This window comes from Falsochrobactrum ovis (genome assembly GCF_003259955.1).
Taxonomy (GTDB): domain Bacteria; phylum Pseudomonadota; class Alphaproteobacteria; order Rhizobiales; family Rhizobiaceae; genus Brucella; species Brucella ovis_A.
Map to the genome: position 1 here is coordinate 57,672 of NZ_QLMK01000001.1, position 230,686 is coordinate 288,357.

Below are 230,686 nucleotides of genomic sequence, written 5' to 3' on the forward strand. Positions count from 1 at the left end.
TGTGCGAACGCAAAGACACCAGATGACGCGCTCGTTTGAGCCTATCCTGCGCAGTGTCGCCCGGACGGGCATAGACATAGGCTGACGCAATATCTGGATGCGGATTGCGCTTCCATGCTGCCTCAAGGATTTTTGAACCTTTGCGAATTTCGCCATCTGTAAACAGTGCCCGAGCCGCCACAACTGCCGCTGGAACCAGATCGGGTGCGAGCTTATTGGCTTCCAGCGCTGCGGCCTTGGCATGAGTGTGATCGACATCAATTGTCGCCATAGCCTTCGCCGCTAGCAGCGCCGCCCGCTCTTTTTTGACGATATCCCTACTATGTGACAAAGCCTGTTTTCGTGCATCAACCAGCTTCAGCGCCCCATCCCAGTCGCCTTCGGCACAAAGTTGTCCCATTGCGGCTGACGACGCCCATTCAAGCTGCGGCGCATGTTTTACAGCTTCCGCTGCATAATGGCGTGCAGCCTCGCGCGCACCAACCCGCTGCGCTTCAATGTAAAGACCACGCAATCCAAGCAGCTTGGTTTCCGGGTCTTCAATCATCGCTTCAAAACCCTTGCGCGCATCATCAGTGCGGCCTTCAAGCATAGCCGTCTGCGCTTCAAGCAGTTTGATCAATGGTTCCTGATCAGAATTGAGCAATTTGCCTGCCTGCTTGGTCATGCGGCGTGCAGCTTCTGCATCACCGGCCCCGGCGGCAATTAGGCCAGTGGATAAAGACTGATAACCACGATCACGTTTGCGCGCACGAAAATGCCTACGCAAAGTGGTCGGTGATTGAATGAGGCTTTTGACAAGCCACCAGATGATCATAATTGCCGCAACCAGCGCAACCAGACCAGCAGCCGCGGTTATCAGCGGAACACTATAATGATTGCCGCCAAATATAACATTCAGTTCACCCGGCCGATCCGCAAGCCAAGAAAATCCAAAGCTTAGCGCGGCGATAATGATGAGATAAAAAATAACACGCAGCATTGCTGCCCCCTTAATTGCCGCTAGGCGCGGCAGCTGGCGCGGTAGTAGCAGGCTCTGCTGGCGCTGATGGAGCATTATTGGATGTTTTCGGACTGAGGCTTTCAGTTATCAGCTGCTGGATCAGCAAATTTGCATCGCGCCGCGCTTTCATCTGGGCAGCAAATTCTTCCGATACGACCCTGGCATCGGCAGGCAACTGCTCCCACTCACCAATCGCGCGCTCCAGATCGCCGCTTTGAAGTGCTGCTTCCATTCGCGCAGTTATGGCCCCCACCCCGCTGCCACTGACATTGCCCGCAACAGGACGAACGCTGACAAGTCCTTTGGCGCTTGCTTTCAATTGATCCCAAACACCGGCATCCGCAGGCAATTTATTCTCAGTCGCTATGATGCGGTTTGCCACATCATCAAATTCTGAATTAAGGCTGGCAATTGTCGGCACACCGGTTTCTGCAAAAGCGCTCAACCCCTCAAGACCTGCCTGATCGGGCGAAACAGCCGCAAATGTTTCCAGTTCAGCCTTAAATGAGCCACCCCGATCAATTGCAGTTTTAAGCGTATTGGCCGCGATCAATGCGGTGGTGTCCGGCTGACGCGCAACTTCACTGAGTTTTTGTTCCAAAGACGCAAGCTGTTGCTCAATCGCCGAAATGGTTCCGCTATTATCCGTTACATTCGCACTAACTTGCTCGGCTTGGCTTGTCGCCGCAGAAATTTGTGCCTCCAATGCGGATAGACGCTGCGTTAACCCGTCCAGATCGGCTGTATTCGCGGCTTGCTCCTGCGGCAAAGCATCGAACTGTTTTTGCATTTCATTAAGCGAACCAATAGCCGCTTCAGCCTTTATTTCTGCTGCCTCAACATTTTTCTGAAGCTGCGCCATTTCGGCCTTACTCGCTTCATCCAATGGTGCTGGCGCAGGATTGGCGCGCAATTCTGCTATTTGCTGTTCCATTGTCGCCAATTGATTGGTGTCGCGCATACCCGACATAGGCACGATATTGGCAAGCTGGAGCGCATAAAGGCCACATAATGCGATTACCCCGCCAGCGACGCCCGATAATAGATGAGACATTCCAGTTTTCGCCCCATTTTCTTGTGGCGTCCCTGCCTGGGCACTCGCCGCATTAGTGTGTTTAACTTCGGGATTGGGTTTAAATTCGGGCTTTTCACCCGCTTTGAACGGCGGCGTTTCCGGCTTTTCCGGGGTTTGATTTTTCAACATTTCCGGCGAGGCTTTCCGCTCGTTTTTCACATCCCTTTTCGGTTTTGTATCCACCTTTGGATTTGCAACCGATGCATAATCACCAACCGGCTCGGCGGGAGGAGGGGTTTTAGCGGGTGAAGCACCATCAACCTGCTTAATATCCGCAGGATCAAGATTGATGGTGACAGGCTTACGGGCCGGTTTGGAATGTCTCGGAGTGCCGGATTTCGCCATTGGTCCTCTCGTCGTCGCCATTTTTAAAAGCTTAGCAGATTAAATCACCAGATACAGGAAGGTTGCGCCCAAAAGCGTCAAAGTTTGGAAAACAAACGAAAAATTCCGTCCTCATCGGGATGATCTGCAATTAGCGCCTGTTTCTGCCATTGCGCGGGCAGAAGATGTGCCACCCGCTGCGATATACATAAAAACCGTGTCTTTTCATTAAACGACGCATCAATATGTTGCATCAATGAACAAAAAGCTTTCGTCGCAAATCCCGAATAAAGCAGCACCGCTGCAAAAAAATCAGTTCCCAAAATGGCACTTATTTCCTCACGAGGATAAGCCAACATCTTGGCATCATAGGCATCGCAGACACATATTTTAAAGCCCGCTTCTGTCATATGGTCTTCGAAGACCGGCTGACGCACACGGCCTGCAAGGTAAAGTACCCGTGCGCTTGATGGAAGCGAATGCGCAATTGTCGCTGCCAACCGCACCGCATCGCCACCGCCTTCGATCACCCGTGAAAACCCGGCCTCCCGTGCAGCTTGCGCTGTGCCTTCACCCACCGCAAAAAGCGGCAAATGTTTGAAAGGTGAAATTAGCTCATCGCGCACATGACGAAACACCGCCGCACTGGTAATGGTGAGCGCATCAAAATCTATTTCGGGGATCGTAAAGGACAAAGCAACGGTCTGCGTGACAGGAAAGTGCACTGGCACATAGCCTGCATCAATCAGCTTTTGCGCGGTCTTATCTGCCGCAGCTTCAGGCCGCGTTACCAGAACGCGATTGAGTTTTGCTGTTTGTGATCGCGCTGACAATGCTACTCCCAGCCTTCAAAGAAATCGGGACCTGCCATGGCTCGAACCCGCTTTGCCGCATCTGCCCCCAGCAAAGCTGCATCCTCAGCCGATCCTTCTGCGCTTACCTCATGCGCTTCACTTCCATCTGGCGTCAAAATCATTCCGCGGAAAGAAACTTTGTCTTTATCCACAATTGCAAGTCCGGCAATCGGTGTCCGGCAGGAACCATCAAGGCTGGCCAGAAATGCACGTTCACAAGCCAGCGCAATATGGGTGTCCCTATGCGCAAGCGGCTTGAGCAACGCATCCATCCGCTCATCACCAATCCGGCTTTCAATGCCGATTGCACCTTGACCCGGAGCTGGCAGAAAAAAATCTGGTTCAAGCAAATCCGTAATCACATCGTCCAGCCCCAACCGGCGCAGGCCAGCACAGGCGAGAAATGTTCCATCCACTTCGCCTTCATCCAGTTTGCGCAATCGCGTCTGCACATTGCCGCGAAACATTACCACTTGCAGATCGGGCCGCAACCGCTTGATCATCGCCTGCCGCCGCAGCGACGATGAGCCAATTGTAGCTCCCTCAGGCAGATCAAGAAATCGCTTTGCAGTGCGACCGACAAACGCATCGCGCGGGTCTTCGCGCTCCAGAAATGTCGAAAGATGCAAGCCTTCCGGCAGAACAGTTGGCATATCCTTGGTGGAATGAACGGCAATATCGATGCGGCCATCTTTGAGTGCTGCTTCAATTTCTTCCGTGAAAAGTCCTTTGCCGCCAACCTGTGCCAACGGACGATCCTGAATACGATCACCCGCCGTCGACATCGGCACTATTTCAATAGATTCTTGCGGCAGGCCGTGCGCTTCTTGCAAGCGCCGGCGTGTTTCATAAGCCTGCGCAAGGGCCAGTTTACTGCTCCTTGTGCCGATCTTCACCACGCCATTATTCAAGGATGCTGTTTGCATATCGCGCCGTCCATGATACCCGGTTGCCAGAAATTATGTGACAGGCAGGGTCTAACCGCAAATGCGCATTCTTGGAATAGAGACGAGTTGCGACGAAACAGCCGCCGCTATCGTCGAACGCGATGATAAGGGCAAAGGTCGCATCTTGTCCAATATTGTGCTCAGCCAGATCGCTGAACACGAGCCTTATGGTGGTGTGGTGCCGGAAATAGCCGCCCGCGCCCATGTTGAAGCCCTCGATACCCTTATCGAGAAGGCTTTGAGTGAGGCTGGCATGAAGCTTGATGAGGTCGATGCCATTGCTGCAACCGCAGGCCCCGGCCTGATCGGTGGATTGATTGTCGGACTGATGACCGCCAAGGCGCTCGCTTTGGCGTCGGGCAAGCCTTTTTATGCTATCAACCATCTCGAAGGGCACGCCCTTACCGCCCGGCTGACTGATCAGCTCGATTTTCCTTATCTTCTGCTGCTGGTATCCGGCGGACATACGCAAATGGTGTTGGTGCGTGGCCTTGATGATTATGAACGGCTTGGAACCACGATTGATGATGCACTCGGCGAGGCTTTCGACAAAACAGCCAAGCTTCTCGGCCTGCCCTATCCCGGCGGACCTGCGGTTGAGCGCATGGCCAAACAGGGCGATGCCAAACGCTTTGCCTTGCCACGCCCCCTCAAGGGCGAAGCGCGGCTTGATTTTTCCTTCTCCGGGCTCAAAACCGCCGTGCGCCAGACCGCGACAGAAATCGCACCACTGACAGATCAAGATGTCGCCGATATCTGCGCTTCATTTCAGGAAGCCGTCGCCGATACATTGTCGGATCGGGTTCGCCGCTCGCTTGAACGTTTCAAGCAACAATTTCCCGACCATCAATCGCCCGCATTGATTGTGGCAGGTGGGGTTGCCGCCAATAAAACGCTGCGCGAGGCATTGGAAACGCTTTGCAAAACGCATGGTTTCAGCTTCATCGCGCCACCGCATGAGCTTTGCACCGATAATGCGGCCATGATCGCTTGGGCTGGGGCAGAGCGCGCCGCATCAAAAGCTGCTGATTCACTTGCCATCGCGCCACGCTCACGTTGGCCGCTCGATGAAAAATCCGCACCCAAATTCGGAACCGGCCGTAGGGGAGCAAAAGCATGACGAAAACACCCAAAATTGCCGTGCTGGGCGGTGGAGCCTGGGGGACTGCGCTTGCAGCAATGGCTGCGGCAAGCGGCCACGAAACTTGGCTCTACGCGCGCGACAGCAAAACCGTAAAAACATTGAATGACCAGCGCCGCAATCCGCGTTATCTGGGCGATATCGATCTTCCTGAAGGTATCCGCGCCAGTACCGATGCAAAATCTGTTCTGCATAAAGCCGATGCCGTACTTGCGGTTCTTCCGGCACAACTCATGCGCGATGGCCTATCAAGCTTGAGCGAACTTATCCCCTCCTCTGCTCCCATTATCCTGTGCGCCAAAGGCATTGAGCGTGGAACGGGCAGGCTAATGTCGGAAGTGGTGGCGGAAGTTCTTCCCAATCACATAATCGCGGCCCTTTCCGGACCAAGCTTTGCCACCGATGTGGCCGCCGGGCTTCCAACCGCCGTCACCATCGCATGCGAGCAACAAACAATTGCCGAACAGCTTGCAACACTTCTCTCTGGTCCCTCCTTTCGCTGTTATTCCACGACCGATTTGATCGGTGTCGAAATTGGCGGCGCGCTTAAAAATGTACTGGCCATTGCCGCTGGTGCCGCGATCGGACGCGGCTATGGCGCAAGCGCACAAGCAGCGCTCGTCACCCGCGGTTTTGCTGAACTGCGCCGCATAGCGCAAGCGCTGGGCGCACGACCGGAAACAATCATGGGGCTCTCAGGTCTTGGCGATTTGATGCTGACCTGCTCATCTTCACAATCACGCAATTATTCCTATGGGCTGGCAATCGGACGCGGCGAAGACCTCACCAACCTGCCGCTTGCCGAAGGTGAGGCCTCCGCCCCCATCGCCGCAGAACTGTGCCATAAGCACAATATTGAAGCTCCAATCATCGCGGCAGTGGCCGCTTTGCTTGCGGGCCAGATTTCCATTGATGAGGCCGTCACAGCCTTGCTTAACCGACCATTGAAAAACGAGGATTGATCATGCTTTTCGCTATTTTGTGCAACGACAAATCCGAGCATCTGCAACTGCGTCTTGATACGCGTGCCGTTCATCTTGATTATCTCAAAGGTCTCGGCGACACGCTAAAATTTGCCGGTCCATTTTTGGATGAAAATGGCAAGCCAAATGGCAGCCTTATCGTCGTGGAAGCGGCCGATAAAGCGCAGGCTGAGCAAATCGCGGCAAATGATCCTTATGCTCTTGCCGGGCTTTTCAGTGAAGTTTCCATCCGCCCATGGAATTGGTCAATCAACAATCCGGCAAATACATAGGAAAAATTATGAATTACTGGCTGTTCAAATCCGAACCCTCCACATGGTCATGGGAAATGCAAAAAGCTCGTGGCGAACAAGGCGAAGAATGGGACGGCGTGCGCAATTATCAGGCACGCAACAATATGCGCGCCATGCAGCTGGGTGATCGTGGCTTTTTCTATCATTCCAATGAAGGTTTGGAAGTGGTCGGCATTGTCGAAGTCTGCGCTCTGGCTCACCCTGATTCGACGACGGACGACCCGCGCTGGGAATGTGTCGATATCAAAGCCATTTGCGACATGCCAAAACCCGTCACGCTGAAAGAGGTTAAGGCAAACCCAAAGCTGCAAAATATGGCGCTGGTCACATCCATGCGTCTTTCAGTCCAGCCTGTGCGGGAAGACGAATGGATTGAGGTTTGCCGCATGGGCGGTCTGGATCCAAGCAAAATCTGATGCAAATATTGGCGGAGAAAGACATAGGCGGCTTCATATTGGCAAATACTGGCCTGCATACTCCGCCCCATGTGCCTGAGATCCGTCTTTATCTTGCCGATGAAGCTCACGATCTCTGGCACAAGACCGAGGAAGAACTTGCGACAATCGGCCTGCCTCCGCCCTTCTGGGCCTTTGCCTGGGCGGGCGGGCAGAGCGTTGCGCGTTATATCCTTGATCATCCAGAAGTCGTGGCGGGTAAAACCGTGCTGGATTTTGCTTCCGGCTCCGGCCTCATCGCGATTGCCGCCGCAAAATCCGGTGCGCGCGATATACTCGCGACAGATATTGACACATTCGCCCCCTTTGCCATGCGCCTGAATGCAGACGCCAACCACGTATCTTTTAGATCAGACACTCAAGATCTGATCGGACAGGACCTTGGTTGGGATGTAGTTCTTGCTGGTGATGTCTTTTATGAAAAGCCGCTCGCAGAACGCCTTATTCCATGGTTTGATCAATTAGCCCAGCGCGGCGCCAGCGTGATCGTCGGCGATCCGGGCCGCGCTTATCTTCCAAAAAATAAGCTACGACGACTTGAGGAATACACAGTTCCGGTCACGCGAGCGTTGGAGGATGCTGAAATCAAACGCACGACCGTCTGGGCCTATGGCTAACGCAGCACTTCAATTCTTGTATCGCGGCTCAGATAAGGCAAAAGTCGCATCATATTCTCACGGCTAAGCGCGATGCAGCCTTCCGTTGGCTTATAGTCCGGCTTAGCAAGATGAAAAAAGATCGCGCTGCCACGGCCACGTTTGCGCGGGCTTATATTCCACTCCATCACGATACAGAGATCATAAAGCCCATCATCGCGCCACATCTTCTCATGCCCCACCGGATAAGGTAGCCGGACAAGCCGATTATAATTGGCGTCTGCGGGCGTATCGCACCAGCCGTCACTTTTTCTGATAGGATGCATAGGCAACATGGTCGCGGGCAGCCTTATTCTGTCTGCGCGATAATAACCGTAAAGCAACTGCATCGAAGCCAATGGCGTCGCACCATCCCCCTCGCGCTTGAAAGCGCTAATGCCCCCCTTGCCAAGTGCGCATGGGAGCACCAGATTGTTTGCAACAAGCAATCCTTGCGTTTTGCTCAAGGGTTTTGCGCGAACCTGAATGATATTCCTGGCCTCACTGTGTAGCGAACTACTCGACGGTGACCGGTTATCACGATGTTTATGCAACCTTTGCAAAGCCGAAAGCCTTTCTGTTTTGGCGACTTCAACTTGTCGCCAATAAATGTCATAAAACAATCAGATCGATTGATGCAAAGTTTACCGAGGACAAATATGACCGGTCGTACCATACTGATAGTAGATGATGATGATGATCTGCGCAGCATCCTCGTCGAGCAGTTAGAGCTGAGCGGGGAATTCCATATTCGTCAAGAAAACAATGCGACTTCTGGCATGCAGACAGCGCGGGAGAATCATGTCGATCTTCTGATTATGGATGTCGGTCTTCCGGATATGGATGGCCGTGATGCTGTTCGAGAGCTCCGGCACGGGGGCTTTAAAGCGCCCATCATCATGCTGACCGCCCAAGACACTGATTCCGATACGATACTTGGCCTTGAATCTGGCGCCAACGACTATGTGACCAAACCGTTTAAATTTGCGGTTCTTCTGGCTCGCATTCGCGCCCAGTTGCGCCAGCATGAACAAAGCGAAGACGCGACATTCACCGTCGGCCCCTATACATTCAGGCCCGGGCAAAAGCTTCTGCTCGGTGAAAATGGCGACAAGATCCGACTAACGGAAAAAGAATCTGCCATTATCAAATATCTCTATCGTGCTGGCGACAAAGTCATTGGCCGCGACATCCTGCTTGAGGAGGTTTGGGGGTATAATTCCGGGGTGACCACCCACACGCTGGAAACCCACGTCTATCGTTTGCGTCAAAAAATCGAGAAGGATCCATCCAATGCGACCCTTCTGGTAACAGAAAGCGGGGGATATAAGCTTGTTCCATGATGGACAGCAGCCAATGCGGGTATATTGAGTCCTCATGGCGCTCGATGATGATATTCGCATTCTCAGTACAGTTGGCCTGTTCGAGTCTTTTACGCCCGAACAGCTAAGGCTGCTTGCCTTCGGCGCAGAACGGCTTGTGCTGCGCGCTGGTCGCGAGCTTTTCCGTGAAGGGCAAAGTGCTGATTGCGGATATATTATCGTATCTGGCAATATTACTTTGTTTCAGGAAACCGAAACCCAGCGGGTCAAAATTCGCACTGTCGGTCCCGGCGCGATGCTCGGTGAAATGGCGTTGATTGCCCAGACCTCTCGCCTAACCGGTGCCGTGGCTGAAGAAGAAACCGAAGTCATTCGCATCAGCCGGGCGATTTTCCGCCGCATATTGGAAGAATATCCAGACGCCGCTGCCTCGCTTCACGCGCATATCAGTCGCGATCTGCTGCAATTGATTAGCGAAATTGAGGCCGTGGCCCCCCATCTGCAAACCGACGATTAACCTATGAAAAAGGCGGCCCATTCAGAGCCGCCTTTCCAATATTAAATCAGGCTGTGGTGATGCGCTTTTTCCAATAGCGGATCTGGTTCTCAACTTCTTGCGGAGCCGTGCCACCAAAAGACTGACGGCTTCTGACCGATTTTTCGACAGTCAGAAACTCAAAAACATCCTGCGTAATGCCCGGATGGATCGACTGCAATTGTTCCAGCGTCAGCTCTGCCAGATCAAGCTTGCGCTCTTCCGCCAGCGCAACCGCGCGTCCGGTAACATGATGCGCTTCACGGAATGGCAATCCCAATTCGCGAACCAACCAGTCAGCCAGATCAGTTGCTGTCGAATAGCCTGAACCGGCAGCTTTTTTCATCGCGTCAACATTAATTGTGAAATCGCGAACCATGCCCGCCATTGCAGCAATTGCCAGTTCCAGATTTTCCGCAGCGTCGAAAACCTGTTCCTTGTCTTCTTGCATATCTTTCGAATAGGCGAGCGGAAGCCCCTTCATAATCGTCAGCAAAGCAACCAACGAGCCATTAATGCGCCCGGTTTTCGCCCGAACCAATTCCGCAGCATCCGGATTCTTTTTCTGCGGCATGATGGAAGAGCCTGTCGAAAATGCATCCGACAATCGCACAAAATTAAATTGCGGCGTTGACCAAATAACAATTTCTTCGGCCAAACGTGAAAGATGCCCAGCACATATTGCAGCAATCGACAAAAATTCAAGCGCATAATCGCGATCCGAAACACTATCCAGCGAGTTCCGGGTTGGCTCACGGAAACCAAGGATTTGCGCTGTCATGTGACGGTCTATCGGAAAGCCAGTGCCCGCAAGCGCGGCTGCGCCAAGCGGTGATTCGTCCATACGCTCAATCGCATCCCGCACCCGCGAAAGGTCGCGGCCAAACATTTCCACATAGGCCATACAATGATGCCCGAAAGTTACCGGCTGTGCTGTTTGCAGATGCGTAAAGCCGGGCATAACCGTGGCTGTGTGCTCTTCCGCACGCTCTAAAAATGCTTCAATAAGATTTTTAAGCGAGAGCGCAGTTTTTTCCAGCTCCTGCTTGACCCAGAGGCGCATATCAACCGCCACCTGATCATTGCGCGAGCGTGCTGTATGCAAACGCCCGGCAGCCGTGCCGATCAGTTCTGACAGACGGGCTTCGATATTCATATGAATATCTTCAAGCTTGCGCGAGAAGGTAAATTTGCCGTCCTCAATTTCCTTGAGAATGGTTTTCAGCCCTTCTTCAATCTTCGCATGATCTTCTGCCGTAATTATGCCCGTCTTTGCCAGCATGGCAGCATGGGCGAGCGAGCCCTGAATATCTTGCGCATAAAGCTTGCGATCAAAGCCGATAGATGCATTGATCTCTTCCATAATCGCATCGGGGCCAGAGGCAAAACGGCCGCCCCACATCTGGTTGCTGGATTTTTGTTCGCTCATATTCATGTGCCCCGGACAGATTTGACAAAGGTTGGAAGGTTTTGACGAAACATCGGAAAGAAAAAATGGCAGAAGTCAACGAAAAGGCGAAATCCGAACCACGGAAACAATCAGGAACACGCAAATTCGTCCTTCTTGCCGCCCTTGCCGGTGTCATTGCCGGTGTCGGGGCGGTATACGTGATGGAGCGCCCATCTGGCAATCCATCAGTTGCCCCATCAGTTGCTAATGTTTCTACACAAAATGATAAAGCATCGGCCCAATGTGCGATGAAAGCCGGAAAACTCGCATCCCTTGATGCCGCCGCAACCGGCACAGTCGCTGCCATGCGCGCCGCCGAAAACCCTGTTTCCGTTGCCGACCTTGCCTTTACCGGGCCTGATGGCAAAGAGATGACACTTGCTGATTACAAAGGCAAAACATTGCTGGTTAATCTCTGGGCCACCTGGTGCGCGCCCTGCCGCGAGGAAATGCCGGAACTCGACAATTTACAGGCCCAAAAAGGCGGTGATGATTTTTCTGTTGTCGCCATTAATATTGATACCGGCTCCGACGAGAAGCCGACACAATTCCTCAAAGAAATCGGTGTAACCCACCTTAATCTTTATCGCGATGCAAGCATGGCAAGCTTCAATGATCTCAAGCGAAAGAACCTCGCTTTTGGTCTGCCGGTGACATTGCTGGTTGATAAGGATGGCTGCCAGATCGCGGCGATGAATGGCCCAGCCCCGTGGGATAGCCCGGATGCAATAAAGCTGATCGAGGCTGCGCAGCAAATTAACTGAGCACCCCCGCTAACTGGGCAACGGGTTCACCGGTCAGCTCGCTGCGCCCGGGCTCACGATTGCCCAGCGATATAAATTATGCATGCAGTAGAAAGTTGCCAAAGCATTAGCCTGCAACAAAGCCGGCCCGCTTCAGCCGGACAATGGCCAATTCCATTGCTGAAAGAAAAGCAGACCGGTCTTTGGCTGAGAATGGCGCTGGCCCGCCGGTGATCTCACCCGCAGAACGCAGGGAATCCATTAGATTTCTGGTTGCCAACCTATTGCCAATGGTCGACTCCGTATGTAGCCGGCCATTGGGAGCTATCACCACTGCGCCCTTTTCTATCGCACGGCTAGCAAGCGGCAGATCTGCCGTAATCACCACTGTGCCCGAATCACAATTTTCCGCAATCCAATCATCCGCCGCATCCAACCCATCCGAAACAATCACCCGCTCAACCTTTTCGGCATCACGTGGAATTGCGATGAAACTGTTTGCAACAAGAATCACCGGTAAATCATGACGCTCCGCCACCCGGTAGATTTCTGACTTAACCGGGCAGGCATCCGCATCCACAAGAATACGGATAGGAGGTTTTGTTTGCATATTACTGTCCAGGTCCACGCTTTTCTGTAAATTGATCGCAGTATTCCAATTTATAAGCTAAACAACATTGCCTTGCCATTTAAGCAAACCTTACAACTGAAAGTACGTGCATGATCACCCGCTTTATCCCAATCATGTTTGTCGTGCTCTGGGCCTCGGGCTTTATCGGCGCTGGTTTGTCGATGCCCTATGCCGAGCCCTTCACCTTGATGGCGATTCGTTTCTGCATTGCCGCCGCGATTATGACGCTATGGGCGCTGGCTAGTAAAAGCCTTTGGCCAAAAGGGGTGGAATTCTTCCACGCAGCCCTGATCGGCTCCTTAATCCACGGCATTTATCTTTCGGCTTTATTTTGGGCGGTAAATCACGGACTTCCTGCCGGAATGTCCGGGCTTGTTTCTGGGCTCCAACCCATGATGATCATGGTAATCGCAGCTTTACTGTTGAAAGAACGAGCCACTCCCGCGCAATGGGCAGGCCTGCTGATTGGCTTTAGCGGCGTGGTTATGGTCATATGGCCAAAATTCTCGATCTCAGGCGGGGTCGATCCGCAAAGCCTCGGCGTGGCATTTTTCGGCGTTGTTGCAATCAGCATTGGCACGGTCTGGCAAAAGAAATTCGGAGCTGCTGGCGATCTCAAAGCTGGGACCGCGGTTCAATATATTGCTGCCGCCTTTATCACCGGCATTGCCGCTTTTGCATTCGAAACCCGCATAATCGAATGGACGCCACAACTTATTTTTGCGCTGGCCTGGCTGACGCTTGCAATCTCAATCGGCGCCATACTTGCCTTGATGGTGATGCTGCGTGAAGGCGCGATTGCTAAAGTAGCCTCGCTTTTTTATCTCGTGCCCGGAACAGCCGCGTTAATGGCCTATCTGATTTTTGGCGAGACACTCAATCTCATACAGATTATCGGGATGATCATTACCACTTTGGGTGTCGCACTCACCACCCGCCGAAAAGTGACCAGCGCTTAATCTGGGCCTAATCCATTCCGGGTCTAATCAACTCCGGGTCTAATCTATGTTGAGTTGGGGCTGCTGCTCGCGCTTGCGCAACATCATGATTGAAGCATTGATCTCAGCTCCCAGAATGAAGATCACCGAAAGCATATAAAGAAACACAATTGCCACCATGATCGACGCAAGACCAGCATAGGTGGAAACATAATTGGCAAAAGTCGCCAAATATAAAGCGAAAGCAGAGGCCGATGCCAGCCAGGCAATCAGCGTAATTGTAATACCCGGTAAAATATCACTGATCCTGCGTTTTCCAGCCGGAAGCCAAATGTGAACGAGAAACAACGCAAAAATCAAAACCACTACCGCAATTGAATAGCGCCAAACTGCCAGAGTACCAGTGAAAGGCGCGATATCAGGAAACCATTGCTCGGCAATCTTGACGCCCAGCGGCGCGAGCACCAAAAGGAAGCTGATTGCCATTAAGCTAAGTGTCCCCAGCAAAACGAAACCCAGACTTTGCAGACGGCAAAATATGATGGAACGCTGATCATTCACCCGATAGGCGCGATTAAGCGCAATTCGCAATGCTTCAACACCATTCGATGCAAAATATGCCGCCGCGATCACACTCAATGTCAGCAATCCGCCCCGCTGTACGGTCAGGACGTTCATCACTTCATTCGCAATCGGGCCCGCAATATTAGAGGGCCACACGTCAAATATTACCGGTACGACCGTATCGGCAAATCGCTGTGCGCCTAAAAAGCTGGCCAGAGAGGTCGCAAAGATCAAAAAGGGAAACAGCGCCATCAGACCCGATAATGCAATATGGCTTGCATAAGCCCAACCATCGTCCCGACTAAAATGATTATAAACATCGAAAGTAATCTGACGGAGAAAACGCCTGATTTTTAGCATCCGTAGATTATTCCCTTAGTGCGACCTAATACCCTCCCTACATCTAGTAATAAACTTAGGAAAGCAAGCCATACCCGTTTCAACCATGTGATGTGTCACCAGAAAGGTAAATTTGATGAAAACAGGCACTACGGGGCGCAGTATAATTATAACTGGGTGCTCCTCCGGCATTGGTCAATACTGCGCAGTGGCTCTGCATAAGAAAGGCTGGCGTGTATTTGCGACGGCTCGCAAGGACGATGATCTTGCAGCTCTGCAAGCACAGGGCATAGAAGCCATCTATCTTGATTATACAGACGCAAAATCAATTCGGACACTGGTTGAAACGGTGCTAAAGAAAACCAATGGCCGCCTGGACGCACTGTTTAATAATGGTGCTTATGCACAACCTGGCGCCATTGAAGACCTACCCGTGGAAGCATTGCGTGCGCAGTTTGAAGCCAATTTTTTCGGCTGGCATGACCTCACCCGCCAAATCATCCCGCCAATGCGTGCACAAGGTCATGGCCGCATCGTGCATTGCTCGTCCATATTGGGGCTTGTGCCAATGAAATGGCGCGGCGCCTATGTGGCGTCTAAATTTGCTCTCGAAGGGCTAATGCTTGCGCAAAGAATGGAACTTGAAGGCTCAGGCATAGAAGTCTCGATGATCGAACCCGGCCCGATTGCCTCGCATTTTACCTATAATGCGGCGGCCAAAGCCCGGGCTAATATTGATCTGGAAAATTCTGTCCATCGCCATATTTACCAAAGCCAACTCGAAAAACTTGAAAACGGCGGAACAAAATCAAAAAACAAGCTTGGCCCCGAGGCGGTTTACGCGGTACTGCTTCATGCATTGGAGGCACCAAGACCGCGCCCGCATTATGCAGTCACGCGACCTGCAAAACTGGGTATTCTGGCGCGACGCCTGCTGCCATCATCTTGGCTTTACCGCATGCTCTCCGATCAATCCTGATCGAACTGGGCCGCGATAGAACAGCAGGTAATCGAAAGGGAGAGAGATGGATATTATTTTCAAAGTCGCGGCAGTTGTTGCGATGGTTGCCGTTGCCATCGTTCTAGCTCTCGGTCTTCGCAATATGATGCGCGGAGGAGATGCAAATTATTCAAACAAGATGATGCAATTGCGCGTTTTTTTGCAATTCGTCGCTATATTGCTGATTGTGGGCGCGATTTACTTCGCTCGTTGATTTCCATGTCCGTTCTTCAAGGTTAAAATGGTCAAGCTGAATAAGATTTACACCCGCACCGGTGACAATGGTTCCACAGGCCTTGCCAGTGGTCCACGCAGACTAAAATCCGATTTGCGTGTTGAAGCCTATGGCGCGGTAGACGAAGCCAATGCCTGTATTGGTATGGCTCGCCTTTATACGGGCTCCGCCACTTCTTATGCAGAAATTGATGCAATGCTGAGCCGGGTTCAAAATGACCTTTTTGATTTGGGTGCGGATCTAGCAACGCCCGATGATGGTAAGCCCTTAAGCTATGAGCCTTTGCGAATTGTCGCTTCTCAGGTGGAGCGACTGGAAGCGGATATTGATCTGCTGAATGCCAATCTTCAGCCCCTGAAATCTTTTATCCTACCCGGTGGATCACCCGCATCCGCGGCGCTTCATTTGGCAAGAACAGTGTCGCGCCGGGCTGAGCGCCTGATGGTCGCCCTTGCCCGCAAAGACGGCGAAATCGTTTCAGACGACGCGCTAAAATATATTAACCGCCTGTCCGATCTGCTTTTTGTTGCCGCCCGCGCTGTTAATAATAATGGTGAAAACGATGTGCTCTGGGTGCCCGGACAGAACCGGTAATAGGCTGTCGATTTTACTGCGCGTCCCCCCGCAATCGGATAAGCCCTTCCTGCGCCACCGAAGCGATCAATTTGCCATCGCGCGTATATAGTGCACCTCTATTCAATCCGCGCGCACCCGATGCGCTTGGCGTATCTTGGGCATAGAGCAGCCAATCATCAAGCTTGCACGGCCGATGAAACCACATCGCATGATCAAGGCTTGCTGCCTGCATATCGCGATCAAAAATCCCGCGCCCATGCGGATGCAATGACGTATCAAGCAATGTCATATCCGATAAATAAGCAAGGATCGCAGCTTGAACCCCACGATCTTCCGGCACAATTCCTTTCGCCCGAACCCAGACGTGCTGATATGGCTGTAGCTTTTCCCGCGAAAGATAATGTTTAAGTGAAACTGGCCTTATTTCGATAGGGCGCTCGCGCTGCCAATATTGGCGAACACCTTCGGGGACGAGATGGAGATAATTTTGCTTCAACTCTTCCTCGCCGACCAGTTCTTCGGGAAATGGCACCCCTTCCGGCATCCTCATATGATGCTCAAGACCTGACTCATCAATCTGAAACGATGCAGAAAGCATAAAAATGGCCTGGCCATGCTGTCGCGCCAGAACCCGTCGCGTATTAAAGCTTGATCCGTCTCGAATGCGTTCAACCTCATAAATTATCGGAATCGACGGATCGCCGGGTCGAATGAAATAAGCATGCAATGAATGGATAAAACGCGCCGCATCCACTGTTCGCTGTGCAGCGATCACCGCCTGCCCTAACACCTGACCGCCAAACACACGTTGCCAGCCCACTTGCGGACTGTTTCCGCGAAATAAATCAATCTCAAGATTTTCAAGATCAAGCGTAGAAAGCAGATTTTCCATTGCTGCGGTTTGTAACGGCTCTGAGTTGGCCGGCTTTTCACGATCAGTCATGGACAGCTCTCTCCTGCAAACCTATATGATGGTGCGAGAAACGTTTGGGACTGCGTGAGGGAATCTGTCAAGTCTAATAGAGACAGACAGAACAATCCGAGCAACAAAGCGGAAGGAACAGCCATGCCCGCCAACATGTCTACCAACATGTCTACCAACATGTCTGACGAAAACCAGAATCATGCAAAAGCCGATCTGGATATTGTAATTGCCGGTGGCGGTTATGTGGGTCTTGTAACGGCTGTTTCCATCAAATCCGCAGCTCCGCATCTCAGCGTAACCGTGATTGACGCAGCACCCGTCGGCGCATGGAAAAATGATCCGCGCGCATCCTCCATAGCTGCGGCCGCAACCCGTATGCTCGATAAAATCGGCGTCTGGCAGGAAATTCTGCCCAATGCCCAGCCGATCACCGACATGATCATCACCGATTCGCGCACGTCCGACCCTGTACGCCCGGTGTTTTTGACCTTTGCCGGTGAGGTTAACCCCGGCGAGCCTTTTGCTCATATGGTCGAAAACCGTGTGTTAAACACAGCACTTCATGATCGTGGCGATGCCTTGGGCATCCGTTTTGTGGAAGCAACCGGAGTTGAAACCTTCCGCACCAATCCAGAATCGGTAACCGTCACCCTTAGCAATGGCGAAACATTGCATACGCGCCTATTGATTGCAGCCGATGGCGCACGCTCGCGCCTGCGCGATCAGGCGGGTATTAAAACCGTGAACTGGGACTATGGCCAGTCGGGCATTGTTTGTAATGTCTCGCATGAACGCCCACATGGCGGGCGCGCAATCGAACATTTCCTCCCCGGTGGCCCATTTGCTATTCTTCCTTTGCCCGGCAATCGCAGCTCACTTGTTTGGACCGAACGCACCGCAGATGCGCAACGCCTGATCAAAACCGATGAATTTGTGTTTGAAGCCGAACTTGAACAGCGTTTTGGCCACCATCTTGGACCTTTGAAAGTCGAGGGACTACGTCGGGTGTTTCCGCTTGGCCTCACCTTGGTGCGCGAATATGTAAAGCCGCGCTTTGTGCTTGTTGGCGACGCAGCCCATCGCATTCACCCGATCGCTGGTCAGGGCCTCAATCTTGGTTTCCGCGATGCCGCAGCCATTGCTGAAATTATTGTCGAAACTGACCGGCTTGGCCTCGATATTGGTTCTTTTGCAGCGCTTGAGCGCTATCAGAGCTGGCGCCGCTTCGACACAGTACAAATGGGTGTAACCACCGATATTCTGACCCGGCTTTTTGCCAATGATCACCCAGCCGTGCGTTCGATCCGGGATATTGGTTTAGGAATGGTCGATCGTATACCGAGCCTGAAAAATTTCTTCATCAAGCAAGCAGCGGGATTGTCCGGCGATATTCCACGTCTGCTGCGGGGTGAAGCAATCTAGCGTCAGGAAACAGCGCTGCAAAAGCACTGGAAGCTGATTTCATTCGCCCTATCTTCTTTGGCAACCCAGCTAAAGGAGCTTCCCCATGGATAGAAAAGCAACAGCCATCTGGCAAGGCACTCTCAAAGAGGGCAACGGTCAACTCACCACCCAAAGCGGCGCAATCACCGATCTTCCCTATGATTTCAAAGCTCGCTTTGAAGATGAAACTGGCCGAGCTGGCACAAATCCGGAGGAATTACTTGGCGCGGCCCATGCCGGGTGTTTTGCGATGCAGCTTTCTGCACTACTGGCCGAAAATGGCACACCCGCTGAAAGACTTGAGGCAACCGCAATTGTCAGTGTTGGCCCTGCTTCAGGTGGCGGTTTTTCTATCAGTCGCAGCGCTCTGACACTTAACGCCACAATTTCGGGCATAACCGATGAGGACTTCCAAAATATCGCTGAAAAAGCCAAAGGGTCCTGTCCACTTTCAAAAGCTTTAGGCGCAATTGAAGTAACGCTCGACGCCAGATTGAGCTAACCCAAAGGAGGCTGGCTACAGCCTCTTTCCTTCCTCTTGGTCATTATTCTCGACATATCGTTAGTCTCGCTCGGGTTTGTTCTCGCGCGCGCCATTATTCCGGCAAGTGGCAAACCGCCTCTATATTATGCCCATCGGGATCAAGCACAAAAGCCGCATAATAATCAGCATGATAATGTGGGCGAAGCCCGGGGCCTCCATTGTCCTTGCCGCCCGAGGCAAGCGCGGCTTCGTAAAACCGGTTAACTTCGGTGCGCGTTCCTGCCGAAAAGGCTATGTGCAAAACGCCCTGCATCCGTGGTTTCCCGTTCTTGCCAATCCAAAATTCGGGTTTTCCATTGCGGCCATATCCGACCCAACCCCGAAATTCCATAATGGGTGTAATACCAAGAGGCGCTAGCGCTGCATCGTAAAATGCGCGAGATCTTTTCATGATTGAAACATCAAACCCTATATGATCCAGCATGCCTGTCTTTCTCAACTATAGTGCATGAAAAGAAATAGGGCGCTCCCCCACAAGTTCCAGTTCCCTCAAGTTTTGGCTCATCCGCCTCCCTTCCCACCCCCACTCCCACTCCCTCTCCCTCTCCTTCTCCCTGCCCCAGCAAAACTGCACGAAAAAGGGAGAAGGCAAGCCTTCTCCCTAATCAGTATTTGATGTCGAAACAGATGGTTGCCCAGAATGGTTGCAACACGTTAGACGCGACGTTCGACCATCATTTTCTTGATTTCCGCAATTGCCTTGGCGGGGTTCAGACCCTTCGGGCAGGTTTGCGTACAATTCATGATCGTATGGCAGCGATAAAGCCGGAAAGGATCTTCCAGATTATCAAGGCGTTCGCCTGTGGCTTCATCGCGGCTATCAATCAACCAGCGATAGGCTTGCAGCAACACGGCAGGACCGAGATAACGATCGCCATTCCACCAATAGCTTGGGCAGGAAGTCGAGCAACATGCGCATAGAATGCACTCGTAAAGCCCATCCAGCTTGGCGCGATCATCATGGCTTTGCAGCCATTCTTTTTGCGGCTCCGGTGAAACCGTCTTAAGCCATGGCTCAATAGAACGGTGCTGAGCATAGAAAGTGCTCATATCCGGCACCAGATCCTTTACCACTGGCATATGCGGCAAAGGATAGACCTTAACCGCACCGTTAACCTCATCCATACCCTTGGTACAGGCCAGCGTATTGGCGCCATCAATATTCATCGCGCAAGACCCGCAAATGCCCTCACGGCATGAACGGCGCAGCGTTAGCGTCGGATCAATCTTGTTCTTAATGTAAAGCAGACCGTCCAACACCATGGGGCCGCAATCATCGCGGTCAACATAATAGGTGTCGATTCTCGGATTCGCATCATCATCTGGAGACCAGCGATAGACGCGGAATTCCGTGACTTTTTTGGCGCCATCCGGACGCGGCCAAGTCTTGCCCTCCTGGACGCGGGAATTTTTGGGAAGTGCGAGTTCAACCATTGCTCATTGCCCCGATTAATAAACGCGCTTCTTGGGCGCAATCTTGGCCAGCTCGATGCCGCCTTCTTCTTCCGTGGTCAACGGATCAAGATGAACGGGACGATAGCCGAGTTTCACTTCACCATCTGGCGACAGCCAGGAAAGTGTATGCTGACGCCATTCTGCATCATTACGATCCGGGAAATCTTCACGCGCATGGGCGCCACGGCTTTCCTTGCGTGCCTCTGCTGAAACCACAGTGGTCATGGCATTGGCCATCAGGTTTTCCAGCTCCAGCGTTTCCACCAGATCGGAATTCCAGATCATCGAACGGTCCGTGACCTTCAGATCAGGCAGCTCATGCCAAAGTTCATGCATACGTTCGACGCCCTGCTGAAGGGTTTCCGCCGTACGGAAAACAGCCGCATCTTCCTGCATTGTCCGCTGCATTTTCTCGCGCAGCACTGCCGTTGGCGTCGAGCCATTCGCATGGCGCAGACGGTCAAACCGATCCATGATTTTTTCAACAGCAGCTTCGTTGATATCAGGAATCTTGGAATTGCGATCAATAACCTCGCCTGCACGGATTGCCGCTGCACGGCCAAACACAACAAGATCAATCAGCGAATTAGAACCAAGGCGGTTCGCACCATGTACCGATGCACAGCCTGCTTCACCCACGGCCATCAAACCAGGCTGAACGCGATCTGGGTCTTCCGGTGTTGGGTTCAGCACTTCGCCCCAATAGTTGGTCGGAATACCGCCCATATTATAGTGAACCGTCGGGATAACCGGGATCGGCTCCTTGGTCACATCGACACCAGCAAAAATCTTTGCCGATTCTGAAATACCCGGCAGACGCTCATGCAAAACATCCGGATCAAGATGGTCAAGATGAAGATAAATATGATCCTTATCCCGACCCACGCCGCGACCGGCCCGGATTTCCATGGTCATGCAACGTGAAACAACGTCCCGCGAAGCAAGATCCTTGGCTGAAGGCGCATAACGCTCCATAAAGCGTTCGCCCTCAGAATTGACCAGATACCCGCCTTCACCGCGCGCACCCTCGGTAATCAGGCAGCCCGCACCATAAATGCCGGTAGGGTGGAACTGAACAAATTCCATATCCTGTAGCGGCAGCCCTGTACGCGCCACCATACCGCCACCGTCACCAGTGCAAGTATGTGCCGAAGTTGCGGAGAAATACGCACGACCATAACCACCCGTCGCAAGCACCACCATTTTGGCAGAGAAGCGATGAATTGTACCATCATCAAGGTTCCACGCCACAACGCCGGTGCAGACGCCATCGGTCATGATCAGATCAAGCGCGAAATATTCGATGAAGAACTGCGCATTGTGCTTGAGCGACTGGCCATAAAGCGTGTGCAATATAGCGTGGCCAGTGCGGTCAGCAGCTGCACAGGTGCGCTGTACTGGAGGACCATCACCGAAATTCTGCATATGGCCGCCAAATGGGCGCTGATAAATTTTACCATCTTCAGTACGCGAGAATGGAACACCATAATGCTCCAGCTCATATACCGCAGCCGGGGCCTCCCGCGCCAAATATTCCATAGCGTCGGTATCGCCGAGCCAGTCCGATCCCTTGACGGTATCGTACATATGCCACTGCCAACTATCCGGCCCCATATTCTGCAACGAGGCTGCAATACCACCCTGGGCCGCAACCGTATGTGAGCGAGTTGGGAAAACCTTAGTAATACAAGCGGTTTTCAGCCCCTGCTCCGCCATGCCTAGTGTCGCACGAAGCCCGGCACCGCCAGCTCCAACCACGACAACATCGAATTTATGATCGACAAATTTATAAGACTTGCCACCCGCAGCAGGCGCCGCGTTTTTTACTGCACTAGCCATCGGGCTATCAACCTCCAAAGCTCAGCTTGAGGATTGCATAAAGACAGGCAAAGCCAACTGCCACCGTAAAGAAGGTGTTAAGCATTACCAATGCAACTTTCATGCCTTCGCTGTGTACATAATCTTCAATAATTACCTGCATACCAAGACGCATATGATAGACGCCGGTGAGAACAAAAATTGCCATCACCAAAGCGGTAAACGGATGCGCCAAAGCCGCCTGTACTTCCGCATAGCTTGCGCCATTAAGCGAAATCAGCAAACCAACAAAGAACAAAACCAACGGCACCAGTGCAACTGCACTCACCCGTTGAAACCAGAAATGGCCCGTCCCTTCTTTGGCTGAACCAAAGCCACGGACCTTTTTCAAAGGCGTACGCATATCTTTCATGACAGATGCCCCCTTAGCGCACTGAAAACGCCAGAACCCACACGACGATAGTCGCGGGTAGCGAGAATGCCAGTGTTGCCCAGGCAATTTTCGTCGCCGTATGTTTTTCTAGGCCCGCGCCCATATCCCAGATGAAATGGCGGACCCCGCCAGCCAAATGGTGAAGCAGTGCCCATGTATAGCCAAACAGAACCAGCAGGCCGATCCAGGAATTATAGATAGCACTGACCATGTTAAATGCATCTTCACTGAAGGCAGCAGCAATCAGCCAAGCGGCAAGAAGCAGCGTACCGAAATAAAGCGCAGCGCCCGTGATGCGATGCATAATGGACATAGTCATTGTGATCTTCGGGCGGTAGATCGACAAATGCGGCGATAATGGTCGCTGACGCGTTACGGTCGGTTGAGTCATGGCTCTTGCGGGCTTCCCTGACGTTACTGTTACTTCCTTGCGGCTTGACACCACATGGTCAACAAAAGCGGGTTAATTCCAACCCGTCCCAATAATCGATGAGGCGTGGGAGAACTCGGTTCATCCCAAACCATCACGACCCTAAATTTGTTGGGCCCTTATTACGGTCCCTCACGCGCTTTTACTGCGCTTTGGCCATAACGTCAAAGACGCTTTTTGACCTAACGGCTGCTAAATGGGCTTATGACCGGAGAAACCCTCAAAAATCAGCATTTCAAACGATTGAAGCCACTCGCCTCAAAAACATGAATATTTAATCAGCTTTTGCAGTTTGCTCTTCTTGCTCTAGCCACCGAATCGAATCACATAGCTTGACCAGTCGGCGGCTGTAGCAATCTGCTCATAGAGTTTGCGGCCATCTTCCGGTATGCGCGGCGCATTTAGCATCAGCTTGGCCCAGCTGCGCTCTTCTGCCTTATCGGCCAGCACATCAATCAGAGCCTTTGCAATACCCTTGCCGCGATGATCATGATGCACATAAATATGATCCACTTGCCCCGCACGCAAACCGGAAACAGGCTCGGGCAGATCGTAGAAAATTACAAACCCCACCAGCGCACCATCAATCCTCGCTCCGAGAATCTCGGTTGCCCGATCCTGCAAAAGTTGCTCGGCATAATAATCATCGGGGCGTCGTGGCGCACCACGTTTTAGGGCCTGAGCATAGCTCGCCAATAAGGGTGCAAGTTCATGCGCATCACGTAAATGAAGCAGCGCAATATCAACTGCATGATCTTGGTTCATTTCGCGCTCTCCCCTTGATTCAAACTGGCAGGACCTTAACGGGCTTATAGCACTATTGTCCAATATTTTGCCGAAGCTTTATTTAGGAAAGCAATAACGCGGTTACCCACCTGCACTATCTGGCTTGGTGACAACTATGCGCCCCAAATTGGCTTTGCTTCAAAGCCTTCTGCGCTTGTTCTCTGTCAGCCCTCACAAAAAAGCCGCTGGCAGAAACCAGCGGCTTTATTTCACATCAGATTTTTATTTTATTTCCAGTCGCGAATATCCACGAAATGTCCGGCAATCGCAGCGGCTGCTGCCATGGCTGGCGATACCAGATGCGTGCGTCCCCTAAAGCCCTGACGGCCTTCAAAGTTACGGTTCGATGTGGAAGCGCAGCGCTCACCCGGCTTCAGCCGATCATCATTCATGGCAAGGCACATGGAACAGCCTGGCTCGCGCCAATCAAATCCAGCTTCGATGAAAATTTTGTCCAAGCCTTCAGCCTCAGCCTGTTCTTTGACAAGACCAGATCCCGGCACGACCATCGCCCCAACAGTGGGCGCAACTTTCTTGCCTTCGATCACCTTGGCTGCGGCGCGCAAATCTTCAATACGGCCATTGGTGCAGGAACCAATAAACACGCGATCAATCGCAATATCGGTGATTTTAGTGCCGGGTTTCAGCCCCATATAATCCAGCGCCCGCCACTTTGATGCCCGCTTATTTTCATCTGCGATTTCATCCGGGTTAGGCACAACATCGGTTACCGCAACAACGTCTTCCGGCGACGAGCCCCAAGAAACGATTGGCGAGATTTTGGCAGCGTCGAGTTCGACGATCTTGTCGAAATGCGCACCTTCATCCGAATGCAGCGTTTTCCAGTAACGCAATGCCTGCTCAAACGCTTCGCCCTTGGGCGCACGCGGCTTATCCTTAATATAGGCAAAAGTTGTTTCATCCGGCGCGATCAGGCCAGCGCGTGCACCGCCTTCAATCGACATATTGCAGACGGTCATCCGTCCTTCCATAGAAAGCGAACGAATCGCTGAACCCGCATATTCGATCACATAACCAGTGCCGCCAGCAGTACCAATCTCACCGATAATCGCCAGCGTAATGTCTTTGGCAGTGACCCCCGGAGGCAATTCGCCCTCAACACGCACCAGCATGTTTTTGGCTTTTTTCTGGATCAGCGTCTGCGTTGCCAGCACATGCTCGACCTCAGACGTGCCAATACCATGCGCCAGCGATCCGAAAGCGCCATGGGTCGATGTGTGGCTGTCACCACATACAATCGTCATGCCGGGCAGGGTGAAGCCCTGTTCTGGGCCAACAATATGAACAATGCCCTGGCGCGGATCGCGCTCAGAATAATATTCAACGCCGAAATCGGCAGCATTCTTGGCCAATGCTTCGACCTGAATGCGGCTTTCCTCATTCTTGATCCCGTGGATACGATCAGGAGAAGTCGGCACGTTGTGATCGACAACCGCCAGAGTGCGTTCTGGATGGCGCACTTTGCGACCAGCCAAGCGCAGCCCCTCAAAAGCCTGCGGGCTGGTCACTTCGTGCACAAGATGGCGATCAATATAAAGGAGGCAGGTTCCATCTTCCTGCTGATCCACTACATGGTCATCCCAGATCTTGTCATAAAGTGTACGCGGCGCGCTCATAGAGAGTGTTCCTTTGATGGTTGCTGGCATCGGCAGCGAAACACGATGCGTAATTTAGTTTTCCCCAGCACCGTAGCAAAGCTGTGCAGAGGTTTAGCCTGACAGTCATATGCACCCGCTATTAGCTTTCGTCAAGAAAGCGAAAGCGGAACAGGGTGTCGCAGTAAGATTATTACGCATAAGAGCATAAATTTCACGCATAATTGCGCCTAAAGAAAAAGGCAGCCGAAGCTGCCTTATCCATCTCCAAAGGAGTAATCTTATTCAGCTGCGGCTTTTGCAGCTTTTGCAGCTTCTGCTGCCTTGGCTGCAGCGAGCTTATCAGCTTCGCGTTCAGCCTTGGTGCGATTGTCTTTCCTCTCAGCGATACGAGCTGCCTTACCGGTGAGGCCACGCAGATAGTAAAGCTTCGCGCGGCGAACCTTACCACGGCGAACCACTTCAACGCCTTCAACGATTGGCGAATAGATCGGGAATACACGCTCCACGCCTTCACCGTAAGAAATCTTACGAACAGTGAAATTTTCCTGAATGCCAGCACCCGAACGCGCAATGCAAACGCCTTCATAAGCCTGTACACGGGTACGCGTACCTTCGGTCACGCGGACTTGTACACGAACTGTATCGCCAGGCTGGAAATCAGGAAGCTTGCGCTTTTCTTCGATTTTTGCTGCCTGTTCGGCTTCAAGCTGACGAATAATATCGGTCATCGTCGTACTCCTTCTGAATTCTTCTCAAACAGTCAGAGCGCTCAGCACTCACCGTCCAGCATCTTTGGCCGAGCGGCTATGCCTTTTTGAACAGGCAGGAGCGGTACACCATTTATTGGTTTGCGGATGTCGGATTCTCCGAGCTGGCGCGGCAATACACTATTGTGGCCCATGAATCAATATGACCAAGCAAATTAGCCCCTAAGACTGATTATGAGACTGCTTATGAGACCCTATGCCCCCCAGTACTCAATGCGGTCATTTGCGTTTCTCGTCCATATAGGCTTGCCATAGGTCCGGACGTCGCTCGCGCGTAATACGCTCCGCCTCCCCCTGTCGCCATTTTTCTATGGCCCCGTGATTGCCCGATGTCAGAACATCGGGAATGGAGCGTCCTTCCCATATTTGCGGTCGCGTATAATGCGGATGCTCAAGCAACCCGGTTTCGAAACTTTCCGTCTCGCCGGATTCTCTATTACCCATCACACCGGGCAGCAAACGAACAACCGCATCAAGCAGCACAATAGCTGCCGTCTCCCCACCGGAAAGAATGTAATCGCCGATGGAGATTTCCTCCAAATTACGCCCTTCAATCACCCGCTCATCAACGCCTTCAAAACGCCCGCAAAGAATGATTGCACCGTCGCCCGCAGCCAATTCACGCACCCTGCTTTGCGTCAGCGGTTTGCCACGCGGCGTCATCAGCAGCATTGGCCGACCATCAGCCACACTATCCAGCGCCCGCGCTACCACATCGGCTTTCATCACCATGCCTGCGCCGCCACCCGATGGCGTATCATCGACCATCCGATGTTTGTCTTCCGCAAAATCGCGGATCTGCACCGTATTGAGCGTCCATGTGCCTTCAGCCAGCGCTTTGCCCGCAAGCGAGATACCCAATGGTCCCGGAAACATTTCCGGATAAAGCGTCAGCACAGATGCACGAAAATTACCGCTCCCAGTTTTGGAATTATTATTCTCACTCATCGCTATTCAGACCGCTTTCCAGGCTGCGTCTTTCCATCCGCATCACGATCATCATCGTCATCTTCTTGCGAAATCAGACCGGCTGCAAAAGGCTCTACGCGAATGATGCCCTGATCGAAATTGATCTCAGGAACGGCTGCTTGTGTGAACGGAATCAACATTGGGCGCTTGCCCTTTGCACTCAGTTCAATCAGGTCGCCGCCGCCAAAATCAAATACCGCACTCACCACCCCATGCGAGTTACCATCCTCGTCTAGCGCTTCCAACCCGATCAGATCGGTATGAAAGAACTCGTCCTCTTCCAGATCCTCATCGGGCAATTGCGAACGGTCGATAAATAATTCGGTTCCGTTAAGAGCCTCAGCGGCATTACGATCATTAACGCCCTTAAAGCGCACGACAACGACGGTCTTTGCGGGGCGAATTTCCAACACTTCATAAGCCTTGCCCTGAGCATCATAAAGCATGCCATAATCGGCCAATGCCAAAGGGTCTGCGGTAAATGTCTTAACCCTTACCTCGCCGCGCGTGCCATGGGCGGCACCGATCACGGCTAGCTGGATTGGATTTTCTGGACGGGGCATGGCAATCTCGTTTCTGATATAATTTCCTACCGCTTACCCAATTCCGCTATAAACGCCAAGAAATAACTCGCGCCGCGTTTACGCGCCTGCAACCTGTCGCTGGCAAACTGGTCTTTATAGTTCAACTGCTGAGGCTTAAAAATGAGCAAACAGAGCGAAATTCTCATTCCTGCACGAGCGGACCTGGTCGCCGCACGCGAGGAATGGCTAAAATCGCTCAAAGAAATGCGTCGTCTATCAGAGAATACGCTCGATGCCTATGAGCGTGATACACGCCAATTTCTGCATTTCATGACCCATCATCTTGGCGAACCTCCATCAATCCAGGATATTGCCAACCTGCGTGTCGCCGATCTACGCTCCTATCTGGCCAATCGCCGCAATGAAGGTGCAGCGGCAAGAACATTGGGACGAGGATTGGCCGGCGTGCGTTCATTGTTGCGACATCTGGAAAAGCGCGGCCTTGTTAATGCGGCTGGTGCCAGTGCGATACGCGCACCCCGCCAACCCAAATCCCTGCCAAAACCACTAAGTATTGAAGATGCGCGTCGCGTGGTAACAAGCGGTGAGCAAATGGCGGAAGAGCCATGGATTGCCGCACGCAATGCCGCGGTTCTAACCCTGCTTTATGGTTGCGGTTTGCGTATTTCCGAAGCGCTCGGCTTGCCCGGCGATGCACTTACCGATGATCAGGCGCGGTCCATCACCATCAAAGGCAAGGGCGGCAAATCGCGTATGGTACCGCTCCTGCCCGTGGTGCATAGCGCGGTGGCAGAATATCGCGCACTTTGCCCCTATGATCTGAGTGCCAACAAGCCTTTATTTCGCGGCGCAAAAGGCGGCGTGCTTCATGCAGCAATTATCCAGCGTGAGATGCAAAAAATGCGTGCAGCGCTCGGACTACCGGATAGCGCAACGCCGCATGCGCTGCGCCATTCTTTTGCGACGCATCTTCTTGGGCGCGGCGGTGATTTGCGCACCATTCAGGAATTGCTGGGCCATGCCAGCCTTTCAACCACCCAAGTCTATACCGGCGTCGATCAAGCCCGGCTGCTCGATATTTACGACAAAGCCCATCCACGCGCCTAAAAAAACGGCGAAGTTCATGTCGAACCTCGCCGTATCTTAATTTATTTCAGAAATACCTTACATATGGATCGGCTTTGCGTAAGTCGCCATTGCCGATTCCCGTATAGCTTCTGACATGGTTGGATGCGCATGGCAGGTCCGGGCCAGATCTTCTGAGGAGCCGCCAAACTCCATCAAAACCGCCAGTTCATGGATCATTTCACCGGCATTATAGCCCAAAATATGCGCTCCCAGAACCCGATCCGTCGCCTTGTCAGCGAGGATTTTCACAAAACCGTCCATATGTTGCATGGAGCGCGCCCGACCATTGGCTGTGAACGGGAACTTGCCAACCTTATATTCAACGCCTGCGGCTTTTAGCTCTTCCTCGGTCTTGCCCACGGATGCCACTTCCGGCTGCGTATAGACCACGCTTGGAATGACGTCGAAATTCACATGGCCTGCCTGCCCTGCAATGATCTCGGCAACAGCCACGCCTTCATCCTCTGCCTTATGTGCAAGCATTGGGCCCTGAACCACGTCGCCAATAGCATAAATGCCTTCAACATTGGTGCGCCAACGCTCATCAATAGCAACGCGACCGCGTTCATCCAGATTAACGCCCGCTTCCTGCAAGCCCAGCCCATCCGTATATGGACGACGACCAGTTGCCACCAGAACCACTTCAGCTTCCAGCGTCTGTGCTTCGCCGCCTTTAACCGGCTCAAAAATCACCTTTGCGCCGCCATTGCTGGTTTCGACACCGGTTACCTTCGAACCGAGTTTGAAAGCGATACCTTGCTTTTCCAGCAGACGCTGGAATTGCTTGGATACTTCGCCATCCATGCCGCCCAGCACTTTGTCGAGATATTCGACCACGGTAACTTTGGTGCCAAGACGCGCCCAAACCGAACCCAGTTCAAGGCCAATAACACCGCCACCGACCACGATCATCTGCTCAGGCACCTTGTCAAAGGAAAGCGCACCCGTCGATGATACGATGACCTTTTCATCAAAGGCCACATCCACGCCCGGAATACCGGCAACGTCCGATCCGGTGGCTATGATGATATTCTTTGCTTCAAGCTCTTCAACCGAGCCGTCTTCCGCCGTTACGGAAACCTTGCCTTTGGCAAGAATTTTACCGGTGCCGATATAGGTTTTGATTTTGTTCTTCTTGAACAGAAATTCGATGCCCTGAACATTAGCCTTAACGGTATTATCCTTATGGGCCAGCATCTTTTCCAGATTAAGCTTCGGCGTTCCCACTTCCACGCCCAAAGCCTCAAAGGAATGTCCGGCATCAGAAAAAACTTCTGACGCATGCAAAAGCGCCTTGGATGGAATGCAACCGACATTGAGGCAAGTGCCACCGAAAGTCTTTCGCTTTTCCACCACAGCAACCGAGAGGCCGAGCTGGGCAGCCTTGATTGCGGCTACATAACCGCCCGGGCCGGTGCCGATGACAACCACATCATATGACATTGAACCATCCTTCTTAAGTCTATTGCTTGCAACCTATTATTGGTCGCTATTCTTCTTCCTGAGCGCATCTTTGAAAACGGAATGTTTCCCATTGCAACGGCGTCGCGGGTTTGGCAGCACCAAAATCATAACCGTCTAGCGCAGTCACGAGATCGGGAAACAAAATCGCTTGCGCCGCTGGCTCTTCTGCTTTGGGCAGCACATCAGCTTCAGCATTTTCTTTCAGTGCATAAACGACATTTTGCCAGATGCTGCAATCATCGAAATCTTCCGCCTCATTTCCACCTTCAGAGCAATTATAGGTAATAAGAGCATAGGGCCGCTCGACCGCCTGTTCCGGCCAGATCACCACACCAGATAGCTTGAATTCCGGTGTGTCATTGGCCGTGATTGTAAACTCATTGGTGGGTGCCGGGACAAGCTGCATATCGTTTGTTTGAGCGGGCGTGAAGCTTAAGGTAAATGCATCATCGCGGTCGCGATAGACTGCCCTATTTTGTGTGCATGCCGCTTGAACCGCAGTTGAGAAAACCACCACACCAAGCAAAGAAACGGCGACCAACCTGCAAAGCTTTTTCACATCATGCATCGTTAGTCCTCCGTGTCGATACAATCAGACCCCTATAAACCCGGGCAGCCCGCTATAAATCCCGGCAGACCGCTATAAAACCAGCGCCACAAACATCAAAGCAAGTCCCGCAAGCGATCCGATCCAGACCAATGAGCGAATATAGGGAATCCCGGCCAGATAAAGCGGGATATAAATGATACGCCCGACAAACCACAGCCATGCGCCCCAAATGCCAAAGCCCGCTATATCGCCTTTAAGTACCAGCGCCAGCGCCAGCGCGATAAAGGCCGGATATGTTTCGCGGAAATTAGCAGAAGCACGCTCTGCACGCCCAGCAAGTGCGCCTTTGGGCTTTAACCCTTCATCGCGCGGGCCTGCATTCCATGAAGCGCCAAGTTCTTTTGTTGCTGTCATTGCTTGCAACAAAATATGCACAATGAGCAGAACAGCACTCCAGCCAATTAATGGCAGCAGAGGAGAAGCAGAGAAGATTGTCGGCTCCATCGCGCGCTCCTTTAATTATTCCCCGGCAGATGAGTCTACCGGGGAATATAACCGCTTGATTAGAGATCGAGAACCAGACGCTCCGGATCTTCAAGGCTTTCCTTAACCCGGACAAGGAACGTAACCGCTTCCTTGCCGTCAACAATACGGTGATCATAAGAAAGTGCGAGATACATCATCGGACGAATGACGATCTGGCCACCAACGACAACCGGACGTTCCTGGATTTTGTGCATGCCCAGAATACCCGACTGCGGTGCGTTCAGGATCGGCGAAGACATCAGCGAACCATAAACACCACCATTGGAAATGGTGAAAGTACCGCCCTGCATGTCAGCAACAGAGAGCTTACCATCACGGGCAGCGCGTCCAAGACGGCCGATTTCCTTTTCGATCTCAGCGATCGACAGCTGATCTGCATCCCGAACAACAGGAACCACAAGTCCCTTATCCGTGCCGACAGCTACCCCCACATGAGCGAAGTTTTTATAGATGATGTCATTGCCATCAATTTCAGCATTAACCGCTGGAATTTCCTTGAGCGCATGGGTTACAGCTTTGGTGAAGAAACCCATAAAGCCAAGCTTCACGCCGTGCTTTTTCTCAAAAATTTCCTTGTAACGCTTGCGCAATTCCATAACAGCCGACATGTCGACTTCATTATAGGTCGTCAGCATTGCAGCGGTGTTTTGCGCATCTTTGAGGCGACGCGCAATCGTCTGGCGCAGACGGGTCATGCGCACACGCTCTTCGCGCGCAGCATCATCTGCCGGCGATGCCGGACGTGCTGCGGCGGCTGGCGCTGCGGCGGCTGGTGCCGATATTCCTTTGGCGATTGCGTCAAGAACATCGCCTTTGAGCACTTGACCGCGCTTGCCTGAACCTTCGACCTGATCAGCCGAAATATTGTTTTCGGCCATAAGCTTTGCCGCTGATGGCGCAGGCTGCATAGCCGGACCAGAGGAAGCAGGCGCAGCAGGTGCTGCGGCCGTTGCAGCCGGAGCAGCGGCAGGCTTTGCTTCTTCTTTTTTGGCTGCAGGAGCAGCAGCGGCAGCACCGGCAGTATCAATCTGACCCAGCAGCGCGTTTACTTCAACCGTATCGCCTTCTTGCGCCACGATTTCAGCCAAAACGCCTGCGGCAGCAGCCGGGACTTCCACAGTCACCTTATCGGTTTCCAGCTCAACAAGCGGTTCATCGATAGCAACAGCTTCGCCGACCTGCTTGAACCATTTTCCGATGGTTGCCTCGGTAACGGACTCCCCAAGCGTGGGAACGCGGATTTCGGTAGCCATGGTTTTTTCTTCCGTTAATCTACAAACTTTGAATTTTCATAATGCCATTGGAGCAGCAACAAAGCTGCTCCAGACAGGTAAGCTCATCAATTGCCCAGTGCATCCTCAAGGAAAGCGGCCAACTGTTCAAGATGCTTCGACATCAGACCCGTCGCTGGCGATGCTGCCGCAGGACGTCCCGCATAGCGAACACGTTGATGCTTGGCATCAATATGGGCAAGTACCCATTCCAAATATGGATCGATGAAAGACCATGCGCCCATATTTTTCGGCTCTTCCTGACACCAGACAATTTCTGCCTGACGGAAGCGGGACAGCTCATTGATGAGCGCCTTGGCCGGGAACGGATAAAGCTGTTCCACACGCAGCAGATAAATATCGTCAATGCCACGCTTTTCGCGCTCTTCATAAAGGTCATAATAGACTTTGCCCGAACAGAGCACGACACGGCGGATCTTTGAGTCTTTCTGTAGCTTGATGCCTTCATTTTTATTGTACTGCGCATCATCCCACAGCAAGCGATGGAACGATGAATCGCCTGAAAGCTCGCTCAGCGATGACACAGCCCGCTTGTGGCGCAACAGGGATTTCGGTGTCATCAGAATAAGCGGCTTGCGGAAATCACGCTTCATCTGACGGCGCAGAATATGGAAGTAGTTTGCCGGCGTGGTGCAATTTGCAACCTGCATATTATCTTCCGCACAAAGCTGCAGGAAGCGTTCCAACCGCGCAGAAGAGTGCTCCGGACCCTGCCCTTCATAACCATGTGGCAGCAGGCAGACGAGACCTGACATGCGCAACCATTTGCGTTCACCCGACGAGATGAACTGGTCAAACAACACCTGCGCACCATTGGCAAAGTCACCAAACTGCGCTTCCCACAGAACGAGCGCTCTTGGGTCCGAAAGCGAATAGCCATATTCGTAACCAAGAACCGCTTCTTCCGAAAGCATCGAGTTGATAGCTTCGTAGATCGCCTGCCCCTTCTGAAGATTATTCAGCGGAATATAACGATCCTGCGTTTGCTGGTCATAAAGAACAGAATGCCGCTGCGAGAAGGTGCCACGTTCAACATCTTGCCCTGAAAGACGAATCGGATGCCCTTCAAGCGCAAGCGAACCAAAAGCCAGCGCTTCACCGGTTGCCCAATCAATTCCCTCACCCGTTTCAAACATTTTGGCACGGTTGTCGAGGAAACGTTGAATCGTACGGTGAACGTTGAAATCCTTTGGAACCTCCACCAGCTTCTTGCCGATTTCCTTGAGCGTCTTGAGCGGAACTCCGGTCTTGCCGCGGCGTGGTTCATCCGCATTATCCGCTGTGCGCAGGCCAGTCCAAGCACCGTCCAGCCAGTCGGCCTTATTCGGCTTATAGCTTTGACCCGCTTCAAATTCCTGCTCCAGATGCGCACGCCAATCGGCTTTCATCTGATCGATTTCAGCCTGCGTAACCAGACCTTCTGCTATTAGTTTCTCGCTATAAAGCTGAACCGTCGTCTTATGCGCGCGGATCTCTTTATACATCAATGGCTGCGTGAATGACGGCTCATCGCCCTCATTATGGCCAAAGCGGCGATAGCAGAACATGTCGATGACGACAGGCTTATGGAAGGTCATGCGGAATTCTGTTGCAACTTTCGCAGCAAACACCACCGCTTCCGGATCGTCACCATTAACGTGGAAAATCGGCGCTTCAATCATCTTGGCCACATCCGATGGATAAGGCGATGAGCGCGAATAGGCCGGATTGGTGGTAAAGCCAATCTGGTTATTGATGATGAAATGGACAGTCCCAGCCACGCGGTGGCCCTTAAGACCAGACAGACCAAGACACTCAGCCACTACACCCTGGCCCGCAAAAGCCGCATCACCATGCAGCAGAAGCGGCAGAACCTTGGCCCGCTCCGTCAATGGCACCATATCGTCACGGGTACGACCAACCAGCAAATCCTGTTTAGCGCGTGCCTTACCCATGACCACTGGGTTAACGATTTCCAGATGCGACGGATTGGCTGTCAGCGAAAGATGGACCGAATTGCCATCAAATTCACGATCAGACGACGCACCCAAATGGTACTTAACGTCACCTGAACCTTCCACATCATCGGGCGCAAAGGAACCACCCTTGAATTCATGGAAAATAGCGCGATGCGGCTTGCCCATAACCTGTGAAAGCACGTTGAGACGGCCACGATGCGCCATGCCCAAAACAACTTCCTTCAGGCCCAGCTGACCACCACGCTTAATGATCTGTTCAAGCGCTGGAATGAGCGATTCCCCGCCATCCAGACCAAAACGCTTGGTGCCTTTATATTTCACGTCCAGAAATTGCTCGAAGCCTTCCGCCGCAATCAGCTTGGAAAGAATTGCTTTTTTGCCTTCTGGCGTAAAAGCAAACCCCTTGCCCGGACCTTCAATGCGCTCCTGAATCCATGATTTTTCCGCCGGATTGGAAATATGCATGAACTCAACGCCAATGGTTGAGCAATAGGTGCGCTTCAAAATATCGAGCATTTCCGGAATGGTCGCATATTCGAGACCAAGCACATTGTCGATAAAGATTTTGCGATCATAATCCGCTGGCGTAAAGCCGTAATTTTCAGGCTCCAACTCGTTATAATCATTCGGCTTTTCCGCAAGGCCGAGCGGGTCGAGATTGGCATGCAGATGGCCACGCATACGATAGGCCCGGATCATCATGATCGCATGTACGCTATCACGGGCTGCACGGGTCAATTCGTCTTCGGTCAAAGAACCCGCAGCGCCATTGGCAGTCTGCGCTTCGCCCTTGGCCGATTTGGCTTTGAGTTTATCGGTGACATGTTTTTCAACATCAGCCCAATTGCCATCCAGCGCGGAAACCAGTTCGCCGCTTTCGGGCAATGGCCAGTTTTTCCGGGTCCAGGAAGCGCCTGCAGCATTTTTGCGAACATCATCAGCATCGTCCTGAAGCTGCGCGAAAAAATCGCGCCACTGCGGATCGACCGATGACGGATCGTCCTGATATTTGGCGTATAGCTCCTCGATATAGTCGGCATTGCCACCATAGAGGAACGAGGTAAGGGCGAAAACGTCGTTGGCTTGTTCTTGCCTTGCCATAGCCTATCCGGAGCTTTCCGCTCCGTCTCCTTTAAACGGCTCATTTAGCGCGGGCCGGAAGTTACTGAAACCTTCTTCCCTCACGCCGCCAGGGGGGAGCCGCAACGATCCCCGGCAAAATCTCGGTTGCACGCCAGAAGGGCAGCTTGCCACTTCTATTGCCGGAACGGTCCGGCGCCTATGCCAATCCCGGCAGCGACTTTCGCCACCGCCGGGGAATATTCAAGACAATAGCCAGCCTTAGCCTTTCAACACTTCGACAAGCGTCTTGCCGAGTTGTGCTGGCGATGGCGAGACGCGAATGCCCGCCGCTTCCATGGCCGCAATCTTGTCTTCCGCGCCGCCCTTGCCGCCAGAAATGACCGCTCCAGCATGGCCCATAGTGCGGCCTTCTGGTGCGGTACGACCGGCAATAAAGCCAACCATAGGTTTCTTGCGGCCACGCTTGGCTTCGTCCTTGATGAACTGCGCTGCTTCTTCCTCAGCCGAGCCGCCGATTTCGCCGATCATGACAATCGACTGGGTTTCATCATCGGCCAGGAACATTTCCAGCACGTCAATGAATTCAGTGCCCTTGACCGGATCGCCGCCAATACCAACAGCAGTTGTCTGGCCAAGACCTTCATTAGTGGTCTGAAACACTGCTTCATAGGTAAGCGTGCCCGAGCGGGATACAACACCCACCGAACCCTTCTTGAAGATATTGCCTGGCATAATGCCGATCTTGCATTCTTCAGGTGTCAAAATACCGGGGCAGTTCGGACCAAGCAGGCGCGACTTTGAGCGCTCCAAACGCTCTTTGACGCGAACCATATCCATGACCGGAATGCCTTCGGTGATGCAGACAATGAAACCAATCTCAGCTTCGATTGCTTCAATGATCGCATCCGCGGCACCTGCTGGCGGAACATAGATCACTGATGCATCTGCACCCGTGCGTTCCTTGCCTTCGGCTACCGTTGCAAAAATTGGAAGGTTTTCGCCACCCGCGCCCGTCCAGGTTTCGCCACCCTTTTTCGGATGAACACCACCGACCATCTGCGTGCCATAATAGGCCAGCGCCTGCTCGGTATGAAAAGTTCCGGTCTTACCAGTCAGGCCCTGTACGAGAACCTTGGTGTCCTTGTTAACAAGAATGGACATGCCTTAATTCCCCTTCACTGCGGCAACGATTTTCTGCGCCGCGTCGTCGAGATCGTCGGCCGAAATAACGTTCAGACCGCTCTCGTTGATGATTTTTTTGCCAAGCTCAACATTGGTGCCTTCAAGCCGGACCACCAGCGGAACTTTGAGCCCCACTTCCTTGACCGCTGCAATGACACCTTCCGCGATCACATCGCACTTCATGATGCCACCAAAGATATTGACCAAAATGCCTTCAACGGCTGGGTCAGCAGTGATGATCTTAAATGCGGAAGTTACTTTTTCCTTGGTAGCGCCGCCGCCAACATCGAGGAAGTTAGCAGGTTCTGCACCATAGAGCTTGATGATATCCATGGTAGCCATGGCCAGGCCCGCACCATTGACCATGCAGCCAATATTGCCGTCCAGTGCGACGTAAGCGAGATCGTGCTTGGAAGCTTCGATTTCCTTCTCGTCTTCTTCGGAAAGGTCGCGCAGTTCGAGAATATCCGCATGGCGGTAAAGCGCATTGCCGTCGAACGATACTTTCGCATCCAGAACGCGCAAACGACCATCTTTCATGACGATCAGCGGGTTGACTTCGAGAAGGCTCATATCCTTTTCGGTAAACGCTTTGTAGAGGATCGGAAACAGCTTCAGACCATCTTCACGCGCTTCGCCTTCAAGCGCCAACGCATCAGCCAGCTTGGCAGCATCTTCATCGGTCACGCCCTTGGCCGGATCAATCGCAACAGTGATGATCTTTTCTGGCGTTTCTTCAGCAACCGCTTCAATGTCCATACCGCCTTCGGTCGAAACGACAAAAGCCGGACGACCAACCGTGCGATCGATCAGCAGCGAGAGATAAAGCTCGCGCTCAATATCTGCGCCATCTTCGATGTAAATCCGATTGACCTGCTTGCCAGCAGGACCGGTTTGCTTGGTTACCAGCGTATTACCCAGCATTTCTTTGGCGTGGGCGACAACTTCTTCAATCGACTTTGCCAGACGAACACCGCCCTTGGCATCTTCAGGCAGTTCTTTGAACTTGCCCTTGCCACGTCCGCCAGCATGGATCTGGCTTTTGACGACATAAAGCGGTCCGGGAAGCGTCTTTGCCCATTCTTCTGCCTGTTCGACAGAATAAACAGCCACACCATTGGCGATCGGCGCGCCGTAGGTGTGAAGCAGGCGCTTGGCCTGGTATTCGTGAATATTCATCTGGTTGCCCTCTGCGGATGCCCGGGTTCGACCGGTACGGATTGACAGCCGGAAAAGGCGGGAGCCACTCTGGCAACCCCGCCTTATCTGGAACTTATTTCAGTGAGGGCGCAATGCCAATGCATGCCTCACAAAGACCGGCGACTGACGCCACCGACTTTTCAAATTCACTCTTTTCGTCGCTATTTAGATCAATCTCAATGATGCGCTCAACACCGTTAGCACCAATAACGACCGGAACACCGACATACATGTCTTTGACGCCATATTGACCGGAAAGCTGTGCTGCGACAGGCAAAACGCGCTTTTTGTCCTTGAGATAGGATTCAGCCATGGCAATAGCTGAAGAAGCCGGTGCGTAGAAAGCCGATCCTGTCTTGAGCAGACCAACAATCTCCGCGCCGCCATCACGGGTGCGCTGGATGATTTGATCAAGCTTTTCCTGGCTCGTCCAACCCATCTTCACCAGATCAGGCAGCGGAATGCCAGCTACGGTTGAATAGCGCGCCAATGGAACCATCGTGTCGCCATGTCCACCCAGCACGAATGCGGTAACATCTTCAACCGACACATTGAATTCTTCCGACAGGAAATAGCGGAAACGAGCACTATCGAGAACGCCGGCCATGCCGACAACTTTATGCGCTGGCAGGCCAGAGAATTTCTGCAATGCCCAGACCATGGCATCAAGCGGGTTGGTGATGCAAATAACAAAAGCATCGGGTGCATATTTTGCAATGCCTGCGCCAACCTGCTCCATCACTTTAAGATTGATACCCAAAAGATCGTCGCGGCTCATGCCCGGCTTACGCGGCACACCTGCAGTTACGATAACAACATCTGCACCTTCAATGGCTGCATAATCATTTGCGCCAGTGAATTTCGCGTCAAAACCATCAACGGGGGAAGATTCTGCAATATCCAGCCCTTTGCCCTGCGGAATACCTTCCGCAATATCAAAAAGGACAACATCGCCGAGTTCTTTCAGCCCAGCGAGATGGGCGAGCGTGCCGCCGATCATGCCAGATCCGATGAGAGCAATCTTGTTGCGTGCCATGATTGTTTCTTTCCTCAATTTTGATCCAGAAATGCATCAAGCCGATCCCGAGACTGCCCGGAAACCCTGAAGCGCTGCCATGCTCGATAGAGCTCTTTTCCAAAAAACTCAACTCATTTATTCACGATCAATGTTTTCAATCGGTTAGATTTAAATGGACTTACGTAAACGTAAAGATTTTTGGCAAAATCAGTCCTCCCGCGTCACCGCTATTCTCACTTAAATGAGAATCCCTTCGCTGAAAACATCTATCACCAGATTCGGCTGTCCGCCTAAATTTAGTTCAGACGATCGATTTGTCCAATCTATGGCAGCATAGAAATTATGCTGGCTTAGGGGTGTTTTTCGTCAAATGCTTGTAAATATTCCGCACTTTGCATTTCAAAAAGTCGGGAAGCCGTCCGATCAAATTCAAAAGCCTCAACACCAACACCCTGCCGGGCCTGATAGAGTTTTTCCGGTGGCGCATCCGCCGAAATAAACAATCGGGCATGGTGATCGTAAAGCACGTCAATCAATAGAATAAATCGCTTGGCTTCGTTGCGATGCGCAAAGTCTAATACCGGCACATCATCGATAAAAACTGTCTTATATCGTTTAACGATGGCGATATAATCTGCCGCACCCAAAGGCTGGGCACAAAGCTCATCAAAGCTAAAACGCGCCGCTCCCGGCACCGCGTGCCGCACGATAATCTCGCGACCCTTGACCTGAATTTTATCCGGTGTTTCGGTGGCGCCATTCTTAAGATTGGCCCAGGCAATATTCATGCGCTTGGTTGTTTCAAGCCCCAATGGCGTGAGATAAACGGGCTGCCGATCCAGCTTCTCCAACCGATAATCGGTCCGTGAATCCAGATTGATCACATCCACATGCTGCTTGAGTATTTGCACAAATGGCAAAAAAAGCTGCCTGTTTAACCCGTTAAAATAAAGATTATCCGGCGCAACATTTGAAGTGGCAATCAGCACCACACCTCGGTCAAACAATGCGTTAAACAGACGGGAAAGGATCATCGCATCGGCAATATCGGTCACGGTAAATTCATCAAAACACAACACCCATGCATCTTGTGCTAAAGCTTCCGCAACCGGCGGAATCGGGTCATCCTGCTTGGTTTCCCCACGCTTATGCGCCTGCCGATGCGCATAAATACGTTCGTGTACATCCGCCATGAAATCATTGAAATGGGCGCGACGCTTGCGCTCAATCGGCAGCAGCGAAAAGAAAAGATCCATCAGCATGGTCTTGCCGCGACCGACTTCGCCATGCACATAGAGGCCCTTTACCGGCTCCAGCGCCTGCCTGCGCTTACCAAACAGCCAGCCCAACGCACTCGATTTACGCGAAAGCCGCTTGGTGCAAATCTCTTCAATCAACTTATCATAGCGTTGAGTGAGATCGCGTTGCGCATCATCAGCTTCAATATCGCCGGCTCGCTCCATAGCGTCATAACGTTCTCGCACCGATGGAAAAGCTTTTAGGCTGCCATTGAAAGACATGTCAGGTTCCGTAACCCATATCAAATAGGGCGGAGCGATGATCGCCCCGCCACATCATTTAAATATTCTCTAAACCCTATCGGGAAAGTGAAAGTGCCTGCCCGCCGACAGTCTGACCATCAAAACGGCTCTGGCCGGACGAATAAAGCGTGGCGACCGTTCCACCATTGGCATCATAAAGCGAAAGCTGCTTGCCGTTAACGGCCCATGATGCAAGATTTGACAATTCACCGGGGCAGCGCAGCGGTCCCGCACGGTAACCCTGCCCATATTTGGTCTGCGGCGTTGCGATCTTGCACGATTGCCCCGCCATATTGGCGTTCCACACGCCAGCCACAGATCCGGGCGTCAGATCCGGCGCTGTTTCCGGCGGCAGGCTAGCCACTTGCGTCCCGCTATCGTCTGCATTCATTGAAGTATCGGGCGCAGTAGGAAAGCTTGTCGGGCTAGGCGTGTCCAGAGTGCTTTTCTGAACAGTCCTGGTTGGTGCCGGGCGCAATGGCGCTGGCGGAGGCGTCGAAATATAATCGGAATTTCCCATGCGGGAGCTTTGGCAGCCAGCTAACACCATCCCGGCTGCTGCAATGCTCAGCAAACTTGCTTTTGAAATTCCCATCTGGTTCTCCATCTCATCGTGATGCCGCGGCCAATGGGGGGCATCGACGGCTATTGCGACTTTCCATGACGGAAAGTTTATCCCAAAACATTATGCATCGATAAAATGGCCATATAGTTAAAAAATCAACCGCAGGCGCGGTAATTTCGCCGTCAAACCCGTTAAGATGGGTTGAAACAGCTCACAAATTTTGACAATGGGGCAGCAAGGACACATTTTACCGCTTATTTTGCTCTTGTGAGCGCGGATTTGGATGCTCCTCCAATGCGCCTCCACTGGCACTTTAGGGAATTTTCAGCCATATAAGCCTCTATTGCCGTGCAGAAACAGCTCAGGCCACAGGAACCATCGATGAATAAGGCAGTCTTCGCCAAAATGAACGGATTGGGCAACAAGATCATTGTTGCCGATATGCGTGGGCGCACCGATCGGGTTGCGCCGGCTGCTGCTATTCATCTGGCAGGCGAGAAAGAAACAGCTTTTGATCAGATCATGGCTATCCATGATCCCCGATCCGATGGAACAGATTATTTTATCGAGATTATCAATAGGGACGGCACCCAAGCCCAGGCTTGCGGCAATGGTACCCGCTGTGTCGTGCAATGGCTTGCACGCGAAAGCGGTAAACGTTCCTATTTTTTCGAAACCTTGGCCGGTATTCTCACCGCCGACGAACACCAAGACGGCTTGATCACCGTGGATATGGGAAAGCCCAATTTTGACTGGCAATCCATTCCGCTCGCCCATGCGATCAAAGACACCCGCGAAATCGATCTTTCTGCTGGCCCCGCTGACGCACCAGTTCTTTCCGCGCCCTCGGTTGCTTCCATAGGCAATCCTCATGCGATCTTCTGGGTTGAAAATGATGTGTGGTCTTATCCGCTTGATAAATATGGACCAACGCTGGAACATGATCCAATCTTTCCAGAGCGCGCCAATATCTCCATTGCCCATGTGAAATCAAAGACGCTTATCGATCTGCGCACATGGGAACGCGGTGCCGGATTGACGGGCGCTTGCGGTTCTGCGGCTTGTGCTGCCGCAGTTTGCGCCGTTCGCACCGGGCGCGCTGAGCGCAAGATCACTGTTCAAGTACCGGGCGGACCGCTTTTAATCGAATGGCGCGAGGACGATCATGTGCTGATGACCGGACCCGCTGAATGGGAATTTCAAGGCACATTTGATCCCGCAAGTGGCGAATGGAGCCGAGCAGCTAATGATGACCGAGGTGCTGCATAATGAGCGTTGAAGTAGTTACATTCGGCTGCCGCCTCAATACCTATGAATCCGAAGTGATGAAGCGCGAAGCCGATGCTGCGGGCTTGGGCGAGCTTAAAGATGGCGCCATTATTTTCAACACCTGTGCTGTGACCGCCGAAGCGGTGCGGCAAGCACGACAGGCTATCCGCAAGGCGCGCCGCGATAATCCGCAAGCGCGCATCATCGTCACCGGCTGCGCTGCCCAAACCGAAGCTGCCACATTCGATGCTATGGAGGAAGTTGACCTCATTTTGGGCAATGAGGAAAAGCTGAAAGCCAACTCCTACCGTATGTTGCCGGATTTTGGGGTCAACCAGTTCGAAAAAGTCCGCGTTAACGACATTATGGAAGTGCGCGAGACGGCCAGCCACATGGTCGATGCCATTGAAGGCCGCGCCCGTGCCTTCGTTCAGGTTCAGAATGGGTGCGACCACCGCTGCACTTTTTGCATCATTCCCTATGGTCGCGGCAATTCGCGCTCGGTGCCGATGGGCGGCGTGGTCGATCAGGTCAAACGCTTGGTTGATAATGGCTATCGCGAAGTGGTGCTGACCGGGGTTGATATGACCTCCTACGGCCCCGATCTTCCCGGCAATCTTCGTCTGGGCAAGCTTGTCAAAACCGTGCTTGCTCAAGTGCCGGATTTGCAGCGTCTGCGCCTTTCATCCATTGATTCAATTGAAGCTGACGATGATTTGATGGACGCGATCGCCAATGAAAAACGTCTGATGCCGCATCTGCATCTATCGCTACAGGCGGGCGATGATATGATCCTCAAACGCATGAAGCGCCGACATTTGCGTGACGATTCTATTCGTTTTTGCGAAACTGTGCGCAGCCTGCGCCCCGACATTGTTTTTGGTGCGGATATCATTGCCGGTTTCCCGACAGAAACCGAAGAGATGTTCCAAAATTCATTGAAAATCGTTGAGGAATGCGGCCTCACCAACTTGCATGTTTTTCCTTATAGCGCGCGCGAAGGCACGCCCGCAGCACGCATGCCGCAAGTCCGGCGCGAGATCGTCAAAGAGCGCGCCGCAAGGCTACGCGCCGTGGGTGAAATTGCCTATCAAAAGCACCTTGCCTCGCTAATCGGCACCCGCCAGCGCTTGCTCGTGGAAAAACAAGGCGTCGCCCGCACTGAAGGCTTTACCCTTGCCGCTATTGATCAGGGCAATGCAGGCGAAATTATTGAATGCAACGTGACAGGCCACGACGGTGAAAAACTTCTCACCCGTCAGGCAGAGCCGCAGGCCGCTTGGGCTACGACCAGATAAGGTATCGAATTCTATGGCAATCGGTTTCATCAAGAAAATGTTCTCCTTCGGCAAGAAGGAGGTCGAAGAAAAGCCGGTCGATCAGCCGACTGACACCGATGAGCTTAGCCCGCCACCCTCTGCGCTATCTGAAGACGATACTCCCCCAATTGCCCCCGCAGATCCGGAACCAGAATCCCAAAACCAATCGGTTTCTGAACCCGACCCGGAACCGCAGGCCGCAATTGCTGAGCACCCTGTTACCGAAATAGAAATTGCAATCGAGCAACCGCCCATTATGGAACCGGCGGAGCCCGATCTGGCTCAACCTGTCGCAATAGACGAAGAGCCTGCACCAGACCCGGAAGAAACCTATTCCCCCGCTCCGTCTGAAACCGAAGCCGAGCTTGTCAGCGCGGTTGAAAAGCCTAAAAAGGTCAAAGTTTCAAAGTCGGTCGAGGAAAGCCAGGAAGAAGAACCCATTGAGGAGACGCCCGAACCGCGGGTTTCCTGGTTCGAACGCCTTCGCCGCGGCCTTGCCCGATCCTCAAGCTCGCTAAGCGATTCGATTGGCGGCATTTTCACCAAGCGCAAATTGGATGATGACACGCTACAAGACCTTGAAGACGTGCTCATCCAGGCCGATCTAGGGCTTGAAACCGCAATGCGTGTCACCGATGCGCTATCCGCATCCCGTTATGGCAAGGATGTTTCCAGCGACGAAGTGCGCGCTATCATGGGCACGGAAATCGAAAAAGTTCTTGCGCCGGTGGCAAAACCGCTCGAACTCGACCTTTCACACAAGCCGCATGTTATTTTGGTCGTCGGCGTCAATGGCACCGGCAAAACCACCACTATCGGCAAGCTTGCAGCCAAGCTGACGGCTGGCGGGCTGAAAGTCATGCTCGCTGCCGGTGATACATTCCGCGCTGCTGCTATCGAACAATTACACATTTGGGGCGAGCGCACTGGCGCGCCGGTTGTCTCATCCAAATTGGGCGCAGATGCCGCTGGATTGGCCTATGATGCTTGGGAAAAAGCCAAACAGGCCGGAAGCGACGTATTGATTATCGACACGGCTGGGCGGCTACAAAACAGAGCTGAGCTGATGGATGAACTTGCAAAGATCGTGCGTGTTCTGGGCAAACATGACCCGGAAGCCCCACATACTGTTTTGCAAACACTCGACGCCACCACAGGCCAAAACGCGCTCAATCAGGTGGAGATTTTTAAAAATATTGCTGGTGTCAACGGATTGGTCATGACCAAACTCGATGGCACCGCGCGGGGTGGCATTCTTGTGGCCATCTCCGCCAAACATAAATTACCGGTCTATTTCATCGGCGTCGGCGAAGGTGTCGACGATTTAGAACCATTTGAAGCCAAAGATTTTGCACGCGCTATTGCAGGAGTCTCCTGATGCAACAACCCGTTTTCGAGCGCGATCCGTCGCAAAAAACCGAAGCCGAGCGTAAGGAAGTTCCCCCCCTGCTTAAATTGGCCCTAGAGCTGGGCCCGCTTCTGGTTTTCTTTTTCACCAATGCCCGCGGTGAAAGCTTAATTGAGCGCTTCCCCGTGCTGGGCCATATCGGCGAACCAATCTTTCTGGCCACCGCTTTGTTTATGGTCGCAACGGTGATCGCACTGACCGTTTCATGGATATTGACCCGCACATTGCCCATGATGCCGCTTATTTCCGGCATAGTAGTCCTTGTTTTTGGTGCCTTGACCCTGTGGCTGCACAATGAAACCTTCATTAAAATGAAGCCGACCATTGTGAACACGCTCTTTGGCACAATTCTTTTGGGTGGCCTTTTCTTCGGCAAAGCGCTGCTGGGCTATGTGTTTGATTCTGCTTTCAGACTTGATGCCGAAGGCTGGCGCAAACTAACATTTCGCTGGGGACTGTTCTTTTTGTTTCTGGCCATCACCAATGAAGTAATCTGGCGCAATTTCTCAACGGATTTCTGGGTGGCTTTCAAGGTTTGGGGCACCATGCCCATAACCATTGTCTTCACACTTTCACAAATGCCCCTTATTCAGAAACATACATTGCCTGAACCAAGTTCAGCCAAATAATTGAGGAGGATGCCATGTCGCCAATCAAAGCACAGCTTGATATCGAACAATTCATCTGCCGCAGCGATAATTATGGTGTCCTCATACACGATCCTGAAAGCGCATTAACGGCTGCAATCGACGCACCCGATGCAGATGCCGTTGAACAAGCGCTTGACCGCCGCGGCTGGACGCTCGACTTTATTTTCACCACGCATCACCATTTCGATCATGTCGATGGCAATGAGAAACTGAAACGAAAATTTGGCGTGAGCATCATTGGCCCCAAAGATGAAGCGGATAAAATCCCGGGCATTGATCGCACAGTTGAGGACGGCGATATATTTACCTTTGGCCTGTTCAATGTGCAGGTAATCTCCACTCCCGGCCACACCGCTGGCGAAGTTTCATACTATTTGCCCGAAGCCAAACTTGTCTTTACCGGCGACACGCTTTTTGCACTCGGATGCGGCCGTCTGCTAGAAGGCCGACCAGAAACCATGTATCACTCGCTGCAAAAGCTTATCGCGCTTCCCGGCGATACGGCCGTTTATTGTGGGCACGAATACAGCGAAAGCAATGCCCGCTTTGCGCTGACGATTGATCCTGAAAACTCCGCCCTTAAAGAACGCGCCACCGAAATTGCTCGCTTGCGCGCCGCCGACCGCATGACTTTGCCTTCAACCATCGCACTCGAAATGGCCACCAATCCCTTTTTGCGCTGGCATGATCAAGGCATACGCGCACGTCTTGGTTTGCAAGAAGCAAGCGACGCAGAGGTTTTCGCGGAGATCCGCAAGCGCAAAGATATGTTTTAAAATTAGTCTCAAAGCGCCAAGGCACGAGCATTTGGGATTTTAATCTTGTTTTGTCACATTTCTTTGATGAAATAAGACACTCAAATTTTCATGCCTGCGCGGGGAAAGAAATGTCAGCTTTATCTCAATTTAAAAAACTCCATCAAGCAGCCGTGGTTACGCTATCGCTTATCGTTGTGCCAATCTCCGGCCCGATCGCCATGGCGGAGGATTTTTTTGAAATCGCAACACCTCCCGCCACGCCACCTGAAATTAACAACATCAAATTGAGTGAAGATCTGCTTTCGCGCATGGAAAAAATCCACGCCGCACTTGAGGAGCTCGAACTTGCCCCCACTTCCGAAGAAGGATTGGATGCCCGGCCCTCAATGGATTCTATGATCGCAAGTCTGGAATCGCGGCCACAAGTCGTTGAGATCATCAACGCCCAGAATCTCACCCCGCGCGAATTTCTTTTGACCCATTTTGCCCTGATGAGCAGTCTGGCCGCCGCCGATGCTGCCGAAGAAACTCAAATTTTTGACGAGGCAAAGATCGTCAATCCCGAACATTTGGCTTTCGGCCAAAAATATAGCGAGCGTATCCGCGAATTGATGGGTGAATAATCACCCATCCCTAAGCCTATCAGCCAGGCTGCCTCAATAGACGCAAGGCATTGATCGTTACCAAAACCGTGGCGCCAGTATCAGCGAGGATAGCTGGCCAAAGCCCCGTGATCCCCAGCACTGTGGTTATCAGAAAGACGACCTTCAACCCCAGTGAAATGCCAATATTCTGATAAATATTACGCATAGTCCGCTTCGATAGCGCAATCATCCCCGCCACATCGCCGACACGCCCGTGCAAAATGGCGGCATCTGCGGTTTCAAGCGCCACATCGGTGCCGCCGCCCATTGCAATGCCAATATCTGCCGCCGCCAGTGCTGGCGCGTCATTGATACCATCCCCCACTTTAGCGACGACTTGGCCTTGCGCGCGCAACTCGCTGACAATACGCTGCTTATCTTCGGGCAAAAGTTCGGCTTGCACCTCAATGCCGATTTCCCCGCCAATCGCATCCGCTGTGCGACGATTGTCACCCGTCAGCATCAGCACACGAACATCCATATTTTTGAGCGTTTCTAGACCCGCAATCGCGTCCGCGCGAGGCTCATCACGCATTGCAATGGCTCCAGCAATCCGGCCATCAGCCACCAATACCGAAATCGTCTTCCCAGCGTCATTGCACGCTTCTATCCGCGCCGCCAAAGCATCGGAAATGGTGCCGCGCTCACGCGCTGCCTTGCGTGACCCGAGAAATAATTCCGCACCCTCAGCAATGCCTGAAACGCCTTTGCCGCCATGCGCCTTGCTCTGGGTGACTTCCACCAATTGAAGCCCACGCGTCTCAGCCTCGCTCACGATCGCCAGCGCCAGCGGGTGGCTTGATCCCGCATCAAGCGATGCCGCCAGGCGCAAAACCTCGTCCTCGCTCATCTCTCCGGCAATCACATCCGTTACTTGCGGCTTGCCTTGCGTCAGCGTTCCGGTCTTATCGAAACAAGCAGTGGTCACTTTCCCGATTGTTTCAAGAACCGCTCCGCCCTTTATCAGCAAGCCACGGCGCGCACCTGCCGAAAGTGACGCTGCAATTGCCGCAGGCGTCGAAATAACCAGCGCACAAGGACAGCCAATTAGCAAAATAGCTAAGCCTTTATAAATCCATTCGCCCCAGGCAGCGCCCATAAGCAATGGCGGAAGAACAGCAATCAGCGACGCAAAAATCACCACGCCCGGCGTATACCAACGCGAGAAACGATTAATGAAACGCTCGGTAGGGGCTTTTGATTCTTGTGCTTCCTCCACCAGCCGCACCACCCGTGCGATGGTATTATCTTGTGCTGCCGCTGTCACTTTGACGCGCAACACCCCATCGCCATTGATTGTACCGGCAAAAACCGTATCGCCAGAACTCTTGCCCACCGGGGTGCTTTCCCCTGTAACCGGAGCTTCATCAATCGCAGTTTCACCAGAGATAATCTCACCATCCGCAGCGATACGATCGCCCGGGCGCACGACAATCACATCACCGACGTTTAGACTTTCTGCAGGCACTTCCCGCGTGGAACTTTGGCTTTCAACAATAGCAATTTTCGGCACCAACGTGGTCAATGATTGAATACTCGCCCGCGCTCTGCCGGCGGCCACGCCTTCAAGCATTTCGCCGATCAGAAACAGCAACACAACCGCCGCCGCTTCCTCCGTCGCGCCAATGAAAACGGCACCGACAGCTGCAATTGTCATCAGCATTTCGATGGAAAAGGGCGTTCCGTTGATGGCAGCCATAAGCGCCCGCCGCGCAATTGGCACCAGACCGATCAACATGGCCACGGTAAAAGCCAAAAACTCAATCCGCGGAAAAATATTTCCGATAATATAAGCCAGCACCAACCCGGCCCCACAGGCCAGCGTCAATTGTCCCTTGCCGCTTTGCCACCAGCGTACCGGGTCTGAAACATTAGTAGTTGCTCCACCTTGATTTGTTTCAGAAACCGGAACGGCGCGATAACCCAAAGAGCCCACCTTGGCGGCAATTTCATCGGGGTTGGCCGAACCATCATGCTCGACCAACATCATCCCATTGGTCACGGAAACAGAAACCTTCTCCACACCCGAAACCCGGCTCACAGCCGTATCGATTTTGGCCGCGCAAGATGCGCAATCCATCCCCTCAACCTGAAAGCGCAACCCGCCGCCATTCTCATTCAATAGATGATCCCTATGCGCTTCGTGCGTATCCGTGCTGTGATCATGCTCACAATTGGCGTGGTGGTCGTGGTGGTGATCATGCGCTGGTGCTTTTTGCTTCATCACTTTATCCCTAAGGTCGGCATCCAAACCGTTCCACATTACTGTGGAAGCCTCTTGAACAATTTCAATAAGGGTCTACATCCTCTAGTGACTAGAGGAGCAAGCGAAAAATGATCGCAAATGTTTCGATTGGAGAAGCTTCAAAAGCCAGCGGCGTGAAAGTACCGACAATTCGCTATTATGAGCAGATTGGTCTATTGCCGCCCCCTCCCCGCAATGAGGGAAATCGTCGGCTCTATGATAAATCCGATATTCAGCGGCTTTTATTTATCCGCCATGCCCGCGATCTCGGCTTTGAGATTGATGCAATCCGCACTCTATTGGCTCTGCAAGACAATCCTGATCAATCCTGCGCCGCTGCCGATGCGATCGCGCGCGTTCGATTAGCAGATGTCGAACATCGAATCGCGAAGCTCTTGTCATTAAAAGCCGAATTGCTTCGTATGCTTGAGTGCTCGGCTCATAGCCGCATCGACCAATGCCGCGTGATCGAAATTTTGGGAAATCACGACGAATGCCTTAGCGCTACCCATTAAATCCTATTCCGCCGGTGCTGTCTCTGCACGTCGCGAAAAAATCATATCTTTTGCCGCCAAAGCCGCACCGGCCGTGATCAATAAACAAGCGGCAAGAATGCGCAAACTCGGCTCGGAAGCGCCTGCGATAATGAGCACCAAGGTGGAAAGAAGCGGCGCCGCATAGCTCGCAGCTCCCAGAACCTGTATATTCCCGCGCTTTATGCCAAAATCCCAAGCATAAAAGGCAGCCCCCACCGGCAGCAGACCAAGGGCCAGAACCGCTGCCCACTGCATAGGCCCCTCAGGCCAAACAGTTTGCTCTAAAGCAAGATGACAGATCAGCGAAAGCACCGCTGTTGCCACACAAAATCCTGTCACTGCGTCAGTTGGCACATGCGCTAATCGGCGCGATAAAAGTGAATAGGCCGACCAGGTGAAAGCGCAAAGCCCAGCCATGGCATAACCGAAACTATATCTTGCCTCAAAACCAAGGCTTCCGCCTTTGGTAACGATCAACACGGTTCCAACAAGCCCGAGCAGCGCTCCTGCAATATGATACCAGTGCAGCCGCTCACCGGGCATCAGCGCCGACCCCAGCACAATCAGCAAAGGCCAAAGATAGGCAATCAGACTGGCTTCTACCGCTGGTGCGTTTCGCAGCGCGGTAAAATAGAGAAAATGATAACCGAAAAGTCCAACAACTCCGACCAGCCAAACCACCGGCGGCTGGCGCAAATGTTTTGCAGCCCCCGGACGCCAGAGCCATGAGATAAGACCAATGGATGCACCAATGGCAAATGTCATGGCAGAAAGCTGGAATGGCGGAACCTTACCCGATCCTGCTGTAAAAAGCGCCAATAACGCCCACATAGCGATAGCGGAAAAACCAATCAGGGTCGCAAGCTTCATATTAATCCCCCCTCCGGGCCCCCATTAGACGCCTCCATCAGAGGCGCCATTCGAGGACTCTGCTTTCAAGCCTGCTTTGTCCTCCCCTATTTTACCTGCTCGAATCGCGTCGCCTGAATTTTTAATGTCCCCAATTGCGTACCGATCGTTGCAAGAACCGGGCCATAAATACCGGAATCCCCCATTGAAGCAAAGGAAATTGAGATCTTGCTTTTATCGCGCAAATAATTGATGGCTTTTTTGCCTTCTTGATAGCCAGCCAAAGGAACAAAGCCTGCCGAGCAGATCACCGATTCGCCCGTAAATCCACGCGTGGTGAAAGATCGCGTACCGCTGAATGCTAATTTGATGTCTGCCCTTGTCTGACCATCAAAAACGTTAAGCGTCCGGTTGCAGACAGAGCCAATTTGATCCGCTGAAATCATCAGCGCGGTAATCGGATCATTGACATTGAGCAAGTCACCCGGTGTCACCGTGATCCACGGTGCCCGCTTTTTAATCGCAGGCACATTCTTTACATCAATGACATTGCCACCGGCAAAGCGGATTTTAGTGCTTTTGTTTTTCCGCCCGTGCTTATAGGCAAGATCAAAACTGCTGGGCACGGCTCGGCCCATCACAGACCGGCCAGTGACGAATACCGTCCCATCCGTATCGTCAAAGATACGCGCCAAGCCGGATGTCATGAAACGGCCATTTACGCTATAATTCCGCCCCTTAACCGTAGTCTCTATGGCAGCGCGCGCCAGTGAAAGCCCAAAAATCGAGATTTCATATTCGGTTCGATAAACCGCATCTGCTTGGGCAATACCCATGGCACTGCCGCTTGCAGCAATCACGGCCAGCAACAATAAAACACAGCGCCATCCTGCTGCTCGTGTTCTTGTCAATCGTGATTGTTTCCCTATCAATCGTGATAATGTCCAAGAGAATCGTAAACGGCGTATCATCCTTGATGAGCCTTTCAGAGGCACCTCCCCACTTGATCTTTGTTCTCCCTCTACTCTATCTGTGACCAGTAAAAACTGGCGAAGTTATGATGCCATGTTATAAGAGGCGCGCAAAATGCCGCAAAACATCCTGTTTACGGCGTTAACTTCGAATCTGGCTTGACTGCAATCGCTGTGGTCACTATAGAAACGCGACTTTCCCAATAGGCCGCCTGTCCGAGATCGCGCGCCAGCAGCATCAAACTGCATTGATTGTCTGCTTTGATTGCATGTATCGGACATTCGGGTCGGGGCCTGAGAAACAAAATGTTGAAGGTGAGACCAAAATGTCCCGCGCTTGTGAATTGACCGGCAAGTCGGTCCAGTACGGCAACAATGTAAGCCACGCGAACAACAAAACGCGTCGTCGTTTTCTGCCGAACCTCTGCAACGTAACGCTTATGTCCGAAGCTCTCGGCCATAGCTATCGTCTGCGCGTATCTGCGAATGCTCTGCGTTCGGTTGAGCATCGTGGCGGCCTTGATTCCTTCCTCGTTAAGGCAAACGATAAGGAACTCTCGCAGCGCGCACGTCTGCTTAAGCGTCAGATCGTTAAAAAGCAGGCTGAAGCAGCAGCAGAATAAGTTCAGGCAGAATTGCCATCTGCCCGAATTTCGGCCTCGATTAAATCATCCTAAACAGGGTGTGATTATGTTTCTGAGTGCCGCTCATAGCAGTTAGACAAAAATGGCTGGCCTGCGCTGGCCTTTTTTGCTGGTTCCATTACCCAGGATAAAAAAATGTCTGATAATATTTCCCTCTCCCGGCTAATGCCGGCCATGCTGGCAATGTGTGCCGCAGTTGCTGCCTCCAATATTCTTGTCCAATATCCATTTGAATATTTGGGCCTGAATGAAGTTCTTACCTGGGGCGCTTTCACTTATCCTTTCGCATTTTTGGTCAATGACCTCACCAATCGCCGCTTCGGTCCCCTTGCTGCGCGAAGAACCGTTTATGTCGGTTTTGTTTTGGGTGTGGTGCTATCGATCTGGCTTGCGATCCCGCGTATCGCCATCGCTTCTGGCAGTGCTTTTCTTTGCGCTCAACTGTTGGATATCACCGTTTTTGACCGCCTGCGCCGTAAGACTTGGTGGAAAGCCCCTTTTGCTGGTGCAATGCTCGGCTCAATCTTCGACACAGTTTTATTCTTCTCAATTGCGTTTGCCGCGAACTTTGCATGGATCGATAAAATCACCGGAATGCCAGATTCATCACTGGCAGAGCCGGCTGCATTTCTGGGGATTGGCGTGCCGCTTTGGGCGTCCTTGGCCTTTGGCGATTTCTTCGTAAAAGTCGTAATGGGCACGCTAATGCTGATCCCCTATGGCGCTGTGCTGGCAATATTTGCCCCAACACTTTATGCGCCTGACAAAGCATCCTAAAACAAACGGCGCATGGACCACATGCGCCGTTTGTTTCATGAATTTTATCAAATCGCCTAGCGAGCTCTGCGTCCCTCAAGCCCCCTAGGCCCCCCTGCGCCCCCCAAGCCCCCTGCGTCCCGATGCTTCCTGCTGGTCTTCAAACAGCGAAGCCAATTGCTCGGTCATTGCTCCGGCCAATTCTTCGGCATCTACAATTGTCACCGCACGGCGATAGTAACGGGTCACATCGTGACCAATACCGATCGCAATGAGTTCCACTGGCGAGCGAGTTTCGATCTCCTCAATGACTGCACGTAAATGCCGCTCCAGATAATTGCCTGGATTAACCGACAGGGTAGAATCATCGACCGGCGCGCCATCGGAGATCATCATCAAGATTTTGCGCTGCTCAGGCCGCGCCAATAGGCGCTGATGCGCCCAAATAAGCGCCTCACCGTCGATATTCTCTTTCAGCAGCCCTTCGCGCATCATCAAGCCAAGATTGCGCCGTGCGCGCCTCCAAGGCGCGTCTGCGCTCTTATAGATGATATGACGCAGATCATTCAAACGACCCGGATTGGCTGGCTTGCCACCACCAAGCCACGCTTCACGCGCCTGGCCACCCTTCCAAGCTTTCGTGGTAAAGCCAAGAATCTCTACTTTCACGCCACAACGTTCCAGCGTGCGTGCTAATATATCAGCACAAGTCGCAGCCACTGTAATCGGACGACCACGCATTGAGCCTGAATTATCAAGCACCAATGTCACCACCGTATCGCGGAAATCCGTGTCTCGCTCCATTTTATAGGAAAGCGGCTGCGTAGGATCGATAATCACACGCATCAGCCGTGCGGTATCGAGATATCCCTCTTCCAGATCAAAATCCCAAGAGCGATTTTGCTGCGCCATTAGACGGCGCTGCAAGCGATTTGCAAGCCGCCCCACAACGCCTTGCAAATTGGCCAGCTGCTTGTCGAGAAATCCGCGCAGACGCTCAAGCTCTGCCTCGTCACAAAGATCGGTTGCCTCGACTTCCTCGTCAAACTCGCGGGTGAAAACCTTATAATCAACCTGCTCGGCAAAATTTGCAAAAGGTTGATTAGCGCGCCGCGTATCTCCGGGTGTTTCCGCGTCGATATCTTCGCTATCATCCATATCGTCCGAAGTCGCATCAGAGGCTTCCATTTCGCCCTGCTCGCCTTCGTCACTGGATTCATCCGATTCATCACTCTGCGCCGAATCAGACCCTTCCTGGCTCTCGTCGCCGCCCTCTTCATTCTCGTCTTGATCGGGCGATTGTTCCTCATTTTGCTGCTCGTCTTCGTCTTGCTCGTCAGACGAAAACTCTTCTGCCATATCCATGGCCGCCAGCATATCGCGCACAATCCGAGCAAAAGCCTGCTGGTCTTGCAGATTTTCATTCAGCCGCGCTAGCTCAGCGCCAGCCTTCTGTTCAATCCAATCTCGCCATAGATCAAGCACAGGCCCCGCTTCCGCAGGAGCCTTGCGACCGGTCAGCTTCTCACGCAGCAATAATGAAACCGCTTCTTCCAGCGGCGCATCTTCGCGCTCCGTTACCGTCGCAAAATTGGTGCGCGAATATTTATCCGCCAGCATAACCGCGAGATTATCGGCCACCCCCACCATTGCTTTGGCGCCAATCGCCTCCACGCGCGCCTGCTCCACCGCATCAAAAATTGCGCGCGCCTGCTTGCCCTCTGGAGCAAAGCTTGCATGAATACGCGCATTGTGCTGCGCTTTGCGCAAAGCCATGGAATCCCCAAGCCCCCGCGTAACCGCAAGGTCATGTGGGTTTGGGCGCTTAGGAATATCAGGAAGTCGGGCGCGATTGGCGGTTAAAGCAGGGCGATCATTGCTGAACGCCACTTCCAGCTCATTATCGCCGGAAATGGCCCGCATACAGGCCGTCATTGCGCGCTTAAACGGCTCCGCATCCACCGGACCCGCTTTGCGTTCACGCGAATTATCGCCCATTCCTGACATTTGGCCTGACATGCCTATCCAGACTCCTCATCCATCTGCCGCCGGAAACCTCCAGCGCCATATCCCATCAGGCCAGAACGATATTGGCTGCTGATTCAGGAAGTTCCTCGCCAAATGCCCGCTGATAGAATTCAGCCACAATCGAGCGTTCCAGCTCATCACATTTGTTAAGGAAAGTCAGACGGAAAGCAAAACCGACATCATTAAAGATCGCCGCATTTTCGGACCATGTAATCACAGTACGCGGGCTCATCACGGTGGAAAGATCGCCATTGATGAAAGCCTGCCGCGTGAGGTCCGCAACCCGCACCATTTTGTCAACGATCTGTCGGCCTTCTGCATTTTGATAATGCTTGGCTTTAGCGAGAACAATGTTCACTTCATTATCATGCGGCAGATAGTTGAGCGTCGTTACAATTGACCAGCGGTCCATCTGCGCCTGGTTGATCTGCTGTGTGCCGTGATAAAGCCCTGTCGTATCGCCCAGCCCCACCGTATTGGCGGTGGCAAACAGCCGGAAGGCTGGATGAGGACGAATAACGCGGCTTTGATCAAGAAGCGTCAGACGACCGGATGATTCCAATACACGCTGAATGACAAACATCACATCCGGACGCCCGGCATCATATTCGTCAAAAACCAGCGCCACATTGTGCTGATAAGCCCAAGGCAGAATGCCATCTTTGAATTCAGTAACCTGCATGCCGTCCTTAACGACGATTGCATCCTTACCCACCAGATCAATCCGGCTGACATGGCTGTCGAGATTAACCCGCACACAGGGCCAGTTGAGGCGAGCGGCCACCTGTTCAATATGGGTCGATTTACCGGTGCCGTGATAGCCAGAAACCATCACGCGACGATTATGAGCAAACCCTGCAAGAATTGCGAGCGTGGTCTGGCGGTCAAAGAGATAATCGGGGTCCAATTCTGGTACATAGGAATCGCCCGCTGCATATGCAGGCACCATCATGTCAGAATCGATTCCGAATTTTTCGCGCACCGAAACTGTTATATCCGGCAAATTGGCTATATCGCGCTCAACCTTGTTCATCATGCCTCCAGAGGCGGCAGGATTGCCCAGCCGCGACATTCACATTCCAACTGGAGCAAATCGCCGGCGAACCAGACTGACGCCCCAACTATAATAACTTGCGGGCATCCGTACTTACCTCCGCATAGATGCGGCAGAAGAATGTCCGTTGGCAGATGGGCCATTGGCCCACTGCATCCAGCTCAAAAAGGCTTTAGCAAAAACCTGCCTGTTTGAGCAATTGATAAGCCTGAATCACATCACGGAAACGATCTTCCGAACCACGATCACCACCATTGGCATCGGGATGATGTTGCTTCACAAGTTCTTTATAGCGCGCCTTAATCTTATCGCTACTGGAATTTGCATCTAAGCCAAGAGTTGCCAGAGCCTTTAGCTCCAATGCTCGTGGTTTACGATGCGGCGTCTTGGCGGATGCGCTCATCTTGGCTTCGTTCACAATATTGAACGGATCACGCATCCTGTTGTGATAGGCCGCAGAGCCCGAACGGCGCTGCGCAATATCCGGCGATGTCCGTGCGCGGGCACTAGCGCTGGCATTGGCGCCTGTCGTCCATGTCGGTCGATTACCGGTAATGGCTTCCTTTTGAAACTTGGCGACTTCGCTATCGGACAGGCCAGAGAAATAATTGAAACTCTTATTATATTCCCGGACGTGATTGATACAAAAGCGAAAATACTCGCCCTCACGCATACGCCCTACCGGTGCGCGATGCGTGCCCGGCTTATTGCAGCCATCCCACTGGCAGCAGGGTGCGTTTGATTTCGCCTCGGCCGATTTTTTTGGGCGGATGCGAATGCTATCGAAAAATTTTGAGCTCGTTGTCATCGAATCGAATTATGCGGATTAAGAGTCACTAAACAAGAATTGACATTTCGTCCCGACCAATTTGGTCTTTCATTTAGGGCGAAATTTGCTGCTAACTGCGAGTCCTGTGCGGATTTGCCCCACCAAATGCCGCCGAGGCGACGTCTATATGAAGCACAGCGTCTATATGGGGAGAACTGGCCCAAATGTCCATTCCTATTAACAAACAATCTGTGATCGAGCAAAAACTCAAAGCGGCTTTTTCTCCGCAACGTCTTGAAATCATAAATGAAAGTCATCACCATGCGGGTCATCACCATCCCGACAGTGATCACCATGATAGCTTTGATGGAACCGGAGAAACCCATTTTCGCGTGCGCATGGTCGCCGAAAGCTTTGCCGGAATGAATCGCGTGGCGCGCCATCGTGCCGTCAATGAAGTGCTAAAAGCAGAGTTGGATGGCGGCGTTCACGCCCTAGCGTTAGAGCTTTCCGCACCCGGCGAGCCGACAAGGCGCTAGGAGCACAGCTCAAAGAGGAAGCTTTGGCCCCACACCACCCGGAATAGGCTTTCCGTCAGCATCAAGCGGCACAATACGCAAGCGCGTCAATCGGTTCTTTTCCTTGTTTAAAACCGAAAAGCGCTTGCTGTGAAATGTGAAAGCCTGTTTCACTTCCGGAATTGTCTGCGTTTCATGAATAACCAACCCGGCAATGGTGGTTGCTTCCTCATCGGGCAGTGTCCAGCCTAGCGCACGGTTCACATCGCGAATGGGCAGCGATCCATCCACAATTACCGAGCCATCTGGCTGCCAGCGCATACCCTCTATGGCAATATCATGCTCGTCGGTGATGTCGCCGACGATTTCTTCCAAAATATCTTCGAGTGTTACTAGCCCCTGCACATCGCCATATTCATCCACCACAATGGCAATATGCGCTTTGTGCCGCAAAAACGCGTCCAATTGGTCTTGCAAAGTGGTTGTATCGGGAACGAACCACGGTTTGCGCACCACTTTCATTATATCAATGCGGGAAAAATCATTATCGAAGTCGTAAAGCGCACGCACCAGATCCTTGGTGTGAATAATGCCGACAATATTGTCGATATCCTCGCGCCAGACTGGCATGCGCGTATGCGGACTTGCCAGAACTTCCCGCACGATCTGATCCGCAGGTGCATCACCATTGATCGTGCGCATTCCCGTACGGTGCACCATCACATCACTAACTTCAAGCTCTTTAAGATCAAGCAATCCGCCCAGTTGATCGCGGTCCTCCTTGACCAGAGATTTATCGCGATGCAGCACTTCCACCGCGCCGCGCAGCTCTTCCTGCGCGCTGAGCATGGGCCGCCCAATGGCCAGATTGACGCCGAATAGCTTTAAGATAACGCGCACAATCCCATTCACCAGCGCCGAAACTGGGCCCAGCACCGCCACTACCCATGAGACTGGGCGGGCAATATGCAGCGAAAAACGATCCGGGTTGGAAATTGCCCAAGACTTGGGCAGCACTTCCGCAAAAACCACCAGAATGACCGTCATTGCCAAGGTTGAATAGGCAACACCGGCATCACCAAACAAAGACAAAAATATGCTGGCCGCCAAAGAAGACGCCAAAATATTGGTGAGGTTATTGCCGATCAACAACACGCCAATCAGCCGGTCACGCCTGCCGATCAAGTTTTGTACCACTTTGGCCCGTTCATCCCCATTATGCTCATGGCTGAGCATACGGGCGCGAGATGCCGCGGTTAGCGCTGTTTCCGCACCGGAAAAAAACGCCGAAAGAGTGACGCAAAGCAGAATGATGCCACAGATAATCCAGAGTCCTAACATCATTCTCTATCCTTTCAGGCTAGTGATGCGCCGCCCGAGACGGCGCATGTCAGTAGAGTGTCAAAGCCTATTTAGGCAGCAGGAAGCCGCTCCTTCAAAAATTCCAGCACGCTGGATGAAGGAACATCCTTCGCAATGAAGGACTGGCCAATGCCGCGGGTCAGAATAAAGGTCAACGCACCCCGTTCTACTTTTTTGTCCTGCGCAATATAATCCATCAATTTTTCAGCAGAAGGCAAACCGCCCGGCACATCGGAAAGCCGGGCCGGAAGTCCGACCGCTTTCAGATGAGTTTCTACCCGCTCTGCATCCTCAATGGCGCACAGGTTCATTTTTACGGAAAATCGATGCGCAAGCGCCATGCCAATGGCAACAGCTTCGCCGTGAACCAGACGCGTTGAATCATACCCGGTCGCTGTTTCCAGCGCATGACCGAAAGTATGGCCCAGATTGAGCAAGGCCCGGTCGCCTGATTCGCGCTCATCGCGTGCCACCACTGCGGCTTTCGAGCGGCAAGATTGAGCAATAGCCTCGGTGCGCGCCGGCCCACCTGCAAAAACATCCTGCCAGTTTTGCTCAAGCCATGCAAAAAATTCTGGCCGATCCATCAGCCCATATTTTGCCACTTCCGCATAGCCTGCACGAAACTCACGCTCTGACAATGTATCGAGAATTTCCGTATCCGCCAGCACCAGCTGCGGCTGATAAAAAACCCCAACAAGGTTCTTGCCATGTTCGGTATTGATGCCGGTCTTGCCGCCAACCGAAGAATCCACTTGCGCCAAAAGCGAAGTCGGTATCTGGATAAAATTCATGCCGCGCCGAACGATCCCGCTGACAAATCCTGCAAGATCGCCCACAACACCCCCGCCAAAAGCCACCACCGCATCGCCCCGCTCAAGCCGCGCCGCAAGCACCGCATTGGTGACCATCTCAAGCGTCGCAAATGATTTTGACTTCTCCCCCGGCGCTACAATAATCGGTGTTGACTGAATGCCAGCGCGCTCAAACGCTGCTGTAAGCCGCTCTAAATGTGCGCTGGCGACATTCTCATCGGTCACAATAGCCACGCGAACATCTTTGAGCCGACGAGCTATTTCTTCACCCGCCCGCTCGATCAACCCTTTACCAATCAAAATATCATAGGAACGCTCACCCAATGAAACCGGAACAGTGACAATATCGGCAGCGTTCATAGGCGCATTCATAATCTTTTCTTTCTCTTATCCAGAGCTCAGGCCCGTATTTTCTCCAAATGCGCTGCCAGAGCATCAATCATTTCTGCAGCGATCACTTCTTTTTTATCGTCGCGTGACATGATCTCAATATCGGCCTGCGCATAGATCGGATAGCGCCGCTCCATCAGACTTTGCATCACGCCGCGCGGATTGTCATTTTGCAACAACGGCCGGTTTTGACGCCGTGAAACTCGCTCCATGAGCACATCCAGTTCCGCATTAAGCCAGATAGAAATCCCAGCCCTCGCGATCGAAGAACGCGTCTCTTCATTCATATAAGCGCCGCCCCCGGTTGCCAGAACCATTGGCCCATCATCAAGAAGGCGCAAAATCACTCGCCGTTCCAGATCGCGAAACTCGTCCTCACCATAGGCTTCAAAAAGCTCCGGAACGCTCATGCGCGAAACATTTTCAATTTCTGTATCCGCATCTCGGAAAGGCAGGCCCAGCATCGTCGCAACCTTGCGCCCGACGGTAGATTTTCCTGCTCCCATTAGCCCCACGAGAACCACCACCCTTGAACCCAACAATTGATGGATAATAGGCGCTTTCCCATTAAGACCTGTCTGTTTTTCCGTACTGCTCATAGCCCTCGTCCATTTGTGTCGTTTCCACATCAAAAAGAACGCGGCGTCAATCGCTTTAGAATGGTTTCCGCATATCAAACCGGCTTTTATGACAAAAGCCCGGCTTAATCGGGCTAAAGCGCTCAATAGCAGCTTTTACCGCTGTGACTTTTCTTGCTTTCACTTCAATAGGGCAGCATAAAGCATCATGCCCACTTTGACGCGAATCTTCGGATTTCTTGCACTGATTGTCGCCATCATCTATGGCGCAATGTACGCGCTTGCGCATTTGGTAGAACCTTCTCGCCATATGATCAGACAGGAAATTCCTGCCGCAAAAATCAAACAACGCGTGATTGCTCCGCCTCGACCCATCAATTCGGATATGCTTGATAATCGCCAAGATGAGCCGGGCGAGAACAGCAATCAGGGCATAGAGGAGTAACAATGCGCGCATCCATTGCTATTGAAAATTTCCTTGAGATGATGAGCGCAGAACGCGGAGCCGCACAAAATACGCTCGATTCCTATCGCCGTGATCTGGAAGCCTGCGCAGAACTCGTGGCAAAGCGCGGTGTCGAGCTTCCGCAAAGCTCCACTCAAGACATTCGTCAGACCCTTGATACCATGGCCGCACAGGGCTTTGCCGCAACATCACAGGCGCGCAGGCTCTCAGCACTTAAGCAATTTTTCCGCTTTCTCTATACCGAAGGCATCCGACAGGATGACCCAACCAGTGTTATTGACGCCCCCAAAAAACAAAAACCTCTGCCAAAAATTTTGAGCGTCGAAAATGTCAGCCGTCTACTTGATCGCGCCGCTCTTGAGGCCAATGAAGCGAGTGAACCGATCGAGCAAATTAAAGCACTGCGCTTGCATGCGCTTCTTGAAACCCTGTATGCAACCGGCTTGCGCGTGTCAGAACTGGTTGGCCTGCCGCGAAGCGTGGTGCGCACCGATGATCGCTTTCTGATCGTGCGTGGCAAAGGCGCGAAAGAACGCATGGTGCCTTTGTCTCTAAAGGCACGCGAGGCGTTACAAGGCTTTCTTGCTTTGCGTGATGAATTGCCCGGTTATGACGAAAACCCGTGGCTTTTTCCGGCTTTTTCCGAAACCGGCCATCTCGCCCGCCAGGTTTTTGCCCGCGAATTGAAGGCGCTTGCCGTCCGCTCTGGACTTTCCGCCAGCTCTGTCTCACCGCATGTGCTTCGCCATGCTTTTGCGAGCCATCTTTTGCAAAATGGGGCCGATCTGCGCACCGTGCAGCAATTGCTGGGGCATGCCGATATTTCCACCACACAAATTTATACTCATGTTTTGGAAGAAAGACTGCATAAATTGGTAAGTGAGCATCATCCGCTTGCCGATTAGCGCGCTCGCTTGTATGAGAAAGCCAGAAAAATTTGCAACTTAGCTATGAAGTAAATATGTAAGGCCGCAAGATAGCCTTTTTTGCTCGGTCAGCTTACTGGCCAATAGCTTAGAAACTCACGATAGTCAGGCCCGATGTATAACTATCTCGATTTTGAAAAACCCGTCGCCGACCTCGAAGGCCAGATTCTGGAGCTAAAGAAGCTCGCTCAGGAACAAGGCAGCGTTGAGATGAGCGACGAGATCAGCCGTCTCGAGAAGCGCTCGGCCGATGCATTGAGGGATATTTACCGCAAGCTGACCCCGTGGCAGAAAGCGCAGATCGCGCGCCATCCGGATCGTCCGCATTGTCTGGATTATATCAATCGGCTTTTTACCGAGTTCACCCCTCTGGCTGGTGATCGCCAATTTGCCAATGATGAAGCCATTCAGGGTGGTTTTGCCCGCTTCAACGGCCAGCCCGTCGCCATTCTCGGTCAGGAAAAAGGCTCGGACACAAAAACCCGCCTAAAGCATAATTTTGGCTCCGCTCGCCCTGAAGGCTATCGCAAAGCCGTGCGCATCATGGAATTGGCAGACCGTTTCCAGTTACCGCTGATCACCTTTGTTGATACAGCCGGCGCATATCCGGGCGTAAGTGCAGAAGAACGCGGACAGGCCGAAGCCATTGCCCGCTCAACCGCTCAATGCCTAAAACTACGTGTTCCCGTGATCTCGATCATCATCGGTGAAGGCGGGTCTGGCGGCGCGATTGCGATTGCAGTGGCAAACCGCGTCTATATGCTGGAACACTCGATTTACTCGGTGATTTCGCCTGAAGGTGCCGCGTCGATCCTCTGGCATGATTCGACCCGCGCCAAAGATGCAGCTTCAAATATGCGCATCACTGCGCAGGATCTTTTCGATCTTAAGATCATCGACGGCATCATTTCCGAGCCAGTGGGCGGCGCCCATCGTGGTAAGGAGGCAGCCATTGATGCTACGGGTGATATCATCACCGCATCCTTACGCGCCATGAAAGATATTGACGGTGAAACGCTCAAACAGGAGCGTCGCCAGAAATTCCTTCAGATCGGCCGCAATATTTAAATTCCACAAAGCATGAAATAATCATTCTGGCGCGCTCGACAGCGCGCCGGATTGCATCCACTTGTCAATTCCGTCATATTGCGCAGCAAAGGAATTTTGGGTATTTGAGCAAGGATTTATCAACGATAATGAAAGGTTTTGCCGATAATATCCAAGCTTCGAAAGCGCAATCGATTGACGGCACGCGTCGCCTTACATTCGAAAGTGCTTGAAAAGATAAAATGATGACATGGTAATACCATTTCATCCAGCTCAAACTCTTTGTTAGATGGTTTTTCAAAGAGGTTTGAAGGCACTACTCCAGACGGGCGTGATGCGAAATGAAAATCAGAAGCGCAATTATAGCCACTATTCTTGCAACAACCTTTCTCGCAGGGTGTCAGGGTTCGACCGTTGCCGATCTTGGCATGCGGCACGAAACACCTCTGCCTAATAAGATCGTTGCAAAAATGAAGGCAAAGGGCATGTCTCGCCATTCGCCTATTCTTGTTCGCATCTTCAAAGAAGAAAACGTCCTCGAAGTCTGGAAGCAAAAGAATAACGGCAAATACGATCAGATCGCTTCCTATGAAATCTGCAAATGGTCGGGAAAACTGGGTCCAAAATTCATTGAAGGCGACCGTCAGGCACCGGAAGGTTTCTACACTGTCCGCCCCGCGCAAATGAATCCCACATCGCAATATTACCTTGCATTCAACATGGGTTTCCCAAACGCCTATGATCGCGTAAATGAGCGCACGGGCCAGCATTTGATGGTTCACGGCGCCTGCTCATCTTCGGGCTGCTATTCCATGACCGATGAAAGTGTGAGCGAGATTTACGCCTTTGGCCGGGATGCCTTTAGAGGCGGACAGCGGGATTTCCAGATTCAAGCTTTTCCATTTCGCATGACCAATGCAAATATGGCTCGTTATCGTAACGATCCAAATTTCGAATTCTGGAAAATGCTTAAGCAAGGTTACGATGCTTTTGAGGCCACGAAAACGCCGCCAAAAGTCGATGTCTGCGAAAAACGCTACGTGTTCAACGCAGTGCCGGAAGGCGAGACGCTTGATCCCGCCGGGGCATGCCCGCCATCTGTAGGCAACCAATCCATGGCCTACGCTTCTTCTTATGAGAAAACCTTCCAGAGCGCTTTCAGCGCCAGCCTGAAGGCACCTTCGCCCTCAATCCAGGGTATTGCCGAAGCAAAACTGGTTTCGCAATGGAGCGCAGCCCGCGCGCGCGGCGAAAGAGTGAGCCGCGAACCTCCGTCACTCACCCCAGCATCAGCAGAAAAGCCGAATGCACCGGATGTTGCACCTATAGCGCAACCCGTAAACGCCGTTGCAACACCACAAGCTGTTGACTCAGCAACCGTTCAACCAGTTTCCGTTCCGATACCGCAGAACAATCCTGAAGCGGTCCAATCACCTGTCACCACCGCAACCACCATTGCAGAACAGGTGATCCCGGAAAAGAAAAAGCCATGGTGGAAATTTGGCGGCAATTAGTCGTGCAACAAGCTGAAATACCGATCTATGATCTAAGAGGGCTTAAATGCCCTCTTCCGGTTTTAAAAACGCGCAATCGCCTGCGCTCTATGCAAAGCGGTGACCTTTTATGGGTCGAGACATCTGACCCCCTTGCCGGTATAGATTTACCACATTTCTGCGCACAGGAAGGCCATGAGCTGGTCCAGCATCTGCAAGAGCCCGGCCTTCATCGGTTTCTTATTCGCAAGAAATAGCCTTATCGTCCCGGTGAATAACCAGGTATTGCCAGCGGATTATCCATCATTGCCGCTCGGTCTGGCCGGTCTGGAGCCGGTTTTCCCAAAAACGCGTCAAATAATTCGCGCACATAGTTTTCTGACAAATCCTTGACGATCATCACCAGCAATGTTTCGCGCTGCGCCGCTTCTGGCCATTGAGGGAGCCGTGCCGGTGGATGAAAGATTTTCTGTACGCCGTGAATAACCAATGGCCGATCAGGATCTTCTGCAATCTGTACAATCCCTTTTACCCGCAACAGTTTTTCACCATGGGTTGATCGTAAAAGATCAAGGAACATTTCAAATGTCGAATAGGGAATAGGTTCCTTATGACGCAAAGAAAATGAACGGATCGCATCATCGCGATGATGGTGATGCCCATGTTTATGATCATGATGCTCGTGATCACAATCAGGACCGCAAATGTGCTCATGTTCAGCATGTTGATCTTCATAGGCTTGCGCCCGCAACCAGTGCTGAACATCCGCTGTTTTTGTCTCCGGATTATAAAGCCCACATTCAAAAAGCTGCGCATATCCGGTGCGATTGTCAGATGCTTCAAGAATATCCGCACCCGGATTAAGCTGCCTTAAACGCGCTTTTAGCGCTGCAAGCCCTGTCTGCGCTTCCGGAAGCTCGGCCTTGGTGATGATGATACGATCCGCCATTGCCGCTTGTTTAATGGCTTCCTCGTGATTATCGAGCGTTGCCATACCATTAACCGCATCAACAGTTGTCAGAACGCCATCCAGTCGGAACGCCTGCAACAATACCGGATGCCCCATGATGGAATGCAACACCGGTGCAGGATCAGCCAAGCCGGTTGTTTCAATAATCACGCGTTTTAAAGATTTGATGCGGCCTGTGTCCAGCCGATCAATCAGATCTGCAAGCGTATCCACCAGCTCGCCGCGCACGGTGCAGCAAAGACAGCCATCCGCAAGTTCAATCACACCTTCACTGGCCTGCTCAACCAAGAGATGATCAATACTGATCTCGCCAAACTCATTGATGATAACTGCCGTATCCGTCAGTGACGGGTCCTTAAGCAGCCGATTGAGAAGCGTAGTCTTACCCGAGCCGAGAAAGCCGGTGAGCACAGAAACTGGAATTGGTGTCGCCATGGTTTATTAATCCGCAACCTCATTGCAGGACCACGCCTGCAAAGGTTCAAATAATTTCAGAAATAATGTCGAAGCAAAGCGCCAGCGCCTAATTTATATTAGCCTCCCTAATCTCAGCTCTGCGCTGCGGACGCTGCATAGGCACGGGAATTCGCGACAGATCCATCTGGCTGACTTTGGAAACATTACGCGGCGGTTCGGAAACCAACCCAACTTTAACCGGAATCGGTTCACGGGTCATCGGTCGAATATAGGGTGAATCTATTTTTAACCGGCCTTCAACATCCCGGCCATCCCAACGTTTAGCCATGGCTTCTTGGCTACAAATCACGCTGCGTAAGTTCACTGCCTCATTGATCGCTGTGCCTGGCGGCGGCGCCATTGTCGCAAGGGTGGGCGCCCCAGCCCCATTGGAACGGAATGCGTCACTCATCAATTGCGCTGCCTGTGCAGCACGCGTTTCCTGCCGATCAGCGCCAAGCACAATTGCAAGAATTGTACGCCCCTGCCTGGTGGCAGAACTGGCCAGATTAAAGCCCGATGCACAGACAAACCCGGTTTTCATACCATCTGCGCCATCATAACGACCAAGCAGAATATTGTAATTGGGCTGTGGTTTCTTGCCGTCACCGGTATCAATCGCTTCGGTGGAAAAATAATGGGCATATTGTGGGAATTCGCGGCGCAATTGCACGCCCAAAACCGCCATATCGCGCGCGGTTGAATAGTTTTTGGGATCGTGAAGCCCATTCGGATTGGCAAAATTTGTACCAAACATGCCAAGCCGTTTGGCTTCCGAATTCATACGCTTCACAAACGCTTCTTGCGAGCCAGCAACAGCTTCCGCTAAAGCAACTGAGACGTCATTGGCAGATTTAACCAACATGATGGTCAGCGCCGTATCCAGTGTCATCACTGATCCGGGTCGATACCCCATTTTGCTCGGCGGTTCCTTCGCAGCTTTCACCGTCATGCGCACGGGCGAAGAAAGCGTGAGTTCCCCCGCTTCCAATGCACGAAATACCACATACGCGCTCATCATTTTGGTGAGAGAAGCCGGATACCAGCGCTGAAAAGCATCTTTTTGGGCATAGACTTTGCCCGAGGCCACATCAACAGCAATAGCGGGATTCGCCGAAGCCGCAGAGAGAGCCAAGCCTGAGATCGCCGCTACCGCGAGCCAGATTTTCAACGACTTCGATATCATTTGCGTAGTTCCAATCATCAATGGCCGCAATTTTGCGTATGATAGTTTCCCTCCCCGCCTGTTTTACGAACTTCGCCAGCCTTCGCTCCGGCTTGCATAAATGTCCATAATGCCAAGCAATACTCTTCAATAAGGAGGATCTGCGCTTTTCTATCTATGCCATGTGGCGAGGAAAAGGCAAACAGGGATTGCTGGCTTTCACCAATACGTCATATCTTGCCACCCAATAATTGGGCCCATCCTGATAATTGCGCTCAACCTTTGGGAGCTTAAATATGCCGATCCTAAACCGCGCCGCAGAAATCCAGTCTGATGTTGTTGCTTGGCGCCGTCATCTGCACCAATATCCGGAAACGCTTTATGATCTGCCTCTGACCATCCGCTTTGTGGAAGAAAAGCTAAAATCCTTTGGCTGTGATCGGATAGAAACCGGCATTGGCCGTTCTGGCATTGTTGCGATCATCAACGGAAAAAATGGCGATGGCCCCAGCATCGGCCTTCGTGCGGATATGGACGCCCTGCCCATCACAGAAACCAGCGGCGTCGAATGGGCATCAACAATTCCCGGTAAAGCGCATTCCTGCGGGCATGATGGCCACACCGCCATGTTGCTGGGCACTGCAAAATATCTTTGCGAAACCCGCAATTTTCGTGGTTCCGCCGTGCTGGTGTTCCAGCCAGCTGAGGAAGGCGGAGCAGGCGCATTGGCGATGATCAATGACGGCCTGATGGAGCGTTTTGGTATCTCAGAGATCTACGGTGTGCATAATCTTCCTGGCCTTCCCGTCGGCCAATTTGCCATGTGCAAAGGCCCGATCATGGCTGCAACCGATGAATTTGACTTCTTTATCAAAGGCCGTGGCGGCCACGCGGCTCAGCCTCATCGAACCATCGACCCGATCATGACGGGCGCACAATTGCTCACCGCCGTGCAGAACATCGTTTCACGCAATACGGACCCGCTCGATTCGCTCGTAATTTCTGTTACGAAATTCCATGCTGGAGAAGCCTATAATGTGATCCCGCAAGAAGCCAAACTTTCCGGAACCGTTCGCTCTTTGAGCAAGGAAACACGCGCCTTTGCCGAACAACGTTTGCGGGAGGTAGCGGCAGGTATTGCTGCGACCACGGGAGCAGAAATCACTGTGCGCTATAAGAATAATTATCCAGTGACCTTCAACCACGATGCGCAGACCGAATTTGCCGCCCGCATTGCAAAAGCTGTTGCAGGCGACGCGATGGTGCAGACGGATGTGAACCCGATGATGGCGGCTGAGGATTTTTCCTATATGCTCGAAGCGCGACCGGGCGCGTATATTTTTATCGGCAATGGCGATACTGCTGGCCTGCACCACCCGGCCTATGATTTTAACGACGAAGCGATCCCCTATGGCATCAGCTATTTCGTTTCTATTATTGAAACCGCCCTCGCCGCTTAATCGGCTGACGGATTAGGCATGTAGAAATTTCCCTTCCCCGTTTTTGCGGGGTTGGCGAATGATGCGAAAACCATTATGTGTCAAAAATATTTGTCGAACGGAATCATTTTTCGGCAAATGCCTAGTGCTTCAGGCGGTCCCGTAGCTCAGTAGGATAGAGCGACAGATTCCTAATCTGTAGGCCACTGGTTCGAATCCAGTCGGGATCACCAATAAAATCAATGTTTTAATTGCCATACTGCAAATGGCTAACGCGCGATTTCGATGGGTTACTCGGGTCGCGGCAACGGTGCGCGACCAAGCAGCAGCAACCTATTTTCCTTTGACTGGCACATAGGGTATCCATAAAATTAATCGTGTCTATATATTGTGTGGCTCTTGACTCTTAAAGAAAAAACACATTGCGGGCTTTACAAATCGATTCCCATATATATATTTCAAGCATACGGTCCCTTGGCAGTACGCACTCGATCGACAAAAGTCGTAATCAATTGAGTGCCGATCCCAAGGGCTTTTTTTGCTTTGGGGGAGGCAATAAAGCATATGACTATGCGTCGTCTGGCAATTATGATTGATGGAGCCTTTTTCTTAAAGCGGCTTAAAAACGTAGATCCGAACGTACCGTGGAATGAGCCATCTCAAGTGGCAAATTTGATCTTCCGCCATGCCTTAAGACACACTAATCAAAGAATTGGCACTAAGAACCGAACACCTATTTTTTGCGACTTTGAGCTCTATCGAATTTTCTTTTACGATTGTCCACCAATTGAAAAGAAAATGCATTTGCCTATAAGCAAGCGCTCCATAGATTTTGCGAAATCTGATATAGCAAAGTTCCGCTTAAATTTGCACAAGGAGCTTCTTAAGAAGCGTAAGGTTGCTTTACGTCTCGGTCACCTAATAGAAACAGCGACATGGAAGTTAAAGTTCGAAGCGCAGACCAAACTGCTTCGCAAAGAAGTAACGTGGGAACAATTAACTGATGACGATTTTTCATTAGATGTAATTCAAAAGGGCATCGATATGAGATTAGGAATCGACGTGGCATCTTTGGCTTACAAAAATGCAGTAGATCAAATCATTATGATTGTCGGGGATAGTGACTTTGTTCCGGCGGCCAAATTAGCGCGGCGAGAAGGGATCGATGTTGTGATAGATCCCTTGGGTTATGGTCTACATGACCACTTATATGAACACACCGACGGAGTTCGCGATCTATCTTATAAAGCAAAAAAACAGACACCAAGCGAACCCGAGCAGTTTGCTGATGAACTGCCGCAGAATGTCGACAATGGTAATCAACCAAATATGCAAAAGTCGTTTTGGCGCCGTAGAAACCAGCGTAAAGGGCATCGGCCACACGATTCCCAGAAATAAGCCGTTAATCGTTTATGCCTCGCTGGCATCCGCTTAGGCAATCTGGAATTCTTGATTTCTAAAATAGCACCACTGGTTTTTAAGCGATTAATCAGCTCTGAAGGCTTACCATCTTTTCTCACTCCTCATACGGCCAATTGGCCCGCGCGAACACACCGCCATCGACGCCTAATGTCTGCCCCGTCACAAAACGTGCAGCATCCGATGCCAGAAACAGCACCGGTCCTGCGAGGTCTTCCACGGTTCCAACCCTGCGCAGCGGCGTCACTCGCGCCCATGTACCGGCATAATCGGGCTGTTCTTCTGCCGTGCGCTCATTGAGGATCGCACCCGGCGCCACGCAATTAACCCTGATACCATGCGGCCCAAGCTCTACTGCCGAAACCTTAGTGAACTGCTCAATTCCACCCTTGGAAGCCGTATAGGAAACGAGTTTCGGGAAGGCCAATTTGTTACAACCAGAACCGATATTGATAATCGACCCTTCTTTACCCACTTCCACCAAGCGCTTGGCTATGGCTTGAGTATTGAGAAAGCAGCCCTTCATATTGGTTTGAATAACATCATCCCAATCTTTTTCCGAAAGATCGAGCAGTGTCGACCAAGTTTGAATACCCGCATTATTGACCAGCACCTCGGGCACATCGCCATACCAATCACAAATCTCATCGAAAAAGGCTTCCACCTCGGCGCGCACGCCCACATCGCAACCAAGCCCCAAAGCCTGCCCGCCCGCTTCTTCAACGCTTTCGACCAGTGACTGCGCGGCATCATCATCGTGCTTATAGCTAAAAGCCACAGCATAGCCTGCCTCAGCAAAAGCCGTCACAAGGTGCCGGCCAATGCCCGTATTGCCGCCTGTCACCACTGCGAATCCACTCATAAAATCCTCCCGAATATGCGTTTGGCGTGAGATTAAACGGTTTTGTGAATTGGTAAACCTTAGAGTTCAGATTGATGCCAATTAATGTCGCGCACGCGGCTTTTTCTCATTGCGCTCCCATGAAAATACCGCTGGCGGCAGCGGGTCATATCCGCGAATAATATCCGATCCCTTTTCACCAATCATAATGGTGGGCGCATTGGTATTGCATGAAGGCACCCGCGGCATCACCGAACTGTCACAGACCCGCAAATTCTCCAAACCATGCACCTTCAAGTCGAGATCAACAACCGCCATGGAATCCGTACCCATCCTGCACGTTCCCACCGGGTGGTGATCGGTTTTCGCATGGGCACATGCATAGTCAAATAGATCTTCATCGCTCGTGATTTTTGGCCCCGGCAAGCGTTCAGCCATCACGAATGGTTTGAGCGCAGGCTGGCTCATGATCTCCCGTGCGATCCTCAAACCTTCCAGCGACATTTTAACATCATGCGGATCACTCCAATAATTCGGATCAATCAGCGGTGAAGCGAGCGGATCGGAAGAAGAAAGCCGCACCGTCCCGCGCGAGCGCGGATGCAGATAGGCGGAATTAAGTGTGACACCAGCGTTTTTAAGCTTCTCAACACCCGCTTCAATCCCGGAACCAAGCCCCAAATGAAACTGCATATCGGGCGAACGGGCCTGCGGGTCCGCATACCAAAAGCCACCGGTTTCAAACAGGCTCGAAGCCACGGGCCCAGAGCGCAGCAAAATATATTGCAACCCCGCCGCAAGCGTCCGGTGTGGCTTGGCCACGCCATCATAAGTATGGTCACCGGTACATTCACAAATCACAAACAAATCAAGATGATCTTGTAGATTTTCCCCCACGCCCGGCAGATCATGCTTCACATCAACCCCCACCTGCTGCAAATGATCAGCCGGTCCAATGCCCGACTGCATAAGCAGCTTTGGCGAGCCTATGGCGCCTGAAGCTATAATCACTTCACGTTCAGCCCTGATGGTTTCACCGTTCATCAGCGCAACCCCGGTGGCCTTTGTTTTTTCCAGCATAATATTGCGCACCTGCGCATTGACGCGAATGGTCAGGTTTTTGCGATTTCGGATCGGCGAAAGATAGGCAAGAGACGCGGACGAGCGCCGGCGATTGCGTTGGGTTAGCTGATAGAACCCAACCCCCGCCTGCTCACGACCGTTAAAATCAGGATTATAAGGTATGCCTAATTCCTGCCCGGCACGAATATAAGCATCACAAATCGGCAGCGGGGCTGAAGGCATCGAGACGCCTAGCGGACCCCCATAGGAATGATAATCATCGTTGAAACGCTGATTGTCTTCCGCCCGTTTGAAATAGGGCAGCACGTGCCGGTAATCCCAACCGTCGCATCCGTCTTCTTCAGCCCAGAGATCAAAATCAGCCGCATTGCCCCGCGTATAAATCTGCGCATTGATCGTGGACCCGCCCCCGATCACTTTAGCCTGTGTATAGCGAAACACCCGGTTTTTCATATGTTTTTGTGGCACGGTTTCCCAGCCCCAGCTGCCCACACCCTTGGTCATTTTAGCAAAACCTGCAGGCATATGGAAAAGCGGGTTCCAATCACGGCCACCAGCCTCCAGCAGCAGTACTTTCACTGACGGATCTTCCGTCAGCCGATTGGCAAGCACACAACCGGCCGGCCCTCCGCCGACGATGATATAATCATAGGCCATGGGCTTATTCCCCCTCAAAGCTTTGCAATCGAAAGTCCACCATCCGCATGGATGGTCGAGCCAGTAGCAAAAATGAAATCTCCCCCCGCAAGTGCGGCAACCACCGCACCCACATCGCCCGCTTCACCCCAGCGCTTCATCGGTACTAGACCGGCTTCAATCAGACGGTCATAACGGTCCGCCACTTTGGCAGTCATATCGGTGCGAATAATGCCGGGCCGCACTTCAAACACCCCAATTCGCGCTTCCGCGAGCCGCAATGCCAGCCCTTGCACAAATGCGCTCAAGCCCGCCTTGCTGATGCAATAATCAAGCCGCTCCGGTGATGTCATCACCGATGAAACCGAACTGATCGTCGTGATGCTGCGCGCAAATGGGACTTCTGCTGCCGCCAACATAGCGCGCACAACCGCCTGCGTGAAAAACACCGTGCCGCGAAGGTTTACATTCATAATCGTGTCGAAATTTTCGGGCTTGAGTTTGAGAAAATCATCCCGCTCGACCGAGCCCATGCCGGCATTATTAACCAGGCAATCAATGCCGCCAAACTCGCAAACCACTGCAGCAACACTCGCCTCGTGCCGATCAATGTCGGCCAGATCACTTTCAAAGAAAATGATTTTTCGGTCCGTTTGCCGCAATTCTTTCATCGCCGCTTCGTCATGCTCTCGGTCGGTGATAGCGAGATCAAAACCCTTATCAGCGAGTGCGCGCGCAATAGCAAAACCAATGCCACGCCGTGCGCCGGTGACCAGCGCTACAGGTCTTTGTCGGATCATCCCAGCTCCTCCCGTCAAAGCTCCTCCCATCAAAGCACCTCGCGTGATATATGATCCGCAACGCGCAAAGCCTGCGCAGCGATTGTCAGCGCCGGATTGACTGCCGCAGATGTTGGCAAAAATGATGCATCCACCACATAGAGATTGGCATGATCATATGCCCGGCAATAAGGATCGAGCGGCGCTGTTGCGCCATCCTTGCCAATCCGCACGGTTCCGCATTGATGCGATGGTGTGCGGCGGTCAAAAGCCTGCGAAAGCACGATCGGAAAGCCCACCTGTTTGAGCACTGTTTTGAGCTTGTCCACCAGCATCAAATGCGCTTTCCAATTGGTGCGCACCCAGTGCAGCATGATGCGATCACCATCCACCGTGACGCGGCTTTCCGGTGATGGCAAATCCTCGCTCATCGCATAAAAATCAACGCTGCGACGTGAAATGCGCTCCAGCACCCATTCCGGCACCCGCATCATATTGGCTTTCAGCACTGCGCCAGATACCCGGCCCAGCAATTGCACATTGCCCAATGGTGGCCCGCCAGCCCCGTCGGATAAATAGAAATCATTAAATCCGAATGTCTTTTGGTAAACGGAATCATTGCGAAAGCGCGGATCAATCCCGATCACCGCACTGGCATTATGGTTCATAAAATTTCGCCCCACCTGATCCGAGCGATTGGCAATGTTTGAGCGCAATAACAGCGCTGCCGATTGCACCGCACCAGCCGAAAGCACCACCAGCTTGGGGCTCAAAATGTGCTCCTCGCCATTTTTTACATAGTGAACGGCTTCAATCTTGCCGTCTGCGCCCGCTTTGATGCGCGTCACTCTGGCCGATGTTTCTAGCCGGACATTGGGATATTTGAGCGCCTCGGCCAGCGGACATGTTTCTGCATCCATCTTGCCATCATCTGCATTAGGATGCGCGTCCCAAGGCGTTTTGCCTTTGGCAAGCCAGCGCTCAACATCCACACCAAGCGGCAAAGAAGCTGCGTGAATACCATTACGCTTGAGCCTTGCGCGCAATTCAGCCAATGGCCTTTCATCCGGCACTGCGGGGAATGGATAAGGTTCAGAATGATACGGCTCTGTGGGGTCATCACCCAGCTCACCACGCACCTGAAACAATTGTTCGGCACGGCAATACCACGGCTCCAACTCATCGTAAGAAAACGGCCATGCCGGTGAAATACCTTCAAGATGGGCTATTTCCTCAAAATCCTCGCGCCGGTAGCGGACCAGCACCGCGCCATAGAATTTTGAATTGCCTCCGACATTATAATAATTGCCGGGATTAAACGGCGTCCCATCCGCCTCAAACCATTGCTCTTTCGGCCTGAAAAATCCCCGCTGAAATATGGCTCGCGGATCACGGTTTTCTGGCCTGTCAGCGAGCCTCTCCCCGGCTTCCAGCACAAGAATTTCTGCACCCGATGCGGCAAGACCGGCGGCGGTTGTAGCACCGCCGATCCCAGATCCGATAATGACAATATCCGGCTGTCCTCCCAAAGCCGTCACTCCTACTTGGCCTGCGGCATCCACCAGGCACTACGCGCGCCAAGATGCATGTTCAGCGTTTTGGTTTCAGTATAATCTTCCACCGCATGGCGCCCGAGTTCGCGCCCAAGCCCCGATTGACGATACCCGCCAAACGGCAATTCCGGCGTGCCATCCATAAATGTATTCATCCAGATTGTACCGGCGCGCACTTTGCGGCCAATGCTCATGCATGTGTCAAAATCGCGGCTCCAAACCCCTGCCGAAAGGCCATAATCCACCTGATTGGCAATTGAGATTGCTTCATCAATCGTGTCGAAACTCAGCACCGAAAGCACCGGGCCAAACACTTCCTCGCGCGCGACCGCCATATCGGGCGTGACGTCTGAAAGTACGGTCAGCCCCATATAATGGCCCATTCCCAGATCCAGAACCTCGCCGCCATGCGCTAATTTTGCGCCAGCTTTTTGCGCATCCGCAACATAGTTGCCGATTTTATTAAGATGCTGTGGCGAGATGATCGCGCCGACCTGTGTCTGATCATTGAGTGGATCGCCAATCACCACTTTTTTCGACAAATCAGCAATCCGCGCCACCACTTCATCGGCAATCGAACGATGCAAAATCAGCCGCGAACCCGCATTGCAGCATTCGCCCGCATTGAACCACGCTCCAAACACCGCCGCATCTATGAACTCATCAAGATTGGCATCTGGAAACACGATCTGCGGATTTTTGCCACCAAGTTCCAGCGCCACTTTTTTGAGCGTCTGCGCTGCATTGGCCATGGTCAACCGGCCCACAGCTGTTGATCCGGTAAAAGAGACCATATCGACATCCGGATGGGTGCTCATATGCTGGCCCACTTCCGCGCCAGTACCGGTGATAATATTCACCACACCATCGGGGATTCCGGCCTCTGCAAGAATTTCACCCAGAACCAGCGTCGAACCAGAAGTCAGCTCCGAAGGCTTCACCACGGTAGTGCAACCCGCCGCCAGCGCAAATGGCAATTTCTGACTGACAATCAGGAACGGGAAATTCCACGGTGTGATAATGGAAACCACACCAATTGCCTCGCGCAGAACCACGCCCAGCGTACCATCGCCAAGATTATTATAGCTTTCGCCATGCAGATCACGCGCAAGCGCTGCCGCATAACGCCAAATATCGACCGCCCCGGCAATCTCGCCGCGCACCTGCGCAATCGGCTTTCCCGCCTCAATTGCGTCAAGATAGGCAAGCTCTTCCGTGCGTGCCTCGATCAAATCTGCCGCCTTGAGCAGTGCCAGAGAGCGTTGCGAAGCGGTTTTGCTGGTCCAACGCCCATCATCAAAAGCCTTGCGAGCACTCGCAATCGCCTGCTCCACATCGGCCTTGCCACCAGCTGGATATCGGCTGACAGTAACATCATGCCCCGGCGCCACACGGGCGATCTTCTCGCCATTGGCGCTGGTCACCCATTTGCCGTCGATCAGCATGGAGAAATCCCGGATTTCGAGCCCAGCCAAAGGCTGCGGTTTTACGATCACGCTCATCACCATTCTCCCTTAAATGCCGCTTCGCGCTTTTCACTAAAAGCGCTAACACCTTCTTTAAGATCACCTGTTTTTGCCACGAGAATTGAACCCAGCGCTTCCACCGCGGTTCCATTATCTTCGCCATTGGCAACGGCAATCATCAATTTAGAAATTTCAAGCGCCGCAGGTCCGCGCTTGGCCACCCGCATTGCATAATCCTGTGCTTGTTCCAGCACGGTGCCGGTTTCCACAACCGCATCGACCAAACCGTGGGACAAGGCTTCTTGAGCAGTAAACATCTCGCCGCCCAGCACCATGCGCCGCACGATCTGCGCGCCAAAACGCCGAACCAGACGCTGCGTGCCCGACCAGCCCGGCACCATGCCGAGCGAGGTTTCCGGCAATCCAATTTTTGCCTGCTCTTCAACAATGCGAATATCAGCCGCCGCCGCCAGTTCAAGCCCGCCGCCCAATGCATGGCCATTCATCGCTGCAATCAGCGGCATGCGCAAAGTGGCGAGCCGTTCGAAAACCCGATGCCCATAGCGAACCCAGGCATGGCCAAACTCTGAAGGTTCCATCCCGCCCCAGGCTTTAATATCGCCACCGGCTGAAAATGCCTTACCTTCCCCGGTGAGGATTGCCACCCGCACAGTTGCATCCGCTTCCACCCGGTCACAGGCGGCTGAAAGCTGCTGCAACATTTCAATATCAAATGCATTGAGCTTTTCTGGCCGCTTAATGGTGATAAAAGCGACATGGTTTTCGACCGTAACCGTAATTCTTTCTGTCACGCTCATGCCTCCAACCGCCTTGCAGGTTTTTGGGGCAGTTTAAGCCCGATCGGCTCCTCACCAAACAAGGCTGCATCCATAGTTTTCAAATCATCGGCAACGATCAGCGGAAATTCAGCTTGGTCCAAAATATGCGTTTGCAGATCAACGCCGGGAGCAATTTCGGTCACGACAATGCCTTGCGCAGTCAGCTTCATCACACAACGTTCGGTCACATAGGTGATATCTTGGCCCTGGCTCACACTGCGCGGTCCTGAGAAGGTGACATGCTCAACTTCATTCACGAGCTTTTTGAGTTTGCCTTCCTTTTCAATCACCAGCTTGCCATCGGCAACGGAAAGTTTCGCACCGGCATTAAACATGCCTGAGAAAACAATCTTTTTGGCCCGCGCCGTAATATCGACAAAACCGCCCGCACCCGCCGTCACATGGGGCCGAAACGATAGTTTCGATACATTGACCGAACCATCGCGCCCTATTTCAAGGAAGGATAAAAGCGAGGCATCAAAGCCACCACCTTGGAAATAGGTGAATTGATAAGGAGACGGCATATATCCATCGGCATTTGACGCACAACCAAAGGCAAAATCGAGCAGCGGCACACCACCCACAGCCCCCTGTTCAATCACCCAAGTGACAGAACCATGCAGGCCCTCTTCAATCAAAATACGCGGAACATTGGCCGAAATCCCAAAGCCCAGATTAACAGCACTTCCGGCTTCCAGCTCCTGCGCCACCCGCCGTGCAATCATTTTCTGAATATTGAATTCAGCCAAGCGGAACGTATCAATCGGGCGAATAATCTCACCAGAAATTGCCGGATCATACGCCGTTTGCGTCGTCTGCTTTTGTTCGGGATCAACAATAATATAATCGACCAGCGTTCCCGGCACGCGCACATCATGCGGGCGCAGCGAGCCTTCCTTAGCAATGCGTTTTACCTGCGCAATGACAATACCGCCATTATTGCGCGCAGCCAGCGCCTGATCGAGACCGCCAAGATAAGCACCCTCATGCTCATAGGTGAGATTGCCGCGCTCATCCGCAGTTGTGGCACGGATAATCGCTATTTGCGGCACAATATTGGGGAAATAAAGCCAGTCTTCGCCTTCAAAATTGATCTTCTTAACCACCGGCTCCTTGGAAGCCAGCTCATTCATCGCACAGCCCTGACGGGTAGGATCAACAAATGTTTCCATCCCAACCTTGGTCAACACACCGGGTCGCTTGGCAGCAGCCTCACGATGCATATCGAACAAAATGCCGGAAGGAATATTATAGGCCGGAATTTCATTATTGGTGATCATCTGCCAGATCAGCGGCGGCTCAGCGCTGGAAGGTCCAGAAGGATATGAGCCGCCGATAATTTTCTTCAACAGTCCCTTTTTCGCAATGTAATCAACGCCTTTAATGCCGCTCATATCCCCCGCCGCAATTGGATGCAGCGTTGTGATATTCTGCGGATGACCAGTTTTTTCAAACCGCTCGCCAATTGCTTTCAACATCAGGTCGGGACACCCCAAACCACTGGACGAAGAAACCGATACGACAGCGTTGTCAGGAATGAGTGCAGCCGCTTCCGCCGGGGTAATATGCTTACTCATCGCTTAAACTCCAGGATTAATCGGGGTCGCTTGACCGCTTTTCGTCGATGCTAAAACCGCAAGACCAGTGGCAAGCGACCAGATACCGTCTTCCAGCGTCGCTGAAGGCTGGCCCTTGCCAGCAATGGCATTATGAAAAGCTTGCAGCGACGTTTCATAGAGATTGCGCTGATCAAGCTTGAGTTCGTGCTCGTCATTTTCATCGCGCAACACCACGCTACCCACCGGCTTTTGCGTCATAACATTACGCGCAATCAGCGAACCTTCGCTGCCATGCACTTCAAATCCGGTTTCAGCATATTTGGCTGTGAAAGCATCATGAAATTGCGCGATTATCCCGGAGGGGAAACGCAGCACCCCCATCACACCATCTTCCAGCCCCTCGCCGCTCAACCCGCCTTCCTGGCTAAAAGCAATGGCTTCACTGGGGTTTTCGCCCAAAACAAAACGCAGCGTATCGGCATCATGCACCGTAATATCCAAAATAACGCCACCACCGGCATCAGGCCGTTCAAGACGCCAACCTTGCAAATGCGGCGGCAGATAGACCGCATGAAATACCCGCGCTCCAAGCACTTTGCCGATTTTGCCCTCGCGGATTGCATCGCGCATAGCCCTGTGACTGGCAGCATTGCGCAAATGATGATTGGTTCCGGCAACAACACCCGCTTCCTGCACCGCTTTAAGCATTGCATGGGCATCTTCAAGCTTTAGCGCCAGCGGCTTTTCACACAATATATGCTTTCCGGCCTGTGCTGCAGCAATCACCTGATCCCGATGCAGTTCATTCGTCGTCGAAATATAAACCGCATCGATTTCAGGATCACCCAAAAGCACATCAAGCTGGGTAACAGAACGTTCAATCGCGTTCTCTTGCGCATATTTCTCACCCCGTTCGGCATTGGTACTCATCACCGATACCACTTCGCCGCCCGTTGCTCGAATAGCGCCAATCATCCATTCTTTGGCAATCGTGCTTGCGCCGATTAGACCCCATCTGGTCATGGCTAGACCTCCTATTTTGATGGCGCACCGCAACTTGCACGCACCACGAGACGCACCGATAAACGCTGCGCCTCTGCCTCCACCCGTTCTGAATTAATTTGCTTGAGCAATAAATGTGCGGCCCGCTCGCCCATATTTTGCGGATCGACCGATATAGTTGTCAGCGCAGGGACTGCGGTTTTGGCTTCAATCACATCATCAAAGCCAACCACGCCGAAATCCCGGCCCGGCTCAAGTTTTACCGAACGCAGCCCATCACAAACCCCAAAGGCCACCGCATCATTAAAACATACGGTCGCAGTCGGTTTTGCGCCTGACAATAACATCCGTTCTAGCGCAGCCACACCGCCCGCCCGCGAAGGCGATGAATGAAAAACCAGCTTGTCATCAAAATCCAAACCGGACTGTTCAAGCCCAAGCTGATAACCGGCCAGTCTTTCCGCAAAAACCGCCGTATCTGCATATCCGCCTATGAAAGCGATGCATCTATGCCCAAGACCAAACAAATGCTCGACCGCCTTTGCAACCCCGCCGCGATTATCAGAAACAATCGATGATACGCCGGAGCCGGGCACATCACGCACCATTTGCACCACCGGCAGACCGCTTTTCGCAAGCGGCCTAAGATCATTGGCGTCAGTACCCCGCGCTGGCGATATAATAAGCCCGGCAATGCCATGCTCGCGCATGGATGCCACCACCTCGCGCTGTCGATCAATGCTTTCCGCCGTATTGGCAAGAAACTGCACATAAGACGCCGATTGCATAACCCGATCGACCCCAACTGCCAGCTCTGCAAAAAAGCTGTTGGTCAAATCATTGACAACAAGGCCGATGATTTTGGATTTTGATTGGCGCAAATTGGCAGCGCTGCGATTATAAACATAGCCGAGTTTTTCAATGACCTGCTGCACCCGTTCCCGCGTTGCAGCTTGGACCAACGGACTATCACGCAGAACCAACGAGACGGTCGATTTCGACACACCCGCTTCCCGCGCAATATCAATGACCGTGACCCTTCCCCGACTCATTACCTCTCCCTTTAGCAACTCAGTCCAGTTAATTGGAACGTTCCAATTTTGTCAATACTCCGCACTTATCTTAAACTATCGGAAGAAAGCGGGGCGAAAAACTAAGAAACAATCGCTTAACTTCTTAATTTTTTAAAATTTATGACCTAATTTTTCACATCCCTTGCCATTTGGAACGTTCTAAACTAATTTCGCACACAGAGTTACGGGAGGAACGCTATGTCCATTTCATCAAATCTTATTTTGAATCTGCCTCAGGCCGATGGCAGCGTTTCACCCTATCAATTGACCGGCATCCCAACGAAACGCCCCACACTCGTTCCAAAATTTAACCGTATTGCTTATGCGGCAGCGCATGTGGTTTCTGATCCGAAAACTGACCACACTCCATGGAATAGCGCGGCACTTGATTGGGATGCCACATTAGCTTTCCGCCATCATCTCTGGGGCCTTGGCTTCAAAATCGCGGAAGCAATGGATACCTCACAGCGCGGTATGGGGCTTGATTGGACAAGCGCACAAGAACTGATCCGCCGCTCGATTGAAGAAAGCAAAACCGTTGAGGGTGCCGATCTTGCCTGCGGTGCCGGTACCGATCATCTTGATCCGCTGGATGCAAAAAACCTTGATGACGTGATCAAAGCTTACGAAACTCAAGTCGATTTTGTTGAAAAACACGGCGGACGTTTCATTTTGATGGCAAGCCGCGCGCTTGCGCGCATCGCCCGCTCACCAGATGATTATGCCAAAGTCTATGGCCATATCCTCTCCAATGCGCGCGAAAAAGTCGTATTGCACTGGCTTGGTGATATGTTTGACCCGCAGCTTAAAAATTATTGGGGCTCGGAAAAATTCAAGGAAGCGCTGGAAACGGTCGTTTCTATCATCGAAGACAATCAGGACAAGGTTGAAGGCATCAAGATTTCATTGCTGGACGAGCAATATGAAATTGCGCTGCGCAATCGCCTGCCCGAAACTGTGCTTTGCTTCACGGGGGATGATTTCAACTATGCGCCCTTGATCGAAGGCGACGGCACCAAACACAGCCACGCATTATTGGGCATTTTTGACGCTGTAGCGCCCCAAGCATCCAATGCGCTCAGTGCGCTTGCCAATGGCGATAATGAACGTTTCCGAGCGATAATTGAACCTACCGTGCCTTTGTCGCGTAAAATCTTTGAAGCCCCGACACAATATTATAAGGCTGGCGTGGTCTTTTTAGCTTGGCTGAACGGCCACCAGAACCATTTCACCATGCCCGGCGGCATGCAATCCGCTCGCGGTATTTTACACTATGCAGATATTTTTCGCCTCGCCGATCAGGCAAATGTTTTAGATAAACCAGAGCTAGCCACCAGACGCATGCGTAACCTGCTGGCAATATATGGAATTGAACAAGGGTAGGCTTTTCGAGACCAAGTTCTTTACCTATCTACATAGAACCTTAACTATAGTTGAGAACAATCACATGTCCGTGAGCGCGCACGACTTGTAATAATGCGCGCATATATTGGCTCGAATACTCAGCGCGGGCCGGTGATAAGCTGTGATTATCCAAACGCATATGCTGCCATCACGTAAATGTGCTTATGACTATTATAAATAGTTTCAAATTCTCTATCCTTGCCCGTTAAATACTCTCTGTCTGCTGAAGGAAGGCAAATAGATCTGTTTCAATGGGATCAAAAAAGAGAAGGTTTTCACAAAAACTGACTGCGAATAATAGCTATGAAAAGACTATTGTGCCTTTTGGCTAATCTTCACAGAAGATTAGTATAAAATAGAGGCGTCTATCTGAGAAACCCCACACATTGACAGCCTATACCGACATGATTAAGCCTGAATCCAGTCGGTCAAAACCTGTGTCCAGACTCACGGATTAAGGTCTAACCAACAAAGCAATATACGCTAAAACATGGGAGATTTTCATGCGTTCAATGCTTCTGGCCTTATTGGCCGCAACGGCAATTGCCACATCGGCACATGCCAAGGACGTAACCGTTGCCGTTACTGCCATCGTGGAACATCCGGCACTTGATGCCGCTCGCGACGGCGTTAAGGACGCGCTGGCGGAAGCTGGTTTCAAAGAAGGTGAAAACCTCACTTTTATTTATCAATCAGCACAGGGTAATCCCGCAACCGCAGCACAGATCGCCCGCCAATTCGTTGGCGATGGCCCGGACGTGATTGTTCCCATTTCAACCCCTTCTGCACAGGCGGTTGTTTCGGCCACGCGCGATATCCCCATTGTTTTCACGGCTGTTTCTGATCCGGTGGGCGCACAATTGGTGAAAACCATGGAAAATCCGGGCGGCAATGTCACCGGACTTTCCGATATGTCCCCGGTAGTCGAACATATCGCCTTTATTAAAGAAGTGATGCCAGACATTAAAAAGCTCGGCTATCTTTATAATTCCGGTGAAACCAACTCGGTTTCCCTGCTCGAAGCGCTCAAGCAAGCCGCTTCCGCCGAAGGTATCGAAATCGTTGAATCGGCTGCAACCAAATCAGCTGAAGTGCAGGGTGCCGCTCGCGCATTGGTTGGTCGCGCCGATGCAATGTATGTCCCCACTGACAACACCATCGTTTCCGCCCTGGAAAGCGCGGTTGGCGTCGCTGAAGAAAGCCAGATTCCGCTGTTCACCGCTGACACGGATTCGGTCAAGCGCGGTGCTCTCGCCGCTTTAGGCTTTAATTATTACGACGTCGGCAAACAAACCGGTGTTGTGGTTGCAAAAATCCTTAATGGTGAAAAAGCCGGTGACATTCCGGTTGAAATCGCCAAAGGAACCGACCTTGTAATCAATCTTGGTGCCGCAAAGAAAATGGGCGTTGAGTTTCCTCAGGCTGTGATTGATCGCGCCACGAGCAAAATTGAATAGTTAAATCAACTATTTACGGGAAGGGCGGAGCATGTCTTCCGCCCTTTTTTATTGGCGAGAATTTAGCCGGCCTGGACTGGCCGGACGCAAAACTTTGAGCAGATTAATGACAAAAATTGGCATTCTTCCAGACGATGATAAAACCAATGGCTGGACCCGCTATCTCCCACCGCGTACACCTAATCCCCCGCTTGAGGGAAAAATCCGTGCGGACTGGTTGGTTATCGGCGCTGGATTTGCAGGGCTCGCAGCCGCGCGGCGCTTGGCTGAAAATAGGCCCCATGACCATATTGTCATCCTCGATGCACAAAAGGCTAGCGACGGAACTTCAGGACGCAATGCAGGCTTTGCTATTGATCTGCCACATAATGTCAGCTCCTCTTTGGAGCAATTAGAAAAATCAAATAGCTATCGCGGTTTGGCGCGTGCGGCGATCGATTATCTCCAGCAACAAATTGACCGCTATAATATCGCGTGCGACTGGGAGCAACGCGGTAAATTTCATGGTGCAGTCACCGATCACGGCATTCGCGAAGTCCTGGAGCCAACCCGCGCTGAAATGGAAAAATTGCAGGAGCCTTATATATGGTATGAGGGCGAAGAATTGGCCAAAAGGCTGGGCACCAATCATATCAAAGCAGCGATCTATACCTACGGCACATATTTGTTAAATCCCGCAGCGCTGATACGCGGGCTGGCTGATAATTTGCCTGCAAATGTAACGCTTTTTGAAAATACTCCCGTCACCGCTATCGACTATGCAGAGCGTATCAACGCTACCACCAAAACGGGCAGTGTTGACGCCGCCCAGCTGATTTTGACCGTCAATGGTTTTGGTGAACAATTCGGATTTTTCAATCGAAGACTGTTAAACTTTGCTGCCCATGCAAGCCTGAGCCGTCCGCTAAATCATCAGGAATATGCGGAAATTGGTTGCATTGAGCCATGGGGGCTAACGCCTGCCAATTCCTTCGCCGGCATAACCATGCGCCTGACACCTGATCGCCGTATTCTGATACGTCAAAATGTGCATTTTTGCCCTTCGCTGCGCCAATCTGATGAACGCCGCAAAGAAATTAGCAAAGAGCATAAACAGCTATTTGATGAACGTTTTCCGATGCTGCCCGAAGTGGAAATGCAATCCACCTGGACCGGCTATATATGCATTTCACGAAATGGCGCACCCGGCTTTGGCCGTCTGGTCAAAAATGTCTATACATCTCTGTGTCAAAACGGCGTAGGCATCACCAAAGGCACGATTGGCGGGCTACTGGCGGCAGATATGGCCTGTGGGGTTGATAATCCTCTTATTAAAGACATGCTGGATCTTGGAAGTCCGACCAAACTCCCTCCCCGACCTTTTCTTGACCTTGGCGTCAGAACGCGCTTTGCTTGGGAATTGTGGCGCGCGCGGGGGGAGATTTAAGCCGAGTTGAGCAAACATATGTTGTCAGACGTCCACAGAGACAGCTTTTTGATAAAATTTGTTCGCCCGCTCTTGCATGACATGAACTTTTGAGCTGTATCGCTAAAAACTTATGATCAGTAACGCATGTTGCGCGTCATGTTGCGCGCCCTGTTGCGCGCCACGTTGCGTGATTGCGTATAACCGGGGGAGTTTCTGAAGGCGAAAGCCAACGGGGCAAACTCAAATATTGGACGGCTCGTAATTGACACGATCTTCAGGCGTATAGGCAGACGCCTCAACCCTGCAAGATCGAAAATAAATGCATGCTGAAAACAGCATCATTATTTTCGGTTACGGCAAAGAACAAGGAATGTCGCTGTGAGTCAGATCGCCTTTTGGGGAGCGGTCGAATTAGGCCTCGTCTTCGCATTTGTAGCCATTGGCGTTTATCTGGCGTTTCGCGTGCTTGATTTCCCAGACCTTACTGTGGACGGTTCTTTCCCGCTCGGCGCGGCCGTGACCGGCGTCATGATCCTTGCGGGCTTTAATCCATGGTTCGCTGCTATCGTGGCAATGGCCGCTGGATCTTTAGCGGGACTAGTGACTGCAACACTCAATGTCCGGTTTAAAATCCTTAATCTTCTGGCCTCGATCCTCACAATGATTGCGCTGTTCTCAGTTAATCTGCGCATTATGGGTCGGCCAAATATTGCATTGATCAACCAAGAAACAATGCTCTCGCCCTTCTATGGCCATGGCATTCCAGAATATTATGTCCGACCGGCATTTCTTTTCATATTGGTTGCCATCGCTGTTCTGCTGGTGTGGCGCTTCCTTGAAAGCGATATTGGCCTTGCCATGCGTGCAACCGGCGCTAATCCGCGTATGGCACGCGCACAGGGCGTGCGCACCGACCGGCAGATCTATCTGGGAATGGCGATCTCAAATGCTCTGGTCGCCCTTGGTGGCTCGCTCTTTGCCCAAACAAATGGCTTTGCCGACGTAACATCCGGCGTTGGCACAATTGTGGTGGGACTTGCCGCGGTCATTATCGGCGAAACACTGCTACGAACCCGCCTCATTTTGGTGATTCTGATTGGCTGCGTGATAGGCTCGATCATCTATCGCATCGCCATCCAACTGGCTCTCTCAAATGGCAGCATTGTTGGGCTTCAGGCATCTGATCTTAACATAGCAACCGCATTGCTCGTTACCTTCGCCCTTATATTGCCGCGCCTGCGCCGCGGAGGAGCCTCGGCATGATTGAAATTTCCAATCTCGATGTCATTTTTGGTCGTGGAACTCCGCTCGAAAAGCAGGTGCTTCACAAAATCAATCTGACCATGGAAAGTGGTTCTTTCGTAACCGTGATTGGCTCCAACGGAGCTGGAAAATCCACTTTGCTGAGCGTTCTTGCAGGGGATGTGATCCCAAGTGCGGGGAAAGTCATCATTAGCGGCCAAGACGTAACCCGCAAGCCCACAGCAGAACGGGCCGGGCTTGTAGCGCGTGTATTCCAAGACCCACTCGCCGGAAGCTGCGGCACGCTGACCATTGAGGAAAATCTCGCCCTTGCTGCCGCTCGGGGCCAGAGGCGCGGCTTAACTGCCGCACTGGGCTCGCGTCGTCGTGCAGAATTTCGCGATCGCATAGCAGGTCTTAATCTGGGGCTTGAAAACCGTATGCATGACCGGATGGAGTTGCTTTCTGGCGGACAGCGTCAGGCAGTATCTCTGGTAATGGCCACGCTCGCTGGATCAGAAGTTTTGCTGCTCGATGAACACACCGCAGCACTTGACCCCGGCATGGCCGAATTTGTCATGGAATTGACCCGGGACCTGATTGCAAAAAACAATCTTACAGCGCTTATGGTTACGCACTCTATGCGTCAGGCGCTTGATTATGGCGACCGCACTATCATGCTGCATGGCGGTAATATTCTGCTCGACGTCACCGGCGACAAACGCAAAACCCTTGAGGTGGAAGATTTAATCGAGATGTTCCGCAAAGTGCGCGGGCAAACGCTTGATGATGACGCCCTTCTCATTGAATAATTTTCCCAACCACTAACAATCAGCCGCCAACAATCCATTGGCGGCTGTTTCGTTTGACGGCAGATTACGTTAAACCAGTGCCATTCATATCGACACCAATGGATTGCGCGTGAATGCGCAGATGATAAATGGCGCAAAAAAAAGCACACGAAGTTGATCAGTTCATAAACCGTCCGGGAAGCTCCTTTCCGGTCGTGCTTCTTTATGGCCCGGACAAAGGTTTGGTCAGCGAGCGGGCACGGCGTTATGCGCAGGCAACCAAGCTTCCTCTCGACGATCCATTCACCGTCATACGCATGGAAGCTGAGGAGATCGATGCCGATCCCGGTCGACTTGCTGATGAAGCACGGACGATCTCAATGTTTGGTGGGCAGCGCCTTATCTGGATCAAAAATGCTGGCGGTCAAAGAAAATTGGCTGAAGCAATTAAACTTCTCGCCAACGATCCTCCGCAGGACACCTATATTTTGGTAGAGGCAGGCGATCTCAAAAAAGGTGCGGCACTGCGCAGTGCCGTTGAGAATGCCTCCGCGGGCATGGCCCTTCCCTGTTATAGTGATGACGCACGCGGACTGGATGGCGTCATTGATGATGTTCTTTCAGAATGGAAGCTCAATATCACCATGGATGCCCGGCATTTGCTGCGAGCAAGCCTAGGCGGTGATCGTCTTGCAACCAAAGGCGAGCTCGAAAAGCTTTGTCTCTTTGCGCGCGGTAAAGACCGGATTGACATAGATGATGTGCGCCAAGCAGTGGGCGATGTCGCTGCTTTCTCGACCGATGAGGTAATTGCTGCCGTCCTACAGGCTGATCTGCAACGTTTTGAGACTTCATTCGACCGCGTGGTAAAATCCGGTACAGCACCTTTTCTGCTGCTCAATTCCGCCATACGTCAGTTCCAACAAATTCAGACGCTTCGACATATGGTCGATAATGAACGAAAAACTCCAACTGTGGCAGTAGCATCTGCTCGCCCGCCGGTTTTTTTCACAAGAAGGAAACTGATCGAAAATGCGGTCAGCCGTTGCAATGCAGAGATGCTCAATCGAGTTCTGGAGCGCCTGCAACGAGCGGTACTGGAAAGCCGGCAAAATACAGCCCTCGCGATTCCTATCATAAGACAATCTTTGCTGGCTATTAGCCTAGAGCTTGCCAGGAATAATCGAAGATAATAAAAAGCCCCAATGCGCAGGCAAAGGGGCTTAAAACTCTATTAAATCCAACGGGTTAGCTCTGTAATCTGCGGCAGATTTCATCGAGCTGCTCTAGGGAACTATAGCGGATTTTTACATCCCCGCCCCGCTCTCGATGGTTTATTTCAACTCTCATGCCAGTGACATCAGAAAGCAATTTTTCCAACGCTTTCGTGTCTGCATCTTTCTCCACCGGACCAGATTTGCCAGCCTTTTGTTCTGTTTCGCCACGCAGCTGCGCCTGAACAAGCGCTTCCACCTGGCGAACCGACATGCCTTCATTCACAACCCGTTCTGCCAAAGCAACCGGGTCTTCGGCAGTAATAAGAGTGCGTGCGTGACCGGCCGATAGCGCTCCATCGGAAATAAAATCTTGCACCCGTTGCGGAAGTTTCAGCAATCGTAATGTGTTAGCCACATGGCTGCGGCTCTTTCCTATCACTTGCGCAAGATCATTCTGAGTATAATCATAACTATCGATCAACTGCTGATAACCCGCCGCTTCTTCAATCGCATTCAGGTCGGCTCGCTGAACATTCTCGATAATCGCAATTTCCAGCGCAACTCGGTCATCAACATCACGAATGATAACCGGAATAGTGGCAACCCCAGCCCGCTGCGATGCACGCCAACGGCGCTCACCCGCAATGAGCTCATAATGATCTGGATTTCCCGGCGCGGGGCGCACCACAATGGGCTGCACCACTCCGTGCTCTTTAATCGACTGCGCAAGATCTTCCAATTCCACCTCGGAAAACATCCGACGTGGGTTGCGAGGATTTCGCGTTACAAATTCGATAGGGATATTTCGTTCACTTTGAATTGGGGCTGAGCGTTCTTCCACCGGCCGATCAATATCACCGATTAAAGCGGCCAACCCCCGGCCTAAACGCTTTTTTGAAGGATCGTCGTTCATATCACCCAATTCCCGAAATTGTTACACCGTCGAATCGTTTAGCCAAATTAATCTGTCAAGCGGCCTGCAACTGCCGTTCGCGCTGGATAACTTCAGACGCAAGCTGAAGATAAGCCTGACTTCCTGCACATTTCAGATCATAAAGAATTGCAGGCTTTCCGTGCGAAGGCGCTTCAGAAACGCGCACATTGCGAGGAATAACAGTTCGGTAAACCTTCTCCCCCATATATGCGCGTACATCATCGACCACCTGTGAGGCTAGATTGTTTCGCCTATCAAACATCGTCAAGACAATGCCTTGGATCGTCAATCCAGGGTTAATTGTCGACTGAACCTGGCTTACCGTTTCCAGTAATTGGCTCAAACCTTCGAGCGCAAAAAACTCACATTGCAGCGGAACCATGACCGAATCCGCTGCTGCCATTGCATTAAGCGTAAGCAGATTGAGCGATGGCGGACAGTCTATCAATATATAGGAAAACTTATCCGCTACTTGCGAGTCAAACCGCAGCGCATCTCTAAGACGCCGAACCCGATCCGCAGCCTGCGCTATTTCCATTTCTATTCCCAACAGATCTAGCGTCGAGGGAACGATAAAAAGATTGGGCACATCGGTTGGGATTGCTGCTTCAGGCGTGGAAGCGGCCTGCGTCAGCACGTCATAGGACGATAATGGCCTCTGATGTCGATCAATCCCCAGCCCAGTGCTCGCATTTCCTTGGGGGTCTAAATCGACCACCAGAACACTTTCCCCGATAGCTGCAAGCGCAGTCGCCAAATTAATGGCTGTGGTTGTTTTCCCCACTCCACCTTTTTGGTTTGCAATCGTTATGATACGTGAACTTGTTCTCATCATCGCCGACCTGTTTTCACTACCGTTTTTGGCTTCCTTAAACTCGCTGCAGCTTGCTGATTTCGAGTATTACGGAATCCGGATCAACGGCGCTCCTATGTTCTAACAGATCAAACCGCCAACGAACACGGCTTTCATCGATTTCTCTTTGGTAATCCCTACCTTTTTGGAACAGCGCTGTAGATCCGGCCTTTAGCCAGGGCTCGGCTAGTCCAAACAAATCCGTTAAAGAAGCCAATGCACGTGCAGTTATCACGTCGGGCGTTGAGATTTTTGAATAAACTGTCTCAATACGGTCTGCGTGAATCCTTACGGGTAAATCGAGGTGACCCGAGACTGTTCGCAAAAAGGCCGCTTTTTTTCCCGCACTTTCGACAAGATCAATAGAAGCGTGAGGGATATCTTTTAAAAAACAACCTATCACAATACCGGGAAACCCGCCGCCAGATCCCAGATCTAGCCATCGCTGAGCGTTCGGAGCCAAAGGCAATAATTGAGCGCAATCTAGAACATGCCGCGACCAAAGATCGGCCAATGTCGATGGAGACGCAAGATTTATAGCCTTTGACCATTTTAAAAACAGGCTCTCAAAGCCGAGCAAGCGATCCACTGTTTCACGTGAAACATGCGGTATTACCGAACGCAAGCTTTTAGTTTTGATATCCACATTCATCTTTAATTGACTAAACTTTCTTTGGCACGCTTCGCTCTAGCGCTATGCTTTTTGATCTGCGCAATTAATAGCGCCACTGCCGCCGGGGTCATGCCATCCACTCTTTGCGCTTCAGCAATCGTGGCAGGCCGACGAAGTTTTAATTTCTGTTTAAGCTCGTTTGATAGCCCTGATATGGATTCCATATCCAGCGAATCCGGAATCGAAAGCCGCTCCTCGCGCTCCATAATTGCAATATCATTCTGCTGGCGCTTTAAATAAACTGAATATTGCGATTCAATTTCCAAAGCCTCGCGTGTTTTCGCGTCAACATCATTCAGTTCCGGCCAAATCTCAACCAACTGTTCGAAGGCAATATTCGGATAAGATAACAGCTCATAGGCTGATCGTCGCACACCATCCATATTCAAATTCAGTTGGAATTTGGCCGCAAGGTTCGGGCTTATGTTCAAGGCTTTGGTTTGCTGTCGGGCTTTGTCCAACATGTCATTCACGGCTTTAAACTTCCGGCGCCGATCTTCCCCTAAAATTCCCCAACTTTCAGCCATAGGCGTTAAGCGCTGATCCGCATTATCAGCACGTAAGGACAAACGGAACTCAGCCCGTGACGTGAACATCCGATATGGTTCCGTAACCCCTCGTGAGGTTAAATCGTCTATCATTACACCAATATAGGCTTCTGTTCTTTGTAAAATAACAGGTTCACTGCCGCTCGCAAACCGTGCGGCATTCATCCCCGCCAAAAGCCCTTGCGCCGCAGCTTCCTCGTAACCGGTGGTTCCGTTGATCTGACCAGCGAGGAATAATCCTATAACCCGTCTGGTTTCCAAGCTTCGTTTTAATTCACGAGGATCGATAAAATCATATTCGATCGCATAAGCAGGCTGCAGCATTAGAGCATTTTCTAATCCTGGAATGGATTTCAAAATCTCTCGCTGAACATCCTCTGGAAGTGAGGTCGAAATACCATTGGGATAAATGGTATGATCATCAAGCCCTTCCGGCTCGAGAAATATCTGATGACTATCTCTGTCTGCAAACTTAACGATTTTATCCTCGACTGACGGACAATATCGCGGTCCAATCCCTTCAATGGAGCCGGAATACATCGCAGATCGGTGCAGATTGGCCCGAATAATATCATGGGTCTTGGTCGTCGTGTGCGTGATCCCGCAATCGATCTGCGGCGTCGTAATCCGATCCGTCATCAAAGAAAACGGTATCGGGTTCTCGTCGGCAGACTGAAATGCAAGTCCGCTCCAATCAATTGTCCGCGCATCCAGCCGAGCCGGTGTACCGGTTTTAAGACGTCCCAGCGCAAATCCCAACTTGTCGAATTTCTCCGATAAGCCCAAGGCCGGCTTCTCGCCCATCCGACCCGCCGGAAATTGCTTATCACCTATATGGATCAATCCATTCAAGAACGTTCCAGTAGTAATAACGGCAGCAGCACACGAAATTACTCGTCCGTCCGAAAGAACGACTCCGGTAATCCTATCATCCTCTACCACAATATCATGCGCGCCACCTTCGATGATGGTCAGATTTTCTTGTTCAGATATTAGCTCTTGAATTGCGAGTTTATAAAGCTTGCGATCTGCCTGCGTACGCGGGCCACGCACCGCCGGACCTTTACGGCGGTTCAACAGGCGAAACTGGATCCCAGCTTTATCAGCCGCCCGCGCCATCAATCCATCAAGCGCATCAATCTCACGCACGAGATGGCCTTTCCCTAACCCTCCGATGGCCGGGTTACAGGACATAACGCCAATTGTATCAAATCGGTGAGTGATGAGCGCCGTATTCGCACCGGCGCGCGCCGCCGCTGCTGCTGCTTCACATCCTGCGTGCCCTCCGCCGATGATGATAACGTCGAAAGCCTTGACGTCGTGAGTTGATACAAGTTTCATCTGCAAATCCGAACTATTAGAATATTTGCTTCTTGCCACGAAAATTGAATTAACGGAAGTGTTAGCTGGAAAGATATCTAGCCAAGTTAAGGGGTAGACTCACAAGCTGAACCAGATGTCAACGAATTAGAGCAGACTCCACAGTTGTTTCACGTGAAACAAAACTATCGCTCGTTTAATCCCATCTTACACTGCCGTTCATGGATGTTTCACGTGAATCATCAAACTGTGTCTATTTTCCGATGCAAAATTGAGAAAAAATCACATCTAAGATTTCTTCTACGTCAACATCTCCGGTTATTCTTCCAAGATACTGGGACGCTAGTCGCATGTTCTCGGCGCGCAATTCCAGCGGGATATCTACGCTATTAATAGCAGTTTCAATTTCTGTGATGGCTGAGCGAAGTAATCTAATATGTCGTTGGCGGGTCGGTACTGCGTCGTTCATGTCGCCAATTCGATCTTCCGCAAACTGCTGCAGGCGGTCCAATAGTTCAGTTAACCCCGCGCCGGTTACGGTAGAAATTTTGAAATCCGTTTGTCGGGTCGTTGTGGCCGTTAAGTCGTTTTTGGTACCAATTGTCCAAATTTCCGTAGCTCCGGCGTCGATCGCTACTGATATTGGATTTTGCATATCCTCCAGCAATAGCACTAAATCTGCCTCAGATATGCGTTCCAAAGCGCGCTCTATACCTATTTTTTCAACCGCACTGGTTGTCTCGCGCAACCCGGCCGTATCGGTAATATAGACTGGAATGCCACCAAGATCTAATTTCACTTCAAGAAGATCACGCGTCGTGCCCGCCTCGTCTGATATGATCGCAACTTCTCGGCCCGAAAGAAAATTCAGTAAGCTGGATTTACCTGCATTGGGCGCGCCCGCAATGACTATATGCAAACCATCTCGCAGCATAGCTGCTCGTTTGCCGGCATCGATGTGATTTTCAATTTCTAATTTGAGTTTGCCCAGCTCGCTCCAAACCTTGTCGGATACAGATCCCGGAACGTCGCCCTCGTCGGAAAAATCAAGCTCAGCCTCAATAAGAGCTCGGGCGCGCAGAAGGCGCTGCCGCCAACCCGTATAAAGATTACGTTGCGATCCAGAGGCTACCTGCATGGCAAGACGACGTTGCCCTTCTGTTTCCGCGGAAATAAGGTCAGCAAGCCCCTCAGCAATGGTCAGATCCATTTTACCATTGGTAAAACCTCGCCGCGTAAATTCCCCAGCTTCAGCACTACGGCAATTTGGAAATCCGGCAAGCTCTTCTAAAAGCCGCTCGACCACAGCTTTGCCGCCATGCAAATGAAATTCCGCACAGTCTTCACCAGTAAAGCTATTGGGGCCTGGGAAAAATATAGCCAATCCGCGATCTATTGTGTCACTGTTACGGCTACGTAATGTCTTTAGTGCTGCGTAACGCGGGGGCGGCACTTCTCCGATTATTGTTTTCATTATAAATTGAACTTGCGGGCCTGAAACTCGGATAACAGCCACGCCGGATGGTAATCGTCCACTCGACAATGCAAATACGGTTTCGTGAAAACCATCCTGTTCGACCATTTTATTCTCTGCCCTATACTATCAATTAAGCTGATCTCAGCCCGGTGACGCCGCCTATAATCCGATCATGAAAGAATGCCACATGACAATTTCTAGCAACCGCCTCGCTAATGAGCCCAGCGCTTATTTACGTCAACATGCGCACAATCCCGTGCATTGGCAGCCATGGGATAAAAAAGCTTTAGAGGCTGCGCGGCTATTAGATCGGCCAATCCTTCTCTCCATCGGATATGCAGCATGTCATTGGTGTCATGTCATGGCGCATGAATCCTTTGAGGATGAAGCTGTTGCCAACGTAATGAATGAGCTTTTTATCAATGTAAAGGTCGACCGAGAGGAACGGCCCGATATTGACCAGATCTATATGTCTGCGCTTACAGCGATGGGGCAGCAAGGCGGGTGGCCGCTTACTATATTTTTGCGGCCTGACGGCAAACCATTTTGGGGTGGAACTTATTTTCCGAAGAAATCCACTGCGGATCGACCCGGTTTTGTCGATATTTTATACGCCATCAATAATCTATGGAACGATAATAAAGATAAAATAAACCATAATGCAGAAGCAATATTTTCTCATCTTGAAGGAAAACTCGCAGCTCAAAATGAGGCGGCGACTAACGATCCAACACGGTTTGAACAATTTGCTGATCGCATAAGCTCACTATTTGATCCCATATTCGGTGGCATTAGCGGAGCACCAAAATTTCCCAACGCACCGTTTATGGACGCCTTGTGGCTATCCTGGCTCAACAATCATCAACTCGAACATCGTGATCATTTTCTTCGATCTTTGAGAACAATGCTGCACGGCGGTATTTATGACCATTTGGGCGGAGGACTTTGCCGATATAGCACGGATGCTCAATGGCTTGTCCCTCATTTCGAAAAGATGCTTTACGATAATGCCCAGCTCATCCGACATTTGAATTGGGCCTATGCGGAAACCAATGACGACTTGTTTCGTATCCGAATCGAAGAGACGATTGAATGGATGATTGATGAACTGCGACTAGACGACGGCAGTTTTGCTTCCAGCCTAGATGCAGATAGCGAGGGGATAGAAGGCAAATTTTACGTCTGGCAGGCAGATGAAATAGATGGAATTTTAGGTGATCAAGCGCCTGAGTTTAAAGAATTCTATTGTGTTACCCGGCAAGGTAACTGGGAAGGACAGAACATATTAAACCGTCTTCACCAGGTTCATGAAAACCTACCGCTGCCGCAACATATCATCTCAGCAAAAAAGACACTGCTAAGCGAAAGAAATAAACGAGTACGACCAGCACGCGATGATAAAGCGCTTACCGATTGGAACGCACTTGCTATTAGAGCTCTAACTGAGGCCGGGCGTAGCTTGCAGCGCTCTTATTGGATTGAACATGCTCAACGCGCTTATCAAGCCGTGGCATCAACCTTTCAAAACGGCCAATTGGCACATTGCCGAATGGATGAAATCGTGGTCTATCCCGGACTTTCATCGGATTATGCATCGATGATCAACGCTGCCCTTGCCCTATTAGAGGCGACAGGCAACCCCGTTTACCTTGAACAGGCCAAGAGCTACAAAGACGCATTGGATAATAATCATCGTGATGCGGCCGGGAATTATCGTTTATCCGCTATTCATGCGGATGATGTTATTCTTCATAATTATGGCGATCACGATGAAGCAATCCCCAGCGCGACAAGCCAAATCATTGAAGCTTTCACACGGCTTTTTCTAGCAACTGGCGATACTGAACTTTATCAGCAGACCGCAATTTTGGTCGAACAAGCGATGGGTCGCGCGCTTAACCAGCACTATGGACAGATCGGAATCATGAATGCTGGGCGCTTATTCGCCTACCCTCTCTCGCTCACCATCACCGCAATCGATAAAAACGACCCGCTTGTTGCGATAGCTAACCAAAACCCAGATCCCCGACGGTTAGATCAATTTATCCCATTTGAAACCGGAAAATCGATCAACCTTCAAATCGGCGGCACCGTCGAAACACGAGCTCCCGCCGCGTGGCTGTGTAAGGGCAGTCTTTGTCTTCCACCTGTGGGAACAGCTCAAGAATTAAAATTACTGCTTGAGGAATAGGGCATAAAAATACCGGGTTTTTAACCCGGTATTCAATAGTCAGTGCGCTTGATCCAATTAATTTACGTATTCGCTGATTACGTATTCATTGAATCGAAGAATTCGCTATTGCTCTTGGTTTGCTTCAGCTTATCAATCAAGAACTCAATCGCATCGGTTGTTCCCATTGGTGCAAGAATGCGACGCAGCACAAAGATTTTCTGAAGATCAGCACGCGGCACAAGCAGATCTTCCTTACGCGTACCGGATTTAAGAATATCCATCGATGGGAAGATACGCTTATCGGCCACTTTACGATCCAGAACGATTTCCGAGTTGCCGGTACCCTTGAATTCTTCAAAGATAACTTCATCCATACGCGAACCGGTATCGATCAGCGCCGTAGCAATAATCGTGAGCGATCCGCCCTCTTCAATGTTGCGTGCGGCACCAAAGAAGCGTTTTGGACGTTGCAGCGCATTGGCATCGACACCACCGGTCAAAACCTTACCCGATGACGGCACCACCGTATTATATGCACGGCCCAATCGCGTAATGGAATCGAGCAAAATGACCACATCGCGACCATGTTCGACAAGGCGCTTCGCCTTCTCAATAACCATTTCCGCAACCTGAACGTGGCGTGAAGCCGGCTCATCAAAGGTCGAGGAAATAACCTCACCTTTCACAGAACGCTGCATGTCAGTGACTTCTTCCGGACGTTCGTCAATCAGAAGAACAATCAGATAGCATTCGGGATGATTAGCCGTGATCGAATGGGCGATATTTTGCAAAAGAACGGTTTTACCCGTACGCGGCGGTGCAACAATCAACCCGCGCTGGCCTTTTCCAAGCGGAGCAACCAGATCAATAACCCGCGACGACAAATCTTTTGAAGTTGGAACCTCAAGTTCCATTTTGAAACGCTCATTGGGATAAAGCGGTGTCAAATTGTCAAAATGGACTTTATGACGGATTTTTTCCGGGTCTTCAAAATTGATCGTATTGACCTTGAGCAACGCAAAATAACGCTCGCCCTCTTTTGGTCCACGAATAGGCCCTTCAACCGTATCGCCGGTTTTGAGCGAAAACCGCCGCAATTGCGACGGGGAAATATAAATATCATCTGGACCGGGCAGATAGTTGGCATCTGCTGAACGCAGGAAACCAAATCCGTCCTGCAGAACTTCAACGACACCCTCACCGATAATCTCTATATCCTGCGCCGCCAGCTTTTTGAGAATGGCGAACATCAGTTCCTGCTTGCGCATAGCGCTCGCATTCTCCACCTCAAGCGTTTCTGCAAAGGCTAGAAGCTCAACCGGCGTCTTGTTTTTAAGTTCTTGGAGTTTCATTTCCTGCATGGGCAAGGAGCTCTTTTAAAATGTAGGGAAAAATGCAGTGGTTCGGAAAGGTGGTCACTGATGTGACCGGCATCGAATGTCTGCTATTATGATGGGAAGAGGTCTCTTTAATACCGATTCACGACTAAAAGCGCAAGTAGCTGTTTTTGGTATCGAGATAAAAAAATTCCAAACTTATCAAAATTCTTACGCGCAAATAAAAAACCCGGAAAAATCCGGGTTTATTATATTCAAAATGGCTTCACAATCACCAAGATCACGATCAAGATCATCAAAACCGTTGGGACTTCATTGATAACCCGCCAATGGCGTGCAGCTTTGGTATTCTTATCTTGAGCAAACAATCTTGTTGCTTTGGAAAGATAACCATGAAGCCCAGATAAAAGCACTACCAGAAGCAGCTTTGCGTGAAGCCAACCACCTTTAAAGCTAAATATCTGCCAAGCAAGCCATAATCCGGCAATCCAACTTACGACCATTGCCGGATTGATGATGAAACGCAATAATCTGCGTTCCATGACTTTAAAAGTTTCTGATTTATCAGAGCCTGGGGCAGCATCGCAGTGATAAACAAACAGGCGCGGCAAATATAACATGCCTGCCATCCATGCGATAATCGCGATCACATGTAGCGATTTAATCCAAGGATAAAAAACCGTAGGATTCACGTGAAACAAAGCCAAAGTCCCCAGTAGAACAGCGAGAACACCGATAATCGCCCGTTTCAAAGCGCCTGAGCCTCGACTATCTTGGTTTGCCTCATTCATGCCTGCGATCCCCTAATCCGGTCAATCATCCGCTGAACATTCTCTATTGGTGCCTGCGGCGTGATCCCATGGCCCAAATTAAATATTAACGGGCCCTGCCCTAAATTTTTCAAAATCGCGTCCACGCCTTCGTCAAGCGCTTCCCCTCCTGCGACAACGCGTAAAGGATCAAGATTACCCTGCACCGCTCCTTGCTTTTGCAATTCTGCTGCAAAGGAATGAGGAACCGCCCAATCAAGACCTAACACATCGACCCCGGTCTTCTCACGATAGGTCGAATAAAGCGTACCCGCTCCTTTCGGAAAACCTATGATGCGAGCATCTGGATAAACGGCTCTGACTTTTTGAACAATCCGGGCGACAGGCCGAATGCAGAAACGCTCAAAACAATCCTCGTCCAGAACTCCCGACCAGGAATCAAAAATTTGTAGTGCATCTGCCCCCGCTTTCAATTGCTGAATAAGATATTCAGCGGAGACATCGGCCAAATCATTCATAAGTTTTTCAAAAGCTTCTGGATGGCGATAGGCAAAAAGGCGTGCCGGAGCCTGATCAGGCGTGCCATGACCTGCGATCATGTAAGTCGCAACCGTCCATGGAGCTCCACAAAATCCTAAAAGCGTTGTTTCATCTGGAAGCTGATCACGCAACAAACGAACTGTTTCATAAACCGGTTCTAATCTCTTTGCTGCCCCTTCTGTCTCAAGCCAAAATATCTCATCGGCATCCATCGGAGTCATCAACGGCCCTCTGCCTTCTTCAAAGCGAAGATCTCTTCCAAGAGCGTGAGGGATAACCAAAATATCTGAAAACAGAATTGCAGCATCAAAGCCAAAACGTCGAATAGGCTGCAAAGTCACTTCGACAGCCAAATCCGGTGAATAACACAGTTCCAGAAACCCACCGGCCTGTTTGCGAACTTCTCGATACTCAGGAAGATATCTTCCGGCCTGACGCATCATCCAGATTGGTGGTGGGAAGACTGCTTCACCATCGATCACTCTCAAGACTTTGCGTTTCATATTTTCCATCCTGCTGACCACGGCAACCTGATTAATGGATTGCCTGATTCCCTCTCGGGTTGCGAGCAAAGAGTTTTCCCAGCTGTTTTTCTAAAAGAAAGGAAGATTCTGGAATCTTTTGTTTCTTAGAGTCTGTTGGAATCGGGGATTAGGATGAGTGATGCATTTGCCCACAGATCCTGTTTGCTCGCATTACCATGTGTAATAACTTTGCCTAAGATGGGATAAAACCGATGATAACGCAATTTTTTCATTGAAAATAATGGGTTGCCAATTGCCGCAGCTAATGTTTGCATGTGGACAAGCTGGTGATAAATTTTGGTTATTACATGTTACGAGTCTTATCCACAACAGCAACAATTTGTTGCGCACATGTTCGCTCGCTGTGGATGACTGACCAAGTTTTCCCATCCTTCTCGGGTCCATTAATGAAGAGAAAAATTTACGCACACTCATCAACAGAGAGACCAGAAAACTGTGGCCAAGCCCGCATTCATGCTTTCATCTTCTCTTAATTTCTGATGCGAGGCAGAGAATCTCTAAAATAAGGGCTGGGGAGCTGCAATCTGGCAATCTACGGCCCGTTGAGGATTTATTCGTTCATTCGAACGCAGCCATGGATAAATATTATTCTCGGGGAGTTGATGTAGAACCCAGCATCGTTCTTATTGAAAAAATAGCTGCCGCGGCATTACTGGCTTTGTTGCGCAATTCCAAAGGAAGACTGACATGACCCAACTCATTCTCGCTTCAAAAAGCCCTTTTCGGGCAGCTCTTCTCAAAAATTCTGGTATCGAATTTACGACCCAGAGTGCTGATATTGACGAAAGAGCTGCGGAAACACCGCTTTATGAAACTGGCGCAACGCCCGATGATGTGGCTTTGGTTTTGGCCGAAGCCAAGGCGCTTAATGTCAGTGAAGCCCATCCGGATGCAGTGGTTATCGGATGTGATCAGACCCTTTCTTTGGGCGACCAAGTATTTCACAAGCCCGAAAATATGGAACAGGCCAGACGCCAACTTTTGCAATTTTCCGGTAAGACACATCAACTAAACAGCGCTGTGGTACTTGCAAAAAATGGTCAAACCCTGTGGCGCCATGTTTCGGTTGCGCGCATGACCATGCGCGATCTCGATCCGGGTTTTATCGGCCGCTATTTAGGCCGTGTCGGTGATATTGCGCTTTCCAGCGTCGGTGCATATCAAATTGAAGGCCCGGGGATACAGCTTTTTGATAAGATTGATGGCGATTACTTCACCATTGTCGGGCTGCCCCTATTGCCGTTATTGGCTCAGTTGAGGAAGGAAAATCTTATTGATGGCTAAGACCAGAGCCTTTGTAACCGGCTTTCCAATTAAACATTCCCGCTCGCCGCTAATTCATCAATTTTGGCTCAATCAATATGGGATTGATGGCTCATATCAAGCTATTGAAGTCAAACCCGATGAGCTTTCCTCCTTTGCTGCTGGCCTAGCAGCAAATGGTTTTGCCGGTGGAAATGTCACCATCCCGCACAAAGAAGCCGCCTTTGCAGCGGCGCAAAGCCATGACGAAGCTGCCATGGCAATTGGCGCTGTTAACACGCTTTGGTTTGAAAATGGCAGGCTTTGCGGCGGCAATACCGATGCCTACGGGTTTGCAGCCAATTTAGATGCTGGCGCACCCGGTTGGGACAATTCCGATACGGCTTTGGTTCTTGGAGCGGGCGGAGCCGGACGCGCTATTGTCCATGCTTTGAAAATGCGCGGATTTTCAAAAATTGCGGTGGTTAATCGCACTCTAAGCAGAGCCCAAGATTTGGCTACATATTTCGGGCATGGTGTTTTGGCGCACGGCTGGGAGGACGCGGACAATTTATTGCCCGGAGCGGGCTTGATCGTCAACACAACCTCGTTGGGTATGAAAGGCGGCGGAGAAACTCAAGCTTTTCCGCTTAATTTGGAATTAGCTGAGAAATCAGCTGTTGCAACGGATATTGTTTATATCCCACTCAAAACACCCTTTCTTGTTGCAGCAGAAACTGCTGGTCTGAGAACGGTCGATGGGCTGGGCATGTTACTGCATCAGGCTGTTCCCGGTTTTGAACGGTGGTTTGGCACCCGACCGCAAGTTACCAAAGCGCTGCGTGATCACATTTTGGCCGATATGAAAAAGGCTGGTGCTTTATGATAGTTATTGGTCTGACGGGTTCCATCGGTATGGGAAAGACCACAGCCGCAAAAATGTTTGCGGAAATGGGAGTGCCCATCTATAGCGCCGATGATGCTGTTCATAGGCTTTATGCTGGGCGCGCAGCACCCTTGATCGAAAAAGCCTTTCCAGGAACCGTGACCAATGGCGTTGTGGATCGGCAAAAATTATCAGCTCAAGTTTTGGGAAACGCGCAAGCGTTGAAACAGCTGGAAGCAATAGTTCATCCACTGGTGCGCCAGGAAGAAGCGGCTTTTATGGATAAAGCCATTAAAGAAAAAGCTGATATCGTTTTGCTGGATATTCCACTTCTTTTTGAAACGGGCGCGCAGCACCGGGTCGACAAAATTGTGGTTGTGTCGGCACCAGAAGAAATTCAACGCCAGCGCGTGCTCGCAAGGCCAGAAATGACCATCGAAAAACTGGAATCTATCCTCGCACGACAGATGCCGGACGCACAAAAGCGAGAAAAAGCAGATTATATCATTGATACAAGCGGCAGTTTTGAAGCGACCCGCCAGCAGATTGAAAATATCCTAAAGAATTTGCGTGGAAAGAATTGACCAAGCCCCGATCACCCGATGCCACATGTTATAAGAACGGGAAGAGATTGAGAGGCCAAAATGCGTGAAATCGTATTTGATACGGAAACGACAGGACTTGAACGGTTAGAAGATCGCGTCATCGAGATCGGTGGTGTTGAGCTGATCAACCGGTTTCCAACAGGTCGAACCTTTCATAAATTCATCAATCCGCAAGGCCGACAGGTGCATCCTGAAGCGCTTGCTATCCACGGTATTAGCAATGAGCAATTGCTCAATGAACCGAGCTTCGCGGAAATTGTCGATGAATTTTTGGAATTTTTCGATGGTGCCCAGCTCGTCGCGCATAATGCCATGTTCGATCTTGGCTTCATTAATGCTGAATTGGCTCGGCTGAACCGCCCGGAAATTCCAGTCGAACGGATTGTCGATACATTAGCCCTCGCCCGTCGCCGACATCCCATAGGCCCCAATTCACTTGATGCATTATGCAGGCGCTATGGGATTGATAATTCGCATCGAACATTGCACGGGGCATTGCTCGACTCTGAAATTTTGGCGGAAGTCTATATTGAGCTGATAGGCGGTAAGCAAACCGCGCTCGGTTTAAGCACTTCTGGCAGTTCTGACGAGGATGGGGGTTCGCAAAATAGCCAAACCATCATCTTGCGCCCGCGTCCACGCCCTTTGCCACCACGTATTAGCCCAAAAGAACGCGCCGCCCATGCTGCGATGATCGCAAGGCTTGGAGAAAAGGCCGTGTGGAATAAATATGTTCGAATTGAACAAGAGTTAAGAAAAAGCCCGGCCTAGCCGGGCTTTGCTCTTTGTTCTGATAAAAATCAGTTCTTTACTGCTGCTTTGGCCTGTTCCTCTGCCATACGCTGTTGGAACATTTGACCAAAATCAATCGGATCGATCATCAGCGGCGGATATCCACCGTTGCGAGTTGCGTCGGCGACGATCTGGCGCGCAAATGGGAAGAGAAGACGCGGGCATTCGATGAACAACAATGGCAGCGTACGCTCCTGCGGAACGCCCTGCACACGAAATACCCCGCCATAAACCAGTTCAATATTAAACAGAACGTCTTTGCCATCCATGGCTTTGGCTTCAAGTGTGAGCACGACATCAAAATCCGTCTCGGAAAGCGGATTTGCGTTCACATTCACATTAATATTGATCGCGGGAGCCTTCTCGCGTGGACGCAGCGACAGTGGCGCACCCGGACTTTCGAAGGAAAGATCTTTTACATATTGTGCAAGAATATTGAGGGATGGCTGAGTATTTGCGCCATTTTCATTCTTCACTTCGCCAGTTGCGGCCTTATCGCTGGGCGTTTGTGCCATTATTGGGTGCCTTCTTTTAAATCCATATTCCGTTCAGCCTCCGGTCTGAAAAACTCTCGAAAGAGGTGCTAGATTTCCCCTAGACCCCAATCCTCTGATCACACCACAAACCAAACTCTTATGCTTGGCTAGCATGGTAGACAGGTAGAGGCAAGAATGGGTTTTAACCTTAGTAGTCGTGCAATTACTGATCTTTCTTGTTGGGCGACCAGGGAGAATTCGGGTCAGGCTGGTCTGAATAATCATCCGGATCAAGATCAATCACCCGGTCATCAAGCGGCCGGCTATAAGGCTGATCCGTATAAGATTGTGAATAGCGCGTTGATGTGGTGGCAACCACCATCCGACCACGCAACAGCTTGTCCCACACAAGATCGCGCACAAAAGGAATAACCAATAGCAATCCAATGGCGCTGGTAACAAAGCCTGGCACAATCAGCAAAAAGGCCGCAAGCGCAAGCATTGCGCCATGCACGATTTCTCGATCAGGAACGCGACCAGCAGCGGTTTCGCTGCGCATACGCTGTAAAATTCCGGTCCCCTGCACGCGCAGCAGGAAAAAACCCAGCATCGCGCTGAGAATGATCAGGCCAAGCGTTGCCAAAACACCGATTTTACTGCCGACAATCACAAATCCGGCGATTTCTATGAAGGGCATCGCCAGCAGGACGAGTATGGCTAAAGAAGGAAACACGCTGCGTACGACCTTTATGTTTTGCGGTTACGAGGGCATTATGCTCGAAAATAATCATTTTCCGATTAAATGCATAGATCTGGATAACTGATCTTCGGCTGAGAATAATATAGTTATGCGAGATCAGGATTTGAATGATTAATGAAGCCGATCTATATGTAGAGACAACGAAATTTTGAAGACGGAAGGGAGCGACAAATCCCGGCCCGTCAGGTGGTGGCAGAAAGCATGGAATTTTTCGATTTTGGCACGTTTTTCTTCTTTATCGCGGCAGTTGTGATTTTTCTTCAGCTGAGAAATGTGCTTGGCCGTCGGACTGGGAACGAAAAACCACCTTTTGACCCCTATTCTGCACGAAGTGCGGAAGTGCCGGCCGGCAGTGCTGAAAGCGATAATGTAATTTCGCTTCCCCGCCGCAGCACGGAAAAAGACTTCACTGCCATCGATAAAATTGCTCCTGTGGGAACATCGGTCAATGATGGCTTGCGTGCCATTCTTGCTGCCGATCCGTCATTTGATCCGGACAAATTTATAGAAGGCGCTAAAATCGCTTATGAAATGACAGTGATGTCATTTGCAGATGGTGATCGTAAGGTTTTAAAAAATCTTTTGTCGAAGGATGTTTTTGAAGGCTTCATTGCGGCCATTGACGAGCGTGAAGCGCGCGGAGAAACCCTGCGTTCATCGTTTGTGGGGATCGATAAGGCGGAAATTTCCCATGCCGATATGAAGGGAACTGAAGCCCATATTACAATGAATATTATCAGCCAGATGATCTCGGCAACGCTAGACAAAGACGGCAAAGTGATTGATGGCGATCTGGAGAACGTCATTGAAATCAAGGATCTTTGGACCTTTGCCCGCGATACGCGCAGCCGTGATCCAAATTGGAAATTGGTTGCGACTGAAGCTGAGGAATAATTTCGCATTTCGGGTTGAATAACCCGGGGGTTAAGCGAACAGCCCGGTCTATATGCACCGGGCTTTGAGCAATCGGGCCTGTCCCGAAATCAGAGCCGGATTCGTGCGCGTGGTAAAATTGGCGAAGTTTTTACAGCCATTGGGCTTTTCAAACTGTCCCGGCTGGGAGTTGGACGATCAGTCGCTGGCTTTTCACGCCTTTCGCCGTTCGGCGGATTATACAAAAAACTCTTCTTATAAGTCTGGAAGCCTCGGCATATCGTTTGAAGCTCTCAAGCCAGCCTTTGCCGCAGCGCGTGAAATCGAAAATCCCGATAAATTTCAGGCGCGGGCATTTTTCGAAGATTTTTTCATACCCTGTCTGATCGCCGAGCCAAACCCAAGCGCTGAACCACTTTTAAACACTGGGGGCGAAGCTCAAGCTTTTGTAACCGGCTATTATGAGCCGGTTATAAAAGCTTCTCGCCATGCCGATCATCGTTTCAAAGTGCTATTTCTTTCGCCACCGGACGACCTGGTAAAGATCGCGGATAAGGACAGACCGACAGGGCTGGATCCTTCTTTTCGCTTTGCACGAAAAACCCAAACCGGTCTCAAAGAATATGATGACCGTCGTGCGATTGAGCAGGGAAGCCTCGCCGGTCGTGGTCTGGAATTGGCATTTGTCGAAAACCGGATTGATGCTTTTTTCGCTCATATCCAGGGTGCTGCTCGGCTGGAATTTGCTGACGGCACGACAATGCGCATTACTTATGCTGCAAAAACCGGACATCCTTTCACAGCGATCGGGCGCATTCTTGTGGAGGATGGCGAAATATCAGCGGATGCGGTCACTATGCGAACAATCCGGCAATGGCTGCAAGACAATCCGGAGAGGGCTGACGAATTAATGTGGCGCAACCGCTCTTATATTTTCTTCCGCGAAGCCCCGGTCGATGACCCTAATGCCGGACCAATCGCAGCCGCCAAAGTCCCGCTTACTGCCGGTCGCTCCATGGCTGTTGACAGAAATTTACACAGTTTCGGCACGCCTTTTTTTGTAAATGCACCTCATCTCACCGCATTCGATAATCGGCCATTTTCGCGCCTGATGATCGCTCAAGATACCGGCACCGCCATTGTCGGCCTCGCTCGTGGCGATCTTTTTGCTGGCTCCGGTGATGCAGCTGGTGAGATTGCTGGCGGCATCAAGCATCGGGCGGATTTTTATGCGCTGGTTCCCCGTCAATTGGTGGGAGCATAAAATGGCTACAAAAAAATCCCGGCCCTCCAACTTTCTTCGAGCGGAAGATCGCATCCTGTGGGAAATGGTGGCAAAAACTGCAACGCCGCTTCCCGGTAAACAGCTTCCCCGTTTGGAGGCAGAAATAAAATCCGTTGAACCGGCACCAAAACTTGCCAAGCCTGCAAAACCAACAGCCAAACCTGTTTATCCGCAAGAGAAAAAAACAAAAGCCAGGATTTCCGCTCCGCGTGAAATGCCAATCTATAATTTTGATCGGCCAACCCACAAAAAAATATCCAAAGGCCGGGTTGATATTGAGGCACGCATTGATCTGCATGGTCTGACACAGAGCGAAGCCTATGAATTGCTTTATGGTTTTTTGCTGGGCGCCCATGCGCGCGGTCTTAAACATGTGATGGTGATTACCGGTAAGGGCCGGTCTTTTGGAAGCGCAGGCATATTGCGACAGGCGGTCCCGCATTGGTTTTCTACCCCGATTTTCAGACTTCTGGTCAGCGCCTATGAGGATGCTGCGCGTCATCATGGTGGAGATGGCGCCCTTTATGTGCGTCTGCGTCGTCAAACGCAGGGCGGAGGTTTTTCTAAGTGACGCCATTTGGAAAGAGGCTACGCGAGCTGCGGGCTGAACGAAACATCACCCAGAAGGAAATGGCGGCTGCTCTGCGGGTTTCGCCTGCCTATCTTTCAGCGCTTGAACATGGTCGCCGCGGGCAACCGACCTGGGATTTGTTGCAGCGTATCATCACTTTTTTCAACATTATCTGGGATGAAGCGGAAGAGTTGCAAAATCTCGCAGCTATATCTCATCCACGCGTGACGATTGATACGTCGGGATTATCACCGCAAGCGACCGAGCTTGCCAATTTATTGGCTAGAAATATCCGAATTATTGATCAGGAAACAATCCAGCGTTTGAGCGAAGAGATTGAAGCCGCGCGTAAAAGACGGCGCGGTTTGCGGCCGCTTTCCCCTCCGGCCAGGCCCTAGAAAAGCGCTTTCAGCTCGTCAGCTTTTGAATTGATCAGCCAACCATAATAGTTTTCTTGCGGTAAAAGAAGCGGCTCGCCTGCGGATTTACGGCGAGCATTTTCCCTTGCCAGATTGCGCGCGCGTTGTTCTGCCCCGCCAGTATTATAAAGGGTGGCGGTGATACCGGGATTTTTCGAAATATCGAAATTTGCGATTTGTCGATAGGCGGTGATCGACTGTTTGAGCGTCGCGGCAATATAAGGCAGCGTCAGATCGGGATCCATAATGGTTTTATAAACCGCATTACCATCATTCGCATCAAGCTTTGGCAAGCGCGAAACACGATGGACCATATCTGTCATCATCAGCGCCGTCAGCGGATTGATTTGACCCAGACCAAAGGTTTGTCCGGCATAAAAAGGCTGAAAAAACACAGCGCTGAAACGATTATTCGGATAAGATTTCCCCGCCACCGTCTTGCCACGAAACCTATTGTTCCAGATATTTTCACGACATGTCCACAGCGAGTAGCTATCGTTGAATTTTTGGCAGGAAGCAAATTCTGGGCGCCGGACAAAATCACCAATCCGCTCACCATTATAGCTGAAGATTACGCCCTGTTTTACATAGGACATAGCCTTTACATAATAGGTCTGTAGCCGGTCATAAACATCGACATTATAGGTGTGCTCACCCACAATGGCCCCGACGATATGTATCGGATCAATACCATATGCAGCGGCCGTTGATCTTATCTTCGAGCGCAACCCCGCATCGGCTTTCAGCAAATTATAGATTTTGCGATATTTCGCTTGATAGCTTGTGTTGAGCTGGCTGGTGCGGCGCGCAGATGCACCGGGAACCGCAGGTTGTTCAATATTACGATTGCCTGGAGGCACAGTAACCGCCGCTTGCGCGCTCTGCATGACCAGCAGGGATGTCAGGGCAAGCGCTGCCAGTGATGCAGCGGGTTTCGCTTTTGCGATTTTGTTAAAACAAAAAACCGCAATGCGGTCCCAACAGCTGGTCATTTTCGGAAGTGGTCCTTGACAATCGTCAGCAGAAACTATCCGGGAAATTAAAAAACCCCCTCGAACAAGTCGAGAGGATTTTTTGTTTTTGCAACAATGCTTTGGCAAGCGTGGCTTTATGGCCACTTTTCTTAAAGGATAAAGCGGGAAAGATCCGTATTCTTCGCAAGATCGCCAAGGGTGCTGCGCACATATTCGGCGTCCACGACAAAATTCGTTCCGGATTTATCAGGCGCATTAAAGGAAATATCGTCCAACACCCGTTCCATCACCGTCTGCAAACGCCGTGCACCGATATTTTCGACCGAAGAATTCAGATCAACCGCAATATCAGCGAGAGCGTCAATTGCGTCATCGGTAATTTCAAGCTTCACATCTTCGGTAGCCATCAGCGCAATATATTGCTTGATCAAGCTCACTTCGGTTTCTGTGAGAATCCGCCGGAAATCTTCACGGGTAAGCGCGCTGAGTTCAACACGGATCGGCAAGCGGCCTTGCAATTCGGGCAAGAGATCCGATGGTTTGGACACATGAAACGCGCCAGAAGCAATGAAAAGAATATGGTCAGTTTTCACCGGGCCATATTTTGTTGCAACAGTGGTACCTTCAACCAAGGGCAGCAGATCGCGCTGCACCCCTTCCCGCGATACGCCTGCACCTATTCCACCTTCACGCGCGGCGATTTTGTCGATCTCGTCAAGAAACACAATGCCGTCATTTTCGGTTGAGCGCAGCGCTTCTTGAATGACCTGCTCCTGATCCAGCAGCTTGTCTGACTCGTCATTGATCAAAACTGCATAAGAATCGCGGACGGTAGATTTGCGTTGTTTGGTACGGCCACCCATGGCTTTTCCAAACATTTCACTCAAATTGATCATCCCGATATTCGCACCGGGCATGCCGGGTATTTCAAAACTTTGCCCCGCTCCAGTATCGGCGACTTCAATTTCGATTTCGCGATCATCCAAAAGCCCGTCACGCAGCTTCTTGCGAAAGCTTTCACGTGTGGCAGGGCTAGCCGTCTTACCGACCAGCGCATCAAGCACACGTTCTTCCGCATTAATATGCGCTTTGGCTTTGACCTCTTCACGTTTTTTCTCACGCACAAGCCCGATCGCAGCTTCGACCAGATCACGAATTATCTGCTCAACGTCACGACCGACATAACCAACTTCGGTAAATTTGGTCGCTTCAACTTTGATGAAAGGCGCGCCAGCAAGCTTTGCAAGACGGCGTGAAATTTCGGTCTTACCCACACCGGTGGGCCCGATCATCAAAATATTTTTTGGCATAACCTCTTCGCGCATCTGGCCTTCCAGCTGCTGGCGACGCCACCGATTGCGAAGTGCAATAGCCACGGCGCGCTTAGCGTCGCTCTGGCCAATAATATAGCGATCCAGTTCCGAGACGATTTCCCGAGGTGAAAAATTACTCATAATAATAACCTGTTCTGTGACATTCAGACCCTATGCGCGGGGTGCGCTCAAAGTCTGGAATCATTCGGTATCGAGGCTTTCGACCACTAGATTGTGATTGGTGTAAATGCAGATATCGGCTGCAATCTCCATGGCACGCCGTGCGATTTCTTCTGCATCCTTATCCGTATCCATCAGAGCGCGGGCAGCAGCGAGCGCGTAATTACCACCAGAACCGATCGCCATCACACCATGCTCAGGCTCAAGCACATCACCAGTACCGGTTAGGGCAAGGGTAATTTTATTGTCAGCAACCAGCATCATCGCCTCAAGCCGACGAAGATAGCGATCGGTGCGCCAGTCCTTGGCCAGTTCAACACAGGCGCGCATCAATTGATCGGGATATTGTTCAAGCTTTGCTTCCAGCCGCTCCAGCAATGTGAACGCATCGGCAGTGGCTCCGGCAAATCCAGCAATAACATTGCCTTTGCCGATCTGGCGCACTTTGCGAGCATTGCCTTTTATCACAGTATTGCCAAGCGAGACTTGCCCGTCACCGGCAATCACCACTTTTCCGCCCTTGCGTATTGTGACAATTGTGGTGCCATAAATTGTCGTGGGATTATGTTCGATCATGAATCACTCCTTTGGCGGCCTGTGCGGTCCCTGAAGCTGGCGCTTCATATAAGGCGATCACATAAGCCCCGATTATTGCTGCAAACAACCTCGCCGCCCATTATGGCGACTGATTCAGCCTGCATTTTGACTATTTAAGAACGCGGTGCTGAAATGCAAACATTGAAAAGCATTTGGCAAAAGAGACAAGCTGTTCTAGAACGCCACAGGATTTGGCCACAATATATGGCTCATGGCTCTTTAAGAGGAAATGCTATGACGGCAGAAAACGCCCGCAAGGCGAGCATCGAACGTTCAACCAAGGAAACGAGTATCGCTGTTTCCGTTGATCTGGATGGTAACGGCAAATTCGACATCACCACAGGTGTCGGCTTCTTTGACCATATGCTAGAGCAGCTTTCCCGCCATTCGCTCATTGATATGCGCGTCATGGCCAAGGGCGATCTTCACATCGATGATCACCACACGGTAGAAGATACCGGAATTGCGCTTGGACAGGCTGTTGCCAAAGCTTTGGGCGAGCGCCGCGGTATTGTGCGCTATGCTTCGCTTGATCTTGCCATGGACGACACGCTGACAGCGGCTGCTATTGACGTATCGGGCCGCCCTTTCCTGGTTTGGAATGTCAAATTCTCTGCCGCCAAGATCGGTAATTTTGATACCGAGCTGGTGCGGGAATTTTTCCAGGCTTTTGCAATGAATGCTGGTATTACGCTGCATGTGAACAATCACTATGGTGCCAATAACCACCATATTGCAGAAACGATTTTCAAAGCGGTTGCACGTGTACTGCGCACAGCAATTGAAACCGATTCACGCCAGAAAGATGCGATTCCCTCAACCAAGGGTTCGCTGAAGGGATAATCCATATGGCGCAATTCGTTGTTCTTGAACCCGCCGGGTCAATATATTCTGCCAAAGCAGAAAAAGGCTTGTCGGAAAGAATTGCGCCACAGAACTCCGACGCGCTGCACACCGACGCATTGCACCGGGCAGAAAAAACTGTCTTTATAAAAGATGGATTTTCCGTGCTCGCTTTGATTCTTCCAGTCGTCTGGCTGCTGATCAACCGGTTGTGGTTTGAGGCATTTTGCGTGCTAGCATTGATCATCCTTCTGGGATTTGCTGGCACGCTGCTCGGCAATGCAAATGCGGGGCCCCTGCTCTCCCTGTTGCTTTCGCTTTTTGTTGCCCTGGAAGGCTCCAATTGGAAAATCATGAAGCTAAGACGCAAAGGATATCACGAGAGCGCAACCATTGATGCCCCAAATCTTGATGAAGCGGAGATCCGTTATTTTACGCTTTTTCAGCCGCAGGCAGAACATAAGCCCGCGCCTGATTGGACCTCAGAAACATCCAAACCAAACCTGACGCAAAATGCCACCATAAATCCAACCGCATCGACGATTGGGTTTGTTGGCTATCGCGGAGAAATCTGAGAATGCGTGTCGCTATCATCGATTATGGCTCCGGCAATTTGCGCTCGGCTGTCAAAGCTTTTGAGCGGGCCGCGCGCGACAATTCAATTGCCGCCAATATCGAACTGACCGCCGATGCGCAGCGTATTCTAAGCGCAGATCGTATCGTCTTGCCCGGCGTGGGCGCTTATGCCGATTGCCGCCGCGGGCTTGATGCTGTTCCCGGCATGGTGGAAGCGCTCGAAGAAGTTGTTCTGAAAAAGGCCCGCCCTTTTCTGGGCATATGCGTCGGCATGCAGCTCATGTCAGAGCGTGGTCTGGAAAAGCAAACCACCCAGGGTCTTGGCTGGATTGCTGGCGATGTGCGCGAAATGAGACCTTCCGATCCTGCTCTGAAAGTCCCGCAAATTGGCTGGAACAGGATTCACGTGAAACACCCACATCCGGTTTTCGACGGTATCCCAACCGGCGATAACGGTTTACATGCCTATTTTGTCCACTCCTATATGTTCGATGCGAGCAACGCCGGCGATGTGCTTGCTGTGACCGATTATGGCGGCATTGTTACTGCTGCCATTGGTAGGGACAATATGGTGGGCACCCAATTCCATCCTGAAAAGAGCCAGACCCTTGGCCTTTCACTCCTTGCCAATTTCCTGAAATGGAAGCCTTAAAACGATGATTCTTTTTCCCGCCATTGATTTAAAAGACGGTGAATGCGTGCGCCTTAAGCTTGGCGACATGGATCAAGCGACCGTTTACAATACAGACCCCGCCGCACAGGCAAAAGCCTTTGAAGATCAGGGGTTTGAGTGGCTGCATGTGGTCGATCTGAACGGTGCCTTTGCTGGTGAAAGCGTCAATGGCGCAGCTGTTGAGGCAATTTTGAAAGCGACCAAAAATCCAGTTCAGCTTGGTGGCGGTATTCGTACCCTCGCCCATATTGAAAACTGGCTTTCCAAGGGGTTGCGTCGTGTGATCCTCGGCACTGTTGCTGTGCGTGATCCTGCATTGGTGATTGAAGCTTGTAAGGCATTTCCCGGACAGATCGCCGTCGGCATCGACGCCAAGGGCGGCAAAGTTGCGGTTGAAGGCTGGGCTGAAGCGTCCGAATTGGGAGTGATTGAGCTTGCCAAAAAGTTTGAAGGCGCAGGCGTGGCTGCAATCATCTATACCGATATTGATCGCGATGGCATTCTGACCGGCATCAACTGGGATTCCACATTGGCGCTTGCCGACAGCGTGTCCATTCCGGTGATTGCATCGGGCGGGCTCGCGTCGATGGAAGATATTAAACGCCTTGCTGCACCCGATACACGCAAACTGGAAGGCGCGATTTCTGGCCGTGCGCTTTATGATGGTCGCATTGATCCGGCGGAAGCCTTGGCCCTTTTGCGAGCTTCGGCATGAACAAGACAGGCGAACAAAACGGCGCGGCGGAGAAAGACATGCTGACAGCGAGAATAATTCCATGCCTGGACGTTAAAGATGGTCGGGTTGTCAAAGGCGTAAATTTTGTTGATTTGATTGATGCTGGCGATCCGGTGGAAGCAGCGCGCGCCTATGATGCCGCAGGCGCGGATGAATTATGCTTTCTTGACATCACCGCATCATCCGAAAATCGCGAAACGATTTTTGATGTGATCGCCCGCACCGCCGAACATTGCTTTATGCCATTGACCGTTGGCGGCGGCGTTCGTGCAGTGGCAGATATTCGCAAATTATTGCTAGCGGGCGCTGACAAGGTTTCGATCAATACCGCGGCTGTGAAGAACCCGGAATTCGTAGCGGAAGCCGCCGATAAATTTGGCAATCAATGCATTGTCGTTGCAATTGATGCGACAAAAGTTTCGGCAGAAGGCGAAGCGGATCGCTGGGAAATTTTCACCCATGGCGGACGTGAGAAAACAGGCATTGATGCCATCGAATTTGCGCAAAAAATTGTAGATCTTGGTGCAGGTGAAATCTTGCTCACTTCCATGGATCGCGATGGCACCAAAGCTGGCTATGATGTGGCGCTGACCCGTGCGGTTGCTGATAATGTGCGCGTGCCGGTGATTGCATCGGGCGGCGTGGGCAATCTTGACCATTTGGTTGAGGGCATTCGCGATGGCCATGCATCAGCGGTGTTGGCGGCTTCCATTTTCCATTTTGGAACCTACACAATTGATGAAGCCAAACGCTATATGGCCAAAGCAGGCATCCCTGTACGTCTTGATCCAATCGGCTGAGAATTTGCGTAACGATGCGTAAAACAAACCGATAGAACAAAGGAAAACCGATGAGCCAATTCACGCTTACGGACCTTGAACGCATCGTCGCTGAACGCGCCAATGTGTCTGATGGGACCTCCTATACAGCCAGCCTTGTTGCCAAAGGACAAGCCAAGGCTTCACAAAAGCTTGGCGAAGAAGCAGTTGAGACTATTATCGCTGCCATGTCGGAAGACCGCGCTGGCGTGATTTCTGAAAGCGCTGATCTGCTTTATCACTTGCTCGTAGTGTGGAAAATTGCCGGGGTGCCGCTGTCTGAAGTTCTGGAAGAATTGCAGCGCCGCACAGCACAAACCGGGCTTGAAGAAAAAGCTGGCCGGCCTAACGGTTAGGCAAAAGCGGGACCGCTCTCATGTGGGAAAATGTCGATCAGCTAACGCCTTCGCGTTATTCACCCTATCGCTTCTTCACGGCGCAGGAGTGGTCAGGCTTTCGCGCCGACACGCCTTTGACGCTGACGAGCGATGAAGTCAAACGTCTGCGTTCACTTAATGACCCGATTGATCTTGATGAAGTGCGCAGGATCTATCTATCACTTTCCCGACTCTTGTCGGCGCATGTGGAAGCAAGCCAGTTGCTTTTTGAGCAGCGCAAGCAATTCCTCAATATGGAAGATCGGTTCAAAACGCCGTTTATCATCGGCATTGCCGGATCGGTCGCGGTGGGAAAATCGACCACCGCGCGCGTGCTCAAAGAGCTTTTGAAACGCTGGCCTTCCAGCCCAAAGGTCGATCTCGTAACGACGGACGGTTTTCTTTATCCCAATACAGTTCTGCGCGAGCAGAACATGATGGAACGCAAAGGTTTTCCGGAAAGCTATGATGTGGGCGCGGTCTTGCGCTTTCTCTCTGCCATTAAAGCAGGGGTGAGAAGCGTGCGCGCGCCTGTCTATTCCCACCTCACCTATGATGTTATTCCCGACGAATATCAGGTCGTAGACAAGCCTGACATTCTGATTTTTGAAGGGATTAACGTGCTTCAGGTTCGCGATCTGCCTGAAGACGGCAAAATGGTGCCCTTCGTATCCGACTTCTTTGATTTCTCAATTTATATCGATGCCGATCCGGATCTGATCCATAATTGGTATATTGAGCGTTTCATGCGGTTGCGCGAAACAGCTTTCCGCGACCCGGATTCCTTTTTCCACCGCTACTCCCAGCTTTCAGAAGACGCTGCCAGAGCAATAGGTGAAAATCTATGGGCAAATATTAACTTGCGTAATCTGCATGAAAATATCTTGCCAACGCGTCCCCGCGCCGATCTTATTTTGCGTAAGGGTAGCAACCATCTGGTTGAAGAAGTCGCATTGCGAAAAATCTAATGCCGGACCGACAGAGTGAGCCGGCATTGGATTTAAACAGCTGACCTAAACAGACTTATTCTTCAAGCGGTGGAATGCGCAGAACTTGTCCCGGATAAATTTTATCCGGATGGGTAAGCATTGGCTTGTTGGCTTCAAAAATAAGGTTGTTCTTTGCGCCTTTGCCTTTGCCATATTGGGCTTCGGCAATTTTCCAAAGATTATCGCCCTTTTTAACTGTATAGAAAACAGGGTCACTGCCAGTCTTATCGCCTTCGACTTTCAATTCAGAAGCTTCCACTTTGGAAACGCCAAGCGAATTACCGACTGCAATAATTGCTTTTTCAAAGGCTGACTGATCTTTAACATTGCCCTTGAGGATCGCCTTATCGCCATCAACGGCCACTTCGACGCCATCGGTGCCTAGATGGTGTGAATCGAGCTCTTTCTTAAGATCCTCAGCTTTCGGCTCATCATCACCGAAACCCAGCTTGGTACCGACCGACTTTACGAAATCGAAAATTCCCATTGGCGCTTCTCCCTATTGCAGGACCATCGCTAAATGGCTTTAACGTGGAACCGATGCGCGCACCGAATATCAGCGGTTAAGGCAGCGATGATAATGAACGATAGTTCCGAAACCGAGTTCAGTCAAACGAGACCTTGCCCCGGCCCTTCTTGATTTCAGATCGCCCTGCTTTGGCTTTCAGCCGCCGTTCGATCGATCCCCTAGTTGGTCGGGTTTTCTTGCGCGGAGGCGGCGGCGGTTCAGCCGCTTTAGATATCAGCTCAATGAGCCGCTGGCGTGCATCTTCACGATTACGTTCTTGGGTGCGAAAGCGATTGGCCTCAAGCAATATATCGCCTTCTTTTGTCGCCCTTTGTCCCGCAAGCTTAAACAGGCGTGAAAGCACATCTTCGGGAAGGCCAGAACGTGCCGCATGAAAGCGCAATTGAACGGCGGTGGAAACCTTATTAACATTTTGTCCGCCCGGTCCAGACGAGCGGACAAAGCTTTCCTCCAGATCATCCTCTCGAATGAACAAGCGCCTGCTGATACGGATAATGTTGCGGCTCTCTTCCATGCGAGAACACATATACAATTTCCGCGCCCGCTACAAACTTAACCCGGAAAAAAACCCGGCCTTTCGACCGGGCTTTCCCTCCTCCTCAGGAAATGAAGTTGGGCTATTCGGCAGCCATATGGATGATCGGCGCGGCTTGTCTTACCTCTTGATCGACATGGCTTTCGAATTTTTCAAAATTGCTCACAAACATATCGACCAGCTTTTTAGCCTGCGCGTCATAAGCGGCTTTGTCTGCCCAAGTTGAGCGCGGATCCAAAATGGCGCTGTCGACACCCGGCACATTCACCGGAACGGCAAAGCCGAAATTCGGATCGGTGCGGAATTCTGCATCGTTAAGTGACCCATCCAAAGCTGCCGCAAGAAGCGCACGCGTAGCCTTGATTGGCATGCGGGAGCCAATGCCATAGGCACCACCCGTCCAGCCAGTATTCACCAGCCAACAATCAACCTTATGCTCAGCGATCAGTTTGCGCAGCAAATTGCCATATTCAGACGGATGTCGCGGCATAAAGGGTGCACCAAAACAGGTCGAGAAAGTTGCTTCCGGTTCGGTGACGCCCTTTTCAGTACCAGCAACCTTGGCGGTATAGCCCGACAGGAAGTGATACATGGCCTGCGCTGGTGTGAGCCGTGCAATGGGAGGCATTACCCCAAAAGCATCCGCGGTTAGCATAATGATATTTTTCGGCTGTCCGCCCTTGCCCGTTTTGGACGCATTGGGAATGTAATCAAGCGGATACGCGCAACGTGTATTCTCGGTCAGCGAACCATCATTAAAGTCGGGCTGACGATTTTCATCAAGCACCACATTTTCCAACACAGTGCCAAACCGCTGTGTGGTCGAATAGATTTCTGGCTCGGCTTCTGCCGAAAGACGAATGGTCTTAGCATAGCAGCCGCCTTCAAAATTGAAGATGCCGTCTTCGCCCCAACCATGTTCATCATCGCCGATCAGCGTACGTTTAGGGTCGGCAGAAAGTGTCGTTTTACCCGTACCTGACAGGCCAAAGAATACGGCTGTATCGCCGTTTGGTCCTTCATTGGCCGAGCAGTGCATTGGCATGACGCCCTTGGCAGGCAAAATATAATTAAGCGCGGTGAACACGGATTTTTTCATTTCACCGGCATAGGATGTGCCGCCAATCAGCACGAGTTTGCGGGTCAGATCGACCGCAATCACTGTCTCGGAGCGAATACCATAACGCGCAGGATCGGCGCTAAAGGACGGCAGATCAATAATGGTCAGTTCTGGCACATATTCGGCAAGAGCGGCTGTTTCCGGGCGAATCAGCAGATTGCGAATAAACAGCGAATGCCAGGCAAATTCTGTAATGATACGAGCATTGATCTTATTGGCTTCATCCGCGCCACCGATCAGGTCCTGAACAAAAACTTCTTTTCCTTTGGCATGTTCGATGAAATCAGCATGCAGAAGATCAAACGCTTCCACGCTCATGGGCTTATTATTGTCCCACCAAATATGGTTTTCCGTATTTGCGTCACGAACAACGAATTTATCTTTGGGCGAGCGGCCCGTATGCTGGCCCGTACGCGCCACGAGCGCACCCTGCGCACTCAATTCAGCTTCGCCCCGACGAATGGTTTCTTCATAAAGCCGGGCTGGTCCGAAATTATAATAGACTGCGGCGAGATCCTTAAGTCCTGAAGTCGTAATGGAAGCGGCAATATTGTGGATGCCGAACTCTTTCATGGGTCTCTCCGCCATCTGTTTTTAATGTTTCCTCCCGCCCCTTTCGCAAGGCCGGTGGCAAGTGAGAACCAGATTAATTAAACTAAATCAAATGTTTAATCGATTTAAAAAAGTTTGAAAAAATTTTAAATCGTTTAATATGCAAAATAAAGCGGATGTTTTCTTGGACGCTGCTAAATTTCGGTACGTTAACCTCGTTAGATGAATCACAGAGCGTAGAAGAGAAGTTTTGCGCGTTGCCACATTTTGTACCTAATTTGTACTGCAAAAAGCGAATGCCTATTTATACTATAGGACGCGAACAGACGTTCGGTGGATTTCGCCGATAGGTGATTAAAAAGGAGAGAATGCGCATGAAGGAAGCTTCAGCAACGCAAACAATTGCGCTGGTCGATGATGACCGCAATATTCTTACGTCTGTCTCAATCGCATTGGAATCAGAAGGCTATAGAGTAGAGACCTATACAGATGGCGCATCTGCGCTTGATGGCCTCACCGCTCGCCCACCCAATTTAGCAATTTTTGATATTAAAATGCCACGTATGGATGGCATGGAGTTGCTGCGTCGGCTTCGCCAAAAATCTGATTTGCCGGTGATTTTCCTCACTTCCAAAGATGATGAGATCGATGAGCTGTTTGGTCTTAAAATGGGCGCCGATGATTTCATCACCAAGCCCTTCTCCCAACGCTTGCTTGTCGAACGCGTCAAGGCGGTTCTGCGCCGTGTTGCTGCGCGTGATGGCACAGCCAAGCCCTCGGGCCAGCAGGCCAAATCACTGGAGCGGGGCCAGTTGGTCATGGATCAGGAGCGCCATACCTGTACCTGGAAAGGCGAACCCGTAACACTGACTGTTACCGAATTTCTGATTCTCCACTCATTGGCTCAACGTCCTGGTGTTGTGAAAAGCCGTGACGCTTTGATGGATGCGGCCTATGATGAACAAGTCTATGTAGATGACCGTACGATTGACAGCCACATCAAGCGTCTTCGCAAGAAGTTCAAAGCCGTTGACGAAAGCTTTGAGATGATCGAAACGCTTTATGGTGTGGGCTATCGCTTCCGCGAATCTTAAATTTTCGCGCTTTGGGTCCGCACTGATGAGACATTTGATACGAATGGCAATGCCCCTTTGGGGCTTTAGGGGTAAAACCTAGCACATGGTCGCAGAGACCAGAAAAGAAGGCCTGTCTGGCACCAGAGAACGCAGGGCGCGGCGGCAACGCTCGCTTTTCATGCGGCGCATCATTGCGCCCGTGAGTCGCGTTGTGGGGCAATATTTCTTTTCGAGCCTGACCCGCCGTATCCTATTTCTTAATCTCGCTGCCCTTGCGGTGCTGGTTTCCGGCATTCTCTATATGAATCAGTTTCGAGCGGGTTTGATTGAGGCCAAGATTGAAAGTCTGCTCACCCAAGGCAAGATCATCGCGGCGGCAATTTCTGCCTCCGCTACAGTCGACACCAATTCCTTGATGATCGATCCTGAAAAACTGCTGGAATTGCAGGCAGGCCAGAGCATTACCCCCTCCCCTGATTCACCGGATAATTGGGAATTCCCGATCAATCCTGAAAAAGTGTCGCCCCTATTGCGGCAGTTGATTTCGCCCACCAGCACGCGTGCGCGCATTTATGATCATTATGCCAATCTCCTGCTTGATTCACGCGCATTATATGCGCCAGCTTTCGCGTCGGGCGGTCCGGTCTTTCGCTATGATCTTCCTCCGATGGAAGATGAAACGCCCGGCTTGTGGGAGCGTTTTGTTGATTGGTTATTCTCACTGATGAACCGAGGCGGGCTACCGCTTTATCAAGAACAGCCCGGCGGCAGCGGACTTGCTTATCAAGAAATCGTGCGTGCCCTAAGCGGTTCACCTCAGACTGCACAGCGCCGCAATCAACAAGGCGAATTGGTGGTTTCCGTTGCCGTACCCATCCAGCGCTCGCGGGCGATTTTGGGTGTCTTGCTGCTTTCCACCGAAGGCGACGACATTGATAAGATCGTGCAAGGCGAGCGTATGGCAATCTTCCGCGTTTTTGCGGTTGTGGCCGCTGTCATGGTCATCCTCTCGCTCTTTCTTGCCTCGACCATTGCCAATCCCTTGCGCAAGCTGGCGGCTGCTGCTGACCGGGTGCGACTAGCCGGTGTTAAGAGCCGCGTCGAAATTCCCGATTTTTCTGAACGTCAGGATGAGGTTGGGCATTTATCGACTTCGATCCGCGATATGACCAACGCGCTTTACACGCGAATTGAAGCCATTGAGAGCTTTGCTGCGGATGTGAGCCACGAGCTGAAAAATCCCCTCACCTCGCTGCGCAGCGCAGTTGAAACCCTGCCGCTTGCAAAATCAGACGAGTCCCGCAATCGCTTATTGGATGTCATCCAGCATGATGTGCGTCGGCTTGATCGGCTGATTACCGATATTTCCGACGCCTCGCGATTGGATGCAGAACTGGCCCGGGAACAGACGGACACGGTCAATCTCCAGACCCTTCTCAAAAGTCTTGTCGCCGCAGCGCGTGAAGTGCGGCGCAATAAGGTTGGAACCGAAATCATCTTCAAAACCGGCAAGCTGCCGACAGGCAAAAAGGGTTTCTTTGTTGCAGGTCACGATCTGCGACTGGGGCAAGTGATCAGTAATTTGATTGAAAACGCACGATCATTTGTTCCCGATGATACTGGTTGCATCACCATAACATTGGCCGGTGAAGGAAACCGCATTCGTATTCTGGTCGAGGATAATGGACCGGGTATTCCGATTGAGAATATTGAACGCATCTTTGAGCGCTTTTATACGGACCGTCCGTCAACAGAAGCTTTTGGACAGAATTCGGGACTTGGACTTTCCATCAGCCGGCAGATCGTCGAAGCGCATGGCGGAACGCTTTCTGCCGAAAATATTATCGACTCAAATGACCCCGAGAAAGTGAAAGGTGCGCGCTTCATTGTCGATTTACCAGCCAGTGCGTAATGAAGCGGTGCGACTAGCCAGTCTCAAAAGGCAAGCACATAAGCAATTCGAAGGGGCGGGGCGAATAGTTGGGGCGAAAAGGCCGAGCGAATAGGTGGGGCGAAAATGACGCCAGAAATCGAAAAAAGCGGTCTCCATGCCACAACCATTGCGCTGCGCGAGCGTGGTGTCATGATTATGGGAGAATCTGGCACCGGCAAATCAGAACTGGCACTAACATTGATTGAGCGGGCCGCTCTTCAAGGCAAAAAAGCAGCGCTCGTGGCTGATGATCGGACTTTGTTGAAGCTCGAAGGTTCTCAGCTGATTGCGCGTGCTCCCGCAAATTTAGCCGGTGGCGTCGAAATTCGTGGTGCGGGTCTGTTTAGCGTCGAATATGTTGCTCAGATTGCGCTTGATCTTGTGGTTACACTTGTAGAAAAAGCGCAAGCTGAACGCTATCCTTCTGGGCAGACATGGCGTTTTGAAAATATTGCTATACCGCAGCTATTTTTGCCTAGCCTCTTATCAAATGGTGATTCTAACGCGCTTTCACGTGCAATTGAGGCATTTTTATTCTATCCGCCATGGCCAACCGGGTCGACAAAGCCGGATGAGGTTAGAAATTTGCCCAACAACAGAAAAACCATGCTTTAATATGCGGCATTTTGCTTTTTTGAAGACAATGGGAGAATTTTTAACTTGCCATCAGCAAATGCCCTGCCAAGATGCACAACTCATCAGCGTGAAGCTGGTGAGTTTGAGTGCCATCTGCTTCAAGCAAGATGAAGTGGCGGGCACGTGACAGGAGCTTTTGAAGTATGATCGGACTCGTGCTTGTTACGCACGGAAGGCTGGCCGAAGAGTTTCTTCGTGCAGTTGAGCATGTGGTTGGCCCTCAGGATAAATTCGAGACCGTTTGTATCGGAGCAGATGACGATATGGAGCAGCGGCGGCATGATATTGTCGACGCTGTGGCGCGTGCCGAAAGCGGCCGAGGTGTAATCGTTCTCACCGACATGTTTGGCGGAACACCGTCAAATCTTGCGATCTCGGTGATGAAAGAGAATGAAATTGAGGTCATAGCCGGCGTTAATTTGCCGATGCTAATAAAAATTTCCAGCGTTCGGATAAACAGTGATATAAAATCCGCATTACGCGAAGCGCAGGAAGCTGGCCGCAAATATATCAATGTTGCCAGTCAAGTGCTGGCAGGGCAATAACATATGCATTCCAGCATTCCTCAAACCGGCACTAAGCCGGATAATGCAATAACCCGCTCTTTTGAAATCGTTAACAAACGCGGTTTACATGCGCGCGCATCAGCAAAATTTGTCCAGCTTGTCGAGGGGTTTAAAGCTCAGGTTCAAGTGAGCAAAGACGGGATGACCGTCGGCGGAACTTCCATTATGGGGTTAATGATGTTGGCGGCCTCACCCGGCAGCTTCATCGATGTACAGGCCACAGGAGAAGACGCCGAAGCTGTCCTTGCTGCCCTCGAAGCACTAATAGCTGACAAATTCGGCGAAGAAGGCTAACGGCCTCTCGTTAATATGAACGTATAAACATTTCTTTATGTTGCATTGTGCTGATCCCGTCGATCTGATATTCAGAGCGCAAGAGAGAAAGCCCATTCCTGCATATTATTTTCGGGCTTCATATAAATGATTGGAGCTTAGCATGAGCGCAAACCAAGATTATATCATCAAAGATATCAGTCTGGCCGATTGGGGCCGCAAGGAATTAGATATTGCGGAAACCGAAATGCCCGGTCTGATGGCTGCGCGCGAAGAATTCGGCAAGGACAAGGTGCTCAAGGGCGCACGTATTTCCGGTTCGCTGCACATGACGATCCAGACCGGTGTGTTGATCGAAACGCTCAAAGAGCTTGGCGCGGACGTGCGCTGGGCCTCTTGCAATATTTTTTCGACCCAAGACCATGCGGCTGCGGCAATCGCTGCAACCGGCACCCCGGTATTTGCCGTCAAGGGCGAAACGCTTGAAGAATATTGGAGCTATACCGACAAGATTTTCCAATGGCCGGATGGCGAGCCATCCAACATGATTTTGGACGATGGCGGCGACGCCACCATGTATATTCTGATCGGTGCACGCGCTGAAGCAGGCGAAGACGTGCTTTCAAATCCCAGATCTGAAGAAGAGCAGGTCCTCTTCGCACAGATCAAGAAGCGCATGGCGGAAACGCCGGGCTTTTTCACCCGTCAGCGCGATGCTATCAAGGGCGTGACCGAAGAAACGACTACTGGTGTTAATCGTCTCTATCAGTTGCAAAAAAACGGCCTACTGCCCTTCCCCGCCATCAACGTTAATGACAGTGTCACCAAGTCGAAATTCGACAATAAATATGGCTGTAAGGAATCGCTCGTCGATGGCATCCGCCGCGGCACCGATGTGATGATGGCTGGTAAAGTCGCAGTCGTTTGCGGGTATGGCGATGTGGGCAAAGGCTCAGCACAATCGCTGGCCGGAGCGGGCGCGCGCGTCAAGGTCACAGAAGTGGACCCAATCTGCGCATTGCAGGCCGCCATGGATGGTTTTGAAGTGGTGACGCTCGATGATGCAGCATCGACCGCCGATATTGTGATCACAACCACCGGCAATAAGGATGTCATCACAATCGAGCACATGCGCAAGATGAAAGACATGTGCATTGTCGGCAATATCGGGCATTTCGATAATGAAATTCAGGTCGCAGCCCTGCGCAATCTGAAATGGACCAATGTGAAGCCACAGGTCGATCTGGTTGAATTTCCTGATGGCAAGCGCCTCATCCTTCTCTCTGAAGGGCGGCTGCTTAATCTGGGTAACGCAACCGGGCATCCAAGCTTTGTTATGTCTGCCTCATTCACCAATCAGGTGCTGGCGCAGATCGAGCTCTATACCCGTAGCGAAAATTACAAGAATGAAGTCTATGTATTGCCCAAACATCTTGATGAGAAGGTCGCTCGCCTGCATCTCGATAAATTAGGCGCAAAACTGACAGTGCTTTCCGAAGAGCAGGCAGCCTATATTGGTGTCACTCCACAGGGTCCCTTCAAGCCGGAACACTACAGATATTAACCATAGGTTAAGCATTCCACTACATGTTGAGGTCGAGTGGTTGACATGCCACCCGACCTTTATTTTTGCGCAGGAGACGCTTCACGTGGAATCTCTTGAAGGGTATTGTGAAGGCGAATCAAAAGCATTCTTGGCTGTGGTATGAAGCAATTCTGCTCAGTAGAATGCGGGAAACAAGGTGTTTTGACGGGTGCTTGCGTTGGCGTCTTTTGCAGCTTGCAGAAGACGAATGGCTTATTCATCCTCAGCGCTAGGATCGTTTCGTGTCATTGTGGCGATGGACGAAATGAGACCGACAGGTTTTGGAATTGAACTTCTCTTCTGAAAAAGGAGGAAGTCGGGCGGCGGAGAAAAGGGAAACATGCCAGAGGTGGGCTTAAAAGAGCATGATTCCGAAAAGCGGGAACGGATTTTGGAAACGGAATCCTTCTTGCAACCCAAACCATTGCAAATTCGGCCGAAACGAAATTTTCAAGCCATTTGGCAAAAGCTTTCTGGTAGAAACACGCAAACCACAAAGCGCTTTGTTCGATTGATGCTGGGTTCTGCCGCATCTGTCGCAGCGCTCCTTTCGTCCCAAAAAGCTTTCGCTCAAGCATCCGCAGATTCGGCGCGAATTTCTCTTCCATTTGGCGGCAGTGTTGGCGCTTTTGAAGTTATTCAGTTTTCAATTTTTGTGGGAGCTATGGGCGCAGCATTGCTTTCAGCGGGCTGGCTCATCCGTGAACGGTCAAAAATCTCGCATGAAAACAGCGAGTTGCGAGCGCGTCTCTCAAAACTTGGCATTTCCGCGCAACGCAATGAAGCGCTGCTTAATCTCAAGGATCAACGCATTGTCGTCTGGGACGCCCATGGCGAACGTGCAGAGCTTATCGGGCAATTGCCTTTTGACAGTGGCGCGCCTCAGGATCGCTCGCATTTCCTCGCATTTGGCCGCTGGTTGCGCCCTCATTCCGTGACCGAACTTGAGCGCGCCATTAAAGCGCTGCGCGAGCAGGGGCATGGTTTTGAGATGAGTGTCGAGACTGTCCATGGCGTATATCTGGATGTTCAGGGCCATACATCTGGCGGTTTTGCGATTACGCGGTTTTATTCTCTGGAGGGTGTTCGCGCCGAACGAGCTGCCTTGCAGGCGCAGAATCGTGAACTATCGCAGAAGCTGGCGCTTTTGCGCCATCTGCTTGATCGTCTTGGCCAACCCGCATGGGTTCGCGACCGGGATGGCCGGATTGATTGGGTCAACACTGCCTATGCCCGCGCAGTGGATGCGGTGGACAGCACACAGGCGGTGATGGAAGGCCGTGAGCTTTTTGGTGCGCAGGCTCGCCAGCGGCTTGAGCGCGACAGAAATGTCGAAGCCGATCTTAAGGAAAAGCTCACCACCGTGGTTCGTGGTGACCGTCGGGTCTTTGAAGTGACCGATGTGAGTGCCGAAGCCGGTTCTGCTGGGCTTGGCTTTGATCTGAGCGAGATTGAGCAGGTTCGCGAAGAATTAAGCCGCACGCTTAGAAACCACGCCGAGACCTTGGACCAGCTTTCAACCGCGGTGGCAATTTTCGATCCGGAGATGAAGCTGCAATATTTCAATCCGGCATTTGTATCGCTCTGGTCGCTTGATGAAGCCTGGCTTGAAACAAGACCAAGCAATACGCTGTTTCTCGATCGTTTGCGCTCTGAGGGCAAGCTCCCCGAACAGCCGGAATGGCGCAAGTGGAAAGATTCCATGCTGTCCGTTTACCGCGCGGTCGAGCCGCAGGAGCATATGTGGCATCTACCGGATACTCGCATTATCCGTTCGGTTGCCAACCCGCATCCGCAGGGCGGCGTGACATGGTTCTTCGAGAATATGACCGAGAAATACGAGCTCGAAGGCCGCTACAATACGCTGATTAAAGTGCAGGGTGAAACACTCGACCATCTGGTCGAAGCCGTGGCTGTGTTTGGTTCTGATGGCAAGCTACGTCTTTCCAATCCATCCTTTGCCGATCTCTGGTCGCTGCCCGCACTGATGGTGATTGAAGGTACGCATATTTCTTCGATCGCTAAACTTTGCCGCCAGCGCGGCGGGGACGGGCTTTGGGATGATTTTGTCTCGGCGGTCACCGGGTTCCTTGATGAGCGCAATGGCCAAATGGGGCAGGTCGAACTGAAAGACGGTATTATTCTGTCCTATGCCGTGGTGCCGCTGCCCAAGGGGCAGACCATGCTCACCTTCATCGACGTGACCGACACGGTCCGTCTGGAGCGTGCGCTCAAAGATAAGAACGAAGCTCTTTCATTGGCTGATCAGATCAAGAACGACTTTGTTCAGCATGTCTCTTATGAGCTGCGCTCGCCATTGACCAATATTATTGGCTTCACTGAGCTGCTGCAAACTCCGACCTTCGGAACGCTCAACGAGCGCCAGCTTGAATATCTTGACCATATTGGCACGTCTTCCACGGTGCTTCTGGCCATTGTTAACGATATTTTGGATCTGGCAACGGTGGATGCAGGCATTATGCAGCTCGACATCGAAGATGTTGCCATTGCCGATGAAATTGATGCGGCTGCCAAGCGGGTCAAAGAACGGCTGCAAGAGCATGATCTATCGCTAAATGTAAATCTTGCCGAGAATATAGAGACCTTCAAAGCCGATCCGGCACGCGTGCGTCAGGTGCTATTCAACCTTCTTTCCAATGCCGCCAATTATGCACCCGAAGGGTCGAGCATTACGCTTCAAGTCGAGCGGGACGACACCGAAGTGGTCATTTCCGTGCATGATGACGGCCCGGGAATGCCAAGTGATGTCTTGGACACGGTATTTAAGCGCTTTCAAGCCTATCCAAATGGTGGCCGTAAGCGCGGCGTCGGACTTGGCCTTTCAATCGTAAAGAGCTTTGTCGAATTGCATGGCGGCAAGGTTGAAATTGAAACAAGCCCGGATACTGGCACAAGCATAATTTGCCGTTTTCCGGCGGAAGCGCGCAGCTTCCGTGCCGCAGCCGAATAGGATAGAGGGTGCTTATGAGCGCCTCAGAAACATCATTTGAACTTTTCCTGCCCGATGAAAACGCCACCCAACGTTTCGGGGAGGATTTTGCCCTTGCTTTGCAAAAGGGCGATCTGGTCACCCTGTCGGGGGATTTAGGTGCGGGCAAATCATCACTTGCTCGCTCCATCATTCGCGCTATTGCCGATGATGAAGCCCTCGAAGTGCCAAGCCCGACATTCACGCTGGTACAAACCTATGAGCAGCTACGCTTAGCCGTGGCTCATGCCGATCTTTATCGAATTTCGCACGGCGAAGAACTCGACGAATTGGGCCTGACTGAATTTCTTGAAGAGGGTGTGGTTCTTGTTGAATGGCCGGAACAGGCGGAAGGTCTTTTGCCTGAGCCCGCTTTTGCCGTCATCCTGACCCATGAAGGGGCAGGTCGGCATATCCGGATTGAGGGCTCCCAGCAATCAATCGCAAGGCTTGAGCGCTCAATCGCAATTCGCAAATTTCTGGATGCAAATGACCGAGAAGGTGCGGTGCGCCGCTATCTCGAAGGCGATGCAAGCCCGCGAAAATATGAGACAATAGCAACTGCGCAGGGCGTTGAAATTCTGATGAATGCACCTGCTTTGCCCTATGATCCACCATTGAAGAATGGCAAGTCCTATCGCCAAATCGCCCATATAGCGGAAAACATCAGAGCTTTCATTGCGATTGGAACTCTGCTTGAAAGCCGGGGTTTCCGCGTTCCGAAAATGCGGGCATGGGACATGGATATGGGCTTTCTTGTGCTCGAAGATTTCGGCACAGAAGGCGTGCGCGCTGCCTCGGGTGAGCCGATTGCGGAGCGCTATGAAGCGGCAGCCCGCTTTCTTGCACATTTACATGGTCAGAGCTGGCCGGATTGGGTGCCGGTCGAAGGTTTTGACGATCATCTGATTGCCGCCTTTGATCGCGATGCCATGCTGATGGAAGTCGATTTGGTCGGCGAATGGTATGCGCCGCGCATGATGGGCCGGGCGCTCAATGACGCAGAACAGGAAGCCTATCACGCAGCCTGGAATAAGGTGTTTGACGCTATTGCTGATGCTGAAACCAGCCTGCTTTTGCGCGATTATCATTCACCCAATTTGTTCTGGTTTCCGGAAAGTGACGGCAAAGATAAGATCGGCACTATCGATTTTCAGGACGCTATGATTGGCCCGGCAGCCTATGATGTGGCATCGCTTGCGCTGGATGCACGGGTGCGGATTGCGCCAGAACTTGAGGCCATAACCCTTGCCGCCTATTGCTCAGAACGGCGTAAGCTTGGACATGAATTTGATGAGCAGGACTTCCTTCGAGCCTATGCAGTGATGGGAGCGCAGCGCAATACCAAACTTTTGGGCTTGTTCATCCGGCTTGATGAGCGTGACGGCAAACCAAAATATCTTAAACTCCTGCCGCATATTCATGAATATCTTGGTCGTGTGCTGAAACATCCCGTCATGGCCCCACTGGCAGAGTGGTTTGCGCAGCTTGGCTTGATGCAGGATCAAGCAGAAAGAGATAAACAGTGATGAAAGCGCATTTGAAAGTTCCGGCAACCGCCATGATGCTGGCGGCTGGTCTGGGAAAGCGTATGCGCCCAATCACCGAAACAATCCCCAAACCATTGGTTCGGGTTGCGGGTAGGCCATTGATTGATTGGGGACTTGATGCGCTGGCTATGGCAGGTATTACCAAGACTGTGGTCAATGTGCACTATCTCGCTGACCAGCTTGTGGAGCATCTTGCGAAGCGCAAAGCACCAACAATAATAATTTCTGACGAAACGGAATGCCTGCTCGATTCTGCTGGCGGCATTATCCACGCTTTAGATGCGCTGGGAGAAGACCCGTTTTTTGTGCTCAACGCCGATACATTCTGGGTCGGAGATCAGCAAAATCCTAACTTGCACCGGCTTGCATCGCGGTGGAATGATGCTGCGATGGATATTCTATTGATGACCGCTCGTCTTGATCAGGCGACAGGATTTGAAGGGAAGGGCGACTTCGTTGCAGATCAGGAAGGCCGTCTTCGCCGTCTGCGCGATGGTTCAGGCGAGCCTCTCATCTATGCAGGTGCAGCCATTATCCATCCGCGAATTTTTGCACAGGCTTCGGCTGGTATATCTTCGCTCAATCAATATTTTGATGCAGCCATTGCAGCCGGGCGGCTTTATGCTATGCCAATGACAGGCCATTGGCTGACCGTCGGAACTCCGCAAGCTATAGCGGAGGCGGAGAACGCACTAACCAGTTTTGCATAGGGGAAATGATGAGACGGCAGAAATTGTTTTCCATTCCGTCTGGCACGCCCTTTTTGCCAAGTTTCGCACAAGCGCTGCTTGATGGCAGGCTGGTTGAAGGATTTCCGGGAAATCCGAATGATCCGCTAGCCCTTGCCAGTGCGACGATTTATGTGCCCACACGCCGTGCCGCGCGTGCATTGCGCTCAATATTGGTCGAATTAAACCCTGCCAAAAGCGCTATACTGCCCTCGATCAGGCCGCTTGGCGATGTTGACGAAGACGCGGCTTTTTTCAATCTGGGTGGCGCGGATGCGTTCGATCTCAATCCACCTATTGGCAACTCCGAACGCCTATTGCTGCTGGCGCGATTAATACGTCCGTGGCGCGAATCTTTGCCAGCCCATGTGCGAGCTTTATTTGGTGCTGACGATATTTCGGTTCCGGCAACTACCGCCGATGCAATCTGGCTGGCTCGCGATCTTGCGGGATTGATGGATCAAGTTGAAACAGATAATGCCCGCTGGAGCGAATTGGGCAATATTGCACCAGAAGATCTGGCGGATTGGTGGCAGGTCACGCTTGGATTTCTGGATATTGTCACCAAACTCTGGCCAGAAATTCTCGAAGAGCGCAAACTTTCCAATCCCGCAGCGCATCGCAATCAGCTCATTCTCGGTGAGGTGGCACGATTACGCGATAACCCGCCCGCTGGCCCGGTGATTTCCGCGGGCTCGACCGGTTCTATTCCCGCCACCGCAGAATTGATTTCCGCAATCGCGCAATTGCCACAGGGTGCCGTGGTGCTTCCGGGTCTTGATCGGGATCTGGATGAAAAAGCATGGCAGCTTTTAGGGATTGAAGAGGATAACCCATCCATATTTGGCCATCCGCAATATGGTTTGCGCAAGCTGTTACAAACAATGGGAACCCTGCGTGAGGATGTTGAGCATATTGAAAATATGCCTCTTGAGAAACGCATCCTAGAGCGTGTTGTTGCAGAAGCCTTGCGGCCAGCAGAAACCACCGATGCATGGAGCGCTCTGAACAAAGATGAGCAAATGCAGCCGCAAGTTCTGCGAAAAGTTGCGCAAAATATCGATCTGATTGAAGCGACCAATGAGCGCGAGGAAGCGCTGGCCGTTGCGCTGGTCCTGCGCGATGCAATCAGTGACGAAAAAAACATGGCAGCACTAGTGACCGCTGATCGTAATCTGGCGCGCCGTGTGGTGGGTGAGCTAGCCCGCTTTGGCATTGATGCGGACGATTCCGGCGGCCGTCACTTGCGTGATATTGAAACCGCCACATTAATGCGCCTTATGGTTGAAAATCTGTTTAATCCCGGTGATCCGGTTGCATTGCTGGCGCTGGTTAAACATCCGCATTTGCGTTTGGGCGCGCCTCGTATCGAGCGGCGATTGGCGGCAGAAACGCTGGAATTGCTGGTTTTTCGCGGTGGAACCGGCAGGGCTTCGATTTTAGATTTGCCCGAATTTTTCGACCGGCGTCTTTCTGAAAGCGCAGATCTCCCCTGGGCCCCCGCTTGGACGAATTTGGTCACCCAAGAAATGATCGAGGCTGCACGCGATCTTTGTGTGAGCCTATCGGAGGCTGTAAAGCCATTAGCGCCTTTCGCGCTCGCTGATCGGCGTACGGAAATTGGCGAAATCAGCCGTGCTACGGTCGAGGTGCTGGAAAATCTCGCCCGCGATGAAAATGGCAGTGTCGCTGGCTTTTATTCCGGTGAGCATGGCGAAAAGCTGGCAAACTTCCTGCGCGGTCTGGTTTCAAGCGAAGCAGCGCTGGATTTTGAGGCCAGCGAATGGCCTGCCATTCTTGAAGCGTTAATGTCGGGTGAAACCGTAAAGCCGCATCCCGGGGGCCATCCCCGCGTCTTTATCTGGGGTGCGCTCGAAGCGCGCCTTCAGACCATGGATACAGTGGTTATTGGTGGGCTTAATGAAGGTAGCTGGCCTGCAAAAACCCGCAATGACCCCTTCATGTCGCGGCCAATGAAAAACATGATTGCGCTTGACCCGCCAGAACGCCGAACTGGTCTGGCTGCGCATGATTTTCAAATGGCACTGGGCATGGACCATGTGGTGCTGACGCGTTCACAGCGCAGCGATAATGCACCCACAGTCGCTTCACGCTGGTTGCAGCGCCTGCAAACCGTATTGGGAGACGAAGTTTCCAATGATATGCGCGCCCGTGGCAGTCGTTTTCTGCATTGGGCAAGAGAAATTGACCGGGCGCCGGATGTGCCTTTCGTCAAACGGCCTGAGCCAGCCCCGCCGGTTGAGGCGCGGCCCGATGCTTTCTCTGTCACGGAAATCGAAACCCTGCGTCGCGATCCCTATGCAATCTTTGCCAAAAAGATCCTGAAATTGCGTCCGCTTGAACCATTGATCCGTGATCCTTCCGTCGCTGAACGCGGCACATTGTTCCACAATATTCTAAGCGATTTTACGCAAGAAGAAATTGATCCACTGTCACCGGAAGCAGCCAATAGGCTGGCCGAAATTGGTCAGCAGCATTTCGCAGAAATGGAACTGCCGGTTGAAATTGAAGCCGTTTGGTGGCCGCGCTTTACCGCATTGATAGAAAACTTTCTGCGCTGGGAGCGAGATCGCGCCCATAATGTTCAGCAACGTTTTGCAGAAATTAAATCACAGAAACGAGATATTGAAGGGCTCGGCATAACCCTGTCGGGACGGGCAGACCGTATCGATCTGATGCGCGATGGAACGGCTGAGGTGATTGATTATAAAACCGGATCCACGCCATCGCCGCGTCAGGCGCATGTGCTTTTGTCGCCGCAATTGGCGCTGGAAGCGGCACTGCTTGCGCGCGGAGCCTTTGAGGAGCTGGGCCCGGTTAACGCGTCTGATTTGACCTATATTCGGCTGCGTGCTGGCGGAGAAGTGAAGCCCGAGACCATTTTGAAAGTCGGTAGGCCCCCATCGGAAAAATCAGCGCCGGAAATTGCAGAAGAAGCCTGGCAGCGGCTGGCACAATTGCTGGCCGAATATAAAAAGCCGGAAAAAGGTTATTTATCTCGTGCTTTGCCGTTCCGAGAAACAGATTTAACGGGCGATTATGATCATCTGGCGCGAGTGCTGGAATGGTCCGCTGGCGGCGATAGCGGCGGGGAGAGTGGCGAATGAAAAAGCAAAGGATCATCCCGCAGGAAACCATCGCAGCCCAATCAAGCGCGGCCAATCCGCAAGCCTCTGTCTGGGTTTCAGCCAATGCTGGCTCCGGTAAAACCCATGTTTTGACCGAGCGGGTGATCCGTCTTTTGCTGGAAGGCACTGATCCATCGAAAATTCTCTGCCTGACCTATACCAAGGCGGCAGCGGCGGTGATGCAAAACCGGGTTTTTGCCCGGCTTTCTGAATGGGCGGTACTTTCCGATGAGCAACTGGCAGAACGGCTTATCAATTTGGAAGGCCGCAGGCCCGGGCCCGCGCGGCTTGCCGCAGCTCGGCGATTATTTGCCCGCGCGCTGGAAACGCCGGGTGGCCTGAAAATCCAGACCATTCACGCTTTTTGTGAAGCGATTTTGCACCAATTTCCGCTGGAAGCAAATATTGCTGGCCATTTTGAAATGATGGACGATCTCGCCCAATCGGCCCTTGTGGGCGAGGCGAGGCGGACCTTGCTGGAAGCTGCCCATGGCGGCAGCGAGGTTGAATTGGCGGAAGCCTTTGCCGATGTCATGCAGGCCGCAGGCGAGATGGGCTTGCAAGCTTTGCTTGATGAAGCCGTGAACCGCCGCAATGGTTTGCAGCAATATATTGATGCGCTTGGCGTGGCAGAGCAACGCAGCCAAGTGCTGCATAAACATTTCGGCTTTGACCCAAATATGCGGGTCGATGATATGCTTGAGGATTTCTGGCCTGCCCCGGAATTTTCTGATGATGTGCTGGATCTTATCCTTTCAATACCCAAAGGGGCTGCACGGGCACAGGACATTGCTTTGCAGCTCAAACAATATGACAAGGTAAACAGCGCGACAGAAAAAGAAGAGGTTCTAAGAGCAGCTTTCATCAAATCAAACGGCGAGGCCAAATCCGGTGCGTGGGTGGCGTCGGCGGCTGTAAAAAAACTGCTTCCTGACTTTGAGGAAAATTTCAACACAGTCGCTGAGCAGGTCGAGAAGGGGCTCGACCGGATGAAAGAATTGCGCCTTGTACGGTTCAATTTGTCGGCTCTGACCTTGATCGACAATCTTCTGCAACGCTATCACGATCTCAAACGCAAACGTGGTTTGCTCGATTTTGAAGACCTGATCACACGCACTGTTTCGCTGCTGGCGCGCGATGGAGCAGGGCAATGGGTTCAATATAAGCTTGATCGCGGCATAGACCATATTCTGGTGGATGAGGCACAGGATACCAGCCCTGATCAATGGCAAGTGATCCGCATGTTGTCCGATGAATTCTTCTCAGGGCTTGGACAACGGGATGTGCAGCGAACTCTTTTCGCGGTTGGCGATGAAAAACAGTCGATCTATTCGTTTCAGGGCGCGGTGCCAGAAGATTTTGCCATACAGGGTTCAGCGATCAGTGCACGCGCACTCAATGCTGAACTTAAATTCGAAAAAGTACGCCTGAATTTTTCCTTCCGCTCTGCTCCCGATGTTCTGCAGGCAGTAGACGAGGTGTTTTCGCGGCCGGAAGCGCATCGCGGGCTGGGAGAAGCAACAGTACATTCGGCAATCCGCGAGAATGAACCGGGCGAAGTTGAAATCTGGGATATGCTGACCCCGGAGGAAGTTGATGAGCCAGATGATTGGCGCGTGCCAGTCGACCACTTGCAGGCGCCTGCGATCAAACTGGCCGATCATATCGCACAGACCATACGCTATTGGCTGGATCGTGGCGAAACCATACCCGGACAAAACCGAAAACTGACGCCCAAAGACATTATGATTTTGGTGCGCAAGCGCGACCAGTTCATGCCAGCGCTATCGCGTGCTCTTAAAAACCTTCAAGTGCCGGTTGCCGGTGCTGACCGTTTGACCCTGACCAGCCATATTGCCATTCAGGACCTTATGGCATTGGGGCGCTTTGTATTGCAGCCCTCAGATGACTTGTCTCTGGCATCCTTGCTCAAAAGCCCGCTATTTGGCTGGGATGATGATCAACTTTTCAAACTCGCCTATCCAAGGGCCAAGGGTGAGACGCTGTTTGAGCGTCTGTTCCATGCATCTCATAAAGATCCGGCGCTGATACCGCTGCATAAAACACTCAGCCGCTGGCGTAATATGGCCGATACTATGCCGGTTTTTGAGTTTTATGCGCGTATCCTGAGTGCTGACGGAGCAAGGCGTAAACTTCTGGCCCGGCTTGGCCCGGAAGCGGGCGATATTATTGATGAATTTCAAAACTATGCGCTTTCGGCGGAGCGGGCAGGGCTGCCGGGCTTGCAAGCATTTTTGGAAACGCTTGAAGCCGCATCGCCAGAAATCAAACGCGAGCTTGATCAGGGGCGCGACGAAGTTCGAATCATGACTGTTCACGCCGCAAAGGGGCTTGAAAGTGCGGTGGTGTTTCTTGTCGATCCGGGAAGTGCGGTTTGGTCTGGCAATCGCGCGCCCAAGCTCATTCCTTTCGATCTTCAAAATGATGGACCGACGGTAAAAGGCTATCTTTGGCTGCCGAATAATAATTACAGAACCGGCTTTTTGGCGTCGTGTCTGGATGAGCTGAAAACCCGCACAGAAGAAGAATATCGCCGTCTTCTTTACGTGGGAATGACCCGTGCTGAGGATCGGCTTATCATCTGCGGGTATCGCGGCTCGCGTGAAAGTGGCGAAACCTGGCACCGCCTGGTCGAGGATGCGCTATCCACCAAAGCAGAGGCTTTTGTTCATCCCGTCTCTAACGAGACCGCAATGCGTTATCGCAAGACACCAAGGCGCATCACGGAAATTGAACAAGAGGATATAGAGCAGCAACCTGTTCTGCCGCCATTGCCAGCCGAATTCTTACATCCCGTTAAGCCCGAACATGGATTGCCGCGTCCGCTGGCGCCATCCGGCGCGGCAGCGTTGATCGAAGCGGACGAAGAACCGCCACTGGGTGTAACTTCGCCAGTTCTGGGGGAAGGGCCAAACGGACCGGGCTTTGCGCTGCGTCGCGGCACTGCAATTCACATGCTCTTGCAATATTTACCCGAAATAGAGCCAACCCGCCGCAGCAAGATGGCGGATGATTATCTTGCGCGAATAACCCCCGATTGGCCGGAAGCCGAACGGCGTAAAGCGTGGGAAAGCGTGGCTGCTATCCTATCTGACCCACAATTTGCACCGGTATTTGCGCCCGGTTCACGCGGCGAAGTCGCAGTGATGGGCACAATTAAGCTGGGTGAACGCGAACATGCCGTTTCCGGGCAGATCGACCGTATCAGCATTGATGAGGACCGGGTGCTTATTGTGGATTACAAAACAAACCGCCCACCGCCAACGACCATTGAAGCAGTTCCTGTCGCTTATCGGGCACAGCTAGCACTTTATCGTGAATTGCTAGCCCCACTTTACCCAGAACGCAAAATAGAAACCGCTTTGCTGTTTACGGAAGGTCCTTTTCTTCTGGCACTTACCGACGAAGTTTTGCAAGAAACACTGCAATCGCTCGGTGCCAGTCAACGAAAGGTGAGTAACTAAACTTGACGGATGCCTGCCATCGCGCCACATGCTATGGTATGAAAAGTTGAGCGCAGGCAAGTTTCGCCTGAGCACGAGAAAGGATAGAACCATGGCCACCGTAAAGGTTGATAAGGACAATTTTCAGGCGGACGTTCTCCAATCGAGCGAACCGGTTGTAGTGGATTTTTGGGCTGAATGGTGCGGCCCTTGCAAAATGATTGCTCCGGCGCTGGATGAGATTGCGGCTGAAATGGCTGGTCAGGTCAAAATCGCCAAGGTCAATATCGACGAAAATCCAGAACTGGCAGCCCAGTTCGGCGTTCGTTCGATCCCCACATTACTTATGTTCAAAGACGGCGAATTGGCAGCCAATATGGTTGGCGCAGCACCAAAAAGCCGCCTTGCCGATTGGATCAAGGCATCAGCCGCCTAATCAATCATATATATCAAGTAAAAAACCCGGCTCGTCCGGGTTTTTTATGCTAAGTCTAAATATCAGACGGGCGGTGTTCCATTATCTCTGAGAACTTCTCCGGCTAAATAAAGCGATCCACCGATTAGAATACGCGGCGGCGCTTCATCCGTAGGCCAAGTGTCACGCAGGATTTTCAGCGCATTTTCAACTGAATGCACCGGTTCAGCGGAAAGCCCGGCCTTTTGCGCACTGACAGCCAGCGCATCATTTGCTATGCCCGCATCGCTTGAAGGAATGGGCACTGTGAAAACATGGCGTGCAATCCCCACAAATGCCCGGAAATAACCAACCGGATCTTTTGTGTTGATCATTCCGATGATGAGAAATAGCGGGCGGGTGGTTCGCTCTTCCTGCTCGCCCAGCGCCTCGGCAATGACCAAGCCAGCGCCCGGATTATGTCCGCCATCAAGCCAGATTTCGGAAGCGGCAGGCGCAAGATCAACCAATGAGCCATGGGTCAGGCGCTGCATACGTGCAGGCCAATCGACGACCATCAATGCCTTTTCGGCCGCTTTTTCGGTAATGGTGAAACCCGCCATCTGAATGGCTTCAATAGCTGCTGCCGCATTGGCAATCTGATGCCGGCCTGCAAGTCTTGGCAGGGGCAGGTCAATCAATCCGTCCTCATTCTGGAACACCATGCGGCCATGCTCTTCATAGGCAACAAAATCCTGCCCGAAAATAGATAGCGGACAGCTAAGCCGCTCCGCGATAGAGGCAACCACATTGCGGGCCTCATCAAAATACTGAAAACCGATAACAACCGGGCAGCCGGCTTTTATGATTCCTGCCTTTTCCGCCGCTATTAGCTCTACACTATCGCCTAAATAGGCCTGATGATCGACCGAGATCGGCATGATCAATGAGACAGCAGGCTCTGCGATGACATTTGTAGCATCAAAGCGCCCGCCAAGGCCCACTTCCATAATCACAACATCGGCGGGATGTTCTGAAAAGAGGACGAATGCGACCGCCGTCAGAATCTCAAAGACGGTGATCTTTTGTCCATCATTGGCCGCCTCGACCCGCTCTATAGCGTTGGCTAAGATATCGTCAGTTACAAACTGGCTCCCACCCTTAGCGGCAAGTCGATAGCGCTCATGCCAATTGACCAAATGCGGTGAGGTATGAACGTGAACATTATACCCGCCCGCTTCCAGTAGCGCGCGGCAGAATGCGGAGGCAGATCCCTTGCCATTGGTACCAGCAATATGAATTACCGGCGGAAGTTTAAGATGCGGATTGCCGAGCTTCTCTAAAAGACCGCGAATGCGGTCCAAAGAAAGATCAAACCCTTTTGGATGCAACTGCATCAGCCGCTCAATCACGGCATCCGCTTTTCCTGACACGATCAGGCTACCTTATCGTCAGTTTCTGCTGGTTCTAGTTCAGAATCGGGCGCGGTCGCTGGTTGCCCTGTCATGATCTTGAGCAGCCGTGCGATTGTTTCCTTAAGTTCTAAGCGGGAAACAACCATGTCGACCATACCATGTTCCATGAGATATTCAGCGCTCTGAAAACCTTCAGGGAGCTTCTCACGGATTGTTTGCTCTATCACGCGTGGACCCGCAAATCCGATCAACGCGCCCGGTTCTGCAATGTGAATATCGCCAAGCATGGCATAGGAAGCAGTGACACCACCGGTAGTGGGGTTGGTGAGTACCACAATATAGGGAAGACCGGCTTCTTTAAGCATTTCCACAGCCACAGTCGTGCGCGGAAGCTGCATAAGCGACAAGATACCTTCCTGCATGCGAGCGCCACCGGACGCAGCAAAAAGCACCAGCGGACGCTTAAGCTCAATTGCTTTTTCGAAAGCCTGAATGATCGCTTCACCGGCCGCCATGCCGAGCGAGCCGCCCATGAACCCGAAATCCTGAACAGTGGCCACAATCGGCAAGCCTTCAATCGTGCCCAAACCATTGACGATTGCGTCATCCAGCCCGGTGCGCGAGCGATAATCTTTCAGGCGATCAATATATTTCTTTTCATCGCGGAATTTCAGCGGATCAACTGGAACTTTTGGCGATTCCAGCGTCTGATATTCGCCATTATCGAAGAAAAAGCGCAACCGGTCTTTCGCCTTGATGCGCATATGGTGTCCGGAAGAAGGGATCACGAATTGGTTGCTTTCGAGATCCTTATGGAACACCATTTCTCCGGTCAATGGATCTTTGATCCATAGATTTTCCGGCATTTCGCGGCGTCCGAGCATCGAATTGATCTTCGGGCGGACGTAATTGGTGATCCAGTTCATAGTTTCGGTTCCGTTTCTTGTCGTTTTTAAATGGCCGATTTATTGGGCAGCTTCAAGGCGTACGGCGCGAATACTTTGCGCCAGTGCATTTACAAGCTGAGAGGCGGCCGCCACGGGGTCGCCGTTTACATTTCCATCGGCATCAAGTTCGCCTGCTATCGCATTCACAATGGCAGTTCCAACCACAACACCATCGGCATAAGCGCCGATAGCGGCTGCATGTTCGGGTGTCTTAACGCCAAAGCCAACGCAAATGGGCAGATTTGTGCTCTGTTTGATGCGGTGCACCGCTTCTGAAACAGCGGATGTATCGGCCGTCGCGGTGCCAGTAATCCCCTTCATGGAAACATAGTAAACAAAGCCTGAAGAATTATGCAGCACCGCTGGCAGGCGTTTAGCATCGGTGGTGGGTGTCGTCAGCCGGATAAAGTTAAGACCTGCTTCCATCGCTGGAACGCACAATTCTTTATCCATTTCTGACGGCAGATCGACAACGATCATCCCATCAATGCCCGATGCTTTCGCATCATCTAGAAAACGCTCAACGCCATAAATATAGATGGGGTTGTAATAACCCATCAACACGATGGGGGTTGTATCGTCCTGCTCACGAAAATCTGCGGCCATTTTCAGTGTTTTCGCCAAAGACTGACCGGCTTTGAGTGAGCGCAGCCCCGCAGCCTGAATGGAAGGTCCATCGGCCATCGGATCGGAAAACGGCATGCCCAATTCGATTACGTCAGCACCAGCCTTGGGCAATGCGCGCATAATATTGAGCGATGTTTCATAATCCGGATCGCCGCCCATGAAATAGGTTACAAGCGCCGGACGGCCTTCGGATTTTAACTGAGCGAATTTGGTGTCGATACGCGTGGTCATATTCTTCCCCTCAGATATCCATGCCAAGCAGCTTGCCGACCGTGTGCACGTCCTTGTCGCCTCGACCGGATAGATTGACAATCATGATCTGATTTTGGTCCATTTGTGGAGCCATTTTGACTGCCTGCGCAATAGCATGCGCGGATTCAAGGGCAGGTATGATCCCTTCAACACGGGTGCAAAGCTGAAATGCGTCTAGCGCTTCATCATCAAGGATTGGCACATAGTCAACACGACCCGTATCACGCAACCATGAATGTTCCGGACCAACACCGGGATAATCCAGACCAGCGGAAACCGAGTGGCCTTCAAGAATTTGGCCATCTTCATTTTGCAGCAGATAGGTACGGTTTCCATGCAGCACACCGGGGCGACCGGCATTCATTGACGCGCAATGTTCATCGCCATCAAGTCCGCGACCGCCCGCTTCAACGCCAACAATTTTGACCGAAGCATCGTCAAGGAAAGGATGGAACAAGCCAATGGCGTTTGATCCACCTCCGACCGCTGCGATGATCACATCGGGAAGGCGACCTTCCTGATCGAGAATTTGTTGGCGCGCTTCAAGCCCAATCACTGATTGAAAATCCCGCACCAGTTCAGGGTAGGGATGCGGCCCGGCAGCGGTGCCGATCAGATAATAAGTGTCGTCCACATTGGTGACCCAATCACGCAGCGCTTCGTTCATCGCATCTTTCAGCGTGCCATGTCCCGCAGAAACTGGCTTCACTTCGGCACCCAGAAGCTTCATGCGAAAAACATTCGGCTTTTGCCGTTCAACATCGGTAGCGCCCATATAGACGACGCAAGGAATGCCAAAACGCGCAGCAACCGTCGCCGATGCAACACCATGCTGGCCAGCACCGGTCTCGGCGATGATGCGGGTTTTGCCCATGCGCTTGGCAAGCAGGATTTGGCCCAAACAATTATTGATTTTGTGGCTACCAGTATGATTGAGGTCTTCGCGCTTGAAATAGATTTTTGCGCCGCCCAGATGTTTTGTCAGCCCTTCGGCATAATAAAGCTTGGAAGGCCGGCCTGCATATTGGCTTGAGAGATTGGCAAGCTCAGCCTGAAATTCAGGATCATCTTTGGCGGATGCATAAGCCTCTTGCAATTCGAGGATCAAAGGCATCAACGTTTCAGCAACGAAGCGACCGCCAAATATGCCAAACATGCCCTCTTCATCCGGGCCTGTTCTGTAGGAATTGGGTTCAACAGGCTTATTCAACGTTCCGCTCCGTATGTTCAGCCGCGCTGTAGCGATGATTTCCCATCAGCCCGCGCAATAGCCTCAAAAAACTCTTTAATCAGACCCACATTTTTTTCACCAGGTGCAGTTTCAACACCCGATGACACGTCAATGCCTCCAATGCCCGACGCTTTGGTTTTTTGCAGCGCCTGGGCAATGTTGCCCGCATTCAGCCCACCGGAAAGCATGTAATCAATATCCGCGTCAAGTTCGGCCAACAGGTTCCAGTCAAATGCAATGCCGTTACCGCCCGGAAGCTCAGCCCCTCTGGGCGGCTTTGCATCGAATAGAAAGCGATCTGCAATGCCCTTATAGGCTTTAATTGCGGCAAGATCCGCAGCATCTCGAATGGCAAAAGCCTTCATCACCGGCAGTGCATAACGCTGTCGGACAGTTTGCACCCGTTCAACTGTTTCATCGCCATGCAGTTGCAGCATTTCAGGCTCAAGCTCGGAAACTATTTCATCAAGCATCTGGTCGGTCGCGTTAACCGTTACCGCTACGACCTTGGCTTTTCCGCGCACAGCTTCACGTAAGGACGCTGCCTGTTGGGGTGTAAGATGGCGTGGACTTTTTGGAAAGAAAATAAACCCAATATGCGTGGCTCCGCCCTCTAAAGCAGCCGCGACCGCTTCAGGCGTTTTTAATCCGCATATTTTTACATCAAAAACCATGGCATTCCCGTCGCACAATTTAGGGCGGGACTCAAGCTGGTTCGGCATCAAAGACCGATTAAGCTTTCTTGGCGTCGAAACTACCATCTATTCCCTGAGCAATCAGATAGTCATAAGCTTCGATCACTTCCAGAGGAACAGCCTGTGCGAGCTGATAGCCCATGGCGGGATATTCAAGGATACGGCTTAGATCCCCAACCATTTCATGGACGAGTTTTTCGAATGGAAAACTTTCGGTAGGCTGATCTTCAAATGAGGTAAGAGGCGCGGTGGTCATCGCTTTGGCCTCGGGCCATTGCCGCGCGACGGTGGCCTGAACGCGATGCTGGGTGTGAGGATTGGATACAAGAATGGCGCTAATTGCGCCGGGAGCCAGTAAATCGCGGGAGAAAGTAATTTTTTCTCCGATATTGGTGCCACGAGGCTCAATAATGATGGCTTTTTCAGGAACCCCACATTCTATCGCTTGGTTGGCGAAAGCTTCTGCAACACTCGCGCAGGAGATCAAACCCTCCGTATCGCTGCCGCCCTTACCAGAAAACAGCAATATTGGCGCGAGCCCTTCTAGATAAAGTTCTGCGGCTCTTTTAGCCACCCGCAGATCATAACTACCCAGACCGACAATAACATCGGCTTTTTCCAGCGGATCATAGATGCAGTGGTAATCCCACAACACCTTTGCGGCGGTTTTGATTGTGTGTGTCATGAAAATTCGATTGCCTGTAGTGCACTGCCGTTGCGCCTGAGCCAGGCTTTGCACCGCTCGGTGTCGGGACAAAGCTCAAGACAGAGTTTCCAGAAGTTCGGCCCATGGTTCATCTCAATAAGATGCGCCACCTCATGAGCCACGAGATAGTTTATAATAGCCGGTGGCGCCATGCCAATGCGCCATGAGAAAGATAAAACACCATCCGATGTGCATGAGCCCCAACGGCTTTTGGTGTCTTTGAAGCGAATAGCCTTAGCCTTGCGACCGATGGTCGAGGTATGCTGCCTCACCAATTGCTCAATTTCGCGCTTGACCTGCGCTTTAAGAAAATCTTCCACCCTGCGCGGCAGATGCGCCAAGTCGCCATAAACGAGCAATATATTGCCTTCGGCAAGCTCCACCGTACCTCGACCGCCTTGATGCACGATCAGATGCGGCACACCTCGAAGTGGGATTTTCACCCCCGGACGGACAATGGCGTCCGCTGGTAATTTAGCAATCCGGCTTTCAAGCCAGCCTTCATGCCGTTGCAGAAAACTGTCCACCTCCCGTTCCGGCACGCCCGGCGGGATGGTAACTCGCAACCCCTTGCCCCCTGCCTCTATCCGCAATGTGAGGCGCCGAGCGCGTGGGTTTTCATAGATTCGTAAAGGCAATTCTCGGCCCGCGACCGCATGGATGCGCTCGCGTCGAGTAGTCACCGGACCACGCCGCACTGAACGAAGGAGAGAAATGCCCATTCTTAAAGAATAGGTGATTCGCGGAAAAAGACAGTATTAATTCCGTAAAAATTCCAAAATGGCGCAAGAAAGCTGCGCCATTAAGGGTTATTTTTAGGGCAATGTTTAAGCGCCGGTAACGCCATCACCATCATTATCTTTGCGCGGGGCGGGCGCATTATCTGCGCTTGCACCAGCGCGGCGTTGGCTCATAAAACGATCAAACTCTTGCTTGTCGCGCGCACGACGAAGCTCTTCCGCATAGGTTTCAAACTCAGCGCGGGCTTCGTCAAGCTTGCGGCGTTCTTCGTCGAGCCGATCAAGTTCCTGTTTGCGCCACTCATCAAAAGCTGCGTTTCCCGTGCCGCCAAAGCTGCTGCTAAACGGCGAGCGATCTTTTTTGCAACAATTGCTAAAAGTGCTGAATACCGAATCGGTCTTCTCATTCACATTACGCTTAAAGCCATCGAGACGATCGCCCCAGATAATATAGGCGAGCATCGCAAGACCAAGTGGCCAGAAAAAGATGAAGCCAAGAACCATTAAAGCGATGGTGGCGGGCGTCCAGGCTGGGCGGATCAATGCGGAATTTCTCATGGTTTACTCCGTCAGATTGTGCCGGTTTAGCACCTGCACCATGCAGGGACAGTTTGCGCGGCTTGAATTTGACGTGGTAAGAAAAATGCGGCATTTCAAGAATACCGCATTCAATCATTTGGCGAGTTTGCGCTAAATAATGCAAATCACTCGATTATTTTTGCAACCTTTGTTGCACTATTCGGTAAATCGTTCTGCCAGCCCCGATACCGTCCGGATCAACAGATCCAAATCCTGCTCCCGTGAAAGTCGGTGATCCCCATCGCGGACCAGTGTGAGGGTGACATCATCCATCGGCAGGTGCTCAATCAAAGTGAGAGCATGCTGATATGGAACCGCATCATCTAGCATCCCCTGAACAATATGCACCGGACAGTCGGTTTCAATAATTCCCTTTAGCACCAGATTATCGCGTCCATCTTCAATTAGTGCTCGGGTATAAATATAAGGCTCGGCGGAATATTCTGACGGTTCTTCAAAATAACCTTTTTCCATAAGATCACGCTTCTGCGCTTCGGTCAGAGCCGGCTCAACGAGCGTTGCGGTAAAATCCGGAGCGGGTGCGATCAGCACCAGACCAGCGATTTTCTGCCCCTGTTTTTTCAATTCCTGCGCCATGCGCAAAGCGATCCAGCCTCCCATTGAGGAGCCAACCAGAATTTGTGGACCCTTTGCAAAGTGACGACAGACTTCGAGGCTTTCATTAAGCCAGCGTGAAATCGTCCCTTCTTTGAATTCCCCGCCTGATTCTCCGTGTCCCGAATAATCAAGACGCAGCATGGCGTGTTCATTTTGTGCTGCCCACTGATCCAAAGCCACCGCTTTGGTGCCAATCATGTCGGATCGATAACCGCCCAGCCAGACGATTCCGGGTTGTTTGCTTCCCTGACGATGCCGCACCGCTATGCTCACACCATTCACGTCGATAAATTCAAGGTTCACGTCGTTCATAGTTTACTCCTTTGCTGGCTGAGCTTTCTGCCTGCTCGTTTGGCTAACTCCTGTGCCACGAAAGCATGCAGGATTAAAGGCTGGTGATGCGAATGGGGAGCCAGATCAATATGCCCGATTGGGCTGATTTGCGCGGGAAAATACCGATCGAAAGACTGTTCTGTCTCTGGGGGTGATTTTCATTGTAAAAGATGCTATTGACTTTAGCGCGCACATAACGACATTTCCGCATGAACTGCGGTTCGTAGAGGGAAATGCCGTCAGGCCGCAAATTTAACTCGCACCAAACGAAATAATTCAGGAGATAACGACCATTCGCCGACCGTTCAGAGCGACGCCGGTCCAGAAAGACGGACCGCGCTCCAATCGCGATATCCGGGTTCCCCGGGTTCAGCTTATCGACGCCGAGGGACAGAACCACGGCACCGTTTCGATTCAAGACGCACTTGCAATGGCAGAAGAGGCTGGTCTCGATCTTGTTGAGATCGTGCCTAATGCCGAAATACCCGTCTGCAAGATTGTAGATCTGGGCAAGCTGAAATATCAGAATCAGAAAAAAGCCTCAGAAGCACGCAAGAAGCAGAAGACGGTTGAAATCAAAGAAATCAAGATGCGACCGAACATCGATACTCATGATTATGAAGTAAAGATGCGCGCTGCACAGCGATTCTTTGATGAAGGCGACAAGGTCAAGTTTACCTTGCGTTTCCGTGGTCGCGAAATGGCGCACCAGGAACTTGGCATGAAATTGCTGCTCCGCGTCAAAGAAGAGACCGCAGCCATTGCCAAGGTTGAGGCAGAGCCGAGGCTCGAAGGCCGTCAGATGATGATGGTACTTGCTCCGCGCTGATTGCGCTCATTTTAGCCATTTGGAAAACCGCCTTCGGGCGGTTTTTTACTGTCTTTGGGCCGTCGCGACGAGGTGCGTTGATTGGCTCTAATAATGATAAACTTTCGTAATTCCGCCATTGCCTTTTTTTCGCGTTATGCGTATAAGGCCGCGTTCGAACCGACCGGCAGGGCATGCCGTGGCGGTTTCGTATGCTTTTCGAACTTGGTCAGTTCGGGAGTGAAGCAAGGTTCTTCTCGCTTGCAGACACGATGATTTCTTAAACAAGGAATGTCGTGTGCCAAGCAAGAGACGGACCATAATTACAGAGACGTCGAGTGTTTTCGGGCACCAGAACGTCAAGAAGGAGTAGCAAAATGCCCAAGATGAAGACCAAATCATCCGCTAAAAAGCGGTTCAAGATCACTGCTACCGGCAAAGTCATGGCAGCCGGTGCTGGCAAACGTCATGGCATGATCAAGCGCTCGAACAAGTTCATTCGCGATGCTCGCGGCACGATGGTGCTTTCCGATGCTGATGCGAAAATTGTGAAAAAGTTCTTGCCTAACGGCCTTTAAGCCGTCCGCCCATAAGGAGATCATAACATGGCACGTGTAAAACGCGGCGTAGCTTCCCACGCCAAGCACAAAAAAGTTCTCGCTCAGGCTGCCGGTTTCCGCGGTCGTCGCAAGAACACCATCCGCACCGCCAAGGCAGCAGTCGATCGTTCAAAGCAATATGCTTATCGCGATCGCAAGAATCGCAAGCGGTCATTCCGCGCTTTGTGGATCCAGCGCATCAATGCGGCTGTCCGTGAGCATGGCTTGACCTATGGTCGTTTCATTGACGGTCTTTCCAAGTCCGGTATTGAAATCGATCGTAAGGTTCTTTCCGACATCGCGATCCATGAACCGGATGCATTCGGTGCGCTGGTCGCATCGGCAAAGAAGGCACTCGAATATCTCAAAAATACCGAGACGCCAAACGCATTTGAAGGCGCTGTTCGCTAAGCCAGCCGCCTTCCCAAAGCGTTATTTTTAATTTTGGGAACCCGCGCTGGCTCGGCTGGCGCGGGTTTTTCTTTCATGCGCTTTGTTTTGGCAGCTGCCGCAAAGTCACTGATTAAGATACAAGACCAAGAAGCGAGAAGCGCCTTTGGGCATTTTGCGTGAGCGTGAAGCAGCTTACCGTCAGAATGCGTAAGACCAAAGGATGGGCGCGACAGGGATTTAGATAATGAGCGATCTTGAACAACTCGAACAACAGATTCTTGGCGATATCGCCCGAGCCTCTGATGAGCAGGCCATTGAAGCAGTGCGCGTTGCCGCCTTGGGTAAAAAGGGCACCATCTCTGAAAAGCTTAAAACGCTTGGTTCCATGACACCAGAAGAGCGCCAGGCAAACGGGCCTGCGATCAATGGTCTGAAAAATCGCATCATGCAAGCTCTCACAACCCGCAAGACAGAACTGCATCGCCAAGCCGTTGCGGCACGACTGGAGCGTGAGAAACTTGATGTTACCCTGCCAGTGCGCGAAAGCGCTGCATCGCGCGGTCGCATTCATCCGATCTCGCAGGTCATTGACGAAATCACTGCTATTTTTGCGGATATGGGCTTCTCAATTGCCGAAGGTCCGGATGTAGAAACCGATTATTACAATTTCACCGCGCTTAACTTCCCTGAAGGCCATCCGGCGCGCGAGATGCATGACACATTTTTCTTCAACCCGGATGAAAATGGCGAGCGCAAGCTGCTGCGCACCCATACGTCTCCGGTGCAGGTGCATACGATGGAGAAATTCGCTGCCATCCGTGACAAGGAAGGCCGCGACGAGCCGATTCGTATCGTTATTCCTGGCAAGACTTATCGCATGGATTCTGATGCCACCCACTCGCCAATGTTCCATCAGGTGGAGGGGTTGGTTGTCGATAAATCGGCTAATGTCGCCAATATGAAATGGGTGCTGGAAGAATTCTGCAAAGCTTTCTTCGAAGTGCCATCCGTGACAATGCGCATGCGCCCAAGTTTCTTCCCCTTCACTGAACCATCGGTGGAAGTGGATATTCAATGCGACCGTTCCGGCCCGCACGTTAAATTCGGCGAGGGCAATGACTGGCTTGAAATTCTGGGCTGCGGCATGGTGCATCCAAATGTGTTGCGCATGTCAGGCTATGACCCAGAAATCTATCAGGGCTTTGCCTGGGGCATGGGTATCGACCGTATCGCCATGCTCAAATATGGCATGCCCGACCTGCGCGCTTTCTTCGATGCTGATGTGCGCTGGATCAATCATTATGGTTTTCGTCCGCTCGATATTCCAACGCTTTTCGGCGGCTTGAGCGCTTAAGACAGGAAGGACAAGACAAATGAAATTCACGCTTTCCTGGCTCAAAGATCACCTTGAAACCGACGCGACACTGGAACAAATCGTCGACAAGCTGACCGATATTGGCCTTGAGGTCGAATCGGTCGATGATCGCGCCGCTTTCAAAGCTTTCAAAATTGCCAAAGTTTTGACCGCAACCCAGCATCCTGATGCGGATAAATTGCGTGTTTTGAGCGTTGATGCTGGCGACGGCAAACCACTGCAAATCGTTTGCGGTGCACCCAATGCGCGTGCAGGTATGGTGGGTGTATTGGGCCTTCCCGGTGATTATGTTCCCGGCTTAGATGTAACGCTTTCGGTTGGAAAAATCCGTGGTGTTGAAAGCTTTGGCATGATGTGCTCGGAACGCGAGCTGGAGCTTTCAGACGAGCATGATGGCATTATTGACCTGCCAAAAGATGCGCCGGTCGGCGCAAGCTTTGCCAGCTATGCCGGTCTGGATGATCCGGTCATTGAAATCGGCCTAACGCCAAACCGCGCCGATTGCACCGGCATTCGCGGCATTGCCCGCGATCTTGCAGCCGCAGGTCTTGGGACTTTGAAAAACACCTTGCCAGAAGCAATCAAAGGTGAAGGTGAAACACCGGTAAAAGTCATTCTTGATCAGGACGAAGGGAACCCTTTCTGTACCGGCTTTGCACTTCGCATGGTCAAGGGCGTTAAAAACGGACCCAGTCCGAAATGGATGCAGCAACGCTTGAAAGCAATTGGCCTGCGCCCAATCAATGCGCTGGTTGATATCACCAACTATGTGACCTTCGATCAGGGTCGCCCGCTGCACGTGTTTGACGCAGCTAAGGTCAAGGGTAACCTTACCGTTCGTTCAGCTAAAGATGGTGAAACCATTTTGGCGCTCGACCAGCGCGAATATAAGCTGAAATCAGGCATGTATATCATTGCCGATGAAAACGGTCCTGAATCGATTGCCGGCATCATGGGCGGCGAACATTCAGGCTGTGATGAAAACACCACCGATGTGCTTATCGAATCAGCTTTGTGGGATCCGCGCATGATTGCGCGCACTGGCCGCGAATTAGGGATAGTGACCGATGCGCGCTACCGGTTTGAGCGCGGTGTTGATCCGGATATGATGGTTCCTGGTGCCGAAATTGCCACCAAACTGGTGCTGGAACTTTGCGGTGGTACACCAACCGAGCTTGATGTGGTCGGTTATCAGCCATACGAGCCGCGTATTGTTGATTTCCCCATTTCGGAAGTAAAGCGCCTCACTGGGCTTGAGGTTTCCTATGAGGAATCGGCGGATATTCTCAAGCGTCTTGGCTTTGGCGTTGAAGGCGACGGCCAAACCATCAAAGCAACTGTTCCAAGCTGGCGCGGTGATGTGGAAGGCAAGGCTGATCTTGTTGAAGAAGTCATGCGAATTCATGGCATTAACCAGATCGAGCCTCAGCCATTGCCAAACCGCGGCGCGGTCAATGGGCGGATTCTGACCACTTTGCAGATCCGCACGCGCCAAGCGCGTCGTATGCTGGCATCGCGTGGCATGTTGGAAGCGGTCACCTATTCCTTCATTTCCGAAGCTCAGGCCAAAATCTTTGGCGGAGGCAAGCCAGAACTCAAGCTCGCTAATCCGATCGCAGCCGATATGTCGGATATGCGCCCGTCGCTTTTGCCCGGCTTGCTGACAGCAGCGCAGCGCAATGCAGATCGCGGCTTTGGCGATATTGCACTGTTTGAGGTGTCGGGCATTTACGAAGGCGATAGACCTGAACAACAGCGTCGCGTCGCAGGCGGTATCCGTCGCGGCACCGCAACTGTTGACGGTTCGGGCCGTTTCTGGTCTGGCAATGCTGCTCCAGTTGGCGTGTTCGATGCCAAAGCCGATGCCTTAGCAGCTCTTGAGGCGGCAGGCGCTCCGGTTGATCGTATTCAAATCGAAGCGAACGCACCTTCCTGGTACCATCCGGGGCGTTCCGGTACGCTCAAGCTCGGCCCAAAGGTGATATTGGGCACTTTTGGCGAGTTTCACCCCGACACGCTCGAACAGCTGGATGTTTCTGGCAGCCTTTGCGGGTTTGAGGTCTATCTTGATGCAATTCCAGAACCAAAGGCGAAAGCCACCCGCACTAAGCCCGCTTTGAGCTTGTCGCAATTCCAAAGCCTCAAGCGCGATTTCGCCTTTGTGGTGGATGCAGAGGTGGAAGCTGGCAGTGTCCTGCGTGCGGTTACCTCAGCAGATAAGAAACTGATCGCAGGCGTGCAGGTTTTCGACGTCTTTACCGGTTCATCACTTGGTGAAGGCAAAAAATCCATCGCAGTTGAAGTGCTCTTACAACCCCAAGATCGCACTTTGACCGACGAGGATCTGGAAGCGCTAGCTAGCCGCGTTATCGCCAATGTTGCTAAACAGACAGGTGGCGTTCTTCGCGGATAAATGAGTTAAAAAGCCCGCCCATGGCGGGCTTTTGTTTACGATAATCGTTAAAAACGGGAGGAAGTGCATGTTTCGGTGGGGAATTCTTTCAACAGCCAAAATTGGTGTCACACAGGTTATTCCGGCGCTTTGCGCGTCTGAAAACGGCGTAGTGCATGCGATTGCAAGCCGTGATCACGCCCGGGCGCGTGCGGTGGCAGATCGCTTTGGCGCGCCTTTGGCTTTTGGTTCTTATGAAGAATTATTGGCCAGCGACGAGGTCGATGGTGTTTATATCCCGCTGCCAACCTCGCAGCATATTGAATGGACCTTGAAGGCTGCTCAGGCTGGTAAACATGTGCTGTGCGAAAAGCCTATTGCGCTAAAAGCAGAGGATATAGATCAGCTGATAAAGGCGCGCGATCAACATAAGGTTGTGATTTCGGAAGCCTTCATGGTCTATTACCACCCGCAATGGATCAAGCTGCGTGAGTTGATCGCCCAAGGCGCAATCGGCACGCTGCGCCATGTGCAGGGGGTGTTTTCCTATTTCAATGTCGATCCGGACAATATGCGCAACAGGCCGGATCTTGGCGGCGGTGTTCTGCCGGATATTGGGGTCTATCCGACTGTTGTCACGCGTATGGTGACCGGCAAGGAACCCATATCGGTGCTGGCTCAGGTGGAATATGACCCGAAATTTGGCACTGATCATTATGCCAATGTTTCGGCACGATTTGATGGATTTGATCTGAGTTTTTATGTCGCAACACAACTTGCTGGCCGTCAAACCATGGTTTTCCATGGGGACAAGGGCTATATCGAAGTGCATGCGCCGTTTAACACCGGCAAATATGGACATGGACGCATCACGCTCCACGATGTGGGTCACATGCAGCTCACCGAATGGTCTTTTAGCGATACAAACCACTATCAGCTACAGGCCGAAAGCTTTGTTCGCGCCGTAGAAGGAGAGGCCGTGGAACTGTTTACGCTGGAAAACTCTCGCGCCAATCAGAAGTTTATCGACGCGATCTATCGCGCCGGTCAAAATGGTGGTTTTACGGCTGTTTAAACCGACCTGTAAGCATTACTGGGCAAAATTCTTCATTTGTCCGGTAGCTTATAGCACCTTGTGACTTGCAGTGAAAAACTGCCTTTCTTATATACGCCTCGCACGAGGCTTTGATGACAGGCTCGGCGGACCAGTTTTTGGTCCCCGTACCGCAACCTTGAAGCAAGCATTGTGAAACCGATAGGAGCCGCCTTGGAAACGCTCGGTAGAGGTTAGGGCGGTTTGCTGAATGGAGAGAAATATGGCTAAAGTTATTGGTATTGATCTGGGAACGACCAACTCCTGCGTCGCCGTTATGGACGGTCAGAACGCGAAGGTCATTGAGAATGCTGAAGGTGCGCGCACGACGCCATCTATCATCGCTTTTAGTGAAGGTGACGAACGTCTCGCTGGTCAGCCTGCGAAGCGTCAGGCTGTCACCAACCCTGAAGGCACGCTATTTGCTGTCAAGCGTCTGATTGGCCGCCGCTTTGATGATCCAATGGTCACCAAAGACAAGGATCTTGTTCCTTACAAGATCGTAAAGGGCGACAATGGTGATGCTTGGGTAGAAGTTCACGGCAAGAAATATTCCCCATCACAGATTTCGGCGATGATCCTTCAGAAGATGAAGGAAACCGCAGAATCATATCTGGGTGAAACTGTTACCCAGGCCGTTATCACGGTTCCTGCTTACTTTAATGATGCTCAGCGTCAGGCAACCAAAGATGCCGGTCGTATCGCTGGTCTCGAAGTTCTGCGCATTATCAACGAACCAACGGCAGCAGCGCTCGCCTATGGTCTCGATAAGAGCGAAGGCAAGACCATTGCAGTCTATGACCTTGGCGGTGGTACATTTGACGTTTCGATCCTCGAAATCGGTGATGGCGTCTTTGAAGTGAAGTCGACCAATGGTGACACTTTCCTTGGCGGTGAAGACTTCGACATGCGTCTGGTCGAATATCTTGTTACCGAGTTCAAGAAGGAACAGGGCATCGATCTGAAAAACGATAAGCTTGCTCTGCAGCGCCTCAAAGAAGCTGCTGAAAAGGCCAAGATCGAACTGTCTTCTGCACAGCAGACCGAAATCAACCTGCCGTTCATCACCGCAGATCAGACTGGTCCAAAGCACCTTGCAATCAAATTGTCGCGTGCCAAGTTTGAAAGCCTCGTCGATGATTTCGTTCAGCGCACGATTGAGCCATGTAAAGCAGCTCTCAAGGACGCTGGCCTGAAGGCTGGTGAAATTGATGAAGTGGTGCTGGTCGGCGGTATGACCCGTATGCCTAAGATCCAGGAAGTGGTTAAAGCCTTCTTTGGTCGTGAACCGCATAAGGGCGTCAACCCGGACGAAGTTGTTGCTATGGGTGCCGCAATTCAGGGTGGCGTATTGCAGGGCGACGTCAAGGACGTTCTCTTGCTCGACGTAACTCCGCTTTCACTCGGCATTGAAACGCTTGGTGGCGTATTCACCCGTCTGATTGATCGCAACACCACGATCCCGACCAAGAAATCGCAGACTTTCTCGACCGCTGAAGACAATCAGTCGGCTGTGACAATCCGCGTTTTCCAAGGTGAGCGCGAAATGGCGGCTGACAACAAGCTGCTCGGCCAGTTCGACCTCGTTGGTATTCCACCCGCACCACGCGGCGTTCCGCAGATCGAAGTGACATTTGACATCGACGCCAACGGTATTGTTAATGTGTCTGCTAAGGACAAAGGCACCGGCAAAGAACACCAGATCCGCATTCAGGCATCCGGTGGTCTTTCGGATGCTGACATTGAACAAATGGTCAAGGATGCCGAAGCCAATGCGGAAGCTGATAAAAAGCGCCGCGAAGCTGTCGAAGCCAAGAACCAGGGCGAAAGCCTCGTACATTCATCCGAAAAGTCGCTGGCTGAATATGGCGACAAGGTTTCGGCTGAAGACAAGAAGGCAATTGAGGATGCAATTGCAGCCCTCAAGACCTCGCTTGAAGGTGACGATGCTGATGACATCAAAGCCAAAACACAGGCTCTTGCTGAAGCTTCAATGAAGCTTGGTCAGGCAATGTATGAGGCAGCACAGGCTTCAGAAGAAGCAGGTGCCGAAGGCAGCGAGCAGGCTTCGCCAAACGACGATGTTGTCGATGCCGATTACGAAGAAATCGACGACGATAAAAAGAAGTCGTAAGCCTTGTCCGTAAAGCTCAAGCCCGGGGTAATTCCCGGGCTTCTGCGGCCTTTCGGGACGGTTGAACCGGACGGACAAAAAGATACAGTCCAGCAGTATCGCCTTAGGCATATGCTGCAACAGTCAGGACCGTGGAACCGCGACCCGGTATGGGGCGATCCAGCCGTCGGGATAACGAACTGATGAAAATCGACTATTATGAAGCTCTGGGTGTAGAAAGAACAGCAGACGAAAAAACGCTGAAATCGGCGTTTCGCAAGCTGGCTATGCAATATCACCCAGACCGCAATCCGAATGATCCGGAAGCGGAACGCAAATTCAAGGAAATCGGCGAAGCTTATGAGACGCTGAAAGACCCGCAAAAACGCGCAGCCTATGATCGCTTTGGCCATGCAGCTTTTGAAAATGGCGGCATGGGCGGCGGATTTGGCGCTGGCGGCTTTGGTGGTGCTGGCGGATTTGCCGATATTTTCGAAGATATTTTTGGCGAGATGATGGGTGGCGGTCGCCGCCGCTCCGGTGGCCGCGAACGTGGCGCAGATCTGCGCTACAATATGGAAGTCACCCTTGAGGAAGCGTTTACCGGTAAGGCCGCTCAAATCCGCGTGCCCACATCCATCACCTGTGATGAATGCACAGGGTCAGGCGCCAAGCCCGGTTCACAGCCGACAACCTGTACCACTTGTGGTGGTATTGGCCGTGTCCGCGCCTCGCAAGGCTTTTTCTCGGTGGAGCGTACCTGCCCAACCTGTAATGGTCGGGGAGAGATCATCAAGGATCCTTGCGAAAAATGTCACGGTCAGGGCCGTGTTACGCAGGAGCGCACGCTTTCTGTCAATATTCCGGCGGGAATTGAAGATGGAACCCGTATCCGTCTGGCAGGCGAGGGCGAAGCGGGATCGCGCGGCGGACCATCGGGAGATCTTTATATCTTCCTTTCCATCAAGCCGCATGAATTCTTTCAGCGCGATGGCGCCGACCTTTATTGCAAAGTGCCGATCTCAATGACAACTGCCGCACTGGGCGGTCAATTCGAGGTTTCGACACTTGATGGCACTCAGACCCGGGTGAAAGTTCCGGAAGGGACGCAAAATGCCCGCCAGTTCCGTCTGAGGGGCAAGGGCATGCCAGTGCTGCGTCAATCAGCTTTTGGTGATCTCTATATCCAAATCGATATTGAGACACCGCAAAATCTCTCCAAACGACAGCGCGAGCTGCTTGAGGAGTTCGAAGCGCTCTCTTCCAAAGAGAATAGCCCCAAATCTGCGGGTTTCTTCGCTCGGATGAAAGATTTTTTTGAAGGTATCGGCGATTAAAGGGGGAGCCGAAAGGCTTCCCCTTTGCTTTTGCTTCTTTCTGTCTTGCTTCGAGCCCTAAACGCGGCATAGAGTTGTTTAATAACGACAAAGGGAGCGTAGAGAATGGCAGGACTGCTCGCCAAAAAATTGGCCGCGAAATTCGATGAAGAAATCCGTTTTTTCAAAGGTTGGATCGATGGGCCAAAGGCTGTAGGTGCAATTTTACCAACCAGTTCTGTTACCGCACGGCGAATGGCGAGCGTTATAGACACTGAATCAGGATTGCCGGTGCTGGAATTGGGGCCGGGAACCGGCGTCATTACAAAAGCCATTCTCAATCACGGCGTAAAACCCGCCGATCTCTATTCGATTGAATATTCTCAAGATTTTACCGATCACCTGCGCAGAAATTTTCCTGATGTGAACATTCTTCAAGGTGATGCATTCGATATTGATACGGCACTGGGCGACAAAGCGCATTTGCAATTTGATAGCATTATTTCCGCTGTTCCCATGCTTAATTTTCCGGTGGACCGTCGCGTCTGGCTGGTTGAAAATCTGCTGGCCCGGATGCCACAAGGGCGGCCGTTAATTCAAATCACCTATGGCCCAAGACCACCGGTTCCCGCAGGCAAGGGTAATTACGCTGTGCAACATTTTGAATTTGTCGTCCGCAATGTCCCGCCAGCGCAACTTTGGATCTATCGCAGCGTGCAGGTCTGATTAAGACTTTCTGATATGAGCGCGCGGCAGACGAACCACTAATTCCCACTATATCCGCCGAAATACCTATTTATTTTTTGAATAAGAATATCTGGGCATCTTTCGTCGGCCAGCCTGTTATGCGAAAAGAGAAAACTTTGTGATTTAAAGCGCCTTCCGCTCCGCGGTGGTGTCGCTCTGCGGTTGAGAGATATTCATGATAACGACAGAATTGCGCGATCGTCTGATCGTCGGCCTCGACGTGCCCACCATCGCTGATGCGGAAAAACTGGTTGAGCAACTTGGCGATACAGTTTCGTTTTACAAAATCGGCTATCAGCTTGTCTTTGCAGGCGGGCTGGATTTTGCACGGCAACTGATTGAGGCTAAGAAAAAAGTCTTTCTCGATATGAAGCTGCTTGATATTGACAACACCATCGCTAAGGGCGTGGAAAATGTCGCTAAAATGGGCGTTTCTATGTTGACCCTGCACGCATATCCCAAAGCAATGCGCGCGGCAGTGGAGGCCGCCGCCGGCTCAGAGCTTTGCCTGCTGGGAGTAACGGTTCTTACCTCCATGGATGACGCTGATCTGCGCGAGGCAGGTTACCTTGATACGCCAGAGAAACTGGTACTTAAGCGCGGGCAACAAGCACGCGATGCAGGCATGGGCGGTATCGTGGCATCGGCTGTGGAAGCATCAGCCATTCGCCAGACAATTGGCAATGAAATGGCAGTGGTAACACCCGGTATTCGCCCTGCTGGTGCGGAAAAAGGTGATCAGAAGCGGGTTATGACACCCGCAGACGCTTTGAAAGCTGGTGCAAGCCATCTTGTGGTGGCGCGCCCAATCGTGGCAGCATCGGATTGCAAGGCGGCAGCGCAAGCAATTCTTGCAGAAATGCAATCTGCCTGACAGTCAGAAACGGAGGAAATATGACAAAAGCCTATTGGATCGCACGGGTCGATGTTCGCGATGCGGAGCGCTATAAGGATTACGTCTCAACAGCCAAGCCCGCCTTTGAGCGGTTCGGCGCAAAATTCATCGCTCGGGGCGGCGCCGCCGAAGCTGTGGAAGGGCAAGGCCGGGCGCGTAATGTAATTATCGAGTTCGAATCCATGCAACACGCGCTCGACTGCTATAATTCTGACGAATATCAGGCTGCAAAAGCCATACGCCAGACCGTAGCAGATGGTGAGATTGTCATTGTTGAAGGCATCTAAATCCGCATAATGAGATAGTATACGCCCTGCGAGGTTTTCACCGGGGCGTTTTCATCCGGATCGGACCGACCGGATGCAGTTTGTTTTACGTAATCCTGTTACACTCCATGCGGAATATGTTCTAAGTTTCGGAAAATCCGAATCGCGAGGAAAGCATGGCTCTTAAAGTTGCGGTCCAGATGGACCATATCAGCACCGTCAATATTGCGGGCGACACCTCATTTGCACTTTCACTTGAAGCACAAAAGCGCGGATACGAGCTTTATCACTACACCCCAGATCGCCTTTCAATGCGCGATGGTGTTGTAACCGCAAAGATTGAGCAAATGCAGGTCCGCGACATTGAGGGTGATCATTATACCCTTGGCGAGCCTGTGCGCCGCGATCTATCCGAGATGGATGTGGTCCTGATAAGGCAGGATCCGCCATTCGACATGAATTACATCACCAATACCCATATGTTGGAACGTATCCAGCCAAAAACACTTGTGGTGAATGATCCTGCCTGGGTACGTAACAGCCCAGAAAAGATTTTTGTGACCGAATTTGCCGATCTGATGCCCGAAACACTGATCACGAAAGATCCGCAGGAAGTCCTCGATTTCCGCCGCGAATTTGGCGATATCATCCTGAAGCCGCTTTATGGCAATGGCGGCGCAGGCGTGTTTCATCTCGCCGATGGCGATCGCAATCTCACCTCATTGCTCGAAATGTTCGAGCAGCTTTTCCGTGAGCCTTTCATCGCCCAACGCTATTTAAAAGATGTTCGGGCGGGCGATAAGCGTATTATCTTGATTGATGGTGAACCGGTGGGTGCGATCAATCGTGTACCATCGGAAACCGATGCGCGTTCCAATATGCATGTCGGCGGACGGGCCGAGCCAACCAAATTGACAGCGCGTGAACGCGAAATTTGTGACCGCATTGGACCTTCGCTGAGAGAGCGCGGCTTCATTCTGGTGGGCATTGATGTGATCGGTGATTATATGACCGAAATCAATGTGACCTCTCCCACCGGAATTCGTGAGATCGAGCGTTTTGATGGAACCAATGTCGCAGCCCTGTTCTGGGATGCGGTCGAAGCCAAACGGCAATAACGCGACAACGCGACGCTCTTTCGCGCATCTATCCAAAGATAGTTTTCAGCATTCCCGGTTATTTTCGGGAATGCGTTATTTTGTTCTGGGATCGTTCTTGCTTGTCTGCCCATTAAATGGTTATTATCGGTGGGTGTAGAGAGCATTTCTCACTTTTGAGATGTGCTGCGTGGCAAGCGGGGGCTCATGGTCGCGCGGGTTGGAACAGTTGCCTTTCAGGGCATAGAAGCGGTGCTGGTTGACGTACAAGTCATGGTGGCGCCGGGGAAAATGGGCATGTCGATTGTCGGTCTGCCCGATAAAGCCGTGGCTGAAAGCCGGGAACGGGTACAGGCGGCGCTTCACGCATCTGGACTTTCCATGCCCGCCAAGCGTGTGACGGTAAATCTTGCACCGGCTGATCTGCCTAAGGAAGGTTCGCATTACGATCTTCCAATTGCGGTAGGGCTGATGGCTGCGATGGGCGCCATTCCGGCTGACGCAATTCAATCCTATCTTGTGCTTGGTGAATTATCGCTGGATGGGTCTATTACTGCGGTAGCAGGCGTATTACCGGCGGCAATTGGCGCCAATAGGCAAGAAAAGGGATTGATCTGTCCACATGCTTGCGGACCAGAAGCGGCATGGGCAGGCGCAAATATCGATATAATTGCGCCACGCAGCCTGATTGCGTTGGCCAATCATTTCAAAGGCACCCAAGTCCTGACCCCGCCAGAACCTTCCAGAAAAACAGTGAACGACACGCTGCTGGACCTTGCGGAAATCAAAGGACAGGAAACCGCCAAACGCGCACTCGAAATTGCTGCTGCCGGAAATCACAATCTACTGCTGGTAGGTCCACCCGGATCGGGCAAATCAATGCTCGCCCAAAGGCTGCCCTCAATCCTTCCTCCGCTTACACCCCGTGAATTGCTGGATGTATCGATGATTGCTTCGATTGCGGGTGAATTATCGGGCGGTAAACTATCGGATACGCGCCCATTCCGAGCACCGCACCATTCAGCTTCCATGGCGGCAATGGTGGGGGGCGGATTGCGTGCGCGACCAGGCGAAGTGTCTCTTGCCCATAATGGGGTTTTGTTTCTTGATGAATTTCCCGAATTTTCGCCCCAGGTTTTAGATTCTCTGCGCCAGCCGATTGAGACAGGCGAATGTATGATCGCCCGGGTTAATCACCGCACAACTTATCCCGCGCGTTTTCAACTCATCGCTGCCATGAATCCCTGTCGATGTGGCTTGGCCGGAGAGCCGGGCCATAGTTGTGCACGGGGACCGCGCTGCCAAAGCGATTATCAAGCGCGAATTTCTGGCCCTTTATTGGACAGAATTGATCTTAGAGTTGATATGCCTGCGATTTCGGCGATGGACCTGATCAAGCCAGCTGCATCGGAAAAAAGCGAGAGCGTCGCAAAACGCGTGGCACGTGCGCGTGCTATTCAATCGGCCCGGTATGAAGCACTCGGCCTCGATTCTTCCATGACCAATGCACAATGTGCGGCCAATCTGATTGAGGAAGTCGCCCGGCCCGATGCGGATGGTTTAAGACTATTGCAGGACGCCAGCGAACGGATGCGCTTTTCTGCACGCGCCTATCATCGCATTTTAAAAGTGGCGCGAACGCTTGCTGATCTGGATGGAGCAGAAAAAGTTGGCCGCCTTCACCTTGCCAGCGCTATTTCCTATCGCAATGGCGCAGATCGTTTAATCGTCTCAGCTTAAATTTAAGGTTTGACTCAAGCTTTAAACTTCAGACTTTTTCGAGGGCGAGGGCGAGGGCGAGGGCGAGGGCGAGGGCGAGGGCGAGGGCGAGGGCGAGAGTCTCGCGGGTTTAATCCACCGATCCAACCAAAAGATTGTCCAATACTTCAATATCGACCCAGCGACCGCTATGGGAAGCAGATTGGCGCTTGAGAAATGTATAATCTGATTCATCCCAGCGCATAACTTTATCGGTCAGATTATCCAAAATGAAATCACCATGATCTGTGCGAACGGTGAGGACTGCATGGCCTTCGCCATCGGGCTTGCGTACCACCGTGATCAATAGATCAGTCATCGGGATGCCGGCCTTAGCCAATTCACGCTGCTTAAGAAGCACATAATCTTCGCAATCTCCGACGCTGGTCGGATAGGCCCAATATTCCTCAACCCCGTATATTTCCAAATCGGTCATTGGCTGAATACGTTCATTGACCGAATGGTTGATTTCAACAATCTTTTGCCAATTGTCGATATTGAGCGCCAGCGGACGCGTATTGCGGCTTATAATATTGCACTCACGCGCTTCACGTTTGCAAAATTCGTAATGGCCGATCGGCTGAGATGTCAGTTTGCTCGTATGCATATAGGCGCTGGTGGAAGCTGCATCGGCGGCAAAGCTTGTGAAAAGAGCCGCAGCACCCAAACCAACAGCAACAACAAAATTTTTAGCCGAGCGAACTACGCAATACATACTCAACGCCTTTTTCACTGCCCGACGGGCACTTCTTAACAAAAAGTTAATGTAGAATTGGGGCTTAAGTCAATTCGGCGCGCTGTTTCCGCGCCCAACTTCTTAATTAATGGTTAACAAGGCAAAGGCGGTAAAAGCCTCGCATATTTTGAGTGGGTAAAATAAAAGCCACCGCAAAATTACGGTGGCCTATCAAATTCTTAATTTCATTTGCGAGATCAGAGTAGTGTGTAGCAAACCTTGGTGTGACCGGCATTGATGAAGCCCAGACGCGATGCGGCACCTTTGGAAAGATCCAGAATACGGCCCTTAATGAAGGGTCCGCGATCATTGATGCGAACAACGATCGATTTGCCATTTTTCTGATTGGTAACTTTAATTTTGCTGCCAAGTGGCAAAGTGCGATGGGCGGCGGTAATCCCTGCTGGGTTCATGCGCTCGCCTGAGGCCGTGCGTGACGTCAAAGCGTACCAGGATGCGCCGCCGCAGCGCGCTGATTTTGCCTCAGCCACATTAACGGACGCAATACCCGTCGCGGCCACGGCGAGCAAAGCCATACGAAAATTAATATGCATGCCATTTCCATGATTGTTTGAGGATGCGTGTCCGTTCCGTAAGAAAAGACGAGAGCCATTTGGAATCCAAATACGGCCCTAACGTGATGGAAATGAGAAGATTGCAGGGTATAAATCAATATAGGCAGGGAGGAAATATTTCCTACACTCTCAATTCTATGAGAATATATTGCATCATTTATTTATTATATTCCTGAGAGGAGTATTTTATTATGCGCTTTCCAAGCTATTCTTAATGTTGTTGCAGGGCTGTCCCTTGAGCTCCATAGAGTTATGATGCCGTTCAGCAGTAAAATCGTCGCTGGAAACTTTATTTAAGATGGACGGAGGGAGAATCTCTATTTCAGAGATAGACTTAACCGCCTCTGCCAAAGTTGAAAAATTAAGGCTTTTAAGCGCCATTTCGCAACTTTAAATTGAGCATAATCGCGGCTGCCTGTTTGTTGACATAAGGTTGATCAGGCCAGCTATGCAGGAATTCCACAATTCTGCTATGCTGGGATGCGCTTAAATTCAGAAATCTATGCTGGGTCAACTTTGCCGGGACAACTTTGAAAGATAAGCCTCTTCCACAAAAGCCGCACACTTTGCCCATGCGTGTTTTTTACCTTTGTTTGGGGTTTATTATGGTGGCGCTCGGTATCATTGGCGCTGTGTTGCCCGTCATGCCGACCACAATCTTTTTGATTCTTGCTGCATGGTGTTTTGCGCGTTCCTCGCCAAAGCTTGAGGCGCGATTATTGTCTCATCCACAATTTGGGCCATTGATCATCAAATGGCGAGAGCGCGGCGCTATTTCGCCGCGGGTCAAACTCTATGCCTGCGCTGGCATGCTATTTGGATATTGTCTCTTTTTCTGGACCACGCAGCCTAAATTGTGGCTCGCAACTGCGGTCGCGATCTTTATGCTTTGCTCGGCCATCTATGTGCTGACCCGCCCTTCCGATTAATCCATAACTATGGATTGTTACGGTTTGGTGGGTAAAGACCCTGTGATACAAAGCTGTAACATTACTGTCATATGAATGTTATATAGAGCGCGTAGACGACGACTGACGCTTAATGTCATATGTCTTTTACAGCAGGAGCTATCGCTCATGAACAAGATGATTTCCTCGACCGCGGCGCTTGCAATAGCTGCAGTTCTGTCGGTTTCCGCGGCTCAGGCGCGCGACCAGATCCAGGTGTCCGGTTCTTCAACCGTTCTGCCCTATGCCAAGATCGTCGCCGAGACTTTCGGTGAAACCTATCCAGACTTCAAAACCCCGGTCATCGAATCGGGCGGTTCTGGCGCTGGCATCAAGGAATTCTGCCGTGGTGTTGGTGAAGCGACCATTGATATCGCCAATGCATCACGCGCCATGAAAGATTCCGAACTCCAGTCCTGTATTGACGCAGGCGTCAAGGATGTGCAGGAAGTGCGTTTTGGCTATGACGGCATCGTTTTTGCGACCGCCGCAAATGGTCCTGACTGGAAGCTTAAGCCGGTCGATCTCTATCAGGCTCTTGCTGCCAAAGTGATTGTTGACGGCAAGCTGGTCGACAATCCATACACCAAGTGGAATGAGGTTAACGCCGATCTGCCAGATTGGGATATTGCGGCCTATATTCCAGGCGAAAAACACGGTACTCGCGAAGTTTTCGAAGAAAAGGTTCTTGCCGAAGGCTGCAAATCCTCGGGTGCTCTCGATGCGATTAAGGCAACTGGACTGGACGACAAGGCAGCCGCAGCGGCTTGTATTGCAGTTCGTAAAGACGGCAAAGCCGTTGATATTGATGGCGATTACAGCGAAACGCTGGCGCGTATCGAATCCAACAAAACCGGCGTTGGTGTTTTCGGTCTCTATTTCTACGAAAACAATGCAGACAAGTTGAGGGTTGCTAGCGTCAATGACGTAACACCAACGGCAGAAGCGGTTGCAACTGGTGAATATCCGATTTCTCGCCCGCTCTTTTTCTATGTAAAAAAGGCGCATCTGGGCGTTATCCCAGGGCTGAAGGAATATGTTGATTTCTTCCTCTCTGAGCAGATGGTTGGTCCCGATGGTCCTCTAGCCGAATATGGACTTGTTCCATCGCCGGATGCCGAGCGTGAAGAACAGCGTGTGAGCTTTACGGAAGGTAAAGTGCTGGCGGCTGAGTAATTATGATTGCGGGAATGCGGGGAGAACAGCCCTTCCCGCATTCTCTTTTTTGCAATGCTTCGATATAAGGCGCGCAATTCGGGATTGAGTCCGCCAATTGGGCCAGCCCTTTCATTCTGGACAACCGGGGAAATCGAATGTCCTTCTTTCTGGTTCTCATCAGTGTCGTCGCCATCGCGCTGATCGGTTTTTTTATCGGGCGGCAGCGCGCAGTCTCGCTCGATAGATCGCAGCCCACAACCAGTGCTTCCCCAAGGCGAGAAAAAATGCATTCTCGCCCGCACTATCACGGCTGGTGGGTGTTTCTTGTCTCGGCTCTGCCAGCAATTCTGTTTTTGGTGGTGTGGACTGTCGGCTCCACGATTTATCTGGATCAAACCGCTTCTTCGCGCTTGCCACAAGCAGTGGAGGAAAGCACCTCATTTAGTCGCAGCCTTCAGCTAAGCATGGTTCAAGGGCTGGCAGCCGGGCTTGATCGCCTCACACCGGAAGAGATCGAAACTTTTCCGCAAACCTATCAAGAAGCGCGCCAAATTTTGGGTGATAAGGGTGTTGCACTTGCGACCGAGGGTCAGGATTATATGGTCCCGATCGCGCTTTTCATCCACGAAGCTGATCGATTTCTGAAAACCATTGGCATGGTCTTGGCGCTGGTTATCGCCGTTACCGGTGCCATTTTTGGCCTTTCAGGCATTAGCCATCGCAAGCGAGCCCGCAATAATGTCGAGCGCGTCGTGCTTTGGGGGCTGATCGCTGCCTCAGCAATCGCAATATTGACGACCATCGGCATTATTTTCTCGATGCTGTTTCAAACCATCAGCTTTTTCAAGTCGATACACCCGATGGATTTCCTGTTTGGAACCGTTTGGGATCCGCGCTTTGCAGCAGCAGGATCTGGCGGCGAGGTCGGGCAATTCGGCCTTATACCGCTATTGGCGGGTACACTTTATATTGCATTTGTGGCAATGCTTTTTGCGGTGCCGGTGGGACTGTTTTCTGCAATTTATATGGCGGAATATGCGTCTCCCAGAGTGCGCGCCATCATCAAGCCGGTGCTGGAATTGCTGGCAGGCATCCCGACAATCGTTTACGGTTTTTTCGCGCTGGTCGCAGTCGGACCTTTCTTACGCGACCTTTCTGCCGCAATAGCCGGCGGCCAAGGTTTCATCATGGCGCAAAGCGTTCTGACTGCGGGTCTGGTGATGGGTGTCATGCTCATTCCGTTCGTTTCTTCTTTGTCTGACGATATTATCACGGCCGTGCCCAGCTCGTTGCGCGATGGTTCGCTCGGCCTTGGTGCCACCCGTTCCGAGACGGTTAAACGCGTGGTCTTGCCCGCTGCCTTGCCGGGAATCGTCGGCGCTCTTCTGATGACCGCCTCGCGCGCAATTGGCGAAACAATGATCGTTGTGCTGGCGGCGGGCGTTGCAGCGCGCCTGACGATCAATCCGTTTGAAGCCATGACCACAATCACTGTCAAAATCGTCAATCAGCTCACCGGCGATCTGGAATTTAACTCTCCCCAGACGCTGGTTGCTTTCGCATTGGGTATCACGCTGTTTGTGCTCACATTGCTGATGAATATTTTTGCGCTCTATATCGTTCGTAAATATCGGGAGCAGTACGACTAATGACCGATGTGACCTCTACTGCTGCTGGCTCATCCGCACGGCCACAGCGCCGCGATATCGGATTAAAGCGTCGCTACGCTGCCGAACGCCGCTTCCGCCTTTATGGGATTATCGCCATCTCCATTGGCGTCTTCTTTCTCTGCGCTTTGCTATTTTCGGTTTTCTCCAAAGGCTATACGGCTTTCTGGCAGACGACGATCTATCTTCCGGTAGAACTGAGCGAGCAGGTTATCGACCCTTCAAACAAGCGCGAAACGGATCCCAATGTTCTCATTACCGCCAATTATCCGCAATTGGTGCGCGATGCGCTGGCTGAAAAGCTCGGTGTCGAGAAAAAGGATCGCGTGGCAATGCGCGAGCTCGGCCGGATTTATTCCGATGGCGTTCGCGTTCAGCTTCGTGAAATGATCATGAACGATCCATCATTGATCGGAACCACTCAGACCATTCCGGTTCTGGCCGGTGCTGATGTCGATTCTGCGTTTAAAGGGCAGATTGATCTGACGGTTGCTGAAGCCAATCGAAAAATATCTGATCGCCAGATCGGCTGGATGAAACATCTATCTGAAGAAGGCTTGATGAAACTGGCTTTCAACAAAGGTCTCTTTACCTTTGGTGCCTCAAGCCGACCGGAAACCTCTGGACTTGGCGTCGCTTTGCTTGGTTCACTTTATATGATGCTAATTGTTCTGGTGCTGGCACTGCCAATCGGCGTGGCCTCTTCCATTTATCTGGAAGAATTTGCCAAAAAGAACCGTTTCACCGATCTGATCGAAGTCAATATTAATAATTTGGCAGCGGTGCCTTCTATTGTGTTTGGTCTTTTGGGGCTGGCGGTCTTTATCAATTTCATGGGCTTGCCGCGTTCTGCCTCCATTGTAGGCGGTTTGGTGCTGACGCTGATGACATTGCCCACCATCATTATTGCGACCCGTTCCGCATTGCGTGCTGTTCCACCCTCAATCCGGGCTGCAGCTTTGGGACTGGGCGCTTCAAAAACTCAAATGGTTTTCCATCATGTTTTGCCACTGGCCGCACCCGGTATTCTAACGGGTACGATTATCGGATTGGCGCAGGCCCTGGGCGAAACTGCACCCTTGCTGCTGATCGGCATGGTGGCTTTTGTTGCCAATGTACCCTCCACCCCCATGGATCCAGCCACCGCATTACCGGTACAGATATTCATGTGGGCCAATGAGGCAGAACGAGCCTTTGTAGAACGCACATCGGGCGCTATTATCGTCCTGCTTCTGTTTCTGGCCGTGATGAATATTGCCGCAATCATTCTGCGCCGCCGTTTTGAGCGCCGCTGGTAAACGGGAGAGAAACGATGAATCTGATGACAGAACGATCTCTCGAAAAAGCCGTAGGAGACAAGATGAACGCCAATGCCCATGCAATAAAAATGCGCGGCGAAAAGGTCAGTGTATTTTATGGCGATAAGCAGGCCCTGTTTGATGTGGATCTGGAGATCCCCGAAAAGATGGTAACCGCACTTATCGGGCCATCGGGCTGCGGCAAGTCCACCTTTTTACGATCGCTCAATCGTATGAATGATACGATTGAAAACTGTCGTGTTGGCGGACTGATAACGCTTGATGATGAGGATATTTACGATCCCAAAATCGACGTGGTCGAACTGCGTGCGCGTGTCGGTATGGTGTTTCAGAAGCCTAATCCATTTCCGAAATCAATTTTTGAAAATGTGGCCTATGGTCCGCGTATTCATGGATTGGCCCGCTCGCGTTCAGAGCTTGAGGAAATCGTCGTCACCAGCCTGAAAAAGGCAAGCCTCTTCGAAGAAGTTAAGGACCGGTTGCACGATGCGGGAACCGGCCTTTCTGGGGGCCAGCAGCAGCGGCTTTGCATTGCACGCGCAATTGCTGTCAGCCCCGAAGTCATCCTGATGGACGAACCCTGTTCGGCACTTGATCCGATTGCAACCGCAAAGGTTGAAGAGCTGATTGATGAATTGCGTCAGAACTATACGATTGTGATCGTGACCCACTCAATGCAGCAGGCAGCACGCGTTTCTCAGCGCACCGCCATGTTCCATCTGGGAAATCTGGTCGAAGTCGGGGATACTGACAACATATTTACCGCTCCCACCGAAAAGCGCACCCAGGATTATATTACTGGCCGCTTTGGCTAGTGATAGGGCCGCAATTGCAGCTGCAAGGCGGCTGCAACGGGATTGAACAATAATTGCGGCATTCCCGCAATCTTGATTACGAGGTTCATCATGTCGTCACAGCATACTGTTCGCTCTTATGATGAGGAGCTAAAGTTCCTTACCCACAAGATTGCTGAAATGGGCGGCCATGCCGAACGCATGGTCGAACAATCCGTGGCCGCAATTATCAATGCCGACAAAGCCTTGGCCCAACGTGTTGTGTCCGACGATCTTATCCTTGATGCCGGTGAGCGCGAAATCGATGATAAGGCCGTTATGATCATCGCAAAGCGTCAGCCAATGGCGGTGGATCTGCGCGAAATCATCGGCGCGATTCGCATTTCGGCTGATCTTGAGCGGGTCGGAGATCTGGGCAAGAACATTGCCAAGCGTGTGGCAGCGGTTTCGGAATCCCGTCAGCCTGTAAAACTTTATCGCGGACTTGAAACGCTTGCCGAACTTGCGCTTACCCAGCTCAAAGATGTTCTGGATGCATATGCCTCGCGTTCTGTGCAGCAGATTAATATTGTGCGTGACCGCGATGATGAAATCGACGCCATGTATACGTCGCTGTTCCGCGAGCTGCTGACCTATATGATGGAAGATCCGCGCAATATCTCAGCTTGTACGCATCTATTATTCTGCGCCAAGAATATTGAGCGCATTGGTGATCATGCCACCAATATTGCCGAGACGGTTTACTACATCGTCACCGGCATGCAAATGCCAGCGGAGCGGCCAAAAGAAGACCTTAGCCACGGTATCGTCGTGGACGAAGCACGCAAACCTTAAACCAAACCGGTTTTGACCGGACAGTATTGAAATACGCGGCGGCGCGCCGTCGAAGGGATTTTTGCATCCTGCGTTCAGCCGGAATTAGACAGGAAATTAGCAATGGCGCAAGCACCAAGAATAGCAGTAGTGGAAGATGAAGAAGCGCTGAGCGAATTGCTGCGCTATAATCTTGAGGCTGAAGGCTATCAGGTTACCGCGATTATGCGTGGCGATGAAGCTGAGCTTGAACTGCGTGAAAATGTGCCTGATCTTCTGATTCTCGATTGGATGCTGCCTGGAGTTTCTGGAATTGAGCTTTGCCGCCGTCTGCGACAATGGCCTGAAACCGAACGACTGCCCATTATAATGCTCACCGCTCGCGGCGAGGAAAGCGAACGTGTGCGCGGGCTAAGCGTGGGGGCAGATGATTATGTCGTAAAGCCGTTTTCTACGCCTGAACTCCTCGCCCGCGTTAAAGCCACGCTAAGACGCGCTAATCCCAGCATTCTCTCGCATATCCTCAAAGTGGGTGATCTCGTTCTTGATCGCCAGCAGCACCGTGTTTACCGGCAGGAAACGGAAGTCCGTCTGGGACCAACCGAGTTTCGCTTGCTTGAATATTTTATGATGTCGCCGGGGCGTGTTTTCTCTCGCAGCCAGCTTTTAGATGGCGTCTGGGGTCCGGATATTTATGTCGATGATCGAACGGTTGATGTCCATGTCGGACGTTTGCGAAAAGCAATTAATATCAACCGTGCACCGGATCCGATCCGAACCGTGCGGGGCGCAGGTTATTCTTTTGGCTGAGCTGAAATTTATATCTCGATTAAAAGCCGCTTTTGAGCGGCTTTTTTGATGCCGTTATCGCGCCCGATTCGCAAGCAATCAGCGAATTCAGGGTGAAAACAGCGGATATCACGCTTTGTTACTCCCCGACAGCTAGATTTGAACGTGACATTTTACCGGGGCGATAAAAAGCAAAATTGAAGCCTTCCCGTCGAATTAACAAAGCATTTTTCATTTTTGGAAAACACTCGTGAGGCACGGCTCATAATAATTCAATTAAGGCAAGTTTTGTTTCTTTCGAAATCAAACACTTATAGAAAAGCCAAAGTATATTTATTGTTTATTAACCTCTTTAGGTTGATGAAAAGGTTAAAATACTCTTAACATCGACACATCAAAAATTCTCTGCTCAGTATTTTAGAGGGTCGGCAAATTTGACCACCCGCCTTTATTTGGCCTAAAAATTCCAAAATCTTTGAGCGCATTAGATTGAGCGACAGCTTTTCGCAAAGCCGCTCATGGCCTTGCATATTGCAACCATTTCGACGCGCCGTCGCAAATACGGTGCAAAACTTTTGAGACCTGACAATGAGGCAGAGCTGCTGATGCGCCCGGCTATGTGGAAATTATCTTTTATTCTCGGCCTGATAGTGTTGCCAGCTCTGGTAAGTGGCTGCACGACGACCGGTTCGACCGGGGATAAGGCCGCAGCAAGCCATGTGAAAACGCTCAAGGGCAAAAAAGTTTTTGCTTATACGGCTCGCGATAGGGAATGTCTCGAACGCGCCATGTATTTTGAAGCAAATCGATCAAGCCAGGATGGTTTGATCGCGGTCGGAACCGTGGTGATGAATAGACTTGCCAACGAGCGCTATCCCAACACGATTTGTGGTGTGGTGGGTCAGAAAAATCAATTTGCCCCGGGAGTTCTTACCCGCAAGATGAAAACCTTGCCTGATGTGCAAGCCGCAGCCGATGCGGTGCTCAAGGGCAAGCGCCATCCCGCCCTGAAAAATTCGATGTTCTTCCATACTGCCGGGTTAAAGTTTCCCTATCGCAACATGCATTATGTGCTCGTAGCAGGGGGAAATTCTTTCTACGAAAAGCGCAAGCGCGATGGTTCGCTTGAAAATCCTGTTCCGCAAACGCCGATGCAAATGGCCTTTGTTTCCACCTCGGGTGAAAAAGAGCGCGTGGCGCCAGAGATGAAGCCCGCGACAGAAACGGTTCAGATAGCTTTAGCTGAAAAGCCTCAGGGACAGGAACCAGTGCAAGGAAAGAGCGGGCAAGATCTGCAACAGCTTGCTTTAGTCGCGGTCAAGCCGGTAGATAAGCCAAAGGCTGAGCAGTTTGAAACTTATGAATCTGCAAAACTTCATAAAACATCCGCCAATGAAAGCTCGAGCGAAATGCTTGGTTATGGAGCTGAGCGCAAGCATGTGGATGAAATAGGCGCCTTGTTGCTGGCTCAAGATCGCTCGACCCACCCACTTTGATCGTGAAGCCTTCAGCTATTTTTTAACGCGGACGGGAACCCGCCTATAGACCGGCTGATAGATCACCATCGGCTGTTCGGTGCGGATTTCCCATGCACGGCGCTCTGCCCGCCTGTCGAGATCAAGTTTCAGCAAACATTCAGCAAAAGCATCGGTGTTTTTTCGAAAACCATAATCCTGACATGCTTGTTCATCTGCTGCGCGGCGCTGTTCCGGGGTCATCGTGGTGCATCCTCCTAGAAAGACGCTAAAGCCCAGAGCGGTCGCAACTATTTTCATTCTCATAATATTGTTTTCCGGTGCCGATCTAATATTGCTGTCATAGTATATCTTGCACAAGCGAAAATGGGTGGCGAATTTACGAGGTCTGCTAAACTGTAGGTGATTCTTCGACAAAAAGGTTCGCCACTACATGACTTATGCCATTAATAATTCTGTGATCGATCCCGTAAAACTTGAACGTTTGGCCGAAGTTGCCATACGCGTGGGTCTGCAACTGCGTGAGGGGCAGGATCTGGTCATCACTGCTCCAGTTGTTGCATTGCCGCTGGTGCGTCTTATCGCAAAACACGCCTATAAGGCTGGCGCAGGCTTGGTAACTCCCTTTTTTTCTGACGATCAGCTGGCTCTGACGCGCTATGAAAATGCTCCTGATGAGAGTTTTGATCGCGCCGCCAATTGGCTCTATGAAGGCATGGCAAAAGCCTATGCAAATGGTGCCGCCCGCCTGGCAATTGCTGCGGATAATCCAATGCTGCTTTCTGCGCAGGATTCGTCGAAAGTCGCACGCGCTAACCGCGCCAACTCGATTGCTTATCAGCCCGCTCTCGAAAAAATTGCAGGATTTGATATTAATTGGAACATTATTTCCTATCCAAACCCCGATTGGGCTAAGCTGGTTTTCCCCGATGATGCGCCCGATGACGCAACGCGTAAATTGGCAGATGCGATTTTCGCCGCTTCGCGGGTGGATGTGGACGATCCTGTCAATGCTTGGAACGCGCATAATGCGGCATTGCGTTCACGCACCGGCTTTCTGAATGGCAAGAACTTCTCAGCCCTGCATTTCACCGGCCCCGGCACCGATCTGACGGTGGGTCTGGCCGATGGGCATGAATGGCATGGCGGCGCGTCGGTAGCGAAAAATGGAATTACTTGCAATCCAAACATTCCGACAGAAGAAGTCTTTACCACGCCGCACGCTTTGCGGGTGAGCGGCCATGTTTCAAGCACCAAGCCTCTCTCGCATCAGGGAACATTGATTGACAATATTTCCGTAAAATTTGAGGAAGGCCGTATTGTCGAAGCAAAAGCCAGCCGTGGTGAAGAAGTGCTGCTGAAAGTACTCGATACGGATGAGGGCGCACGCAGATTGGGTGAGGTGGCATTGGTGCCGCATTCTTCGCCAATTTCGCAAAGCGGACTGCTATTTTACAACACGCTTTTTGATGAAAATGCCGCCAGCCATATCGCGCTTGGACAGTGCTATTCAAAATGCTTTGTCGATGGCGCCAATCTCAGCGCCGAGCAGATCGCCGCACAGGGCGGAAATTCAAGCCTTATTCACATTGATTGGATGATCGGTTCCGATCAAATCGATGTCGATGGCATCAATGCGGATGGCAGCCGTGAACCTGTGATGCGCGGCGGCGAATGGGCCTAACGCAGCTTTGAAACGGATAAAGGAAAGGCCGGAATTTCCGGCCTTACCTGCTTTACTGCACATGAGCTTCCAGAAACCAAAGAGCTTTATCGAGGCTGCGTGAAGCGGCGGTGAAAATATCTGCACTATCAGCGTCACCGGCTTCATCGGCGTCATCAATGGATTTGCGCACCAGATTTGCGACATCTCCATAGCGTTCGATCAGCGCGTCAAGGTGATCAGCTATGGAAGAAATATCGGTCGGATAGGGCGCGAGCTTTGATTCTTTAGCGACAGTCTGAGTGGTGCCGAAAGCATACCCTCCCAGTTGCACAGCACGTTCTGCTACCGTATCGACATGCTGGTCGAGGTCTAATCGGAAAGTGTCTAGCATTTCATGAACCGCAATAAATTGCGGACCTTTGATGTTCCAGTGGGCTTGTTTGGTGATCAGCGCAAGATCAATCAGCGCCGCCAAATTTTGATTAAGCAGAGCAATCACACTGGTTTTGGTATTGGAGGGAAGATCATTGCGGGTAGGATGTATTTGTTTCTTGGCCATATTTTCCTCGTCATGTCCTATAATCGGTAGGAGCATCCGGGCCAGAATCGCTTGGTTGCACAATTGGTGGCAAGTTTGACAAAAAAAGCCCTCACAAACTACAATGCCTTACTTGCCCTTTTGTTTCCGACAGGGTGGTAATTTTTATCATGTTTGATGCTATGGCTTGTAGCGCGACGAATTCTGATCTACGCGAAAGCTTATGAAGATACTTTCCATTGATACCGCTGCCTCATACTGCGCCGTTGCGATCTACGATGCGACGCGCGATGCTGTGCTTGCTCAAACCAGCGAAAATATCGGCAAAGGTCATGCCGAAGTGCTGATGGACTATATTGAGCGCGCTGTGAGCAAGAGCGCAATCGCAATGTCTGATATAGATCGGGTTGCGGTCAATATCGGTCCCGGCTCGTTTACCGGAGTTCGGATCGGCGTGTCCGCAGCGCGTGGCTTCGCATTAGCGCTCAATTGCCCGGCAATTGGTATTACGGCATTTGAAGCGCTGGCTTTCGAGGCGCAAGAACTCAATCCGCTAAACCCGGTTCTTGTGCTGCTTGAAGCGCATCGCGGTGAAATTTACGCGGCAAATTTTAATGCCGACGGAAAAATCCTGTCTGCTCCAGAAGTGCTCTCGCGCGAAGAGGCTGCCGCGCTTGCAGCAAAGCAAATTGATGAAACAATATTTGCAGGCTCCGCTGCCAGCGCAATCAACGAGGCGCTGGGTGGGCGTTTTCAAGTCGCGCGGGGAGAACCCACCGCAAGCATTGCGACCTATGCAAAACTGGCAGCGCTAAAACAGCCGGGTCAGGCACCAAAGCCGCTTTATATGCGCGGCCCCGATGCCAAACCGCAGACCGGCTTTGCCTTGCCGCGCCGGACTGCCGGGGATTAGCGCGATGATGAGTTTTTTGCTGGAGCGGTTTGCTAGAAAACCCGTTTTGGTCGAGCCACTCAATGCAAGCTTCAGTGGCGAAATTCATCGCATTCACGCGCATGTTTTTCACCATAGCTGGAGTTCGGATGATTTCCGCTCCCTGATTGCGCAGGATACGGTTTTTGGCTTTATCGCCCGGCAGCAAGGAAAGCCTGACAAAATATCGGGTTTTGTGCTGGCGCGACTGGTTGCAGGCGAGGCGGAAATACTCACCATTGCGGTGGAGCTTGATGCGCAGCGCCATGGAATTGGCCGCGCATTGATGGATGCGGTGCTGCGTCATCTTTACCAGGAACGCGCCGAGAGCCTGTTTTTGGAAGTGGATGAGACCAATATTGCAGCGCTCACCCTTTATCGCCGACTGGGTTTTAACAAAGTCGGCACCCGACCAGCCTATTACGAAACGAAGAATGGTCGCTCTTCCGCTCTTGTCCTGCGGCGAGATTTGGTGAGGCCGCAATGATCGGCCTTATCCGAACCTCGCTGGTGCTGGCTGCATTTGTTGTTTTGAGCCTCTCACTCATTCCCGTGCAGTATGTTTTCTTAAGGCTAAAGAATGGCTGGAAAACCGCTTTGCCGGTTTTCTTCCATCGCATCGTGGCGAGGCTGTTTGGGTTTCGTATCCACATTCACGGCGAAATGCAGACCGATAGACCGCTTTTGCTGGTCTCAAACCATATTTCCTGGAGTGATATTGTTGTTCTTTCGGCTGTAGGCCCGGTTTCTTTCATAGCGAAATCGGAAGTCAAAAACTGGCCAATCTTTGGCATGTTTGCAGTATTGCAACGCACCGTTTTCGTCGAGCGGGAACGGCGCGGCAAAACCGCAAAACAAGCTTCTGAAATTGCCCGCAGGCTAGCGGGCGGGGATGTTATGGTGCTTTTTCCGGAAGGTACAACCTCAGATGGTAACCGCGTGCTACCTTTCAAAACAGCCCTTTTTGGTGCAGCTCATGCCGCAATTCGCGAGACGGATGTGGATGAAGTGATTGTTCAACCGGTCGCCATCGCCTATATAAGGCTGCATGGCATGGCCATGGGTCGTTATTATCGCCCGATTGTTTCTTGGCCCGGTGATGTCGAATTATTGCCGCATCTCAAAGGCATTTTGCGTGAAGGTGCGATCGATGTTGAAGTCCGTTTCGGCGAGCCCATAAGGGTGACTGCCGAGACAAATCGCAAAACTCTGGCGCAAATAAGCGAAAAACGCGTCCGTACATTGTTGCAAAGCGCGCTGCTTCAGCGCGAAATTTCAGACGAATGATAGCTGAAGAGTTTATCACCTTCCAATAGAGCGATAAAAACTGTAGATAGCCGCCATGAGCGAAGATATGACACAGATCCAAAACACGCCGGACGTCAGCAAAACCCGTAAGGTTTTCGTCAAAACCTATGGCTGCCAGATGAATGTTTATGACAGCCAGCGTATGGCCGATAGTCTCGCAGCGGAAGGCTATGTCGCCACCGATACGCCCGAAGATGCGGATCTGGTGCTGCTCAACACATGCCATATTCGCGAAAAAGCTTCGGAAAAGCTCTATTCTGCGCTTGGCCGTCTGCGCAAAATGAAAAATACGCGTGAAGCCAATGGCAAGGAAATGACCATCGGCGTTGCAGGCTGTGTCGCGCAAGCGGAAGGGCAGGAAATTCTGCGCCGTGCGCCGAGCGTCGATCTGGTGATCGGACCTCAGACCTATCACCGCCTTCCCAATGCGTTGTCACGCGTTCGTGGCGGTGAAAAAGTGGTCGAAACTGAATATGCGCTGGAAGATAAATTTGAACATCTTCCTGCCCCCACGCGTGAGCAAACGCGCAAGCGCGGTGTGTCCGCCTTTGTGACAGTTCAGGAAGGCTGCGACAAATTTTGCACTTTCTGCGTTGTGCCCTATACCCGAGGTTCGGAAGTTTCACGCAGCGTCGCGCAAATCGTTGCTGAGGCCGAACGTCTGGCCGATAGCGGCGTGCGAGAAATCACTCTGCTCGGCCAAAATGTTAATGCCTGGCACGGCGTAGGCGATGATGGCCGCGAATGGGGCTTAGGCGAATTATTGTTCCGTCTGGCGCGAATTCCCGGCATAGCTCGGCTGCGTTACACCACCAGCCATCCGCGCGATATGGATGATGCGCTAATTGCCGCCCATCGTGATCTGCGGCAATTAATGCCCTATTTGCACCTCCCGGTTCAATCGGGTTCAGATCGTATCCTGAAAGCCATGAACCGGCGCCATAAGGCGGACGAATATCTGCGCCTGATCGAGCGTATCCGCAAAGCGCGCCCGGATCTCGCCCTTTCCGGCGATTTCATCGTTGGTTTCCCCGGTGAAACAGATCAGGATTTTGAAGACACAATGCAGCTTGTGCGAGAGGTGAATTACGCACAAGCCTATTCGTTCAAATATTCGCCACGTCCTGGTACTCCCGGTGCAGAACTTGATGACCACGTGGAAGAAGCTGTCAAGGATGAGCGTCTTCAACGACTACAAGCACTGCTTTCCGAACAGCAATATGCGTTTCAGGAAACGATGATTGGTCGTGAAATGGATGTGCTGATTGAAAAGCCCGGTCGTTTTGCCGGACAAATGGTCGGCCGTTCACCATGGTTGCTTCCGGTTATTGTTGAAGAGAATGACGATCCGATCGGCCAGATCATCAATGTAAAAATTATAGCCACCGGTACCAATAGTCTTGTTGCGCAAAAATGCGCCTGAAGGCATGATGGAGATGAGGCAGCTCAAGGTGAGGGAGACTTTGCGTGAACTCTGCCGGTAATATGATAGCAATACCTTTAACAGGTGAATTGGGGAGATCCGGTTGAGCGCCACGGAAAATTTGTCATCTGCCAAGCCAACCACTCAAATGCAAAAAAGCCCGACCGGCGGTCCAGCAGCCGGGGCTTCAGATATGGCCCATATCGTACTGACATTCGATAATAACCGCCTTGCCAGCGCTCTTTATGGCCAATTTGACGAGAATTTGGCTCGTATTGAGCAAAAACTCGGCATTGATGTTCGTTCAAAGGGTAATCAGCTTACGATTCGTGGCGAGCCAACCGCGACCGAGCAGGCGCGGCGTGCGCTCGAACAGCTTTACGAATATTTGCAAAAGGGCCATGAATTATCGCCTTCTGATGTCGATGGCGCATTGCGCATGGCTATTGCTGCGGATGATCAGCTTACGCTGCCCACCTTGGAAACAAAGGGAAAAATATCCGCAGCGCAAATTTCTACGCGTAAAAAGACCATCTTCGCCCGCACGGCAACGCAGGACGCCTATATGCGGGCGCTTGATCGTTCAGAATTGGTCTTTGGCGTTGGGCCCGCAGGAACCGGTAAAACCTATCTGGCCGTCGCTCATGCGGCAATGTTGCTTGAGCGTGGACTGGTTGAGCGGATCATCCTATCGCGCCCGGCGGTTGAAGCGGGAGAGCGGCTTGGGTTCCTGCCCGGTGACATGAAGGAAAAAGTCGATCCTTATTTGCGGCCGCTTTATGATGCGCTTTATGATATGATGCCTGCCGAAAAGGTGGAGCGCGCGATTATTGCTGGCGTAATTGAGATTGCGCCTCTGGCTTTCATGCGTGGTCGAACGCTCGCACATTCAGCCGTTATTCTGGATGAAGCGCAGAACACAACATCAATGCAGATGAAGATGTTTCTGACGCGGCTTGGTGAAGGTTCACGCATGATTGTGACAGGCGACCCAAGCCAGATCGACCTGCCGTCGGGGCAGAAATCCGGCCTCGTGGAGGCGCTGCGTGTGCTGGACGCAGTTGAGTCGGTCATTAAGGTCCGCTTCACTGAAAAGGACGTGGTGCGACATCCGCTCGTGGCCGCAATTGTTGCTGCTTACGATAATGACGCCAAGAAACATTCGCGCTCGGAATAATGGTCGCTCTTGTAAACGGGTAATCAAATAACGATTTTACAAAACTATATCCGAGATTTGTCGGACGTCTCTTAACAATCAGAAGGATGCGGTGCGTATTGAGCGTATCGCGCAAGACGTGTCAGAAGCGCAAATAGATATTGATATTTTGGTTGAAGCCGGCAATTGGCCCGATGCAGAGGCTCTTGAACGGCTTGTGCAGCCAGCGCTCAAGGCTGCTTGGAGCAAGCTTGGTCTTGCGCCTGCTCAAACCGAGCTGAGTGTAGTTTTTACTGATGATCGCTCCATTCAACAGATCAACCAGCAATGGCGCGGCAAGGATAAGCCAACCAATGTGCTTTCTTTTCCGGCTTTTCCGGTCAAGGTTGGAGATCAGCCCGGCCCGATGCTTGGTGATATTATCATCGCACGTGAAACGGTTGAGCGTGAAGCTCTCGAAGAGGGCAAACCGCTCGAAAACCACCTGACACATCTTATTGTACATGGTCTTTTGCATCTTCTGGGTTACGATCATCAAACAGAAGAAGAGGCCGAAGCAATGGAACGGCTTGAGCGCGAAATTCTTCATGCTCTTGCCATCCCGGATCCTTATACTGTATCCGGTTTAATCATCGAAACAGATTGATCATGTCAGACCAAAGCACCAATTCATCCGCAGGCGAAAGCCGCACTGAAGCACAAGACCCAGACGGGCCAAGTAGGCAACGGCCACCGGCCGAAAAGCGATCGCTTCTTTCAAATATTTTTCCTTTCATACGCTCTCGGCAAACTTCCACATTGCGTGAAGATCTTGTCGATGCTGTCGCCAGTTCCGCCAGCGATCAGGGCGGTGCATTCTCTCCCGAAGAAAAGGCAATGTTGCAGAATATTCTGCGGCTACGTGAAATTCGTGTTGAGGATGTGATGATTCCCCGCGCCGATGTAGAGGCGATAGAAATCTCAACACCGCTGGGTGAGGCGCTTGAACAATTTGAGGCAACGGGCCGTTCGCGTATGCCCGTCTATGCTGAAACGCTGGATGATCCGCGCGGTATGATCCATATCCGCGACGTATTGAACTATATCACCAAACAATCCCGTGAGAAGGCGAACCGGCGAAACTCGGCAACACGCAAGCCAGCGGAAACTCGAAACGGCTCGACATTTGATATGAGCCGTATTGATCTTACCAAGCCGATTGGCGAACTTAATATCATGCGCAAGGTGCTGTTCGTGCCTCCCTCGATGATGGCGAGCGGACTAATGGCCCGCATGCAAGCAACCCATATCCAGATGGCGCTGGTCATTGATGAATATGGCGGCACCGATGGTCTGGTTTCGCTGGAAGACATTGTTGAAATGGTCGTCGGAGATATTGAAGACGAACATGATGACGAAGAAATCATGATCGCGGAAGAAGCCGACGGTGTTTTCGTGGTCGATGCACGCGCTGATCTGGATGAACTCACCCAAAGGATAGGACCATCGTTTGAAGTGGGCGAACATGGTGAGGATGTTGACACAATAGGTGGTCTGATTTTCTCTGATCTGGGACGGATTCCGGTCCGGGGAGAGGTGGTTCACGCCGTGCCCGGCTATGAGTTTCACGTATTGGAAGTCGATCCACGCCGTGTGAAGAAAGTGCGTATTGTTCCGCTATCGGAGGCGCACCGCCGTAGGCAGCAGCGCACTGCCGGATCCGGCAAAACCGGCGATGATACGGTAACGGAACTTATTGTTCGCTCGAAAGAGGGGTAATGATAAAGCGGCTGCGTGCGAGGATTGTTGCGTTAACTGGCTGGCACAGACCAGCTGTCGCGTTCCTCGCCGGCATTGTCGCAACCCTCACCCAGCCACCATTCGACTTCATCATTGCAGGTTTTCTGGCTTTTCCTGTGCTCCTTTGGCTCATTGAAGGGGCAGCGCCACGGGCGAATGCAGGGTTTCTCGGTCGGTTATTACCTTCATTCAAAACCGGGTGGTGGTTTGGCTTTGGCTACTTTGTTGCAGGCCTTTGGTGGATCGGGTCTGCACTTTTGGTCGACGCTGAAAACTTCGCCTGGGCTTTGCCCCTTGCAGTTCTTGGTCTTCCAGCTTTCTTAGCTTTTTTTTACGGACTGGCCGCCGCGATTGCGCGCCATTTTGGATCGCCGGGCTTAGGGGGTGTATTCTCACTAGCATTGGGATTTGCTTTTGCCGAATGGCTTCGCACTTTCCTTTTCACCGGCTTTCCGTGGAATGCTTTAGGCTACGCAATCATGCCGTGGCCGCTGCTCATGCAGACGGTGGCTGTAATTGGGCTGACAGGAATGGCGGCGCTTGCCGTGTTCCTATTCGCATCTCCCGCGCTCTTGGCAGGCGGCAGATTGGCAAAAACCGGTTTGATAGCAGCCCTTTGTCTTGGCATGCTGCATGTGGGATATGGCGCAGGCCTATTGTTATATGCACCAGCGACGGGCGAGCAAGTAACCTCGCTTTCGGTGCGCATCGTGCAGCCTTCTATTTCCCAGACTGTGAAATGGGATCAGGCCGAACGTCGCGCGATTTTTGATCAATATATTGCCATGTCGGTAGAGCCGCCAGCAGAAGGTAAGCCTTTTCCCGACGTAATTGTTTGGCCGGAAACTGCCGTTCCCTACATCTTGTCCTCAACGCCCGAGGCGCTAGAGCGAATTTCAGCGGCCCTGACCGATTATCAGGTTTTGCTGACGGGGGCAGTGCGGGAAGAGCCTGTCCCAAACCGGCCTTCACGCTATTATAATTCCATCCTTGCCATTAATGGGCAGGGCGAGATCGTGGATCATTCCGACAAGGTTCATCTTGTTCCCTTTGGCGAATATCTGCCTTTTGAAGGCCTGCTTCGCAACCTTGGCCTGCAAGAAGTCGTCGAGATGCCCGGCGGATTTACCGCTGCCAAATCACGCCATGCGATCAACGTGATGGAAGGGCAAACCTTTTTGCCTCTTGTCTGTTATGAGGCGATTTTCCCCGATGAGCTTAGCTATACTGGCCGCCAGCCCACGGCGATCGTTAATGTTACGAATGATGCCTGGTATGGTAACACACCGGGACCTTATCAACATTTCCGTCAGGCACAGATTAGAAGCATAGAGCAGGGACTTCCCCAGGTGCGCGCAGGCAATAATGGCGTGTCTGCGATCATCGATTCTTATGGACGAATCACTGCTCAGCTTCCGTTTAACGCAGTTAGTGTGATTGATGCTTATTTGCCCCCGGCTCATGTTCCGTTTTGGGGCGCGCCACCAGGGTTAAAACAAACCTATACGGTTCTATTAACTCTACTGATACTGTGTGTGTGGCTAAGGCTGTCGTCGCGACGGCCTTTTGATTGACAGTTTCGTCTCAATACCTGTTATATTGTGCCAGCGACAGTTTTTTCTGCAAAACCGTCGGATTACCTCCCGCCATGGAATATTGTGCCTCGATCTCGGGTCGAGAAAGAATGAAAGCTCGCAATTGCGAGGAGAAACCGCGTTATGACTGATAATAAAAAGAAGCCAAATCCTATTGATGTTCATGTCGGCAGCCGCATCCGCCTACGCCGCAATATGCTCGGATTCAGTCAAGAAAAACTCGGCGAAAACCTCGGAATTACTTTTCAACAGATTCAAAAATACGAAAAAGGCACCAATCGAGTGGGTGCCAGTCGTCTGCAGGCTATTTCAACGATTCTTTCTGTGCCCGTTTCCTTCTTTTTTGAAGGTGCACCCGGCTCAGGAGAGACCGGAAAAACTGGCTTTGCAGAAGAGAATGACGCGACCTATGTGGTGGATTTTCTCAATTCCAATGAGGGTGTGCAGCTTACGCGAGCCTTCACGCGCATATCAGACCCCAAAGTTCGTCGAAAAATCATCGATCTGGTCAAATCGCTCGCCGATGGTGAGTGATCACTATTTTGCGGAAGTTTTTTCAACCGCACCTTCCTTACGATAAGATTATGCATTGACGGTCCATTCCCAACTTCGCTAACACATTGACGTGCCCGGACCGATCCGGCCGTTACTGTGTCTCCATAGCGGACGTCGGCTCCGTTGGATTTTCAAGAGGGGTTACCCGTGTCGCGCAGTTCTTATCTTTTCACTAGTGAATCCGTGTCTGAAGGTCATCCGGACAAGGTTTGTGACCGTATTTCGGATGAAATCGTAGATATGATCTACAAGGAGGCGCGCCGCACCGGCGTTGACCCTTGGACGGTTCGTATAGCTTGTGAAACGCTGGCTACTACCAATCGCGTAATTATCGCAGGCGAAGTAAGACTACCCGAAACGCTCTTGAAGAAAAACAAAGATGGCTCGGTTCTGACGGATGCCAACGGACATCCGGTCATCAACCCGACCCGCTTTCGTTCTGCTGCGCGTAAGGCAATCCGTGAGATCGGATATGAGCAGGACGGCTTCAACTGGCGCACGGTGAAAATCGACGTTTTGTTACATCCACAATCGGCCGATATTGCTCAGGGCGTTGATAATGCCGCAGACCGCCAGGGCGAAGAAGGTGCGGGCGATCAGGGAATCATGTTTGGCTATGCCTGCCGCGAAACGCCTGATCTGATGCCAGCGCCAATCTATTACGCACATAAGATTCTTGAGAGGCTTTCGCAGGCCCGTCACAATAATGAAGGCGAAGCTGGCAAGCTCGGCCCCGACGCAAAAAGCCAGGTGACTGTGCGTTATGAAAATGGAAAACCGGCCGAAATCACCCAGATTGTGCTTTCGACCCAACATCTCGATCCGACTTGGGATTCGCATAAGGTCCGCACGATTGTAGAGCCATTTATTCGTGAAGCGCTCAGCGATCTGCCAATTGCTGATGATTGCGTTTGGTATATTAATCCCACGGGCAAATTTGTCATCGGCGGCCCGGATGGCGATGCGGGCTTAACGGGACGCAAAATTATTGTCGATACCTATGGCGGAGCAGCTCCCCATGGTGGGGGTGCTTTCTCTGGTAAAGACACTACCAAAGTCGACCGCTCCGCAGCCTATGCGGCGCGTTATCTTGCCAAAAATGTAGTGGCTGCAGGTTTTGCAGATCGCTGCACGATCCAACTTTCCTATGCAATCGGGGTGGCACAGCCACTATCAATCTATGTTGATCTGCATAATACCGGCAAGGTTGCTGAAGCCGATCTCGAGGAAGCGCTGCGCAAGGTCATGGATCTTTCGCCGACCGGGATTCGTAAACATCTGGACTTGAACAAGCCGATTTACGCCAAGACCGCATCTTATGGCCATTTCGGACGCAAACCCGGTCGCGACGGTTCTTTTTCTTGGGAAAAGACCGATCTGATCAAACCGTTAAAGGCGGCGTTGGCCTGATTAATTATGAGCGATAACAACCACCCAACCCATGCGGCCGGAAATTTTTACGGCCGCCGTCACGGCAAGCCACTTCGTCCCCATCAAAGCGATCTGTTTGAAACCCTGCTGCCGAAATTAAAGCTGGACCCGACAAAGCCAGCGCCAGAAAATCTGACCAGCTTGTTTGATGGGCCTGTCGATCATATACGCCTTGAAATCGGATTTGGTGGCGGCGAGCACTTACACCATGAATCAGGCCGTTATCCGCAAACCGGTTTTATCGGCATTGAGCCCTTCATCAATGGTATGGCCAAAATGCTGGCTGCACTTGATAAGGACCCACGAAATAATCTGCGTCTTTACGATGAAGATGCAACTGAAATTCTCGATTGGCTCCCGGATGCTTCCATTTCGGGAATTGACCTTTTTTATCCCGATCCGTGGCACAAGCGCCGCCATTGGAAACGCCGTTTTGTAAGCGACGCGAACCTTGATCGCTTCGCTCGTATTTTGAGGCCGGGCGGCAAATTCCGCTTTGCGTCCGACATTGAGCATTACGTTAACTGGACGCTTCAGCATTGCAGAAAGCACGAAAGCTTTGAATGGCAAGCATCGGGTCCACAAGATTGGCACAATGCCTATGAAGGCTGGCCGGGTACGCGCTATGAAGCCAAGGCTTTTCGCGAAGGCAGGCGTGCCGCCTATTTGACCTTCATCAGAACCTAGCGTCGCGATCGCCCCATATGCAGACCGATGCACTCTCTAAAGAGAAAATTACTCAACTGCGGCTCACTGGGCGACGGATGCGCTTTCGCCGCATAGACCTATTGAAAAAAATCCGTTCTGCTGGTATTATGTCTCAAATTCTTGGTCGATAGAACAAGAGTGGGTCCACCCGGTCCCGCTCTTTTTTGTTACTTAGGGCTTGAAAAAGGGCCCGTCGACCCGTTGGAGAGGTTTTGAATTGACTGAACAGGTAGAGGCAAACGAAGCACAATCGGTTGACGCTCGCGCAGACGAGCGCTTTCTGCGTGAGACCGGTATTGATGCAAAAGTAGCTGCCATTGTAGAGCCAGTTATAAATACGCTGGGCTTTCGTCTGGTGCGCGTTCGTTTGTCTGGTCTTAACGGTCAGACCCTCCAGATCATGGCCGAACGACCCGATGGGACGATGACGGTCGAGGATTGCGAATTGGTAAGCCAGACGGTTTCACCCGTTATTGATGTGGAAGATCCAATCAGCGGAAGCTACCATTTGGAAATTTCCTCGCCTGGTATTGATCGTCCTTTGGTCCGTAAGTCGGATTTCGCCGATTGGGCCGGACATATCGCACGCATCGAAACCTCTGTCATGCATGAGGGTCGACGCAAATTTAGAGGTAAAATTGTTTTGGGTGACGCCGATTCGGTTGTCATTGAAAGCGATCAAATCTCTTACGGCAATGAGCCGGTTGTACGTCTGCCTTTTGATATTATTTCCGACGCACGTTTGGTTCTGACGGATGATTTGATCCGCGATGCCCTGCGGCGGGATAAAGCCATACGTGAGGGCCGTATTCCCGGTGATCAATTGGGCGAACACGGCGACGAGATCACCGAAGATGCCGCTTCTGACGAAAGCGACACGGAAAAGAAATAAGTTTCAGACGCTCGCATCGATAAGATCGTGGGCGCGTCACCAAGGAGAAACCTATGGCAGTCAGTGCAAACAGGCTGGAACTTCTACAGATCGCTGACGCAGTTGCACGCGAGAAGTCGATTGACCGTGAGATTGTCCTTGCGGCGATGGCTGATGCGATCCAGAAAGCTGCGCGCTCGCGCTACGGCCAGGAAAGCAATATTCGCGCCGACATCAATGCAAAATCTGGCGAGATCAAGCTTCAGCGCTTGCTCGAAGTGGTTGAAGAAGTCGAAGACTATGCCACCCAGATTTCGCTTTTCATGGCGCGTGACCGCAATCCAGATGCGCAGATTGGTGACTTCATCGCTGATCAGTTGCCGCCCATGGATTTCGGACGGATCGCCGCGCAATCTGCCAAACAGGTTATCGTGCAGAAAGTGCGCGAAGCCGAGCGCGACCGCCAGTATGATGAATTCAAAGACCGGGTCGGCGAGATCATCAACGGTACTGTCAAGCGGGTCGAATATGGCAATGTTATCGTGGATCTGGGCCGCGGCGAAGCCATCGTGCGGCGTGACGAACTGATCCCACGCGAAACTTTCCGCTATGGCGACCGCATCCGTGCTTATGTTTATGACGTACGGCGCGAGCAGCGCGGCCCGCAAATCTTCCTTTCGCGCACCCATCCGCAATTCATGGCAAAACTTTTCACCATGGAAGTGCCGGAAATTTATGACGGTATCATTGAGATCAAATCGGTGGCACGCGATCCCGGTTCGCGCGCAAAAATCGCCGTATTGTCGCGCGATGCGTCAATCGATCCAGTCGGCGCTTGTGTCGGGATGCGCGGTAGCCGTGTTCAGGCAGTTGTAGCCGAACTCCAGGGCGAAAAGATCGACATTATTCCGTGGTCACCCGATGCGGCGTCCTTCATCGTCAACGCGCTTCAGCCAGCCGAAGTGGCCAAGGTTGTGCTCGATGAAGATGCGGAACGTATTGAAGTTGTCGTCCCCAATGACCAACTATCACTTGCGATCGGTCGTCGCGGGCAGAATGTACGCTTGGCTTCGCAGCTGACCGGTTGGGATATCGACATCCTCACTGAGGATGAAGAATCTGAACGCCGCCAGAAGGAATTCTCTGAACGTTCTCAACTGTTCATGGAAGCGCTCAATGTCGATGAAATGGTCGGCCAGGTGCTGGCATCTGAAGGCTTTGGTTCCGTAGAAGAAATCGCCTATGTAGAACTCAGCGAAATCGCGTCTATTGACGGTTTTGATGAGGACACGGCGGGAGAAATTCAGGATCGCGCCCGCGAATATCTTGAACGGATCGAAGCCGATCAGGACAATCGCCGCAAAGAACTTGGCGTTGAAGACGAACTTCGTGAACTGCCCGGCATGACAACTGCCATGCTGGTCGCAGTTGGGGAAGATGGTGTAAAAACGATCGAAGACTTTGCCGGTTATGCGATTGACGATCTCGTGGGCTGGCGTGAGCGCAAAGACGGCGAAACAGTCAATCACAGTGGCGTCTTTACTCCGTTCGAAGTTTCCCGAGTGGATGCAGAACAGATGGTGATGGCGGCTCGTTTGAAAGCGGGCTGGATCACGGAAGAGGAAATGTCCGCTGGTTTGGAAGAAGCCGACGCAGAAACAGATACTGAGATCGAAGCCGCAGAAGGCGAGTAGATTCAGTTAATCTTACAGGGCCGCATCTCATTTGAATGATGCGGCTCTGGAGTTAGATATTGTGATAGGGCGGATGCTCTGATAGAGCATGTCCCCGCACATGCGAATATACTCCACAGCCGCTAGGCTTTGGTTTCACCGCGCACAATATTGAAACGTGACTGCACAAATTGCAGTTTTCGGAGTAAAATCTCGCCGTAAAATGGTATAGGACCGTTTGGCGTCGCGAATGTTGATGGAGTAATAAGCGGTTGAAGGCAGGCCGGAACAGCGTGAGGAGGCAGGATATGAATGACAGAACCTGTATCGTCACACGCGAAGCTGGTTCTGTTGAAGATATGATCCGTTTTGTTTCCGGGCCCGATGGTTCGGTCGTTCCGGATCTCAAACGAAATCTGCCAGGACGAGGATGCTGGGTGAAGGCCGAGCGACGTTTGGTGGATGAGGCAGTCAAGCGCAAGCTTTTTGCCCGTGGATTGAAAGAGAGCGTGATCGCTCAAGCCGATCTTGGCGCGCTGGTAGACCAGCTGCTGACGAAATCGGCGTTGGGAAGCTTGGCATTAGCGCGCAAGTCAGGTGCGGTGATTTCAGGTTCAACCAAAGTGGATCAAGCCATTCGCACGGGGACTGCAACGCTGGTTCTACATGCGCAAGAAGCCGCTGAAGATGGCGTGCGAAAGCTCGATCAGGCACGGCGCGTAGTGGTGCAAATGGGTGGCCCTCAAATCCCGGCCTTTTCTCTTTTCACAGGAGAAGAATTGGATTTGGCATTTGGGAGTGGAAATGTGATACATGCTGCGGTGCTGAGCGGTCAGGCGGCAGTTGGTGTCGTGCAACGGGTGCAATTATTGCATCGCTATCGTGGAGACAGCCAGGCAAACATAAATTGAGTGGGCACCAGACCGAAGGAAAACTTGGGTGAAGCCATGCAAGAAGAAAAGGAAACATGCTGCGGGATTGATGTCAGCGTTGCGTGTTTCAGCAGTTTCCCAGTGAGAACGGGAAAACAAAACAGAATGTGCAGTTAGATGCTGCAAATTATAAAGTGATGGAGCGGTTCCCCTAACCGGCAAGTCGGGATCCGCTCTGGAGTGTAATCAGCCTCGACTAAAAATTGGGAATGGTTACGCGCTAAGGTGGATGACTGGAGCCATATCATAGCGGATCGACCGATCTGGATATGCTCTGGTAAAGCGGCAGAAGCTGCGAAGGAAACGGAAACGTAATGAACGATAAAACGAACGACGACAAGACGCTTAGCGTCAATCCTAAAAAGACGCTGACCTTGAAACGGTCGGGCGTTGAGCAGAGCACCGTGCGCCAAAATTTCAGCCACGGCCGCACAAAGGCCGTCGTCGTTGAAACCAAGAAGCGTAAATTTTCTCGGCCTGACGAAAAACCGGAAACGGAAGCTACAGCACCTTCGCCGGCCGCTCAGCCAAAAGCTCCTGCAGCCGCGCCCGCTAAACCTGCTGCTGCTAAAGCTCCGGCTGCCGCGACGACTTCAGCCCCGGCACAGCCAAAGGCTCCTGCATCACGAGTAACAAAACCGCATGTCGCGCCGCAAAATCAGCGCGCTGCGCAGCGCTCTCACACGCAGCAGGCCCAGCGTCCGCGCCAAGGTGATCGCTCCGGCATGGTTTTGAACACGCTATCGCGCTCCGAGATGGAAGCGCGTCGTCGTGCGCTTGAAGGTGCGCTCATTCGCGAAGCGGAAGACCGTGAACGCGCCGCCCAAGAGGCAAAGCGTCGCGAAGAAGAAGAGGCGCGTCGCGCCAAGGAGCGTGAGGAATCCGCACGTCGCCAGGCTGAAGAAGAAGCTCGCCTGAAGGCTGAAGCTGAAGCACGTGCGCGTGCAGAAGCAGAAGCTGCCAAGCGCGCGCCGCAGCCTGCCGCTCGCAGTGAGCAGTCGCGCGGCGAGGCACGCCCAGCTTCCGGACGCTCCCAAGGTGCTCGCGCTGCTGCTGCTATTCCAGATGTTATTCCGAGCGCCAATAAGCCGCTTCCGCAGAGCCAACTTCGCAAGAATGTCACCTCTGATGACGATGATGTGCGCGGTCCACGCCGCGGCGCTCCGGCCAAGCCGGATGTTCGCGCGCCAAGGGTTGTCAGAGGCGCAGACGAGCGCCGTCGTGGCAAGCTGACGCTTACGAGCAATCTCGATGATGATAGCGGTCGGTCACGTTCGCTTTCGGCGATGCGTCGCCGTCAGGAAAAGTTCAAACGCGCCCAGATGCAGGAAACCCGAGAGAAAATCTCGCGGGAAGTGACTGTTCCTGAAACTATCACGCTTCAGGAGCTCGCACAGCGTATGGCTGAGCGCTCGGTAGATATCATCAAATACCTTATGAAACAGGGTCAGATGATGAAGCCCGGCGATGTGATTGACGCCGATATGGCTCAGCTTATCGCAGAAGAATTCGGCCATACGGTCAAGCGTGTTGCGGAATCTGACGTTGAAGAAGGCATCTTCAATGTTGAAGATAATCCCGAAGCAATGCGCCCACGTCCGCCGGTTGTTACCATTATGGGTCACGTCGACCATGGTAAGACCTCGCTTCTTGACGCTATTCGTCAGGCAAATGTTGTATCTGGCGAAGCTGGTGGGATCACGCAACATATCGGTGCTTATCAGGTCGAACAAAACGGCCAGAAAATCACCTTCATTGATACGCCCGGTCACGCCGCCTTTACCGCTATGCGTGCGCGTGGTGCTCAGGCTACGGATATTGCGATTTTGGTTGTCGCGGCCGATGATAGCGTGATGCCGCAGACGGTTGAATCAATCAACCATGCCAAGGCGGCTGGTGTACCGATCATCGTGGCGATCAATAAAATCGACAAGCCGACTTCTGATCCGCAGAAGGTTCGCAACGCATTGCTTCAACATGATGTGTTTGTGGAAACAATGGGCGGTGAAGTGCTTGATGTGGAAGTTTCCGCCAAGAACAAGCTTAATATCGACAAGCTTCTGGAAGCAGTACTGCTGCAGGCTGAAATTCTCGATCTCCAGGCAGATCCAGAACGTACAGCTGAAGGCGTCGTCATCGAAGCGCAGCTTGATCGCGGCCGCGGTTCCGTAGCAACGGTTCTGGTGCAGAAGGGAACGCTACATCCAGGCGATATCATTGCCGCTGGTAATGAATGGGGCCGTGTACGTGCACTGGTTAATGATCGTGGCGATCACGTGAAGGAAGCCGGTCCTGCTATGCCGGTGGAAATTCTCGGCTTGCAGGGTACGCCACAGGCTGGTGATCGTTTTGCAGTGGTTGCTAACGAAGCCAAAGCCCGTGAAATTGCTGAATATCGTCAGCGTCTGGCCCGTGATAAGGCCGTAGCACGCCAGACCGGCTCACGCGGCTCGCTAGAGCACATGATGAGCCAGCTTCAGATAACCGGTACGAAGGAATTCCCGCTGGTTATCAAGGGTGACGTGCAAGGTTCGATTGAAGCGATCAATGCAGCGCTCGAAAAGCTCGGAACAGACGAAGTTCGTGCACGCATCGTCCATTCGGGTGCGGGTGGAATTACGGAAAGTGACGTGTCACTGGCTGAAGCTTCAGATGCTGCGATCATCGGCTTTAACGTTCGCGCTAACAAGCAGGCACGCGATGCAGCCGAACAGCAGGGCATCGAAATCCGCTACTACAACATCATCTATGACCTGATTGATGACGTTAAAGCGGCTATGTCCGGACTTCTATCGCCAGAACGTCGTGAAACCTTCATCGGTAATGCCGAGATTCTCGAAGTCTTCAACATTACCAAGGTCGGTAAGGTGGCAGGTTGCCGTGTTACCGAAGGTAAGGTCGAGCGTGGCGCAGGCGTACGTCTTATTCGCGATAATGTTGTTATCCATGAAGGCAAGCTCAAGACGCTCAAGCGCTTTAAGGATGAAGTGTCAGAAGTACCAAGCGGCCAGGAATGTGGTATGGCGTTTGAAAACTATGATGATATGCGCGTAGGCGATGTCATCGAAGCATTCCGCGTCGAACACGTTTCACGCACGCTCTGATGGATTGTAGCTTGGGCGCCTTCTTGCGCCCATGCTCACTACCCGTCATGCCATTCGGGTGCCGGATGGGGCGGGTTCAACAGATAGAAACAGAGATTGGCCTGACAAGTTCAGGCCAATTTTTCACCGCCGGATCTATGAGGGTCTGACTCCCGTCTGGATCGTGGCCGTCACGCCCTTGAGGCGATTTCATTATGCGGATCAATTTCCGAATGTCCTTGAGGGCATCTCGGTTTTTTGTGCCGCTCATCGGAGTAAAAAGCGATGGCACATTCTCATGTTAAGAAAGGTTCCGGCGGCCTGTCGCAACGCCAGCTTCGCGTCGGTGAGCAGGTACGCCATGCTGTGGCTCAGGTGCTTCAGCGCGGCGAAATCCGCGATGAAATTATTGAGAATACGGTAATTTCTATATCAGAAGTCCGCATGTCACCGGATCTCAAAATTGCGACCTGTTTCGTTTCTCCCATGGGGGATATTGATCCGCAACTGGTCGTTAAGGCGCTTGCTTCAAATGCGAAATTTATTCGAGGTCGGGTAGCACCAGATCTTCGACAAATGAAATATATGCCGGAATTTCGTTTCCGGGCTGATACAAGCTTCGAAAATTTTGCGAAAATCGATGCACTTCTGCGCTCGCCGGAAGTCGCACGCGACCTGCAAAATCCAGATGATGAAGATGGTGACGCAGATGACGCCACCAGCAATGGAGAAGAATAAAGCATGGCAAGACGCGGCAAGAAAAAAGGTCGTCCGGTATCCGGCTGGGTCATTTTTGACAAGCCCAAAGGTATGGGATCGACCGAGGCTGTCTCCAAGATCAAATGGCTTTTCAATGCCGAAAAGGCCGGCCATGCTGGCACTCTTGACCCGCTTGCCTCGGGAATGCTGCCGATCGCGCTGGGCGAAGCAACAAAAACGGTTCCCTATGTGATGGATGGAACCAAAGTCTATCGTTTTTCTATCAGCTGGGGTGAAGAACGTTCTACCGATGATCTTGAGGGCGAGGCGACGCAGACTTCGGACAAGCGGCCTAGTCGTGAGGAACTGGAAGCAATTCTTCCCAATTATACCGGCGTGATTAAACAGGTTCCGCCTCAATTCTCTGCAATCAAGATCGGCGGCGAGCGTGCTTATGATCTTGCACGCGAAGGGGAAACCGTGGAAATCCCAGCCCGGGAAGTTGAGATTGACCGACTTGAGATCATCGAATTTTCTGACAATGGGCCAACCACTTTAGAAGTCGAATGTTCTAAGGGCACCTATGTGCGTTCGCTGGCTCGCGATATGGGCCGGGACTTGGGCTGCTTTGGCCATATTTCTGAGCTGCGCCGCATTGAGGTCGCACCTTTTACCGAAGATGATTTGGTAACGCTGGAAGAGCTGGAAGCGGCTTGGCCTCCGCTCCCACCAAAGGATGAAGAGCCGGCCGAACCTATACAGCGCCGCGATTTTAGTGCGCTTGATGCATTGGTGATCGAAACCGGTGCGGCGCTTGATTGTCTCCCACAGGTCGCACTAAGTGACGAACAGGCCCAACGGGTACGCCTTGGCAATCCGGTTATTATTCGCGGACGCGACGCCCCGCTTGATGCAGATGAAGCATATGTGACCGCGCGCGGTAAGTTGCTGGCCATTGGTTATATTGAGCACGGACAGTTTAAACCGAAACGCGTTTTTTCCGGTTCTTAACAATAGCAAAATATGGCGAGTATAATTCCTACTGGTATTCTCGTCATTTTTGCACTATATGCGCATGATCGGTCGATAGATTCAAAGAGATCGTGTGAATGGCCCGCGCTGGACGACATCCCGGCCAAGGCGACTGATTTTCCTCCCAAATAGAAAGGGTTTACGATGTCGATTACTGCTGAGCGCAAGCAAGCACTTATCAAGGAATACGCAACCAAGGAAGGCGATACGGGTTCTCCTGAAGTTCAGGTAGCCATTCTTACCGAGCGTATTTCCAACCTTACCGAACACTTCAAAGACCATAAGCATGATAATCATTCGCGTCGCGGTCTTTTGAAGCTGGTATCGCAGCGCCGTCGTCTGCTTGACTATGTCAAGGGTCTGGACGAAGCGCGCTACCAGACGCTGATTTCCCGTCTGGGTCTGCGTCGTTAACGGCAAATTCGGGCGGCGTTTTAAAGCGTCGCCCGCTTGATTTTGGGCAAATGCCCATGAGGCACAAAAGCGCGTAGGGCGCATTTGCATGCCGCTAAGGAGCCGAAAGGCTCGTGATCCGGACCCGTCATGGGGCAGGATTGCAGGCAGTTCGTTTTGCGAGCTTCCCGTTGTCTTGCCCATGGCCTGTCCGCCAACCCGGAAAGCCGCCAGCGCATTTATTGCGCTCGATAAAGCTTTCCATAGAGGACAAGATATGTTCAATACCCATAAAGTTGAAATCGATTGGGGTGGTCGTCCGCTCATTCTCGAAACTGGCAAGATCGCCCGTCAGGCTGACGGAGCTGTGCTTGCAACCTATGGCGAAACCGTCGTTCTGGCGACTGTGGTCTCCGCCAAGGAACCAAAGCCGGGTCAGGACTTTTTCCCGCTTACCGTAAATTATCAGGAAAAGACTTACGCCGCCGGCAAGATCCCTGGTGGCTATTTCAAGCGTGAAGGCCGCCCGAGCGAGAATGAAACTCTTGTTTCGCGCCTGATCGACCGTCCGATCCGTCCGCTTTTTGTAGAAGGCTACAAAAACGACACTCAGGTTGTGCTCACCGTTGTTCAACACGATCTGGATAATAATCCCGATATTTTGGCAATGGTCGCTGCCTCGGCAGCACTGACGATCTCGGGTGTTCCCTTCATGGGCCCGATCGGTGGCGCACGTGTTGGCTACATCAATGGCGAATATGTGCTCAATCCGAATATTGACGAAATGCCAGAATCTCAGCTGGATCTGATTGTCGCCGGTACATCAGATGCGGTGTTGATGGTTGAATCGGAAGCTGAAGAGCTGTCGGAAGATGTGATGCTCGGCGCGGTCATGTTTGGCCATAAGAGCTTCCAGCCTGTGATTGAGGCAATCATCAAATTGGCAGAAGTGGCTGCTAAAGAACCGCGTGAATTCCAGCCGGAAGATCATTCGGCTCTGGAAGCCAAAATGCTCGAACTTATCGAAGACGATCTGCGTGAAGCCTATAAAATCACGGAGAAACAAGCGCGTCACGTAGCTGTTGATGCTGCCAAAGCCAAAGCCAAGGCACATTTTCTGCCCGAAGATGTCGAAGAGCCCGAAGTTTCGGAAGAAGAATTCGCAACGGTCTTCAAAAATTTGCAGGGAAAGATTGTTCGCTGGAACATTCTTGATACGGGCAGCCGTATCGATGGCCGCAGCCTTGATGTCGTCCGCCCCATTGTTGCGGAGGTAGGAATCCTGCCACGTACGCACGGCTCGGCGCTTTTCACCCGCGGTGAAACCCAAGCTATCGTGGTTGCCACGCTCGGCACTGGTGAAGATGAGCAGATGATTGATGCCATGACTGGCACTTATAAAGAATCATTCATGCTGCATTATAATTTCCCGCCCTATTCGGTCGGTGAAACTGGCCGTATGGGCTCGCCCGGTCGTCGTGAAATCGGCCATGGCAAGCTGGCATGGCGTGCAGTTCATCCGATGCTGCCTTCAGAAGATCAGTTTCCTTACACCGTGCGTGTGGTTTCCGAAATAACTGAATCCAACGGTTCCTCCTCGATGGCTTCAGTTTGCGGTGCTTCATTGGCACTGATGGATGCTGGGGTTCCGATCACGCGTCCAGTAGCGGGTATCGCTATGGGCTTGATCAAGGAAGGCGACCGCTATGCTGTGCTTTCCGATATCCTCGGTGATGAGGATCACCTCGGCGACATGGACTTTAAAGTAGCCGGTAGCGAAAATGGTATCACTGCCTTGCAGATGGACATTAAGATCGACGGTATCACCGAAGAGATTATGAAAATCGCGCTGGAGCAGGCCAAAGGTGGTCGTATTCACATTCTCAATGAAATGAGCAAGGCGCTGTCTTCGTCTCGTGAAGAATTGGGCGAATTCGCTCCACGTATTGAAGTGATGAATATTCCAACCGACAAGATCCGCGATGTTATCGGTTCTGGCGGTAAGGTCATCCGCGAAATCGTGGAAAAGACTGGTGCCAAGATCAACATTGAAGATGACGGTACCGTAAAGATTGCTTCGTCCAATGCGAAGGAAATCGAAGCAGCCAAGAAATGGATTCACTCCATTGTTGCTGAACCGGAAGTCGGCGAAATCTACGAAGGCACTGTGGTAAAAACCGCTGATTTTGGTGCGTTCGTGAACTTCTTCGGTCCTCGCGATGGTTTGGTCCATATTTCTCAGCTCGCAGCTGAACGCGTTGCCAAAACCACTGACGTGGTCAAGGAAGGCCAGAAAGTCTGGGTCAAGCTGATGGGCTTTGACGAGCGCGGTAAGGTCCGCCTTTCAATGAAGATTGTCGATCAGGAAACCGGCAAAGAAATTGTTCCGGAAAAGAAAAAAGAAGAAGCGGACGCTGAATAATCGTCCATTCTTGCAGTTAAAGCGCGCCTTTTGGCGCGCTTTTTTGTTGCACGTGAATCATTTGAACGGCAAAGATTGAGAATGACGACACCAGCTCAGCAAACTCTCTTCCTGCCATTTGAGCGGGACATTCTGGAAATGCCGCGAAACGGCGAAACCTTTCTCGCCTGCGGAATTTCGGCAGATCGCCTGCTGGATGACCAGTGGAAACAGAACCTCAATTGTTTACAACCGTGGCGACCTGATTGGCTTCTTTTAAAAAAACACGGGTTCCATGCCGAGCCGAGAGTGCCCGAGGACAGCCGTTATGCAGGCGGCATGCTTCTGCTTGGAAAACATCGTGGACGCAATGAGGCTTGGTTTGCAGAACTTCTACAGCGCGTTCTGCCGGGCGGGTGGATTGTTGTCTGCGGCGAAAAAAAACTCGGAATTGATAGTTTCCGTAAATGGGTCGGCAATATTGCTGAGATCAGCGATCGCATGTCAAAAAACCACGCAGTGGTATTCTGGTTGCGCCGCCCGGAAGATATCGATGATGATTTCATTGATGCGCTTCGTCCACAATATAGCGCTATTGACGAAATATTTCGTACCGAACCGGGAATGTTTTCTCATGGCGTGATTGATAAAGGCTCGGCCCTATTGGCTACGCATATGAAGGATATTGTTTTTGGAAATGTAGCCGATCTGGGCGCGGGCTGGGGCTATCTCACCGTACAATGCCTCAAACTTTCAGATCGCATCAAAGCTATAGATCTTTTTGAAGCGGATTATGAGGCGCTCGATGCGGCCTATGGCAATTTGGAACGACTGGGTGCGACCGTACCGCTCACATTTAATTGGCATGATGTGACCAGTGAAAAAATACCGGGAATTTATGACACTATCATCATGAACCCACCTTTTCACGAGGGAAGGGTAAGAGACGTGTCACTAGGGCAAAGTTTTATTGCGGCTGCCGCTTCCCGGCTGAAACCGGGGGGCAGATTATTGATGGTCGCAAACCGTCAACTGCCCTATGAAGCCACCCTGAAAGGCCTATTCAAACATGTTAATCTGCTTGAAGAGGCCCAAGGATTTAAAGTTTTCGATGCCAAAAAGTAAATAAAAGCCGCCCTAAGAGGCGGCTTCTTTTGTCTATTGTCCGCGTTGCGCGTCCGAACTTTTCAACTCGTCCAATGTTGGCATTGAGACGATATTATAGCCCGAATCAACAAAATGGATTTCACCCGTCACACCGCTGGAAAGGTCCGATAAAAGATAGAGGGCCGATTTGCCCACATCGTCAATATCAACCGTGCGGCGCAGCGGAGAATTGCGGCGCTGATAGCTGAAGATCGCGCGTGCATCACCAATTCCAGCTCCGGCAAGGGTCCGCACTGGACCGGCCGAAATCGCGTTAACACGAATGCCTTGCGGGCCATAATCCGCAGCCAGATAACGCACCATGGCTTCCAGAGCTGCCTTGGCAACGCCCATTACATTATAATTGGGGATGGTGCGCGTTGATCCGCCATAGGTGAGAGTGAGTATGGAACCGCCATCTTTCATCAGTTTTTCGGCGCGTTGAGCCATTTCTGTAAATGAAAATGCAGATATCACCATCGTGCGCGAAAAATTTTCGCGAGTGGTCACATCGGCATAACGGCCTTTGAGTTCGGTTTTGTCGGAAAAACCGATAGCATGAACGATGAAATCAAGCTTGCCCCATTTCTTCTCGATTTCAGCGAACACAGCATCCACAGTTTCAATGTCTTCAACATCGCATGGAAGTACGAAATCTGAACCGACTTGCTCTGCCAGAGGTTTTACACGCCTGCCTAGCGCCTCGCCTTGATAGGTGAAAGCCAGTTCAGCCCCCTGAGCAGCCAGTTGTTTTGCAATCCCCCAGGCAATCGAATGATTATTCGCGACACCCATGATGAGGCCGCGTTTACCTTGCATCAAACTTTCCATATTCCCTCTCCCTCAGCCCTTATAACGCTGGAAAACCAACGTCGCATTGGTGCCACCAAATCCGAAGGAATTGGAAAGCACGGTATTGAGCTGAGCATTGTCGATGCGCTTGCGGACGATAGGCATGTCTGCAAAAGCTGGATCCAGTTCTTCGATATGTGCGCTTTCGCAGATGAAATTATTTTGCATCATCAAGAGCGAATAAATGGCTTCCTGAACGCCCGTCGCACCAAGCGAATGGCCAGTCAGGGATTTGGTCGCCGCAATCGGTGGGCAAGCCTCACCGGAGCCAAAAATCTTGCGAATCGCTTCGATTTCCGGCGCGTCACCGGCCGGAGTCGAGGTGGCGTGCGGGTTAATATAATCGATTTTGTCTTTGACGGTTGAAAGCGCCATCTGCATGCAACGCAACGCACCCTCACCAGATGGCGCGACCATGTCGTAACCATCAGATGTAGCGCCATATCCGATGATCTCGCCGTAAATCTTCGCACCGCGAGCAAGCGCGGTTTCAAGCTCTTCGAGCACCAGCACACCAGCGCCGCCAGCAATCACAAAGCCGTCACGATTCTTGTCATAGGCGCGCGACGCAGTGGCGGGGGTATCATTATATTTCGATGACATCGCGCCCATTGCATCAAAGAGCACTGACAGCGTCCAATCAAGATCTTCGCAACCACCCGCAAACATGCGGTCTTGCTTGCCATATTGGATCATCTCATAGGCATTGCCGATGCAATGATTGGAGGTCGCACAGGCGGACGAAATCGAATAATTAATTCCCTTGATTTTGAAGAATGTCGCAAGAGTGGCCGAGGCCGTTGAGCTCATGGCTTTGGGAACCGCAAAAGGTCCTACGCGCTTGGGGCCTTTTTGCCGGGTAATGTCCGCAGATTCCACGATCGTACGTGTTGAAGGCCCGCCTGATCCCATAATAATGCCGGTGCGATCATTGGAAACTTCTTGTTCCGACAAGCCTGCATCTGCAATCGCCTGATCCATCGCAATATGGTTCCAAGCCGTGCCGCGACCGTGAAAACGCATTGCGCGTCGATCTACTAAAGCTTCGACATCGATTTTCGGGGCCCCATGAACCTGGCAGCGGAAGCCCAGTTCTGCATATTCTTCTGCCCGCGAGATACCAGACCGCGCTTCGCGCAGCGATGTTGTAACTTCTTCGGTGTTATTTCCAATTGAGGATACGATCCCCATACCCGTTACGACGACACGCCGCATCGCGTTCTCCTTTACACATGTTACCTGGGGCGCTTGCCTGATGCGGTTGCCCGGTCATCTGGTTACCCAATCATCTGGTTACATAGTGTTATTTTCGCATGTTTTGAGCGCGACAAGGTAAAAAACAATTCTTTTACTGCTGTCGCCCCCATCTTTGATCAGTATTTGATCCCGCTCAGGCAGGATTACTTTCTTTTGAAAGCCCGACACGTAAGTCTGTCGCTTGATAGATCATCTCGCCATCGGCCTTCAACCAGCCATCGGCGGTGCCCAGCACAAGGCGTCCGCGCATAACTCGTTTGAAGTCGATACCATATTCAAGCAGCTTTGTATTCGGGCGAACCATGCCTTTGAACTTCACTTCGCCAGTTGAAAGCGCCATGCCACGGCCCGGCTCACCCAGCCAGCCGAGGAAGAATCCGGTGAGCTGCCACATGCCGTCCAGTCCAAGACAGCCCGGCATGATCGGGTTTCCTTGGAAATGGCATGGGAAATACCAATCATCTGGGCTTACATCATATTCGGCGCGAACGTAGCCTTTATCGAAGGCCCCGCCCGTTTCAGAAATTTCAGTGATGCGATGAACCATCAGCATCGGAGGCAGAGGAAGTTGCGCATTGCCGGGGCCGAATAACTCGCCACGTGCGCAGCTCAAGAGTTCTTCATACCCGTAGCTGGATTTCTGTTCTGGCATTATGCCTCCCTTGAGGGTCATTCCATTTGACCGGCATTGCCGGTACGGTTGTTAGCTTTCCGGCTCATCTCTAACACAGAGTGTTTCCGGCAGTAAAATCAAGCTTTGCATTCCCGCAAAAGCGGGTAACGCCAAGCCCTATTGATACTTGTTTCGCTACGGCATATATCAATGTCAGTAGGCAATGGGCAACAGCCTGTTCAATCTTTGTCAACTTTGCTATGAGCTTGTGACGGGTTTAAGGGTAAAAATGCAACATCATCATGCCCAAGATGCGATGGTTTCCATGGAAGAACAGCTTCGGAACGCTGGTTTACGGCCGACGCGACAGCGTATCGCGCTCGCAAATCTCATCTTCGCTCAGGGGGATCGTCACCTCTCGGCAGAGGAACTGCACGAAGAGGCCGTGCAAGCCGATGTGCCAGTCTCGCTTGCTACCGTTTATAATACGCTTCATCAGTTCACAGAAGCAGGCATGCTGCGCATTATAGCGGTTGAGGGTGCCAAAACCTATTTTGACACCAATGTGTCTGACCATCACCATTTCTTCCTGGAAGGCGAAAATGTAGTCTTTGACATTCCGCATGGTGAGCGGGGTCAGCCGGTGGTTGCGAATATGCCCGATGCTCCGGAAGGCATGGAAATCGTCAATGTTGATGTTATCGTAAGACTGCGTCGTAAAAAGCGTTAGACCATCAATGCCGGCCTGAAAAAGCGGTCAGGAAACCGCTTTATTATGTTTCAGCGGTGATCAGGCCAAACGCATCCGAATATTTTCAAACGGTAATCCACTATCATCTTCGGCACGTCTGCTAATTTCGACAAAGCCTAGCTTTTGATAGAAGCGATAGGCGCTTTGGTTTTCGGCAAATACTTCTAGATCAAGTTCGCCCCGAAGCTTGAACGCATGTTCTACCAGCTTGCGGCCCACGCCCTAGCCTTGAGCTTTGGGATGGACGAACAAACCGCCGATAAAATGGTCGAGTAAGCCGATGAAGCCTATTATTTTGCCGCCCGATAGCGCGACCCAAATTTCAGCTTGTTCGAGAAAGATGTTTTCAACCATCTCTTTTTGCTCAAAAAGCAGCTCTTCGCCTAAAAAAGCATGGACTCTGAGTGATGCCTGAAACCAGATAGACGATAGCGTTTCTTTATCCGCTGGCTCATAGGCGCGGATAACGAGATCAGAATTTCTCATAATTTTCCAGAGCTTAATATGCGCTAATCACCGCCTTGACGCGGTTCTCAATCCGTTGATACGGTAAAGACAAACTTCTGCGCATAAACTCCTAGTCAGATATCGGCCATGGGTGGCCCCAAGGTATGGAATAGCGGGGCAGGGGACAGGCAAAGCATGGAATAGGCAGGGCATGGAATAGATGAGAATGGAAGATAGCCAAGGCAGCGCGCGAAATCAAACATCGCTGCAAGCGCTAGGACCGATTGATCTAATCAAAAACCTCGCCGGGATAAACCCCCCAGAGTTCTGATTGCTTAACCCAACCTTTGGCGCCTTTCATTGCGATTCGGCACCATTGCCCGTTGCATTCCTCCACATCGCCAATTGCGCCGGGCTCAATTTTTGCGGCAATGGCCGCCTGTTCGCTGGGAGAACGCCACATAGTGATCATGCTCCCTTCATCATTTTTCAGCCAAGGAGCTGCCGATGCGGTTCGCTTGCCGGATAAAAGCGATTGATAAATCCAACCTTCAGTGCCATCGGCATCGCGGATCCGGCGCCAATTGTCGTATTCCTGAATAATCTCAACCGGCAAGCCGGATCTAAGAAAAAGCCATGAAACCGCATATTCTCGCCCCGGCCCGATTCGGACATTTGCGCGTGAAGGTTTAAGACTAACGAAACGCGGCACTGGCAGCCCACTGGCGCCTAAGCTCGTTCCCGCTGGCGGCTTAGCGCTCGCTTCATGAAAACGGGATGCGCTAAATGGCGCAAAAATAAGAAGCATTGCGATGCTGCAAAATGCAGCCATCAAAAAGCGTCGCGAAACTATGCGGTACAATTTTGACCTCTTGCCGCCCTGCGGTTTCGGGCGACTCCCAAGGAAAGGCCATGCCCAATCCTTCGGAAGCACCAAAACTCATTCAGGTGCGGTTTTCCGCTTGTGATTTTCTTTGTCTTTGCCATGCTGCCTTGCTAGAGATGAGCAGCCGAAGCATTTACCTATATTGCATCTTCTTAGTTAAAGAGGTCTCAACATAGGTTGTCGGCTAAAGCATATTCTCGCGAGGCCGCAAGGGTTTAGCGTCTGAAAATGCGGAGAAATGAAGGCAGCTTTTTTGTTTCAACAGCTTTGAAGCAGCTTAAAGGCATTGCTCAAGAATGAGGTGGAGATGTCGAACAAGAAAAAACCGCTGGTTGTTCTTACCCGGAAATTGCCGGATGTCATAGAAACCCGTATGCGGGAATTGTTCGATGCTCGGCTCAATCTTGACGATCACCGCATGACGCAAGCCGAAATCATTTCAGCGATGAAAGAAGCGGACGTGTTGGTTCCCTGCATCACAGACGTGATTGATGCAGCAACAATTGAGCAAGCCGGGCCGAACTTGAAGCTTATCGCAAATTTCGGCAATGGCATCGATAATATTGATGTCGCCGCCGCTGCAAAGCGTGGAATCACTATCACAAATACCCCCAACGTCTTGACCGAAGACACGGCGGATATGACGCTTGCCTTGCTGGTCATGGTGCCGCGCCGTTTGGTTGAAGGCGCGAATGTACTCACAAAAGATAATGGCAATTGGCCGGGCTGGTCGCCAACCTGGATGTTGGGTCGCCGGCTTTGGGGCAAGCGTCTAGGCATCGTCGGCATGGGTCGCATTGGCACCGCAGTGGCCCGACGCGCTAAGGCTTTTGGCCTTTCAATCCACTACCATAATCGCAAGCGGGTCAGCCCTCAGCTGGAAGATGAGCTGGAAGCGACCTATTGGGATAGTCTTGATCAAATGCTGGCGCGGATGGATATTATATCGGTCCATTGTCCCTCGACGCCCGCGACTTTTCACCTTCTCTCGGCGCGTCGCATCGCGCTGATGCAGCCCACGGCCTATGTCGTAAATACTGCGCGCGGTCAGATTATCGACGAAGCAGCCCTGATCGACTTGATTGAGCAGGGTAAACTTGCTGGCGCAGGGCTGGATGTTTTTGAAAATGAATCTGCAGTAAATCCGCGGCTATTATCCCTGGCCGAACAGGGCAAGGTCGTGCTGCTACCGCATATGGGATCTGCAACCATTGAAGGCCGTGTTGATATGGGTGACAAGGTCATTATCAACATTCGGGCCTTTGTCGACGGGCATCGCCCGCCAGACCGTGTGCTTCCCAATCGTGTCTAGCTTGTTACGGTCGGCGGATGAAAGTCGGCAAACCATAAAGATAATCGATCCGCTTGATTGCTTCTTTAAGCGGTTCAACTGTGACAGTCATTGTATGACCGCTCGCATGGATGAGCATTTCAGGTGAAGTGCAGATTGCGACATGGCCTTTCCAAAAAACCAGATCACCTCTTTGAAGGTTGGAGAAATCCGCATTTGGCTCAATAATCTCGCCTAGCCCTGCTTGCTGCATGTCGGAATCGCGCAGAACTTTTTTCCCTGTAACCCACATGGCAAGTTGAACCAACCCAGAGCAATCAATGCCAAAACCCGACGTGCCGCCCCAAAGATAGGGCGTGTGCAATAAACTCTCTGCGACACGCACAAAATCATTCTCATAATCACCGATTGGGCGCAGATGCCGTGCAATCAGCGCTTCTCCACTTTCAAGCAAAGCATATTGCGTGCCGCGCTTTTCAGTCTGACCAACAATAGAAACCCGCGATCCAAGCGACAGCGCCATACTATGCGGGAAACGCAAATCCGCTCCCGGATAAACAAAAGTCCGCGGCACGATCACCATATGGGTCGCGTCATTTCGCGGTTTTTCAAGCATGGCCGACGAGACATAGCCGACATAACCGTCCCGCTCTGCCTGAACCCAGCTCCAGCCATCCTGTTCGTCAAAAACTTTTAGATCGTCGCCATAAATTGCCTGCGTTTGCAGCCCGCTATCGGGACGCGGATCGGCTCGAATATCCAGCACAGGGGCGCTCACACGCATAGAAATGCCACGCACAAACCGGTCCGCCTCAATCTGCCCCTCTAATCTTTGATCGGCAAGATCAGGACGATAAGCGTTCAGGCGCTGGTCGAGCAGCTTCACAATGGTAACTCCTTCGCTTTTTCAATGACAAGATCGCCCAGTCTTTCGACATAGAGCGCCCCGGCCACCGTGCGTTTTATCAGCACATTGCGCCGATCTCTTTCATCGCGGTGGCGCGATACCAGATCAATTTGGCCCATCGTATCAAGGGCTCGCGTGATCACGGGTTTACTCACATTCAATTTTGCCGCCAACCCACGAACCGTGTGCGGAGGTGGTTCAAGATAAATCGTCAGCAGAATAGCCCTCTGACGCGTGGTTAGATCCGGCATTTCTGCACGGATTTCTTCCAGCGAAACGGTCTTTAACAATGTCAGCGCCTGCAACGGCTTTAACTCAACGGGCATAATCAGTGTGATGATTGTTTCGGATGCGTATCATTCAACGTTCTTTTGCCTTTGCATGCAAGCGCAATTATTGCGCTGGGTAGCGCTGCCGCAATAATTGATAAAGAGCTCGAATGCCTTGCGCTTCGCCGCCTATGGGGGAAGCTGGTTTTTCAGCCGGGACCCAGCCGAAAATATCCAGATGCACCCAAGCTTTCGCCTTTTCGACAAAGCGATCAAGAAACAATGCGGCTGTAACGGAACCAGCAAAGCCATCGCGGGTGACATTGTTGATATCTGCTATTCGCGAGGAAAGCTTTGACGCATAGGGTTGCCAGAGAGGAAGGCGCCACAGCGGATCAGCCATTTCTTCCGCCTTGGTGGCAATATCCGCTGCAAGTTTTTCATCATGCGTGAAAAATGGCGGCAGGTCGGGACCAAGCGCAACGCGAGCAGCACCGGTTAGCGTCGCCATATCAATAATAAGTTCCGGCTCTTCCTCATCTGCAAGTGTCAGCGCATCAGCCAGAACAAGCCGACCTTCAGCATCTGTATTGCCGATTTCGACGCTGAGTCCTTTTCTGCTTTGCAAAATATCGCCGGGCCTAAAAGCATTGCCAGCAATTGCGTTTTCGACCGCTGGAATAAGAACGCGTAATTTTACCGACAGCCCAGATGCCATGATCATGAGCGCAAGCCCGAGCACATTCGCGGCGCCACCCATGTCTTTCTTCATTAACAACATGCCACTGGCAGGTTTGATGTCGAGACCACCCGTATCAAAGCAAACGCCTTTGCCCACGAGCGTAATTTTCGGGTCGCTATCTCTGCCCCAACGCATATCAATAAGGCGAGGCGCCTGACTTCCAGCCCGACCTACCGCATGGATCATGGGCAGATTTTGCGCAAGAAGCGCATCTGCTTCAATCGTGGAAATGCTTGCATCAAATCGCGCCGCGAGTTCACGTGCAGATTGTTCTAGCGCATCAGGCCCCATATGATTTGCTGGCGTATTAATCAGATCCCGGGCGAGCGTTACCGCCTCAGCCATAATTTCGATCTGTTCTTGCTCAGCCCCATCGGGTAGCGCGAGACGAAGCTTACGATCATCGGACTTCCGGTAGCGGTCAAAACTATAACCACCCATCAAAAATGCGAGAGCTGCAAGGTCAGGGTCCTGGACCCTGTTTGCTATGTGCCAATCCCCATCGGGCAAATTTCGGGCAAGTTTTCCGGCAAGAAGTTGAGACTGCCCATTGGTCTTGCCATCACCGGTTCCAAAAAGAGCGCCCGAGACGGAACCGTCGGCTCCTCCAAGCACCAAAACACGCCCGGCCTCACCGTCAAAACCATGCGCCTTGGCCCAGAGCAGCGCCTCGGGCGAGAGGCCCGCTTCAGAGATAGAGTTTCGGGCGATAAACCAGATCGGACGGCTTTGCGGGGACGGTTTAGCAATGATCTCGACGGCCATATTAATCCTCGACAGTGAAAATCTTTTCTAATTCATAAACAAATAGCCACCGCGGGGAAACCGGGTGGCTATTAATCGACGACAGGCTTGGCTTTAGCGCTGATCCAGTTGCTGAATCTGTGCGGACTGGTAATCGAGTATCGAGTGGGGCTTGCCAGCAAATAGTGCAAGCCCGCTGATTACAGCGATGACTGCAATTGCACCAATGAGCGTGCATTCTATCAGCGCAGCACCTGATCTATTTCTCAAAAAGCGCGTCATTAAAGCCGGCATATTCGTAACCCTGATCAATCTCTTATTGGGTAGGGTTTTACTGCCTGCCAATTGTGATGAGTTTAAGAAACACGGGAAATAAAAAGTTAATTTGCATTCTGGCGAGCTTTGCTCCATTTGCAGTTAACAGATGGCAAACATCCTGCGCCAAACCTACATGCACCCTATCGCTATTGCTCATGGAAGAATGAAATGCCCGAATTGCCTGAGGTCGAGACCGTTCGCCGTGGATTGCAACCCTTTATGGAGGGCGCGCGCATTGAACGGGTTGATCAGAACAGGCCGGATTTACGCTTTCCATTTCCAGACAGATTCGTTGAGCGCCTGGAAGGCCGAAAGATCAAAGCGCTCGCCCGGCGTGCAAAATATTTGATCATCCATCTTGATGATGGATTAGCCCTCATCTGCCATCTGGGCATGTCAGGTTCATTTCGAATCGAGATGAATGAAGCGGACGGCGTGCCGGAGGCATTGGCTCAGCAACGAGCAAAACTGAGCAAACATGATCATGTTGTCTTTCATCTTGATCGCGGAAAGGATGGGGCAAGCCGTATTGTTTATAATGATCCCCGACGCTTCGGATTTATGCTCTTTTCTGAAGCGGGGCTTTTGCAGGAGAATCCTTTTCTCAAAGGACTGGGCGTAGAGCCCACCGGGAACCGGCTTTCTGGTGCGTTGCTAGCCGAATTATTCGCGGGGCGAAAAACACCGCTTAAAAGTGCACTTCTGGATCAGCGTCTGATTGCGGGGCTTGGAAATATTTACGTTTGTGAAGCCCTGTGGCGCACCCGCCTGTCCCCGCAGCGAGCGGCGGGATCGATAGCAGATGACCTTGTCCTCACGGAACGTTTGGCCAGTAATATTCGCAATGTGATCAATGAAGCGATTGAGGCTGGAGGGTCTTCGTTAAAAGATTACATTCAAGCTGATGGCGAGCTGGGCTATTTCCAGCATTCATTTTCTGTCTATGGACGCGAAGGCGAAAAATGCCGCAATCCTGAATGTAGCGGAACGGTGGAACGTATAGTTCAATCGGGCCGGTCGACATTTTACTGCGCGTCCTGTCAGCCCTGAAAATAATCTCACAATCACACCCTTGCTAAAATTATGGTGCCGGTCCAATTTTCCGGCCAAACATCTGATGCTCTAGGAGGAGAGTTCCATGGCCTATGAGACAATTTTAAGCGAAACCCATGGCGCGGTTGGTCTAATACGCTTAAACCGACCACAAGCTCTTAACGCCCTTAACACCACTGTTCTCAAAGAACTCACCCAGGCTCTAAAACAGTTCGATCAGGATGATGCAATTGGCGCGATCATTCTAACCGGCTCGGAAAAAGCATTTGCTGCGGGCGCAGACATTAAAGAAATGCAGTCGATGAATTTCGTCGATGCCTATCTTCAGGACATGTTTGCGGATTGGCAGAGCGTGGATCGGATTCGCAAACCTATTATCGCAGCCGTCGCAGGTTATGCTTTGGGCGGGGGCTGTGAACTTGCCATGATGTGCGACTTCATCATTGCAGCAAATAATGCCAAATTCGGGCAACCGGAAATTACCCTAGGTATTATACCCGGCATGGGAGGGTCTCAGCGGCTAACTCGTCTTATTGGCAAGTCCAAAGCCATGGATATGTGCCTCACTGGTCGGATGATGGATGCTGAAGAAGCCGAACGCGCCGGATTGGTATCACGCCTTTTTGCCCCGGAAGAGCTGCTGGATGAAGCTTTGAAAATTGGCGCTCGTATTGCCTCATTCTCCAGAGCTTCTGTCTTGATGGCGAAAGAATCGGTCAATCGCTCCTATGAAACCACTTTGGATGAAGGCCTACGGTTTGAGCGTCGTATGTTTCACTCGCTCTTTGCGACAGAAGATCAGAAAGAAGGAATGTCAGCCTTTATTGAAAAGCGGCCTCCCGCTTTCAAAAATCGCTGATTTAACTCATATCAAGCGCCAAGCAGCTATTTCGGGCCAATCTGCCCGGTTTGCTGCGATTTCATGCATGCCGCCAACAGAATCCACATTGACGAATATCCAAAGCTGATCTATAAGCCCGGCACGGATCGGCGGCCCCTAGGCATTGTGGCTGCCTAGAGGTTTTGTGCCCGACGGTTTAGCCCGTGGGCTAGCTGACAGAAAAAGAGAGGCATTTATGGCCAATACTCCTTCGGCCAAGAAGGCAGTGCGCAAGATCGCTGCCCGCACCGAAATCAACAAGTCTCGCCGTTCGCGCGTGCGCACCTTCATTCGCAAGGTTGAAGAGGCGGTTCTAAGCGGCGACAAGGAAGCTGCAATCGTAGCATTCAAGGCCGCTGAGCCTGAATTGATGCGCGCTGCTTCCAAAGGTGTCATTCACAAGAATACTGCGTCCCGCAAGGTTTCTCGCCTTGCTGCGCGTGTGAAGGCAATCAGCGCTTAATCTTCCATTCATGGATTTTTGAAAACCCGGCTAATCGTTAGCCGGGTTTTTCTTTTGGCTGTTTGATGCGCACATAGTGCCGATTCTTTCCGCCTATATTCTGGCTCCCAATTTTTCACCACTTCAACCGAGCGGGCAGGAAAATGCTCTATCTGCTGGAATCTAAAAGCTTATTTCAGCTGAGTCTCAAAAGCACTATTTTCCATTTCAGGGCGAGCTCAATTTTTCTTTTATGTTACAGTGACTTGCTATGTTTTATCCACCTTTATCCACAGCCCCCTGTGGGATTCGGAGAGTACAGAGAGTCAAGCAGATTTTTAAAAATTATTTTGTGTCGCTGGATTCTCGTATCACCCTAAAAAACGATAAGTGGAAACATATTGAATCCTAATGCCTTATTTCACTGACACCTGATTCTCTGAGCGCTGCTTTACAAAAGGCAAGGCTTTCAACTGGAAATTTTTGCTTTTCCAAGGGTTGCTCTTTGCCTCGAGCCTTCGCTAAAGTCAGCCTTGTTGAGAGGGAAGGCCCGGGGCCAAGAGTCAATTAGATTTGAGACATCGTTTCACGTTAGCCTAATGGGCCCGACGAATGCTGTCTGTTGATCTGAGGTGCGGTTTTAATCGATTGCTTACCATTCATTAACCGGAATGTTCTTTTGAGCGCTTCTTTGGCGATTGAAGGTTGTAGCAAAGTCGGTTCCGGGCAATCAGCCTAGGTGCTGGGGTGAATGGGTTTGAACGATTCTCGTGAAACCCTCGATGACAGTTTGAAATCGAACCCTTTCGTGCTTGGTGCACGGGCAGGGCAACGCGCTAGTTCATGGCGGGCCTTGAAGTGTAAAAGAAGGAGTTTGCGTTTAATCAGCCATATTTGTTGGCTGACTGTGTTCGGTCCTTTGCAGGACATTGTGTGTGAGTGAGTACCGCCTGGGCTTCTGGTTTTCAGACCAACGCCCGGTGCAGGAAAAAAATGACAAGCGCTGTAAAAATAGCGCGTAGGAATTAAGGCAGGCGAGAAGATGGCAATGATGACTGGCAAGTCGACGGAGACGATGGGTGATGATGCGCATGCGAACCGTATTCATGGGTCTTCTGCTAAAGGAAAAGATCAAAACCTCGTGGTGAGCGCCGAGAGCTCGTTGGGTGATGAAGTATTCGATCGCCTGACTGTGAAGTTGAAAGCACGCGTCGGTAACGAGATTTATTCAAGCTGGTTTGGCCGGCTGAAATTGGACGAATATTCAAAAAGCGTTGTTCGCCTTTCTGTCCCCACGGCGTTTTTGCGCTCTTGGATCAATAATCACTATGCTGATCTTTTGACAGAGCTATTGCAGGAAGAAAACCCGCAGATCCTCCGCGTCGAGGTTGTTGTTCGGGGCGTAAGCCGCGTTGCACGCGCTGCGCCCGCAGCTGCTGCCACCGAGCGTGTGGAAACAAAAACTGCACCTACATTGCGTGAAAAAGTTATGTTTCCGGTTGGTCAGCTTGGCAATGAAAAGCGCGGCTCAGCGGTCGTGGCAGAATCCGCATCCGCAACCGGTTCAGTGCTCGGATCGCCACTTGATCCCCGCTATACTTTCGATAGTTTCATCGACGGCGCTTCCAACCGCGTAGCGCTTGCAGCAGCGCGTACCATTGCAGAAGCCGGATCAAGCGCGCTTCGCTTTAACCCGCTTTTCATTCATGCGTCCGTTGGCCTTGGCAAAACCCACTTGTTGCAGGCAATCGCTGCCGCTGCCATTCAACGACAGGAAAAGGCACGTGTCGTTTATCTGACTGCTGAATATTTCATGTGGCGCTTTGCAACCGCTATCCGCGATAACAATGCGCTCTCTTTCAAGGAGCAATTGCGTGATATCGATCTGCTGGTGATTGATGACATGCAATTTCTTCAGGGCAAATCGATCCAGCACGAGTTCTGCCATTTGCTCAATACGCTGCTCGATAGCGCGAAACAGGTTGTTGTTGCAGCCGACCGCGCTCCGTCGGAACTCGAATCGCTTGATGTTCGCGTTCGTTCGCGACTCCAAGGCGGCGTTGCGCTAGAAGTCGGCGCACCAGACTATGAAATGCGCCATGAAATGCTGCGTCGTCGGCTTGCAGCCGCGCAAGCTGAAGATCCGGCATTGAATATCAGCGATGAAATTCTCGCCCATGTTGCCCGCACGGTAACCGGATCAGGTCGCGAACTCGAAGGTGCTTTCAACCAGCTTCTCTTCCGCCAGTCATTCGAACCCAATCTTTCGATTGACCGTGTTGATGAGCTGCTTGGACATCTCACGCGCGCTGGTGAGCCAAGACGCATCCGTATTGAAGAAATCCAGCGCATTGTGGCGCGCCATTATAATGTCTCCAAGCAGGATCTGCTTTCCAGCCGCCGCACACGCACAATCGTGAAGCCTCGTCAGGTGGCAATGTATCTTGCCAAAATGTTGACGCCGCGCTCGCTTCCAGAAATAGGCCGTCGTTTCGGCGGACGCGATCACACGACTGTTCTGCACGCGGTTCGTAAGATTGAAGATCTGGTCGGAGCCGATACGAAATTGGCTCAGGAGCTTGAGCTACTCAAGCGCCTGATCAACGATCAGGCCGCTTAACGAGGCCGAAAAGCTGCACTTTGGTGTAGCTGACCATGTTATCAACAAAAAGCCCGTGCCTCAGCGTTGTGAAGCGCTGCACGGGCTTGCTTTTTACTGCTAAAATCTGTCACTTTAGCGGACCTTACGGCGCTGCTGCGCCTTATTGATGGGGGCATCTGCCCGTTGTGCGGTTGTCCTGTCCCAGCGAGCGAGTGCGTTTCAATATGCGTGTTACCCTAGAGCGATCCAATCTTTTAAAGTCACTCAACCACGTTCACCGCGTTGTGGAGCGTCGCAATACGATTCCCATCCTCTCCAACGTTTTGTTGCAGGCAGAAGGCGATAGCCTTGCATTGAAAGCAACAGACCTGGATCTTGAGGTAAATGAAGCCACCGCCGCCATGGTTGAGCAGGCCGGTGCGACAACAGTTCCTGCGCATCTTCTCTATGATATTGTGCGCAAGCTACCTGATGGCGCTGAAGTCATGCTGGCGACCAACCCGGACGGTGGTTCCATGGCAGTGACGTCGGGAAAGTCTTCATTCCGTTTGCAGTGCCTGCCGCAGTCGGATTTTCCGGAATTGACAGCGGGTGCCTTTACCCATTCTTTCCGCATTGACGCGCCTGATCTCAAGCGCCTGATTGATCGCACACAATTTGCAATTTCCACGGAAGAAACCCGTTATTACCTCAACGGCATTTATTTCCATGCGATCGAAAATGATGGAAAACTCAAGCTGCGTGCTGTCGCCACCGATGGTCACCGTCTGGCGCGCGCCGAACTTGAGGCGCCATCGGGCGCAGAAGGCATGCCCGGCATTATTATCCCGCGCAAGACAGTCGCGGAATTGCAGAAACTTGTCGATGTTCCAGATACTGTTGTGAGCGTCGAACTTTCCGATGCCAAGATCCGCTTTACTGTGGGATCTGTGGTGCTGACATCTAAGCTGATCGACGGGACATTCCCAGATTATCAGCGGGTCATTCCTTCGAGCAATGATAAGCAACTGACCATTAGTCGCCAAGACTTCGCGGCTTCTGTTGATCGTGTTTCGACGATTTCCAGCGAGCGGGGCCGGGCGGTGAAACTGTCCATTGCTGATGGTCAATTGACGCTAACCGTCAACAACCCTGATTCGGGTAGCGCGACAGACGAACTGCCTGCTGATTACGATGCCGATCCGTTGGATATTGGTTTCAATTCCAAATATCTGCTCGACATCACCAGTCAGCTTTCGGGTTCAGAAGCGATTTTCATGCTGGCCGATGCCGGGTCACCGACATTGGTGCGCGATACGGGCGATGAGAACGTGCTTTATGTTCTCATGCCGATGCGTGTTTAAAGAACGCTGTGAGCGATATAAATTATGAAATAGGCCGTTCGGATCGAGTATCGATTCGGCGGCTTAAGCTTTCCAATTTCCGTAATTATGCCGAGCTGACGCTTCCGCTTGAGGCAGGTCATGTTGTGCTTACGGGCGAAAACGGTTCCGGCAAAACCAATCTAATCGAAGCTGTTTCATTTCTTTCCCCCGGTCGCGGATTGCGCCGCTCTGCCTATGATGATGTTGCAAAAAGCGGCACGGACCATGGCTTTGCCATCCATGCGACGCTTGATTGCATGATCTATGGCGAGGCCAATATCGGCACAGGTACCGCCGGAAACGGCGAGGGCGGTCGCAAAATTCGCATTAATGGCGTGACTTCATCAGGCGAGGAATTGCTCGATTATGCGCGCATTCTTTGGGTCGTGCCCTCCATGGATGGGCTATTTACCGGCGGCGCTTCTGACCGTCGGCGGTTTCTGGACCGTATGGTGCTGGCCATAGACACAGCCCATGGCAAGCGTGTTGCTGATTATGAAAAGGCTATGCGCAGCCGAAATCGGCTTCTCAGTGACGGTCTGAATGATGATCAATGGCTTGATGCAATTGAAAATCAGATGGCGGAGCTTGGAATAGCGGTGGCGGCGGCGCGGTCGGAAGCTATGCGGCTAATCGCTGCGATGATTGAGAAAATGCCTGCCGAAGGCCCATTTCCTAAAGCCGATTGTTTTCTTGAAGGGCCGTTAGAACAACGAATCGCAATTGAGGCAGCACTCGATCTGGAAGAAGATTTCCGGCGGCAATTGCGCGATGGCCGTGCCCGTGATCGCGCAGCTGGTCGTACTCTGGATGGCCCACACCGTACCGATTTGATCGTCCAGCATCGGCCAAAATCCATGCCAGCCGCGCTTTGTTCAACTGGCGAGCAAAAAGCACTGCTGATCGGATTGATTCTTGCCCATGCCCGGTTAACTGGCGAGCTGTCTGGCATGGCGCCCATTCTGCTGCTTGATGAAATCGCAGCCCATCTCGACACAGGCCGCCGAGCAGCGCTGTTTGACATTCTGGATGAGCTTGGTGGCCAGACATTCATGACTGGCACTGATAGGGCGCTTTTTGAAGCATTAGAAGGAAAAGCACAGTTTTTTAATGTCTGTGCCGGTCAGTTGACCCGATTCTAGTTGTTTTTGAGATAAATATCCGCTGACAGTCGACATTCTAATGCCTATGTTCCCATCATGAACGCTTCCTCTACTCCTTTTTCATCCGAAGAACTTGAGCGCTATGCGCGCCATATCGTGCTGCCAGAAATTGGCGGGCCCGGTCAGCAAAAGCTCAAAGCCGCACGAGTATTAGTTATCGGCGCAGGTGGCCTGGGTACGCCAATATTGCAATATTTGGCGGCTGCAGGCATCGGCACGATCGGCATTGTTGATGATGATACGGTCTCGCTTTCCAATCTACAGCGTCAGGTGATCCACGAGACGCAGGATGTTGGCAAAGCTAAGGTCGAAAGTGCTGCCCAAGCGATTGCACGGATTAATCCGCATGTAAGCGTTGAAACGCATTTGCTTCGGATCAATGCGCAAAACGCGCAAGGTCTAATCGAACGCTATGATGTAGTGGTGGAGGGGTCTGATAATTTTACCACCCGCTATGTATTGGCCGATGCCGCCGCCGTCGCAAAGCGCCCGCTGGTAACCGCTGCAATCGGACGCTTTGATGGCACGATCACTGTGCTCAAGCCTTATGAAATGGGAGCGGACGGCACACCCAATCCCAGCTATCGCGATCTTTTTCCGGAAGCTCCCCCGCCCGGAACCGTGCCAAGCTGTGCAGAGGCAGGGGTTTTGGGTGTTTTGCCTGGAGTTATGGGATCGCTTGAAGCTATGGAAGTGATCAAGCTTATTGCAGGCATTGGCGAGCCGCTTGTGGGACGGCTCCTGCTTTATAATGCTTTAACTGCGCGCTTTGAGACCATCCGCTATAAAGCGCGCAAGCAGAAATGATAGCTCTAATATTGCGTTGTGCGATCAACCACATGCTCAAGCGTACCATCACGCTCAAAGGCTTCAATCTGCCGGATGATCTGTGGGACAATCGCACTTGCAGATGAACTTGCTGCGACATGCGGCGTCAGCGTCACTTTGGGATGATCCCAAAACGGGCTGTCGGCTGGCAATGGTTCTTGATTGAAGACATCAAGCGTCACGGCAGACAGCATTCCACGATCAAGCGCCGCCAAAATATCCGGTTCATTCTGCAACCCGCCTCGGCCAGCGTTGATCAAGATCGGCGCGCCCAGCGGGCCATTTTCCTTGAGCTGAGCGAACATGCTCATGGAGAGAATACCTTTGGTATCGGGCGTGAGCGGCAAGAGGCAGACCAATATGTCGGCAGTCTTTAGGAAAGACGCAAAACCGTCTTTGCCGTGAAAAGTTTCCACCCCGTCGAGCTCATGCGGCCGACGGCTCCAGCCGGTTATCTTAAAGCCCAATGCTTTGAGTTTTTCAGCAGAATCCCTGCCCAGAACCCCAAGCCCCATAATACCCACCGTTACTTCATGAGCGGCCGGCTGGCGCGGATCTTCATGCCAGACATGTTTTTTCTGCTGCAAACGATAGTTGGAGCCAAATCTATGGTGATCAAGCACCTGCCAGACCACATATTCTGTCATGCGCATGGTCAGATCATCAGAAATCACCCGGACTAACGGCACATCTGGAATATTTGTGTCATGGAAGACATGATCAACGCCCGCGCCAAGAGAGAAAATAACTTCAAGATTGGGAAGATTGGCGAGCGAACCGGGCTTCTGCTTCCACACTAATGCATATTTGATAGAGGGGTCCAGCTCATCCCGATCGGTCACAACTTTGCGCTCGGGCGCCAATTGTTGAAATGTTTCGAGCCAATGTGCCGGGTCCCAGTTGGTGAGCGCCAACAGGATTTTGCCCTCATTATCCGTACTCATTGATTTATTCCTCCCTCAATGGCTTCCATATTGAAAGCCGCAGCCATCAGCGCTTTGGTATAGTCGGTTTTGGGATTGGTGAAGATCTCATGCGCAGTCCCATATTCTACCGCTTTGCCGTTACGCATGACCAGAACGTCATTAGCTAATGCACGAACAACCTTGAGATCGTGGCTGATAAACAGATAGGCGAGATCATGCTTATTCTGCAAATCGCGCAACAGATCCACTACCTGCGCCTGTACACTCATATCCAGTGCAGAAGTTGGCTCATCCAGCATGACAAATTTCGGGTTGAGCACCATGGCACGCGCAATCGCAATGCGCTGGCGCTGGCCACCGGAGAATTCGTGCGGATAGCGAAAGCGGCTTTCAGGATCGAGATTAACTTCATGAAGTGCCGCCACTACTCGAGCGTCGCGCTCATCAGCCGAAAGTTTCGGCTCATGAACCCGCAACCCCTCGGCGATAATATCAGCAATGGTCATACGTGGGCTGAGTGATCCGAACGGATCCTGAAACACAATTTGCATTTCACGACGCAGCGGCCGCAAATCACTGAAACTGTATTTCGCAATATCTGTGCCATCAAAGCGAATTTCGCCCTGCGACGAGATCATGCGAGACAAAGCAAGGCCCAATGTGGTTTTGCCCGAGCCTGATTCTCCCACAACGCCCAAAGTTTGACCGGCCCGCAATTCAACATTAATCCCGTCGACCGCCTTCACATGGTCAACGGTCTTTCTCATGAAGCCTTTTTTGATCGGAAACCAGACACGGATATCCTTGCCTTCCATGACCTTTCGGGCTGAAAGATCTGCCAAGGGCGGCTCGCCTTTCGGCTCAGCCGCCAAAAGATGCTTTGTATAAGGATGCTGCGGATTATCGAAGATTTCCTTGGTTGGGCCTGTTTCGACAATTTTGCCCTTATTCATCACACAGACACGGTCAGCAATCTTGCGTACGATGCCAAGATCATGGGTGATGAACAGCATCGACATGCCTTGCGCAGTTTTAAGATCAGCCAGCAGCTCAAGTATCTGAGCTTGCACTGTGACATCGAGCGCAGTCGTGGGCTCGTCAGCAATCAAAAGCTTAGGCTTATTGGCAAGCGCCATGGCGATCATCACGCGTTGGCGCTGGCCGCCTGATAGCTGGTGCGGAAATGATGCAAGGCGTTTTTCTGGATCGCGTATTCCGACTTCATTCAGAAGTTCCAGCGTGCGACTGCGTGCTGCCTGATCGCCCATCCCCTGATGCATTTTCAGAATCTCGGCGATTTGACGCTCGACCGTATGCAACGGATTGAGTGACGTCATAGGCTCCTGAAAAATCATGGTAATGTCATTGCCGCGAACGCGGCGCAACTCCGGCTCTGATGCCTTCATCAAATCCTGTCCGTCGAAAAGGATTTCGCCGGTTGGATGGCTTGCGGAAGGGTAGGGCAAGAGCTTGAGCACCGAAAGAGCAGAAACGGATTTCCCCGAACCAGATTCGCCCACAAGTGCTACGGTTTCACCTTCGGCAATGTCGAAAGACACGCGATCAACGGCAATACGATCTTCACCATTTTGACGGAAAGCGACCGATAAATCACGAACCGATAGTAAAGGAGGTTTATTGATTGATCCGCTCATTGGAATGCCTTTCGCGGGTCAAATGCATCGCGCGTTGCTTCGCCGATAAATATCAGCAGTGACAGCATAATCGAAATAACCGCAAAACCAGTTATGCCGAGCCATGGCGCCTGAAGGTTATTTTTGCCTTGCGCCAGCATCTCGCCGAGCGACGCAGAACCGGGCGGCAAACCAAAGCCAAGAAAATCCAATGATGTTAGCGTGGTGATTGAGCCATTGAGAATGAATGGCAGGAAAGTGAGCGTGGCCACCATGGCATTGGGCAGAAGATGCCGCCACATGATGGTTGCATTTTTCACGCCGAGCGCACGGGCGGCATTTACATATTCAAAATTGCGTGCCCGCAAAAATTCTGCCCGCACAACACCCACAAATGCAACCCACGAGAAAAGAAGCATAATGCCCAAAAGCACCCAGAAACCGGGTGGCAATATGGCTGCAATGATCAAGAGCAGGTAGAGCATTGGAATTGATGACCAGATCTCAATGACGCGTTGGAAGATCAGATCAACCCAGCCGCCAAAATAGCCCTGTATCGCCCCGGCGCTAACACCAATAATGGCGGAAAAGAAGGTAAGAATTAGCCCGAATAGCACTGAAATCCGAAAGCCATAAAGCGCTCGTGCAAAAACATCTCGCGCTTGATCATCGGTGCCAAGCCAATTGAAATTGCCGATAATGCAGTTGGGATCATTCACACCAAGCGGATAACGCTCGCAGCGCACTTCCTTGGAATAAAGCCAGGATGGTTTGGAAGGCGCAGCTTCAGGAATGTCATTATTGACCGTATTGTAGGAATAGCGCACCGGCGGCCAGATTGCCCAGCCATTGGCTTCAATCTCTTCCTGAATCATCGGGTCTCGATAATCGGTCACGGCATAAAACCCACCGAATTTTTCTTCCGGATAATCGACAAATACCGGCATGAGCAATTCGCCCTTATAAGACACAATTATAGGCCGGTCATTGGCGATAAACTCAGCGCAAAGTGCTGCGATGAGAAGAAAAAGAAAAATCCAAAGCGACCAGTAACCCCGCTTATTAGCTTTGAAATTCTTCCAACGCCTTTGATTGAGCGGCGAGAGAAAAGGACGCTTCACTGGTCTAGCGGCGAGTTGTGAGGGATCTATGCTGTTGCTCATCATACATCCCTCCGCTCAAAATCAATTCGCGGATCGATCCAGTTATATGTCAGATCAGAGAGTAGCCCCACCAGCAAGCCGAGCAGTGAGAAGATGAACAAAGTCGCAAATACCACAGGATAATCACGATTGATGATCGACTGATAGCTAAGCAGTCCGAGACCATCGAGCGAGAAGATTGTTTCAATCAACAATGAGCCGGTGAAGAAAGCGGAGATGAATGCGCCCGGAAAGCCAGCAATCACAATCAGCATCGCATTGCGAAAAACATGGCGATAAAGAACCTGATTTTCGGTCAAGCCTTTGGCGCGTGCCGTGGTGACATATTGCTTGCGGATTTCTTCCAGAAATGAGTTTTTGGTAAGCAATGTGGTGGTTGCAAAGGCAGAAAGAACCAATGCTGTTACCGGAAGCGCCATATGCCAAAGATAATCTAGCACCTTCTCCCACCAAGTTAATTGGGCAAAATCCGGTGACGTCAGGCCGCGTAGCGGGAACCAGTCAAAGAAAGAACCGCCCGCAAAAAGCACAATCAACAGAATCGCAAACAGAAAGCTCGGGATTGCATAGCCGACAATCACCACCGCGCTGGTCCATGTATCAAAGCGCGAACCATCCTTGATTGCCTTGCGGATACCCAGCGGGATCGAGATGGCATAGGATAGGAAGGTAAGCCAGAGGCCAAGCGAAATAGAGACCGGCAGTTTTTCCTTGATAAGATCAATCACGCTGATATCGCGGAAATAACTATGGCCAAAATCAAAGCGAAGATAATTCCACAGCATATGGCCAAAACGTTCGAGCGGTGGCTTATCAAAGCCGAACTGCTTTTCAAGATCTGCGATAAATTGCGGATCAAGCCCTTGCGCACCACGATATTTTGAATTGACGGAGCCACTATCAAAACCACTCTGACCGAAGTCGCTGCCCCCGCCTGATATCCTATCAAGCGCATCGCCTCCGTGCCCGGAAAGCTGAGCGATAACGCGCTCAACAGGTCCACCCGGAGCAAATTGAACCACGGCAAAGGATATAGCCATAATGCCGAAAATCGTTGGGATCATCAAAAGCAGACGTCGAACAATATATGCGCCCATCAGCCCAATTCGCTCCGCAATTTGAAATTGATCATATGCCTATGGCCTACCAATAGTTTCTGCCTTTTCTTTATCAAGCCACCATAGCGTTTCCACCGGGAAACCATAATCGGGTTTTGGTTCCTTAAAGCCGAAACGATCCCAATAAGCGACACGGTGATTCGCAACAGTCCAATTTGGAATCCACTCGCGCCTTATACGCAAGTAGCGATCCAAAACACGTATCGTTGCCACAAGCTCATCCCGGGTCGTCACTGTACCAACATCTTCAATCAGAGCGTCAATAATAGGATCAGACGTGCCGGGCAGATTATAGCTTCCCGGCATATTAGCGGCTTTTGAACCAAACATGCCTGCGAGCGAATCTTTAGTGGGTGTGGCACCAAACTGCATGGCCATGCCCACCATATCGAAATCAAAATCCTCAACCCGGGACTGATACTGGCTTGCATCCACCAAGCGCAGGCTTGCATCAATCCCTATAGCACGCAACCTCTGAACAAATGGATTGTAGATACGCGAAAAACTTTCGGAATTGCTCAGAATTTCAAGCGAAAGCTTTTGCCCGGTCTCGTCGTGAAAATTCCCTTTCTCGCGAATAAATCCGCTTTCTTTCAGTAGCTGAATTGCACGGGAAAATTGTTTCCGATCTCTGCCTGATCCGTCAGACACCGCCATTATGGGCGCAGGTCCATAAATTTCGGGTGGTAACCGGTCTTTATAGCGTTCTAGAATCTTGTGTTCTTGCGCTGTGGGCAGGTCGACAGCTTGGAAATCTGATCCATTAAAGCAGGATTGTGAGCGCTCATAAGCGCCATAGAATAGATTTTTGTTCGTCCATTCAAAATCAAAACAAAGACCTATGGCTTCACGCACCCGTGGATCGCGAAAATGTTCACGCCGCTGATTAAGCGCCCATGCCTGCATAAGTGGCCGTTTTTCACGCGCGAATGTACGTTTAATAACTTTATTTTGCTTGATAGCAGGGAATTCATATCCCGTGGCCCAGTTTTTCGCGACATATTCCGCACGAAAATCAATGGCTCCCTTTTTGAAAGCTTCAAATTCCGGCTGCCTATCGCGATAAAACTCTATGCGGATACGATCAAAATTATTCTGTCCGCGATTAATTGGAAGATCTTTAGCCCAATAATCGTCAACCCGATCATATTCAATAAATTGACCGAGAACGAAATTGCCAACCCGATAAGCGCCCGAGCCCAAAATAGGCTCAGTGGCGGTGCTCTCAAAATTCTTGTCATCAAAGTAATTTTCCGAAAGAATCGGCAATGTCACCGCGTCGAATACCGCCTTTGGCTGACCTTCAGAAAAGCGCATGCGAACGTCGCCCTCGTCCTCCTCAATCAATTCCAGTGCCGATAGGCTCTGGCGAATATGCGGGTGGCCTTTTTTTTGAAAAATGCGATAGGTAAACACAATATCGCTGGCCTGCACCGGGGACCCATCGTGAAACCGTGCGGCTTTGCGGAGTTTAAACAGAAACGTCTGACGATCAGGCGAGATTGTTACGCTTTCCGCAATCAGCCCATAAAGCGAATCGGGTTCGTCAAACGCAGCTGCCATTAACGCATCAAAGGTCAGCTCCAGCCTCGGCGGAGAATCCCCTTTAAAACTAAAGCTGTTAAGCGTGTTGAAAGTGTTGGTGTTCTGGTTCCAAAGCCAACTCGATGGCGCAAAACGAAACACTCCGCCCCTTGGCGCATCAGGATTTACATAATCAAAATACCCGAAATCCTTTGGGTATTTCAGGTTGCCAAAGGCAGATATACCATGCAGCGCTGTGTCACTAGCTAATTGAGCGAAGGCTCTGCCCGGCAATGAGCCAGCAACAACGGCACAGGCAGCGCCGCCAAGAAAATGGCGACGATTCAACCCCAAATATTTCATCAATACCGCCCCCTAATCGCCCCGTGCCTTAAGATTAGCTTCCTTAGCCGGATCGACCCACCAGGAAAATGGATCAATACCACTATAGTCTGGCTGATTTTCAGGCATGCCGAATTTGTTCCAATAAGCGACATTAATATGGTCGGAATACCACTGCGGAATGACGTAGTAATTCCATAAAAGAGCCCGGTCGAGAGCATGGGTGGCGGCAACCAACTCCTCTCTGTCTTTCGCATAGATGACGCGATCAATGAGCTTGTCTATTGCCGGGTTTTTAATGCCTGAATAATTGCGGCTGCCTTTAAAATCTGCCGCGGCAGATCCCCACATTTGCCGCTGCTCATTGCCCGGAGAGCTGCTCTGAGCAATTACACTGGTAATAATATCATAGTCAAAATCATTCACTCTTGCCTGATATTGCGCGGCATCCACGATGCGAACTCTGGCATCAATCCCAATTCGACGTAAATTCTGCACGAATGGATTGAATATTCTTTCGTCTGTTGGGTCACGCCCTAAAAACTCGATGGTAAACTGCTTGCCATTGGCATCGACCAGCTTATTGCCTTGCAGTGTCCAGCCAGCCTCTTCGAAAAGTTTCAGCGCTGTCCGCAGGTGTTCGCGGGTTGCCTGAGGTGAATCATAGACTGGCAGCTTGAATTCTTCCGTTAACGCTTCCGGGGGAAGCGCATCTTTGACGGTTTCCAAAATTTCCTGTTCCGCAGGGCTTGGCGCGCCATCGAGCTGTAATTCATTTCCTGAAAAATAGCTTTCAATACGATTATACTGATTGAAGAACATCAGCCGATTCATCGTTTCAAAATCGAAAGCATAGGTAAGCGCTTTGCGCACTCTAGGATCTTGAAACTTGTCGTGGCGCGTATTCATGAAATAACCCTGCATGCGACCGACAGCATGATAGGGAAATGATTTTTGAATAATGTCGCCACGCTCTACAGCGGGAAAATTATACTGCTCAGCCCAGCGTTGGGCGCGGTTTTCCAGCCGGTAATCATACTGTCCGCCTTTTTTGAACGCTTCCCATGTAGCATCTTCATTGAAGAAATATTCATACGCGATACGGTCAAAATTATTTCTGCCCACATGAACCGGAAGGTCTTTGCCCCAGTAATCATCAACTCTGGTCCAAATAATTGAACGACCGGGAGTGACACGCTCAATTTTATACGCGCCTGAACCCAGCGGAATTTCCAGCGTCGGGCGAGTAATGTCGCGCTTTTTCCCTTGCGCATCAGTACCTTCCCACCAGTGTTTTGGCAGAACGGCAAGCTGGCCAAGAATCTGGGGCAGCTCGCGATTGCCTGTCTGAGAGAAGGTAAACTTCACCTCATTTTCCCCGGTCTTTTCCGCTTTTTCGACATCGCTATAATATTTATTATACGCGGGGGACTGCTTTTTGAGCACATCAAATGACCAGATCACGTCATCAACGGTGATCGGCTGTCCATCATGCCAGCGTGCTTTCGGGTTGAGCTTAAATTTGACCCAGGAATAATCATCTGGATATTGCATTGCTTCAGCAATCAAAGGATATTGCGTTGATGCCTGATCCAATGCGTCAGACATCAGCGTATCGTAAAGAAAGCCGCCACCAAATTCAGACAATCCGGCTGCTGCAACGCCCTGAATTACATAGGGATTGAGACTATCAAAAGTGCCGACCGCCACTTGATTGAGGCTACCGCCTTTCGGCGCGTCAGGGTTTACATAGTCATAATGTTTGAAATTTGCCGGATATTTCGGCTCTCCAATCAAACTCGAAGAATAGCGCCATTCCGGCGCTGACCCGTCGTTTGATACCTCATCCGCAAAGGCTCCAGAAGCCGCCCCCGCGAGCATAGCTGCTGCAAATGCTCCCGCCCAAAAAGCTTTCATCCAGCATCTCCTTGCTGCCAACTATATTAGGTTGCAGTTTTAGGGGTTTTTGCGGAGGAAGAAAGGCACAGGACCGAAAAAAATAGCACCAACAAAAAAGCCGGACTATAGCCCGGCTTTCTTTAAGCATATTTGCTGTATTAATTTGCAGGTACTGCATCCTGAGTTTCAGGGTCAGAAGCAGGGTTCTGTTCTTGCTCACCTTGGCCGGTAGGCTTGGTCTCTTCCGGCTGCTGAGCATCATCGCTAGGTGCAGTTTCCTGTGCTGAGCCATCTGCAGGAGCGGCTTCAGGCGCAGACTGATCTTCTTCAGTTTGAGCAGGCTTCGCGTCCTGGGCAGGCGCAGCTTCACCTTCTGTTGCCGGTGCAGCTTCGTCGCCGGATGCGGGCGCAGCTTCTGCTTCAGGCAATGGAGCCGGATCGTCTGAGAGGGTACGCAGATAAGCGATCAGGTCAGCACGTTCATTGTCCTTTTTGTCGCCGGCAAAGCCCATAATCGTGCCTTTAATATAGCCACGAGGCGAGAACAGGAACTTGTTGAGATGTTCATAATCCCACTTATTACCCTCTGCTGCGAATTCTTTCATTGCCGCAGAATAATTGAAGCCCTCAATAGAAGCTGCAGGGCGATTTACAATATCCCACAGATTCGGACCGACTTTATTGGGCCCACCTTTTTCTGCGGTGTGACAAGCCGCACAGCGTTTGTAAACATTTTCCCCGCGCGCTGGATCAGCGGATTGCATCAAAACTGCGATCGACACTTCTTCCTTAGCCGGAGCATTAGCGCCACCGCCAGAAGCATCCGACGCTTCGATCAGGTAGCCGGGCTTTTCAGGTGCGGGCGCACTAAACAGGGCATCCGAAAGAATACCTGTAGTCATGACAACGAAAACCGTCGCCAGAAAAGCCATTACAAATTTATTAGTCCGGGTTGAATTCATCGCCGGTCAGCGCTCCCTCTACCACAACGCCCTGCAAAGCCGGTATGCAACCTCTAATTAAGTTGACAACTCGCCCCGGCATTGGGCGGAAACTAGGTCTTTTACGGGGGAGATGCAACATATAAGACTTTCCAACCCCGTGACTTTTTGACACTTTCGCTGCAATTAACGTGGAGTAAAAGAGCTTTCCACGCTATCGCGACCAAATGCAACACCTCAAACATCTGAGGAATGGACAATGAAGACCCTGACACTGATACCTGCACGGCTTGGTTCGACACGCCTTCCCAATAAGCCGCTCGCAGATATTTGCGGCAAACCGATGATTGTCCATGTAGCAGACAGAGCCGCAGCGGCCGCGCTGGGCCAGACTGTGGTGGCGACAGATAGCGACGAAATCTATGCAACCGTGCGAGCGCATGGGCATGAAGCGGTGATGACACGATCTGATCACGAATCAGGATCCGATCGAATTTACGAAGCGCTTGAAAAGCTTGATCCCACGGCTTCCGTTGATTTCATCATCAATGTGCAAGGTGATTTGCCAACAATCGATCCGCAAACAATTCGCCGCTCCATACTGCCTCTTGTTGAAGGCCCGGCTGATATTGCAACACTTGGCGTCGAGATCACGCAGGAAGAAGAAAAAACCAACCCTAATGTTGTGAAGATCGTCGGATCGCCATTACAAGCCGATAGATTGAGGGCCCTTTATTTTACACGCGCCACCGCTCCCTATGGCGACGGTCCACTTTATCATCACATCGGCCTTTATGCCTATCGTCGCCCAGCGCTTGAACGTTTTGTAAAAATTGGCTCCTCTCCATTGGAAAGACGGGAAAAGCTGGAGCAGCTCCGCGCACTTGAGGACGGTATGCGAATCGACGTGGAGATCGTGAAGACGGTCCCTTTAGGGGTTGATACTCAGGCCGATCTTGATCGCGCTCGCATTCTTATTGAAAAAGGTCTTTAAATATCTCGCTTTGGCCGGGTAACGAAGAAAGTAGGGCAAAATGAAAACCAACAAAATATCCTTTCAGGGTGAAGCTGGCGCCAATTCTGACACGGCTTGCCGCGACATGTTCCCTGACATGGAGCCTTTGCCCTGTCCCACATTTGAAGACGCGTTCAATGCGGTCGAAAGCGGGGCTGCCGATCTTGCCATGATTCCGATTGAGAACACCTTGGCAGGACGCGTGGCCGATATTCACTATTTGCTGCCCCTGGCGGATATGCATATTGTCGGTGAATATTTTCTGCCCATTCATTTTCAGTTGATGGTGCTCCCGGGCGTAAAGCGCGAGGAAATCAAAACGGTTCATAGCCATATTCATGCTCTCGGGCAGTGCCGTAAGGTTATTCGTGAAAATGGTTGGAAGCCGGTAATCGCCGGTGATACCGCTGGTGCCGCACGCCTTGTCGCAGACCTGAAAGACCGCTCTATGGCGGCTTTGGCACCGCGCCTGGCTTCAAGCCTTTATGGCCTTGATATTCTTCAGGAAAATGTAGAAGACGCCGAAAATAATGTGACGCGTTTTGTGGTTCTTTCCAAAAATAAAAGCTGGGTCACTCGCTCAAAAGCTGATGAACGGATCATCACAACCTTTGTGTTCCGTGTCCGTAACGTTCCAGCAGCACTTTATAAAGCTATGGGCGGTTTTGCCACCAATGGCGTCAATATGACCAAGCTCGAAAGCTATCAGATTGGCGGTCGCTTTATCGCGACGCAGTTTTACGCTGATATTGAAGGCCATCCAGACGATCATAATGTGAAACTCGCGCTGGAAGAGCTGCAATTCTTCTCCAAAGAGGTGCGGATTTTAGGCGTCTATCGTGGAAGTGATGTTCGCGGCACTCCGCTTTTGGCGGCTGAGTAATTTTCAGACTTGATGTAATGTCTCCGGGTAGGATCGGGGGGGCGAGCTGTTCAGCCCCCATCCTCTGCCCATGCTCTAATCAGATGGGTTGCGATGGCGCCGGGTGCCGGAGTGTGTAAGCCATGCGCATGAGTACCAGCAAGCATGGCGCGTATTTCAGACTTTTCGAACCAGCGCCCGTCCTCAAGTTCGGCACGGTCAATGGTAAAATCGTCTGAAAGCACTTCTGCGTGACACCCTATCATAAGTGAATAGGGGAACGGCCAGGGCTGGCTTGCATAATATGCAACGCGACCAATCTTGAGCCCCATTTCTTCAAATGATTCGCGACGTACCGCCGCTTCAATTGTTTCGCCATGCTCAATAAAGCCAGCGAGACATGAATAAGAACCTGGCACAAAATGCGGGCTGCGCGCCAAGATACATCTGTCTCCGCGCACGGGAAGCATGATGGCTACCGGGTCAGTTCTAGGGAAATGATCAACAGTGCAATGCGTACAGACGCGGCTGATACCGCCCCCGCGCATTTCAGTCTTTCCGCCACAGCGTCCGCAAAAACGATGATTGCTGTGCCATGCACATAAAGAGGCCGCCTGTGCCAGCGCGCCAAGCGTATCAGAACCAACCAGCCCCTCCATATAGAGGCTGCGATAATCTTGCGCCCGATAGGGATCAACCTGCTCGTCAGGATCGAATTCAGCCATCAGCGCGACGATTGCTTGCCCATCCTGAAGCCCCAGCAAAATCGGCTCTTCCAGATTGGGAGCAAATTTGCGTGCCTCATTGAGATTAAAAAACGCGCGCGGGGCTGTTTCATCACTATAATCTAAAATCAGCCGATTGCTTCCCAGCACCAAAATGCGTGTTTCTTGCAGCTTAAGCGCGGCTAACGCTGCATCATTCTGGCGATTTTCAGAAAACCGTTCAATGCGGTTACCAGCAAAGCCGACATAGCGGCTTGGCTCGATTTCCGGCAGGTCATAAAGACGCGATACCATGGCAATCCTAATTTTTAAGTGGGATTAAGATGAGAGCGCAGCACTGATTTTCTGAATGAAATTTTCAGCTTCATCCTTAGAATATGGCTCGCCCTTTCCATAGCCCCAAACGGGGCCGGGCCAGCCTGCATCACCCTCATTGCGTGCGATCACGTGGAAATGCAGTTGACGTACAATATTGCCCAGCGCGCCCAAATTGACTTTGTCACAATCGGTCGTTTTTTTGAGCGCTTGCGAAACAATCGCTGTCTCAAAAGTGAGCATGGTCTGATCAAGCGGCGTCAAATCGTGCATCTCGACCAGATTAGCCCGCCGCGGCACGAGAATCAGCCACGGCCAGCGTTTATCATCCATAAGCCGCAATTCGCAAAGCCCCAGCTTTGCAACCAAAAATGTGTCGGCATTGAGCCGTTGATCGAGTACAAACTGTTCCATGAAAATATTTCTATCAGTTTTTTTCGCGAGATGCTTGCTTTTTGCGCGATGATTGACGATATGCAGCGTGGGAGGTTGGTGGTGGACGAGCCACTCGCCAACCGGGTCAGGTCCGGAAGGAAGCAGCCCTAACGAGCTTCGGCACGGGTCACCGTGCCAGCCTCCCACCTTTTCCTTGCATTTGCGGGTGTTGATAGGGTGCCTATCCGGTTGACGGCGCTCAAGGCCCGGTCCAGACTGGCCACCATCTTCACCAACAGGAAAAGCGATAAACAGGAACGGAGAGGTCGCAATGGACACAAAATCCGCAGACGGCGCCTATCGCGTTCTCGCTCGCAAATATCGACCACAGAATTTCGACGATCTTATCGGCCAGGAGCCGATGGTTCGCACCCTCAGCAATGCCTTTGAGGCAGGTCGCATTGCGCAGGCCTGGATGCTTACCGGTGTGCGCGGCGTGGGAAAAACCACGACAGCCCGTATTCTGGCACGTGCCCTCAATTATAAAACCGATACGATCGACCAGCCTTCGATTAATCTCTCCGAAATGGGTGAGCACTGTCAGGCGATTATGGAGGGACGCCATGTCGATGTAATCGAAATGGATGCGGCCTCTCATACGGGTATTGATGATATTCGGGAAATTATTGAGCAGGTTCGCTATCGCCCGGTCTCGGCTCGTTATAAAGTCTATATAATCGACGAAGTGCATATGCTCTCGACGGCAGCCTTTAATGGCTTGCTCAAGACGCTTGAAGAGCCGCCCCCGCACGTTAAATTCATCTTTGCCACAACAGAAATTCGCAAAGTGCCGATTACAGTGCTGTCGCGCTGTCAGCGCTTTGATTTACGTCGTATCGAATCGGGCACCTTAGCAACGCATTTGCGCCGGATAGCAGAAGCCGAAAATATTAACGCCGATGATGCTGCCCTTGCCATGATTGCAAGAGCGGGCGAAGGCTCGGCGCGCGATTCCCTTTCAATTTTCGATCAGGCCATCGCCCATGGCGCCGGTGAGGTTAGCGCAGAAGCTGTTCGCTCTATGCTGGGGCTTGCGGATCGCGCACGCATTATCGACCTGTTCGAAATGTTGATGCGGGGCGATGTAGCCGGAGCACTCAACGAGTTTCGTGCGCAATATGATGTGGGAGCGGACCCATCGGTCATTCTGACGGATCTGGCCGAATTCAATCATTTGGTGACGCGACTTCGCTTCACTCCGGAAATCGCCGATGACGTGACGCTGTCGGAAGATGAGCGTATGCGCGGGCGTGAATTCGCACAAAAACTCTCAATCCGGGTTCTTTCACGCACATGGCAAATGCTGCTCAAAGGTATTGCGGAAGTTGAGAGCGCATCTCGCCCTGTTCAGGCGGCTGAGATGCTTCTGATTAGGCTTGCTCATGCGGCAGACCTGCCGACGCTTGATGAAGCGCTTCGCGGGCTGGATGGTAATGCACCGGCCACGCAACGCTCTGCTTCCCCAGCTCAAAGCCCATCCACCGATGGACCAAGGCCGAGCAGTAGCGCTGCATTGCAGACACAAAAGCCTGTAGCAGATGCGGTAGCGTCCTCTTCCGCTGCGCCGACTAATGGTGGGCCAGCCACCGCTATGCGTATTGTTGAGGCACCTGCGCCGCAGCCATCCGTAAATATTGCTAGCCTCGATGATATTGTGGCTCTTGCCGATAAATATCGCGATATGCAGTTTAAAATTTTGGTAAAAAACTGCGTGCGCCTAGCATCTGTTGCGCCCGGCCGGCTTGAAATCGGGCTGACAGAAGATGGACCTAAATCGCTTCCCGCCGATATTTCGCAGCGATTATTGAACTGGACTGGAATTCGCTGGGTCGTAACCGTTGCTCGTGATGTGAGCACTCCGACAATTGCTGAAAAAGAGGCGCAGCGGCGTGAAAGTCTGGAAATGGATGCTCGCGCTGATCCAGACGTTGCGGCCATATTGGCGGCCTTTCCGGGCGCTAAAATCACAGATGTGCGCATTGCTGTGGCAGAAGCAAATGATGATGAAGATATTGATCTTGATATGGTCGATTCTTCGTCCGATATGCCGCTCGAAGATGATTGATATTTCTGAATAATAAGGAGCACACCCATGCGGGATATGCTGGGCATGATGAAACAGGCAAAGGAATTGCAGGCCAAGATGAAGGCCATGCAGGATGAGATTGCCGATTTGGAAGCAACCGCGTCATCGGGCGGTGGATTGGTGAGCATCACCCTTTCGGGCAAGGGCACGCTGTCGGCTATGAAGATCGATCCTTCGCTGATGAAGGAAGATGAAGTCGAAATTCTTGAAGATCTGATCATTGCCGCACACAATGATGCTAAGGCCAAACTCGAAGCGGCGATGGCGGAAAAAACCCAGGCTCTGACGGCTGGCTTGCCGATTCCTCCCGGTTTTAAATTGCCGTTCTGATTTGAGTGCGCAATCAAGCAAAATGATTTAAACCGGCACAATGTCTAAACGAATCGCTGGTCCTGAAATTGAACGCCTTATCCAGCTTCTGGCACGAGTGCCGGGGCTGGGGCCGCGTTCTGCGCGCCGTGCGGCGCTTCATCTCATCAAGAAAAAAGAAGCTCTGCTGATCCCGCTTGGCAATGCCATGCAGGAAGCCGCCGAGAAAGTGCGTATCTGCTCCTGCTGCGGCAATGTCGACACCTCAGATCCGTGCACGATTTGCACCGATGTCAGACGTGAGCCTGCCACTTTGATCGTGGTCGAGGATGTCTCAGACCTATGGGCGCTTGAGCGCGCGGGAACCATGAATGTCCGCTATCATGTTCTGGGCGGGCGTCTGTCACCCCTTGATGGCATTGGCCCGGATGATCTCAATATCAGATCGCTGGTCGATCGGGTTGGCGCAGGCGAGGTTAAAGAGGTTATTCTCGCAGTGAACGCAACTGTCGAGGGTCAAACCACCGCCCATTATATCACCGATCAGCTAGCAGGATTTGAGGTGCGAGTAACCCGGCTGGCCCATGGTGTACCTGTTGGTGGCGAACTTGATTATCTTGATGAGGGAACTCTGGCTGCTGCGTTGAGAGCCAGAACAGCATTGTGACGAGGGGAAAATGAAATGGCTGGTTTGTGGAAACAATATATAAAACTGGCCGTTGCATTTTCTGTGACATTGGTCACATCAACGGCCATTGCCGCACCACCAAAGGCACAGATCGAAAACCAATATCGCAAATGGATCGAACAGGAGCTTTGGCCCGAGGCCAAAGCAGAGGGGGTATCGCGTGCCGTATTTGATCAGGCCTTTAAAGGCCTAACAATCAATTGGAAACTTCCCGATCTTGTTATTCCAGGCGAAAAACCAGCCACACCCAAAGCGCAGAAACAAGCGGAATTTGGCGCTCCCGCCCGTTATTTCAACGCAAAGACGGTCGGTTCTGTGAGCCGCGGTGGCAAGGCACGATTAGGCCAATATGCAAACCTGCTTCAACGCATTGAGCAGCAATATGGGGTGCCAGGCCGGATTGTTGTTGCAATCTGGGGTCGGGAATCGGGTTTTGGTACAGTAAAAATACCGCATAATGCCTTTGATGTGCTGGGCACCAAAGCATTCATGGCGACGCGCAAAGATATGTTTCGTGAAGAGCTGATAGCAGCGCTTAAGATCGCTTCTCGCGGATATATCGCTGACAATAGGATGAAAAGCTCTTGGGCTGGCGCGCTGGGCCAGCCGCAATTTATGCCGTCCTCCTATCTCAAACACGCAGTTGATTTTGATGGCGATGGAAAACGCGACATCTGGAATTCGGTGCCCGATACGCTGGCATCTATCGCGAATTATCTAAAAATCCATGGCTGGCAGCGGGGTCGCGATTGGGGCTATGAGGTCTTGGTGCCGCAAAGCGTGTCCTGCGCACTTGAAGGCCCTGATCAGGGTAAGACATTTGCTGAATGGGCACGGTTAGGCGTTAAACGGGTCAATGGCAAAGCTTTTCCTGCAAATGAGCTCAAAGGCGAAGGCTATTTGTTGATGCCAGCGGGCCGCTACGGCCCAGCCTTTATCGTGACGCCAAATTTTTATGTCCTCAAAGATTATAATATGAGCGATCTTTATGCGCTTTTTATCGGTCATATCGGCGACCGGATCGCTTATGGGGCAGGGGATTTTCATATCCCGTGGAGCGATGTCGGCACCATGTATCGCTCAGATATTCAGGCAATGCAAAAGCGCATGCAAGCACAGGGCTATGATGTCGGCAAAGCCGATGGGCTGCCGGGCTTTAAAACCCGCAGGTCAATTGGTCTCTGGCAGGCAAAAAACAATCAGGCTCCAACCTGCTTTACCCAGCCGGAAATAATCAAGGCAATTCGCTAAATTTGCACCGAAAGCTAGAGCCATAGCTCACTTTCTAAATGCGCTAAAATATGACCAACAAAAAGCCCGGTACATGACCGGGCTTTTCTTTCTATACAGGCAGAAAATTAATTCTGTTCCTGCTTCTTCAGAGCTGCGCTGAGAATATCGCCAAGTGAAGCGCCGGAATCGGTCGAACCATACTGTGCGACAGCTTCCTTTTCTTCGGCAATTTCCAGAGCCTTGATCGAAACCTGCAGCTTACGGGACTTCTTGTCGAAGGCGATGACGCGAGCGTCGACCTTCTGACCAACCGTAAAGCGCTCAGGACGCTGTTCGTCACGATCACGCGACAGATCCGAACGGCGGATGAAGCTGTCGAGGTCGTGATCGACCAGACGAACTTCCAGACCACCATCGGTAACAGCGGTTACTTCGCAGGTTACCACGGCATTCTTGCGCAGTTCACCCGAAGCTGCTGCTTCACCGACCTTGTCGCCGGAAAGCTGCTTGATGCCGAGCGAGATGCGTTCCTTCTCAACGTCAACGTCGAGAACGACTGCCTTAACGACTTCACCCTTGTTGTACTCTTCGATGACCTGTTCGCCTGGGCGGTTCCAGTCAAGATCGGAAAGGTGAACCATA

The 230,686-nt window shown here is 51.6% G+C and carries 219 protein-coding genes, 1 tRNA gene, 1 other RNA gene and 2 pseudogenes (2 of these 223 only partly in view); 125 read left to right on the forward strand and 98 right to left on the reverse strand.

The window, feature by feature from the left end; all coding sequences use genetic code 11:
- The 4 genes from C7374_RS00260 to hemC all read right to left on the reverse strand — a co-directional run.
- Positions 1–982, reverse strand: the 5' portion of a protein-coding gene (locus C7374_RS00260; protein WP_111573619.1) for a heme biosynthesis protein HemY. The gene continues 686 nt to the left of window position 1, outside the view; the window shows 982 of its 1,668 coding nt (coding positions 1–982); the start codon lies at positions 980–982; its stop codon lies beyond the left edge, outside the window.
- Positions 983–992: 10 nt separating this feature from the next.
- Positions 993–2,423 carry a COG4223 family protein gene (locus C7374_RS00265; protein WP_111573620.1) on the reverse strand — a complete coding sequence of 477 codons (1,431 nt, stop codon included), beginning with the start codon at positions 2,421–2,423 and terminating at the stop codon, positions 993–995.
- 77 nt (positions 2,424–2,500) lie between these two features.
- Positions 2,501–3,235: a uroporphyrinogen-III synthase gene (locus C7374_RS00270; protein ID WP_111573621.1), complete on the reverse strand. Its 735-nt coding sequence runs from the start codon at positions 3,233–3,235 to the stop codon at positions 2,501–2,503.
- 2 nt (positions 3,236–3,237) lie between these two features.
- On the reverse strand, positions 3,238–4,182 hold the full coding sequence (gene hemC, locus C7374_RS00275) for a hydroxymethylbilane synthase (protein ID WP_111573622.1): 945 nt from the start codon (positions 4,180–4,182) through the stop codon (positions 3,238–3,240).
- A 61-nt stretch (positions 4,183–4,243) separates the two neighbouring features.
- Between hemC and tsaD the strand changes: the two genes are divergently transcribed.
- The 5 genes from tsaD to C7374_RS00300 are packed head-to-tail and all read left to right on the forward strand — an operon-like array spanning position 4,244 to position 7,692.
- Entirely contained in the window at positions 4,244–5,323 is a 1,080-nt protein-coding gene (tsaD, locus tag C7374_RS00280; protein ID WP_111573623.1) for a tRNA (adenosine(37)-N6)-threonylcarbamoyltransferase complex transferase subunit TsaD, read from the forward strand.
- Positions 5,320–6,306 carry an NAD(P)H-dependent glycerol-3-phosphate dehydrogenase gene (locus tag C7374_RS00285; RefSeq protein ID WP_111573624.1) on the forward strand — a complete coding sequence of 329 codons (987 nt, stop codon included), beginning with the start codon at positions 5,320–5,322 and terminating at the stop codon, positions 6,304–6,306. The genes tsaD and C7374_RS00285 overlap by 4 nt, the downstream gene beginning before the upstream one ends.
- A 2-nt stretch (positions 6,307–6,308) precedes the next feature.
- Complete coding sequence (locus C7374_RS00290) at positions 6,309–6,599, forward strand: YciI-like protein (RefSeq protein ID WP_111573625.1); 291 nt, start codon at positions 6,309–6,311, stop codon at positions 6,597–6,599.
- Between the two features lie 8 nt (positions 6,600–6,607).
- Positions 6,608–7,036 carry an EVE domain-containing protein gene (locus C7374_RS00295; protein ID WP_111573626.1) on the forward strand — a complete coding sequence of 143 codons (429 nt, stop codon included), beginning with the start codon at positions 6,608–6,610 and terminating at the stop codon, positions 7,034–7,036.
- Positions 7,036–7,692 carry a class I SAM-dependent methyltransferase gene (locus C7374_RS00300; RefSeq protein ID WP_111573627.1) on the forward strand — a complete coding sequence of 219 codons (657 nt, stop codon included), beginning with the start codon at positions 7,036–7,038 and terminating at the stop codon, positions 7,690–7,692. Before C7374_RS00295 ends, C7374_RS00300 begins: the two co-directional genes overlap by 1 nt.
- On the opposite strand, the gene C7374_RS00305 is transcribed toward C7374_RS00300, so the two are convergent.
- A complete protein-coding gene (locus tag C7374_RS00305; protein WP_245412562.1) occupies positions 7,689–8,201 on the reverse strand; it encodes a L,D-transpeptidase family protein in 513 nt (170 codons plus the stop codon). The two genes, C7374_RS00300 and C7374_RS00305, sit on opposite strands and share 4 nt — an antisense overlap.
- A 168-nt stretch (positions 8,202–8,369) precedes the next feature.
- Between C7374_RS00305 and C7374_RS00310 the strand changes: the two genes are divergently transcribed.
- On the forward strand, positions 8,370–9,053 hold the full coding sequence (locus C7374_RS00310) for a response regulator transcription factor (protein WP_111573628.1): 684 nt from the start codon (positions 8,370–8,372) through the stop codon (positions 9,051–9,053).
- Between the two features lie 34 nt (positions 9,054–9,087).
- Positions 9,088–9,549, forward strand: a complete 462-nt coding sequence (locus C7374_RS00315; protein WP_111573629.1) for a cyclic nucleotide-binding domain-containing protein — start codon at positions 9,088–9,090, stop codon at positions 9,547–9,549.
- 46 nt (positions 9,550–9,595) lie between these two features.
- Here C7374_RS00315 and argH read toward each other — a convergent pair whose 3' ends face one another.
- Complete coding sequence (gene argH / locus C7374_RS00320; RefSeq protein WP_111573630.1) at positions 9,596–10,996, reverse strand: argininosuccinate lyase; 1,401 nt, start codon at positions 10,994–10,996, stop codon at positions 9,596–9,598.
- Between the two features lie 65 nt (positions 10,997–11,061).
- On the opposite strand from argH, the gene tlpA reads away from it, so the two are divergent.
- Positions 11,062–11,781, forward strand: a complete 720-nt coding sequence (gene tlpA / locus C7374_RS00325) for a thiol:disulfide interchange protein TlpA (RefSeq protein ID WP_111573631.1) — start codon at positions 11,062–11,064, stop codon at positions 11,779–11,781.
- 106 nt (positions 11,782–11,887) lie between these two features.
- On the opposite strand, the gene C7374_RS00330 is transcribed toward tlpA, so the two are convergent.
- Positions 11,888–12,370, reverse strand: coding sequence for a YaiI/YqxD family protein (locus tag C7374_RS00330; RefSeq protein WP_111573632.1), 483 nt, complete (start codon positions 12,368–12,370; stop codon positions 11,888–11,890).
- A gap of 110 nt (positions 12,371–12,480) precedes the next feature.
- On the opposite strand from C7374_RS00330, the gene C7374_RS00335 reads away from it, so the two are divergent.
- Positions 12,481–13,350, forward strand: coding sequence for a DMT family transporter (locus C7374_RS00335; RefSeq protein ID WP_111573633.1), 870 nt, complete (start codon positions 12,481–12,483; stop codon positions 13,348–13,350).
- 39 nt (positions 13,351–13,389) lie between these two features.
- Here C7374_RS00335 and C7374_RS00340 read toward each other — a convergent pair whose 3' ends face one another.
- Positions 13,390–14,253: a YihY/virulence factor BrkB family protein gene (locus C7374_RS00340; protein WP_111573634.1), complete on the reverse strand. Its 864-nt coding sequence runs from the start codon at positions 14,251–14,253 to the stop codon at positions 13,390–13,392.
- Between the two features lie 115 nt (positions 14,254–14,368).
- On the opposite strand from C7374_RS00340, the gene C7374_RS00345 reads away from it, so the two are divergent.
- The 3 genes from C7374_RS00345 to C7374_RS00355 are packed head-to-tail and all read left to right on the forward strand — an operon-like array spanning position 14,369 to position 16,061.
- Positions 14,369–15,211 (forward strand): SDR family oxidoreductase, encoded by an 843-nt coding sequence (locus C7374_RS00345; RefSeq protein WP_111573635.1) that lies wholly within the window; start codon positions 14,369–14,371, stop codon positions 15,209–15,211.
- A 46-nt stretch (positions 15,212–15,257) separates the two neighbouring features.
- Complete coding sequence (locus C7374_RS00350) at positions 15,258–15,446, forward strand: twin transmembrane helix small protein (RefSeq protein ID WP_111573636.1); 189 nt, start codon at positions 15,258–15,260, stop codon at positions 15,444–15,446.
- Between the two features lie 27 nt (positions 15,447–15,473).
- Complete coding sequence (locus tag C7374_RS00355) at positions 15,474–16,061, forward strand: cob(I)yrinic acid a,c-diamide adenosyltransferase (protein ID WP_111573637.1); 588 nt, start codon at positions 15,474–15,476, stop codon at positions 16,059–16,061.
- A 13-nt stretch (positions 16,062–16,074) separates the two neighbouring features.
- Here the strand turns inward: C7374_RS00355 and tesB are convergent, their stop codons facing one another.
- Complete coding sequence (gene tesB, locus C7374_RS00360) at positions 16,075–16,986, reverse strand: acyl-CoA thioesterase II (protein ID WP_111573638.1); 912 nt, start codon at positions 16,984–16,986, stop codon at positions 16,075–16,077.
- Positions 16,987–17,145: 159 nt separating this feature from the next.
- Between tesB and C7374_RS00365 the strand changes: the two genes are divergently transcribed.
- Positions 17,146–18,390, forward strand: a complete 1,245-nt coding sequence (locus C7374_RS00365; RefSeq protein ID WP_111574218.1) for a ubiquinone biosynthesis hydroxylase — start codon at positions 17,146–17,148, stop codon at positions 18,388–18,390.
- A gap of 85 nt (positions 18,391–18,475) precedes the next feature.
- Positions 18,476–18,913, forward strand: a complete 438-nt coding sequence (locus C7374_RS00370) for an OsmC family protein (protein WP_111573639.1) — start codon at positions 18,476–18,478, stop codon at positions 18,911–18,913.
- 94 nt (positions 18,914–19,007) lie between these two features.
- On the opposite strand, the gene C7374_RS00375 is transcribed toward C7374_RS00370, so the two are convergent.
- From C7374_RS00375 to rimM, 10 genes are all read right to left on the reverse strand, one after another.
- Positions 19,008–19,379: a VOC family protein gene (locus tag C7374_RS00375; protein WP_111573640.1), complete on the reverse strand. Its 372-nt coding sequence runs from the start codon at positions 19,377–19,379 to the stop codon at positions 19,008–19,010.
- 230 nt (positions 19,380–19,609) lie between these two features.
- Positions 19,610–20,389 carry a succinate dehydrogenase iron-sulfur subunit gene (locus C7374_RS00380; RefSeq protein WP_111573641.1) on the reverse strand — a complete coding sequence of 260 codons (780 nt, stop codon included), beginning with the start codon at positions 20,387–20,389 and terminating at the stop codon, positions 19,610–19,612.
- A 15-nt stretch (positions 20,390–20,404) separates the two neighbouring features.
- Positions 20,405–22,249 (reverse strand): succinate dehydrogenase flavoprotein subunit, encoded by a 1,845-nt coding sequence (gene sdhA / locus C7374_RS00385; protein ID WP_111573642.1) that lies wholly within the window; start codon positions 22,247–22,249, stop codon positions 20,405–20,407.
- Positions 22,250–22,256: 7 nt separating this feature from the next.
- Positions 22,257–22,640, reverse strand: coding sequence for a succinate dehydrogenase, hydrophobic membrane anchor protein (gene sdhD / locus C7374_RS00390; RefSeq protein ID WP_111573643.1), 384 nt, complete (start codon positions 22,638–22,640; stop codon positions 22,257–22,259).
- A gap of 13 nt (positions 22,641–22,653) precedes the next feature.
- A complete protein-coding gene (gene sdhC, locus C7374_RS00395; RefSeq protein WP_111573644.1) occupies positions 22,654–23,052 on the reverse strand; it encodes a succinate dehydrogenase, cytochrome b556 subunit in 399 nt (132 codons plus the stop codon).
- A 345-nt stretch (positions 23,053–23,397) separates the two neighbouring features.
- Positions 23,398–23,856: a GNAT family N-acetyltransferase gene (locus C7374_RS00400; protein ID WP_111573645.1), complete on the reverse strand. Its 459-nt coding sequence runs from the start codon at positions 23,854–23,856 to the stop codon at positions 23,398–23,400.
- 248 nt (positions 23,857–24,104) lie between these two features.
- A complete protein-coding gene (gene leuC, locus C7374_RS00405; protein ID WP_111574219.1) occupies positions 24,105–25,514 on the reverse strand; it encodes a 3-isopropylmalate dehydratase large subunit in 1,410 nt (469 codons plus the stop codon).
- 260 nt (positions 25,515–25,774) lie between these two features.
- Positions 25,775–26,224 carry a 50S ribosomal protein L19 gene (gene rplS, locus C7374_RS00410; RefSeq protein ID WP_111573646.1) on the reverse strand — a complete coding sequence of 150 codons (450 nt, stop codon included), beginning with the start codon at positions 26,222–26,224 and terminating at the stop codon, positions 25,775–25,777.
- A 258-nt stretch (positions 26,225–26,482) separates the two neighbouring features.
- A complete protein-coding gene (trmD, locus tag C7374_RS00415; protein WP_111573647.1) occupies positions 26,483–27,211 on the reverse strand; it encodes a tRNA (guanosine(37)-N1)-methyltransferase TrmD in 729 nt (242 codons plus the stop codon).
- A gap of 2 nt (positions 27,212–27,213) precedes the next feature.
- The gene (gene rimM / locus C7374_RS00420) at positions 27,214–27,795 is read right to left on the reverse strand and encodes a ribosome maturation factor RimM (RefSeq protein ID WP_111573648.1); all 582 of its coding nucleotides are present in this window, start codon (positions 27,793–27,795) and stop codon (positions 27,214–27,216) included.
- Between the two features lie 141 nt (positions 27,796–27,936).
- Between rimM and C7374_RS00425 the strand changes: the two genes are divergently transcribed.
- Positions 27,937–28,884: a tyrosine recombinase XerC gene (locus tag C7374_RS00425; protein WP_111573649.1), complete on the forward strand. Its 948-nt coding sequence runs from the start codon at positions 27,937–27,939 to the stop codon at positions 28,882–28,884.
- Between the two features lie 57 nt (positions 28,885–28,941).
- Here C7374_RS00425 and lpdA read toward each other — a convergent pair whose 3' ends face one another.
- The 10 genes from lpdA to C7374_RS00475 form a co-directional block, all read right to left on the reverse strand.
- The gene (gene lpdA / locus C7374_RS00430) at positions 28,942–30,348 is read right to left on the reverse strand and encodes a dihydrolipoyl dehydrogenase (RefSeq protein WP_111573650.1); all 1,407 of its coding nucleotides are present in this window, start codon (positions 30,346–30,348) and stop codon (positions 28,942–28,944) included.
- A 46-nt stretch (positions 30,349–30,394) separates the two neighbouring features.
- On the reverse strand, positions 30,395–30,937 hold the full coding sequence (locus tag C7374_RS00435) for a hypothetical protein (RefSeq protein ID WP_111573651.1): 543 nt from the start codon (positions 30,935–30,937) through the stop codon (positions 30,395–30,397).
- A 72-nt stretch (positions 30,938–31,009) separates the two neighbouring features.
- On the reverse strand, positions 31,010–31,423 hold the full coding sequence (locus C7374_RS00440; protein ID WP_111573652.1) for an MAPEG family protein: 414 nt from the start codon (positions 31,421–31,423) through the stop codon (positions 31,010–31,012).
- A gap of 59 nt (positions 31,424–31,482) precedes the next feature.
- The gene (gene odhB, locus C7374_RS00445; protein WP_111573653.1) at positions 31,483–32,718 is read right to left on the reverse strand and encodes a 2-oxoglutarate dehydrogenase complex dihydrolipoyllysine-residue succinyltransferase; all 1,236 of its coding nucleotides are present in this window, start codon (positions 32,716–32,718) and stop codon (positions 31,483–31,485) included.
- An 86-nt stretch (positions 32,719–32,804) separates the two neighbouring features.
- Positions 32,805–35,816, reverse strand: coding sequence for a 2-oxoglutarate dehydrogenase E1 component (locus tag C7374_RS00450; protein WP_111573654.1), 3,012 nt, complete (start codon positions 35,814–35,816; stop codon positions 32,805–32,807).
- A gap of 240 nt (positions 35,817–36,056) precedes the next feature.
- The gene (gene sucD, locus C7374_RS00455; RefSeq protein ID WP_111573655.1) at positions 36,057–36,959 is read right to left on the reverse strand and encodes a succinate--CoA ligase subunit alpha; all 903 of its coding nucleotides are present in this window, start codon (positions 36,957–36,959) and stop codon (positions 36,057–36,059) included.
- Positions 36,960–36,962: 3 nt separating this feature from the next.
- The gene (gene sucC, locus C7374_RS00460) at positions 36,963–38,159 is read right to left on the reverse strand and encodes an ADP-forming succinate--CoA ligase subunit beta (protein WP_245412546.1); all 1,197 of its coding nucleotides are present in this window, start codon (positions 38,157–38,159) and stop codon (positions 36,963–36,965) included.
- Between the two features lie 94 nt (positions 38,160–38,253).
- Positions 38,254–39,216: a malate dehydrogenase gene (gene mdh, locus C7374_RS00465; protein WP_111573657.1), complete on the reverse strand. Its 963-nt coding sequence runs from the start codon at positions 39,214–39,216 to the stop codon at positions 38,254–38,256.
- A 332-nt stretch (positions 39,217–39,548) separates the two neighbouring features.
- Entirely contained in the window at positions 39,549–40,718 is a 1,170-nt protein-coding gene (gene zapE / locus C7374_RS00470; protein WP_111573658.1) for a cell division protein ZapE, read from the reverse strand.
- A 76-nt stretch (positions 40,719–40,794) separates the two neighbouring features.
- Positions 40,795–41,334: a protease inhibitor Inh/omp19 family protein gene (locus C7374_RS00475; protein WP_111573659.1), complete on the reverse strand. Its 540-nt coding sequence runs from the start codon at positions 41,332–41,334 to the stop codon at positions 40,795–40,797.
- Positions 41,335–41,685: 351 nt separating this feature from the next.
- On the opposite strand from C7374_RS00475, the gene dapF reads away from it, so the two are divergent.
- The 6 genes from dapF to C7374_RS00505 all read left to right on the forward strand — a co-directional run bounded on the left by dapF (position 41,686) and on the right by C7374_RS00505 (position 47,331).
- On the forward strand, positions 41,686–42,573 hold the full coding sequence (gene dapF, locus C7374_RS00480; RefSeq protein ID WP_111573660.1) for a diaminopimelate epimerase: 888 nt from the start codon (positions 41,686–41,688) through the stop codon (positions 42,571–42,573).
- The gene (mtaB, locus tag C7374_RS00485) at positions 42,573–43,871 is read left to right on the forward strand and encodes a tRNA (N(6)-L-threonylcarbamoyladenosine(37)-C(2))-methylthiotransferase MtaB (protein WP_111573661.1); all 1,299 of its coding nucleotides are present in this window, start codon (positions 42,573–42,575) and stop codon (positions 43,869–43,871) included. The genes dapF and mtaB overlap by 1 nt, the downstream gene beginning before the upstream one ends.
- A gap of 13 nt (positions 43,872–43,884) precedes the next feature.
- Complete coding sequence (gene ftsY / locus C7374_RS00490) at positions 43,885–45,270, forward strand: signal recognition particle-docking protein FtsY (protein ID WP_111573662.1); 1,386 nt, start codon at positions 43,885–43,887, stop codon at positions 45,268–45,270.
- Positions 45,270–45,929 carry a septation protein A gene (locus C7374_RS00495; protein ID WP_111573663.1) on the forward strand — a complete coding sequence of 220 codons (660 nt, stop codon included), beginning with the start codon at positions 45,270–45,272 and terminating at the stop codon, positions 45,927–45,929. Before ftsY ends, C7374_RS00495 begins: the two co-directional genes overlap by 1 nt.
- Before the next feature lie 14 nt (positions 45,930–45,943).
- The gene (gene gloB, locus C7374_RS00500) at positions 45,944–46,726 is read left to right on the forward strand and encodes a hydroxyacylglutathione hydrolase (RefSeq protein ID WP_111573664.1); all 783 of its coding nucleotides are present in this window, start codon (positions 45,944–45,946) and stop codon (positions 46,724–46,726) included.
- Positions 46,727–46,836: 110 nt separating this feature from the next.
- Positions 46,837–47,331, forward strand: a complete 495-nt coding sequence (locus C7374_RS00505; RefSeq protein ID WP_111573665.1) for a hypothetical protein — start codon at positions 46,837–46,839, stop codon at positions 47,329–47,331.
- A 19-nt stretch (positions 47,332–47,350) separates the two neighbouring features.
- On the opposite strand, the pseudogene C7374_RS00510 reads toward C7374_RS00505, so the two are convergent.
- A pseudogene (locus C7374_RS00510) lies at positions 47,351–49,456 on the reverse strand (heavy metal translocating P-type ATPase); the annotation flags it as partial.
- A gap of 230 nt (positions 49,457–49,686) precedes the next feature.
- On the opposite strand from C7374_RS00510, the gene C7374_RS00515 reads away from it, so the two are divergent.
- On the forward strand, positions 49,687–50,112 hold the full coding sequence (locus C7374_RS00515; RefSeq protein WP_111573666.1) for a MerR family transcriptional regulator: 426 nt from the start codon (positions 49,687–49,689) through the stop codon (positions 50,110–50,112).
- 3 nt (positions 50,113–50,115) lie between these two features.
- On the opposite strand, the gene yddG is transcribed toward C7374_RS00515, so the two are convergent.
- On the reverse strand, positions 50,116–51,003 hold the full coding sequence (gene yddG / locus C7374_RS00520) for an aromatic amino acid exporter YddG (protein WP_111573667.1): 888 nt from the start codon (positions 51,001–51,003) through the stop codon (positions 50,116–50,118).
- A gap of 86 nt (positions 51,004–51,089) precedes the next feature.
- On the reverse strand, positions 51,090–51,893 hold the full coding sequence (locus tag C7374_RS00525; protein ID WP_374850672.1) for a DUF3108 domain-containing protein: 804 nt from the start codon (positions 51,891–51,893) through the stop codon (positions 51,090–51,092).
- Between the two features lie 386 nt (positions 51,894–52,279).
- On the opposite strand from C7374_RS00525, the gene rpmB reads away from it, so the two are divergent.
- Entirely contained in the window at positions 52,280–52,576 is a 297-nt protein-coding gene (gene rpmB / locus C7374_RS00535; RefSeq protein ID WP_111574220.1) for a 50S ribosomal protein L28, read from the forward strand.
- A gap of 156 nt (positions 52,577–52,732) precedes the next feature.
- Entirely contained in the window at positions 52,733–53,374 is a 642-nt protein-coding gene (locus C7374_RS00540; protein ID WP_111573670.1) for a VUT family protein, read from the forward strand.
- Positions 53,375–53,458: 84 nt separating this feature from the next.
- On the opposite strand, the gene cobT is transcribed toward C7374_RS00540, so the two are convergent.
- From cobT to C7374_RS00555, 3 genes are all read right to left on the reverse strand, one after another.
- Positions 53,459–55,372: a cobaltochelatase subunit CobT gene (gene cobT / locus C7374_RS00545; RefSeq protein WP_111573671.1), complete on the reverse strand. Its 1,914-nt coding sequence runs from the start codon at positions 55,370–55,372 to the stop codon at positions 53,459–53,461.
- A 55-nt stretch (positions 55,373–55,427) separates the two neighbouring features.
- Positions 55,428–56,414, reverse strand: coding sequence for a cobaltochelatase subunit CobS (cobS, locus tag C7374_RS00550; protein ID WP_111574221.1), 987 nt, complete (start codon positions 56,412–56,414; stop codon positions 55,428–55,430).
- A gap of 193 nt (positions 56,415–56,607) precedes the next feature.
- Positions 56,608–57,243, reverse strand: a complete 636-nt coding sequence (locus C7374_RS00555; protein ID WP_111573672.1) for a J domain-containing protein — start codon at positions 57,241–57,243, stop codon at positions 56,608–56,610.
- A 185-nt stretch (positions 57,244–57,428) separates the two neighbouring features.
- Here C7374_RS00555 and C7374_RS00560 point away from each other — a divergent pair, with 185 nt between their 5' ends.
- On the forward strand, positions 57,429–57,743 hold the full coding sequence (locus C7374_RS00560) for a BolA family protein (protein ID WP_111573673.1): 315 nt from the start codon (positions 57,429–57,431) through the stop codon (positions 57,741–57,743).
- 9 nt (positions 57,744–57,752) lie between these two features.
- Here the strand turns inward: C7374_RS00560 and C7374_RS00565 are convergent, their stop codons facing one another.
- From C7374_RS00565 to C7374_RS00575, 3 genes are all read right to left on the reverse strand, one after another.
- Complete coding sequence (locus C7374_RS00565) at positions 57,753–59,066, reverse strand: HlyC/CorC family transporter (RefSeq protein ID WP_111573674.1); 1,314 nt, start codon at positions 59,064–59,066, stop codon at positions 57,753–57,755.
- Between the two features lie 68 nt (positions 59,067–59,134).
- Positions 59,135–60,271, reverse strand: a complete 1,137-nt coding sequence (gene aroB, locus C7374_RS00570) for a 3-dehydroquinate synthase (protein WP_111573675.1) — start codon at positions 60,269–60,271, stop codon at positions 59,135–59,137.
- A 26-nt stretch (positions 60,272–60,297) separates the two neighbouring features.
- Entirely contained in the window at positions 60,298–60,888 is a 591-nt protein-coding gene (locus C7374_RS00575; protein WP_111573676.1) for a shikimate kinase, read from the reverse strand.
- Between the two features lie 187 nt (positions 60,889–61,075).
- Here C7374_RS00575 and C7374_RS16330 point away from each other — a divergent pair, with 187 nt between their 5' ends.
- From C7374_RS16330 to C7374_RS00600, 5 genes are all read left to right on the forward strand, one after another.
- The gene (locus C7374_RS16330) at positions 61,076–61,312 is read left to right on the forward strand and encodes a hypothetical protein (RefSeq protein ID WP_245412548.1); all 237 of its coding nucleotides are present in this window, start codon (positions 61,076–61,078) and stop codon (positions 61,310–61,312) included.
- 2 nt (positions 61,313–61,314) lie between these two features.
- Positions 61,315–62,238, forward strand: a complete 924-nt coding sequence (gene xerD, locus C7374_RS00585; RefSeq protein ID WP_111573677.1) for a site-specific tyrosine recombinase XerD — start codon at positions 61,315–61,317, stop codon at positions 62,236–62,238.
- 135 nt (positions 62,239–62,373) lie between these two features.
- Positions 62,374–63,327 carry an acetyl-CoA carboxylase carboxyltransferase subunit alpha gene (locus C7374_RS00590; protein WP_111573678.1) on the forward strand — a complete coding sequence of 318 codons (954 nt, stop codon included), beginning with the start codon at positions 62,374–62,376 and terminating at the stop codon, positions 63,325–63,327.
- Between the two features lie 320 nt (positions 63,328–63,647).
- Positions 63,648–64,820: a L,D-transpeptidase family protein gene (locus tag C7374_RS00595; protein WP_111573679.1), complete on the forward strand. Its 1,173-nt coding sequence runs from the start codon at positions 63,648–63,650 to the stop codon at positions 64,818–64,820.
- Positions 64,799–65,056 (forward strand): sulfurtransferase TusA family protein, encoded by a 258-nt coding sequence (locus C7374_RS00600; protein ID WP_374849965.1) that lies wholly within the window; start codon positions 64,799–64,801, stop codon positions 65,054–65,056. Before C7374_RS00595 ends, C7374_RS00600 begins: the two co-directional genes overlap by 22 nt.
- Positions 65,057–65,058: 2 nt before the next feature.
- On the opposite strand, the gene C7374_RS00605 is transcribed toward C7374_RS00600, so the two are convergent.
- On the reverse strand, positions 65,059–66,204 hold the full coding sequence (locus tag C7374_RS00605) for a CobW family GTP-binding protein (protein WP_111573681.1): 1,146 nt from the start codon (positions 66,202–66,204) through the stop codon (positions 65,059–65,061).
- 88 nt (positions 66,205–66,292) lie between these two features.
- On the reverse strand, positions 66,293–67,411 hold the full coding sequence (locus tag C7374_RS00610; RefSeq protein WP_111574222.1) for a D-alanyl-D-alanine carboxypeptidase family protein: 1,119 nt from the start codon (positions 67,409–67,411) through the stop codon (positions 66,293–66,295).
- Between the two features lie 275 nt (positions 67,412–67,686).
- Between C7374_RS00610 and C7374_RS00615 the strand changes: the two genes are divergently transcribed.
- The 3 genes from C7374_RS00615 to C7374_RS00625 all read left to right on the forward strand — a co-directional run bounded on the left by C7374_RS00615 (position 67,687) and on the right by C7374_RS00625 (position 70,227).
- Positions 67,687–68,850, forward strand: a complete 1,164-nt coding sequence (locus C7374_RS00615; RefSeq protein ID WP_111573682.1) for a M20 aminoacylase family protein — start codon at positions 67,687–67,689, stop codon at positions 68,848–68,850.
- A gap of 135 nt (positions 68,851–68,985) precedes the next feature.
- Positions 68,986–69,062, forward strand: a tRNA-Arg gene (locus C7374_RS00620).
- A gap of 331 nt (positions 69,063–69,393) precedes the next feature.
- Positions 69,394–70,227, forward strand: coding sequence for an NYN domain-containing protein (locus tag C7374_RS00625; RefSeq protein ID WP_210205054.1), 834 nt, complete (start codon positions 69,394–69,396; stop codon positions 70,225–70,227).
- A gap of 118 nt (positions 70,228–70,345) precedes the next feature.
- Here the strand turns inward: C7374_RS00625 and C7374_RS00630 are convergent, their stop codons facing one another.
- The 9 genes from C7374_RS00630 to C7374_RS00670 form a co-directional block, all read right to left on the reverse strand.
- Complete coding sequence (locus C7374_RS00630) at positions 70,346–71,110, reverse strand: SDR family NAD(P)-dependent oxidoreductase (RefSeq protein ID WP_111573683.1); 765 nt, start codon at positions 71,108–71,110, stop codon at positions 70,346–70,348.
- An 81-nt stretch (positions 71,111–71,191) separates the two neighbouring features.
- A complete protein-coding gene (locus C7374_RS00635; RefSeq protein ID WP_111573684.1) occupies positions 71,192–72,829 on the reverse strand; it encodes a GMC family oxidoreductase in 1,638 nt (545 codons plus the stop codon).
- Between the two features lie 14 nt (positions 72,830–72,843).
- Positions 72,844–73,608, reverse strand: a complete 765-nt coding sequence (locus C7374_RS00640) for a 3-ketoacyl-ACP reductase (protein ID WP_111573685.1) — start codon at positions 73,606–73,608, stop codon at positions 72,844–72,846.
- A gap of 29 nt (positions 73,609–73,637) precedes the next feature.
- A complete protein-coding gene (locus tag C7374_RS00645) occupies positions 73,638–75,116 on the reverse strand; it encodes an FAD-dependent oxidoreductase (RefSeq protein ID WP_111574224.1) in 1,479 nt (492 codons plus the stop codon).
- An 11-nt stretch (positions 75,117–75,127) separates the two neighbouring features.
- Positions 75,128–76,648 carry an aldehyde dehydrogenase family protein gene (locus C7374_RS00650; protein ID WP_111573686.1) on the reverse strand — a complete coding sequence of 507 codons (1,521 nt, stop codon included), beginning with the start codon at positions 76,646–76,648 and terminating at the stop codon, positions 75,128–75,130.
- The gene (locus C7374_RS00655; RefSeq protein WP_111573687.1) at positions 76,642–77,424 is read right to left on the reverse strand and encodes an enoyl-CoA hydratase/isomerase family protein; all 783 of its coding nucleotides are present in this window, start codon (positions 77,422–77,424) and stop codon (positions 76,642–76,644) included. The genes C7374_RS00650 and C7374_RS00655 overlap by 7 nt, the downstream gene beginning before the upstream one ends.
- A complete protein-coding gene (locus C7374_RS00660; RefSeq protein WP_111573688.1) occupies positions 77,421–79,022 on the reverse strand; it encodes an acyl CoA:acetate/3-ketoacid CoA transferase in 1,602 nt (533 codons plus the stop codon). Before C7374_RS00660 ends, C7374_RS00655 begins: the two co-directional genes overlap by 4 nt.
- Before the next feature lie 3 nt (positions 79,023–79,025).
- Positions 79,026–80,027, reverse strand: coding sequence for a Gfo/Idh/MocA family protein (locus C7374_RS00665; protein ID WP_111573689.1), 1,002 nt, complete (start codon positions 80,025–80,027; stop codon positions 79,026–79,028).
- Positions 80,028–80,038: 11 nt separating this feature from the next.
- Positions 80,039–81,058 carry a LacI family DNA-binding transcriptional regulator gene (locus C7374_RS00670; protein WP_111573690.1) on the reverse strand — a complete coding sequence of 340 codons (1,020 nt, stop codon included), beginning with the start codon at positions 81,056–81,058 and terminating at the stop codon, positions 80,039–80,041.
- Between the two features lie 219 nt (positions 81,059–81,277).
- Between C7374_RS00670 and C7374_RS00675 the strand changes: the two genes are divergently transcribed.
- The 6 genes from C7374_RS00675 to holA all read left to right on the forward strand — a co-directional run bounded on the left by C7374_RS00675 (position 81,278) and on the right by holA (position 88,574).
- Positions 81,278–82,462: a dihydrodipicolinate synthase family protein gene (locus tag C7374_RS00675; protein ID WP_111573691.1), complete on the forward strand. Its 1,185-nt coding sequence runs from the start codon at positions 81,278–81,280 to the stop codon at positions 82,460–82,462.
- A 524-nt stretch (positions 82,463–82,986) separates the two neighbouring features.
- Positions 82,987–83,940, forward strand: coding sequence for an ABC transporter substrate-binding protein (locus tag C7374_RS00680; protein WP_111573692.1), 954 nt, complete (start codon positions 82,987–82,989; stop codon positions 83,938–83,940).
- Positions 83,941–84,046: 106 nt separating this feature from the next.
- Positions 84,047–85,366, forward strand: a complete 1,320-nt coding sequence (locus C7374_RS00685; protein WP_111574225.1) for an NAD(P)/FAD-dependent oxidoreductase — start codon at positions 84,047–84,049, stop codon at positions 85,364–85,366.
- Positions 85,367–85,726: 360 nt separating this feature from the next.
- On the forward strand, positions 85,727–86,611 hold the full coding sequence (locus C7374_RS00690) for an ABC transporter permease (RefSeq protein WP_111573693.1): 885 nt from the start codon (positions 85,727–85,729) through the stop codon (positions 86,609–86,611).
- Complete coding sequence (locus tag C7374_RS00695) at positions 86,608–87,402, forward strand: ABC transporter ATP-binding protein (RefSeq protein WP_111573694.1); 795 nt, start codon at positions 86,608–86,610, stop codon at positions 87,400–87,402. Before C7374_RS00690 ends, C7374_RS00695 begins: the two co-directional genes overlap by 4 nt.
- A 128-nt stretch (positions 87,403–87,530) precedes the next feature.
- Positions 87,531–88,574: a DNA polymerase III subunit delta gene (gene holA / locus C7374_RS00700; protein ID WP_111573695.1), complete on the forward strand. Its 1,044-nt coding sequence runs from the start codon at positions 87,531–87,533 to the stop codon at positions 88,572–88,574.
- 55 nt (positions 88,575–88,629) lie between these two features.
- Here holA and C7374_RS00705 read toward each other — a convergent pair whose 3' ends face one another.
- From C7374_RS00705 to mnmE, 5 genes are all read right to left on the reverse strand, one after another.
- Positions 88,630–89,511 carry a ParB/RepB/Spo0J family partition protein gene (locus tag C7374_RS00705; protein ID WP_111573696.1) on the reverse strand — a complete coding sequence of 294 codons (882 nt, stop codon included), beginning with the start codon at positions 89,509–89,511 and terminating at the stop codon, positions 88,630–88,632.
- 55 nt (positions 89,512–89,566) lie between these two features.
- Positions 89,567–90,364, reverse strand: a complete 798-nt coding sequence (locus C7374_RS00710) for a ParA family protein (protein WP_111574226.1) — start codon at positions 90,362–90,364, stop codon at positions 89,567–89,569.
- 37 nt (positions 90,365–90,401) lie between these two features.
- Positions 90,402–91,037 (reverse strand): 16S rRNA (guanine(527)-N(7))-methyltransferase RsmG, encoded by a 636-nt coding sequence (gene rsmG / locus C7374_RS00715; RefSeq protein WP_111573697.1) that lies wholly within the window; start codon positions 91,035–91,037, stop codon positions 90,402–90,404.
- A gap of 2 nt (positions 91,038–91,039) precedes the next feature.
- A complete protein-coding gene (mnmG, locus tag C7374_RS00720; protein ID WP_111573698.1) occupies positions 91,040–92,947 on the reverse strand; it encodes a tRNA uridine-5-carboxymethylaminomethyl(34) synthesis enzyme MnmG in 1,908 nt (635 codons plus the stop codon).
- A gap of 232 nt (positions 92,948–93,179) precedes the next feature.
- A complete protein-coding gene (gene mnmE, locus C7374_RS00725) occupies positions 93,180–94,508 on the reverse strand; it encodes a tRNA uridine-5-carboxymethylaminomethyl(34) synthesis GTPase MnmE (RefSeq protein ID WP_111573699.1) in 1,329 nt (442 codons plus the stop codon).
- A gap of 82 nt (positions 94,509–94,590) precedes the next feature.
- Here mnmE and C7374_RS00730 point away from each other — a divergent pair, with 82 nt between their 5' ends.
- Positions 94,591–96,594 (forward strand): thioredoxin domain-containing protein, encoded by a 2,004-nt coding sequence (locus tag C7374_RS00730; protein ID WP_111573700.1) that lies wholly within the window; start codon positions 94,591–94,593, stop codon positions 96,592–96,594.
- A gap of 77 nt (positions 96,595–96,671) precedes the next feature.
- On the opposite strand, the gene rho is transcribed toward C7374_RS00730, so the two are convergent.
- From rho to hemE, 3 genes are all read right to left on the reverse strand, one after another.
- Positions 96,672–97,937 (reverse strand): transcription termination factor Rho, encoded by a 1,266-nt coding sequence (gene rho, locus C7374_RS00735; RefSeq protein ID WP_111573701.1) that lies wholly within the window; start codon positions 97,935–97,937, stop codon positions 96,672–96,674.
- A 230-nt stretch (positions 97,938–98,167) separates the two neighbouring features.
- Positions 98,168–98,704 (reverse strand): protoporphyrinogen oxidase HemJ, encoded by a 537-nt coding sequence (gene hemJ, locus C7374_RS00740; RefSeq protein WP_111573702.1) that lies wholly within the window; start codon positions 98,702–98,704, stop codon positions 98,168–98,170.
- Entirely contained in the window at positions 98,701–99,726 is a 1,026-nt protein-coding gene (hemE, locus tag C7374_RS00745; protein ID WP_111574227.1) for a uroporphyrinogen decarboxylase, read from the reverse strand. Before hemE ends, hemJ begins: the two co-directional genes overlap by 4 nt.
- Before the next feature lie 729 nt (positions 99,727–100,455).
- Between hemE and C7374_RS00750 the strand changes: the two genes are divergently transcribed.
- Genes C7374_RS00750 through dnaQ form a run of 4 tightly spaced genes read left to right on the forward strand, consistent with a single transcriptional unit; the run spans position 100,456 to position 103,272 of the window.
- Positions 100,456–101,052 carry a Maf-like protein gene (locus tag C7374_RS00750; protein WP_111573703.1) on the forward strand — a complete coding sequence of 199 codons (597 nt, stop codon included), beginning with the start codon at positions 100,456–100,458 and terminating at the stop codon, positions 101,050–101,052.
- Entirely contained in the window at positions 101,045–101,896 is an 852-nt protein-coding gene (locus C7374_RS00755) for a shikimate dehydrogenase (protein WP_111573704.1), read from the forward strand. Before C7374_RS00750 ends, C7374_RS00755 begins: the two co-directional genes overlap by 8 nt.
- Entirely contained in the window at positions 101,893–102,480 is a 588-nt protein-coding gene (gene coaE / locus C7374_RS00760) for a dephospho-CoA kinase (RefSeq protein WP_111573705.1), read from the forward strand. Before C7374_RS00755 ends, coaE begins: the two co-directional genes overlap by 4 nt.
- 60 nt (positions 102,481–102,540) lie before the next feature.
- Positions 102,541–103,272, forward strand: coding sequence for a DNA polymerase III subunit epsilon (gene dnaQ / locus C7374_RS00765; protein WP_111573706.1), 732 nt, complete (start codon positions 102,541–102,543; stop codon positions 103,270–103,272).
- Positions 103,273–103,301: 29 nt separating this feature from the next.
- Here the strand turns inward: dnaQ and secB are convergent, their stop codons facing one another.
- Together secB and C7374_RS00775 are read right to left on the reverse strand one after the other, a co-directional pair.
- A complete protein-coding gene (gene secB / locus C7374_RS00770; RefSeq protein WP_111573707.1) occupies positions 103,302–103,808 on the reverse strand; it encodes a protein-export chaperone SecB in 507 nt (168 codons plus the stop codon).
- A 184-nt stretch (positions 103,809–103,992) separates the two neighbouring features.
- Complete coding sequence (locus tag C7374_RS00775; RefSeq protein ID WP_111573708.1) at positions 103,993–104,502, reverse strand: FxsA family protein; 510 nt, start codon at positions 104,500–104,502, stop codon at positions 103,993–103,995.
- A gap of 228 nt (positions 104,503–104,730) precedes the next feature.
- Here C7374_RS00775 and C7374_RS00780 point away from each other — a divergent pair, with 228 nt between their 5' ends.
- From C7374_RS00780 to C7374_RS00795, 4 genes are all read left to right on the forward strand, one after another.
- Positions 104,731–105,423 (forward strand): Tim44/TimA family putative adaptor protein, encoded by a 693-nt coding sequence (locus C7374_RS00780; protein ID WP_111573709.1) that lies wholly within the window; start codon positions 104,731–104,733, stop codon positions 105,421–105,423.
- A 109-nt stretch (positions 105,424–105,532) separates the two neighbouring features.
- Positions 105,533–106,666, forward strand: a complete 1,134-nt coding sequence (gene mltA / locus C7374_RS00785) for a murein transglycosylase A (RefSeq protein ID WP_245412563.1) — start codon at positions 105,533–105,535, stop codon at positions 106,664–106,666.
- 1 nt (position 106,667) lies between these two features.
- On the forward strand, positions 106,668–107,258 hold the full coding sequence (locus tag C7374_RS00790; RefSeq protein WP_111573711.1) for a Smr/MutS family protein: 591 nt from the start codon (positions 106,668–106,670) through the stop codon (positions 107,256–107,258).
- The gene (locus C7374_RS00795; protein ID WP_111573712.1) at positions 107,255–107,656 is read left to right on the forward strand and encodes a helix-turn-helix domain-containing protein; all 402 of its coding nucleotides are present in this window, start codon (positions 107,255–107,257) and stop codon (positions 107,654–107,656) included. The genes C7374_RS00790 and C7374_RS00795 overlap by 4 nt, the downstream gene beginning before the upstream one ends.
- Here the strand turns inward: C7374_RS00795 and C7374_RS00800 are convergent.
- From C7374_RS00800 to hslV, 3 genes are all read right to left on the reverse strand, one after another.
- Complete coding sequence (locus C7374_RS00800; protein ID WP_111573713.1) at positions 107,653–108,669, reverse strand: DUF1402 family protein; 1,017 nt, start codon at positions 108,667–108,669, stop codon at positions 107,653–107,655. The two genes, C7374_RS00795 and C7374_RS00800, sit on opposite strands and share 4 nt — an antisense overlap.
- Positions 108,670–108,800: 131 nt before the next feature.
- Positions 108,801–110,105, reverse strand: coding sequence for an ATP-dependent protease ATPase subunit HslU (gene hslU, locus C7374_RS00805; protein ID WP_111573714.1), 1,305 nt, complete (start codon positions 110,103–110,105; stop codon positions 108,801–108,803).
- Between the two features lie 60 nt (positions 110,106–110,165).
- The gene (gene hslV, locus C7374_RS00810; RefSeq protein WP_111573715.1) at positions 110,166–110,720 is read right to left on the reverse strand and encodes an ATP-dependent protease subunit HslV; all 555 of its coding nucleotides are present in this window, start codon (positions 110,718–110,720) and stop codon (positions 110,166–110,168) included.
- 255 nt (positions 110,721–110,975) lie between these two features.
- Here hslV and hisB point away from each other — a divergent pair, with 255 nt between their 5' ends.
- From hisB to coaA, 7 genes are read left to right on the forward strand one after another with little or no spacing between them, the layout of a single operon-like run.
- Positions 110,976–111,584, forward strand: a complete 609-nt coding sequence (gene hisB, locus C7374_RS00815) for an imidazoleglycerol-phosphate dehydratase HisB (protein WP_111573716.1) — start codon at positions 110,976–110,978, stop codon at positions 111,582–111,584.
- Positions 111,585–111,589: 5 nt separating this feature from the next.
- Positions 111,590–112,159, forward strand: coding sequence for a DUF2628 domain-containing protein (locus tag C7374_RS00820; RefSeq protein ID WP_111573717.1), 570 nt, complete (start codon positions 111,590–111,592; stop codon positions 112,157–112,159).
- A gap of 2 nt (positions 112,160–112,161) precedes the next feature.
- Complete coding sequence (hisH, locus tag C7374_RS00825) at positions 112,162–112,812, forward strand: imidazole glycerol phosphate synthase subunit HisH (protein ID WP_111573718.1); 651 nt, start codon at positions 112,162–112,164, stop codon at positions 112,810–112,812.
- Positions 112,813–112,816: 4 nt separating this feature from the next.
- A complete protein-coding gene (gene hisA / locus C7374_RS00830; RefSeq protein ID WP_111573719.1) occupies positions 112,817–113,548 on the forward strand; it encodes a 1-(5-phosphoribosyl)-5-[(5-phosphoribosylamino)methylideneamino]imidazole-4-carboxamide isomerase in 732 nt (243 codons plus the stop codon).
- A 38-nt stretch (positions 113,549–113,586) separates the two neighbouring features.
- On the forward strand, positions 113,587–114,369 hold the full coding sequence (gene hisF, locus C7374_RS00835; protein ID WP_111574228.1) for an imidazole glycerol phosphate synthase subunit HisF: 783 nt from the start codon (positions 113,587–113,589) through the stop codon (positions 114,367–114,369).
- A gap of 50 nt (positions 114,370–114,419) precedes the next feature.
- The gene (locus C7374_RS00840) at positions 114,420–114,743 is read left to right on the forward strand and encodes a phosphoribosyl-ATP diphosphatase (protein WP_111573720.1); all 324 of its coding nucleotides are present in this window, start codon (positions 114,420–114,422) and stop codon (positions 114,741–114,743) included.
- A gap of 20 nt (positions 114,744–114,763) precedes the next feature.
- The gene (coaA, locus tag C7374_RS00845; RefSeq protein ID WP_111573721.1) at positions 114,764–115,732 is read left to right on the forward strand and encodes a type I pantothenate kinase; all 969 of its coding nucleotides are present in this window, start codon (positions 114,764–114,766) and stop codon (positions 115,730–115,732) included.
- Positions 115,733–115,787: 55 nt separating this feature from the next.
- Here the strand turns inward: coaA and lysM are convergent, their stop codons facing one another.
- The 3 genes from lysM to C7374_RS00860 form a co-directional block, all read right to left on the reverse strand.
- Entirely contained in the window at positions 115,788–116,240 is a 453-nt protein-coding gene (lysM, locus tag C7374_RS00850; protein ID WP_111573722.1) for a peptidoglycan-binding protein LysM, read from the reverse strand.
- 118 nt (positions 116,241–116,358) lie between these two features.
- Positions 116,359–116,808, reverse strand: a complete 450-nt coding sequence (gene arfB, locus C7374_RS00855) for an alternative ribosome rescue aminoacyl-tRNA hydrolase ArfB (RefSeq protein ID WP_210205055.1) — start codon at positions 116,806–116,808, stop codon at positions 116,359–116,361.
- A 91-nt stretch (positions 116,809–116,899) separates the two neighbouring features.
- Complete coding sequence (locus C7374_RS00860) at positions 116,900–118,510, reverse strand: phosphoenolpyruvate carboxykinase (RefSeq protein ID WP_111573724.1); 1,611 nt, start codon at positions 118,508–118,510, stop codon at positions 116,900–116,902.
- A gap of 353 nt (positions 118,511–118,863) precedes the next feature.
- On the opposite strand from C7374_RS00860, the gene C7374_RS00865 reads away from it, so the two are divergent.
- The 12 genes from C7374_RS00865 (at position 118,864) to trxA (ending at position 136,874) form a co-directional block, all read left to right on the forward strand.
- Positions 118,864–119,583 (forward strand): response regulator transcription factor, encoded by a 720-nt coding sequence (locus C7374_RS00865; RefSeq protein ID WP_111573725.1) that lies wholly within the window; start codon positions 118,864–118,866, stop codon positions 119,581–119,583.
- An 85-nt stretch (positions 119,584–119,668) separates the two neighbouring features.
- Entirely contained in the window at positions 119,669–121,477 is a 1,809-nt protein-coding gene (locus tag C7374_RS00870) for a stimulus-sensing domain-containing protein (RefSeq protein ID WP_111573726.1), read from the forward strand.
- Positions 121,478–121,582: 105 nt separating this feature from the next.
- The gene (locus C7374_RS00875; protein ID WP_111573727.1) at positions 121,583–122,113 is read left to right on the forward strand and encodes an HPr kinase/phosphorylase; all 531 of its coding nucleotides are present in this window, start codon (positions 121,583–121,585) and stop codon (positions 122,111–122,113) included.
- Positions 122,114–122,277: 164 nt separating this feature from the next.
- Positions 122,278–122,679, forward strand: coding sequence for a PTS sugar transporter subunit IIA (locus C7374_RS00880; protein ID WP_111573728.1), 402 nt, complete (start codon positions 122,278–122,280; stop codon positions 122,677–122,679).
- Between the two features lie 3 nt (positions 122,680–122,682).
- Positions 122,683–122,994: an HPr family phosphocarrier protein gene (locus tag C7374_RS00885; protein ID WP_111573729.1), complete on the forward strand. Its 312-nt coding sequence runs from the start codon at positions 122,683–122,685 to the stop codon at positions 122,992–122,994.
- A 142-nt stretch (positions 122,995–123,136) separates the two neighbouring features.
- The gene (ahcY, locus tag C7374_RS00890; protein ID WP_111573730.1) at positions 123,137–124,537 is read left to right on the forward strand and encodes an adenosylhomocysteinase; all 1,401 of its coding nucleotides are present in this window, start codon (positions 123,137–123,139) and stop codon (positions 124,535–124,537) included.
- Positions 124,538–125,072: 535 nt separating this feature from the next.
- On the forward strand, positions 125,073–127,529 hold the full coding sequence (locus tag C7374_RS00895) for a PAS domain-containing sensor histidine kinase (RefSeq protein WP_245412564.1): 2,457 nt from the start codon (positions 125,073–125,075) through the stop codon (positions 127,527–127,529).
- Positions 127,530–127,543: 14 nt separating this feature from the next.
- A complete protein-coding gene (gene tsaE, locus C7374_RS00900; RefSeq protein ID WP_111573732.1) occupies positions 127,544–129,076 on the forward strand; it encodes a tRNA (adenosine(37)-N6)-threonylcarbamoyltransferase complex ATPase subunit type 1 TsaE in 1,533 nt (510 codons plus the stop codon).
- An 11-nt stretch (positions 129,077–129,087) separates the two neighbouring features.
- The gene (locus C7374_RS00905) at positions 129,088–129,807 is read left to right on the forward strand and encodes a nucleotidyltransferase family protein (RefSeq protein WP_111574229.1); all 720 of its coding nucleotides are present in this window, start codon (positions 129,088–129,090) and stop codon (positions 129,805–129,807) included.
- Between the two features lie 5 nt (positions 129,808–129,812).
- Positions 129,813–132,953, forward strand: a complete 3,141-nt coding sequence (addB, locus tag C7374_RS00910) for a double-strand break repair protein AddB (protein WP_111573733.1) — start codon at positions 129,813–129,815, stop codon at positions 132,951–132,953.
- Positions 132,950–136,459 carry a double-strand break repair helicase AddA gene (gene addA, locus C7374_RS00915; RefSeq protein WP_170130204.1) on the forward strand — a complete coding sequence of 1,170 codons (3,510 nt, stop codon included), beginning with the start codon at positions 132,950–132,952 and terminating at the stop codon, positions 136,457–136,459. The genes addB and addA overlap by 4 nt, the downstream gene beginning before the upstream one ends.
- A gap of 91 nt (positions 136,460–136,550) precedes the next feature.
- Positions 136,551–136,874, forward strand: a complete 324-nt coding sequence (gene trxA / locus C7374_RS00920) for a thioredoxin (RefSeq protein ID WP_111573734.1) — start codon at positions 136,551–136,553, stop codon at positions 136,872–136,874.
- Between the two features lie 62 nt (positions 136,875–136,936).
- Here trxA and C7374_RS00925 read toward each other — a convergent pair whose 3' ends face one another.
- The 9 genes from C7374_RS00925 to C7374_RS00965 all read right to left on the reverse strand — a co-directional run bounded on the left by C7374_RS00925 (position 136,937) and on the right by C7374_RS00965 (position 144,954).
- The gene (locus tag C7374_RS00925) at positions 136,937–138,229 is read right to left on the reverse strand and encodes a bifunctional folylpolyglutamate synthase/dihydrofolate synthase (protein ID WP_111574230.1); all 1,293 of its coding nucleotides are present in this window, start codon (positions 138,227–138,229) and stop codon (positions 136,937–136,939) included.
- Positions 138,230–138,267: 38 nt separating this feature from the next.
- A complete protein-coding gene (gene accD, locus C7374_RS00930) occupies positions 138,268–139,173 on the reverse strand; it encodes an acetyl-CoA carboxylase, carboxyltransferase subunit beta (protein WP_111573735.1) in 906 nt (301 codons plus the stop codon).
- Between the two features lie 39 nt (positions 139,174–139,212).
- A complete protein-coding gene (gene trpA, locus C7374_RS00935; RefSeq protein WP_111573736.1) occupies positions 139,213–140,052 on the reverse strand; it encodes a tryptophan synthase subunit alpha in 840 nt (279 codons plus the stop codon).
- Positions 140,053–140,062: 10 nt separating this feature from the next.
- The gene (trpB, locus tag C7374_RS00940; protein ID WP_111573737.1) at positions 140,063–141,283 is read right to left on the reverse strand and encodes a tryptophan synthase subunit beta; all 1,221 of its coding nucleotides are present in this window, start codon (positions 141,281–141,283) and stop codon (positions 140,063–140,065) included.
- 17 nt (positions 141,284–141,300) lie between these two features.
- Complete coding sequence (locus tag C7374_RS00945; RefSeq protein WP_111573738.1) at positions 141,301–141,978, reverse strand: phosphoribosylanthranilate isomerase; 678 nt, start codon at positions 141,976–141,978, stop codon at positions 141,301–141,303.
- Between the two features lie 58 nt (positions 141,979–142,036).
- Complete coding sequence (locus tag C7374_RS00950; protein WP_111573739.1) at positions 142,037–142,684, reverse strand: YdcF family protein; 648 nt, start codon at positions 142,682–142,684, stop codon at positions 142,037–142,039.
- Complete coding sequence (locus C7374_RS00955; RefSeq protein WP_111573740.1) at positions 142,681–143,427, reverse strand: M48 family metallopeptidase; 747 nt, start codon at positions 143,425–143,427, stop codon at positions 142,681–142,683. The genes C7374_RS00950 and C7374_RS00955 overlap by 4 nt, the downstream gene beginning before the upstream one ends.
- Before the next feature lie 105 nt (positions 143,428–143,532).
- The gene (locus C7374_RS00960) at positions 143,533–144,003 is read right to left on the reverse strand and encodes a DUF2852 domain-containing protein (protein WP_111573741.1); all 471 of its coding nucleotides are present in this window, start codon (positions 144,001–144,003) and stop codon (positions 143,533–143,535) included.
- 177 nt (positions 144,004–144,180) lie between these two features.
- Positions 144,181–144,954: an alpha/beta hydrolase gene (locus tag C7374_RS00965; protein ID WP_111573742.1), complete on the reverse strand. Its 774-nt coding sequence runs from the start codon at positions 144,952–144,954 to the stop codon at positions 144,181–144,183.
- Between the two features lie 313 nt (positions 144,955–145,267).
- Between C7374_RS00965 and infC the strand changes: the two genes are divergently transcribed.
- The 13 genes from infC to C7374_RS01030 all read left to right on the forward strand — a co-directional run bounded on the left by infC (position 145,268) and on the right by C7374_RS01030 (position 159,809).
- On the forward strand, positions 145,268–145,804 hold the full coding sequence (gene infC / locus C7374_RS00970; protein ID WP_111573743.1) for a translation initiation factor IF-3: 537 nt from the start codon (positions 145,268–145,270) through the stop codon (positions 145,802–145,804).
- Between the two features lie 356 nt (positions 145,805–146,160).
- The gene (gene rpmI, locus C7374_RS00975) at positions 146,161–146,361 is read left to right on the forward strand and encodes a 50S ribosomal protein L35 (RefSeq protein WP_111573744.1); all 201 of its coding nucleotides are present in this window, start codon (positions 146,161–146,163) and stop codon (positions 146,359–146,361) included.
- Positions 146,362–146,388: 27 nt separating this feature from the next.
- Positions 146,389–146,793: a 50S ribosomal protein L20 gene (rplT, locus tag C7374_RS00980; RefSeq protein WP_111573745.1), complete on the forward strand. Its 405-nt coding sequence runs from the start codon at positions 146,389–146,391 to the stop codon at positions 146,791–146,793.
- Positions 146,794–147,019: 226 nt separating this feature from the next.
- Positions 147,020–148,129 carry a phenylalanine--tRNA ligase subunit alpha gene (pheS, locus tag C7374_RS00985; protein WP_111573746.1) on the forward strand — a complete coding sequence of 370 codons (1,110 nt, stop codon included), beginning with the start codon at positions 147,020–147,022 and terminating at the stop codon, positions 148,127–148,129.
- A gap of 19 nt (positions 148,130–148,148) precedes the next feature.
- Positions 148,149–150,563: a phenylalanine--tRNA ligase subunit beta gene (gene pheT, locus C7374_RS00990; protein WP_111573747.1), complete on the forward strand. Its 2,415-nt coding sequence runs from the start codon at positions 148,149–148,151 to the stop codon at positions 150,561–150,563.
- 67 nt (positions 150,564–150,630) lie between these two features.
- On the forward strand, positions 150,631–151,617 hold the full coding sequence (locus tag C7374_RS00995; protein WP_111573748.1) for a Gfo/Idh/MocA family protein: 987 nt from the start codon (positions 150,631–150,633) through the stop codon (positions 151,615–151,617).
- Between the two features lie 241 nt (positions 151,618–151,858).
- Positions 151,859–153,769 carry a molecular chaperone DnaK gene (dnaK, locus tag C7374_RS01000; protein ID WP_111573749.1) on the forward strand — a complete coding sequence of 637 codons (1,911 nt, stop codon included), beginning with the start codon at positions 151,859–151,861 and terminating at the stop codon, positions 153,767–153,769.
- A 182-nt stretch (positions 153,770–153,951) separates the two neighbouring features.
- A complete protein-coding gene (dnaJ, locus tag C7374_RS01005; RefSeq protein WP_111573750.1) occupies positions 153,952–155,085 on the forward strand; it encodes a molecular chaperone DnaJ in 1,134 nt (377 codons plus the stop codon).
- 105 nt (positions 155,086–155,190) lie between these two features.
- A complete protein-coding gene (gene pmtA / locus C7374_RS01010) occupies positions 155,191–155,790 on the forward strand; it encodes a phospholipid N-methyltransferase PmtA (protein WP_111573751.1) in 600 nt (199 codons plus the stop codon).
- 199 nt (positions 155,791–155,989) lie between these two features.
- Positions 155,990–156,685: an orotidine-5'-phosphate decarboxylase gene (gene pyrF, locus C7374_RS01015; protein WP_210205060.1), complete on the forward strand. Its 696-nt coding sequence runs from the start codon at positions 155,990–155,992 to the stop codon at positions 156,683–156,685.
- Positions 156,686–156,705: 20 nt separating this feature from the next.
- On the forward strand, positions 156,706–156,993 hold the full coding sequence (locus C7374_RS01020) for a DUF1330 domain-containing protein (protein WP_111573753.1): 288 nt from the start codon (positions 156,706–156,708) through the stop codon (positions 156,991–156,993).
- A 155-nt stretch (positions 156,994–157,148) separates the two neighbouring features.
- Positions 157,149–158,090, forward strand: a complete 942-nt coding sequence (gene gshB / locus C7374_RS01025) for a glutathione synthase (protein WP_111573754.1) — start codon at positions 157,149–157,151, stop codon at positions 158,088–158,090.
- 186 nt (positions 158,091–158,276) lie between these two features.
- Positions 158,277–159,809 carry a YifB family Mg chelatase-like AAA ATPase gene (locus C7374_RS01030; RefSeq protein WP_111573755.1) on the forward strand — a complete coding sequence of 511 codons (1,533 nt, stop codon included), beginning with the start codon at positions 158,277–158,279 and terminating at the stop codon, positions 159,807–159,809.
- A 109-nt stretch (positions 159,810–159,918) separates the two neighbouring features.
- Here the strand turns inward: C7374_RS01030 and C7374_RS01035 are convergent, their stop codons facing one another.
- Both C7374_RS01035 and C7374_RS01040 read right to left on the reverse strand, forming a co-directional pair.
- Positions 159,919–160,542, reverse strand: coding sequence for a transglutaminase-like cysteine peptidase (locus C7374_RS01035; protein ID WP_111573756.1), 624 nt, complete (start codon positions 160,540–160,542; stop codon positions 159,919–159,921).
- 218 nt (positions 160,543–160,760) lie between these two features.
- Positions 160,761–161,117 carry a septal ring lytic transglycosylase RlpA family protein gene (locus C7374_RS01040; RefSeq protein WP_111573757.1) on the reverse strand — a complete coding sequence of 119 codons (357 nt, stop codon included), beginning with the start codon at positions 161,115–161,117 and terminating at the stop codon, positions 160,761–160,763.
- Positions 161,118–161,710: 593 nt separating this feature from the next.
- On the opposite strand from C7374_RS01040, the gene C7374_RS01050 reads away from it, so the two are divergent.
- From C7374_RS01050 to C7374_RS01085, 8 genes are all read left to right on the forward strand, one after another.
- The gene (locus tag C7374_RS01050; protein ID WP_111574231.1) at positions 161,711–162,067 is read left to right on the forward strand and encodes a YbaN family protein; all 357 of its coding nucleotides are present in this window, start codon (positions 161,711–161,713) and stop codon (positions 162,065–162,067) included.
- A 147-nt stretch (positions 162,068–162,214) separates the two neighbouring features.
- Entirely contained in the window at positions 162,215–163,261 is a 1,047-nt protein-coding gene (locus tag C7374_RS01055) for a PstS family phosphate ABC transporter substrate-binding protein (RefSeq protein WP_111573759.1), read from the forward strand.
- A 137-nt stretch (positions 163,262–163,398) separates the two neighbouring features.
- Positions 163,399–164,892: a phosphate ABC transporter permease subunit PstC gene (gene pstC, locus C7374_RS01060; protein WP_111573760.1), complete on the forward strand. Its 1,494-nt coding sequence runs from the start codon at positions 163,399–163,401 to the stop codon at positions 164,890–164,892.
- Positions 164,892–166,208, forward strand: coding sequence for a phosphate ABC transporter permease PstA (gene pstA / locus C7374_RS01065; protein WP_111573761.1), 1,317 nt, complete (start codon positions 164,892–164,894; stop codon positions 166,206–166,208). The genes pstC and pstA overlap by 1 nt, the downstream gene beginning before the upstream one ends.
- Before the next feature lie 14 nt (positions 166,209–166,222).
- The gene (gene pstB, locus C7374_RS01070; protein WP_111573762.1) at positions 166,223–167,044 is read left to right on the forward strand and encodes a phosphate ABC transporter ATP-binding protein PstB; all 822 of its coding nucleotides are present in this window, start codon (positions 166,223–166,225) and stop codon (positions 167,042–167,044) included.
- 90 nt (positions 167,045–167,134) lie between these two features.
- Positions 167,135–167,857, forward strand: a complete 723-nt coding sequence (gene phoU, locus C7374_RS01075; RefSeq protein WP_111573763.1) for a phosphate signaling complex protein PhoU — start codon at positions 167,135–167,137, stop codon at positions 167,855–167,857.
- 102 nt (positions 167,858–167,959) lie between these two features.
- A complete protein-coding gene (gene phoB / locus C7374_RS01080) occupies positions 167,960–168,646 on the forward strand; it encodes a phosphate regulon transcriptional regulator PhoB (RefSeq protein WP_111573764.1) in 687 nt (228 codons plus the stop codon).
- A gap of 584 nt (positions 168,647–169,230) precedes the next feature.
- Positions 169,231–170,121 (forward strand): cell wall hydrolase, encoded by an 891-nt coding sequence (locus C7374_RS01085; protein WP_111574232.1) that lies wholly within the window; start codon positions 169,231–169,233, stop codon positions 170,119–170,121.
- Between the two features lie 15 nt (positions 170,122–170,136).
- On the opposite strand, the gene C7374_RS01090 is transcribed toward C7374_RS01085, so the two are convergent.
- Positions 170,137–170,406: a hypothetical protein gene (locus tag C7374_RS01090; RefSeq protein WP_111573765.1), complete on the reverse strand. Its 270-nt coding sequence runs from the start codon at positions 170,404–170,406 to the stop codon at positions 170,137–170,139.
- 127 nt (positions 170,407–170,533) lie between these two features.
- Between C7374_RS01090 and C7374_RS01095 the strand changes: the two genes are divergently transcribed.
- On the forward strand, positions 170,534–171,784 hold the full coding sequence (locus C7374_RS01095) for an aminopeptidase (protein WP_111573766.1): 1,251 nt from the start codon (positions 170,534–170,536) through the stop codon (positions 171,782–171,784).
- A gap of 52 nt (positions 171,785–171,836) precedes the next feature.
- Here the strand turns inward: C7374_RS01095 and dps are convergent, their stop codons facing one another.
- On the reverse strand, positions 171,837–172,325 hold the full coding sequence (gene dps / locus C7374_RS01100; RefSeq protein ID WP_111573767.1) for a DNA starvation/stationary phase protection protein Dps: 489 nt from the start codon (positions 172,323–172,325) through the stop codon (positions 171,837–171,839).
- A gap of 202 nt (positions 172,326–172,527) precedes the next feature.
- On the opposite strand from dps, the gene tsaB reads away from it, so the two are divergent.
- The 20 genes from tsaB to C7374_RS01200 all read left to right on the forward strand — a co-directional run bounded on the left by tsaB (position 172,528) and on the right by C7374_RS01200 (position 195,399).
- Positions 172,528–173,217 carry a tRNA (adenosine(37)-N6)-threonylcarbamoyltransferase complex dimerization subunit type 1 TsaB gene (tsaB, locus tag C7374_RS01105; protein ID WP_111573768.1) on the forward strand — a complete coding sequence of 230 codons (690 nt, stop codon included), beginning with the start codon at positions 172,528–172,530 and terminating at the stop codon, positions 173,215–173,217.
- A 4-nt stretch (positions 173,218–173,221) separates the two neighbouring features.
- The gene (gene rimI / locus C7374_RS01110; protein ID WP_111573769.1) at positions 173,222–173,722 is read left to right on the forward strand and encodes a ribosomal protein S18-alanine N-acetyltransferase; all 501 of its coding nucleotides are present in this window, start codon (positions 173,222–173,224) and stop codon (positions 173,720–173,722) included.
- Entirely contained in the window at positions 173,719–174,522 is an 804-nt protein-coding gene (gene olsA / locus C7374_RS01115; protein ID WP_111573770.1) for a lyso-ornithine lipid O-acyltransferase, read from the forward strand. The genes rimI and olsA overlap by 4 nt, the downstream gene beginning before the upstream one ends.
- A gap of 55 nt (positions 174,523–174,577) precedes the next feature.
- Positions 174,578–175,966, forward strand: a complete 1,389-nt coding sequence (miaB, locus tag C7374_RS01120) for a tRNA (N6-isopentenyl adenosine(37)-C2)-methylthiotransferase MiaB (RefSeq protein WP_111573771.1) — start codon at positions 174,578–174,580, stop codon at positions 175,964–175,966.
- 103 nt (positions 175,967–176,069) lie between these two features.
- A complete protein-coding gene (locus C7374_RS01125) occupies positions 176,070–177,143 on the forward strand; it encodes a PhoH family protein (RefSeq protein WP_210205056.1) in 1,074 nt (357 codons plus the stop codon).
- Between the two features lie 97 nt (positions 177,144–177,240).
- Complete coding sequence (gene ybeY, locus C7374_RS01130; protein WP_374849959.1) at positions 177,241–177,768, forward strand: rRNA maturation RNase YbeY; 528 nt, start codon at positions 177,241–177,243, stop codon at positions 177,766–177,768.
- Positions 177,769–177,770: 2 nt separating this feature from the next.
- Positions 177,771–178,880: a hemolysin family protein gene (locus tag C7374_RS01135; protein WP_111573772.1), complete on the forward strand. Its 1,110-nt coding sequence runs from the start codon at positions 177,771–177,773 to the stop codon at positions 178,878–178,880.
- Entirely contained in the window at positions 178,880–180,475 is a 1,596-nt protein-coding gene (gene lnt, locus C7374_RS01140) for an apolipoprotein N-acyltransferase (protein WP_111573773.1), read from the forward strand. The genes C7374_RS01135 and lnt overlap by 1 nt, the downstream gene beginning before the upstream one ends.
- 144 nt (positions 180,476–180,619) lie before the next feature.
- On the forward strand, positions 180,620–181,030 hold the full coding sequence (locus C7374_RS01145) for a helix-turn-helix domain-containing protein (protein ID WP_111573774.1): 411 nt from the start codon (positions 180,620–180,622) through the stop codon (positions 181,028–181,030).
- 168 nt (positions 181,031–181,198) lie between these two features.
- Complete coding sequence (metK, locus tag C7374_RS01150) at positions 181,199–182,461, forward strand: methionine adenosyltransferase (protein WP_111573775.1); 1,263 nt, start codon at positions 181,199–181,201, stop codon at positions 182,459–182,461.
- Between the two features lie 6 nt (positions 182,462–182,467).
- The gene (trmB, locus tag C7374_RS01155; RefSeq protein ID WP_111573776.1) at positions 182,468–183,169 is read left to right on the forward strand and encodes a tRNA (guanine(46)-N(7))-methyltransferase TrmB; all 702 of its coding nucleotides are present in this window, start codon (positions 182,468–182,470) and stop codon (positions 183,167–183,169) included.
- Between the two features lie 238 nt (positions 183,170–183,407).
- The gene (gene rimP, locus C7374_RS01160; protein ID WP_111573777.1) at positions 183,408–184,082 is read left to right on the forward strand and encodes a ribosome maturation factor RimP; all 675 of its coding nucleotides are present in this window, start codon (positions 183,408–183,410) and stop codon (positions 184,080–184,082) included.
- A gap of 53 nt (positions 184,083–184,135) precedes the next feature.
- Positions 184,136–185,755: a transcription termination factor NusA gene (nusA, locus tag C7374_RS01165; protein WP_111573778.1), complete on the forward strand. Its 1,620-nt coding sequence runs from the start codon at positions 184,136–184,138 to the stop codon at positions 185,753–185,755.
- 272 nt (positions 185,756–186,027) lie between these two features.
- Positions 186,028–186,645: an RNA-binding protein gene (locus C7374_RS01170; protein ID WP_111573779.1), complete on the forward strand. Its 618-nt coding sequence runs from the start codon at positions 186,028–186,030 to the stop codon at positions 186,643–186,645.
- Between the two features lie 335 nt (positions 186,646–186,980).
- Positions 186,981–189,770, forward strand: a complete 2,790-nt coding sequence (infB, locus tag C7374_RS01175; RefSeq protein ID WP_111573780.1) for a translation initiation factor IF-2 — start codon at positions 186,981–186,983, stop codon at positions 189,768–189,770.
- Positions 189,771–190,034: 264 nt separating this feature from the next.
- Entirely contained in the window at positions 190,035–190,487 is a 453-nt protein-coding gene (gene rbfA, locus C7374_RS01180; protein ID WP_111573781.1) for a 30S ribosome-binding factor RbfA, read from the forward strand.
- Between the two features lie 3 nt (positions 190,488–190,490).
- On the forward strand, positions 190,491–191,459 hold the full coding sequence (gene truB / locus C7374_RS01185) for a tRNA pseudouridine(55) synthase TruB (RefSeq protein WP_111573782.1): 969 nt from the start codon (positions 190,491–190,493) through the stop codon (positions 191,457–191,459).
- A 165-nt stretch (positions 191,460–191,624) separates the two neighbouring features.
- Complete coding sequence (rpsO, locus tag C7374_RS01190) at positions 191,625–191,894, forward strand: 30S ribosomal protein S15 (protein ID WP_111573783.1); 270 nt, start codon at positions 191,625–191,627, stop codon at positions 191,892–191,894.
- Positions 191,895–192,150: 256 nt separating this feature from the next.
- The gene (gene pnp / locus C7374_RS01195) at positions 192,151–194,295 is read left to right on the forward strand and encodes a polyribonucleotide nucleotidyltransferase (protein ID WP_111574235.1); all 2,145 of its coding nucleotides are present in this window, start codon (positions 192,151–192,153) and stop codon (positions 194,293–194,295) included.
- 81 nt (positions 194,296–194,376) lie between these two features.
- Positions 194,377–195,399: a class I SAM-dependent methyltransferase gene (locus C7374_RS01200; protein WP_111573784.1), complete on the forward strand. Its 1,023-nt coding sequence runs from the start codon at positions 194,377–194,379 to the stop codon at positions 195,397–195,399.
- Positions 195,400–195,432: 33 nt separating this feature from the next.
- Here C7374_RS01200 and fabI read toward each other — a convergent pair whose 3' ends face one another.
- From fabI to fabA, 3 genes are all read right to left on the reverse strand, one after another.
- Positions 195,433–196,251 (reverse strand): enoyl-ACP reductase FabI, encoded by an 819-nt coding sequence (gene fabI, locus C7374_RS01205; RefSeq protein WP_111573785.1) that lies wholly within the window; start codon positions 196,249–196,251, stop codon positions 195,433–195,435.
- 12 nt (positions 196,252–196,263) lie between these two features.
- On the reverse strand, positions 196,264–197,487 hold the full coding sequence (gene fabB / locus C7374_RS01210) for a beta-ketoacyl-ACP synthase I (protein WP_111573786.1): 1,224 nt from the start codon (positions 197,485–197,487) through the stop codon (positions 196,264–196,266).
- A 175-nt stretch (positions 197,488–197,662) separates the two neighbouring features.
- Positions 197,663–198,181, reverse strand: a complete 519-nt coding sequence (gene fabA / locus C7374_RS01215; RefSeq protein WP_111574236.1) for a 3-hydroxyacyl-[acyl-carrier-protein] dehydratase FabA — start codon at positions 198,179–198,181, stop codon at positions 197,663–197,665.
- Positions 198,182–198,431: 250 nt separating this feature from the next.
- On the opposite strand from fabA, the gene irrA reads away from it, so the two are divergent.
- The gene (irrA, locus tag C7374_RS01220) at positions 198,432–198,872 is read left to right on the forward strand and encodes an iron response transcriptional regulator IrrA (RefSeq protein ID WP_111573787.1); all 441 of its coding nucleotides are present in this window, start codon (positions 198,432–198,434) and stop codon (positions 198,870–198,872) included.
- A 60-nt stretch (positions 198,873–198,932) separates the two neighbouring features.
- On the opposite strand, the gene C7374_RS16500 is transcribed toward irrA, so the two are convergent.
- From C7374_RS16500 to C7374_RS01230, 3 genes are all read right to left on the reverse strand, one after another.
- The gene (locus C7374_RS16500; RefSeq protein ID WP_342634706.1) at positions 198,933–199,112 is read right to left on the reverse strand and encodes a GNAT family N-acetyltransferase; all 180 of its coding nucleotides are present in this window, start codon (positions 199,110–199,112) and stop codon (positions 198,933–198,935) included.
- 3 nt (positions 199,113–199,115) lie between these two features.
- Complete coding sequence (locus tag C7374_RS16505) at positions 199,116–199,379, reverse strand: GNAT family protein (RefSeq protein ID WP_342634707.1); 264 nt, start codon at positions 199,377–199,379, stop codon at positions 199,116–199,118.
- Between the two features lie 250 nt (positions 199,380–199,629).
- Positions 199,630–200,202 carry an SH3 domain-containing protein gene (locus C7374_RS01230; RefSeq protein ID WP_245412549.1) on the reverse strand — a complete coding sequence of 191 codons (573 nt, stop codon included), beginning with the start codon at positions 200,200–200,202 and terminating at the stop codon, positions 199,630–199,632.
- Between the two features lie 331 nt (positions 200,203–200,533).
- Between C7374_RS01230 and C7374_RS01235 the strand changes: the two genes are divergently transcribed.
- Positions 200,534–201,538: a 2-hydroxyacid dehydrogenase gene (locus C7374_RS01235; protein WP_111573788.1), complete on the forward strand. Its 1,005-nt coding sequence runs from the start codon at positions 200,534–200,536 to the stop codon at positions 201,536–201,538.
- Positions 201,539–201,542: 4 nt separating this feature from the next.
- Here the strand turns inward: C7374_RS01235 and C7374_RS01240 are convergent, their stop codons facing one another.
- From C7374_RS01240 to C7374_RS01255, 4 genes are all read right to left on the reverse strand, one after another.
- The gene (locus C7374_RS01240) at positions 201,543–202,403 is read right to left on the reverse strand and encodes a C40 family peptidase (RefSeq protein WP_111573789.1); all 861 of its coding nucleotides are present in this window, start codon (positions 202,401–202,403) and stop codon (positions 201,543–201,545) included.
- Entirely contained in the window at positions 202,400–202,750 is a 351-nt protein-coding gene (locus C7374_RS01245) for a MarR family transcriptional regulator (protein WP_111573790.1), read from the reverse strand. Before C7374_RS01245 ends, C7374_RS01240 begins: the two co-directional genes overlap by 4 nt.
- A gap of 67 nt (positions 202,751–202,817) precedes the next feature.
- On the reverse strand, positions 202,818–204,200 hold the full coding sequence (locus C7374_RS01250) for a leucyl aminopeptidase family protein (RefSeq protein ID WP_111573791.1): 1,383 nt from the start codon (positions 204,198–204,200) through the stop codon (positions 202,818–202,820).
- A 93-nt stretch (positions 204,201–204,293) separates the two neighbouring features.
- Entirely contained in the window at positions 204,294–204,473 is a 180-nt protein-coding gene (locus C7374_RS01255) for a Flp family type IVb pilin (RefSeq protein ID WP_111573792.1), read from the reverse strand.
- Between the two features lie 192 nt (positions 204,474–204,665).
- On the opposite strand from C7374_RS01255, the gene mutM reads away from it, so the two are divergent.
- From mutM to C7374_RS01290, 7 genes are all read left to right on the forward strand, one after another.
- Positions 204,666–205,547: a bifunctional DNA-formamidopyrimidine glycosylase/DNA-(apurinic or apyrimidinic site) lyase gene (gene mutM, locus C7374_RS01260; RefSeq protein ID WP_111573793.1), complete on the forward strand. Its 882-nt coding sequence runs from the start codon at positions 204,666–204,668 to the stop codon at positions 205,545–205,547.
- Positions 205,548–205,635: 88 nt separating this feature from the next.
- A complete protein-coding gene (locus C7374_RS01265; RefSeq protein ID WP_111573794.1) occupies positions 205,636–206,409 on the forward strand; it encodes an enoyl-CoA hydratase in 774 nt (257 codons plus the stop codon).
- A 217-nt stretch (positions 206,410–206,626) separates the two neighbouring features.
- Positions 206,627–206,893 (forward strand): 30S ribosomal protein S20, encoded by a 267-nt coding sequence (gene rpsT / locus C7374_RS01270; protein ID WP_111573795.1) that lies wholly within the window; start codon positions 206,627–206,629, stop codon positions 206,891–206,893.
- Positions 206,894–207,920: 1,027 nt separating this feature from the next.
- The gene (gene dnaA / locus C7374_RS01275) at positions 207,921–209,492 is read left to right on the forward strand and encodes a chromosomal replication initiator protein DnaA (protein ID WP_111574238.1); all 1,572 of its coding nucleotides are present in this window, start codon (positions 207,921–207,923) and stop codon (positions 209,490–209,492) included.
- A gap of 206 nt (positions 209,493–209,698) precedes the next feature.
- Positions 209,699–210,817: a DNA polymerase III subunit beta gene (gene dnaN / locus C7374_RS01280; protein ID WP_111573796.1), complete on the forward strand. Its 1,119-nt coding sequence runs from the start codon at positions 209,699–209,701 to the stop codon at positions 210,815–210,817.
- 8 nt (positions 210,818–210,825) lie between these two features.
- The gene (gene recF, locus C7374_RS01285) at positions 210,826–211,980 is read left to right on the forward strand and encodes a DNA replication/repair protein RecF (protein ID WP_111573797.1); all 1,155 of its coding nucleotides are present in this window, start codon (positions 210,826–210,828) and stop codon (positions 211,978–211,980) included.
- A gap of 57 nt (positions 211,981–212,037) precedes the next feature.
- Positions 212,038–212,808 (forward strand): molybdopterin-synthase adenylyltransferase MoeB, encoded by a 771-nt coding sequence (locus C7374_RS01290; protein WP_111573798.1) that lies wholly within the window; start codon positions 212,038–212,040, stop codon positions 212,806–212,808.
- 5 nt (positions 212,809–212,813) lie between these two features.
- On the opposite strand, the gene C7374_RS01295 is transcribed toward C7374_RS01290, so the two are convergent.
- From C7374_RS01295 to C7374_RS01325, 7 genes and pseudogenes are all read right to left on the reverse strand, one after another.
- Entirely contained in the window at positions 212,814–213,773 is a 960-nt protein-coding gene (locus C7374_RS01295; RefSeq protein ID WP_111573799.1) for a 2-hydroxyacid dehydrogenase, read from the reverse strand.
- Complete coding sequence (locus C7374_RS01300; protein WP_111573800.1) at positions 213,770–215,410, reverse strand: ABC transporter ATP-binding protein; 1,641 nt, start codon at positions 215,408–215,410, stop codon at positions 213,770–213,772. Before C7374_RS01300 ends, C7374_RS01295 begins: the two co-directional genes overlap by 4 nt.
- Positions 215,407–216,552 carry an ABC transporter permease gene (locus tag C7374_RS01305; RefSeq protein ID WP_111574239.1) on the reverse strand — a complete coding sequence of 382 codons (1,146 nt, stop codon included), beginning with the start codon at positions 216,550–216,552 and terminating at the stop codon, positions 215,407–215,409. Before C7374_RS01305 ends, C7374_RS01300 begins: the two co-directional genes overlap by 4 nt.
- A complete protein-coding gene (locus tag C7374_RS01310) occupies positions 216,552–217,649 on the reverse strand; it encodes a microcin C ABC transporter permease YejB (RefSeq protein WP_111573801.1) in 1,098 nt (365 codons plus the stop codon). The genes C7374_RS01305 and C7374_RS01310 overlap by 1 nt, the downstream gene beginning before the upstream one ends.
- A 39-nt stretch (positions 217,650–217,688) precedes the next feature.
- Positions 217,689–219,557, reverse strand: a complete 1,869-nt coding sequence (locus tag C7374_RS01315) for an extracellular solute-binding protein (protein ID WP_111573802.1) — start codon at positions 219,555–219,557, stop codon at positions 217,689–217,691.
- Positions 219,558–219,569: 12 nt separating this feature from the next.
- Entirely contained in the window at positions 219,570–221,453 is a 1,884-nt protein-coding gene (locus C7374_RS01320) for an extracellular solute-binding protein (protein ID WP_111573803.1), read from the reverse strand.
- A 359-nt stretch (positions 221,454–221,812) separates the two neighbouring features.
- A pseudogene (locus C7374_RS01325) lies at positions 221,813–222,397 on the reverse strand (c-type cytochrome); the annotation flags it as partial.
- A 238-nt stretch (positions 222,398–222,635) separates the two neighbouring features.
- Between C7374_RS01325 and C7374_RS01330 the strand changes: the two are divergent.
- Complete coding sequence (locus tag C7374_RS01330; RefSeq protein WP_111573805.1) at positions 222,636–223,370, forward strand: 3-deoxy-manno-octulosonate cytidylyltransferase; 735 nt, start codon at positions 222,636–222,638, stop codon at positions 223,368–223,370.
- Positions 223,371–223,410: 40 nt separating this feature from the next.
- Positions 223,411–224,274: a prephenate dehydratase gene (locus C7374_RS01335; RefSeq protein ID WP_111573806.1), complete on the forward strand. Its 864-nt coding sequence runs from the start codon at positions 223,411–223,413 to the stop codon at positions 224,272–224,274.
- A gap of 50 nt (positions 224,275–224,324) precedes the next feature.
- Here the strand turns inward: C7374_RS01335 and nudC are convergent, their stop codons facing one another.
- Complete coding sequence (nudC, locus tag C7374_RS01340; protein WP_111573807.1) at positions 224,325–225,272, reverse strand: NAD(+) diphosphatase; 948 nt, start codon at positions 225,270–225,272, stop codon at positions 224,325–224,327.
- A 24-nt stretch (positions 225,273–225,296) separates the two neighbouring features.
- On the reverse strand, positions 225,297–225,707 hold the full coding sequence (locus C7374_RS01345) for an HIT domain-containing protein (protein ID WP_111574240.1): 411 nt from the start codon (positions 225,705–225,707) through the stop codon (positions 225,297–225,299).
- A 70-nt stretch (positions 225,708–225,777) separates the two neighbouring features.
- Here C7374_RS01345 and ffs point away from each other — a divergent pair.
- The 5 genes from ffs (at position 225,778) to C7374_RS01370 (ending at position 230,062) form a co-directional block, all read left to right on the forward strand.
- Positions 225,778–225,875: signal recognition particle sRNA small type (gene ffs / locus C7374_RS01350), an RNA gene on the forward strand.
- 124 nt (positions 225,876–225,999) lie between these two features.
- The gene (locus tag C7374_RS01355) at positions 226,000–227,793 is read left to right on the forward strand and encodes a DNA polymerase III subunit gamma/tau (protein WP_111573808.1); all 1,794 of its coding nucleotides are present in this window, start codon (positions 226,000–226,002) and stop codon (positions 227,791–227,793) included.
- 27 nt (positions 227,794–227,820) lie between these two features.
- A complete protein-coding gene (locus C7374_RS01360; protein WP_111573809.1) occupies positions 227,821–228,144 on the forward strand; it encodes a YbaB/EbfC family nucleoid-associated protein in 324 nt (107 codons plus the stop codon).
- A 40-nt stretch (positions 228,145–228,184) separates the two neighbouring features.
- Positions 228,185–228,790 carry a recombination mediator RecR gene (recR, locus tag C7374_RS01365; protein ID WP_111573810.1) on the forward strand — a complete coding sequence of 202 codons (606 nt, stop codon included), beginning with the start codon at positions 228,185–228,187 and terminating at the stop codon, positions 228,788–228,790.
- Positions 228,791–228,805: 15 nt separating this feature from the next.
- The gene (locus tag C7374_RS01370) at positions 228,806–230,062 is read left to right on the forward strand and encodes a lytic murein transglycosylase (RefSeq protein ID WP_111573811.1); all 1,257 of its coding nucleotides are present in this window, start codon (positions 228,806–228,808) and stop codon (positions 230,060–230,062) included.
- Positions 230,063–230,169: 107 nt separating this feature from the next.
- On the opposite strand, the gene rpsA is transcribed toward C7374_RS01370, so the two are convergent.
- A protein-coding gene (gene rpsA, locus C7374_RS01375; RefSeq protein ID WP_111573812.1) for a 30S ribosomal protein S1 crosses the window boundary here: on the reverse strand, positions 230,170–230,686 show its final stretch. Its footprint extends 1,184 nt past the window's final position; only the last 517 of its 1,701 coding nucleotides appear in the window; the start codon falls outside the window, past its right edge; it ends in the stop codon at positions 230,170–230,172.

Bases quoted from the DNA above. Each gene is read 5' to 3' on its own strand.
- C7374_RS00285 (WP_111573624.1), top strand. From the start codon at position 5,320: ATGACGAAAACACCCAAAATTGCCGTGCTGGGCGGTGGAGCCTGGGGG.
- C7374_RS01135 (WP_111573772.1), top strand. From the start codon at position 177,771: ATGTCAGACCAAAGCACCAATTCATCCGCAGGCGAAAGCCGCACTGAA.
- ftsY (WP_111573662.1), top strand. From the start codon at position 43,885: ATGGCAATCGGTTTCATCAAGAAAATGTTCTCCTTCGGCAAGAAGGAG.
- trxA (WP_111573734.1), top strand. From the start codon at position 136,551: ATGGCCACCGTAAAGGTTGATAAGGACAATTTTCAGGCGGACGTTCTC.
- C7374_RS00630 (WP_111573683.1), bottom strand. From the start codon at position 71,110: ATGAGTGGATTCGCAGTGGTGACAGGCGGCAATACGGGCATTGGCCGG.
- C7374_RS00950 (WP_111573739.1), bottom strand. From the start codon at position 142,684: ATGACACACACAATCAAAACCGCCGCAAAGGTGTTGTGGGATTACCAC.
- C7374_RS00925 (WP_111574230.1), bottom strand. From the start codon at position 138,229: ATGCAGTTGCATCCAAAAGGGTTTGATCTTTCTTTGGACCGCATTCGC.
- phoU (WP_111573763.1), top strand. From the start codon at position 167,135: ATGTCGTCACAGCATACTGTTCGCTCTTATGATGAGGAGCTAAAGTTC.
- C7374_RS01370 (WP_111573811.1), top strand. From the start codon at position 228,806: ATGGCTGGTTTGTGGAAACAATATATAAAACTGGCCGTTGCATTTTCT.
- dnaA (WP_111574238.1), top strand. From the start codon at position 207,921: ATGATGACTGGCAAGTCGACGGAGACGATGGGTGATGATGCGCATGCG.
- C7374_RS00865 (WP_111573725.1), top strand. From the start codon at position 118,864: ATGAAGGAAGCTTCAGCAACGCAAACAATTGCGCTGGTCGATGATGAC.
- mdh (WP_111573657.1), bottom strand. From the start codon at position 39,216: ATGGCACGCAACAAGATTGCTCTCATCGGATCTGGCATGATCGGCGGC.
- C7374_RS00355 (WP_111573637.1), top strand. From the start codon at position 15,474: ATGGTCAAGCTGAATAAGATTTACACCCGCACCGGTGACAATGGTTCC.
- hisF (WP_111574228.1), top strand. From the start codon at position 113,587: ATGCTGACAGCGAGAATAATTCCATGCCTGGACGTTAAAGATGGTCGG.
- dnaJ (WP_111573750.1), top strand. From the start codon at position 153,952: ATGAAAATCGACTATTATGAAGCTCTGGGTGTAGAAAGAACAGCAGAC.
- C7374_RS01050 (WP_111574231.1), top strand. From the start codon at position 161,711: ATGCGTGTTTTTTACCTTTGTTTGGGGTTTATTATGGTGGCGCTCGGT.
- C7374_RS00800 (WP_111573713.1), bottom strand. From the start codon at position 108,669: ATGACCAGCTGTTGGGACCGCATTGCGGTTTTTTGTTTTAACAAAATC.
- lysM (WP_111573722.1), bottom strand. From the start codon at position 116,240: ATGGGAATTTTCGATTTCGTAAAGTCGGTCGGTACCAAGCTGGGTTTC.
- rsmG (WP_111573697.1), bottom strand. From the start codon at position 91,037: ATGAATGTGGATATCAAAACTAAAAGCTTGCGTTCGGTAATACCGCAT.
- C7374_RS01250 (WP_111573791.1), bottom strand. From the start codon at position 204,200: ATGGCCGTCGAGATCATTGCTAAACCGTCCCCGCAAAGCCGTCCGATC.
- nusA (WP_111573778.1), top strand. From the start codon at position 184,136: ATGGCAGTCAGTGCAAACAGGCTGGAACTTCTACAGATCGCTGACGCA.
- holA (WP_111573695.1), top strand. From the start codon at position 87,531: ATGGCGCAAAAAAAAGCACACGAAGTTGATCAGTTCATAAACCGTCCG.
- pmtA (WP_111573751.1), top strand. From the start codon at position 155,191: ATGGCAGGACTGCTCGCCAAAAAATTGGCCGCGAAATTCGATGAAGAA.
- C7374_RS00880 (WP_111573728.1), top strand. From the start codon at position 122,278: ATGATCGGACTCGTGCTTGTTACGCACGGAAGGCTGGCCGAAGAGTTT.
- ahcY (WP_111573730.1), top strand. From the start codon at position 123,137: ATGAGCGCAAACCAAGATTATATCATCAAAGATATCAGTCTGGCCGAT.
- cobT (WP_111573671.1), bottom strand. From the start codon at position 55,372: ATGTCAGGCCAAATGTCAGGAATGGGCGATAATTCGCGTGAACGCAAA.
- C7374_RS00440 (WP_111573652.1), bottom strand. From the start codon at position 31,423: ATGGAGCCGACAATCTTCTCTGCTTCTCCTCTGCTGCCATTAATTGGC.
- C7374_RS00675 (WP_111573691.1), top strand. From the start codon at position 81,278: ATGTCCATTTCATCAAATCTTATTTTGAATCTGCCTCAGGCCGATGGC.
- coaE (WP_111573705.1), top strand. From the start codon at position 101,893: ATGATAGTTATTGGTCTGACGGGTTCCATCGGTATGGGAAAGACCACA.
- C7374_RS00955 (WP_111573740.1), bottom strand. From the start codon at position 143,427: ATGGGCATTTCTCTCCTTCGTTCAGTGCGGCGTGGTCCGGTGACTACT.
- hslU (WP_111573714.1), bottom strand. From the start codon at position 110,105: ATGAGTAATTTTTCACCTCGGGAAATCGTCTCGGAACTGGATCGCTAT.
- C7374_RS00860 (WP_111573724.1), bottom strand. From the start codon at position 118,510: ATGAAAGAGTTCGGCATCCACAATATTGCCGCTTCCATTACGACTTCA.
- C7374_RS00665 (WP_111573689.1), bottom strand. From the start codon at position 80,027: ATGACCAGATGGGGTCTAATCGGCGCAAGCACGATTGCCAAAGAATGG.
- C7374_RS00945 (WP_111573738.1), bottom strand. From the start codon at position 141,978: ATGGTTTTTGATGTAAAAATATGCGGATTAAAAACGCCTGAAGCGGTC.
- C7374_RS00875 (WP_111573727.1), top strand. From the start codon at position 121,583: ATGACGCCAGAAATCGAAAAAAGCGGTCTCCATGCCACAACCATTGCG.
- aroB (WP_111573675.1), bottom strand. From the start codon at position 60,271: ATGAATGCGCCTATGAACGCTGCCGATATTGTCACTGTTCCGGTTTCA.
- C7374_RS00965 (WP_111573742.1), bottom strand. From the start codon at position 144,954: ATGAACGACGTGAACCTTGAATTTATCGACGTGAATGGTGTGAGCATA.
- C7374_RS01090 (WP_111573765.1), bottom strand. From the start codon at position 170,406: ATGAGAATGAAAATAGTTGCGACCGCTCTGGGCTTTAGCGTCTTTCTA.
- hisH (WP_111573718.1), top strand. From the start codon at position 112,162: ATGCGTGTCGCTATCATCGATTATGGCTCCGGCAATTTGCGCTCGGCT.
- pstA (WP_111573761.1), top strand. From the start codon at position 164,892: ATGACCGATGTGACCTCTACTGCTGCTGGCTCATCCGCACGGCCACAG.
- hslV (WP_111573715.1), bottom strand. From the start codon at position 110,720: ATGATCGAACATAATCCCACGACAATTTATGGCACCACAATTGTCACA.
- pheS (WP_111573746.1), top strand. From the start codon at position 147,020: ATGAGCGATCTTGAACAACTCGAACAACAGATTCTTGGCGATATCGCC.
- hisA (WP_111573719.1), top strand. From the start codon at position 112,817: ATGATTCTTTTTCCCGCCATTGATTTAAAAGACGGTGAATGCGTGCGC.
- mtaB (WP_111573661.1), top strand. From the start codon at position 42,573: ATGAGCGTTGAAGTAGTTACATTCGGCTGCCGCCTCAATACCTATGAA.
- C7374_RS00615 (WP_111573682.1), top strand. From the start codon at position 67,687: ATGCCGATCCTAAACCGCGCCGCAGAAATCCAGTCTGATGTTGTTGCT.
- C7374_RS00730 (WP_111573700.1), top strand. From the start codon at position 94,591: ATGACAATTTCTAGCAACCGCCTCGCTAATGAGCCCAGCGCTTATTTA.
- C7374_RS01315 (WP_111573802.1), bottom strand. From the start codon at position 219,557: ATGAAATATTTGGGGTTGAATCGTCGCCATTTTCTTGGCGGCGCTGCC.
- pheT (WP_111573747.1), top strand. From the start codon at position 148,149: ATGAAATTCACGCTTTCCTGGCTCAAAGATCACCTTGAAACCGACGCG.
- C7374_RS00650 (WP_111573686.1), bottom strand. From the start codon at position 76,648: ATGGTGATGAGCGTGATCGTAAAACCGCAGCCTTTGGCTGGGCTCGAA.
- C7374_RS00670 (WP_111573690.1), bottom strand. From the start codon at position 81,058: ATGAGTCGGGGAAGGGTCACGGTCATTGATATTGCGCGGGAAGCGGGT.
- C7374_RS00575 (WP_111573676.1), bottom strand. From the start codon at position 60,888: ATGAGCAGTACGGAAAAACAGACAGGTCTTAATGGGAAAGCGCCTATT.
- C7374_RS00370 (WP_111573639.1), top strand. From the start codon at position 18,476: ATGGATAGAAAAGCAACAGCCATCTGGCAAGGCACTCTCAAAGAGGGC.
- C7374_RS00705 (WP_111573696.1), bottom strand. From the start codon at position 89,511: ATGAACGACGATCCTTCAAAAAAGCGTTTAGGCCGGGGGTTGGCCGCT.
- C7374_RS00365 (WP_111574218.1), top strand. From the start codon at position 17,146: ATGTCTGACGAAAACCAGAATCATGCAAAAGCCGATCTGGATATTGTA.
- C7374_RS01040 (WP_111573757.1), bottom strand. From the start codon at position 161,117: ATGCATATTAATTTTCGTATGGCTTTGCTCGCCGTGGCCGCGACGGGT.
- pstC (WP_111573760.1), top strand. From the start codon at position 163,399: ATGTCCTTCTTTCTGGTTCTCATCAGTGTCGTCGCCATCGCGCTGATC.
- C7374_RS01360 (WP_111573809.1), top strand. From the start codon at position 227,821: ATGCGGGATATGCTGGGCATGATGAAACAGGCAAAGGAATTGCAGGCC.
- tesB (WP_111573638.1), bottom strand. From the start codon at position 16,986: ATGACTGATCGTGAAAAGCCGGCCAACTCAGAGCCGTTACAAACCGCA.
- hemC (WP_111573622.1), bottom strand. From the start codon at position 4,182: ATGCAAACAGCATCCTTGAATAATGGCGTGGTGAAGATCGGCACAAGG.
- xerD (WP_111573677.1), top strand. From the start codon at position 61,315: ATGCGCGCATCCATTGCTATTGAAAATTTCCTTGAGATGATGAGCGCA.
- tsaD (WP_111573623.1), top strand. From the start codon at position 4,244: ATGCGCATTCTTGGAATAGAGACGAGTTGCGACGAAACAGCCGCCGCT.
- sdhD (WP_111573643.1), bottom strand. From the start codon at position 22,640: ATGAAAGATATGCGTACGCCTTTGAAAAAGGTCCGTGGCTTTGGTTCA.
- C7374_RS16505 (WP_342634707.1), bottom strand. From the start codon at position 199,379: ATGAGAAATTCTGATCTCGTTATCCGCGCCTATGAGCCAGCGGATAAA.
- hemE (WP_111574227.1), bottom strand. From the start codon at position 99,726: ATGAAACGCAAAGTCTTGAGAGTGATCGATGGTGAAGCAGTCTTCCCA.
- C7374_RS00710 (WP_111574226.1), bottom strand. From the start codon at position 90,364: ATGAGAACAAGTTCACGTATCATAACGATTGCAAACCAAAAAGGTGGA.
- hisB (WP_111573716.1), top strand. From the start codon at position 110,976: ATGACGGCAGAAAACGCCCGCAAGGCGAGCATCGAACGTTCAACCAAG.
- C7374_RS00995 (WP_111573748.1), top strand. From the start codon at position 150,631: ATGTTTCGGTGGGGAATTCTTTCAACAGCCAAAATTGGTGTCACACAG.
- olsA (WP_111573770.1), top strand. From the start codon at position 173,719: ATGATCGGCCTTATCCGAACCTCGCTGGTGCTGGCTGCATTTGTTGTT.
- secB (WP_111573707.1), bottom strand. From the start codon at position 103,808: ATGGCACAAACGCCCAGCGATAAGGCCGCAACTGGCGAAGTGAAGAAT.
- C7374_RS01265 (WP_111573794.1), top strand. From the start codon at position 205,636: ATGGCCTATGAGACAATTTTAAGCGAAACCCATGGCGCGGTTGGTCTA.
- rimM (WP_111573648.1), bottom strand. From the start codon at position 27,795: ATGCCCCGTCCAGAAAATCCAATCCAGCTAGCCGTGATCGGTGCCGCC.
- C7374_RS00300 (WP_111573627.1), top strand. From the start codon at position 7,036: ATGCAAATATTGGCGGAGAAAGACATAGGCGGCTTCATATTGGCAAAT.
- trmB (WP_111573776.1), top strand. From the start codon at position 182,468: ATGAGCGATAACAACCACCCAACCCATGCGGCCGGAAATTTTTACGGC.
- rho (WP_111573701.1), bottom strand. From the start codon at position 97,937: ATGCAGGAAATGAAACTCCAAGAACTTAAAAACAAGACGCCGGTTGAG.
- fabB (WP_111573786.1), bottom strand. From the start codon at position 197,487: ATGCGGCGTGTCGTCGTAACGGGTATGGGGATCGTATCCTCAATTGGA.
- arfB (WP_210205055.1), bottom strand. From the start codon at position 116,808: ATGTGTTCTCGCATGGAAGAGAGCCGCAACATTATCCGTATCAGCAGG.
- fabA (WP_111574236.1), bottom strand. From the start codon at position 198,181: ATGCCAGAACAGAAATCCAGCTACGGGTATGAAGAACTCTTGAGCTGC.
- phoB (WP_111573764.1), top strand. From the start codon at position 167,960: ATGGCGCAAGCACCAAGAATAGCAGTAGTGGAAGATGAAGAAGCGCTG.
- rbfA (WP_111573781.1), top strand. From the start codon at position 190,035: ATGGCACATTCTCATGTTAAGAAAGGTTCCGGCGGCCTGTCGCAACGC.
- C7374_RS01020 (WP_111573753.1), top strand. From the start codon at position 156,706: ATGACAAAAGCCTATTGGATCGCACGGGTCGATGTTCGCGATGCGGAG.
- C7374_RS16330 (WP_245412548.1), top strand. From the start codon at position 61,076: ATGCCCACTTTGACGCGAATCTTCGGATTTCTTGCACTGATTGTCGCC.
- addA (WP_170130204.1), top strand. From the start codon at position 132,950: ATGAAAAAGCAAAGGATCATCCCGCAGGAAACCATCGCAGCCCAATCA.
- C7374_RS01145 (WP_111573774.1), top strand. From the start codon at position 180,620: ATGACTGATAATAAAAAGAAGCCAAATCCTATTGATGTTCATGTCGGC.
- odhB (WP_111573653.1), bottom strand. From the start codon at position 32,718: ATGGCTACCGAAATCCGCGTTCCCACGCTTGGGGAGTCCGTTACCGAG.
- sucC (WP_245412546.1), bottom strand. From the start codon at position 38,159: ATGAATATTCACGAATACCAGGCCAAGCGCCTGCTTCACACCTACGGC.
- mutM (WP_111573793.1), top strand. From the start codon at position 204,666: ATGCCCGAATTGCCTGAGGTCGAGACCGTTCGCCGTGGATTGCAACCC.
- C7374_RS01355 (WP_111573808.1), top strand. From the start codon at position 226,000: ATGGACACAAAATCCGCAGACGGCGCCTATCGCGTTCTCGCTCGCAAA.
- C7374_RS01305 (WP_111574239.1), bottom strand. From the start codon at position 216,552: ATGAGCAACAGCATAGATCCCTCACAACTCGCCGCTAGACCAGTGAAG.
- gshB (WP_111573754.1), top strand. From the start codon at position 157,149: ATGGCTCTTAAAGTTGCGGTCCAGATGGACCATATCAGCACCGTCAAT.
- C7374_RS00680 (WP_111573692.1), top strand. From the start codon at position 82,987: ATGCGTTCAATGCTTCTGGCCTTATTGGCCGCAACGGCAATTGCCACA.
- C7374_RS00610 (WP_111574222.1), bottom strand. From the start codon at position 67,411: ATGATATCGAAGTCGTTGAAAATCTGGCTCGCGGTAGCGGCGATCTCA.
- C7374_RS00640 (WP_111573685.1), bottom strand. From the start codon at position 73,608: ATGATCCGACAAAGACCTGTAGCGCTGGTCACCGGCGCACGGCGTGGC.
- C7374_RS01255 (WP_111573792.1), bottom strand. From the start codon at position 204,473: ATGCCGGCTTTAATGACGCGCTTTTTGAGAAATAGATCAGGTGCTGCG.
- sucD (WP_111573655.1), bottom strand. From the start codon at position 36,959: ATGTCCATTCTTGTTAACAAGGACACCAAGGTTCTCGTACAGGGCCTG.
- pstB (WP_111573762.1), top strand. From the start codon at position 166,223: ATGAATCTGATGACAGAACGATCTCTCGAAAAAGCCGTAGGAGACAAG.
- C7374_RS01310 (WP_111573801.1), bottom strand. From the start codon at position 217,649: ATGGGCGCATATATTGTTCGACGTCTGCTTTTGATGATCCCAACGATT.
- tsaB (WP_111573768.1), top strand. From the start codon at position 172,528: ATGAAGATACTTTCCATTGATACCGCTGCCTCATACTGCGCCGTTGCG.
- miaB (WP_111573771.1), top strand. From the start codon at position 174,578: ATGAGCGAAGATATGACACAGATCCAAAACACGCCGGACGTCAGCAAA.
- trpA (WP_111573736.1), bottom strand. From the start codon at position 140,052: ATGACCACGCGTATCGACACCAAATTCGCTCAGTTAAAATCCGAAGGC.
- C7374_RS00895 (WP_245412564.1), top strand. From the start codon at position 125,073: ATGCTGGGTTCTGCCGCATCTGTCGCAGCGCTCCTTTCGTCCCAAAAA.
- C7374_RS01030 (WP_111573755.1), top strand. From the start codon at position 158,277: ATGGTCGCGCGGGTTGGAACAGTTGCCTTTCAGGGCATAGAAGCGGTG.
- cobS (WP_111574221.1), bottom strand. From the start codon at position 56,414: ATGAACAAGGTTGAGCGCGATATAGCCAATTTGCCGGATATAACAGTT.
- rplS (WP_111573646.1), bottom strand. From the start codon at position 26,224: ATGACCGATATTATTCGTCAGCTTGAAGCCGAACAGGCAGCAAAAATC.
- C7374_RS00820 (WP_111573717.1), top strand. From the start codon at position 111,590: ATGGCGCAATTCGTTGTTCTTGAACCCGCCGGGTCAATATATTCTGCC.
- fabI (WP_111573785.1), bottom strand. From the start codon at position 196,251: ATGGAAAGTTTGATGCAAGGTAAACGCGGCCTCATCATGGGTGTCGCG.
- C7374_RS00595 (WP_111573679.1), top strand. From the start codon at position 63,648: ATGAAAATCAGAAGCGCAATTATAGCCACTATTCTTGCAACAACCTTT.
- irrA (WP_111573787.1), top strand. From the start codon at position 198,432: ATGCAACATCATCATGCCCAAGATGCGATGGTTTCCATGGAAGAACAG.
- C7374_RS00870 (WP_111573726.1), top strand. From the start codon at position 119,669: ATGGTCGCAGAGACCAGAAAAGAAGGCCTGTCTGGCACCAGAGAACGC.
- C7374_RS01235 (WP_111573788.1), top strand. From the start codon at position 200,534: ATGTCGAACAAGAAAAAACCGCTGGTTGTTCTTACCCGGAAATTGCCG.
- lpdA (WP_111573650.1), bottom strand. From the start codon at position 30,348: ATGTCATATGATGTGGTTGTCATCGGCACCGGCCCGGGCGGTTATGTA.
- addB (WP_111573733.1), top strand. From the start codon at position 129,813: ATGATGAGACGGCAGAAATTGTTTTCCATTCCGTCTGGCACGCCCTTT.
- C7374_RS01095 (WP_111573766.1), top strand. From the start codon at position 170,534: ATGACTTATGCCATTAATAATTCTGTGATCGATCCCGTAAAACTTGAA.
- C7374_RS01035 (WP_111573756.1), bottom strand. From the start codon at position 160,542: ATGTATTGCGTAGTTCGCTCGGCTAAAAATTTTGTTGTTGCTGTTGGT.
- C7374_RS01300 (WP_111573800.1), bottom strand. From the start codon at position 215,410: ATGAGCGGATCAATCAATAAACCTCCTTTACTATCGGTTCGTGATTTA.
- C7374_RS00885 (WP_111573729.1), top strand. From the start codon at position 122,683: ATGCATTCCAGCATTCCTCAAACCGGCACTAAGCCGGATAATGCAATA.
- C7374_RS01245 (WP_111573790.1), bottom strand. From the start codon at position 202,750: ATGCCCGTTGAGTTAAAGCCGTTGCAGGCGCTGACATTGTTAAAGACC.
- C7374_RS01295 (WP_111573799.1), bottom strand. From the start codon at position 213,773: ATGAGTACGGATAATGAGGGCAAAATCCTGTTGGCGCTCACCAACTGG.
- C7374_RS01085 (WP_111574232.1), top strand. From the start codon at position 169,231: ATGCGCCCGGCTATGTGGAAATTATCTTTTATTCTCGGCCTGATAGTG.
- tsaE (WP_111573732.1), top strand. From the start codon at position 127,544: ATGAGCGCCTCAGAAACATCATTTGAACTTTTCCTGCCCGATGAAAAC.
- C7374_RS00315 (WP_111573629.1), top strand. From the start codon at position 9,088: ATGGCGCTCGATGATGATATTCGCATTCTCAGTACAGTTGGCCTGTTC.
- rplT (WP_111573745.1), top strand. From the start codon at position 146,389: ATGGCACGTGTAAAACGCGGCGTAGCTTCCCACGCCAAGCACAAAAAA.
- sdhA (WP_111573642.1), bottom strand. From the start codon at position 22,249: ATGGCTAGTGCAGTAAAAAACGCGGCGCCTGCTGCGGGTGGCAAGTCT.
- C7374_RS00400 (WP_111573645.1), bottom strand. From the start codon at position 23,856: ATGAACCAAGATCATGCAGTTGATATTGCGCTGCTTCATTTACGTGAT.
- dapF (WP_111573660.1), top strand. From the start codon at position 41,686: ATGAATAAGGCAGTCTTCGCCAAAATGAACGGATTGGGCAACAAGATC.
- infB (WP_111573780.1), top strand. From the start codon at position 186,981: ATGAACGATAAAACGAACGACGACAAGACGCTTAGCGTCAATCCTAAA.
- C7374_RS00560 (WP_111573673.1), top strand. From the start codon at position 57,429: ATGTCCATTCCTATTAACAAACAATCTGTGATCGAGCAAAAACTCAAA.
- C7374_RS00655 (WP_111573687.1), bottom strand. From the start codon at position 77,424: ATGAGCGTGACAGAAAGAATTACGGTTACGGTCGAAAACCATGTCGCT.
- C7374_RS01290 (WP_111573798.1), top strand. From the start codon at position 212,038: ATGAACGCTTCCTCTACTCCTTTTTCATCCGAAGAACTTGAGCGCTAT.
- C7374_RS00605 (WP_111573681.1), bottom strand. From the start codon at position 66,204: ATGGCGACACCAATTCCAGTTTCTGTGCTCACCGGCTTTCTCGGCTCG.
- leuC (WP_111574219.1), bottom strand. From the start codon at position 25,514: ATGAGCGCGCCGCGTACACTTTATGACAAGATCTGGGATGACCATGTA.
- pnp (WP_111574235.1), top strand. From the start codon at position 192,151: ATGTTCAATACCCATAAAGTTGAAATCGATTGGGGTGGTCGTCCGCTC.
- hemJ (WP_111573702.1), bottom strand. From the start codon at position 98,704: ATGAATGAGGCAAACCAAGATAGTCGAGGCTCAGGCGCTTTGAAACGG.
- yddG (WP_111573667.1), bottom strand. From the start codon at position 51,003: ATGAAGCTTGCGACCCTGATTGGTTTTTCCGCTATCGCTATGTGGGCG.
- truB (WP_111573782.1), top strand. From the start codon at position 190,491: ATGGCAAGACGCGGCAAGAAAAAAGGTCGTCCGGTATCCGGCTGGGTC.
- C7374_RS00345 (WP_111573635.1), top strand. From the start codon at position 14,369: ATGAAAACAGGCACTACGGGGCGCAGTATAATTATAACTGGGTGCTCC.
- C7374_RS00505 (WP_111573665.1), top strand. From the start codon at position 46,837: ATGTCAGCTTTATCTCAATTTAAAAAACTCCATCAAGCAGCCGTGGTT.
- C7374_RS00335 (WP_111573633.1), top strand. From the start codon at position 12,481: ATGATCACCCGCTTTATCCCAATCATGTTTGTCGTGCTCTGGGCCTCG.
- dps (WP_111573767.1), bottom strand. From the start codon at position 172,325: ATGGCCAAGAAACAAATACATCCTACCCGCAATGATCTTCCCTCCAAT.
- C7374_RS00310 (WP_111573628.1), top strand. From the start codon at position 8,370: ATGACCGGTCGTACCATACTGATAGTAGATGATGATGATGATCTGCGC.
- C7374_RS00450 (WP_111573654.1), bottom strand. From the start codon at position 35,816: ATGGCAAGGCAAGAACAAGCCAACGACGTTTTCGCCCTTACCTCGTTC.
- gloB (WP_111573664.1), top strand. From the start codon at position 45,944: ATGTCGCCAATCAAAGCACAGCTTGATATCGAACAATTCATCTGCCGC.
- rpsT (WP_111573795.1), top strand. From the start codon at position 206,627: ATGGCCAATACTCCTTCGGCCAAGAAGGCAGTGCGCAAGATCGCTGCC.
- nudC (WP_111573807.1), bottom strand. From the start codon at position 225,272: ATGGTATCGCGTCTTTATGACCTGCCGGAAATCGAGCCAAGCCGCTAT.
- rpmI (WP_111573744.1), top strand. From the start codon at position 146,161: ATGCCCAAGATGAAGACCAAATCATCCGCTAAAAAGCGGTTCAAGATC.
- C7374_RS00565 (WP_111573674.1), bottom strand. From the start codon at position 59,066: ATGATGTTAGGACTCTGGATTATCTGTGGCATCATTCTGCTTTGCGTC.
- tlpA (WP_111573631.1), top strand. From the start codon at position 11,062: ATGGCAGAAGTCAACGAAAAGGCGAAATCCGAACCACGGAAACAATCA.
- C7374_RS00540 (WP_111573670.1), top strand. From the start codon at position 52,733: ATGTCTGATAATATTTCCCTCTCCCGGCTAATGCCGGCCATGCTGGCA.
- C7374_RS00435 (WP_111573651.1), bottom strand. From the start codon at position 30,937: ATGCATGATGTGAAAAAGCTTTGCAGGTTGGTCGCCGTTTCTTTGCTT.
- C7374_RS00515 (WP_111573666.1), top strand. From the start codon at position 49,687: ATGATCGCAAATGTTTCGATTGGAGAAGCTTCAAAAGCCAGCGGCGTG.
- rpsO (WP_111573783.1), top strand. From the start codon at position 191,625: ATGTCGATTACTGCTGAGCGCAAGCAAGCACTTATCAAGGAATACGCA.
- C7374_RS00755 (WP_111573704.1), top strand. From the start codon at position 101,045: ATGGCTAAGACCAGAGCCTTTGTAACCGGCTTTCCAATTAAACATTCC.
- C7374_RS00425 (WP_111573649.1), top strand. From the start codon at position 27,937: ATGAGCAAACAGAGCGAAATTCTCATTCCTGCACGAGCGGACCTGGTC.
- C7374_RS00960 (WP_111573741.1), bottom strand. From the start codon at position 144,003: ATGAGAAATTCCGCATTGATCCGCCCAGCCTGGACGCCCGCCACCATC.
- C7374_RS01200 (WP_111573784.1), top strand. From the start codon at position 194,377: ATGACGACACCAGCTCAGCAAACTCTCTTCCTGCCATTTGAGCGGGAC.
- lnt (WP_111573773.1), top strand. From the start codon at position 178,880: ATGATAAAGCGGCTGCGTGCGAGGATTGTTGCGTTAACTGGCTGGCAC.
- mnmG (WP_111573698.1), bottom strand. From the start codon at position 92,947: ATGAAACTTGTATCAACTCACGACGTCAAGGCTTTCGACGTTATCATC.
- C7374_RS00330 (WP_111573632.1), bottom strand. From the start codon at position 12,370: ATGCAAACAAAACCTCCTATCCGTATTCTTGTGGATGCGGATGCCTGC.
- C7374_RS00375 (WP_111573640.1), bottom strand. From the start codon at position 19,379: ATGCTGGATCATATAGGGTTTGATGTTTCAATCATGAAAAGATCTCGC.
- C7374_RS00790 (WP_111573711.1), top strand. From the start codon at position 106,668: ATGGCTACAAAAAAATCCCGGCCCTCCAACTTTCTTCGAGCGGAAGAT.
- C7374_RS00625 (WP_210205054.1), top strand. From the start codon at position 69,394: ATGACTATGCGTCGTCTGGCAATTATGATTGATGGAGCCTTTTTCTTA.
- dnaQ (WP_111573706.1), top strand. From the start codon at position 102,541: ATGCGTGAAATCGTATTTGATACGGAAACGACAGGACTTGAACGGTTA.
- C7374_RS00340 (WP_111573634.1), bottom strand. From the start codon at position 14,253: ATGCTAAAAATCAGGCGTTTTCTCCGTCAGATTACTTTCGATGTTTAT.
- mnmE (WP_111573699.1), bottom strand. From the start codon at position 94,508: ATGGTCGAACAGGATGGTTTTCACGAAACCGTATTTGCATTGTCGAGT.
- C7374_RS00840 (WP_111573720.1), top strand. From the start codon at position 114,420: ATGAGCCAATTCACGCTTACGGACCTTGAACGCATCGTCGCTGAACGC.
- accD (WP_111573735.1), bottom strand. From the start codon at position 139,173: ATGAACTGGATCACCAATTACGTCCGCCCGAAGATCAATTCGATGCTC.
- C7374_RS00475 (WP_111573659.1), bottom strand. From the start codon at position 41,334: ATGGGAATTTCAAAAGCAAGTTTGCTGAGCATTGCAGCAGCCGGGATG.
- C7374_RS00265 (WP_111573620.1), bottom strand. From the start codon at position 2,423: ATGGCGAAATCCGGCACTCCGAGACATTCCAAACCGGCCCGTAAGCCT.
- C7374_RS01320 (WP_111573803.1), bottom strand. From the start codon at position 221,453: ATGAAAGCTTTTTGGGCGGGAGCATTTGCAGCAGCTATGCTCGCGGGG.
- zapE (WP_111573658.1), bottom strand. From the start codon at position 40,718: ATGTCTTTCAATGGCAGCCTAAAAGCTTTTCCATCGGTGCGAGAACGT.
- recR (WP_111573810.1), top strand. From the start codon at position 228,185: ATGTCTAAACGAATCGCTGGTCCTGAAATTGAACGCCTTATCCAGCTT.
- C7374_RS01330 (WP_111573805.1), top strand. From the start codon at position 222,636: ATGAAGACCCTGACACTGATACCTGCACGGCTTGGTTCGACACGCCTT.
- C7374_RS00295 (WP_111573626.1), top strand. From the start codon at position 6,608: ATGAATTACTGGCTGTTCAAATCCGAACCCTCCACATGGTCATGGGAA.
- C7374_RS00380 (WP_111573641.1), bottom strand. From the start codon at position 20,389: ATGGTTGAACTCGCACTTCCCAAAAATTCCCGCGTCCAGGAGGGCAAG.
- C7374_RS01345 (WP_111574240.1), bottom strand. From the start codon at position 225,707: ATGGAACAGTTTGTACTCGATCAACGGCTCAATGCCGACACATTTTTG.
- C7374_RS00555 (WP_111573672.1), bottom strand. From the start codon at position 57,243: ATGACAACGAGCTCAAAATTTTTCGATAGCATTCGCATCCGCCCAAAA.
- C7374_RS00685 (WP_111574225.1), top strand. From the start codon at position 84,047: ATGACAAAAATTGGCATTCTTCCAGACGATGATAAAACCAATGGCTGG.
- dnaN (WP_111573796.1), top strand. From the start codon at position 209,699: ATGCGTGTTACCCTAGAGCGATCCAATCTTTTAAAGTCACTCAACCAC.
- C7374_RS00350 (WP_111573636.1), top strand. From the start codon at position 15,258: ATGGATATTATTTTCAAAGTCGCGGCAGTTGTTGCGATGGTTGCCGTT.
- dnaK (WP_111573749.1), top strand. From the start codon at position 151,859: ATGGCTAAAGTTATTGGTATTGATCTGGGAACGACCAACTCCTGCGTC.
- coaA (WP_111573721.1), top strand. From the start codon at position 114,764: ATGTGGGAAAATGTCGATCAGCTAACGCCTTCGCGTTATTCACCCTAT.
- argH (WP_111573630.1), bottom strand. From the start codon at position 10,996: ATGAGCGAACAAAAATCCAGCAACCAGATGTGGGGCGGCCGTTTTGCC.
- C7374_RS00290 (WP_111573625.1), top strand. From the start codon at position 6,309: ATGCTTTTCGCTATTTTGTGCAACGACAAATCCGAGCATCTGCAACTG.
- C7374_RS00695 (WP_111573694.1), top strand. From the start codon at position 86,608: ATGATTGAAATTTCCAATCTCGATGTCATTTTTGGTCGTGGAACTCCG.
- C7374_RS00780 (WP_111573709.1), top strand. From the start codon at position 104,731: ATGGAATTTTTCGATTTTGGCACGTTTTTCTTCTTTATCGCGGCAGTT.
- rimI (WP_111573769.1), top strand. From the start codon at position 173,222: ATGATGAGTTTTTTGCTGGAGCGGTTTGCTAGAAAACCCGTTTTGGTC.
- C7374_RS00495 (WP_111573663.1), top strand. From the start codon at position 45,270: ATGCAACAACCCGTTTTCGAGCGCGATCCGTCGCAAAAAACCGAAGCC.
- C7374_RS00635 (WP_111573684.1), bottom strand. From the start codon at position 72,829: ATGGCCTATGATTATATCATCGTCGGCGGAGGGCCGGCCGGTTGTGTG.
- C7374_RS01335 (WP_111573806.1), top strand. From the start codon at position 223,411: ATGAAAACCAACAAAATATCCTTTCAGGGTGAAGCTGGCGCCAATTCT.
- C7374_RS00750 (WP_111573703.1), top strand. From the start codon at position 100,456: ATGACCCAACTCATTCTCGCTTCAAAAAGCCCTTTTCGGGCAGCTCTT.
- trmD (WP_111573647.1), bottom strand. From the start codon at position 27,211: ATGAGTGAGAATAATAATTCCAAAACTGGGAGCGGTAATTTTCGTGCA.
- rpmB (WP_111574220.1), top strand. From the start codon at position 52,280: ATGTCCCGCGCTTGTGAATTGACCGGCAAGTCGGTCCAGTACGGCAAC.
- C7374_RS01055 (WP_111573759.1), top strand. From the start codon at position 162,215: ATGAACAAGATGATTTCCTCGACCGCGGCGCTTGCAATAGCTGCAGTT.
- C7374_RS00660 (WP_111573688.1), bottom strand. From the start codon at position 79,022: ATGAGTAAGCATATTACCCCGGCGGAAGCGGCTGCACTCATTCCTGAC.
- sdhC (WP_111573644.1), bottom strand. From the start codon at position 23,052: ATGACTCAACCGACCGTAACGCGTCAGCGACCATTATCGCCGCATTTG.
- C7374_RS00590 (WP_111573678.1), top strand. From the start codon at position 62,374: ATGTATAACTATCTCGATTTTGAAAAACCCGTCGCCGACCTCGAAGGC.